The following is a 210739-nucleotide window of genomic DNA, read 5'->3' as shown; positions in this document are numbered from 1 at the left end:
GCCTTGCGGCCCATGCTCGCGGAGTCGCGCCACCAGCCGCCGGATCTGCCGGGTCGTCAGCCCGAGACGTTCCGCGGCGCGCGTTGGCGTAAGCCTGCCGTCCACCACGTCCTCAATGACCTTGAATCTGTCCAGCTCGCACATCGTCATGGTTATCCGTTCTGTTGCAGCCATCGCAGCTCCGGCGCTGGACCTCCAGCGGCCGGTCAGGCTACGGGCAACTCGAAAGCGGACATTTGAACTTGGCCAAAAGCGGACATTTCTACTTAGCCACTACAAATCAAAAGTTCGATAATTTGCATTATGTTAAATAAAAGATAACCACGTTTCCGGCACCACGCTCCTCGCGATGCGCCTCCCTCAGCGCCCCTCATCCATTTGCTGGCCAACGACACCCGCCATTACACGCCAGCGATCGCTTTCCAGAACGGTCTGTGCGTCGATGCGCCTGAACAGGTCCAGGAGCGGCGCAACGAGCCCGGTCCAACCGGTCTGGTGACTTGCACCGAGTCCCGCACCGTTGTCGCCGTGGAAATACTCGTAGAACAGGATCAGGTCACGCCAATGCGGGTCGTCCTGGAACTTGCCTGTCCCGCCATAAACGGGGCGCCGACCATCCTCGCCGCGAAGAAACGTACCCGTCAGGCGGCGGACGATCTCCTGTGCCACCTCGAACAGCGTCATCATCTGTCCGGATCCCGTCGGGCATTGAACCTTGAACTCGTTTCCGAAAAAGCCGTATAGATTCGTCAGCGCCCTCACGATCAAGAGATTCACCGGCATCCACACCGGCCCCCTCCAGTTCGAGTTGCCGCCGAACATGCCGGTATTCGACTCCGCAGGCAGATACTGCACCTTGTATTCCTGTCCGCCCACCTCGAGTATGTACGGGTGGTCGAGATGGTAGCGAGACAGTGAACGGATGCCGTACGGCCCGAGGAATTCGTTCTCGTCGAGCAGATATCCGAGCACGCGCTCCAGTTTCCGCGTATTCAGGATCGACAGGAGTCTACGATTTTTATGGCCGATGAAGCCAGCATCGGTTGGGGCCACATGGGCAAGCAACTCCGGGTAACGGCTTCGAAATTGTGTGATCAACTCCATGAGTCGCGGACAACGCAAGACTGAATCGGCTTCGAAAACCGTCGACGCACAGAGCGGCAGCAAGCCGACCATCGACCTCACTTTCAAGCGCATCGTCTGGCCGTCGGGCAGACGCAACAGGTCATAGAAGAATCCGTCCTGCTCGTCCCACATGTCGTCCGGTTGGTCGCCAAGCCGGTTCATTGCGTAGGCAATCCACATGAAATGCTGGACGAACTTGAAGGCAATCTCTTCGTACATGGGGTCGTGCTCGGCCAGGATCATGGCCATCTCGAGCATGCTCTGGCAATAAAACGCCATCCACGCGGTGCCGTCCGCCTGCTCGAGCGAACCGCCTGTGGGTAGCTGAGCGCTGCGATCGAACACGCCAATGTTGTCGAGCCCGAGAAAGCCACCGGCGAAGACGCTTCGACCCGAGGGGTCCTTGCGGTTGACCCACCAGTTGAAATTGAGCATCAAGCCCTGGAACGAGCGCTCGAGAAAGCGCGGATCGGCGCGTCCCAACGCTTTCTCGTACTTGTAGAGCCAGAGCGTGGCAGCGGCATGTACGGGCGGATTCACGTCACTGAAGTTCCACTCGTAGGCCGGGATCTGCCCGCTTGGATGAAGATACAGGATGCGCAGCATCAAGAGCAGCTGCTGCTTGGCAAAATCGAAATCGACAGGAGCTAGCGCGATCGTATGAAAAGCCAGATCCCATGCTGCGAACCAGGGGTACTCCCATTTGTCCGGCATGGATATCACGTCAGCGTTCAGCATATGGAACCACTCGGTATTGCGCACCGCGTGGCCGCTGGCTTCGAGCAATGGATGGCTCTGGTGCTCGCGCAACCACCGCTCGAGATCGAAGTAGTAGTACTGCTTGCTCCACAACATGCCTGCCAGCGCCTGACGGTGTACGCGTCGCTCATCGTCGGTTAGTACCGCTGGCGCAATGCGTTCGTAGAACGCGTCCGCTTCGGTCACACGATCGTCGAAAGTCCTCCCGAAGTCATCGAACGGGTTGTCGAGGTTGACCGCGCTCAGGCGCAGCCTGATGGTTGCGGCGCCGCCCGCGGGCACGTCGCATACATAATGGGCCGCGGCCTTCGTTCCCGCTTTCGCCGGATTCACGGCGTCGCCCTGCCCGTCTATGACATATGCGTGGAATGCGTCCTTCACATAGGGTGACGCGTTGGGTTGGTTCCACAGACGCCGTGCGTTGCTTTCGTTTTCTGTAAAGAGCAGTTCCGTTGCCCCGTCGCAATAGAGCCAGTACTCACCCAGTTCCTGATGCGTCGCACGAATGACGCCTGAGCCCGTTTCGCATAGCGATGGCCTGTATTCGTCGTAGCCCCACGACCAGGTATTGCGAAACCACAGCGTCGGCAGAACGCGAAGCCGCGCCCCTTCCATTGCCCTGTTGTGCACGCTCACGCGTATGAGGATGTCTTCTGGGGCCGCCTTCGCGTATTCGACGAACACGTCGAAATACCGGTCGTCATCGAATATGCCCGTATCGAGCAGTTCATACTCGAGTTCACTGCGCGAACGCTTTCCGTTCGTCTCGACCAGATCCCGGTATGGAAATTCCCGTTGTGGATATTTGTACAGATACTTCATGTACGAGTGTGTGGGCGTGCTGTCGACATAGAAGTAGTACTCCTTCACGTCCTCGCCATGATTGCCTTCGCTATTGGTCAGACCGAAGAGACGCTCCTTCAGGATTGGGTCGTGTTCGTTCCAGAGCGCGAGCGCGAAACACAACCTTTGCTCGTCGTCGCAGAGACCGCCGATCCCATCTTCTCCCCATCGGTAGGTGCGCGAGCGCGATTGGTCATGGGTGAAATGATGCCAGGCGTTGCCGTCGTCGCTGTAGTCCTCGCGGACCGTCCCCCATTGACGCTCGCTGAGGTACGGCCCCCACTTTTTCCACGGCAGCTGCGCGGTACGCGACTCGTTCAGACGCCTTTCCTCTGCTGCGTCGACGTTTTCAGGACACATGCCTCGCCTCCCGATCCGCGAGATAGTCGTGAATGACGGTGGCGATGGGCCGGCGCTCGCAGTTGTGGTGCGCACAAGCCCCCGAGGGTCACTGCGGCACCTGCGCCACGGGTTCCGTCGTAGCGGGCTGCGCGGAAGGCGGTCCGCTCGCCGGTTGCGGCACGCTCATCTGCTCCGCCTGCACGACCCACCCGCCGCCCATCGCCATGTAGAGGTTGACGAGGTTCGTCAGCGTCGCGGCCCGGGTCTGCGTTTGCTGCAGTTCCGCGTTGAACAGATTGCGCTCGGCATCGAGCACTTCCAGGTAGCTCGTATAGCCGCCCTCGTAGCGCAGCCGCGCGAGCCGCAGATACTTGCGCAGCGAAGTGACCTGATCGTTCTGAATCTCGAGCTGCTCACGCGACTTTTGCGTCGAGATCAGCGCGTCGTCAACCTGCTGGAACGCGACCTTTATCGCATTTTCGTAGGCGAACAGTGCCTCCTGCTGACGCGCGTCGGCCTGCTTGTTCTGACCGTAGATGTTGCCGCCCGTAAAGAGCGGCATCGTTGCCGAGCCGGCGAACGCCCATACCCGAGCAGGTCCGGTGAAAAGACTGGAGAACTGCGTACTCACTGAACCGAATAACCCCGTGAGCGAAATCTGCGGGAAATACAGCGCGCGCGCCGCACCGATCAGCGCATTTTGCGCAACCAGATTCTGCTCGGCCTGCAGCAGGTCCGGGCGGCGTTCGAGCAGGTCCGACGGCATGCCCGCAGGCACGGCCGGCGTCGAGAGATCCACCAGTGCGCGTCCGCGCAGGATCGGCTCGGGATTGCTGCCGAGCAGCACCGCAATCGCGTCTTCCTGCTGAGCGATCTGCTGCTCGAATTGCGGGATGGTCGCCTTCGTCGCCGCATAGTCGGACTGGCTCTGGGCAAGCTCCATATCCGAGGTCTGCCCGAACTGCTGACGCAGCGTGAACACATGCACGGAATCGGCGCGACTCTCCGTTGTGCTCTTCGCGATTTCGAGTTGCGCGTCGAGGCTGCGCAGCGTGATATAGGACGATGCGACCGATGCGACGAGCGTCAGGATCGTCGCGCGGCGGCTCTGTTCGGCTGCGTTCACGTTTGCACGTGCCGCCTCGGTTTCACGCCGTACCTGGCCAAACAGATCGATGGTCCAGAAGGCAGACAGATTCGGCTGGAACTCGTTGAAAACCGGCGAGACGCCGGCCGGTATCGGCGTCGGCCCGTTCTGCGATGCGCGCTCGCGCGCAGCGCTGAAATTGGCACTCGCCTGCGGGAACAGTGCCGAGCGCGTGCTCACGAACTGGCCCATGAACTCGTCGACACGCGCGGCCGCCTGCTTCACGTTGAGGTTGTTCTCGAGCGCGGTCTTCACCAGGTCGTTCAGCACAGGGTCTTCGAACTGCTCCCACCACGTGGTGTTGGCGACGTCGGCCACATCCGGGTAGGCGAACCGGTACGTTGCCGGCACGTCCACTTTGGGCCGCTCGTAGTTGGGGCCGAGCAAACAGCCGTTCAGCAAGCCGGTGAGCAGGACTGGCGCGGCAACGCGCGCGATGGCTGCGGCACGCATGTCAGTCGTCCTCATGCCGTGCGGACGGCGTGACGGTCGGCGAGCCTGAGCCGCCTGATGCGGGCGGCGGCGTTCCGCTGCCCGGCGCGGGTGTTTCCTTGCCGCCGCCCTTGCGCGAGCCAAGCGTCTCGATCCCCCAGTAGAACATCGGAATGAAGAACACGGCGATCGCCGTTGCACCCAGCATCCCGCCGATCACGCCCGTGCCGATCGAATGGCGGCTGTTTTGCGAAGCGCCGAGCGCAATGGCTAGCGGCACACAGCCGAGGATGAACGCAAGCGACGTCATCACGATCGGCCGCAGGCGCTCTTCCGCGGCGACGAGCGCGGCGTCGTACGGCGTCTTGCCGGTCTCCCGGTTCAGGACCGCGAACTCGAAGATCAGGATCGCGTTCTTCGCGGCGAGCGCGATCAGCATGGTCAGCCCGATCTGGAAGTACACGTCGTTGTTCAGGCCGCGCAGCAGGATCGCGAGCAGCGCGCCGAACAGCGCGAATGGCACCGCCATGAGCACGCCGAGTGGCAGCGACCACTTCTCGTATTGCGCCGCAAGGATCAGGAACACCATGATGATCCCGAACACGAACACGAGCCCCCCGGTCGAGCCCGACTTGATCTCCTCGAACGCCTCGCCGCTCCACCCGACGGCGTAGCCCGGCGGCATCTGCGCGGCGAGTTCCTTCAGGGTATCGATCACCTGGCCCGAGCTGTAGCCCGGCGCCGCATTCGCGGTGATTTTCACCGCCGGGAAGTTGTTGAAGCGCGTGATCAGGTCGGGTCCCGTGACGTACTTGTAAGTCATCACGGCCTTGATCGGCACCATGTTGTTCGAGCGGCTGCGCACGTAGATCTGGTCGAGGTCGGCGGGCGTGAGCCGGTAGCGCGGATCGGCCTGAACGATCACCTGCCATAGCCGCGCGTCCTTGTTGAACTGCGACACGTAAAGCGAGCCGAACATCGTCTGCATCGCACTGTAGACCTCTTCGACCGGCACGCCGAGCGTCTCGGCCTGGTCGCGGTCGACGTTCACGAGCAACTGCTGCGAGCTTGCGTTGAACGTCGTGGTCACGCCGGTCAGTTCGGGGCGCGCCCTCGCCTTCGTCATGAAGTCCTGCACGACGCCCGCGAGCTGCTGAATGGAGCCGTCTCCGTGGCTTTCGATCCACATTTCGCTGCCGCCCGTGGTACCGAGACCAGGAATGGACGGCGGATTCACCGGTACGACGATGCCCTCCTGAATCTTCGAGAGCGTTTCGTAAGCCTTGATCAGCACAGCCCGCGCGTTTTGCTCACGGATGTTCGAGAACTTGTACCGTTCGTCGAACCCTTTCAGGCCGACGAAGAACGTGCCCGCGTTGTTCTTGTTCTGGCTGTCGAGCAAGCTGTAGCCGCTCACGATCGTGATGCTGCTGACCGCGGGCTGCTTCATGAAATGGTCGGTGACCTTGTCGCCCACGGCCGCGGTACGGTCGAGACTCGCGGCGTCCGGCATGATGATCGCGCCAAGCAGATAACCCTGGTCCTCGGGCGGCAGGAAAGCGCCGGGGATCGACTTGCCCATGAGGACCGCAAGCACGATCACGGCGCCGAAAACAAGCAGGCCCAACACGTAACGCCGGATGATGAACTGGACGGCGCGCCCGTAGCCGGCGGTCATCCGCGCGAACTGGTTGTCGAACCACCGGAAGAAGCCCTTTTTCTCATGGTGCGTGGGCTTGAGCAGAATGGCGGCCAGTGCTGGAGACAGCGTGAGCGCCACGATGCCCGAGAACACCACCGAGATCGCGATCGTGATTGCGAACTGCTTGTACAACTGTCCGGTGATCCCGCCCAGGAACGCAACCGGCACGAACACGGCGCACATGACGAGCACGATCGCGATGACCGGGCCCGACACCTCGTCCATCGCTCGCTTGGCCGCGTCTTTCGGACTGAGCTTGAATACGGTCATGTTGCGCTCGACGTTCTCGATCACGACGATCGCGTCGTCCACGACGATGCCGATGGCGAGCACCATGCCGAACAACGTCAGCATGTTGATCGAAAAGCCCAGTGCCGCCATCCCCATCGCCGTGCCGACGATCGACACCGGTACGGCCAGCACCGGAATGAGCGTCGCGCGCAGGCTCTGCAGGAACACGTACACCACGATCACCACCAGCACGAGCGCTTCGAAGAACGTATGAATCACGTCTGCAATCGAAGCACGCGTGAAATCCGTCGTGTCCAACGCGATCTGATAGTCGAGCCCTTCAGGAAACGACGTCTTGAGTTGCGCGAGCGTCTCGTGTACCTGCTTCGAAACGTCGAGCGCGTTCGCACCCGGCTGCTGGTAGACCGCGATGATCGTCGCGGGCTTGCCCTGGTAGGTGGTGCGATTCGAATAGCTCTTTTGACCCAGTTCGGCCCGGCCAATGTCTTTCAGGCGGACGATCGCCGCGCCGTTGCTCGCTGCGCGGATGATGATGTTGTCGAATTCGGCGGCCGTCGCGAGCCGCCCGGTTGTCGTCACTGCGAACGACTGCTCGACCGGGTTGCCGGTTGGCGCCTGGCCGACCGTGCCGACCGCGAATTGCTGGTTCTGGGCGCGCACGGCGTTTTGTACGTCGCCGGCGGTGATGCCGAGCTGCGCCATGCGATCGGGTTTCAACCAGATCCGCATCGCATAATCCGGAGTGCCAAAGATCGACGACTGGTTCGCGCCTGGAATCCGCTTGAGCGTGTCGAGCACGTAGACGTTTGCGTAGTTCGCGATATAGGTCGGATCGAAGCGGTCGTCCGGCGAGTAGATCGCAATCACCATCATGAATGCGTTCGACTTCTTCTGGACCTGGACGCCCTGCGACTGCACCTGCTGCGGCAGTTGCGGCAGCGCGAGGTTTACGCGGTTCTGCACGTCGACCTGGGCAAGTTCCGGATTGGTGCCGATCCCGAAGAATACGTTGAGCGTGTAGTTGCCCGTGGACGAACCGGACGAATACATGTAGATCATGTTGTCCGCGCCGTTGACTTGTTGCTCGATCGGCGCCGCCACGTTGTTCGACACGACGTCCGCGCTGGCCCCCGGGTAGGTCGCGGAGACCGTGATCTGCGGCGGCGTGACGTCTGGATACTGCGCGATGGGAAGCGAGAACAACGTCAATGCGCCGCCGAGCGTAATCACGATCGAGATGACGGACGCGAAGATGGGCCGGTCGATGCAGAAGTGCGAGATGTTCATCGAGTCGCCCCTTACTGCGACGCGCCGCTGCTTGCGGCAGGCGCCGTCGCGCGCGTGGCCGCACTCACCTGTGGCGCTGACGCCCCGCCTTTCTCGACGACTGCCTTGCCGCCGGTCTGCGTCGAAGGGAGCGTTCCGGCAATCTTGAGCGGTACGTCGGGCACGACGCGGATCGCGCCGTCTACCACGATGCGCTCGCCGGCCTTCAGGCCATCGTTAATGAACCAGTTGTCGCCGCTCCAGTCGCCAACTTCCACCACGCGCTGCTTTGCCTTCGACTCATTGTCCACGACCCATACGAAGTGGCTCTTCGCGCCCTGCAGCACTGCCCGTTGCGGCACGAGGATGGCATTCGGCCGCGTGGCGCCCGTCACGCGCGCGCGCACGAACTGCCCCGGCCGCAACGTGCCCTTCGGGTTCGCAAGCGAGGCCCGCACGAGGAACGTGCCCGTGTCGGTGCTGAACGCCGGATTCGCAAAACTGATGGTGCCGTGCTGCGGAAATTCCGTGCCGTCCGCAAGTAGCACTACCACGACGAATTCGCTATTCGGCGGGAAGATCAGCTTGCCCGCCGAAATCTCGTCCTGAAAGTGGAGCATTTCGTTTTCGGAAATACTGAAGTTCACCCAGATCGGATCGAGCTGATAGACAAACGTAAGGAGACCAGATGAATTGGCGATCAGATAGCTGCCGTCCTGCTGTCTTGCATAGCTCGCGAGTCCATCGAGCGGCGACTTGATCGTCGTGTAGCCGAGGTTGAGTTCCGCGGTCTCGACCTGCCCTTGGGCGGAAATCACCGCGGCCTGGGCCTGCTTCTCGTTGCCGATCGCGTCGTCGAGATCCTTCTGGCTCAATGCCTGTTGCGCGGCGAGCGGCTTGACGCGGGCAAGATTCTGCTGCGCTACCGTGAGCCGCGCCTGCTGCTGCGCAAGCTCGCCCCGCGCCGTCTGCAGCGCGGCCTGAAACGGCTTCGGATCCATCAGGAACATCGTCTGGCCGGCCTTCACCTTGTCGCCTTCGGAGTACGTTCGCCGGTCGAGAAAGCCGTCCACACGCGCACGAATTTCGACTTCACGCGAACTCTGCGTCTGCGCGGTGAACTCGAGCTGAACCGGGGTGTCCTGAGCCGTGACCGTCATCACCGTGACTTCCGGTGCGCCAAGCGCTGGCGGCCCCGATGCCTTCTTGCAGCCGGCGAAGAGCGTCAGCGCAATGGCGAAGAAGATTAGCGGCAGGCGGTCCCGGCGTGCCGCAACCCGGGGTAACGGTCGATGCTCTGGAAAGAACGGTCCGCTCATGAATGGCCTCCCGCAACGCGCCGGACCTGCGCATCGCCCCGGTACGCGCGCGCCATGGTCACCTCTGCGTTGCCCGCTCTCACTGTTCGCGAATTGGATCAGCAAGGATCTGCACACTGCGCTGGACACGGCGCCGGCTGAAGCATGACGGGGCCAGCCGGCTTGCCGCTCCCGGACGATTGCCCACGCCGGTTATGACTTCTTCGATACAACGTGCCCCGATGATTCACGCGAAGACCGGAATGATCTTTGGGTCGCTGGCTGGGGTGTCGCGCATACGGCGCGCTCGAAGCGCCACCAGCGCTGCCCGGCGCGTTGGTATCGGCGCCGTCCTGTCACGGCGCTCGTAGTCGTCAAGTGTGGTAGCCGTCCAGGGCAAAAACAATGAGACTTTGGTCCGATATCCCGCCGAGCACGCCTTTTGCTGTGCACGGCGAGGACGCAGCGGTTGCCAGGGCAACCGCCACGCGGCAAGCCCCGATCGATCAGGAGGCCGGCGCAAACCCGCTATGGGACTTTGCTCGACCGTCGAAGTTGAAAGCCACGCTGGGAGCGTGGCCGGACACTGTCAGTTGCAACCGTGACTATTCGCTGTCCGATAACAGGTCGTGCCGCCGGGCCCACGCGCGACGCCTTTTCCGTTCGCCGTCTTCGCCTCGCCGCCACGATTGTTTTGGGTCGTGCGAACACCATTCTGATTCGTCTGGGATGTCCAGGCGGTGCCCGTATTCCGGTTGTAACCGCCCGCGGAGGACCCATTGCCACAGACCGTTTGTCCACGGTTATTGGTCGCGCATTCCGCGAACGCGCTTGAACTGATGATTAAGCAAGCCACTAGCAACACGATCTTCATGGCGGTCTCCCGAAGGCTCTGCCAAAACGTGACTGGCGCATGACCGATGAAGCCTTGATCACCCCGTCGCCGTCTCAACGAGTGTAGGACGCGCGTTCGGCGAAGACCACCGTCCCGATATCGCCGGGCACACGTTGGAGCGGGTGGCGAGTCTTGCGGCCCGCGTCACCACAAGAACCCAGGAACCGTGTCGTTAGGGCAAACCCCTCTTCCAGAATAACGATATAAAGATCAATTATTTGAAAAACGTATTCTTACAGCGTCAGAATGTGATTTCTGCATTCTTGTGCATCCCAACCTCAACCGGAAGATGGAACTACGTCAGCTCGAAGCCTTCGCCGCAGTGATCACGACCGGCAGCGTCACCGCCGCCGGCCGCCTGCTGGGCCGGTCGCAGCCGGCGATCACGCGGCTGATCCAGGAACTCGAAACCGAGGTCGGCTATGCGCTGTTCACGCGCAACGGCCCTCGCGTCACGCCGACCGAGCAAGGCGTCCTGCTCTACGAGGACGTCGAGCACGTGCTGACGGGCATGCAACAGATCCGCAAGCGCGCGGGCGAAATTGGCCGCGGCGAAAGCCGGCCGCTGCGCATTGCCGCGACTTCCGCCCTCGCCGCTGGCCTCGTGCCCGTCGCGCTCGCGCGCACCGATCTCGCTGACACCGCGCAGACGATCCAGCTGCGCAGCCTGCCACCCGAACAGGTCGTGCACGACGTCCTCACCGGCGCCGCCGACATCGGCGTGGCGAGCCTGCCGCTTGAACATCGCGGCGTGGTCGTGCACTGGATCGGGCAATCCGCGTGCGTTGCGGCGCTGCGCGACGACGATCCGCTGGCGCGCTCTGAGCGGCTGCCGCTGTCGGCCTGCGAGGGCCGGCGCATCGTCACGATGCAGAACCCGTATCGTCTGCGCCGCCGGCTCGATCATGCGTTCGCGCAGGCAGATGTCACCCCGGCGGGGCTGATCGAGACGAATTCGTCGATGAACGCGCTGACCGCGGTTCGCGCGGGTCTCGGCATCTCGGTGCTCGAACCGGTGACGGCGTATGGCATGCCGCTTGCCGGTGTCTCGATCCGCCCGATCGACGCCGACATTCCGTATTTCTTCGGTGTGATCTCGCGCGACGCCATCGCGCTGCCCCCCGTGGCCGTAACGCTCATCGACGCGCTCGCCGACGCCGCCCGCGCCGTGCTGCCCGATTTCGCGCTGCGCGCGAGCACCGAGCACGCCCAAGTCCTGCAGTCGCTTTACGGCGATCTGCCCGCCACCAAGGAATCTTTGCCGTAATGAATCCGACCACCCCATCGTCCGCAGGTCTTGCCGCGCTCGAAGCCCGTCTGCGCGAGGATCTCGCGTGGCTCGAACTGCCCGCGAAGCGCTGGATACCCGAACGCACGCTCGACGGCCGCCCCGTGATCGACGTGGCGATCGTGGGCGGCGGCATGGCCGGGCTTGCGCTGGCCGCCGCGCTCGGCCATCTCGGCATCGGCGCCGTCATCTACGATCAGTCGCCGCGCGGTTTCGAAGGCCCATGGGCCACCACGGCGCGCATGGAAACATTACGTTCTCCGAAGCAGCTGACCGGCCCTGCGCTTGGCCTGCCCTCGCTCACGTTCCGCGCGTGGTTCGAAGCGCAGTTCGGCGTAGAGGCGTGGGAGGCGCTCGACAAGATTCCGCGCCTGCAATGGATGGACTATCTGCGCTGGTATCGCGATGTGCTCGACATCGACGTGCGCAACGAACACCGCGTGACCGCCATCACGCCATGCGCCAACGGCAGCGTCGCGCTGTCCGTCACGAGCGCCGCCGGCAGCGAGACCATCCATGCGCGCCACGTCGTCCTCGCGACGGGCCGCGACGGCCTGGGCGGCCCTGCCGTGCCGGCATTCGTGCGCGATCTGCCGCGCCGCTTCTACGCTCATTCTTCCGATGTCCTGGACTATGGCACGCTGCGCGGCAAGCGGGTCGGCGTCATCGGCGCGGGTGCCTCGGCGATGGACAGTGCGGCCACCGCGCTCGAAGCGGGTGCGGCCTCGGTCGATCTGCTGATCCGCCGCACGGACATCCCGCGCATCAACAAAGGCAAGGGTGCAGGCAATCCGGGCCTCACGCACGGCCATGTCGCGTTGCCCGACGACTGGAAGTGGCGCATCCGCCACTACATCAACGTGCAGCAGGTGCCGCCGCCACGCGGCAGTACGCTGCGCGTGTCGCGCCACGCCAATGCCCGATTCAACCTCGGTGCGCCGATCACCGGCATCGAGCAAGTGGACGACGAACTGCACGTCAGCACGCCGAAAGGCGACTTCGCACTTGACTTCCTCGTGTTCGCAACGGGCTTTCGCATCGATCTGGCGAGCCGCCCGGAATTCGCGCCGTTTGCCCGCCACGTTCGTGCATGGAAAGACCGCTACGCGACGCCTGCCGGCGACGACGACATCGAGCTTGCCGATTCGCCCGACCTCGGACCGGTGTTCGAGTTCCAGGAAAAGACGCCCGGCGCGTGCCCCGGGCTCGAGCGCATCCACTGCTTTTGCGCGCCCGCGACGCTCTCGCACGGCGCGCTGTCGGGCGATATTCCGGCTGTCAGCGATGGCGCGAAGCGGCTCGCACAGGGGCTTGCCGCGACGTTCTATCGAGAGGATGTCGAATTGCATTACGCCAACATGGCGGCCTTCGCCGAGCCGGAAATCGAAGGCGACGAATGGACGCCCGCGCCACCGCCTCCGGCCTTCGCCGAGCGCGAAGCGAAATGAGCGCGTGAATCTGCAGTTTTCCGGAGTTGACCATGACATACGACACTGACGACATCGTCGATCGCGTTGCCGACCTGGCGCCCGACTCGGCCACCCGTGCATTGCGGCACCAGCGCGCCAAAGTGGTGGAAGCGACGCAAGGCAGCTACGACGCGCTGTTCGACCCCACGCTGGAAGGCCTCACGTTGATCGAGCGGCTGCTCGTCGCGCTCTACGCGAGCCGCCTCGCGCCCTCACCGGCGCTCGCGGCCCACTACCGCGCCGAACTGGCCGCGCATGAAGTCGATGCAGCGACGCTCGCCGCCGTGGAAACGGGCGCGATCGAGGATCTCGCTGCGCCGCGCCTGCGCGCGATCCTCGCGTTCACGCGCACGCTGATCGAAAATCCGGTCGCTGGCGACAAGGCCGCGCTGCAGACGTTGCCCGCCGCCGGCCTGACGACGCCGGCCGTCGTGGCGCTCGCCCAGCTGATCGCCTTTCTGTCGTACCAGACGCGCCTCGTCGCGGGTCTGCAAGCCCTCAAACAGCTGGAGCGCGCATCATGAGCGACATCATCCGTTCGCACGGCTTCACGAACGAATCGCTGGAATGGGACGCGTGGCTCGACGTCGTCGATCTCGACCGGGCCACCACGGGCCAGATCGCCGTTCTCGAGGAGAGTCACCCCAAGGCAAAAGTCTCGGACTACTACCGGTTTCTCGTCCATCAACCGGAAATCCTCCGGCAGCGCTCCGCCGCGTTCAACGCGATCATGTACGCGCCCGGCGGCTTGCCTCGCGCGGAACGGGAACTGTCGACGACCGTTGTGTCGCGGCTCAACGGCTGTGTGTATTGCGCGTCGGTGCACGCACAGCGTTTCGAGCAGCTCGCCAAGCGCAACGACGTGATCCGGCAGGTATTCGCCGATCCGCACAGCGCGGGCACGACCAGGCGCGAAGAGGCGATCGCGCGTTTCTCGGCCGCGCTGACCGAGCGCCCCGACGAGATCGAGGCGGCCCAGTTGCTCGAATTGCGCGAGGCGGGTCTTTCGGATGCCGAAATTCTCGACCTGATCCATTCGATCGCCATTTTCGCGTGGGCGAACCGGCTGATGCTCAATCTCGGCGAACCCGTGTTTCCCGAGCCGACAGCCGCCTCCTGACCGACCAACGCTGGACCTCCCTTCAACCAAAACCCGGGGATAGCCGATGGGCACTCAACCTGGCATCAAGCCTGTCATCGTGGCCGCCGTGCTGGCCAACGCGATGGAGTGGTTCGACTTCACCATCTTCGCCGCGATGACGCCGATCATCAGCAAGCTGTTCTTTCCGGCCTCGCACGGCGCAGCGGGCGCGGATCTGAACGCCATCCTGCTGACCACGGCCCTCTTCGGCGCGGGTTTTTTCATGCGACCGGTGGGCGGCGTGCTGCTCGGTCTTTACGGCGACACGTATGGCCGCAAGGCAGCCATGACGCTCGGCATGGGCATCATGGCGCTGGCCGCCGCGATCATGACCTTCGCGCCGACGTATGCAACGGCCGGCCTCGCCGCGCCGGTCCTGATGCTCGTGGCCCGGCTGCTGCAAGGTTTTTCGATAGGCGGTGAGTTCGGCACGTCGACAGCGTTCCTGATCGAACTGGCGCCGCCAAATCGCACCGGCTTCTACGGCTCGTGGCAGATGAGCGGGCAGCTCATGTCGACGATGCTGGGCGCCGCGCTCGGCATGGTGGTCACGCAGGTGTTCACGCCCGAGCAGCAACTCGCGGGCGCGTGGCGCATCCCGTTCGCGGTGGGCCTGCTCATCGCGCCGCTGACCATCTACCTGCGCCGCCACGCAAGCGAAACCTATGCGCGCATCCACGCAACGCCGGTCACCCGCGCGACGGAAGCGGCCGCCGTCAAGCGCGGACTGTCCGACTATCTGATCGGTATGGGCATGGTCGTGGCGAGCACCGTCACGTTCTACGTCACGTTCGGCTATACCGTCACCTACGCGAAGCAGGTGCTCAAGCTGCCCGTTTCGGAAAGCTTCATGGTGCAAATGATCGCGGCCATCGTCATGCTGATCGTCACGCCGATCGCGGGCGCGCTCTCCGACCGCTACGACCGCAAGACGCTGCTGGTCGGTTCGCTGGGCGCCTACCTCGTGGCGATCTACCCGCTCTATGCGTGGATCGTGGCGGCGCCTTCCGTCTCGCGGCTGCTCGTTGCGCAGATCGTGATCGGCGTGTTGAGCGCGACCTTCCTCGGCGTGTATTGCACGACGCTCGCCGAGATGTTCCCCAAGCGCACGCGCGCGACGTCGCTCGCGGTGGTCAATAACGTCGTCGTTCTGATCTTTGGCGGCTTTGCGCAGACTTTTGTGACCTGGCTCATCGTGCTCACGGGCTCGCCGCTGGCGCCGGTGCTCTATGTGATGATCGGTGTCGCGCTCAGTCTCGTGGCCGTGGTGGCGCTGAAGCCGGGCCATTTCAGGCAGCGCAGCGCAAGCGCCGCTCAAACCACCGGGTGAGGCAGCGGGATTTTCCAGGTAGAGGGGGCAAGTCGAGGATGCGACGACTGGAGCATGCCGTGACGCGGCCCCCTCAAGTCATTGTCCTGTCGTCAGGATTCCGTCGCCGTCCGATGCCGACTTTATGTTCGACGTGTTCCCCACACGTTCGATCTGCACTTGCATCGACCGTGCGTCGGTCAGCCCCAGCGCTTTCGCCGCGGCATAAGAGAGATCGATGATTCGGCCTCTGACGTAGGGTCCGCGATCGTTGATGCGCACCACGACCGACTTTCCGGTTGCCACCGATCTGACGCGCACATAGCTGCCGAGCGGCAAGGTTCGATGGGCAGCCGTGAATGCGCCGGTGTTGAAGCGTTCCCCGTTCGCGGTCTCATGCCCCTGGAACTTCTCCGCATACCAGGATGCCTCGCCGGATTGCACCACCTCGTGGCGCAGATGACAGGCTTCACCGCTGCACGCGGCTTGCCGGGACGCCATTTGTCCGCACGCTGTGAACAACGCACAGATTGCGAAAACGCTCAAATAGCGCAGTGATGGCGTCATGGACCACATGTCAGTCAAATGAGCGATGGCTCAACGTTCTCAAAGGTGCAGAGCATACCGCATGCCCGGTCGACATAAAATCCTGGCAATTTTTAAGGTTTCACGCAATGGGCTCGCAAGTCCGGCCCTCATTTCGCGGCCGATGCCCGAAAGAGCCCCTCGATTCCTCGATTGGAAGGTAGGGGCTCGTCAACGCCTTGGCTTACTGACCGAAGTAGATCGGCTTCATGCTGTCACCGGCAGAGGGTGCACCAGACACCGAAGTACTGCCTGCCATCCCGCCGTAACCGCTCGCGCCGTTCTGCGCGGCCACGCGTGCTTCGGCCGCCTGGATATCGGCTGGATAGTTGGTGTTGTCGCCGTCGCCTGGGCGGTAGCCCGCCTGTTCGAGCTGGATAAGCTCGGCGCGAACCTGCTCGGGCGTCACGGCGGAGTTCGATTGTGCGAATGAAATAGCCGGAGCGGCGACGATGGTGAGGATAACGAAGGTTTGACCAAGGGATTTCATAATGAGCTTCCTCTAAAGATTGCCACATAGGGTGCGATAAGCCTGAACCAATGCGCAGGTTCAATACGCTCTCGCGAACTTTTCCGCGCCCCCCGCTGGCCTCCGTTACTTGACGGAGGCTCGATTCCCCGTTCGTTATGTCCGCCACGTTCTTGTTCGCATTGCCCTGCTGCCTGCATGGCATGACGTGCAGGCAGCACCATGGGTCCGTTGCCACCATGCGTGGTGATCGAAATTGCGCAGAAAATCGGCGCGGCGACGCTCATTGAGGTAGTGCGCCGTCACGCCAGCCACCGCAATCACAAGCGCGATCGTGCCGGCAGCCATCCCGAGCCAGGTTGGGTCCACGTCAGCCTCCCAGCGCCTCTGCGCTTCATGTGCCGCTGGACACTCAACCGTGGTAGTAGCCGTCGCCCACGGAGTTTTCCAGCACGCCGTCGACATACACGCCAACGGGGTCGCCGTCGGCGGACGTGAGAAGCGAGCCGGGGTGCTGGCCGATGATTTTGTTCCGGCCGCCCTGGAACCTCGCCATTTCCCGGTGATCGAGTTCTGCCGACTTTTGAAGGTCGCGGATGGTAAGCGTGGTCATGATGGGTCTCCTCGAGCAGGACGGTTGCAGGAACGGCCAGCCGGCAAGCCGCTTGCAGCACGCTATGCAGATGTCATGCCATACGGGAGCGCTCCGCGCGGCGCCCTTCCCCACGCGCATCGCGATGATGAGAGTTTGGGCGGGACCATCACCTGGCCGTGCGATGTTGGGCAATCGCCGACAGGCCGGCCGCGTCGCGCGGCAGCCGGCCGTTTGCGATCGTTCGTGAGCCGTGCTGGCTGGGTCGGGACGCTTACGCGCCCTCTTCCAGCACCAGCAGGTTCTCGTGCGAGAAGCCGAGCGCAATGGGCTCGCCGCGCTCCGGCAATGCGCGGTTGGGGTCGTTGAAGATGTCCAGCGAGACGACAGCCTCCTTCATGCGCGCACGGATCCGGACCACGGCGCCGAGAAAGTCGATGTCCTCGACGGTCGCGGCCAGCGAGTTGCGGCCCGCCGCCGGCGCTTCGAGACGGATCGCTTCCGGCCGCACGGCGAGCAGGCGCGCTTTGCCTGCATCGTCGGCGGGCAGTCGCTGCGAGGTGGTGAGTACCTGGCCGTCAACCGCGATGCGCCCCGCCGCCGCATCGACAATCGTTCCGGGCAACAGGTTCAGCGTGCCGACGAACGAAGCGACGAAGCGCGTGCGCGGGAAGTTGTAGATCTCCGAAGGCGTACCCACCTGCTCCACCCGCCCCTCGTTCATCACGACGATGCGATCGGAGATCGACAGCGCCTCCTCCTGGTCGTGCGTGACGAAGATCGACGTGATGCCGAGCTCGCGCTGCAGCATGCGGATATCCTGGCGCAGCGAGATGCGGATTTTCGCGTCGAGCGCGGACAACGGCTCGTCGAGCAGCAATACCTCCGGCTTGCCGGCAAGCGCGCGAGCGAGCGCGACGCGCTGCTGCTGGCCGCCCGAGAGCTGCCACGGGTAGCGCTCGCCGAAGACCGGCAGCTTGATGAGATCGAGCATCTCCTCCACGCGCTTTTTGATCTCGCCTTGTGCGCGGCCCGCGACCTTCAGGCTGAAGCCGATATTTTCCGCAACGGTCATGTTCGGGAACAGCGCGTAGGACTGGAACACCATGCCGACCTTGCGCTGACGCGTACGCAGCCGCGTGATGTCCTTGCCCGCGATGCGGATCGCGCCGCGCGTCGGTTCCTCGAAGCCGGCGATCATGCGCAGCACCGTCGTCTTGCCGCAGCCCGACGGTCCGAGAAACGTGATGAACTCGCCGCGCTCGATCTGGATGTCGAAATGATGCAGCGCCGTGTGCGTGCCGAACGACTTGTGCAGATTCTCTATTTCAAGGAATGCCATTGAATGACGCCTCGGGACTTCAGGATTTGGGAGCCGCCGCCGCGCGCACGGAGCCGAAGACCTGGATCAGGCCCATCGACGCCCATGTGACGACGAACGCGATGATCGCGAGCGCGGACGGTTCGTAGGCGCGGTTCGCGCCGATCAGCTGCAGATAAGGACCGAACGCCGGGCGGTCAAGCAGGCTCGCCATCGTGAACTCGCCGATCACGACGGCGAAGGTCAGGAATGCGCCCGACAGGATGCCCGAGCGGATATTCGGGAAGATCACCTTGAAGAGGATCGTCGGCCAGCCGGCGCCGAGCACTTCGGCCGCTTCGGTGAGCGTGCGTACGTCGACCGCGCGCAGGCCGGCATCGACCGAGCGATACATGTACGGCAGCGCCAGCGTCACGTAGCCGAACGCAAGCAGTAGATCGGTCGCGCGCTCGTTGCCGGTCATCGGCAGCCACGAACTGCTGTTGTAGAGGCGCAGATAGCCGAACACGATCACGATCGCCGGAATCACGACCGGCAGCAGCGTGACGAATTCGACGACGGGCCGTAGCTTCGGCAGCCGCAATTGCACCCAGTAGGCAGTCGGCACGACGAGCAGCACGCCGATGACGATCGTCACGAACGCCATCAGCACCGAATAACCGAACGAAGCCTGGAAGCTCGGGTCGCTCAGCACGACCTTGTACGCGTCGAAGCTGTATGTGCCGCGCCGCATCCGCAGGCTGAACTCGAAGGTCGCGAAGAGCGGGATCAGAAAATAGAGCGCGCCGACGACGATCGCGATCCATGCGCCCAGCCGTGATTGCGCTTTCATCGACGCCCCCTTTCGGCTCGCGCGCGTAACCAGAGATAGCCGCCGTTCGAGAGCCCGGTGATCACGACCATGCCGAGCGCGAGCGCATAGCCGAGATTCTGGTTGTGCAGCACGTCGCCGCGCACCTGTGCATACAGAAGGATCGTCACGATGTTGAGCGAGCTGCCGGTCAATGCGTACGCGGTGGCCACTGCGCCGAACGCGTTGGCGAACAGCAGCAACGCGCCGCCGAGCACAGGTGGCCACAGCACCGGCAGCGCGATGAGGCGCCAGTAGTGCCACGCGGTGCCGCCCAGGCAGTCGCAGGCTTCGCGCCACTCGCGCTTGAGGCCATCGAGCGCGGGTGTGATGATCAGGATCATTAACGGAATTTCGAAGTACAGGTAGGTGAGCGTCAGTCCCCAGAAGCTCAGGATGCTGAAACCCGTCGCGTAGAGGTTCACGTGCGCGTAACGGTGCAGCAGCATCGTGACGAGACCGACGCGCCCGAGCGTGCAGATGAACGCGAACGCGAGCGGCACGCCCGCGAAATTGGATGCGACGCCGGAGAAGGTCAGCAGCGTCGGGCGCACCCAGCCGGGTAGCCGGCCGAGCACCGCGGCCCACGCAAGCAGCACGCCGATCAACGCCCCACCCGCCGCGGATGCCGTACTGACCTTGATGCTGATCCAGTACGCGCTCAACACCTCGGGTTCGAAGAGCTGCCGGAAGTTGTCGAGCGTGAACTGCCCTTGCGCATTCTGGAACGCGCCGGCCATCAGGTACACGGTCGGCGCGATCAGGAACAGCAGCGTGAAAATGAAGAACGGCGCGACGCCTAGCCACGACAGGTAGCGCGCCGCGCCCGACGCTCGCTTCGAACGCGGAGCGTCTCCCGGCGGCACGGCGAGATCGGGCCCGTCGGGCTCCACATCGAATAAAGTGCTCATAGTGCTTTTCGGGAACGAAGGGTGAGCGATGGAATGCTCGCGGATGCGAGCGCACGTTACGGCTGGCGCGCGAGTGCGAGATGACCGTCTCGCGCGCCGCCGTGCTCAGGTGCGCTTACTTGACGTTCGCGCCGACGACGCTATCCCACTGCTTCGTCACGGCTGCCTTGGTCGCGTCCTGCTGCTGCAGCGTCGGGAAGACGGCCGACTTGTAGGCCGTGGCAGGCGGCAGCTTCGCCAGCAGCGCGGCGGGCACCTTCTTCTGAGCGTTGAGCTCGTTGTAGCGGATCGGGTGGCAATACCCCGCGAGCCAGCCGAGCTGGCCTTCGTCCGAATAGAGATATTCCATCCACAGCTTCGCGGCGTTCGGATGCGGCGCGTAGGCGCTGATCGCCTGCACGTACACGCCCGCCACCACGCCCGTCTTCGGCACGACCACCTCGACCTTCGGATTGCCCTTGAGCGTGTCGCGATCGGCCAGCGCGTTGTAGTCCCAGCGCACGAGGATCGGTGTCGTGCCCTGTGCAACCGATGCGGCCTTGCCGATCACCGGCACGAAGTTGCTGCTCTTGTTCAGGTTGGCGAAGAACGTGAGGCCGGCCGCTTCGGCCTTGCTCGCGTCACCCTTGGCCGACGACAGGCCGGCCGCGTACACAGCCTGGATCGCCTGGTTCGACGCGCGCGGGTCGCCGGCCAGCGCCACGGCGTTCTTGTACTCCGGCTTTTGCAGATCGCTCCAGTCAGCCGGAGCCTTGTCGATCATGTCGGCGTTGACTTCGAAGGAAAGGACCCCGTAGTAGTCGCCGTACCAGTATCCATCGGCATCCTTCGAGTCGTTCGGGATCGACTTCCAGGTCGAGACCTTGTACGGCTGCAACAGACCTTCCGCCTTCGCCGACGGGCCGAACGACAGACCCACGTCGATCACGTCCGGCGCTTGCGGACCCTTGTTGCCCTTGTTCGCCTTGATCGCCTCGATCTCGTCGCCCGAACCCGCATCGGGATTCAGTTCGTTGACCTTGATCCCGTACTTCGCCTTGAAGGCTGCGATCATCGGGCCATAGCCGCACCAGTCGTGCGGCAGCGCAATCACGGTTAGCTGGCCTTCCTGCTTCGCGGCGGCGACGAGCGCGTCGGACGGCGCGGCATTTGCGCTGCCGGCGCCCACGGAGGCCAGTACAGCGGCGCTAGCCGCCGACAGTAAACCAAAACGGCTTGACCGCATGCGATTCATAGAATTTCCCATCCTTTGCCGAAATTTACGTGTGGTGAAAGACAGCAAGCGAATTGCTGCACGCCTGCAGGCTGCCGCTAACGCCCTTCTTCGGTATATGGGCCGGGGCGTAAGGCGCGCCCGATCGTAATGGCGCAATGCGTCAGATTCGTGTCAACAATTCAGCCTGATCGGAAAAGGCACGGGAAATAGAGGTATGCGTCTATATTGTCCGGACGTGAATCTCAATTCACGCTCTTCTTTCGATTATTCGTTACTGCCGGTAAGAGCAATGCGATAAAGGAAATATTTATAAAGATTTTTGTGAGAAAAATTCTGTAAACGAGATATCGAACAATAGAATAATTGCCAATAACGGTTACTTAATAAATTAATAATCGGGAATTAGCCTGTCGTCGGCATGATCGACACATGCCTGAAAAAGCGCGGTGTCCGGTCCGTTCATGTCGGGCCGCCGCCTCTTAGACAACAAGGAAAATATTTCGATGAAGAAGTCCGCAATTTCTGTAGCTATCCTTAGCTTCTCAGGATTCTCCACCCAGGTCTTCGCACAGAGCTCCGTGACACTGTATGGCCTCATCGACGCGGGGATTCAGTACACGCACAATTCCGGCGGACAAAGCTCGCAAATCTCCATGACGAGCGGCAACCTCTCGGGTTCCCGCTGGGGGTTGAAAGGCAGCGAAGATCTCGGCGGCGGACTGACGACAGTCTTCACGCTCGAAAGCGGGTTCAACGTGGAGACCGGCAAGTCGGGGCAAGGTACCCGCCTGTTCGGACGTCAGGCATTCGTGGGGCTGCAGGACAGCCGGTTCGGCACGCTGACCGCCGGGCGTCAATACGACCCGCTCACCGACCTCGTGCAGCCCATCCAGGGCGATAATTTCCTCGGCGGCATGTTCTCCACGCCGGGTGACATCGACAACGCGGACAATACCGCGCGCTTCAACAGCGCGATCAAGTGGGCAAGCCCGTCGTGGGCGGGTCTCAAGACGGAATGGATGTACACGTTCGGCGGCGTTGCGGGCTCGCAAGGCTCGGGTCAGACGTGGAGCGGAGCGGTTTCGTACGGGCAAGGTCCGCTGGGCCTCGCAGCCGGCTTCATGCATATCGACAACGGCAATGCCGTGCTGTCGACGCGCGGCACGACGACGGCTGACTCGCTCTTCACTACGTCGGTCAACGACGCCTATTCGTCGGCCCGCTCCATCAATATCGCGCGCCTGGGCGGCAACTATGCCATCGGTTCCGTTACGCTCGGCGGGTATTACAGCTTCGCGCAATACGTCCCGGACGCAAGCTCGTCCTTCACGACGGCGCAAAAGTACAACACGGGTTCGGTCTACGCACTGTGGCAGCTGTCACCGTCGCTCACGACTGAAATCGGCTGTACGTATATGAAGTCGAGCGGCGATTCGTCGGCGAAGTACAACCAGTTCGCGCTCGGCGCCGACTACGTGATCAGCAAGCGCACCGACTTCTACGCAGTGGGCGGTTACGGGCACGCGAGCGGCGAGAATGGTGAAGGCACCGCACAGGCGGTGATCGGTTCGACTGAAATCGACTCCGGCAAGAGCTCGCAAGCCATTGTGATGATCGGCATGCGCCACCGCTTCTGAGTGCGTGGGGAAGCCACAGGCGGGAATTTCTTGCTGGGTGGCGAGCGGGCATGATGGCGGGCATATGCCCGGCCATCATGCCGCTATCGTGGTGGTCTAGCGGGCCGCGATCCGCGCGTCGAGCGCCGTGCGCAATGCGCTCACCACGTCGGCCCACTCGCCGCGGCGCGTTTGGCGGAACAGACGCGCATCGGCGTACCACGGGCTGTCGTCGCGGTTCAGTTGCCAGCGCCAGTCCGGTGTAAACGGCAGTGCAATCCACACGGGCTTGCCAAGCGCGCCCGCCAGATGCGCGACCGCCGTATCGACGGCGATCACCAGATCGAGTTGCGCGACGAGCGCAGCCGTTGCCGAAAACGTCGTCAGGCGCGCCCCGGCGTCGATCAGCCGGCCACGCTGCACGAGTTCGTCCATGCACGCGCGGTCGCGCTCGCGCAGCTCTTTTTGCAGCGACACGAAGCGCACATCGGCTTCGAAAAGCGGCAGGAGTTCCGCAAGCGGAATCGAGCGATTGCGATCGTTCACGTGCGTCGTGCTGCCCGACCAGACCAGGCCCACGCGCAGCCGCCGATCGCCGTTCTCTTCTGCGCCGATCACGTCGGACCACGACGCGCGCGCCGCCGCGTCGGCATCCGCGCTGAGATATGCGCCCGAAGTCGCGAAATCCGCTTCGCGCAGCGCGAGTGCGTGCGGCAGGCTCAGCATCGGCACGTGGTAGTCGAACGCAGGCGGCTCGGACGAATCGCCTGTTACGCTCGCCGCGCCCGCCACGTTCTGCAGCAACGGCAGCAGCGCATCCTGCACGCGCACGATCACGTTCGCACCCTTCGCGTGCAGGCGGTCGATGAAGCGCACGAACTGCAGCGTGTCGCCGAGACCTTGTTCCGCGTGCACGAGCACGGTCTTGCCCGCAAGTGGCTGGCCTTTCCATTGCGTCGCGTCGGGGAAATCATGCGTCATCGTGCCGTCGCGCCAGCGCCATTCGTATTCGCGCCAGCCGTGCTCAAATTCGCCGAGCAGCAGATTGGTCTGCGCGCGATTCGTGCGTGCACCCGCGTCGTTCGTGTCGATCGACAATGCTTTCTTGAACTGGCGCAGCGTGTCGTCGAAGCGATGCAGGTCGCGCAACGCGACGCCCAGGTTCACGTAGGCGGCGACGAAATTCGGCTTGAGTTCAATTGCCCGCCGGTATGCGTCGAGTTCCTCGTCGTAACGGCCCAGCGAGCCGAGCAGCGTGCCACGGTTGTAGTGCACTTCCGCGGAAAGCGGGTAACGGCGCGCGAGGCGGGCGAGATAGGCGAGCGCGGCCTCGGCTTCCTCCAGCTGGACCAGCGACATGGCCACGCCGTGCAGCGCTTCGGCGTGATCGGGCGCGAGCGCGAGCAGGCGTTCGTAGAGCGCGACGGCGTGAGTGTGATGCTGGGCGAGCTGGCAAATACGTGCGGCCTGCTGCAATTGTTCCGCAATCGTTTCGGCCGGTTGTGCGGCGCGCCAGGCGAAATCGGCGGCGCGCGCGTAATCCTCGCGCGTGGCGTAGACGAAGGACATCGCTTCCAGCGCACCCGCGTGATCGGGATGCGCTTGCAGGATCGATTGCAGGTCGTGCTCCGCGGCGTCGATGCGGCCGGCGGTGAAATGCTGCTTCGCCTGGGCGAGCAGCGCGACGATGGTGTCAGTCATGGGAACGCGGGGCGCTCGCGCCCGAATGCATGGATGAGGACTCAAGGCCGTATTTTACCTCAGCCGCGCCCGCGCAGTTTCGCCGCACCGCTTCGCCGGAAATCATGATAAGGGCCGGTTCAATCGATTCAAAACCCGGAACAACGCGTATTTCTTGCTGTTATTCATCCACCGTAATAATCGGAAATTCAGATCGCGAAATGTTTCCCGAAATTACCGTTCAAATGCGAAAAGAGTCGTGTTTCGTCAAGTGTATTGACGTACGGGAAACCCTTGTTTTACTGGATATTTCTATCCACCAGACTTCGCAAGTAATAGTCTGGAACAGGTAAGGCAATGTTAGCCAATTAACGTGGCATGCATGCCACAATTTCCGAAATTCATTCCGGATATCGCGTTATGCTCCGCGCTCGCTCGCTTTCGAGCGAATAACAAAGCAATGGAGTAACGATGAAAAAGTACACCCTTTCCGCCCTCGCAGTCGCCGCAACCTCTTTCGCCAGCGCCGCACACGCACAAAGCTCGGTCACGCTCTACGGTTTGATTGACGCAGGCGTTCTGTACACGAGCAACCAGTCGGGCAGCTCGAACGTGCAACAGTCGAGCGGCGCACTCAACGGCAACCGTTGGGGCCTGCGCGGTAGCGAAGATCTGGGCGGCGGGCTCAAGACGATCTTCGTGCTCGAGAGCGGCTTCAGCATTTCGACAGGCGCGGCGAAGCAAAATAGCCGCATGTTCGGCCGCCAGGCGTTTATCGGCCTTTCGAGCGACCGCGCCGGCGCGGTCACGCTGGGTCGTCAGTACGACAGCGTGGTCGACAACCTGGGCGGACTGTCGCTGAACGGCACGCAGTACGGCGGCACGCTCGCTGCGCACCCGTACGACAACGACAACCTCAACAACTCGTTCCGCGTGAGCAATTCGCTCAAGTACCAGAGCGTGAACTACGGCGGCCTCAAGTTCAATGCGCTGTACGGCTTCTCGAACGCCGCAGGCGGCTTCGCGAACAATCGCGCATACAGCGTCGGCGCCACCTACTCGTTCGGCGGCCTCAAGGCAGGTGCGGGCTATCTCCAGCTGAACAACTCGGGTTCGACCATCAACAGCAGCGGCGCGGTCAGCGACGACGCCACCTTCACCGCTTCGCGTCAGCGCACGTATGGCGCCGGCCTGAACTACGCGTTTGGCGCAGCCAACGTGGGGTTCGTGTTCACGCAAACGCAGCTGAGCAACCTCACGGCCATCAACTCTGCGAACGCGGGTGCGACGACTTCGTTCGCCGGCAACAGCGCGCGCTTCAGCAACTTTGAACTCAATGGCCGCTATGCGTTCACGCCTGCGTTCACGCTGTCGGGCGCTTATACGTACACGGACGCGAGCCTGGACGGCGTGAATCCGAAGTTCCATCAGTTCACGCTGCAAGGCGACTACGCGCTTTCGAAGCGTACCGACCTGTACGCCGAAGCCGCGTATCAGCGTGTCGTGGATGGCGAGGGCAAGATTCATGCGGACATCATGGGCGTTTCCGCGTCGGATTCGAACTCGCAAGCTGTGGCGACCGTGGGTATCCGCCATCGCTTCTAATGCGACGATCGCTCGCAACGTGAGCGCCGCACCAGCGCCGCACCAGCGGCGTTCTGAGCACGGGCAGGCAGACGCTTCGGTGTGTGCCTGCCCGTTTGCTTTCGCGGTACGCCGCGCTATTGCATCAGCACAAGCGATTATCGATTCATGCTCGAGGCGAGCGTGTCGAGCAATTGCCGGGCTTCCCGCAGGTCTGCCGTGCCGAAACCTTCCGTGAATGCGTCATAAACCGGAGCGAGTATCTGCCGGGCTGCATGCGTGCGTCCCTCTTCCCCAAGAAGCGCAGCAAGGCTCGACGCCGCACGGAGTTCGAGCGATCTGGCACCGCGTCGGCGAGCCGTTTCCATGGCTTCATTGAAGCTCGCTTGCGCCACATCGCGCTGCGCGGCCGGCACGGTGGAAAGGCCCGCTGGAAGCAGCGACAACTCGCCTTTGAGGCGGTACAACTCGGCCTCGTGATACCGTTCGTCCGACGTTTCGCAAGCCGAGATTGCTTCGGACAGCGCATGTTGTGCGGCGTCGCGCAAACCCGCCCGAGCATAGGTTTCGCACAACAACGCCAGAAAGTACGAGCGGCCGAGGCGCGCGCCTGTCGCTTCATAGTCGGCGAGGCCCTGGCGCACTTGCGCAATACCCTCTTCTTTTTTTCCTGCCTCCGCTAGCGCCCAGCCATGTAGCATGGTCGCCCACGCGAGAATCATGGGAAAGCCTTGCTCCGTTGCAAGGGCGATGGCGGCCTCGGCGCAGGCATGAGTTTGCGCGGCCTCGCGACGCAATTGATGAAGCTCGGCCTTGAAAATGAGCGTTTGCCCGAGGCTGACCAGATCGTGTAACGAGCGCGCGCGACTGAGCGCTCGTTCCGCGTGCCTCAACGCTCCATCGGGGTAGCCCATATGCCAAAGGACGAGAGCCAGGCTGCCTTCGCCTACGCTTCGCGGATCCCGCCCGTGCGCGAAGACTTCCTCATCGAGCGACCCACCGTCCTGCAGCAACGAAGATTTCCCCAAGCCGGCAAGGTAGGCATGCGCGGAGGGAAGCTCACCGAGCCTGAACAAGCTCATGCCGAGCAGATATTGCGCTTCCATGACTTGCGTGGGATTCTCCGCGCGCTCTGCCAGTTCGAGCAGGCGCTCTGCGATTTCCCTGGCCGTTTCATATTCGGCGCTCAACTGATAGAACATCCGCAGCCCGGATTGAGCGCGGAACAGATGCGGCGATTGCCCAGCCAGCCTGCACAGTTCCAACGCGCGCGAATACGTCGCCTCCACGTCGCGCGAGGCCCATCCTCTCGTCGCCATCAAGACCGGCCCGATGGCTAGCCGCAACGCGAGTTCCCGATCGGCGCGTTCGGGTGTATCAGGCAAGCCTGCGAGGAGATCCAGCGCGAGGCCAAGCTGGCGAAGTGCCTCGGCGTTTGCCGAGCGCTGCCACGCCTGTTGACCGGCGCGATGCAAATACTCGACCGCTTTCGGTACGTTGCCGCTGAGGCTGTAGTGATGCGCGAGTTCGTTCCAGTAGTCCTTGATACGTCCATGGAACAGCGCCTCGATCGCCTGACCGATGCGCTCGTGCAGCAGCCGGCGACGCTCGGCAGGCATCGAACTGCCCGCCACTTCCTGCGTCAACGCATGCTTGAAGCCATATTCCACCGCAGGGAATGCGGGCTGCTCGTAAATGAACTCCCCCGCTTCCAGACGTGACAAGCTCGCGTGCAGTTCGTCGTCGGACAGGTCGACGACAGACTGGACAAGATTGGCCGGGAACGTCTTCCCGATTACCGCGAGCATCTGCAACAGATCCTTGTCCGCGGCGAGCAGCCGATCGATACGCGACGCGAGCACGCCCTGCACCGTGGTCGGGATGTGTAGCGCGGCCGGCGCCGTTTCCATCCGGTAGTGGCCAGGCTCCCCCACGAGCACGTGTTCCTCGGCCAGGGTTTGCACCACTTCTTCAATAAAAAACGGATTGCCTTCCGTTTTGTCGAGCACATGCTGCTTGACGCCTGCGAGCGTCCGGTCGTCGCCCACGAGCGCACTGATGAGCCCCTGCGCATCGGCACGATCCAGCGGGTCCAGTTGCAGTTGCGCATACCCGGTGCGATCGCCCCAGTCATGCTGATACTCCGGGCGATAGTTCAGCAGCAACAGAAGATGCGCACTCGACACGCGCTCAACGAAGTAAGCAAGGAAGTCCTGCGTCTCGCCGTCTAGCCACTGCAAGTCCTCGAACACCAGAACGACGGGTTCGTTCGCGCTTTCGCGCACGAAGAGTCGCGTGATTGCTTCGAACGTGCGGTCGCGCCGGATTTGCGAATCCATTTGCGCGAGAGCCGGAGCCGGTTCGCCGATCGCAAGCAGATGGAGCAGGTACGGCACACCGTCCTCGAGATTGCGCTCGAGGGACAGCACCCTGCCCGTCACCTTTTCGCGGCATCGCCGTTCGTCGTCTTCCGAGGTGATCTGAAAGTAGTTCTTCAGCAATTCGATGAGCGGCAAATACGCGAACGACTTGCCGTGCGAGACGGAGAACGTCTCCACCACGAGGCAGCCTGTTAGCGCCGAGCGTTTGAACTCGTGAAAGAGTCTCGATTTCCCCACCCCCGCCTCGCCAACCACGCCGACGATGCGGCAATGCCCCGCTCGCGTCGCGTCGCGCGCCCTGCGCAACGATTCGAGTTCCGGCGCGCGTCCGACGAACCGGGCCAACCCGCGACGCTCGGCCACCTGAAGACGCGTGCGTAGCACGCCCGGGCCCTGCACCTCGTAGACGGCAAGCGGCTCGGCGACGCCTTTGACCTGTGTCTGCCCCAAGGCCTTGAACTCGAAATAGCCCTCGGTCAGCCGGTAGGTGGACTGGCTCACCAGTATCGATGCCGGAGTCGCAATCGCCTCCATGCGCGAGGCGATGTGGATCGTGTTGCCGACCGGATCATAGTCCGCCTGCAGGTCGTTCATGTGGATGGACCGCATGAGGACCTCGCCGGTGTGGACCCCCACCCGGATTTGCAAGGGAATACCGCGCTCGAGGCGAATGCGGTCGCTATGACGGCGCATCGCCTGTTGCATTCTGAGCGCCGCGTAGAGTGCACGCTGCGGATGATCCTCGTGCGCGATCGGCGCGCCGAACAAGGCCAGAATGCCGTCGCCGAGCAGTTTCGCTACAAAGCCCTCGTAATGGTGAACGGCCTCCATCATCAACTCGAGGACGGGAGCGATCAGCCGATGCGCCTCTTCCGGATCGAGGCCGTATATGAGCGCCGTAGAACCGGCCATGTCCGCAAACAGCGCGGTAATGGTCTTACGTTCGCTGACGGCCTTGCCACGGGCTTCGAGGGCCGCCTGCGCGGCGTGGATCTGCTCGGCGAGATGTGAAGGCGTGTAATCGGCAGGGGGCCGTGGCGACTGTGTATGGGCGACGATGGTGCCGCACTGCTCGCAAAATCGCGCGCTCTCGCGGCATTCGAAGCCACAATTTGTGCAGCGCATATGGCCCCTGATCTCGAGAGACGCCCTCCATGGCAATTACCATTAAAAGCTCAATCTATCGAGGCATCAAGCTGACTCGCAAGCGCGTTTAAGTCGTCCACCACGAAATCCCAGGCTTGTTCCGCTTTCAGGTCAGTCTTCTGAGCGGGACCGTGCTCGGTCGGCCGCACGACGAAAGCGGTCGAAAGCCCGAGCCGGCGCGCCGCGGCCAGGTCGCCGTTATGCGCCGCAACGAGACACAGTTCGGCGGGCGCGAGACCCAGTATGTCCGCCGTCTCGGTGTACACCTGTGGCGAAGGCTTGTAAGCGCGCACCACTTCGGCGCCGAGAATGGCGTCCCATGGCAGGCCGGCGCGTCTCGCGATATCCACCATGAGCCGGATGTTGCCGTTCGACAAAGGGGCGATGATGAAGCGACGTTTCAGGCGATTCAGCGCCTCGACCGAATCGGGCCATGGATCGAGGCGATGCCAGGCCAGGTTGAGTTCGTCGATCTCGGCGTCCGTCGCTCCGGCAATACCGCTGTGCGCCAGCACCTTCACGAGGTTCTCGCGATGCAGAACGTCGAGGCGCACGTAGGGCCGGCGGCCGCTGCGGATTTCCTCCATGGAAGGCGAATACTCGCGGCGCCAGGCGTCGGCGAACTCGAAAGCGTCGAGGTTCGGCGCGTGGCGCTGTAGAAAAGCGGCAGCCTCCCTCGCGACACCGCTTCGCCAGTCCACTACGGTGCCGAAGACGTCGAATACGAGGGCCTTGATTGCGCTGGGGTTCGTCATAGGGGCCAGAATGGGAAGTGGATCGGAGCACGCCATCGTGAACCGCCTGTGCCAACCGGCACACGCGGCGCAAGGCACATTGAAGCACTTGAACAGGTTTCTTGCTGACTGCTGCACCATTGCAGCGACCCCATTCCCCGCGCTCTTCAGGCCGCTTCGGCCTCCAGCTCGCGTCCTGGAATCGCGGCAAGCAACGCACGCGTATACGGGTGGCACGGTGCGCGCCAGATGTCCTGATGGTCGCCGCTCTCGACGATCTCGCCCTGTTGCATCACGTGCACACGGTCGGCGATGTAGCGCACGACCGAAAGATCGTGCGAAATGAAGAGCATGGAAAGCCCCAGCTCGCGCTTGAGTTCGACGAGCAGATTGAGGATTTGCGCCCGGATCGAGACGTCCAGCGCCGATACCGGCTCATCGCAGATCAGCAATGCGGGTTCGAGCACGAGCGCGCGCGCAATGCCAATGCGCTGACGCTGTCCGCCCGAGAACTCATGCGGAAAACGCGCGAGCGCCGCGGCGGGAAGGCCCACGCGTTCGAGCGCCGAGCGCACACGCGCACGGCGCGCCGCCGGGTCGCCAACCCCGTTCACAGCCAGCACGGTCTCGAGAATGTCGCCTACCGTGCGGCGCGGGTTCAGCGACGCATAGGGATCCTGAAAGACCATCTGCACCTTGCGCCGCAATGGTCGCAACGCCCTTTCGCCTAGCGGGACGAGTTCAGTGCCGTCAAGCGCGATCGATCCGCCCGCAACCGGCACGAGGCGCATGATCGCACGCGAAAGCGTGGACTTGCCGCAGCCCGATTCGCCCACGAGCCCGACCGACTCGCCCCGGCCAATATCGAACGAGACGCCGTCGACGGCGTGAAGCGCCGGCGCGCCATGGCGCTGCGGGTACGCCACGCGCAGGTCGCGCACGGCGAGCAGCGGCGCGGCGTCTGTCGACTGAAGGCTCGATGCCGTACGCTCGGGCACCTTGCGCGGCACCACCACGAAACCCGCCTCCTCGTCGGCGCGATCCACGCGATCGGCCGATGCCGTGTGGCGGATTTCCGGCAAGGTCCACGAGCGGTAGTGCAGCTCATCGGCGAGATTGAGCGAAGCGCCCAGGAGTCCTCGCGTATAGGCATGGCGCGGACGCGCAAAGAGATCCGCCGTAGGCGCTTCTTCGACCTTGCGCCCGGCCAGCATCACCGCCACGCGGTCCGCATGATCGGCCACGACGCCCAGGTCGTGCGTGATCAACAGGAGCGACATCGACAGCTCGCGGCGCAGCGCGTCGAGCAGTTCGAGAATGCGCGCCTGGATCGTCACGTCGAGCGCGGTGGTGGGTTCGTCGGCGATCAGCAGACGCGGGCGGCACGCCACCGCCATCGCGATCATCACACGCTGCCGCTGGCCGCCCGACAGCTCGTGCGGGTAGTCGTCGAAACGGCGCTGCGGCTCGGGAATGCGCACGAGATCGAGCAGTTCGACGGCGCGCGAGCGAGCGGCCCGGCGCGAAAGCGCTTCGTGCTGGCGCAGTGTCTCCACGATCTGCGCGCCCACGCTGAGCACGGGATTCAGCGAGGTCATCGGCTCCTGGAAGATCATCGAGATCTGCTGCCCGCGCAGCTCGCGCACTGCCCTGGGCGGCAAGCCCAGCAGCTCGCGCCCTTCGAAGCGCACGCTACCCGTGACGCGCCCGGGATCGGGAACGAGCTGCATGAGCGAAAGCGCCGTGGCGGATTTGCCGCTGCCCGACTCGCCCACCAGCGCGAGCGTCTCGCCCGCCGCGATGTCGAAGCTCACCCCGCGCACCGCTTCGTGCGCCCCAAAACTCACGCGCAAATCGCGCACTTCAAGCAGTTGGCTCACGTGGCACCTTTACGGTCGTTGCCGCTGACGCGGATTGAGCGCCTCGGTCAGGCCGTCGCCGAGCAGATTGAGGGCGAGCACCGCGAGCACGATGGCCGCGCCGGGAATCGCCGTGAGATACCACGCGGTGCGCAGCGAATCGCGTCCGGCGCCGATCATCGCCCCCCAGCTCATCACATTGGGGTCGCCCATGCCGAGGAACGACAGCGACGATTCGATCAGGATTGCGCTCGCCACCATCACCGAAGCCGTGACGATCACGGGCGGCAGCGCGTTGGGCAGGATTTCGCCGAAGATGATGCGCGTGTTGCTGAACCCCTGGCTGCGCGCCGCGAGCACGAAGTCCGAACGCCGCAACGTGCGGAATTCCGCGCGCACGATCCGCGCGACCGTGGGCCACGAGGCAATGCCGATGGCGAGCGCGATCACCACCACATTGGGCCGCCCGATCGCTACGAGCACGATTACCAGCAGAAACGACGGCACGGTCTGGAACAGCTCGGTGAGACGCACGAGTGCGTCGTCGATCAGGCCTCCGAAATAGCCGCCGATGGCGCCCACGAGCGTGCCGATCACCAGTCCGATGCTTGCCGAGGCCGCGCCGATCAGCAGCGAGACGCGTGCGCCATGCGCGATGCCGGCCGCTACGTCGCGCCCGAGCGAATCGGTGCCCAGCCAGAATTGCGGGTCGCTGCCCGGCCATTCGAACGGCCCGCCCACCATGTCGAGCGGGTCGCCAGGGTAGAGGCGCGGCGCGAGCGCGGCGAGCACGACGAATGCTGCGAGCAGTGCAAGGCCGGCGCATGCCGAAGGGTTGCGCAGCAACGCGCGCCAGAAAGTGTGCGCGGCGTGGCGCGCGGGCGCGCTGTCGTGCGCGGCGCCGCGGCGGCCAAGCAGCGCGAACGCCAACTGACGCCGCCATGGCGAGCCCTGGCTCGCCATGGCGAGCCCTGGCTCGCGTCTGCGCGTCGTGCGTCAACCGGCAGATCCGGCGATTCGAAACTCATTGCGGTTCCTCCTTTAGCCTATGCGCGGATCGAGCCACGCCTGCAGCAGATCGACCACGACGTTCGCGACGATGACGAGCAGCGACGACAGCAGCAGCACGCCCAGCAGCACGCTGAAGTCACGCGCCAGCACCGCGTCGAGTGCAAGGCGGCCCAGGCCGGGCCAACTGAACACCGTCTCCGTCACCGCCGCGCCGCCAAGCAGCGTGCCGAAATGCAGCCCCACGAGCGTGGTGAGCGGCATCAGCGCGTTACGCAGCACGTGCCGCAACGTCACGCGCCACGGATGCAGACCTTTGGCCTGCGCCGTGCGCACGAAATCCTGCCGCTGCACTTCGATCATCGCGGCACGCGTAATGCGTGCGTAAATCGCGACGAAGAAGGTGGCAAGCGTCGCCGCGGGCAGCAACACGTGCCTCGCGACATCGGCGACGTAGGCGAAGCCGTGCAGGTCCGCACCGATCGTGACGTTGCCGCCGCTCGGCAGCCACCCGAGCCGAACCGCGAACAGGATGATGGCGAGCAGGCCGATCCAGAACCCAGGCGTCGAATAGAACAGCAGCGCGAACACCGACAGCACGCGATCGGGCCACTTGCCGGCCCAATGCGCCATCACGGCGCCGAGCACCACGCCGGCGACGAGTGCGAGCGAAAGCGCCACGCCCATCAGCAGCAAGGTATTGGGCAAGCGCGAGAGAATCAGCTGCATCACGGGCATGTCGTACCGAGGCGAATAGCCAAGGCTGAAATGCGCGAGATGCTTCAGATACGTCCCGAGCTGCACGAGCAAGGGCTGGTCGAGCCCGAACTTCGCGCGCAGCATCGTCATCGTTTCGGTCGTCGCGGAGCCGGCTTCGCCGGCGATCACGTCGGCGGCGTCGCCCGGCATCAGCTTGAGCAGGAAGAAGTTGAGGATCACGATGCCCAATACCGTGGGCAGCGCCTGCCAGGCTGTGCGGCGCAGGATCGTTTGCCAGCGGGCGCTTCGGCTCATCGTTGGGCTCCGTCGAGGGTGCGATGCGCGTCAGGCGCGCGGTCAGGCGCTCAGCCAGACATCGGCGAAGTTGCCTTCCAGACCTTGCGCGCTCACCGTGTGATCGTGCACGCGCCGGTTGGCGAGCGTGACCATGCGCGGCGCGACGAGGTTGAGGATCGGCAGATCGCGGTAAACGGTCTGCTGAAACTGTTTGTAGAGGCTCACGCGGCGGCTTTCGTCGATTTCGACCGAAGCCGCTTCGAGCAGACGGTCCGCTTCCGCGCTGCTGTAATGCGGCGCATTCGAGAACGGCACGCCGGGGCGGATATTCTTCGACCAGTAAAGGCGCTGCACGCCCACGGCCGGATCGAACAGCGTGTTGACGCCGATGCTCGTGAAGTCGAACTGGCGGTCGGCGTAGACACGTTTGAGGAATGACGGCAGATCCTGCGAGCGCACCGTGACGTCGATACCCACGCGCGCGAGCGCCGATTTCACGTAGCCGGCCTGGCGCTGGTACATGTCGCCATACGGCAGGTAATCATGCGTCAGCTTGAAACGTATGCCATCCGTGCCGCGCGGCTTGCCTGCCGCATCGAGCAGCGCCTCGGCCGCATGCGGGTCGAACGCGTAGGGCGTGAGCTGCGCGTCGTGATACGGCGAAGCGGGCGTGATGGGCGTGGGCGAGACATCCGCATAACCGTAGGCCACCGTCTTTTGCACGACCTGCGCATTGATGGCGTGCGCGACGGCCTGGCGCACGCGCGGGTCCTTCAGCACCGGATGATCGAGATTGAAATCGATCTCCGCCAAAGGCTCGAGAAAGCGGTAGCCGCGTGTTTCGGTCACGAGCTGCGGCAATTGCGTGAGGCGCGGCAAGTCGGTCAGCGGCACGGGGTTCTCGCCGCCCAGATCGAGCGCGCCGGTTTCGAACGCCGCCGAGCGCGCGGCCGGATCGGGAATGACCTTGTAGACGAGCGCATCGATATACGGCTTGCCCGCGTCCCAGTAGTCGGGATTGCGCTCGTAGACAATGCTCGCGCCGCGCGTCCACGACTTGAAGCGAAACGGCCCGGTGCCAATGGGCGCGTTGTTGTGCGGGTTCGTGAGCGGGTCACCCGTGGCGTACAGATGCTTCGGCACGATCGGCGACTCGCCCGCCGAGAGCGCCTTGAGCAGAAATGGCGCAGGCTTCGACAATTCGATGATGGCCGTGCTGGCGTCGGGCGTCTGCACGTTCGTGACGTTCGCAAAGGTACTGCGTCCGCGCGGGTGAATCGCTTTGAGCAAATCCACCGAAAACGCCACGTCCGCGGAAGTGAACGGCTGGCCATCGTGCCAGCGCACGTTCTGCCGCAGCTTGAACGTGTAGCGCAGACCATCGGGGCTTACCGTCCAGGCGGTCGCGAGTTGCGGTTGTGGGCGCAGGTCGAAATCATAAGCAAGGAGTCCTTCCAGTACCTTAGAACTTGCTGCGAGCGCCGGTCCCGTGGTCTGAAAGATCGACACCAGCACGGGCGGCTCGGGATTGATCAGCACGTTCAACGTGCCACCGCGTTTGCGTGTAATCGCACCCTCGGCGCGGGCGAGCGCGGGCAACCCCGCTGCGGCGGCCGCACCGCTCGCGATAAGAAATTCTCGACGGGTCAAACGTGACATGCTGATGCGTTCCGATATCAGTGAGGCTACGAGAGGCTAGACGTTGCGATCTGCGAGAGCTGGGAAATTCGCGCCGTGGCGACAGTGCTGCAATCGTAACAACGGCTTCCTCGCACGCTAACCAAGCGATGCTGCTATCCATATGAGCCGGTGCGCCGAAGCAGCAGCGCGGTAACTCAATTGGAAAGCAGAAAAGCTTCTTTGTTATTCGCGAGCGGCGCGTGTTTAATCAATAGATCGACCGATCGACCCGCAAGGCGCCCGGCGCCGCAACGAACCTCCAAGGTGTCTGTCTTGAGTGAAATTCCCGTGGCCGAGCCGCGCACGTCTTCCGTGGCGTCGACGCCCTTCGTGCCCGTAGCCTCCCCCGCCGCCTTCTCCGATAGCCCTGTGGCGCGTGCATTCGCGCAGCCGCTCATGCTGGGACTGTTCCTGCCGATTCAGGCTGGCGGATGGAGCGCATCGACGCTGCCGCGCGGCACGGACTGGTCGTTCGACTACAACGCCGCGCTCGTGCAGAAGTGCGAAGCGCTCGGATTCGATCTCGTATTCGCCCTGTCGCAATGGCTGCCAAAAGGCGGCTATGGCGGCGTGTTCGACGGCCATGCACTCGACTCGTTCATGACGCTCGCGGCGCTAACCGCTCGCACCGAGCGCATCATCCTGGCCGCCACGACCCATGTGCTCTATGGGCCGTGGCATCCGCTGCACTTCGCGAAGTTCACGGCCACGCTGGACCACATCTCGCGCGGACGCTGGGGCATCAACGTGGTTACGGGGCACCGCGCCGTCGAACATGAAATGTTTGGCTGGAACCGCATCGAGCACGACCGGCGCTATGAGATGGCCGCCGAATTTCTCGACGCCGTGCAGCAGTTGTGGGCGCAACCGGACAACTTCAGTTTCGAGCCCGAAATTTCGGGCTGGCGCTTGCAAGGCGCGTACGTTACGCCCAAGCCGCGCTATGGACGCCCGCTGCTCATCAACGCGACGGGCTCCGACGCGGGGATCGACTTCGCCGCTCGTTACTCCGATGTAGTGTTCATCACGAGCCCGGCGGGACCGCAGATCGATCGCGCGCTGGAAGCGCTGCCCGCGCACACCGCGCGCGTGAAGGCCGCGGCGCGCGGGTATGGGCGTCAGATACGTACGCTGATCAATCCGATGGTGATCTGCCGCGAGACTTCCGCCGAGGCACGCGCTTATCACGATGCCATCGTCGCGCACGCCGACGAGGGAAGCTTTCACCGCTTCGACAGTGACGCGCATGCGTGGCGCGGCGGTTTCGAAGATCGCGCGAAGGCCGCCTCACGCGCGGTGGGCGGCAACATCGCGATCGTGGGCTCGCCTGAAGAGGTGGCCGACAAGATCATCAAGCTGCACGCGGCAGGCGTCGACGGCGTGCAACTAAGCTTCTACGATTTTCAGCCCGACCTCGACTTTTTCGGCGAACGCGTGTTGCCTTTGCTCCACGAAGCTGGCTTGCGCCGCTGAATGGTTAAGTCGCGGCGCCTGAAGCGCGCCGCGTAAGCCCCACATCAGGCGCGCTGAAGCTCCACGCCGACCGCCACCTCACCCACGGCGGGCCGCTCGAGCCCGAGATGCGAGCGCAACGTATTGCCTTCGTATTCGGTTCGAAAGAGCCCTCGCCGTTGCAGGATCGGCACCACGCCGTCAACGAACGCCTCGAGCCCGTCCGGCAGCGCGTCCGGCATGAGGTTGAAGCCGTCGGCGGCCTCGCCCTTGAACCAGTGTTCGATATCGTCGGCGATCTGCTCAGGTGTGCCGACGATCACGCGATGACCGCCACCGCCCGCGAGCGCGCGGATCAACTCGCGTACCGTGTGGCCGCCTCGCCGCGCCTCGGCGATCGTGGCATGAAAGAACGTGTGATTGCCGTTGCCGCCGTTGGGTAGCGCGAGGTTCTCCGGCAGGCGTGCGTCGAGGTCGAGCTGATCGGGCGAAAGGCCCAGTGTGCCGGCCAGACGCGTGAGGCTGTAGCGCCAGGGAATCTGCTCAACGAGTTCGTCGCGGCGCCGCAGCGCCTCGGCCTCGGTTGCGCCGATAATGGTCGTGAGGCCCGCGAGCACCTGCACGCCCTGCGGGCGCCCGTATGCCGAAGCACGCGCATTGAGGTCGCGCCGGTACGCCACCGATTCCTCGAACGATTGCGAAGCGGAGAACACGGCCTCGGCGTGACGCGCCGCGAGATCGCGGCCATCCCCCGACCCACCGGCCTGCACGAGCACAGGATGACCTTGTGGTGTACGCGGAAGATTCAGCGGCCCCTGCACCCTGAAAAAACGCCCTTCGTGCGCAACGGGCCGCACCTTCGTCACGTCGATGAAACGGCCGCTCGCCTTGTCGCCGATGAAGGCGTCGTCGTCCCAGCTATCCCAGAGCGCCTTCACGAGTTCCGTGAACTCCGCGGCCCGCGCATAGCGCTGTGCGTGATCGGGCACCGTGTCGTGGCCGAAATTGCGCGCCGACGGCAAATCGGCCGTCGTCACGACGTTCCAGCCCGCACGGCCACGGCTGACATGATCGAGCGTCGCGAAGCGGCGCGCGATGTTGTACGGCTCGTTGTAGCTCGTGGAAGCCGTGCCGATCACCCCGATATGCGTGGTCGCCGCCGCAATGCTGGCGAGCAGCACCGTGGGCTCGAGCGCCGTGATCGGACGGAAGTCGATCTGGTCGATGATGGCCGCGTTGTCGGCGAGAAAGACCGCATCGAACTTCGCGCGTTCGGCGAGTTGCGCGACGCGTACGTAGTGCGCCACGTCCACGAATGCGCGGGGATCGGCATCGGCTAGACGCCACGCTGATGGCACGAAACCCGAATGCAGGATATTGACGTTCAAATGCAGGCGGCGCGACGAAGTTCGGCTCATCTTTCGGACACTCCCTCAATCGTGGGTTTCAAAATACGCGGCCTTCGGTGAGGTGCGTCGTCACGCCGTTCAAGGCGTAGTCGCCTACGACGCGCGCTTTGTGCAGTAGCGGGTTGTGACTGAAGATCGTGCGCAGGTTGCGCCAGTGCCGGTCGAAATTGTGCGCTCGCGAAGTGGCCGAAGCTCCACCGGCTTCGAACAGGCGCTCCGCAGCTTCGAGCGCCAGCTTGCTCACCACGAGTTGCGTGCGCGCCGTTGCCAACGCGCCTTCCAGCACGAGCTGATCTGCGTCCGGCGCACCCGCGCGGATCGCGTGCGCCGACCGATCGAGCGTGCGGGCGTTTTCGCGCACCAGCGCGTCGATCGCATGGCTGTGCGCGGTGAGCGTGCCGACGATCTGCTGAATGAAGGCATCCTCGCGCGCGGAGGGAGCGGTGCTGTGCAATACGGGACGCCCGTGTTCCAGCACGTAGCGCCTCGCATCCGCGACCACGTTGCGAACGATGCCCGCGGCCACCGCCACCAGGTGGAGCTGCCGCAGCGCGCCGCCATGACGGCCGGCGAGCGTGGCCAAGCCGCGTTCGGTGATCTCGTCCGCACGCACCAGCAGGTTCTCGAACACGAGACTGCCGCTCGCCGTCATGCGCTGCCCCATGCCGTCCCAGTCGTCGAGCACCGTGAGCCCCTCGCGCCGCACCGGCACGATCGCCACCACGGGCTGGCCTTCGTCGTTCAGCACGCTCAGGCGCGCATAGTCGGAAAAGGCCGTGCCCGTCGAATAGTATTTGCGGCCGTCGAGCCGGTAATGCTCGCCGTCGCGCCGGAGCGCCGTGGTGTATTCGCCAGGACGCGACGTCCCCAGCTCGGTCGAAGCGCCCCCGAAAATGGCACCGTCGATCACGCGCTGGATCTGCAAATCGTTGAATGGCGTGCGAGCCGAAAGCAGCAGCGCTTCGGTCTGGTCGTAGTGAATACGCAGCGCGTGCGCGAGATTGCTGTCGGCCGCGGCCAGCGTCGCGATCACGTCGAATTCGTCCACGAGAGAGCCGCCCAGGCCGCCCCATTCCACCGGCAGCCTGAGGCGTCCCAGCCCTGAGTGCCGAAACGCGTCGAAGCCCTCGAAAGGCAATTCACGGCGCCCTTCGCGCGCGGCCGCGTCTTTGCCAATTTCATCTGCAAGCGATGGCAAGTCGGCGAGCGCATCCTGCAACGACAAACTGGCCGCGCGAGCGCGCACCGGAAGTTGAGTGGGAAGAGTGGACATTGAGTTTTCCTTTTTTGTCAGGCCCGCGAATTGTTTCGATTCCCGGGCGGCCACAGGGCATTTGCCAAAGGAAAAGTATAGGGAGCGCATTACCCGCGACTAACCACCGAATTCGCATTTTGTTATTCGCTGGCCTGCGTTGGCCTGCAGGCCGTGCAATCGGGCAGCACGGCATTGCGGTCAAAGCAAATCACCTCCGCAGGCGAACCTATTTCACGATTCGTTCTTTGACCACGCCGCAAGCGCTTGCCGATAATCGTTTGCTCCATGCCGCCCACGCAGAGCTTCTGCGCGATGCGCCTGTTCGCGACCGAGGAATCTTCATGACGCTTCTCTGGTACACCCGTTGCCCTGCCCCGACGCCATTCGGCATTGCCGCGCAGCAAGGATTGCTTCAGGCGGAATTCGCTGCCGACGGCATCGAAGTGAAGGCACTGCAGGACGCCGACGACCCGGCCATCCGCCGCTCGCATTTCACGCATACGCAGCCGTGGTCGTTTCGTCAGGGCGGCAATATTCCGGCGCTATGGGCGCGGGCGCAAGGCAGCGACACACGGCTCATCGGCTTGAGCTGGGTCGATGAGTTTCAGGCGCTCATCACGCTCGATCCGCACCTCACGACTACGCGGGCTTCGCTCGCAGGACGTCGGTTCGGATTACCGATCAATACCGCCGCTGGAGTCGTCGATTTCCATCGCGCTACTGCGCTGCGCGGTTTGCATACGCTGCTCGAAGCGATCGACGTCGCGCCTGCCGACGTCGAACTCGTGGATCTGGTGCACGCGCCCCGTGGCCTCGCCGACGCAAAGCCGGACGAATCCGCACCGCTCGCAGTATGGCTCGATGCGCAACGCGCTCACGAGTTTTCTCGCGAGGCGGCGGCGCTGCTGCGCGGCGAGGCCGACGTGGTGTTCGTCAAGGGCGCGACCGGTCTCGACATCGCCAACGTGCTCGGCGCGCGCGTGCTCGTCGACATCAGCGCGCATCCCGATCGGCGTGCGCACGCGAACAACGGTACGCCGCGCCCGCTCACAGTCGATGCGCAACTCCTGCGCGAACGCCCCGACCTCGTCGAACGCGTGCTGGCACGCACGCTCGACGTGGCCGCGTGGGCCGGTGCGCATCCCGGCGAAGTGACACGCTATGTTGCCCGCGAAGTGCGCAGCGCCGAACACTGGGTGACGCGCGCGTATGGTGCAGGTCTGCACAGGCAACTTGCGATCGGACTCGACGCCGGAGCGCTCGATGCCCTCGCGCACTTCAGGCGCTTCCTCTTCGAGCACGGCTTTATCGCGGCCGATTTCGACTTCGCGCAATGGGTCGATCCGGCGCCGCTCGAAGCTGCGCTGGCGCGTCGCGCGGAACGTGCCGGCGCGCTCGCAGGCTAACCAAAGCGGCGCTGCCTGCCAGCGCTCATTCACCGTAATCGCTGCTTGCCGAACCGATGATTCCTCTCCTCCTGCTCACGGCGCGACGCCGTGTCGTTCTGATGCTCCTCGTCATGGCGAGCGTGGCCGCTCACGTTGCCGCGCACGCGCAAACACGCGGCGGCACGCTCAATTTCGTGGTGACGCCGGAGCCGACGGCGCTCGTAGATGTCGCCACAACCGCCGTGAATGTCCTCAAGGTCAGCCCGAAAGTGATTGAAGGTTTGCTCGACTACGACTTCGAGTTGAAGCCCAAGCCGCTGCTCGCCACCTCATGGGAGATCGAGGATGGCGGCCGCCGCTATGTGTTTCATCTGCGGCGCGGCGTGAAATGGCATGACGGTGCACCGTTCACTTCGGCCGACGTCGCGTGGTCGATCGATACATTGCGCCAGGTGCATCCGCGAGCACGCACTACATTCGCGAACCTCACCGCGATCGCCACGCCGGACCCCTATACGGTCGTGCTGACGCTCAGCGAACCGACGCCGTGGCTGATACGCGCGTTCTCGGCTTCGGAAACGCCGATCCTGCCAAAGCACCTCTACGAGGGCAAGGACGTGCTTTCCAATCCGGCGAACAATGCGCCGATCGGCACCGGACCGTTTCGCTTCGTCAAGTGGGTGCGCGGCAGCTACATCGAATATGCGCGCAATGACGACTATTGGAACGCCGGCAAGCCGTATCTGGACCGCATCATCGTGAAGATCATCGCCGACCCCGCCGCGCGCGCGGTGGCGTTCGAAGACGGTTCGGTCGATCTCGGTGGCGATACGCCTGTGCCGCTCGCGGACCTCGACCGGCTCAAGGCCAATCCGAAGCTCGGCGTCGAAACACGCGGCTATGAGTTTCAGGCGGGCGTGGCACGTATCGAGTTCAATCTCGACAATCCGGTGCTCAAGACGTTGAAGGTGCGTCAGGCGATTGCCTCCGCGGTCGATCGCGAAGTCATCCGCAGGGTCATTTACTACGGCTACGCGACGCCCACCGCGAGCCCGCTGATGCCGTCCAACCCCTACTATGACGCGGCGCCCGCGCCCTACCCGTTCGACATCGCGCGCGCGAACCGTCTGCTCGACGAAGCCGGTTATCCGCGCAAGGCGGACGGCACGCGTTTCGCGCTTACGCTCGACCCGCTGCCCATCGGCGACCTGCCCGCGCGCACGGGCGAGTACATCAAGTCGGCGCTCGCCCGAGTGGGGATCGCCGTGACGATCCGCAATCAGGATCTGGCGGCCTATTTGAAGCGCGTTTATACCGACCGGCAATTCGATTTCACCGTGAATGGCATGAGCAATCTGTTCGATCCGGTGGTGGGCGTGGCGCGTTTGTATACGACCGACAACTTCCGCCGCGGCGTGCCCTTCACCAACGGCTCGCACTACAGCAATCCGCAAATCGACGGCCTGTTTGCGCAAGCTGCGCGAGAAAGCGATGAAACGAAGCGCAAGCAGCAGTTCGCGCAGATCCAGCGCATTCTGGAGCACGATCTGCCGGACCTGAATCTCGTTTCGCCGCAATGGGTGACGCTCGCCTCGAAGCGCGTGCACGACCACTCCATTTCACCCGACGGCACGGCAGCGAGTTTCGCCGATGTCTGGCTGTCGCGATGAGCGCGCTCACGTCGCACTATTTGAATGACTCAAGGAAACTACATGGACTACCGGCAACTGGGCCATAGCGGCCTGAAAATCTCCACGCTGACGCTCGGCACGATGATGTTCGGCGGACAAACCGACGACGCCACGGCCGAACGCATCATCGGCGCCGCGCAGGAGCAAGGCGTGAATTCGATCGATACGGCCGACGTCTACCACCAGGGCGAATCGGAGCGCGTGGTGGGCCGGCATATCGCGCGGCAACGCGACCGATGGGTGCTCGCCACGAAGTTTGGCAACCCAGTCGGCAACCCGTCCGATTCCGCAAGCGGCAGCCGCGATATCAATGCAGCCGGCGCGTCGCGCAAGCACGTGATCCGCGCGGTCGAAGCGAGCCTCGCGCGGCTCAATACCGACTATCTGGACCTCGTGTATCTGCATCGCGAGGACCACCACACACCGGTCGAGGAAACCGTGCGTGCACTGGGCGATCTGATCGCGGCCGGCAAGCTGAGACACTACGGGCTGTCGAATCATCGCGCCTGGCGGATTGCCGAGTTCAGCCGCGTGGCCGATCTGCTGGGCGTGTCGCGGCCCGTTGCGAGCCAGCCGCTCTATAACCTTGCCAATCGCCAGGTCGAGGCGGAGCAGTTGAGCGCCGCGTGGCACTATGGACTTGGCGTGATCTCCTACAGCCCGCTCGCGCGTGGCGTGCTGACCGGCAAGTACGAGCCCGGTGCCCAGCCCGGCGCCGACACGCGCGCGGGACGGCAAGACCGCCGCCTGAGCGAGACCGAATGGCGCGCGGAAACGATCGAACTTGCGCGACGCGTAGAAGCGCATGCAAAGGAGCGCAACCTTAGCGCCGCGCAATTCGCGCTGGCGTGGGTGCTCAACAGCCGCTATATCACTTCGGCGATCGCAGGGCCGCGCACCGAAGCGCAATGGCGCGATTATCTGCCCGCGCTACAGTATCGGCTCGATGAGGATGACGAAGCATTTGTGGATTCGCTCGTAGCGAGCGGCCACCCTTCGACACCGGGATTCAACGACCCCGGCCACCCGTTCTTCGGACGCCTCGTGCGCCATGGCGCCACGCAAGACCCGCGTGCGCCGGGCGGCGAACGCTAATTGCCCAGGGAGTGCACCGTGAACGCATTTACTCCTGACGCCGCGCTCGCGCGCGACGAGGACCACGCCGCCGCGCTGATCGAGCGCGCGGCACTGCTCGGCCGCGCGTTTGCCGCCCTGGCCGACGAGCATGACCGCAATGCCACTGCGCCGCTCGAGCAATTCCGCGCGCTGCGTGAAGCGGGCCTGCTGCGCGCGAATATCGCGCGCAGCGACGGTGGCTTCGGTGCGGGGCTCGCGGTGGCGCGCGCGATCGTCGCCGAGATCGCCTATGGGGATCCGTCGGTCGCGCTCATTCTCTCGATGCACTACAGCCAGCACGCCATGATCGTGCACGACGCGCGCGAGAACACGGGCAACTGGCCCGCAGCGCTCGCTCAGCGCCTCACGCGGGCGAGCGTGGAAGGCCGCGCGCTCGTCAACGCGGCCCAGGTCGAGCCGGGGCTCGGTTCGCCCTCGCATGGCGGCCTGCCGGAAACGCTCGCGCGCCGCGAAGGCGCCTCGTGGCGCATCACGGGACACAAACTCTATGTGACGGGCGCACCCTTGCTTGCGTGGATCAACGTGCTAGCGCGCACCGACGAGCCGGAACCGCGTCTCGGCCATTTTCTCGTGCCCCGTGAGGCGGCCGGCGTGCGCATCGTGGAGACCTGGGACCCACTCGGCATGCGGGCGAGCGCGAGCCACGACGTGGTGTTCACGGACGTGGCAATTTCCGTCGACGATGTTGTCGGGTTGAGGCCGGCCCATCTCGGCGTGCAGCGCGATCCGCACGCTACGGCGTGGTACTTCAGTCTGGTCGGTACGGTCTACGACGGCGCGGCGCGTGCGGCGCGCGACTGGCTGCTCGGCTTCCTCAGCGAGCGCAAGCCCGCAGCGCTAGGGGGTGCCGCGTTGGCCACTGTTCCCATCGTGCAGGAAAGCGTGGGGCGCATTGAGATGCTGCTGGCGAGCAATGACTGGCTGCTGCGCACCCATGCCGATGCGATCGATGCAGGCACCGCGCCCACCGAGCTGTCTGCCGTCGTCAAGCACAACGTGGTGGACAATGCGATTCAAGCTGTCGATATCGCGCTCGAACTAGCGGGCAATCATGGGATCGCGCGGCACAATCCCCTCGAGCGGCATCACCGCAATGTGCAGTGCGCGCGCATTCACGCGCCATCCAACAGCTTGCTGCGCGGCATGGCGGCGCGCCGTGTGCTGGGCTTGTGAGGTGTGAGAAAGCCCCGGCGCGCGGGTCGCGTCCGGGGCTGATGAAAACGCGCCGCGTTAAACGATTCCCGGCGCTGCCGCTTCGAGCACGTTCACGCGCTTCGGAATCAGCTTGAGGTCGAAGAAAGTATTGGCGATCTGCTGCTGCTCGGCGAGGATGGCTTTCGTGATCGGTCCCGTGCCGAACTGCACGCGCCCGATCGCTTCGCTCACCACCTCGTTCGGCAAGCCCCACAACTGCGCGAGCTGAGCGGCGAGCGCGGGCCGGTTAGCCTGCCCCCACTGATCGATCTGGGTCAATTCGTCGATGAGAATCTTGATGACGTCCGGGTTTTGCCGCGCGTAGCTGAGCGACGAAAAATAGTAGGCGCGGTTGCCGACCACGCCGCTCGCATCGGCAAGTATGCGGGCGTCGAGTGTTTTTTGGGCGGCGGCGAGAAACGGATCCCAGATCACCCACGCATCGATAGAGCCGCGCTCGAACGCCGCGCGCGCGTCAGCGGGCGCGAGGAACACGACTTTCACATCGCCATACTGGATATTGTGCGCTTGCAGCAGCTTCACGAGAAAATAGTGAACGTTGCTGCCGCGATTGAGCGCGATTGTCTTGCCCTTGAGATCCGCGACGCTGCGAATGGCCGAAGCGTGAGGCACGAGCACTGCTTCCGATTGCGGCCGCGGCACCGTGGCCGCGACATAGGCGAGCGGCGCACCAGCCGCCTGCGCAAAGATGGGGGGCGCCTCGCCCACGTCGCCAAAGTCGATCGAGCCCACGTTAAGGGCTTCGAGTTGCACCGGGCCTGCATCGAACTCTGTCCACGTTACCGTGACACCGAGGGGCGCCAGCCGCTTCTCCAGCGTTCCGCGCCCTTTCAGCAGACTTAGATAACCTTTCTGATTGCCTATGCGCAGCGTGCGCGATGCGCTGGCCGCACGCGCGGGAGGCACGCTGAGCACCGGTAAGGCGGCCAGCGCAGCGGCTGCGGCTGAGATTCGAATGAAATTGCGGCGTGCGTTCATGCGTGGCTGCCTCGACGGTAGATAGAAAAGAAGCCGATGTTATAAGCCGCGCGACAGCCAGAAAACCATCAAATCCTGCGCTTCTAATTCCCGCTAGAGATAACAGCGTTGCTTCGTAATCCATGCGGGCAGCCGATATGTAAATCTCGATTAAATATTGGCCGCCCACGAAGGGTCAAACCATAATCGGCCTTTCCAAACCACGAAGTCACTCATCATGAGATATCGATTAGTTATCCAAACGTTATTTTCCACTATCGTGCTGTTTGCGCTGCAATCGCCGGCTGCCCACGCCGCCGACAATGCCGCGCACGTGTTGCGAGTCGGCTTTGTGCCCGGACCGTACGCCGACGAATTTCGCGAAGGCGTCGAGCCACAACTCAAGCGCAAGGGTTACACCATCCAGTACGTGAACTTCAGCACTGGGCTTGAAGCGAACCAGGCCGTGTGGCACGGCGAAATCGCCGCCGATGTGATGCAGCACAGCGTCTATCTGAAGGCATACAACGACCGCAACGGCACCGACCTCGTCGGCGTCGTACAAGTGCCGACGCCACCCATGGGCCTCTACTCCACCCGCCATCGTTCGCTCTCCGAGGTGAAGCCGGGCGCAACGGTCGCCGTGCCTAACGACCCGGTCAACCTCGAACGTGCGCTCAAGATTCTCCAGGCGATCGGCTGGATCCGCATTCGCGAGAATCCCAATCCCGTCGATGTCTCCGAGCGTGACGTGGTTGCCAATCCCGCTGGCATCCGCATCGTTCCGCTCGAAACCGCACAGGCGCCGCGTGCACTCGAGGACGTCGATTTCGCGGCCATCCAGGGCAACTTCGCCATTTCCAGCGGGCACCGCTTGACCGAAGCACTGGCGCTCGAACAAATGCGCTCGCCTTACGTGAATCAAGTGGTCGTCAAATCGGCGAACCGCAACTCACAGGAGACCGCCGATATCGTCGCGGCCTATCGTTCAGACGAATTCCGCACGGCGATCTTGCGCAACCCGACCTACCGGGGCTATCGACTGCCCGACTACTTCCCGCACTAACTCGTTCGATGTTTCCGATGCTTTAGCCTCGACCACGGCTTGTACAAGCCCACAACCATGAAAAAAAGACTTCTCGCGCTCACTACAATCGCACTGTCACCTGTCGCCGCCTATGCCCAAAGCAGCGTGACGCTCTACGGTATCGTCACCGGCAACGTGACCTACACGAACAACGTTCAGACGGCGGCAACGCCTGCCGGTGGCAAACCCACGGGCGGCGGCCAGGTCGCCCAGTTCGACAGCGGCACGTCGGGCCCGAGTTCGAGCCGCTGGGGCCTGAAAGGCACCGAAGATCTGGGCGGCGGCGTGAAAACATTGTTCGTGCTCGAAAGCGGCTTCAGCGTCAGCAATGGCACGCTCGGCCAGGGCGGAACCCTGTTCGGCCGTCAGGCCTGGATCGGCGTCACGGCACCCACTTACGGCACTGCGTCGCTTGGCCGCCAGTCCGACGCCGCGGTGGATTACGTGTCGCCGCTGCTCTACGCCTGGTACTTCGGCAACCTCGCGATCCATCCGGCTGACTATGACAACCTCAATTTCACGCACCGCATCAACAACGCGATCAAGTACAGTTCGGACTCCTTTGGAGGATTCCGGTTCGGCGCGCTGTACAGCCTGGGCGGGATAGCCGGCAACTTCACGCAGAACCAGTATTGGTCTGCGGGCTTTAGCTACACCGGGCCGAGCGTCGCCGTCGCGGCATCGATCATCAACGCGCGCAATCCGAACACTTCGCTCTACGGCACCAATGCGAATGCGAGCGCCACCGGCAACAATCTCGGCTCCGCCGGGTCCGCTACGACGCCGGCATCGAATCCATCCATCTCGGGATTCGCCTCCGCACGCACGCAGCAGACAGTCGCCGTGGCCTCGACCTGGACGATCGGCTCCGCCATCCTGGGCCTCGCCTGGTCGAACACGCAATACCGCGATCTCGGCGCCACGGCCGCGCTGAACACGCAGAACTACCACGGCACCGCGTCGTTCAATACGGTGGGGGCGAGCGTGCGTTACCAGGTCACGCCGTTCCTGCGCGTCGGCACGTCGTTCGACTACACGAACGGCGGCAACCTGAACGGCACGGGCGGCGCGCGCTATGAGCAGTGGAATCTGGGCGCCGGCTACTCACTCTCGAAAGCCACCGAGCTGTACGCAACGGCTGCATATCAGCATGCAAGCGGCGTCGATTCGTGGGGCCGTCAGGCGGTCGCGGACATCGGCTATCTCTCGCCCTCCACGACGTCGAATCAGGTGGCCGTGTCGGCCGGCATCAAACACCTCTTCTAACCCGCAATACGAGCCGCCGCCTGGTCAGTTCGACAGGCGCGGTCCGATCGTCCAGCCCGTTGGACAAAGAGGCGTTCCTTTGGACGCGCACGCACATCCGCCCTACGATGCGTGTCGCCACGCTCACTCCGGAATGCCCGCCATGTCCTCAACGTCCGCTTATCTCCCGCAGGATCTCGATAACGCGCTGCTCGTCGGCCGCGTCTGGCGGCCCACCCCGGAGGGCGACGGACCCTGCGTCGTCGTCGTGCGCGGCGGCATGGTCTTCGATATTTCGGAGGTGGCGCCCACCACGGCCGACTTGTTCGATTACGACGATCTGCTCGATGTCGTGCGGCATACGCCCGGCGAGCCGCTCGGCACGGCCGAGGCGCTGCTCGAACACAGCTTCGCGGGCGACCGCCCCGCAGATCGCCCCTGGCTCCTCGCGCCGTGCGACCTGCAAGCCATCAAGGCCTGCGGCGTAACGTTCGCCGTGAGTCTTCTGGAACGCGTGATCGAAGAACAGGCAGGCGGCGATCCCGCCAAAGCACAGGACGTGCGCACCGAAATCACGAAGCTGATCGGCGCCGATCTTTCGAAAATCAAGCCGGGTTCCGAGGCCGCGATCAAACTGAAGGAAGAACTTCAGCGCCGTGGCGCGTGGTCGCAATACATGGAAGTCGGCATTGGGCCAGACGCCGAGGTGTTCTCGAAGTCCCAGCCGATGTCCTCGGTTGGATTCGGCGCCGATATCGGCCTGCATCCCGCCTCGGCGTGGAGTAACCCCGAGCCCGAGATCGTGCTCGCGGTCAACAGCCGCGGCGAAGTGGTCGGAGCGGCGCTTGGCAACGACGTGAATCTGCGCGATATCGAAGGCCGCTCGGCCCTGCTGCTCGGCAAATGCAAGGACAACAACGGCTCGTGCGCGATCGGTCCGTTCATTCGTCTGTTCGATGAAGACTTCACACTCGATACGGTTCGCTCCACCAGCGTCTCGCTGCGCGTGGAAGGCACCGACGACGGTTTCCTGCTCGAAGGCGTAAGCCACATGCAGGAAATCAGCCGCGACCCGCTCGATCTCGTTTCGCAGGCGTGGGGCCGCCACCATCAGTATCCGGACGGTTTCATGCTGTTCCTCGGCACGATGTTCTCGCCGATCAAGGACCGCGACGCGCCCGGCGGCGGTTTCACGCATCACCTCGGCGACCGTGTCACGATCAGCGCGCCGCCGCTTGGCGCCATCGTCAACACCGTGCGCCTTTGCACCGAAATCGAACCGTGGACGTTCGGCGTGCGCGCCCTTTATACCAACCTCGCCGAGCGCGGGCTTTTTTAATCTGGAGTGGATTCGTAATGCAGACAGAAAACAACGTGACGTTCGCGCGTATCGACGAAGCCGCCGCGCTCGCGCATGAAGCACAGGCTATCTACGGCGCGGCTTCACGCGCCGTGCGCAGCGCCCTGCTGCGCGGCCTCGCCGACGCGCTCGAAAACGACGCCGCCCAACTCGTCACCATCGCCGACGAAGAAACGTCGCTTGGTGCCGCACGTTTGAATGGCGAACTCGCGCGCACCGCGTTTCAGTTGCGCGGCTTTGCCGAACGCGTGGAAGCGGGTATCGCCAATCGCCACGTTGACGATGCGGCCGTGCCAGGCGCACCGCCCGCGGGCCGCCCGCACCTCACGCGCGTACAGCTGCCGCTCGGGCCGGTGGCGATGTTCTCGGCGAGCAATTTCCCGTTTGCGTTCTCGGTGCTCGGCGGCGATACGGCCTCGGCACTCGCTGCGGGTTGCACGGTGATCGTCAAGCCGCACTCCGGCCATCCCGAACTGTCGCGCCGCGTGCATGCGCTCGCCGCGCGTGTGCTGCGCGAACAAGGCCTGCCCGAAGGCGTGATCGCGTTCGTCGATCAGGCTTCACGCGAAGCGGCCGTGCATCTCGTCGGTCACGCCGATGTCGCGGCGGTCGCGTTCACGGGTTCATATCAGGGCGGCGTGGCTCTGTGGCGCGCGGCCAATGCGCGTCGCCGGCCGATTCCGTTCTTTGGCGAACTCGGCTCGATCAATCCGCTCGTCGTGCTGCCGCAAGCACTCGCGGAAGGCGTCGATACGCCAGCTGCCACCCTCGCGGCTTCGATCACGATGGGCTGCGGGCAGTTCTGCACGAGCCCGGGGTTGATCGTCGTGCGCGACGATGCCGATGGCGAGCGTTTCGCAGAGGCGCTGGCGCAAGCATTGTCCGCGCAAAAGCCGCATGCCATGCTCACGGCCGCCATGCGCCGCGGTTTCGAAAGCGCCGCCGCGCATATCGCGAGCCAGGCTGGCGTGCGCGTGCGTCTGGCCGCGCCGGCACACAACGATGAAGCCGCAGCGCCCGCGCCGCGCTTGTTCGAAACCGACGCGCAGACGTTTATCGCCAACGCCGCGCTGCACGAAGAGATGTTCGGCCCGGCCGCGCTGATCGTGAAGGTGCGTGACGAAGCGCAGACGCTCGACGTGCTCGCTGCAGTGGAAGGTTCGCTCACGGTCACGCTGTGGGGCGCGCAAGCCGATACGCCGGAAAATCGTGCGATCGCAACGGCGGCGCAACGTATCGCGGGTCGCGTGCTGTTCGGTGGCGTGCCGACTGGCGTTGCCGTATGCGATGCGCAGCAGCACGGGGGCCCGTGGCCCGCTTCGACGCAGCCGCAAACCACCTCGGTAGGTTACGCGGCGATCGAGCGCTTCCTGCGACCCGTTGCGTTGCAGGATGCGCCGCAATGGGCGATTGCCGCGACGAGCGGCACGGCAACGGCATAAGGCGCCACGCACACGATTGAAGCAGAAAAAAGGCGGCGATCGGATGTTGCATCCGGTCGCCGCTTTTTTATTTTCGATCTTGAGACTTTATGTGTTCCGACTCAAGTCGCCTGCATTTCCAGCGCCCATGACTGCCCGCGCGATACATCCAGGCTCGCCGGCATGAAATCCGGGCCGCCAAGCGTAAACACCGCCACGGCTTGCTTGAGCTGCATCGCCTGTTCCTCGAGAGAACGCGCCGCCGCGGCCGCCTGCTCCACGAGTGCCGCGTTCTGCTGGGTAAACCGGTCCATCTGGTTCACAGCCTGGTTGACCTCGTCGATCCCGCGGCTTTGCTCGTCGGAAGCCGCGGCAATCTCGGCGACGATGCCCGCAACCTGCTTGATCGCCGTCTTGACTTCGGCCATGGCCTCGCCAACATCGTCGGCCTGCTTCGCGCTGTCCTGGATCGCCACCACCGAAGAAACGATCAGTTCCTTGATTTCCCTTGCCGCCGTAGCCGAGCGTTGGGCAAGTCCGCGCACTTCGCTCGCGACCACCGCGAAACCCCGCCCCTGCTCGCCCGCTCGCGCGGCCTCCACGGCCGCATTCAGCGCGAGAATATTGGTCTGAAAAGCAATACCCTCGATCACGGCGGTGATCTCGGAGATTTGTTTCGAACTGCTACTGATATTCCGGATGGTCTGAACCATGCTCGAGACCGAATCGTTCCCCACCTCCGCCATGCCGGACGCTCGCGTAGCCAATGCGTTCGCTTGCCGCGCATTGTCGGCGTTCTGTCGAACGGTCACGGTCAGTTGCGTCATGCTGGCCGCCGTTTCTTCGAGTGAGCTCGCCTGCTGCTCCGTGCGCGACGAGAGATCGAAGTTACCGGCCGCGATTTCGCTCGACGCAGTCGCAATGCTATCCGTGCCGATTCGAACGCCGCCGACGATGCTCGCGAGGCTCTGGTTCATGGCATTCAAGCCGTGCATGAGTTGCCCGGTTTCATCCGTTGACGTAGGGACGATCGAAGCCGTGAGGTCACCTTCTGCAACGCGCGTCGCCACCGTGACGGCTTCTTTCAGCGGGCGCGACACCGCGCGCGAAAGCCAGGTCGCGGCAAGAATGGACGCGATGACGGCAATCACGGTGCTGGTGAGTATCGTCACGTAGATCCGGGCGCGCAACGAGTCCAGTTCCTTGCCGCTCGCCAGCATCTGCTCTCTTTCGTAGTGGTCCAGCTTGTCGACGGCAGCAATGAGCTGGTCGGTACCCAGGTACGACCCGAAGCTTTCGGTCAATGTGGAAAGGTCGCCCACGTTGGCCGAAGAGGCGTCCACCTTCCTGCGCATCTCCACGAGCGGATCGACGACCGTATTCAGCCAGCGGTCGTATTCTTGCTGGCTTGCGCCAGCCAGTTGCGCCGCGGATGCCGTGCCATCGATCGCTCGCAGCGCCGCCAGTCTCGTTCCAAAATCCGCACGGTGCTGATCGATCCACGCCTTGTGACCGGCCTTTCCGTTCAGGTTGTTCGCCAGCACCGCCCAGATGATGTTGAGATAGTCGGACGTTCCGTCCTTCAGCAGGAGCAGCGTTTGTTCGGATGCTTCGAACGCTTTCTGTTTATGATCGATTGCCCGGACACTGGCGAGGCAAATGCACGCACTGACCACGAAGGCAAAAATTGCACAGGCAAATGCAACCCCGGTTTTTCCCGCGATGGGTAGATTCTTTATTAGCTTCATCTTGAGTGTAGTAGCGTCAAACTGCCCTTTGTTACTCGGTACCTGCTGCGTGCCCGGGAACGGCGAGCACGGCAAGCGCCGCTGCGAGGCCCGCGCCCGCAAACGCGTAGAAATTCCACGGCAGCGGCGCGCCCGCTTGTGCCAGCGCGCCGCCGATCAACGGCCCGGCGATTGCGCCGAAGCGCCCTATGCCTAGCGCCCAGCCAATGCCAGTCGCCCGGTTGCGAGGCGGATAGTGGCGCGTGATATACGCGCCGAGCAGCATCGTGTTCCCAATCGTGCCCACGCCGGCAATGCCCACGAGCACGTACGTTTGCAGCGTGCCATGGGCGAACGGCAGCGCGCACAGGCTGGCTGCCGCAAGCAGGTAAAGCACGCTGACCACGGCTTTAGAACCCAGGCGGTCGGCTACTGCGCCGCCGAGCAGCGAGCCCAATGCCGCGGTCGAGTTGAGCATCACCAGCAATGCGAGGTTCGATCCGAGCGGGAAACCTGCCTTGCGCATGAGTTGCGGCAGCCAGGTGCTCAGGCCGTAGAGCAAAAGCAAGCCCATGAACATCGCGATCCAGAACGCCAGGGTGGCGCGCACGTTTGAGGCGTTGAAGAGCGAGCGGATCGGCGCGGCTTTCTGCACGACGTTGACGTTTGCGACCTCCATGGCCCTCGCTCCAGCTTCGTTCTCGAGCGCCGAATGCTGGATGCCGAGCGCTCGCGCGACGCTGCGAGCCTCCGGAATGCGGTTTCTCGCCAACAGGAACTCCAGCGACTCCGGCAAATGGCGCGCCGTGAGCACCACGAGGATGAGCGGCGCGGCGCCCACGCCGAACAGCAATCGCCAGCCATGTGTGGGCAACCAGTTCATCGCGAGCAGCGCGACGAGTATGCCGCCCAGCGAATATCCCGTGTAAATCAAGGCGTAGTTGAAAGAACGGCGCCCCGGCGGCGAGTATTCGACAGTGAGCGCCGCTGCGGTCGGCACGACACCGCCAAGCCCGAGTCCGCCCACGATCCGCGCGACGACGAACCAGGCTGGCGTGGGCGCGAGCGCAGCGGCCGCCATCATCGCGGAGAAGAGCGCCGCGCTGCCGAGCAACATGCGGCGCCGGCCGATCATGTCGCTGAGCGTGCCCGCGCCCATTGCGCCGATCATCATGCCCGCCAGCGAGCAGCTTGCGATCGCGCCCAACTGCAGCGCCGACAAGGACCAATCGGTGCCATGCGTGAGCATGGGCAGCACCGCCCCGTAAATGGCGACGTCGTAGCCTTCGGCAAGGATCATCGCAAGGCAGATCGCGACGACTCGCACCGTCACGCGAGTGGGTATCGCAACGGTCGCGGCTTCGAGGCGGTGACCCGCTTCGCTTTGCGCGCGCTCCAGCGTGACCTCGGCGCGGCTCGATGACGACGTATTCATGGCGGCGTGTCCCCTTTCTTTTTTGTGTGAGTTCGGCGATCAAACCGCCATGCACAGGTACTTGATGACGAGATAGTCGTCGATGCCGTAGTGCGACCCTTCCCTGCCCAGACCCGATTGCTTCACGCCGCCAAACGGCGCCACCTCGTTCGAGATCAATCCGGTATTGATGCCCACCATGCCGTATTCGAGTTGCTCGGCCACGCGCCAGATGCGGCCGATATCGCGGCTGTAGAAGTAGGCGGCGAGTCCGAACTCCGTGTCGTTGGCAAGCTTCACCACTTCTTCGTCGCTCGAGAAACGGAACAGCGGCGCGAGCGGGCCGAACGTCTCTTCTCTCGCCACATCCATTTGCGCGGTGACGCCGGTCAGCACCGTAGGCTCGAAGAAGCCGTGACCGAGCGCGTGACGCTTTCCGCCCGTGGCGAGCGTCGCGCCTTTGCCCACCGCATCGGCGATATGCGCTTCGACCTTTTTGACCGCCGCCTCGTTGATGAGCGGCCCCAGCGTGACGCCGCCCTCCGTGCCGTGCCCGACCTTCAGCGCCTTCACGGTCGTTGCCAGCTTTGCGGCGAACGCGTCGTAAACCCGCTCATGCACGTAGAAGCGATTCGTGCAGACGCACGTTTGCCCGTTGTTGCGGTACTTCGAGGCGATGGCGCCTTCCACTGCGGCATCGAGGTCCGCGTCGTCGAACACGATGAAAGGCGCGTTGCCGCCGAGTTCGAGCGTCACCTTTTTCACCGTTGGCGCGCTTTGCGCCATCAGCAATCGCCCGACGCCCGTGGAACCGGTGAACGAGAGCTTGCGAACCACAGGACTGCTGGTCATCGCGCCGCCAATCGCCTTGGGGTCGCCGGTGACGATGTTGAGCACGCCCTTGGGCACGCCGGCCCGCTCCGCCAGCACCGCCAATGCGAGTGCGGAAAACGGCGTGGCCTCCGCGGGCTTCACGACGATCGGGCAGCCTGCCGCGAGCGCCGGGCCCACCTTGCGGGTAATCATGGCCGTGGGGAAATTCCACGGCGTGATGGCGGCGCAAACGCCGATCGGCTCCTTGATGACCACGAGCCGCTTGTCCGAAGCAGGAGTCGCGAGCGTGTCGCCCGCCACGCGCTTGCCTTCCTCGGCGAACCATTCGATGAACGACGCGCCATAAGTGATCTCGCCTTTCGCTTCCGCGAGCGGCTTGCCCTGCTCCGCGGTCAGGATCAGCGCGAGATCGTCGGCGTGCTCGATCATCAGTTCGTACCAGCGGCGCATGACTGCCGCCCGCTCCTTGGCGGTGCGCGCTCGCCATGCTGGCCACGCGGCATTGGCCGCGTCGACCGCCCGCGCCGTTTCGGCCTCTCCCATCAAAGGAACGCTGCCGAGCGATGCGCCCGTTGCCGGGTCGAATACGTCAAAGCTCGCGCCCGAGTCGGCGGGGCACCATTGCCCATCGATATAAGCCTGATGGCGCAACAGCGCCGCGTCCTTCAACAGGGTCTTCAATTCCACGTGACTTTCCTTCGATGCATAAAAAGTTGATGGCGCACTCAGGCAGAGCGCACCAATAATCAGTAGAGCCAGGCTGCGTTATCCCGCCTGACGCCACGACGCGTGCTCGTGCCCCTCCGCCAGCAGCTTGCGCGCAATCTCGGCCACTCTGTCCACGTGCGCGATCGCGGCCTCACGTGCACTGGCCGCGTTTCCGGCTTGAATGGCGTCCAGGATGCGGTGCATTTCATCGACGGCCTGGCGGCCGCGGTCGTCGGAGGCGATCGTCAGGGCTCGCAAGCGGTTGATGCGCGCCGTCAACGACTGCACGATTTCCCACGCCACGCGCTTTTGCCCGGCAATGAACATGCGCTCGTAGAAAGCCGTGGTGAGCGCCCTCACGGCCTGATGGTCCTGCGCTTCGAAGGCCGCCTGAATCCGGTCGATGAAGCCCGCGAGATCCGCGACGGTGCGCTCGTCCGCATGCTGCGCGCACGCCATGGCGGCTTCGCCTTCGAGCAGCGCGCGTATCTCGTAGATCTCCGCCGCCGTCTCGAAGTCGAGCACGGCGACAATCGGCCCCTGGTTCGGAATCGAGTCGACCAGACCCTCCGTTTCCAGATGCCGCAACACCTCCCGCACCACGGTGCGGCTCACGCCGAGAATCTCGCAGAGCGAGCGCTCGACCAGCCGCTCGCCTGGATGAAAATGCGCTTCCAGTATGGCCGTGCGCATTTTTTCGAGCGCGAGTTCCCGTAACGTGGCCGTGGGACGTTCGACCCGCAGCGATGGCAGTGCGTCACTCATGACAGCCGCCATCACGCTTGCGCGAACAGGCGCACGTCGCGCGCGTCCCAGTCGACGAGCGCCTGCGTGCCGATCATGATGCCGCCGTCGTGACGATGCGCCGCCGGCATCCGGATCGAAATCTCCTGCTGCCAGGGCGTGGCTACCGCGTAGTGCATGGCGTCGCCGAGATAGGTGACGTCGCGCACGGTCACGGGCAAGCCTGTTGTGCCGTTTGCACCTTGCAGCGAGCTGAGGCGCATCTGCTCCGGGCGGATCATCAGCGTGCCGTCGTCGCCGGCGGAGAGTGACGGATTGAACGCGTCCGAGGCGATTTCAAGGCCATTCGGGAACACGCCGTTCATGCGGCCTTCGCTGCTCTTCGTCACCTTCACGGGCAGGAAATTCGAATTGCCGATGAAGCTCGCGACAAAGCGCGAAGCCGGGTTCGCGTAAAGCTCCTCGCCCGTGCCGACCTGCTCGATGCGGCCTTTGTTGAACACCGCGATGCGGTCGGAAAGACGCAGCGCTTCTTCCTGGTCGTGAGTGACGTAGAGAATCGTCACGCCCGTCTCCTGGTGAATGCGGCGCAATTCGAGCTGGATTTCCTCGCGCAGCTTCTTGTCGAGCGCCGAGAGCGGTTCGTCCATCAGCAGCACGGGCGGATCGTAGGCCAGCGCGCGCGCAATCGCCACGCGCTGCTGTTGGCCACCCGAGAGCTGTGCAGGCATGCGGTCGCGGCACTCGGACAGATGCACGAGCTTGAGCATCTTTTCCACTTTCGCCTTGACTTCGGCTTCGGGGCGGCGGCGCACGCGCAGCGGAAACGCCACGTTCTCACCCACCGTGAGATGCGGAAAGAGCGTATAGCGCTGAAACACCATGCCGATGTTGCGCTTGTTGGGCGCCACCGCCAGCAGCGGCTTGCCGTCGAGCAGCACGCGCCCTTCCGTCGGCTCCTGGAAGCCCGCGACGATATAGAGCGTCGTGCTCTTGCCCGACCCCGACGGTCCGAGGAACGTCATGAATTCGCCCTTGCGCACATCGAGCGACACCTGGTCGATGGCGACGACGTCGTCGTAGGTCTTGCGCAGGCGCTGGATTTGCAGGAAAGCAGTCATGGCTTGTTTACCTCGATTAGCGGCCGCGGCGCACGAAAGCGCCCGCCAGCATCAATAACGTTGTCAACGCGACGAGCAGCGAAGACGCCGCGGCAACGACAGGCGTGAGGTCCTGGCGCAGCGTGGACCAGATCCGCACGGGCAGCGTCTGCAGCGTCGGGCTCGACATGAAGATGGATACGACCACCTCGTCCCACGAAGCGAGGAACGAAAAGATCGCCGCGGCGTAGAGCCCGAGCCGGATGGCCGGCAGCGTGACCTTCAGCTTCACCATCAGCGGCGAGGCGCCGCAAATGAGCGCGGCGTCTTCCAGCGACGTGTCGAAGCTCGCGAGCGAATTGCTGATCGAGATGATCGAAAACGGCAAGGCGATGATCAGGTGGCCGATCACGAAGCCCGTCATCGTCCCGTTCATGCCGATGCGCAGGAAGAACGCGTAGAGTGCGACGGCGAGCACCACGACCGGCAGCACCATCGGCGTGATGAAGAAGGCCTGGACCGCACCGCGCCCGCGAAACTTGCCGCGTACGAGCGCAAGCGAAGCGAGAAAGCCGATGGCAACGGAGAGCACCGTGACGATCACGGCGAGCTTCGCGCTTGTGAGCAGCGAGTCGATCCAGCCCGCATCGGTGAAGAGTTGGCGATACCACTCTAGCGTCCAGCCCGGCGCAGGAAAGATGAGCCACTGCGAGTCGCCGAACGAGAGCGCGACGATAAAGACGATCGGCAGCAGGAGAAAGAGCGCGACGGCCCCGCCCACGGCCAGCAACATCCAGCGCAGCGCGCCCAGGCGATCGAAATCGAGCAACATGTCAGCGCCCTCCGAGACTTGCGCGTGCATGACGCGTGAAGCGCAGTTGCAGCGCATAGAGCGAGAGCGTCACGGCGAGCAGCACGAATGCGGCGGCGCCGGCGAGGCCCCAGTTCAAGAGTTCCTGCACGAGCTGCGCAATGAGTTCCGCGAGCATCATGTACGACGGGCCGCCCAAGAGCGCGGGCGTGACGAAGTAGCCCAGCGCCATCACGAACACCATGAGCGCGCCCGAGGCGACGCCCGGCATGGCGAGCGGCACGAGAATGCGCCAGAACGCCTGCCAGCGGCTCGCACCGCACACGGCGGCGGCGCGCAGCGTCGACGGGTCGATGCTGCGCAGCGTGGCGTGCAGCGGCATCACGAGAAACGGCAGCATGATGTACGTCATGCCGATCGTCACGCCCGTCAAGTTGTTGACGAGCGAGAGCGGCTCATGGATCACGCCAATCGCCATCAGCATGCGGTTGATCGGTCCCGTTTCCTGCAGCAACACCATCCACGCGAAGGTCCGTGCGAGCAGGTTGGTCCACATCGACAACAGCAGGATCGCGAAGAACACGGCGCTGACCTTGCGCGGCGCGATGGCGAGCAGCCACGCCATCGGAAAGCCCACGAGCAGCGTGACGAGCGTCACGACCGTCGCCACGAGAAACGTATTGCCGAACACGCGCAAATACGTGGTCGAGCCGAGCAGTTGCTGGTAGTTATGCAGGCCCGGCGTCGGCTCCAGCACGCTGCGCAGCAGCAGCGAGAGCACCGGCAGCAGGAAGAAGATCACGAGCAGCAGCATGGCGGGCGCCAGCAGCCGCATGCTGCGCCAGTCGCGCCGTTTGCGCGTGGCCGCCGCGGCCGGGTGCGCGACGGTACTCAATACGTTAGGCATGATGTTTCCTTTTGAACCGGTTCGCGACGTCGGGACTCGCTTACTTCGATTGCCACGCGTACCAGCGTTTCGCAATCGCATCGCGGTTCTCGGCCCAGTACTTCATGTCGAGATTGATCTGCGATGCCTTGTATTGATCGGGCAGCGTCTTCGCCATGGCCGGCGACATCAGCGCGGCCGACTTCACGTTGATCGGCGCGTAACCCGTATCGGCCGCGAATTTGGCCTGGGCCTGCGGGCTCGTCGCTGCGGCGAGATACTTCATCGCCGCGTCGCGGTGCTTCGCGCCCTTCGGGATCACGAGCATGTCGGCGGCGGTGAGGTTCTGGTTCCACGAAATGCCGACGGGCACGCCGGTTTGCGCGAGCGCGTGCAGGCGGCCGTTCCAGAACATGCCGATCGGCGCCTCGCCTGACGCGAGCAGTTGTTGCGACTGCGCGCCGCCGCTCCACCACACGATGTCGCTCTTGATCGTGTCGAGCTTCTTGAACGCGCGGTCGAGGTCGAGCGGATAGAGCTTGTTGGGCGGCACGCCGTCGGCGAGCAGCGCGATTTCGAGCACGCCCGGCGCCGACCACTTGTAGAACGTGCGCTTGCCGGGGAAGCGCTTGGTGTCGAACAGGTCAGCCCAGGTTTGCGGCTGCGCGCCCGTGTATTTCGCCTTGTTGTAGCCGAGCACGAACGAGTAATAGAAGCTGCCCACCGCGGCCTGCGACGCGAAGCGCGGGTCCAGATCGTCCTTCTTCACCACCGAATAGTCGATCGGCTCGATCAGGCCGGCCTTTTGTGCGGCATAGGCGAAGTCGCCCTCCACGTCCACGACGTCCCAGCTCACGTTGCCGCTGTCGACCATCGGCTTGAGCTTGCCGTAGTCGGTCGGGCCGTCCATCAGGACAGTGATGCCGCTCGCCTGCGTGAACGGCTGCGCCCAATCCTTCTGTTGCGACGATTGCGTGGTGCCGCCCCAGCTCGTGAAGACGATGGGGTCCGCGGCCAGTGCGGGTGCTGCTGCGAGTGTCGCTGCGCACGCAACGAACATCGGCGCGATAAACGAGGTGCTTCTGCTGCTCATGGCTGTCTCCGGTGAAACGGTTGGTTGTCGCTTCGTCAGGCCGGCTGCGGGAAAACGCGCCGGCTTCTTCATGGTTGTGTTCTGTGACGTGCTATCAATGCGCGAGGGCGAGCGGCTGCACGGTGCCGGCTTCGCTGTCGCCCACGTAAATGCCGAAGGCGTCCTGCTTGCGTTCGCGCACGTAGCGTTCGAGCATCGAGCGCACGGCGTCGTCGCTCACTTCGTCCCAGGGGATCTGCGAGAGCGGCACGATGCGGATGCTGCTGTCGAGCCAGGGCGATCCGTTGTGAATCACGCGGCCGCGGTAATAGATGTGCTCGCCCGGCCCTTTGCCGCTGCCGTCTTCGAACACGGCGAAGAGAAAGTCGAGATGCGCGCGCAGGCCGAGCTTCGCGAGCACGCCGCGCAGGCTCGCCGCATCGCTTGCCGGTTCGAGCTTGACGCCCGTCGGCAACGTGACGCCATCGGGCGTGTCGATCAGCACGAGGCCGTCGCGGTGCTCGAGAATCGCGCCCACTTTCGCGCGCACACCGGCTGCGGCCAGCGCGTCCTGCGAGAGGCTGAAGTTCACGTATGCGCCGCGGCAGTAGCCAAGCGGCGTCGAACTCGTTTGCACGAAGTCCACCACGCGGCCGATCAGGATGATGTGGTCGCCAGCGTCCACGACTTCATGCGTCGTGCAGTCGAAGCTCGCCGCCGCGCCGTCCATCACGGGCGCGCCCGTTTTGCGCGTGCTCCAGGGCACTTGCGTGAACTTGTCGGCGGCCTTCGAGGCGAACACGCCCGACACCTGCTGCTGGTCTTCGGCGAGCACGCTCACGGCGAAGCGACGCGTTTGCGAGAACACCGCATAGCTCGACGCCGTCTTCGCGATGCACACCAGAATGAGCGGCGGGTCGAGCGACACCGAGGTGAACGAGTTGGCCGTGAAGCCGCGCGGCGAGCCGTCGGGCTGGATCGTCGTGACGACGGTCACGCCCGTCACGAACGCGCCCAGCGCGCGGCGAAATTCGGCGATATCGAAAGCCGGTTGCGCGGGTTGGGCAGTCATCAGCTCAGCCATGGCGTTCTCCTGTGTTTGCTGCGGTATTTGCTGTATGCGTTGCCGATGCTTCGGCGAGGAACGCGAGCAGGCTTGCGTTGACGCGTTCCGGGTCGGTGACGTTCATCATGTGGCGCGCGTTCGCGATCACTTCCGCGCGGGCGCGTGGCGCGACGGCCGCCATCGCGTGCGACATCTGCCCGCTCGAATTCGGATCGCACTCGCCGGTGAGAAAGAGCGCCGGCACCGCGAGACTCGCGAGACGCCCCACGTGCGCATCGTCGGATGACGCGAAAAGACGGTAGGTGCGCGCGTAGCCCACGGGATCGACGGCAAGCAGCAGCGCACGCACCGCCTGCGCCGCCTGGGTCAGATGCCCCGGAATCGGGTCGCCGAACCAGCGCGAGAGCGTCGCGTCCACGCCGCTTGCGGCCGGCGCTTCGCCGAGACTCGCCGCGCGCGTCATCACCGCTTCGCGCTGCGCCGGCGTGCGGTCGTACACCGCGTTCAGCGCAACGACGCTCAACGTGCGCGGCGCATTGAGCAGCGCGAATTCGAGCGCGACGAGCGCGCCCATCGAGTGCCCCACCACGTGTGCGCGCTCGACCTCGATGGCGTCGAGCAGCGACTCGAGCTGCGCGGCGTATTCGTCGAGCGTGGGTTGTGCGCTCGGCAGCGCGCTCTCGCCGTGGCCCAGCATGTCGTAGGCGACCACGCGAAACGATTCGGACAACGCATCGATCTGCGGCGCCCACACGCTCTGGTTCATGCCCACGCCATGGATCAGCACCACGGTTTCGCACGCGGCGCTCGATTGCGGCGCGTACACGCTGTAGCACGTACCCGCCGTTCGACCGCGCTGAGCGCGCGAGACGGCATGTTCGGAGGCGAAAGCAGGCTTCATGGAATTCAGGCTCCATCCGGCGACTCGAGCGATACGGAAAACCGCCGGAGTTCACGTTCGATGAGATTATGGTATGCCATCTTATGGCCCACAACAAACTATTGCGTATTATGGAATACCATGAGATCACTCGCGGGCGCACTGGCATGGTTTAGGCCGCGATCGACCGTCTGAATTGCGCAGACAAAAGAAAAGGCCGCCGGCGTGTGCCGGCGGCCTTTTTAGGCTGGCGGGTTAGCTAAAGCCTCAGGCGTCGCTGAGACCCTCGTTCTGCTGGGCAAGCGCCGAGAGCGCCAGCTCGGAGACGCGCTTGATATGTGCGAACGATGCCGCGGAGGCCGCTTCGCCGTCGCGCCGCTCGATCGCGTCGAGCAGCAGGTTCATTTCGCGGTTGGAGTCGCCGCCGCGCCCCGGCATCGCGATGGTCAAGGCACGCAAGCGGTTGATGCGCGCGTTGAGCGTCTTGACGACCGTGAGCGACACCTGCTTGTTGGCAGCTTCGAACAGCGTTTCATAGAAGCGCTCGGTGTGCTCCACCACGCGCGGCAGGTCGCGCTTCTCGAACGCGTCCTCGATGATCGCGCGGATCGCGCGCAGTTGCTGCACGACTTCGGGCGTGGCGTTCTCGGCGCAGGCCCGGGCCGCGTTGGCTTCGAGCAGCCCGCGCAACTCGTAGATCTCGCCCACTTGCGTGGGATCGAGCCGCGCCACGATCGGCCCTTGCCGCGCGACGATCTCGACCAGCCCTTCGGTCTCGAGATGCCGAAGCACCTCGCGCACCACCGTGCGGCTCACGCCAAGCTCGTCGCACAACGTGCGTTCGACGAGGCGCGTGCCCGGCCGGAAATACCCCTGGACTATCGCGCCGCGCAGTTTGTCGAGCGTGAGTTCACGCAGGGTCTTGGCATTGCGGTCGATTTTGAGGTCTTGCATAGGCGGCAGTCGGAAATGGACGAAAGACCGCGCATAAGAGCACGGACATGGAATGCCATATTATGACGCAACTGACGTCCAGCTTTCCTTCTGCCTGCGCTTTTGCCCCCGCTTTTCGCACCCGCCGCAACGGCTTCGTCAGCCCTCCAGCCCCTCGACGATCGTGATCTGCGCAACGCAATGCCCGTCGCGCTTCGCCTTGGCCGCCTGATACTCCGGCGAGCGATAGCAGTCGAGCGCCGTTTGCATGTCGGGGAACTGGATCACGACGTGGCGCGCGAACGACTCGCCTTCCAGCGCCTGCGCGGCGCCCCCGCGCGCGAGGAATACAGCGCCGAACTTCTTGAACGCCAACGGCGCGATGTCCGTGTAGTCCTTGTATTTCACGGGGTCCAGCACGGTCACATGGGCAATCCAGTAAGCAGTCATCTCTCCTCCTTGTTTTCCATCGTCGAATTCATGTCGAAAAAGCGGCAATCCCTTGCCAGACGGGGCTCGCCGTGAGCTATCGGGTTAACACTCATGGCATGCCGTAACATGGTATACCACAATGCTTCACACAATCAACGTACGAAGGAAGTTGCCATGAGCCTGATTCGCAAATCCATCCTCCATGTCGAGAACGTCTTCGTAGACGGCGACAAGGCCGCTGCGAAGCCGCTGAAAATGATCGGCGCGGTCGCGGTCATCAAGAACCCGTGGGCGGGCCGCGGTTACGTGGAAGACCTCTCGCCCGAGATTCGTGAACTCGCGCCACAACTGAGCGAGCACCTCACGAAGCTCATCATCGACGAAGCCGGTTCGGGCGAAGCGGTCGAAGCGTTCGGCAAGAGCGCCATCGTGGGTCTTTCGGGCGAACTGGAGCATGCGTCCGCGCTCATTCACACGCTGCACTTCGGCAACACCTATCGCTCGGCTGTCGGCGCGAAGTCGTATCTCGCGTTCAACAACACGCGCGGCCCGGCGAATGCGCCGTTGCTCATCCCGATGATGGACAAGAACGACGAAGGCCGCCGCTCGCACTACCTCACGCTCCAGTTCTCGATTGCCGATGCGCCGGCCGCCGACGAACTCGTCATCGCCATTGGCGCCGCAACGGGCGGCCGTCCGCATCACCGCATTGGCGATCGCTACAAAGACCTCGCAGAGCTCGGAAATGACGTCAAGAACCCTGCAGCTGTCAAATAAGCGCATCGCGCACTATCTGGAGCAAGGCGCGGGCGAACCGCTCGTGCTGATTCACGGCGTGGGCATGCAGGCGAGTGCGTGGTATCCGCAGATCGAAGAACTCTCGGCCGAATTCCGCGTGATTTCGGTCGACATGCCGGGCCACGGTCAAAGCGATGCGCTCGAAGCAGGCGCCGGCTTGCCGCAGTTCGTTGAGTGGGCAACCAGTTTCATCGAGGCGCTGAATCTCGGCCCCGTCAATCTGGCCGGGCACTCGATGGGTTCGTTGATCGCGGCCGGCGTCGCGGTCACGCGCCCCGATCTGGTCAAGCGTGTGGCAGTCCTGAACGGTGTGTACCGGCGTACCGAAGAGGCGCGCGAAGCGGTGCTGCAGCGCGCCGCCGAGCTGCGCTCGGGCACCATCGACGTGGATACGCCGCTGCGGCGCTGGTTCAACGCCGAGGAAGCGCAGCAAGTGGCGGCACAAAAGGTCGAGTCGTGGCTGAAGTCGGTGAACCTCGCGGGCTACGCCACGGCCTATACGGCGTTTGCGGGCGGAGACGACGTGTACGCCGACGGCTGGCACACGATTCGCTGCCCTGCTCTCGTCCTGACCGGCTCCGACGATCCGAACTCGACGGCGGAGATGGCAAGACAGATGGCGCAAGCCGCGCACAACGGCACGGCGGTGGTGATCGAAAACGAGCGCCACATGGTGAACCTGACCGCGCCTGACGAAGTCAATTGCGCGCTGCGGGCCTGGTTGCAAACGGAGCCGCAGGCGGAAAACCACGAAGTGGAAGTGTGAAATGAACGAAAAAGCGAGCCAAGACACGAGCCAGGTAGTTCAACCGGAAGCAGCGAAGATCAACACGCGCGAGCTGCGCGACGCGTTCGGCGCGTTCATGACGGGCGTGACGATCGTGACGACCGCCACGGACGACGGCAAGCCGCTCGGCTTCACCGCCAATTCGTTTTCGTCCGTTTCGCTCGACCCCGCCCTGCTGCTGGTGAGCATTGCGAAGACGTCGGGCAACTACCAGACGTTTTCCACCGCGGGCCACTTCGCCATCAACATCCTCGCGGAAGGACAAAAGGATTTGTCCAACACGTTCGCGCGGCCGAGCGACGACCGCTTCGCCAACGTGAACTGGCAATTGAGCGCCAACCGCAACCCGCTCATCGGCGACGTCAGCGCCTGGTTCGACTGCACGACGCACGCCGTGATCGACGCGGGCGACCACGCGCTGATCGTCGGCCGGGTCGAGGCGTTTCATTCCGCGGGCTTCGCTGGCCTCGGCTACTATCGCGGCGGTTATTTCACGCCGGCCAGGGTATCGGCGGAAGTCATCGCGGGTCCGAAGGTGGTCGTGAGCGCGATCATCGCGCGCGAGGACAAGGTGCTCCTCGTGAAGACCGCCGACGGCAAATGGGGACTGCCTTCGAAAGAGATCGGCAAGGAAGGCGCCGACAAGGCGCTCGCCGAGATCTTCGCGAAGTACCAGCCCGACGCATCGGCAAGCTTCATTTATTCGGTCTACAACAACACCGAAACCCATTACCAGTACATCTCGTTCCTGTGCAGCGCGCCCGACGAGCTCGCCGCTGCGGGCGACGCCTCGGCCCAGTTCGTCAGCCTGGAAGACGTGCAAACGCAAGCGTTCCAGGACAGCGCACTCGCCAGCATGCTCCAGCGCTACCGCAAGGAAAGCGAACTGAAGAGCTACGGGATGTACTTCGGCGACCATAGCAACGGCACAGTCCGCCCGCTTCATTCCTGAAAGGTTCCATCATGCGATTTTCGCTTTTTGTTCACATGGAGCGCGTCTCCGACCAGACCAGTCAGAAGCAGTTGTATGACGAAATGATCGAGCTGTGCCAGATCGCCGATCGCGGCGGCATGCACGCCATCTGGACCGGCGAGCACCACGCGATGGACTTCACGATCGCGCCCAATCCGTTCCTCAACATCGCTGACCTCGCCAACAAGACGAAGAACGTGAGGCTCGGCACGGGCACGGTCATTGCGCCCTTCTGGCACCCGATCAAGCTCGCCGGCGAAGCCGCGATGACCGACATCATCTCGAATGGCCGTCTGGATCTGGGCATCGCGCGAGGCGCATACTCGTTCGAGTACGAACGCCTGATGCCGGGGCTCGACGCGTGGGGCGCAGGCCAGCGCATGCGCGAACTCATTCCGGCCGTGAAAAAGCTGTGGGAAGGCGATTACGCGCACGAAGGCGAGTTCTGGAAATTCCCCTCGACCACGTCGTCGCCGTTGCCGCTGCAGCGCCCGCATCCGCCGATCTGGGTGGCCGCGCGCGATCCGAACAGCCACGAATTCGCGGTGTCCAACGGTTGCAACGTGCAGGTGACGCCGCTGCATTTCGGCGACGAAGAGGTCGAGAAGCTCGTCGGCCACTTCAACGCCGCGTGCGAGAAGTTCAGCAACGTGCCGCGCCCGCAGATCATGCTGCTGCGTCACACGTATGTGGCGAGCAGCGAAGACGACGCGCAGATCGCGGCAGACGAAGTGAACACGTTCTACAACTACTTCGGCGCGTGGTTCAAGAATGAGCGCCCCGTGAGCCGCGGCATGATCAAGCCGCTCACGAAGGAAGAGATGGCCGCTCACCCGTTCTACACGCCCGAGGCGATGCGCAAGAACAACGTCATCGGCACGCCCGAGGAAGTGATCGGGCGTCTGCGGGCCTACGAGAAACTCGGCTTCGACGAGTACTCGTTCTGGATCGATACCGGCATGAGCTTCGAGCGCAAGAAGGCGTCACTCGAGCGCATGATCAACGACGTCATGCCTGCATTCAGGTAAGGGGCAGATTCCATGGATTTTCATTTTCAGCTGTATATCGATGGCCAGTTCGAACCGGGCGCCGCGACGTTCGGCAGCGTGAACCCGGCCACGGGCAAAGTGTGGGCGCAAATGCCCGAAGCGCGCACGGAGCAGGTCAACCTTGCCGTCGAGGCGGCCAACCGCGCGCTGACCGATTCCGCGTGGGCCGGCCTCACCGCCTCGGCGCGCGGCAAGCTGCTGTACAAGCTGGCCGGGCTCGTCGAAAAGGCTGCGCCGCGACTCGCTGAAATTGAAACGAACGACACCGGCAAGATCATTCGCGAGACGTCGAGCCAGATCGCTTATGTGGCCGAGTACTACCGCTACTACGCCGGGATCGCCGACAAGATCGAAGGCAGCCATATTCCCGTCGATAAGCCGGACATGCAGGTCTGGCTCGAACGGCAGCCCGTCGGCGTGGTCGCCGCCATCGTTCCATGGAACAGCCAGTTGTTCCTTTCCGCCGTGAAGGTCGGACCGGCGCTCGCCGCCGGTTGCACGGTCGTCCTGAAGGCTTCCGAGGAAGCGCCCGGCCCGCTGCTCGAATTCGCGAGACTCGTGCACGAGGCGGGATTTCCGCCAGGCGTGGTCAACGTGATCACCGGCTTCGGGCCGGAATGCGGCGCGGTGCTCAGCAGCCATCCCAAGGTGGACAAGGTGGCCTTCACGGGCGGCCCTGAAACCGCGCGGCATATCGTCAGGAACACGTCGAACAATCTCGCGAAAGTCTCGCTGGAGTTGGGCGGTAAGTCGCCTTTCATCGTGTTCGCCGATACCGACATCCAGAGCGCGGTGAACGCGCAGGTCGCGGCGATTTTCGCGGCAAGCGGTCAAAGCTGCGTGGCGGGCTCGCGTCTTTTGATCGAGGCGTCCGTCAAGGACGAATTCCTCGCGTTGCTCGTGGAGCGCGTTTCGCGTATTCGCGTGGGCTCGCCCAACGAAATGACGACGGAATACGGGCCGCTGTGCACCGAAAGGCAACTGCGCAATATCGAGAAGATCGTCGCGAGTTCTGTGAGCCAGGGGGCCAAGGTGCTCGCGGGCGGCAAGGCGCTGGAGCGCGACGGCTACTACTACGCGCCGACGATTCTGGACTGCTCGGGCGTGAGCAACGCGGACAGCATCACGACGGAGTTGTTCGGCCCCGTGCTTTCGGTGGATACGTTCACTTCCGAACAGGAAGCCATCGAGAAGGCGAACAGCACCGCCTACGGACTCGCCGCGGGCATCTTCACCACCAACCTCACGCGCGCGCATCGCGTTTCGCGGCGCGTGCGCTCGGGGATCGTCTGGATCAACACCTATCGGGCGGTTTCGCCGCTCGTGCCGTTCGGCGGCTTCGGGCTTTCCGGGCACGGCCGCGAGGGCGGTATGGCTGCCGCACTCGAATACACGACGACGAAGTCCGTGTGGCTGCGCACGTCGGACGAACCGATCAGCGATCCGTTCGTGATGCGCTGATCCGTTCCCTGCTGTACCGCTTCAAAGCCGTTCCAAAGCCGCTTCAAAGCCGTTCAAGGCAACGCTGCGCCACCTTCGTGGCGCGGCCCAGCCTGTGCAATAAAGATGGAGACACTATGAAAAACCCGGCGAACGACAACAGCGTTCTGACCATTGAAAGCAACTCGATCGAGTATGTCGCTCCCGAGAATCGGCATGGCAAGCCAGCCGATTTGTTCACGTTGTGGTTCTGCACGAATGTCGCGCCGCTTGCGGTGATTTCCGGCGCGACTTCGGTTCTGGTCTTTCACCTCGACGTGATGAGCGCGATTTTCGCCATCGTCGCCGGGCAATTCTTCGGCGCCATTTTCCACGCCCTCACCTCTGCGCAAGGTCCGCTCGTCGGCGTGCCGCAGATGATTCAAAGCCGCGCGCAATTCGGCCGCTACGGCTCGCTGCTCGTGGTCAGTTTCACCACGCTGATCTACCTCGGCTTCTTCGTCTCGAACATCATCCTCGCGGGCAAGACGCTCCACACCGCCGCGCCTGCGGTGCCCGTGCCGGTGGGCACGGTGCTCGGCGCGATTCTGGCGACGCTCGTCGGCGTGATCGGCTATCACTTCATCCACCGCTTCAACAAGATTGGTGCGTGGTTCATGGGCGGCGCACTCCTGATCGGCATGATCATGATGGCACCGGGCCTCAACGCGCAGATCTTGCAGCAGGGCCATTTCGACGTGTCGAACTGGTTCGCGATGTTCGGGCTTTGCGCCGTCTGGCAAATCAGCTTCGCGCCCTACACGTCCGATTATTCGCGCTACCTGCCGACCTCGGCGGGCTTTGCGAAGACCTTCGCGTTCACGTATTTCGGCACCTCGCTCGGCACCATCTTCGCGTTTCTCTTCGGCGTGCTCGCGGTCAGCACCGGCCACTCCACCGACGCCATGCAAGCCATCCGCACGCAAACGGGCGTGTTCGGCTATGTGCTGATCTTCCTCTTCCTGGTCAACATCATCGGCCACAACGGCATGAATCTGTATGGCGGGGTGTTGTCGTTCATTACCGCCGCGCAGACCTTCCGCCCCGACTGGGTCCCGGGCCGCACCGTGCGCATCGTCTTTTCGACCGCCCTGCTGGTCGCCTCTACTGTCACGGCGCTGTGGGCCTCGAGCAATTTCATCTCGATCTTCCTGACGGCGATCTTTGCGATGCGCATCGTGCTCGCGCCGTGGGTCGCGATCAATCTGGTCGACTTCTATCTGATCAACAACCGGCGCTATCGCGTCGCGGAAATCGTGAGCAACCACGGTGGCATGTACGGGTCCTTCAACTTCAAGGCCATCGCCATCTACCTCTTCGGCATCGCGGTGCAGGTGCCGTTCATGGCGGAAAGCTTTTTCCACGGCCCGCTCGCGTCGATCGTCGGCGACGCCGATGTCTCGTGGATGGTTGGCCTCGTCGCGACCGCGCTGACCTACTACGTGTTCGCTGCGAAGGACGGTTCGCGTTCACCCCGGCGCTCGCCGGCAGGGGCGACAGCTTCCGAGTGAAGTGCGCCGCAGACTCACAAAACGAAAAGGAAGAGCCACGGCTCTTCCTTTCGTCCTGCGGGTGACCCACCCCAATACCAATCAGTCGTAAAGCACCGCCGCGATCTTCGGGTCGCTCATATTGGTCTTGTCGTACCAGTAAAAGCCCGTGTCGATCTTCTTGGGCAGCGTTTCGCCCTTCAACGCCTTCGCCGCGGAATCGACGACGCACTTGCCGATACCGACCGGGTTCTGCGTGATCGCGCCCGCCATCAGGCCGGACATGATGGCTTCCTTCTGCTCCTTGCCCGAGTCGAAGCCGATCAGCACCAGCTTCTTGCCCGACTCCTTCACACCGATCGCCGCGCCTTCCGCCGAGCCTTCATTGGCACCGAAAATGCCCTTGAGATTCGGGTTCGCCTGAATCATGGCCTTGGCGATTTCCGCCGACTTCAGGTGGTCACCCGCGCCGTACTGCACGGAAACGATCTTGATGCCCGGGTGCTTCGTCTTCATCTCGTTGAGGAAGCCGTCGCGCCGGTCGATACCCGTGCGGCTCGTCTGGTCATGCACGATCACGCCGACTTCGCCGGAATTGCCGATCATCTCCGCCATCTTGTCGGCGGCGAGCGCGGCGGCGGCGAGGTTGTCCGTGGCGCAGGTCGTGAGCGGAATATCGCTGTCCACACCCGAGTCGAACGCGATCACAGGGATCTTGCTGGACTGTGCGCGTTTGAGCAGCGGAATGGCGGCCTTGCTGTCGAGCGCGGCAATGCCGAGCGCCTGCGGCTTCTTGGCGAGCGCGGCCGAAAGCATGTCGATCTGCTTGTCGACCATGGCCTCGGTTTCAGGACCTTCGAACGTGATCCTGACGTTGTTCGCCTTCGCCGACTGTTCCGCGCCGGATTTCACGGCTTGCCAGAACTGATGCTGAAAGCCCTTCGAAATGATCGGAATGTAGGGTTCCTCAGCATAGGCCAAGCTGGACGCGCCCACGAGCGCGCCCACTCCGATTACGGCACTGATCAGTTTTCTTTTCAACATGACATTTCTCCTCCTAAGGTGGGCCATAGACCTCCAGCCGTTGAGGGAGCCTTGTTTTACTCCCCGTTCTTTCCGTGCTTTTTTCCGTCTCCTGATTTAACGCTTCTTGCGGCGCAAGATATCCGCATAAACCGCAAGGATGATGATGAGACCCGTCACCACGATTTGCCATTCCTGCGCGACCGACATGATGCGCAAGCCATTGGTCAGCACGCTCATGATGAACGCGCCGATGATGGTGCCGAGTATCGTGCCCGAGCCGCCGCTCAGCGATGTGCCGCCGATCACCACAGCCGCGATGGCTTCCAGCTCGTAGCCCTGGCCAAGCGCCGGTTGTGCCGAGTTCAGGCGCGACGCGATCAAGAGCCCCGCAATGCCGCAAATCGCGCCGCCAAGGCCATAGATCGCAATCTTCCAGCGATCGACATTGACGCCGGAAAGCCGCACGGCCTCTTCGTTGCTGCCGAGCGCGAACGTATAGCGCCCGAGTGCCGTGCGGTTCAGCGTGATCGAACTCACAATGGCGAGCACGAACAGAATCAGCACGGCGTTCGGTACGGGCACGCTGGGCAGGAAATAGCCGATCAGCGAGTCCTGCGAAATCATGTAGAAGTTTTCGGTGTCGGTGAAATAGATCGGCTTGTCGGACGAGACGACGAGCGAGAGCCCCTTGAGCAGCAGCATCATGCCGAGCGTGGCGATGAACGGCGGGATTTTCATCTTCGCCGTCAGCGTGCCTGAAACGGTTCCGCACACCGCCCCCGTGCCGATTGCGGCAAGCACGCCGATCCACATCGGCAAATGCCAGTAAGTCAGAAACACGCCGCAAATCACGGCAGTGAAGGTCATCAGCGTGCCGACCGACAGATCGATGCCGCCCGTGATGATGACGAACGTGCTGGCAATCGCGAGCACGCCGTTCACGGCGGTTGCCTGCAGAATGCCGAGGATATTGTCCATCTGCATGAAGGCAGGCGAAGCGAAGCTGAAAAAGATCAGCAGCAGGATCAGGCTCGCGAACGCGAGCATTTTCTGCAGCGCAGTGGGCGAGAAAATGCGCGCCTTGATGCCGGACGACCGTTTCTGGTCGGCCAGCGCCGCAGTATCCGATTGCATAGTCATGGATTCGACCTCTTGGGGCTCATGCCGCTTGCAGGGTTTCGCGCTGGGTCGCGAGATGCATGATGCGCTCCTGGGTCGCCTCACCAGCGGAGAGTTCGCCAGTGATACGGCCTTCGCACATCACTACGATCCGGTCACTCATGCGCAGGATTTCCGGAAGTTCCGACGAGATCATCACGATCGCCTTGCCTTGTTCGGCGAGCGCGCGCAACAGCTTGTAGATCTCGCTTTTCGCGCCGACGTCGATGCCGCGCGTGGGCTCGTCGAAGAAAAGCACATCGCAGTCGCGCTCCAGCCATTTCGCAATGACGATCTTCTGCTGGTTGCCGCCCGACAGCAGACGCACCGGCTGCGTGGCGGAAGGCGTGCGAATGGCGAGCAGACTGATGAAATGCGCCGCCGTCTTGCGGATTTGCACGCGGCGCAGAAACATGTTCATCGAAAGGAATTTGCCGAGATTGGACATCACGATGTTCGATTCGACGTCCATGCCGGTCGCGAGACCAAAGCGCTTGCGGTCCTCGGAGAGATACCCGATGCTGTGCGCGACGGCATCGCTCGGCGTTTTGATCGATACCTTCGCGCCTTTCACGAAGATGTCGCCGGATTCGACTGGGTCCGCCCCGAACACGGCGCGCGCGACCTCGGTGCGGCCCGCACCCATGAGTCCCGCAAAGCCCAGTATTTCGCCTTTGCGCAGCGTGAAGCTCACATCCCTCACGAGCGGGCCCGCATTCAGATGCTTCACTTCGAGCGCGACTTCGCCCTGGTGCGCCGGCCCCTGATACGGTGCGACATCGGCGAGCGTTCTGCCGACCATCATGCCGATGATGGCCTGCACGCTCGTATCGGCGGCGGTGACGGTGGCGACGTACTCGCCATCGCGCAGCACGGTGACGCGGTCGGCAATCTGCTTGAGCTCATCCATCTTGTGCGAGATGTAGACGATCCCCACGCCCCGCTCTTTCAACTGGCGAATGATGCGGAAAAGCTCGGCGATTTCCGCGTCGTTGAGCGCGGAAGTCGGCTCGTCCATGATGAGCACGCGCGAATCGAACGACAGCGCCTTGGCGATCTCGACCATCTGCTGGCTCGCAACCGTGAGCGAGCCGACCACGGTGCGCGGGTCGAGGTGCACGTGCATGCGGGCGAGAATCTCGCGCGCCTGCGCATTGAGCTTGTCTTCGTCGAGAAAGAGCCCGAGACGCCCACGCGGTTCGCGGCCGATGAACATGTTCTGCGCGACGGTCAAATGATTCATCAGCTGGAGTTCCTGATGAATGATGCCGACGCCGACGGCCTGGGCCTCGCCCGGACTCTCGAACGCTACGGGCTGGCCATCGTAGAGAATGTCGCCCGAATCTCGCGTATACACGCCCGCGAGAATCTTCATCAAGGTCGACTTGCCCGCGCCGTTCTCTCCCATCAGCGCGTGCACCTCGCCCGCCATGAGCTCGAATTGCACTTCGTGAAGCGCTCTCACGCCGGGAAAGCTCTTGCTCAGCTTGTTGACGGAAATGAGCGGCGTCATGGCGCTAATCCGCGAAGAAAAGCCAGACACATTACCGGGGCCTCTTGATTGCGTCCGCGGCGTGGCTTGCAGCGCTGCACGAACGTGGTTGAAGGACGGGCGTTGCTCGACGTAAGACTGGAATGCTTAAGGCGCAAAGAGATCCGGCCGCTCTTTCGCGGACCGGTGCAATTCCTCGATCACCTGATCGAGATGGTCGTGCATCGCTTTGGCCGCTGCGTCGGCACGGCCGGCGCGAATGGCCTCGAAAATCCGTTCGTGCTCCTCGAGCGTGTGCACGAGACGCTCGGGACTCGCCAGCAATTGCCTCGCGCGGTCCAGCGCGTTGCGCGACACCGCGACGATCTCTTTCACGCGCGGCAGCTTCACCGCGTCCAGCAGGATTTCATGAAACGCCAGATCGAGCTCATGAAACTCGATACGCTGTCCATTACCGGCGATCTTGCGCTGCTCATCGAGATTGGCGGCCAGTGCGTCGATCGTGGCGCGATCCTTCATGCGCGCGACACCCCGCACCGTTTCGACTTCGAGCGCGCTGCGAATGAACAGATGCTGGCGAATATCGTCGAGCGCGATCGGTTTGACGCGCGTGCCGCGCTGCGGCAAAACTTCGACCAGACCCGCATGCGCGAGCTTCGCCAGCGCGGCGGAAACCGGAAAGCGCGACACGCCCATGCGTTCGCAGACCGCCATCTTGTCGATCATCATTCCGGGTTCCAGCGCCAGCGTGACGATCGCTTCTCTCAGTGCGTGCTCGACTGCATCGGTCAGGCTGCCGCGCTCACCGCCTCGAATCTTTTGCAGTGCGACATAAGGATCGCCAACACTCGCCATTTCGGATGAAGAGTTCACGGCATGCTTGATTTTGAGAAGACATGCTAGCATGCTAGGTAGCAGATTCAGCGTTGTCAACGCGTGCAAACGTCTGGTTTTCCCCTACCGTCTGGTTTTCCCCAACCCGAAAGCCGTCTGTTCCAGAGGGAGTTCGAATGACCACGATCAGCAAGCTGTCCGTTCGCGATATCCGCTTTCCCACTTCGCGTTCGCTCGACGGTTCCGACGCCATGAACGCCGCGCCGGACTATTCCGCGACTTACGTCACGCTCGAAACCGATTCTCCAGACAAATTCACGGGGCACGGCCTCACGTTCACCATCGGGCGCGGCAATGAAATTTGCGTGACGGCGGTCAACGCGCTCGCGCCTCTCATCGTCGGCAAGCGGCTCGAAGACATTACCGCGAACATGGGCGCATTCTGGCGCGCATTTACTTCGGACAGCCAATTACGCTGGATTGGTCCTGACAAGGGCGCGATTCATTTAGCTACGGCGGCAGTCGTCAATGCAGTGTGGGACCTGTGGGCCAAATCGGTTGGCAAGCCCGTATGGAAACTACTTGCGGACATGAGCCCCGAGGAGCTCGTGCGCTGCCTGGATTTTCGCTACGTGACCGATGCGATCACGCCTTACGAAGCGCTAGCCATCCTGCATCGCCACGCGAAGACCAAGGGTGCGCGCGAAGCGGAAATGCTCGCGCAGGGCTATCCCGCCTATACGACTTCGGCGGGCTGGCTGGGCTACGACGACGACAAGATCCGGCGCCTCGCGCGGGAAGGCGTTGCGCTGGGCTGGACGCATTTCAAGCAAAAAGTGGGCGGCAATCTCGACGAAGACGTGCGGCGCGCGCGCATTCTGCGTGAAGAAATCGGCGAGAACCTGAAGCTGATGATGGACGCCAACCAGGTGTGGGACGTGGACGAAGCGGTGGCGAACATGCGGCGGCTCGCGGAGTTCGATCCGTGGTGGATCGAGGAGCCGACGAGCCCCGACGATATTCTCGGCCATGCGGAGATTCGCCGGCGTTTGGGGTCGATTGGGGTGGCTACGGGCGAGCATTGTCACAATCGTGTGATGTTCAAGCAGTTGCTGCAGGCGAAGGCGATCGATTTTTGTCAGGTGGACGCGTGTCGGTTAGGTGGACTCAACGAAGTCATCGTCGTTTTGCTGATGGCGGCGAAGTTTGGTGTGCCCGTTTGTCCGCATGCGGGTGGTGTTGGGCTTTGTGAGTATGTGCAGCATATTTCTCTGTTCGATTACTTGTGTGTTTCGGCTTCGCTCGAGAATCGCGTGCTCGAGTATGTCGATCATTTGCATGAGCATTTTGTGGATCCTGTTGTGATTCGGAATGGGCGGTATATGCCGCCTCAGAAGCCTGGGTATAGCATTGAGATGATTGCTGGATCGCTCGATAGGTTTGATTTTCCTGGGGGGGAAGGTTGGCGGGGTTAGTGGTTGGCTTTGGCCTTTCCTTGTTTTCGTGTCGGTATGCATGCGTTGCCCCTGTGCGGGGCGGCACCTACTTTCTTTGCGGCGGCAAAGAAAGTAGGCAAAGAAAGCCGCTCAAACCGCTAATGCCTGCCACGGTTCACCTCGCACCATCGATGGTGAATGGCTCCGGAGCGTCCGTCACCACGCGCCTTCAAGGTTAGTGACAAGGCGCTCATTCATCCCGCTGCTCGCTACGCGCGCTGCGGTCGGGTCTGCATGGGAAACCAGGGGGCACGCGTGAGCATTCGCGAGAACTCGTGTGCCCCGCTGGTGTTGGGTTATGCCCTTCGGCGCGCGCAGCGCTGCCGGAAGGATGAGTGCCTTGTCACTCCGGTTGTGGGCGAGTGGTGACAGACGCTCCGGAGCCATTCACCAGTTACGGCGAGATGTGAACGGTGGCAGGCGCTAGCGGTTTGAGCGGCTTTCTTTGCCTACTTTCTTTGCCGTGCGCCCCGAAGGAAGTCCCCTTGGGGGACAAAGAAAGTAGGTGCCGCCCCGCACAGGGGCAACCCAGGCAGACCGACGCGAAAACAAGCATGCCCAGGCGGTACTAACAGTAGAAATCGCTATGTTTCACTACTCTCAGGCAGCAACCCAAGCGCCGCCCCCAGCGCCCGGCCACGCTCACCGGCCATCAGCTCAGCGAGCAACTCCGGCAACGGCTTCCCACCCCAGTCAAGCGCCCGCTTGAGCATATAAGGCACAGGACTATGCGGCTCATATCGCATGAGGTACTCGGCAACAATAGCAAGCAACCGATACGCCTCATCACGCGACTGCGGCGCATCCAGCCTCCTCGGCCCAGCAGGCTCCGGCACCGCCACAGCGCCAGCCGCAGCAACCTGAGCCGCCGCAGGCTCGACGACAGCCTGCTCCTGAATAGTTGCAACCTCAACCATCGGAACATCCTCCCACTCAGGGTGAGTCGTGAGCCAGTCGCGCAACACGCTCTCCATGCGATCAAGCGTCTCCAGCAGCGCTCCGAACGAAGGAGCCTCGGCGCCGAGCCGATCGGTGCACCAAGCATCGACTTTTGCCATGGGCCCACGCGCCGCCCGCAGCGCCTGTAACTGGTCGCGCAACGCGGCAGGTTCCGCCGCATGCGCGGCCTGAGCCAGCGCCTGCGCCACGCGTGCGGCCTCCTCGCGCTTCGCGGCAGGCACATCCTTGCGGTCCTTCACCGCCACCGCCTCCCGCTGCGCACCCTGCCAGCGCGCAAGCGTCAGCGCTGACCCATCAGGCCCCGCGCACAACGCGATCCGCCCGCCGAGCAAGGTCGGAAACTGCTGGGCCACCCACGCGAGCGGCGCGGCCCGAAAACCCAGGTCTCCATCGCGTGGCAACGGATGTATGTCGTCCCAATAGCGCGCGCACAATTCGCTCAGCAAAACGAAACAATCCGGCAAGGCAACACATCCATATCGATGCAGCCAGCTCTCGCCGAGCCACGCGGCGAGCGTCAAATCCTTGCTACGGCGCGCCAGAATGTCCTCGCAGCCCGCTTCCACGGCGGCCCAGTCCGCGACCTTGAGCGTGGTTTGCCAGATGCCCGCCGGCAACGCCGGATCGTCCTCGCGTCGCGCCGCCTTGATCGCGTCGAAGGCGGCGTCATGCAAGAGCGAAACGCCGGCTGGCGCGCCGCCCGGTATCGGTTGAACGAGTGCTTCGATGTCGAATGCCGGGTTCATCCGCGCCCCGCTTGCGTGCTCGACGGATACGGTCCATAGGTGACCGCAGGCGTGCCATATACGCTGTAGCCCGGCGCCGCATACGGCAGGTCAGGCCACGCTAGCGCCGTTTTCGACGCGCCCGTCATGCCCACACGCATGAACATGCGCGCGGTTTGCGTGCCGCCGTTGCGGTCGCGCACCGGCACGCTCAGCACCATGCGCGCGTTGCCCGCGCCGGTGCCGGTATCAACACCGTCGTCCGGCACCGCATGCAGGCGCACGAGGCGCAATAGCGACCACGTGTCGTTTGCTGCCCATGTGGCCGCTTCGCCGTCCACCGAGAGTGTCGGCTGCGAAGCGTCCTGCATGGGCCGCCATGGGCCGTCCTTCGCCCAGCGCAGGCTCAGCGCGGCAGGCTGTCCCGGCGCCCAGCGCAGCGGCGTGCCAGACGCGGCAGGCCAGGCGAGCATCTGACTGCCGCTCGCGAGCGACCACTGGATGACCTGGTCCGCACCGGCTTCGTCTGCGCGATCGATGCGCCAATCCACCGCCACGTCCACGCCCACGAGCGCGCCGTCCGCGCCGCGCGCCACCAGCGCGTCGAGCCACGGCTTCGCGCGCGCGAGCTTCGCCAGAAACTGCTGCGCGCCCGCTTGCGGACCGCCGCTCGCCGCCGCGGCGCTCATGCCGCGTTGCGCGTCCGCGAGCTTCGCGTCGAGCAGCGCCACGAAGGCGGCCGTCTGGCGCAGGTCGGCGGCCTGCGCGTTCGCATCCGCGGAGAACGGGAAGCGGCCGGCCAGGTAGCGTGCAAAATAGCTGCGCAACTGTTCGTAGGCCTCCCCGCCCGTGCCGATCTGCAACCGGTAGCACCGCTCGCGCGCTGACGAGACGAGGCGCATGCCCGCGCTCGCGACGATATCGCCTGAGCCCGGCACGTCCACCTGCGCGAGCGAGGCGCTGCACGTGTCGAGGTCCATCTTGTCGAGCTGGTTGGAGATGATCGACGGCACCGCCACCAGCGCGCTCGCCGGGCTGCGCGCCCGGTATTGTGCGAGGTCCGCGAAGAGCGCCTTCCAGCGCGCCACGAGCCGCGCGTCCGCAGTGGAGAGCGGCGGGTTCTGCGTGGTCAGCCAGTCGAGCGCGCTCGACGCTAGCGTGGCCGTGTCCGCCACCGCACTCGACTGCGCGGCAAGGTAGGTTTGCAGTGCTTCGGGCGTGGCGGCGCCGAATGCGCGCATCGACCCGCCGGCATTGCCGTTCCACGCCGAGAAGTCGCCGCGCAGCGGACGGAACGGTTCGAGCGATTGCAACTGGACATCGGTCGAGCGCAGCACATCGAGCGCGGCGTCGCTCACGCGCAGGGCGACGGCTTGCGCGAGATCGGCGCGGCCGAGCGAGTCGAACGCTTCCACGAGATCGGTCGCGTTTTTGCGCAGCATGTCGAAGGACGCGCCCTGCGTTGGCGGCGCGTAGGCGACGTTGCGCGCCCCGCCCGGCGATGTTGCCGCTGCTACGACAGGTGCCGAAAGCGCGGCCACCATACTGTGCACAGTCGCGTTGCCCGCCGCGGCGAGTAGCGCGCCGCGCCACGCTTCGGGCGCCTGCGCGAGAAGTCCGGCGGAGTATTGCTTGTAGGCAGGCAGGATCGCCAGCGCGCGCTGCGCCGAGTCGGCATCCACACCGCGAATTTCGGCCGACGCGCTGCCCTCGCCCGCGACGAACGACTGGCCGAGCAGCGTGCGCAATGCGTCGCGCAGCGGCAGCAGGTCCGGCGCCAGTTGCAGCCCGGTGGTGGGATTGGAGGCCAGCACGCCAGGCAGGTTGCCGCTTGCGAGCCAGCGTGCCGCGAACGCGCTTTGTTCGCTCTGTTCGTGCTCCAGCACGCTCGCCACGGGCGTCGCGCCGATCAGGCGCAGCCCCTTTGCGGTGTCGAAGGTCGCCGTGAGTCCCGGCACGAGTTCCTGGCCGTGCGTGCCCGCCCAGCCGTGGTCCGCGGTGTCGACCTGGGTTGCGAGCGTGTCGATGCGTGTGGCCAGCTCGGAAAGCGCGGCGGTGGTCGGCACGGCGCCGGGCGCCTTGAGATCGGCGAGCATGGCCTGGATTTGCGCGGCGTTCGTCGTGAGCGAGGAGTCCTGATAAATGTCGTCGAACCAGCGGTCGAAGGTCTCCTCGAAGCACACGCTCGCCCGTGCGTGCGCGGCGCGCGCCTCGGTGCCGTCGAACGACAGTTCGCCGCCTTCCACTGCGGTCGCACGTATGGCGTCGTCCAGCCCCGCACGGTCGGCCACATGATCGGGCGAAAAACTCACGCCCACTGCGCCGCGCATGAGTTGCGCAAGCATGACGGTGTTGCCGGAATCGCGTTCCACCAGTTCGTTGTAGTTCGTGATCAGCCGCTCGGTCTGCGCCGCGTTCGTGACGAGCCGTGTGCCCTGCGTGTACTCGGGCAGGTCCTGGGGACGCCGTGCAGCGGCCGCGAGGCTCGCGTTGTCGCCCGACTCGTTGGCACCGTCGCAGTTCAGATCGGCGAGACGGCTGACGAGCCGCGCGCGCAGCGGCGAGAACACGAGCCCGCTCAGCACGTGGTATTGCGCGTCGTCGAGCCGGCGGTGCAGGCCGAAATACGACAGCGGCATGAACGGCGTGGCGAGCTGCCAGTGCGGCACCTTGACGAAGGCGTTCGCGGCGCTGCCCAGCGCATTCGCCGCCGCCGTTTCGCTGCTGCTCGCGCCCGCTTCGTGCCAGGCGACGCTCGCGAGCGCGAGCGAGTCATAGCTGCTCGCCAGTGCACGCGCGTCGCTGCGCACGTGCCAGGTGGTGACGCCCAGGCCCACGCACCAGCACACGCCCAACGCGATCGCGGCGAACGTCGCGATACGGTAGCGTCGCATGCGCAGCGCGAGCACGCGCGGAATGGCGAGCGCGAGTCCCTGCCCCGGCATCAGCAAGTCGTGCCAGAGACGCGACGCGAAGGCCGGCGCCGCCGCCGCGCGCGCCTCCCTGCGCGCCGCATTCGTGATGGCGGGCTCCTCGCGCTCCTGCGCCTGCGGCATCGCGCCCACGCACCAGATGCCGCGCATGAGCGGCGCGGTGCCGTCGGCGGCGCCGCGCAAGGTGGGCTCGATGTGCTCGCGCAACGGTTCGCGCAGTGTGTCGATGCGCTGCGGCAACAGGAACACGTCGCCGTCCAGCGCGCCATCGAGCGTGCCCATTTCGGTGACGGTCGCGGCGAGCGCGCGGCTCATGTCGGCGAAGGCTTCGTCCACCCATGCGGGTTCGAAGGCGCGCCGCGGCGCATACGGCGAAGCCCAGCCCAGCGGCGTTTCGATGCGCTCGCGGCGCAGCCTTGCCGCGAGCGCATCGAAGCCCGGCAGCGCGTCGCAGCCCGTCACCACCACGTAGAGCGGCAGCATCTGGCCCAGTTGACGCTGCAGCGCGAGCACCGTGCGCGAGGCTTCGAGCGCCGCGTCGGTGTCCGCGCGCGCGGTCCCGTTTTCGTCGATGAGTGTATCGAGTGCGATAACCCACACGAGCGCGTCGAGCGGCCGGCCCGGCCGGTTGCGCAACAAGCCGCGCAGCAAACGCCCGCCGGTCGAGCCGCGCCGGCGCTCGGCGGCCGCACGCGCGCCGAGCGACTCGCCTGGCTCGGCGATCAGAATGCCTTCGGCGTCGTGCCAGAGCCTGCCGAACCACGCCGGCTCGCCAACGGGCGTGAGGCGCCAGCTAAGCGCCAGCGCGTCGAGCGCCGCGGGCGCGCCGGTGGCCAGCACACGCGGCACCGAGTACGGATCGCGCACGCCCATCGCGTTGTGCGCCGTGCGCATCATCGCGGAGAAGTTGCGCAGTGGTCTGCGTTCGTCGCGCCCGCGTACCCAGCGCACGACGAGCACGGCCGCGAGCGCCACGATCAACAACGCGATGAGGACGATCAGGACGACTACGAGTGTGGTCGTCATGGCCGTGCTCCGCGCGGCGTGGCGTCGGGGCCTTCTTCGCCGGCGTCGTCGGCGTCGTCGGCGTCATCGGCGTTCTGCGCGCTCACCGTGACGATGCGCCGTGCCGCGAGCGCGAGCGTGGCGGGCGGCGTGGTGGAAACCGGCGGCGCAGCGGGCGTGTCCTGAGTTTGCGGCATGGCTTGAACGTCGACGGGCGGAGCCGGTGGCCGCATCCTGCGCACCGTCCGTGCGCGCGGCTGCACCATGCCCGTCGTGCTCGTATGGCTCGCCTGTGCCGGACGCCCCTGCGCCAACGAGACCGTTTCGAACTGTTCGAGCGACGGCCGCACGGGCGCCGTCGCGTAGAGCCACAGCAGTTGCGACACGACGAGCAGCGCCGCGAATCCGCCACCCACGAACAGCGCCAGGCGCGCGCGGTCTGGAAACATCTGCGTGAGCGGACGGGTTTCGCGCGGCGCCAGCGCGGCACGTTCGAGCGGCGCGCCAAGCCGGTCTGGCTCGGGGTCGCGCTGCATGGCGAACGCGAACAGCGCGTGGCGCAACTGGTCGTGACGCAAGGCGCCGGCCTCACCGCGCAGGCGGCCGCGAAAACCTAGCGTGAGGCAGGCGAGATAGACGTTGGCGAGATCGCGCTGCGCCGGATCGCGCTGCGCGAGCAAGGTTTCGATGGCGGCCGGAATGCGCTCGCCCGCCGCGCGCGTGCCAAATATGCGCGCTTCGAGCGGATACGTTTCCCACGCGCTCGCGCCATTCCACGCGGAAAACAGCAGCAATTCGTCGAGCAGCGCGACATAGGCGTACTGCGCGGCGGCGATGTCCGCTTCGCCCGCCGCGCCGGTCCAGGCCATCGCATCGCGCGCGAGCTTGCGTGTGGCGGACTGCAGCTGCGTCGCGAGCGCGTCGGCATCGCGCTGGGGATCGGCGGGCGCCTCTGCGCTCGCGGCGCTCGCCGCGCTGGCTGCATTCGCCGCCTGCGCGACGGCGCGCAGGCGCGCGTTCTCCGCGAACGCGAACGCCACGACGAATGCGCGCATGAGCGGCAAGCGCTCGTCGCTCGGGTCGCTGGCATCAAGCATGGTCGGCTCCCGCCTGGCGTGTGTCGTCGGCCGCGTCGCCTGTGGGCGTGAAGAGTTGCACGGCCCAGGGCGCGCGGCCCGGCACGGTCGTGCGCACCTCGATGCACAACGGCTGGGCGCGGTCGAACCATGCATCCTCCACGGCCACCGCGAAGAGCGTCGTGTCGTCGCCCGTGGCGTAGGCTGCGCGCTCCTCGCGCGCGAGCCGCCGGCGCGCGAGGCCGCGCATGCGTTGCCGCGCGAGCGTGGGCACATAGGGCCGCGACGCGACAACGGCATGGTCGAGCCACACGCTCGCGTCGTGCTCGCCCGCATCGGGCGGCATGCGCAAACCGATCATGAGTTCGCGCGCCACGTTGCCGCCGCTTTCGAACGGCGGCGCAATCCAGAAGCTGCCGCCCTCCTCGGTGAACGCGCGCACGCGATACCCCTGGCGGATTGTCGCGAGCGCTTCGTCCGCCCAAGCGAGCAGCGGATCGAACGAGGCGAGCAACGCCATGTAATCGAACGTCGCAAAGGCAGGCACGCCGCGCGCGGGACGCAGCGCCGCGAGCGCGCCCGTCATGCCGGCGACCGCACGATACAGTTCGGCGGGATGGGCGATGCCGGTGACGAGCGTCGCCTCCACTTCGGGCAGGCGGCTCCAGAGCGCGCAAAGCTGGCGCTCGATCTGGCCCGCGTCGTCGCGCTCTTCCGCGCGTTGCGCCGCCTGCAGGCGACCGGCCAGGAACACGCATTTTTCGCGCACCCGCAACAACAGCTGCATCACGCGTTGACCGAGCAACGAATCGGCGCGCACGAACGGACAAGGCGGCGCGTAGTCCGCAATTGCCACGCCGCCGCCCTGCTGCCTCACGCGCATGAGCGGCAAGCGGTCGAACTCGTGACGGCCGAGATCCGTCATGAGGTGCAGGCGCGGCGTCCACGTCGTGATCGAAGCCGGCTCGCCGCCCGAGACAAGATCGGGAACATCCGGACTCTCGCGCTGGGTGTAGCGCCCGGCCTGCGGATCGAGCTGCCCGCCGCGATAGAGCGGCGGCACCGCGAGATAGATCGTGACCTCCTCGTCCGGCGCGCTAAACGCGTGGCTCACGTCGATCTCCAGCACGGGATCGTGCGGCGTGTGGCGAATGGCGAGTCCGTCGGCCAGAATCGCCTCGAGCGCGCTGATGCGCACGAGCCCCTGGGCGAGCCCCGCGGCGTCGTGCTCCAGCGAGAGCACGCCCCAGTAATGCGCGCGCGCGGCGCTGGCGAGCAAGGCGGCGTGCCCAGCCGCGTGCAGCGCCTGGGTCTGGAAGTGCTGCGGCAGCAAGGGCATGCCGTCGAACCAGCAGACAGGATCGGGAAACGAAGTTCGCATGATGTGTTTGCTTTCTATTGCTAAACGTTTCGTCGCTCAGTGTTGCCGCGCCGCTGTGTGACACCGTCGTGTGACACAGTGGCGTCACACAGCATCATTGCTCAATGCGCGGCCTGCACGCTCAGATCCTGGTCGCCGAGCAGCAGCAGCGCGTGAGCGGGCCCCGCGTCGAGCCTCACACGGTGCGCGCCCGGTGTCTGGTAGTCAGCAAACACCACCACGCCTGCGCCCCGCTTGCCGCCGAACGGAAACGGCGCCGCCGCGATCTGCTGGCCCGGCACGACTTCGAACGACACGACCGTGATGTCCTCGGGGTGATCGCGGCGCCATTGATCGCGCTGCGCGAACCACTTCGCCGAAGGTAGGCCGAGCAATGCGTCGAGCAGTTGCTGATTGCGCACGAGCACGGCGTCCACGGCAATGGGCGTGTCCTGATTCGCTTGAGTGGAAACGGCAATGGCCAGGGTATCTACCTGTACCTTGGGCAGCGATGAACACCCCGCGAGCACCTGCGCAAGCGCGAACGCCAGCACGGCTGCACGCCAGCCGTACGGCATCGCGGCGCGCGACGCGCCGGCGAATAACGTGGTGATCACTGCGCAATCCCCATTGTGTGCGTCGCCTCTTGTCCGCGATGCCTCCTGCCCGCGCGCAGGAGAATTCATGCTAGTTCGTATTTCTAATCAAGACGCATGTTCCGCTGCGCAAGCAGTTTCGCGCGTAGTCTACAAGCGCCCCACGCGACATTGCAATAACGATTTTTTAATCGATCAATTCAAAAACAATTCGTAAATAAACTTGAAAGGAAATTGGCCTATGCGCCGTAAATATACTTTGAATTTCCCCGTTTACTGTCCTAAAGTCGTGACCGTCTATCTTCACGACTCGCGCGATGACGGACAAGGTGAAGCAGCACGCAGCGCGACCGCTTAACGCCGTGAATGCTCTCGTCTGACGAATCCGGGGCATGCTTTAGTTGTGTTTTTTCTGAAGGACCGGGAATGCACCTGGCAATCGTTTAATTACGTTTTGCGGGACATTGTCGTCTTAAAGAAAACGCATCATCAATAAGGCAGATCGACGACAAACGCGCATCTCCTCCCGTTACACAATGCAATAGAAGAATGACCGCCACCGAGGTGACCATGGCCGACAGTACCCAGCACTGGTTCGAACGGAACCGACCGCCGCGTGTCCAGATCACGTACGACGTCGAAACGGGCAATGCCATCGAAAAGCGTGAACTGCCGCTCGTCGTGGGCATTCTTGCCGACCTGTCCGGCAAGCCTGTCGAGCCGTTGCCGAAGATGACGGAGCGCCGTTTCGTCGACATCGACCGGGACAATTTCAACGACGTGATGAAGTCGATCGGGCCGCGCGTGACGCTACAGGTCGACAACACGCTCGCCGCCGACGGCAGCAAGATCAACGTCGAACTGAAGTTCGAGCATATCGACGACTTCGATCCTGTGAGCATCGTCCAGCAGATCGGCCCGCTCAAACAGCTCTACGACGCGCGGCTGCGCCTGCGCGACCTCCTCACCAAGCTCGACGGCAACGACGAACTGGACAAGCTGCTCCAGGAAGTGGTGCATGACCCGAAGGGATTGAGCGAAATCCGTTCGGCGCACCCGCAGGACACGCCGACTGCGCAGCTGCCGCCGCCCACGGGCGACGCCGCTGCACCCGCCAGCCCTTCGAGTGACACGCCGGCCAGCTAAGCCCAACGCGAGGAGACGATCATGTCAGACATTCAGGCCGCCGCGAACGCGCAGGCGGGTACGGTCACGCTGCTCGACCGCATCGTGCACGAAGGACGCATGGCGCAATACGAGGAGCAGCAGCAGCATGCTCGCGAGCTGCTCGCCGAGTTCGCGCTGCAGGTGCTCGACAAGAACATGACCATCAGCCGCGATACGGTGGCGATGATCAACGATCACATCCGCAAGATCGACGAACTGATCAGCGAGCAGCTCAACGAGGTCCTGCACCACCCCGACATGCAGGCGCTGGAGTCCTCGTGGCGCGGGCTGCATTTTTTGGTGAAGGGCTCCGAAACGGGCACGCGCCTGAAACTGCGCCTCCTGAACGCGTCGAAGAAAGACCTGCAGAACGATCTCGAGAAGGCCATCGACGTCGACACGAGCGCGCTCTTCAAGAAGATCTACGAAGAGGAATACGGCACGTTCGGCGGTTTTCCGTTTAGCGTGCTGGTGGGCGACTACTACTTTACGCGCCAGACGCCTGACGTGAGCCTGCTCGAAAAACTCGCTTCCGTGGCCGCTGCCGCGCACGCGCCGTTTATTTCGGCGGCGCACCCGCAGCTATTCGACATGTCGAGCTTCACGGAGCTGGGCGTGCCGCGCGATCTCTCCAAAGTCTTCGAGACCATCGACATGGCTCGCTGGCGCGAATTCCGCAAGAGCGAAGACTCGCGCTATGTCGCGCTCACGCTCCCGCACATTCTGATGCGGCGTCCTTATCATCCGGACAGCAATCCGGTGGAGGGCATGAACTTCTTCGAGGATGTGGACGGCACCGACCACTCGAAGTATCTGTGGGGCAACTCCGCCTTCGCCCTCGCGCAACGGATTACCAACGCGTTCGCGCAGTACAGCTGGTGCGCCGCGATTCGCGGCGTGGAAGGCGGCGGCGCGGTCGAGCGCTTGCCGGACCATATCTTCCAGACGGCTTCCGGCGACAAGGCGATGAAGTGCCCAACGGAAGTGGCGATCACCGACCGCCGTGAAAAGGAGCTCGACTCGCTCGGCTTCATTGCGCTCGTGCACAAGAAGAACGAAGGGCTCGCGGTGTTCTTCGGCGGCCAGACCGCCTGCAAGCCGGCGCTCTACAACACGCCCGAGGCCACAGCGAACGCGCGCATTTCGGCCATGCTGCCGTATATCCTCGCGGCGTCACGCTTTGCCCACTACATCAAGGCGATCATGCGCGACAAGGTCGGCAGCTTCATGACGCGCGATAACGTGCGCGCCTATCTCAACACGTGGATTGCCGACTACGTGCTCGTGAACGACAACGCGCCGCAGGAAATCAAGGCCCAGTATCCGCTGCGCGAGGCGCGCGTGGACGTGACAGATGTGCCGGGCAAACCCGGCGCATACCGCGCGACGGTGTTCCTGAGGCCGCACTTCCAGCTCGAGGAACTCACTGCCTCGATCCGGCTCGTGGCGACGCTGCCTCCGCCGGCGGCCGCCTGATCCACCCGCAAAAAAGCGATTCGATGAAGAGACGACGGCCAGGCGGCGCATGAGCGCCCCTGGTCCCTGAACGCGCCTGGCGCCGCGCATGCGGCCCGCGCGGTTCTTTACTGCTTCGGGAGCAGCAAACCATGGATTCGATCATTCTCGACCTCGGCAGCGACATCAAAGGCGAGTGCACGCTGGAAGGCTATACCGACAAGATCGAGTTGATGTCGTACAGCCACAACGTGGCGATGCAGGTCACCAACGACGTCAGCAACTCGGAGCGCACGTCGGGCAAGCCCCATCTCGGCGAATTCACCGTGACGAAGTTCGTCGACGTCGCCACGCCCACGCTCAACGAATATTGCTGCTCCGGCAAGGCCATCGCGAGCGCGACCATCGTAGTGGGCCGCAACGCCGCCGAAAGCGACGGCAAGATCATGCCGTTCATCACCTATACGCTGAACAATGTCGTGCTGAGCAACGTGAGCGTGTCGGGCGGCGCGGGTGGCAAGCCCGTGGAAACGCTCTCGCTGAACTTCACGAAGATCAAGTGGGAACTCACCGCGCAGAAGGACGACGCCACCAAGGAAGGCACAGCGGCCACGACGTGGGACCTGGCCGCGAACAAGGTCGTGAAGGCAGCAGCCTAGCGCGCACCGCCTGTGGCGAACGTCCGCGCCTTCATCGCCATCGCGCCCATGCCGCTCTTCGAGCGGCTGGCCGACGACGCGCCTTTCGACGCGCATGAGTCAGTCGACGAGCTCGCCGCGCGCACGCTGGACGCGGCCGGCTTGCGCGCGTCGGTGCGCTCCGAGTTGCTGCGCCTTCTCAACACGCGCCGCGGCACGCCACGCCTGCCGCGCGCGCCGGACGTCCTGCTTTACGGCCTGCCCGACTGGAGCGGCCAAAGCGCGGCGCGCGCGGAAGACCGGGCGGTGATCGAGCGCGAAGTGGCCGAGGCGATCCGCGCGTTCGAGCCGCGCCTTCGCGACCCGCGCGTGAAAATCGAAGCGGACGCCGCCGCGCCATGGCGGCTGTGCCTGCGCATTCGGGGAATGCTGCGCGGCAGCGACGGCGTGGAGCACGTCGTCACCTACGTCGCCGGGCAGGACGGCGAAACGCAGTCCATCGGGATCGTCGATGAACGACTCGCTTGATGCGCAACTGCTCGACTACTACCAGCGCGAGCTGACTTATCTGCGCCGCGCGAGCGAAGGCTTTGCGCAGCGTTATCCGAAGATCGCCCGGCGGCTCGAACTCGGCCCCGGCGAGAGCGCCGATCCGAACGTCGAACGCCTCATCGAAAGCTTCGCGGTGCTAACCGCTCGCATCCAGCGCACGCTCGACGACGAATACACCACGCTCACGGACGGCCTTCTCGAACAGTTCTATCCCTACGCGTCGCGGCCCGTGCCTTCCATGACGATCGTGCAGTTCGAGCCGGACCCCACGCAAGGCAGCATCGCCGCGGGGTATCGCGTGCCGCGCGACACGCCCCTCATGCACGTGGACGCGAGCGGCGCGACGATCCACTGGCGCACGTGCAGCGACGTCACGCTCTGGCCGATCACCCTCGCCGCGGCCCAGTTGCTCGACGCCGAGGAGGCCCAGGCGCTCACCGGCAATGCGTCGCTGCAATCGGCGTTGCGTCTCACGCTGCAGGGGATCGGGCCGCACAAGCTGGGCGCGCTGCCGATCGAACGCTTGCGCGTGCGCCTCACGGGGTCGCCCGTCACCTCCGCCGCGCTCTATGATCTGCTCGGCGCGCACAGCGCGGCCACCTGGCTGCAGATGCCCGACGGTGCGCTGTGCGCGCAACGCGGCCTGCCTTCCCCGGTTGGCTTCGACGAAGAAAACGCGCTGCTGCCGCTCGAAGACGGCGCGCATCCGGCCTGCCGACTGCTCGTCGAGTACTTCGCATTTCCCGAGAAGTTCGCGTTCTTCGATCTGCCGTTCAAGCCGCCTGCCGATGCGCTCGATAGCCTCGATCTCGTGATCGGCTTCACGGCCGCCCCGCGCGGGCGCTTCACGTTGCACACGCAGGATATCCAGCTCGGCTGCGCGAGCGCGCTCAATCTGTTCGCGCGCACCTCCGAACCATTGCGGCCCGACGGCACGGCGCGCGAAATGCGCGTGAGCCCCGACGCGCATCGTGAATCGAGCACCGAGATCTACGCCGTGCGCAACGTGCGTGCCGTAGCGGGCCGCACGGTCACGGACGTGCCACCCTGGTACGGCTCGATGCACGGCGCGGATTCGGCTGTGTACTGGTACGCGCGGCGCGTGAGCGGGCTGCATCCGTCGCGTCCCGGCAGCGACGTCATGCTCACATTCGTCGACACGCGCTTCAATCCTTCCGCGCCCGCGGCGCGCACGCTAACTGCGGACCTGCTGTGCACCAATCGTCATCTGGCTCACCGGCTCGCACCGGGCGCCGCGCTGTCGTTCGAAGTGCCGGGCCCCGTGGCGAGCGTGCGCATTGCGCACCGGCCCACGCCGCAGATCGTGGCCGCGCTCGACGGCACGTCGCGCTGGCGTCTCGTGTCGCAGCTCGTCCTCAATCACACGTCGATCGTGGAAGGCCCGCAGGCGCTGCAGTCGCTGCGTGAAATGCTCATGCTCCACAATCTCGGCGCGCATGCCCCCTCGCAGCGCCAGATCGCGGGGCTCGTGGCCGTGTCGAGCGAACCCATCGTCGCGCATGTCGGTACGGACCGTTGGCGCGGCTGGCGCAACGGACTCGGCGTGCGGATCGAACTCGACGAAGCGAGTTTCGTGGGCGCGAGCACCGTGCTCTTTTCCGGTGTGCTCGCGCAATTTTTCTCGCTCTATGCGAGCGTCAACCGTTTCGTACAGACCTCGCTCGTGCGCGACGGTCGGGAGATCCGCACATGGCGGCCGACGATGGGCAGCCCGCTCGTTCTCTGACGCAGCGGCTGTTCGACGAACCGCACGCGTTCGAATTCACGCAGGCCGTGCGCCTGCTCGAGTTGTTGCAGCCGCATGCGCAGCCGCTCGGCACCGGGCTCGACCCCAGCCAGGAAGCGCTCGCGCTGAGCGGCAATCTGTCTCCCGCGTTTCCGGCGAGCGCGCTCGGGCCTTTGCGGCGCGGCTTGCCACGCTCGCTCGCTTTTGCGCCTCAGCCGGGCGAAGAAGCATACAGCCAATCCGGAAATGCGGGAACGCCCCAGCTCCAGGTCAACGCGTTCGCGCTGGGCGGCCCGAACGGTCCCCTGCCGGGCGCATGGCAGGAATGGCTGCAGGACCGTCTGCGCCGCAAGGACCGCTCGGCAGCGGCGTTTCTCGACATCTTCCAGCACCGGCTGCTTGCGCTGCTCTATCGTGCGCAGCGCAAGTACCGCAGCGCCGAGCCGCTGCCCGCCACGTCGCAGCGCTCAGCCGATGTCGTGCTGCGCGCGCTGACGGGCAACGCCTCGCTGAACTCACGCGCCGCGTACGATCGCGCGGCGCAGGAAGCCGCAACACCGCCCGAGCCGCTTGACATACGTGCTGTGCTGGCGCGCACGGGCCTCTTCGCGAACCGTCGGCGTTCGCTCGCGGGTTTCGACGTCATGGTGCTCCATCATTTCCGCGTACACGTGCGCTCTACGCCGTTTGCGGGCGGCTGGCGCACGCTGCCCCCGGCGAGCCGCACGGCGATCGGCTCCGGCGGGCGCAACCGGCGGCTCGGCCAGGACGCCGTTGCGGGCACGCGGATCTGGGACGAGCACCAGGGCATACGCGTGCGGCTCGGGCCGCTACGGCGTGAGCAGTACGAAGCCTTCCTGCCGGGCGCGCCTGCCCACGAAGCACTGCATTCGCTGGCCGGCGAGTGGTTCGGCGCCGAACTCAAGGTGCATCTCGAACTGCAGCTCTCCGCGGGCGAATTGCCACGCGCGCGCCTCTCGCGGCAAGCGCCGCTGAGGCTAGGCTGGACCGCCTGGGCCGGCGCGGCGGAAGCAGCGCCCGCGCGCCTCACACGCCTTGCGCCCGATGACAATCAGGGGCGTACCGGGCCGTGACGCTCGATCTCAAGACGCTCGTTGCGCGCCTCGAGCGCGAGCCGCGCGAAGCCCTCGAACGCGCCGCGCAGCAATGCCTGCGCGAAACACATTTCGTGGTCGAAATCGAGCACTGGCTGCTCACGCTCGCCGAGCCCGAGGGCGGCGATTTCGCGTGCGTGCTGCCGCACTTCGGCGTGGACCGCGCCGCGCTCAGCGCCGAAATCCGCATGGCGATCGCGCGCTTCAAGCGCGGCAACACGGGCATGCCGTCGTTCTCGCCCGACCTGCTCGTGTGGCTCCAGGACGCGCTCGTGCAATCCACCGTCGTGCTCCAGCAGCCGCGCGTACGCGCGGCGACGCTGCTTATCGCCCTGCTCGAAAACGACGCGCTGCGCGCACGCGCCGTGCATGGCGCACCGACGCTGCTTCGCGTGGCGAGCGCCGCGCTGCGCGCCAATTTCAGTGTCTGGCTCGCGCCCATCGAAGCGTCCGCGCCGCTCGCGTCGACATCGCCAATCGCACCGCTCGAAGCGGCCATGGACGACAACGCGGGCGTTCCCGCGCTGACCGGTGCCCTGGAGCCCGCGGCGCCATCGCCCGCCCTGCTCGACCAGTACACGCTCGACCTCACCGCCGAAGCACGGGCCGGACGCATCGACCCGATCATCGGACGCAATGCGGAGATTCGCCAGACGCTCGACATCCTGTTGCGGCGGCGACAGAACAACCCCTTGCTCGTGGGCGCGCCGGGCGTGGGCAAAACGGCCGTGGTCGAAGGACTCGCGCTGCGCATCGCGGCGGGCGACGTGCCGCCGCCGCTTGCCGAGGTCTCGCTGCGCATGCTCGACCTCGCGCTGCTGCAGGCGGGTGCTGGCTTGAAAGGCGAGTTCGAGCGGCGCCTGCGCGCGGTGATCGACGAAGCGCGGCACTCGCCGCGGCCCGTGGTGCTCTTCATCGACGAGGCCCATACGATGATCGGCGCGGGCGGCGCGGAAGGCGGCAGCGACGCCGCCAACCTGCTCAAGCCCGCCCTTGCGCGCGGCGAGCTGCGCACGATCGCGGCCACGACGTGGCTCGAATACAAGAAGTACTTCGAGCGCGACCCCGCGCTCGCGCGGCGCTTCCAGCTCGTGCAGATCGAAGCCCCCGACGAGCCCACGGCCATCGCCATGCTGCGCGCGCTGGCGCAAAAGTTCGAGGCACATCACAACGTGACGATCCTCGACGCGGCCATCGTCGATGCAGTGAAACTCTCGCACCGGTACATCTCCGCGCGCCAGTTGCCCGACAAGGCGATCGCCGTGCTCGACACCGCTTGCGCGCGCGTGGCCCTCGCGCAGCACGACACGCCGCCGCAACTCGAAGCCGCCAGGCACCGGCAGCGCGCGCTCGACGACGAACTGCTGCGCCTGCGCACAGAAACGGTGCTCGGCGCGAACCACACGCAGCGCCTCGCCACGCTCGAAGCCGAACATGCGCACAACGCCACGCTCGTCGAGACGCTGGAAATGCGCTGGCGTGACGAGGCCGCTACGGTGCGCGAGATTCTCGCGGTACGCGCGCGCCTGGCTGCCCTCGACGCAACGCCTCGCGACGCATCCAACGACGGTGCGCAAGAACCGCCAGACAGCGCGGACGCGAACGAGAACAACGAAGCCGCCGACCCGCGCGAAGACCTCGCCGCCGAACTGGCGCGCCTCGAAAGCGGCCTCGAAGCGATACGCGACGACGACCCCATGGTGCCGGTTTGCGTGGACTCGAAAACCATCGCCTCTGTGATTGCGAGCTGGACCGGCATTCCCGTGGGCAAGATGCTCGCTGACGAAGCCCACGCCGTGCGCACGCTCAAGGGCCGTCTCGCGCAGCGCATCGTGGGCCAGGACGTCGCGCTCAACCGCATCGCCATGCGCATCCAGGCCTGGCGCGCGGGACTCGCCGATCCGTTGCGCCCGGTAGGCGTATTTCTGCTCGTGGGGCCAACGGGGGTCGGCAAGACGGAGACGGCCTACGCCCTTGCGGATGCACTCTATGGCGGAGAGCGCAACCTCATCGTGATCGACCTCGCCGCGTATCAGGAAGCGCACGCCGTCTCGCAGCTACGCGGCGCGCCGCCGGGCTATGTGGGCTATGCGAGCGGCGGCCAGCTCACTGAGGCCGTGCGCAGGCGCCCTTATAGCGTCGTCCTGCTCGACGAGATCGAAAAAGCGCATGTCGACGTGCTAGAAGCGTTCTACAACGTCTTCGACAAGGGCGTCATGGAAGACGGCACCGGGCTCGTGGTGGATTTTCGCAACACCGTGATCCTCGCCACCAGCAACGTGGGCGCCGAATTGCTGCTCAATACGCCCGCCGCAACGCTCGCCACAGACGCCTTCCAGCGGCGGTTGCACGAAGAGCTGCTGCACGCGTTTCGCCCGGCGTTCCTTGCGCGCATGACCGCCGTGCCTTATGCGGCGCTCGACGACACGGTGCTGCGCGCCATCATCGAAAAGAAGCTCGAACAACTGCGCATGCGCTACCGCGACGCCACGGGCAAACAGTTCGCTTTCGACAGCAGGATCATCGACGCCGTGCTCGCGCGCTGCCGCGCCGCGGGCGGTGCGCGCGAGATCGACAACGTGCTCATGAACGAGCTGGTCGGCACGCTCGCGCAGTGGGCGCTCGAATGACGATGCACACCACCTGCCACGAAACACTATCCTCGCGATGAACCGCCCCATCTCCGCCGACACCGATGCGCGCATCAGCCTCACCGGCAGCGCGTTCAGCACCCTCTTTCCCGCCAGCTTCGAGGCGCGCGAGGCGCTGGACGCTCCCACCACGCTGACGCTGCACGCTCACGGCGGATTGCCGCCACCCGCGCCCTCGGGCATGACGGGTAACCATGCAACGCTCTCGCTCGCGTGGGGCCAGTCGCCCAGGCTGATCGACGCCGTTTGCACGCGCGCCGCGCAGTTGCCCTCGACGATAGACGCCAGCCACTTCACCCTGGAACTGCGTTCATGGTTGTGGTTGCTCACGCTCTCGCGAAACAACCGCATATTTCAGGGCAAAAACGCGCAAGAGATCATCCAGGCCATATTCGGGGGGCACAGCTTGACGGACTACTCCTTCTCGCTCACGGGCACGGCCGCTACGCGCGAATGGTGCGTGCAGTACGCGGAGACCGACTTCGCGTTCGTGAGCCGCCTTTGCGAAGAGGAAGGCTGGTTCTATTTCTTCCGCCACGATACGGGCAGCCATACGCTCGTCATTGCCGACAGCAACGACGCCTTCACGCCTTTGCCCGGCGACGCAACACTGCACTACACAGGCGGCACGAGCGGCGCGCGCGAATCGACGCAGATCGTCCATTGCGAAGTCATCGAAGAGACGGCTACCGGGCTCTTCTCGCACACCGACTACGCGTGGGGAACGCCGACCGCGCAACTCTACTCGCAGGCACAGGCGGCATCGAACGGACATAGCGTGTACGAGTATCCGGGGCGCTACGCCACCAGCAGCGATGGCTCCACGCTCTCCAAACACCGTGTGGACGCGCTGCGTGCGCCCACACGGATCCTGATTGCCGAAAGCGATTGCCGCGCACTCGCGCCTGGCTGCCGCTTTACGCTGGCAGATCACGAATCCAGCGACGCCAATATCGAATGGGTTGTACGCAGTGTGACCCACGAAGCCGATCACAACCGCTATCGCAACCGCTTCGAAGCGTTCCCGTTCGCGACGACCTGGCGGCCCGCGCGAACGACGCCGCGCCCCTTCATGCCGACGCAGACCGCGACGGTGGTGGGCAAAAGCGGCGAGGAATTGTGGACCGATCAGTACGGCCGCGTGAAGGTTCAGTTTCACTGGGACCGCGACGGCCAGAACGACGAACAGAGTTCGTGCTGGATTCGCGTGGCGCAGCCCTGGGCGAGCAAGCGCTTTGGCATGCAGTTCATGCCGCGCGTGGGCGACGAAGTCGTGGTGACTTTCATCAACGGTGACCCGGACCGGCCGCTCATCACCGGAAGCGTGTATAACGGCGCGAACCTGCCGCCTTATACGCTGCCCGACAACCAGACGCAATCCGGCATCAAGACGAATACTTCGAAAGGCGGCAACGGTTTCAACGAATTGCGTTTCGAAGACAAGCAGGACAGCGAGGAAATCTTCCTGCAGGCGCAAAAGGACCTGAACGCGAAGGTGATCAACGACGCCACGTGGACCATCGACCACAACGAAACGAGCACGATCAAGAATGACCGCGCCCATACGATCAAGGAAGGCAACGATACGCTGACGGTCGAGCAGGGCAACCGCACCACGACGGTGAAGACCGGCGACGAAACCGTCGACATCAAGGGCGCACGCACCGTAAAAGCCGGCGGCAACGAGACGCGGACGGTGGGCGGCAATCTCGATCAGACGGTGACGGGGAACATGACGCTCACCGTAGACGGCAACCTCACCATCAAGGTGAGCGGCACGCTAACGCTGCAAAGCACGGGCAACCTCACGGCGAAGAGCGATGCGTCGCTGACGAACCAGGCCGCAGTGTCGCTCACGAATCAGGCCGGGACGTCGCTGACCAACAAGTCGGACGGCACGCTTTCGAACGAAGCGCAGAGCGTGACGAACAAGGGCGCCGTGCAGCAGACGGTGGATGGAGGCGGCATGCTGGTGGTCAAGGGCGGCATTGTGAAGATCAACTGAGGCGAGCATGGAGACGATCCAGCCGGTCACGATAGAACGCGACGACACGCGCATTGAAGGCGCGACGCTCGGCGGCGCGCTACACGGCCCCGTGCGGATCGAGACGGAAGGACGCCCCGTCGCGATGATTCGTTATGCGAATGGTGTGCTCAGCGGCCCGGCTACCTACTTCTATCCTGAGGGCAATCCCTCCGCGCAGGTGCAGTATGCGAACGGAAAGCTCGACGGCAAGGCGCTTTTCTACCACCCCGATGGCAAGATCCAGCGCGAGGCGCACTACGCGCACGGCGTGCTGCACGGCGTTTCGCGCACCTGGCTGGCCGACGGTACGCTGCTCGAAGAAGCGCATTACCGCAACGGCAAGCTGCATGGTGTCTTGCAGCGCTTCCATCCAAATGGTTGTCTCGCGCTGCGGCAACCGTTCAACGCCGGAAAGCCGCTCGAAGCGGCGAAACGTTATACCGACGACAACCGCCCGCTAGCGGCGGACGGCAAACCGCTGCCGCGCTGGAAGCAATGGTGGCAGTCGCTCGCTAATCCGTCTTCGGCCTGATTCTGGCGCAGGCAAGGCATAAGGAGGTACATCATGACCAGTCCGCAAGTCTGCGCCGGCGCCACATTGCAATGCTCGTTTGGCGGCGCGCCGGGCACGCTGAACGTTCTCCCCGTCAATCGCGTGCTAGTGAGCGGCGTGCCCGCCGCGACGATTGCGGATTCGATTCCCATCGCCAATATCACGCCGTTCGCCCTCTGCCAAAGCCCGGCGAACCCCACGGTGATCGCCGCGACTGCCGCGGCGCTGGGCGTGTTTACGCCGATGCCCTGCGTTCCGGCTACGCCGTCGCCGTGGATTCCCGGCGGCGCGCCCACTGTGACGCTGGGTGCGATGCCGACGTTGGATGCTCAGGCTACGCTCGTTTGTATTTGGGGTGGCGTGATCAAGGTGGTGCAGCCGGGGCAGGTAACTACGCTTGTTCCGTAGCCTTCGCTACTTTCTGAAATGCAGAAACGAATATCGTGGAGCTTGCAGATGTTTAATTACATAAGCTCACAACACGCTGGTAAGCGTCAGTGTGATTTATTCATCAAGCACTTCACTGGAAAATTGTTCCCACAACCAGTAGCAAATGCCGAATTCGTTTACCTATACTCGTTTGACTCTGCAAGGCAGCCCCATTTTCCGAACACCAACAAAAACGGAGCGTGAAATGCGAGGAGCGATGCTTAAGACGGGTTGGGTACTTTTGACTTTCCTTTTGTCGAGTGCCAGTGTTGTCGTGCAGGCCGCCTCGACATGCAGCGGATTGAGTTGCTTCTTCCGCGGTCAACTGGTCGAGCAGAGAACGAGCCTGCGCCTGAGCGCAAGCGACTTCACGAAACTGCTGAACACGAACGCAACAGGTCAGCAATTGCTGCAAGTTGCCGGCACGCCCCGCTGCGATATCGAAATCAAGTACTTCCGCTACCTCACGATAGGCGGCGCGGGCGAGCCCACGATGTCGAGCGCCGCGCTGATGATTCCCGGCGGCGGCGCCTCGTGCACCGGTCCGCGCCCCCTCATGCTGTACGCGCACGGCACCACGACCTACCGCAACTACAACATCGCGGACATTACGCAAACGGACCCGGCCAACGGTGACGGCGCGGGCGAAGGCATTGCGGTGGCGGCAATCTATGCAGCGCAAGGTTATCTCGTCGTGGCAAGCAACTATGCCGGCTACTCGGGCTCCCCCTTGCCATATCACCCCTATCTGAACGGCGACCAGCAATCCGCCGACATGATCGACTCGTTGCGCGCGGCCCGCTTCGCCATGGCCCTACCCGATCCGGCAAACAAGACGCGTGAGAACGGCAAGCTGTTCGTCACCGGCTATTCGCAGGGCGGCTACGTGGCGCTCGCCACACACCGCGCACTGCAGGCGGCCGGCATCAACGTCACCGCTTCCGCGCCGGGCTCGGGTCCCTATGCGCTGGGCGCCATGGCCGATGCCCTCGTCCAGGGCGAGGTCGACCTCGGCTCGACGATCTTCACGGTGCTGGTGACCACGAGCTACCAGCACGCTTACGGCAATATCTATCGCAAGCCGGGCGACTTTTTCGAGGCGGCCTATGCCCCTGGGATAGAGAACCTGCTGCCGAGCGTCACGTCAATGGACACGTTATTCGCCAAAGGCAAACTGCCCTCCACGCAGCTCTTTAGCAGCACGCCGCCTGCGCCGCAGTTCGCTTCGTTGACGCCGCCTCTCGCGCCGCCCCTGGCGCCTGCTGAATTGACGCCGCTCTTCGCGATGGGATTCGGCACCGCGAGTCTCGTGCGCAATGCCTATCGCCTGAGCATGCTCGAAGACGCCATCGCCAATCCCGATGGCGCCTTCCCCACGCCGACCGCCGCGATGGCCCCCGCTGCCAGCCCGGCGCAGCCGCTGCGCCAGGCGTTCAGGCGCAACGATCTGCGCAACTGGGTGCCGCGCTCGCCCGTGCTGCTATGCGGCGGCCACCTCGACCCGATGGTGTTCTTTTTCAATGCGGCGATCGAGCAGGCCTACTGGAAGAACGCCAACGTCGCGCCGGGCCTGACGAGCGTGCTCGACGTCGATTCGGCGCCGGGCGCGAACGATCCGTTTGCCGCGGTGAAAGCTGGCTTCGCTCAGGCCAAGGCGGCAGTCGCCGCGCAGGCGGTTCAGGGTGGAGCAACGGATGGCGGCCTTTCCGCCGTGCTTCAGGTCTACCACGCCGACATCGTCGCGCCGTTCTGCATGGTCGCGGCGCGCGGCTTCTTCGGCAATTTTTAGTTTGCTGCTGCGATCAAGCCCGCATGTGAGCATGGCGGTCACGTTTGCCACTCTTTGACTGACACGCCATGCTTCGAGAAGCTTACGCAAGCCCTCCGGGCGTTCGAGCGCGATGTCGTGCCGGGGCAGGAGTACCGAGAAGACTTCGAACTGGCTCGGATGGCGAGCAGCGCGTTTCTGACGATGACAACCGCTTCATTTAATCAAACCACCGACCTTGATTTTCTTGATCAACGCAATCCCACGCTGAAGAATTGCTGTTTCGCCCTCATCACCCACCCTGGCATCCAGAAGTTCCTGCAGACTGTCCAGGTTGTACTTGAACAATTGCTTCGGCGCTGGATTGTTTCGCAGGAAGGTGGTGACCCCTTTGCGGCGCGGGCCATCCTCTGCGTGATGCGCTTCCAGCCAATCACCGGCGGTCGGCATGCGTCCCAACTGAGCCTGGGTACTACTCATCCATCTGGCAAACGCAAAGGGGCGCATGACATCGTCAGGCGCAATTCCGCGGCTGCCGGGATGCGGGTTGGGCACTTCGGCCAGTGAAGGAAAACGCTTTGGGACGTTTTCTGGCGACATGGAGTTCGCGTATTTACGCAGCTCTGGAATCTCGATGATCGGCTTTTGAACAATGGGCAACACGGCAGTCAATCTTTGGATCGAGCCATTTTTCTTGCGATCTAATGCACTTTTCTGAATGCGAGGGTCCATATGCCCGACCACGACCGGCACATTGGTTCCGACCGTCGTAATCAGCCCCGCGCACATATGGCAGGGCGCCAAGGTGGAATAGATGCGCACGCCATCCGGCAATTTGCTGGCGTTGTTCTTGGCCAGATACGCAAGCACCATGCTGGTTTCCGCATGGAAGCAGCCGTTCAGGCGATTGATATTCACGCCCCATCCCAGAATAATATCGGTGTTGCTCACCATAATGGCAGCCACATTATGTCCCTGCTGCAGCGCGGTCCGGCTATCCGGCAATGCCGCCCCAGCCAGTGCATAGGCAACCTTCATCCACAAACTGTCTTTCTTGCTTGGCTCGGTCACGCACGTGCCAGTTTGAACCGGCACGCAATCAATCATCCGCGCGAGCATGCTTTTCTCATTCACGTCGCTAACTCGTGAATTATAGACATATCGGCATCTCTTGATTTGATCATAGATGTCGTACGCACCCCTCGTCAGGTCAACTTTTGGAGAATTGAATAAATTAATCCATTTTCTTAATGCGTCAGAAGAGGTTGGAAATGTCTCCAGCCTTGCTTTCTCGTCCCACCATTTTGGCAAGTTGATTCGTTGAGAAATCTGGAAATCACCGTCACCGCCTAATGCAAATGAATCAGTAATACCATCGTCCGTCGGGCGTACGAATTTTGCGTTGAATCCGTCCAGATAAACGATGCTGCGAACGTTTCGCTGCCAACCCAGCCCCAAACACATCTCAGTCGGCACATAGGTTGTGTAGATATCGCAACCGGAAGAGCGGTCGAAATTGTGCAACAAATTGACGATGGCTTTTTCATGCGCTTGATTGCCAACAACGCCGATCGCTATTACTTGATTATTCGATACGAGAAGGGCTACATCCTTTCCACCTTCGTTTTCTTTATCGCGCAACGCCATTGCCAGAAAGAAGTAGTGAATATTCATCTCGATCCTCTTCCAGTGGCCAGTTTTTCCCCGTCTGCGGCGCACGCCGGGAATTATCGCTGCGTCAGAAGTGTAGACCATGAACTGCTTGTACCCAAGGTCCAGGAACGCCTGGTTGCAGACGGTGCGAAATATCCATGTGGGAATTCGACGATATCCAATTCGGATAGTCACGCGGCCGAAAAGCAACCGGGAAGCGTGGACGAATTCGGGTGAGTGTTTGGCTATTCAAGGTGTACTTTATGCCTCTCACATACATTCGTCCCCTTACGAACTCACGGCATCCAGGCAGGAATCGGAGTGCGATCGTTCGTTACAACAAATCCCCCAACACCTCCGCTTGACCCGACTACCGTAGTCACCTTCACGATCGACACCATGTTCGACAAACATGGCATCGATCCAGATGGAAACGACCCGCGATCTCACCGACGACGCCTTCCTCGAAGCCTTTCTCGCCTGCCGGTTGCCACCGGGCGCATTCAATCATCGCAATCATCTGCGCGTGGCGTGGATACACCTGCAGCGCTTCCCTCTCGACGAAGCGATCGAGCGCACCTGTGCCGGTATCGCGCAATACGCCGCGCATCTCGGTGCGCCGGGCCAATACCACCGTACAATCACGGAAACGCTGATCCGGCTCATGGCGCATGCGGGCGCATCGGATCCATTGCGCTCGTTCGATGAGTTCCTCGCGCGCGCACCGGCTTTCTCCGGCGATTGCCGCGCGCTTGTCGCCGCGTACTATTCTTCCGATCAGCTGAACCGGCCGGAAGCGCGCGTGTTCTTTCTCTCACCCGATAGACTTCCCTTGCCGTCATGACACGTCTCACTCTAGGGCGACTGGCACGCGAGTCGGGACTCTCGCGTTCCTCGCTCCTGCACTACGAAGCGCTGGGCTTGCTCGTGCCGGTCGCACGCAGCACCGCGGGATACCGCCTGTACGACGAGACACAACAAGAACGCCTGCGTGCGATTTGCGCCTACCGGGCCGCCGGGCTGCCATTGGCCGCAATACGCGACGTACTTGCGAGCGAGGGCAATGCAGCCGCACAGATCCTCGAAACGCATTTGATGGGATTGACGGCGGAAATCGCGCGTCTCAAACAACGTCAGAACGCGATTGCCACGTTGCTCGCGCAACCATCCTTTCGTCGGCGGGGAAAGAAGCGTGGCAAAGACGCGTGGGTTGCGATGCTGCGTAGCGCCGGCTTCGACGATGCGGAGATGGACCGGTGGCATGCAGAGTTCGAGGCAGAAAACCCCGACTCGCATGCAGCGTTTCTGGCGTCGCTCGGGCTGACGCCCAAAGAGGTGAATGCCATCCGCCGGCGCGCGAAGCTCACAGGCAACACAGCCATCAGCCACGTAGCCTGATGAAGGTCATTGACCGTCAAACCTGGAAATGTGCGCCACCGCACGTTCTCGCGCGACTCTGACGCACATCGTCGTGCTTGCCCGTCTACTCTGCAGCAACCGGCTTTCACTTCCCAATTTGGCCAACCAGGAGCCATTCATTCCATGCACGAAACAAGCGATATGGTTCGCGCGTTCATCGAGGAAGTCCTGAATCAAGGGCAGATCGACGCCGCAGAGCGGTTTTTCTGGGAAGACATGGTCGAGCAGGTGCCGTTCCCCGGCCAGGGTCCCGGTGTCGAGGGCCTCAAGGATGTCGTACGTGCAATGCGAGCGGCGTTCCCGGACATGCATTGGCGCGTCGAGGAACAACTCACAGAAGGCGACCGCGTGCTGACCCGCTTCGAATGGACGGGCACGCACAGGGGAGCGTTCCTCGGCGTAGACGCGACGGGGCGCTCCGTCAAGGTCTGGGGCATGGTCATCGACCGCTTTCAGGACGGCAGGATCAAGGAAACCCGCCTCATCATGGACACGCTCGGGTTGATGATCCAGCTAGGCGCGGTTCACCCACCGGGCCAGTAAAACCGCGAAAGCCGGGTTGGTCCTGCGACCCTCCGCAGGCGCCAACCCGACAAGCGCCCCTCTTCGCCCGTTACAACGACAGCTTGCACGCCTCATGCAGCGACGTGAGTCTGCGCACGGGCTCCGCTACATAAGGGTTGCTCTCGTCCCACGCGTAGCCCGCCAACACCGAGCTAATCATCCGACGGATCAAGGGCGTCTGGCGCGGGTAGTAAATGATGTCCTGCAGTTCGCCCGTGTACCAGCGCTCGACGAACGCGCGGAACGTGTCGATCCCCTTGCGCAGCGGCACGTCGTATTCGGCCTGCCAGTCCACGGCCGCGCCGTCGAGCAACCGCTCGAGCACCTTCACGGCCAGGTGCGCCGAACGCAGCGCGATGGTGACGCCCGAAGAAAACACCGGATCGAGAAACTCGCCCGCGTTGCCGAGCAGCGCGAAGCCCGGGCCATGCAATCGTTCGACGTTGGCCGCATAGCCGCCGATCTGGTTCACGGGCATGAGAAACGGCGCGTCGCCGATCAGGCGGTTCAGTGTCGGCTCCTCGCGAATGAGCGCGCGCAGCCGCGCCTCGCGTTCCGCTTGCGGCACGTCGAGGAAAGCGGCATCGGCAACACAGCCCACCGACGAGCGGCCGCCCGCGAGCGGGATCATCCAGAACCACACATCGCGATGCTCGGGGTGCGTCGCGATGCAAATCTTGTTGCGATCGAAGGCGTCAAGCGGCAGCCCGTCGCGCACGTGGCTGAAGATCGCGGCACGCGTCGGCATACCGGTGGGCGCCTCCAGATTCAGGAGGCGCGGCAGCACGCGGCCAAAACCGCTCGCGTCGAGCACGAAACGCGCGTGCACTTCATAGCGCGCCTCGTTTTCGTCGATCACCTCCAGCACCGGCGCGTCGCCCGTGCGCATGCCCGTCACCGTGTGGCCAAAGCGCACTTCGGCGCCCTGCTTCGCAGCGCAGCCGATCAACAGATCGTCGAACTTCGCGCGCTCGACCTGGTAGGTCGTGCCCCAGCCCTCTGAGTGTTTGTCGCGGAAGTCGTACGACGATACCTCGTCGCGCCACACGAAATGCGCGCCATTCTTGTACTGAAAGCCGGCCTCCACCACCGCCTGCAGCATGCCGGCCTCTTCCAGGTACGCCATGCTTTGCGGCAAGAGGCTCTCGCCAATCGAAAAGCGCGGGAAATGCTGGCGCTCCAGCACGAGCACCGAGCGTCCGGCCTTGCGCAATAGGGCCGCAGCGACTGCGCCCGAGGGACCCGCGCCGATGATCGCCACGTCGACGACTTCGCGTCGCGTGGACGGGGTCGTAACTGCTTCTCCAATGCTCTTTTCCATAGTCCTTTCCCTTCTCTGCGTCCTGACGCGCTCTGTTACGTCCTGTCACGTCCTGTTACGACTGTATGCCCAATGCAAGCGCACTGCGCTGCGCGAAACCGTGATTCTGACACCCCTCGCTGCGCCCTTGCATTTACAATGCCCATTCGCGTCCACGACCGCATTCGCAACGGGTAAAAAAAATATGTCGGTTTCCGAATCAAATTACGTGCCGTTCGTCCCGGAAACGGCCTTCGGCATCTGGTTTCTCCGCACCCACACGTGGGAGCACCATGTGCTGCGCGTGGCGATCAACGACCTCAAGCGCCTCGTCGACATGCCTTTGCCCGACGCGCCCGAAATCGTCGATGTCGGCTGCGGTCAAGGCAAGTCGTTCCGCCTGCTGGCCGAGGCTTTCCGCCCGCGCCGCATCGTCGGGATCGACTATCACGAGGCGTCGCTCGAACTGGCGGCGCGTGCGGCACGCACGTGCCAGGACAAATTGCAGACGCAAACCGCGTTCGAACTGCTGCACGGCGACTGCGCGAACCTGCCGCTGCCCACGGCCAGCGCGGACATCGTCTTCTGTCACCAGACTTTCCATCATCTAGTCGAGCAGGAACGCGCGCTCGCGGAGTTCCACCGCGTGCTCAAGCCGGGCGGCGTGCTGTTGTTCGCCGAATCCACCGAGGCCTATATCCGCTCGTGGGTCATCCGCCTGCTGTTCCGCCATCCGATGCACGTGCAGAAGAGCGCCAACGGCTACCTCGAAATGATCCGCACGGCGGGTTTCCGCTTTTCGGAGCGCAATGTTTCGCTGCCCTATCTGTGGTGGAGCCGTGCCGCCGATTTCGGTCTCTTCGAGCGGCTCGGCCTGCATCATCCCAAGCCTGGGAAGCGGCGCGAAACCCTGGTCAACGTCGCCGCCGTGAAGGCGGCATGAAGGCGGCGTGAGCCGGGTCGCCCGCCGCCTCCTGCTGCGGGCTACTTGCCGCCCTTGAGCGTCACCACATCGCCGACGAGCGCCACGCCGGCGATCATTGCGCCCGCGCCACACGTGAATTCCGTGGCGCTCTCGCGCAGTTCGTTCTTGTAGTTGCTCTTGATGTTGATGACCGCGTTGCCGCCTTCCTTGCGCGCGCGTTCCTGCAGCTCCTGCACGGCCGAAAGGAACACGTGCTGGCAGGCCGCTTCGTCGCTCTTGCCAACCGCGTTCGTCTTCTTGTTCGTGGAGAACTGGCCCAGCGTCTTCTTCACCGCCGGATGCGGCTGGCCCGCAAAGTACAGCGCAATGTCGTCGCTCACCTTGCCGGGCTCGCTCTGGAGCGCCACATCCACGGAATAGGTGTCGACGGTATTGCGTGCGTACGCTTGCGACGTCGCAAAGGCCGCGCACAGCGCGGCGAACATCCACAGTTTCTTCATTGCTTTTCTCCGTTGGTTCAATTCGCTTGCAGCACCACGAGGTCGCCTGTGACGGCAATGGCCGCCGCACTCTGGCTCACGCCGCAGGTGTATTCGGTGGCCGACCCGGTTTCGCTGCCGTGAAAGCGCGTGGTCACGTTGATGACGGCGTTGGCGCCTTTGTTGTGGGCGTCCGAGCGCAGCTTGTCGAGTGCGATGGCGAGCACCTTGTTGCAGCTGGCCTCGGCGCCGTCGGTCGCGCGGGCGATGCGCAGGGAATGCGAGGCGTCACCCACGTGGCGCACCACTTCCGGATGCGGCTGCGCGCCGAAATACACGGCAATTTTTGCAGCCGGGTCCGCGCTCGATGCGGCTTTCGCCGTCGAGAGGGACGCGACGGGCTGGATCGGCAGCGTGAGGCGCTCCGATCCGCAAGCGGCCAACGTCAGGCTGACGATCGCGGCCGTGCTCAGCGTGAGGTAAGTCTTTTTCATTGGAATCCTCATTATTTTCAGGGTTGCCCGAAACTTCAGACTGCATTCCAGGCGCGAAACACCAGGCTGGCGCAACTGCCGCCGAACCCGAATGAAACCGACATCGCCGTATCGATGCGCGCATCGCGCGTTTCACGCACGAGCGGCATGCCGGCGGCAGCCGCATCGAGCGCCTCGATGCCCACGGCACCCGCAATCCGGCGATCGCGCATCATCAGCAAGGTGTAGATGGCTTCGTGCGCACCGCATGCGCCAAGCGGATGGCCGCTGAGCGCCTTCGTCGAGGAGAACGCGGGCACTTCGTTGCCAAACACGGCGCGCAGCGCGAGCAGCTCCTCGATATCGCCCGAGGGCGTCGAAGGCGCGTGGGTGTTGATGTAGTCCGGGCGGCAGCCGGCCTCGGCGAGCGCCTCCCGCATTGCGCGCGCAATGCCGCCCGCCTGCGGTGCGACCATATGCGCGCCGTCGGTGCCCTGGCCGTAACCGGTCAGCTCCGCGTAGATGCGCGCGTTGCGCGCTTGCGCATGCGCGAGCGATTCGAGCACGAGGATGCCTGCGCCCGAGCCGATCACAAAGCCGTCGCGCTGCGCGTCATAGGGCCTCGACGCCCGCTCCGGCGTGTCGTTGAAACCGCGCGAAAGCGCACCCATCGCGTCGAACATCAGCGTCATGTTGTCGTGCAAGCCTTCGGCGCCGCCCGCGAGCACGATGTCCTGGCGGCCCGTCTGGATCAGTTGCATGGCCTGGCCGATCGCGAGCGCGGACGTCGTGCAGGCCGACGAGGGCGAGTACGTCACGCCCTCCATTCCGAACACGTGCGCAAGATTCGCCGATGTCGTGCTGCTCATCGCCTGCGGCACCGTATAGGGCGGCACGCGGTCGATACCGCGCGTGTTCGCGCTTTCCATGGCCACGTCGTACGCCGACATCGTGCCGACGCCCGACCCCACCACCGCGCCGGCCCGAGGGCTGTGCAGCGCGTGCGCGTCGAGCTGCGCATCGGCGATGGCGCTGCGCGCGGCGTGGCAGGCAAAGCGCGCGGTGTCGCCCATGAACCGTTCGGCCTTGCGCCCGAACGGCGCTTCGTCCTCCACGGAAGCCACCGCCGCCACCTGGCTTGCAAAGCCGCGCTCGCGCCACGCCGGAACGCGCGTGATGCCGCCGCGTCCATCGCGCAGGCGCGAGGAAACGCCGTCGAGCGTATTGCCGAGGCACGAGACGATGCCCATGCCCGTCACGACGACGCGCCGCAAGCCGCTCGCTGATAACGATGTCTGCATGCTCAATGCGCGCGCCGGAAGATCAGCGAGGTGTTCACGCCGCCAAACGCGAAGTTGTTGCTCATCACGTATTCGGCGTCTATCGTGCGCGGTTCGCCCTGGATGTAGTCGAGCGGCGCGCAGGCCGGATCGACCTGGGTCAGGTTGAGCGTGGGCGCGTACCAGTTGCGCTTCATCATCTCGATCGTCCACCAGGCCTCTATCGCGCCACAGGCGCCGAGCGTATGGCCGACATAGCTCTTGAGCGAACTGATCGGCATGCGCGCGCCGAAAGTCTCCGCCGTAGCCTGGCTTTCGGCCACGTCGCCACGATCCGTGGAGGTGCCGTGCGCATTCACATACGCGATCGCTTCCGGGGCCAACTGCGCGTCGGCGAGCGCCTGACGCATGGCGACCGCCATCGTCGCCGCAGTGGGCTGCGTGATATGGGCGCCGTCCGAATTGCAGCCGAAGCCCACCACTTCCGCATGAATGCGCGCGCCGCGCGCCACGGCATGCTCGTATTCCTCGAGCACGAGCGTAGCCGCGCCCTCGCCCACCACGAGGCCGTCACGCGCAGCATCGAACGGACGCGGCGTGAGCTGCGGCTCGTCATTTCGCGTGCTCGTGGCGTAGAGCATGTCGAACACGGCCACGCTGGGCCCCGAGAGTTCCTCGGCGCCACCGGCGAGCATCAGCGTCTGCTTGCCGTTCGCGATCATCTCGTACGCGTAGCCGATTGCCTGGCTGCCGGAAGCACACGCGCACGACGTCGGCACGATGCGCCCCTTGAGATCCCAAAAGAGGCTCACGTTCACGGCCGTGGTGTGCGGCATCATCTGCACGTAGCTGTTCGACGTCACGTCGCTCATCGAACCCGTTTCGAGCATCTTGCCGAACGCGCGCACCGGCTCGACCGAACCGGCCGATGACCCGTACGCCACGCCCATGCGGCCGTCCTTGATCGACGGGTCATCGAGCAGGCCCGCGTCCGCCAGCGCGTGCTCGCTCGCGCGCACCGCGTAGAGCGAGACCGGCCCCATCGAACGCGTTTTCTTGCGCGGGTAATAGTCAGGCGTATTGAACGCCGGCAGCGGGCATGCGAGGCGCGTATGCAGCGACTCGATATAGTCCCAATCGTGCACGCGCTTGACGGCGTTGACGCCGCGCTTGAGCGCGGCTTCGACCTGCTCCCACTGATCGCCGAGCGCGGTCACGCCGCCCATGCCGGTAATGACGACGCGCTTCATCAGACCATCCCACCGTTGACGCCGATGACCTGACGCGTGACATAGGAAGCCGCGTCGGACATCAAAAAGCTGACCACGGCCGCGACTTCGGCGGGCTGCCCCACGCGATTCATCGGCACGGCCTTGAGCGCATGTTCGAGCGGTACGTCGTCGAGCATGCCCGTGTCGACGAGCCCAGGCGCGACGCTGTTGACCGTGATGTTGCGCGTGGCCAGTTCCACCGCGAGCGCTTTCGTCGCGCCAATCAGCCCGGCCTTGGCGGCGCTGTAATTGACCTGCCCGCGATTGCCCGTCACGCCCGACACCGAGGCGACCGTCACGATCCGGCCGCCCTTGCGCGCACGCACCATCGGCATGACGAGCGGATGGACGACGTTGTAGAACGCGTCGAGGCCCGTTTCGAGCACGATGTCCCAGTCTTCGTCGGTCAGTGCGGGGAACGCGGCGTCGCGCGTCACGCCCGCGCAGCAGACGATGCCGTAATACGCGCCGTGCGCCGCCACGTCTTCCTCGAGCGCCGCGCGGCAGGCGGCGCGGTCACGCACGTCGAACTGCAGCACGCTGGCCGTGCCGCCCTGTGCGACGATGCCCGCCGTGACGGCATCTGCTTCGTTGCGGCCCGTGCGGCAATGGACGGTAACGGCAAAGCCGTCCGCGGCGAGATGATAGGCGATCGCGCGACCAATGCCGCGGCTCGCGCCGGTGACGAGAACACGCCGGCTCATGATCTGGAATTCTCCTCGATAAAAGTCTGGAAATCGCGCGGCTGATACACCTTGACGGTGGCTTCAGCCAATAGTTTGCCATCCTGATTGATGGTGCAGCCGTATGCGCCGTGGCCTTCTTCGCTGCGCAGCAGTTCGCTAACCGTAATGCTGAGCGGCGCGCCCTTCGCGAACGCAGCTTGCACCGCCTCATAGCGGCGCGTGCCGAGCAGCACGCCTGGGCGCGCGGGCTTGCCTTCGCGCATCGACAACAGGCCTACGTGGGCCGCGATCGCCTGCGCCATCAACTCGATGCCGATCCACGCAGGCATCGCGCCCTGCTCGTCGGCGTACCACGCATCGGCGCGCACGCTGGCAAGCGCCGTGAGCGATTCGTCGCTGCATGCGGCGACCGAGTCGAGCAGCAGCATCGTGCCGCGGTGCGGAATGATCGCTTCGATAGGTGGAAATGCGAGCGGGAACGCGTCTGTCGATGGTGAAAGAACGGAATTCATGGCCTCGATCACCGTCCGAGTATGAGTGAAACGTTGCTGCCGCCAAACGCGAATGAATTACTCATCACATATTGGCGCACGCCGTTGCGCGGCAAATACCGCACGTCTTCAACCAGGTCGAGCGCCGGCAGCGCCGGGTCGGCTTCGCCGTCCCACAGATGGCGCGGCAGCGCGACGTCGTCGCGAGCGAGCGTGAGCCACGCGAGCCCCAGTTCGCTCGCGCCCGCTGCACCGAGCGTATGACCCGTGAGCGGCTTCGTGCCGCTCGCGGCCACGCCGCCGGGGAACACGCGCGCCATCAGGTGCGCTTCCATCTGGTCGTTCTTGATCGTGGCCGTTGCGTGCAGGTTGACGTAGCCGATCGCCGAGGCATCAATGCCCGCGTCGGCAAGCGCCGCGCGCAATGCAAGTTCGCCGCCCGCACCCGTCGGGTCCGGCGCGGAAATATGGTGGGCGTCGCTCGACTCGCCCGCACCGGCGAGCATCACCGGCCCTTCCTCGCGGCTCATCAGGAACACTGCCGCGCCTTCGCCGATGTTGATGCCGCGACGCTGCGCGCTCATCGGGTTGGTTCGCACGGGGCTCGTCGATTCGAGCGAGGCGAAGCCTTGCAGCGTGAGTTCGCAAAGCGAATCGACGCCGCCCACGACGACGGCATCGCACAGGTTCGCCCGCAGCAGCCGGCGCGCGGCGGCGAATGCCTTCGCGCTCGACGTGCACGCCGTGGAGATCGTGTACGCCGGGCCGCGCAGATCGAGCGCCGCGGCGGCGAACGGCGCGGCCGTGCCGATTTCCATCTGGCGGTAATCGAACGCCGAAGCGGCTTCTTGCTGCGCAGGCTGCGTGAACATCATTTCCGCGGCGCTGATGCCCGACGTGCTCGTACCCAGCACGACGCCGATACGGCCCGCGCCAAAGCGCTCGCGCGCGGCTTCGATGGCGCTGCGGATCTGCGCCAGCGCGGCGAGCAGAAGCCGGTTGTTGCGGCAGTCGTAGTGGGCAAGCGACGCGGGCGGCGCGATGTCGAGCGGCGCCTTCACGCTGCCCGCGAACGCCGTACCGGTGCGTGTCGCGATCGGCCCCATTCCGGGCGCCTCGCCACGCGCGAGCGCACCCGCGATCGCAGTCACGTCGTCGCCAAGCGCGTTGACCATGCCGAGCGCGTGCAAATAGACAGGGAGCGCCATTACGCCTTTCTCCGTTGATTCGTGGGCATGCCGCTTGTTCCGCTTATGCCGATAGGCGCGAGCATGACGGACACCATGATGCCGAGCGACAACGTGGCGCCGAAACTCTTGAGAGCGGGCATGGAACTCATGCCGAGCATGCCGAACGAGAGCAACGTGGTCGCGGCGGATAGCAGCACACCCGTCCACACCGCGCCGCGATCGGTGGCAGCGCGCATCGCGCCTTCGCGCAGAAAGACGGCATAGTTCGCGCCCACGCCGAGCACGAGCATCAGCGCCAGCATGTTGAAGAGATTGATGCGCACGTGTGCATAGCCGAAAGCGGCGAGCGTGACGCCGATGGCGAGCCACACCGGCAGCGCGACCGCGATCGCGCCGCGCCAGCCATAGCGGAACATCAGCAGCGCGAGCACGAGCGTCAGCGCGCCCGCGAGCCAGATTGCGCCGTCCTGCCGATACACGCCGAAGAGCCGCGACACGCTCGCTGCCTTGTCGACGAAGCTCACGCCGGGCAGCGCGTGCGCAACGTCGAGCAGCGCGGGCTCGTTCGCAGCGGACACACCTTGCGGAATGACTATCGCCGCGAACGCACCCGGCGTGCTCACGGAACGCCCGAGCCACAGGTGGCGGAACGGCTGCGACCAGGGTTCGGCAAGCCAGTCGTCCACGTGCAGCATGGCAGCGCCCGAGCGCGCCCAGGCATCGAGCCATGTTTGCGCCACCTCGTCACGAAAGCCTGCTGCGCCGAGCAGCGAGCGCAAGGCGGCGGGGTCGGCGAACACATGCGCGCCGAGCAGCGCGCGATCGGCCCGCTGTCGCGCTTCGGACGGCACAAACGACGTCACCGATTGCCAGTCGCCCAGCGCGGATGCGCCCGTGAGCGTACCGAGCCGCGCGCACAGCGCCTCGGTGCGCTCGAGAACGGCCTCAGGCGACGCACCGCGCACGACGAAGAACTGCGCGCTGTTGTCGGCCCCCACCGCGCTCGACACCACACGCTCCTGCGCGACGAGCGCCGGGTCCCGCTGGATCAGCAGATGAATGTCGTCGTCGCTGCGCAGTTGCAGCCAGCCCGGCACGGCGGCGACCACGAGCGCCAGCGCGACGCCCCATGCGCGACGCCCGCCGATCAGCGCCTGCCACTTCGCGAGCGAAGCCGCGGCCACCACAAAGAGCGTTTGGGGACTGCGGCGCGCGGGCTGCGTCATAAGGCTGGGTAGCAGCCAGATGACCGAAGCGAACGCCGTGAATATGCCGACGATGGCGAAGCACGCGATCTGCCTGAGCGCCGGAAACGGCGCGAACGTCAGGATGGCGTAGCCAAGCAGGCTCGTGCTGAGCGCCACCGTGAGCGCGGGCAGCACTTCCCGCGCGCCGCGCCGCGAATCCCAGCCGTGCCGCGTGCCGAGGTAGACGACGAAGTACTGAATAGAGTAATCGACCGCCTCGCCGATCAGGCTCGCGCCGAACACGAGCGTCAGCAGATGCAGCTTGCCGAAGACGAGCATCGTGGCCGCGAGCGCGCACACGATGCCGAGCGCGGTGGAGACGAAGCCCAGCAGGATCAGCCGCGGCGAGCGGAAGATCCAGAGCATGAGCAGCGCGATCCCCACCGCCGAAACGATGCCGATCACATGGACGTCGCGCTCCGAGGCGCGCCGCGCAGACTCGGCATAGAACACGGCGCCCGTGCGCGCGACCGTGACATCGGGCCACGACGCCTTGAGTGCCGTTTCGCCGTGTGCGACGGCAAGCAGCACGCCTCGCTGAACGTCGGATTCGTAGGCTGACCCAGGCAGCGTGCCGATCACGAGCACGCTCGTGGTGTTGCCGTGGTGCGCAACGAGGAAACCGTCCTCGACGGTGAGATTCGATGCCGCGAGCGGCAGCCCCGCGAGCCAGTGCTGAAGCCAGCCGAAGGGATCGTCCGCGAGCGACGTTGCGAGACCCGCGTCCGGCAGGCCATAGAGGCGCTCGGCGAGCGCGCCGCGCAGCGTTTCGGTGCTTCCGGAGACAACGGCACGGTCTTGCGCAGTCAGCAGGCTAAAGCGGTACGGCAGGTAAAAGCGCGTAATGCGGCCGAGATCGAACGGCGGGACTTGCGCCGTCACCGAAGCAAACGCGTGACTCGCGCTCAGCACCGCGCCCAACTGCTGCGCCGCGGCTTTCGCGTGCGCCCCGTCGCCGCTCGACACGAGCAGCACGGCGCGGTTGCCGAGCGCGCTTGCAAGCTGGTCCACGGCCTCTTCGGCCACGGGGTCGGCTTCAGTCGCCGGCAGCAGCGCGAGCAGGTTCGTCTGCAGGGGCGTCGGTCCCGCAAAGCGCCAGGCGCAATACAGCGCCGCCGCGAGCGCCAGCAGCAGCCACGCGGCGCGCAGCGTCCACTGCCGCCACGGCGGCGTTGCGGTGCGAAGCTCGGAGGAACTCACTGCGGCGTTCCGAAAAGCTTCTGGTCGGCGGGCGTAAGTTCGGACACCTGCGCGCTGCCGCTAAAGTCGTACTGCGTAACGTCGCCGTTGGCGAAGGTGATGCGCAAGCTTTGCAGGAAGTCGCCGCCTTCCATCTCGATGCCGCGCAGCGCCTGTGCAATCTGCGGCTGGCGCGGCACGAGGCGCATCTGCCATTGCGAAGGCGTGCCGCGCGCCGCTACGTCGAATTGCGAGTACAGCCCGCTCAGGTCGCCGCCCAGCATCGCCCGCATCATCTTCGCGATCTCCGCCGCACCGCGCGCGCCCTGTGCACCGGCGTTCTGGCTACGCAGACCGGCCGCATCGATCACGGTGACGCCGCTGTCGCGCATGATCCACGTCTTCTTGTACGGCGTCTCGACCTGCCAGATCACGCCGCGTTCGCGAAAGAACAGCAGCGAGCCCGTGCTGACGAGCGGGGCTTTCATCGCGGCGAGCGTCTGCGTCTGCGTGAAATGCGCACGCACGCCATTGGCGCGCGCGAGACGCGACGCGATCTGCGAGACGAGTGCCGCGTCGCCGGCGTTCGCGCTCACGTTCGCAGGCGCCGTCGCGGCCCGCGCCGGAAGCCACATCGACTGAAGCGCAAGCACTGCGGCCATCGCCGCGCATCGTTTCAACGCGCCCATGCACGCTCCAGCTTTTCGAGCACGACAGGCGGCGAGACGAACTGCAGCTCCTGCGTGGCGGCGTTCACGGCGACCTGGATCGTGTAGCCCTTCGTGAGCCGCGTGCGCGAATCGCGATCGTAGATTTCGTAGCTGATCTTCAGGCGATTTTCGTATTCGAGCAGGTGCGCGCACACCTCGAGCTGCTGCCCATAAACGGCGGGCCGCACATACTTCAAATGCGCTTCGACCACCGGCCACACGTAGCCCGACGCCTGCATCTCGCGATAGTCGTAGTCGAACTTGCGCAGCAGCGCCGCGCGGCCGAATTCGAAATACTTCAGATAGTGGCCGTGCCAGCAGACGTTCATCGCGTCCACGTCATGGAACGGCACTTCCACGTTCGCGCTTGCGCTCAACACCGGCGCAACCTTGCGTGATTCGCTCATCGCCCGCCCTCCGCGTTCGGCCCGAGGAAGTCGCCGGTTGCGATTCGCTCCGTCATGTCGCGCAGTTCGTGTTCGAGCGCGCGGTCCTCGTCGACGAATGGCGATGTAGCGGCCACGTCTTCCATGAACGCGGCAAGCGGCGCGGGAATCATCGTCTCGGCGTTGCCGCGCAGCCGCAGACGCGCGGCCTGCACCGTGGCGAGCGCATGGGCGGCCGCGACCTGCTCGGTGAGTTGCAGCACGCGCAAACAGTCGCGCGCCGCGATCGTACCCATGCTCACCTTGTCCTGGTTGTGTGCTTCCGTCGAGCGGGAAAACACGCTCGCGGGCATCGTGTGCTTGAGCGCCTCCGCTGTCCACGCCGACGACGAAATTTGCACGGCCTTGAAGCCGTGATTGATCGGCGCGCGTGCACTCGTCGCGCCCGTGAGGTTGCGCGGCAGGCCGTTGTTGAACTTGTCGTCGACGAGCAAGGCAAGCTGCCGGTCCATCAGATCAGCAAGATTCGCCACGGCCGTCTTGAGTCCATCCATCGCGAACGCGATATGGCCGCCGTAGAAGTTGCCGCCGTGCAGCACGCGCTCGCCGTCGGGATCGATCAGCGGATTGTCGTTGGCGCTGTTCAGTTCGTTCTCGATGTCGCGGCGCATCCACGTGAGCGCATCGTTCGCCACGCCGATCACGTGCGGTGCGCAGCGGATCGAATAGCGGTCCTGCAAGCGGTGACCCGGCGTGTCCGGACGGCCAGCGAGGTCAGCACGGATCCAGGCCGCCGCCTCGCCCTGCCCGGCGTGCGGCTTGGCTTCGAAGATGAACGCGTCGAAATGCGCGGCGCGCCCGTCGAGCGCCACCGTGGCGAGCGCGGTGAGGCGCGCGGCGAGGCGCGAAAGTTGCGCCGCGCGCGTGAACGCGAGACACGCAAGGCCCGTCATGACCGCCGTGCCGTTCATCAGCGCGAGGCCTTCCTTGGGCGCAAGCGTGAGCGGTTCGCGGCCTAGCGCGAGCCACGCGTCGCGCGCCTCGCAGGGCGCGCCGCGAAACTGCACGCCACGCTCGCCAACCAGCGCCGCCGCGACATACGAAAGCGGCGTGAGATCGCCGCTTGCGCCCACCGAACCTTCGGCGGGAATACGCGGCAACACGCGATGATTGATGAGATCGGCGAGGCGTTCGAGCAGCACCGGGCGCACGCCCGAAAGCCCGAGCGCGAGCGAATTCAGACGCGCGGCGATCACGGCGAGCGCCGAAGCGTCGTCGAGATACTCGCCCATGCCGCAGCCGTGATAGCGCGTGAGTTGCAGTGGCAGCGCCTCGACGAGCGCCATCGGTACGTCGACGACGCAGGCGTCGCCGTAGCCCGTATTGACGCCGTACACGGTCGCACCGGCTTCGAGATGGCGGCGCAAAAACTCCGCGCCGCGCGCGATGCGTTCGCGCCAGGCCGGGTCGTCGTTGAGCTGCACAGCAGCACCGCCACGCGCTACCGCGACGACGTCTTCGATCGTCAAATGGCGGCCGCCGAATACCACGGCATCCGCCTTGACTCCGGCATCCTTCATGTCAGTCTCTGCCATTCGCTCCCCCACTGGGGCGCGCCCAGAAATCGTAGAAGTTGAACCATTGGTACGGCGCCTTGCGGCAATAGTGTTCGAGGCGCGACGCAAAGCGCTGCGCCCACGCCGCAATATGCTCGGCGCGGCCACGCCGCGGCAGATCGATGCGCTCGGCAAACGGCTCGAAGTAAAGCCGGTAGCCCGTGCGCTCTTTCAGGCAGAACAACAGATAAACGGGGCACGCGAGCGCATGCGCCAATACATAGGGTCCCTGAGCAAACGCGGCGGTCTCGCCAAGGAATTGCGCCTGTGTGGTGCGGCCGGTTTCGCGCGCGGGCGTGCGGTCGCCGACGATGACGAGCAGCTCGCCTCGCTCGATGCGCTCCTGCATCATCAGCGCCGTTTGCGGGCCGAAGTCGCTCACCGGCACGAGATGCTGCGCGAAATCGTGATGGGCGGTAGCCAGCACGCTGTTGAAGCGTTTCGCGTGCTCCGTGTAGACGATGGCCGTCACCTTCGTTTGCGCGCCGCGCACGGCCAGCGCCCGCGCCATTTCGAGGTTGCCGTGATGCGAGCCGATCACGAGTGCGCCGCGGCCGCTCGCGATCAACGCGTCGAACGCGCGTGGGTCGTCGATCTCCACGTCAGCCGGACCGACGCGGCCCGTCCAGGCGGCCAGCTTGTCGAAGCCCGATTGCGCGAACGAGAGCATATGGCGGTAGGCCGTGAACCAGCCGGGGCGCGGCGTCTCGCGTTCCGGCGAACACTGCTGCAGCCGGTCGAAATAGCGACGCGAGGCTTCGCGCGCGGGACGGCCCGTGACGAGGAAGTAGGCGACGATGGGGTGCAGCCAAAGCGCGGTGAAGCGCCGCCCGAACAGGCCGCAACTCCAGGCAAGCAGCGCCATGCCGAGCCGGCTGCCACGTTCGGCGGTGCGCCACCACGGGTCGTTGCCGTCGCCCGCATCCGTGCGCCGCGGCAGGACCTTGTGCGCGAGCAGCAGCGGCAGACGCGCGAGCATGCCCGCGACGAGCCGCGTATGGCTGCGGCTGATGCGCACGTTGTCCCACAGCACGTCGAAATGCGAGACGCCATCGGCCGCGTAGGTGACGGCGGTCGGAATCGAGATGAACGCCACGCGCCGCCAGTGCAGTCGCACGAGAATCTCGATGTCGAAGTCCATGCGCTCGGGCAGTTTCACGCTGTCGATCAGCGCGCACGCGAGGTCGAGCGGATAGAGGCGGAAGCCGCACATCGAATCGCGAATCGTGAACGAGAGCGTCTCGATCCACACCCACACGTGGGTCAGATAGCGCCCATAGAGGCGCGCTTTCGGCACACTCTCGTCGTACACGGGCTGGCCGATCACGACCGCGCGCGGATTCGCCTGCGCGGCAGCGAGAAAGCGCGGAACATCCGCGGCGTCGTGCTGGCCGTCGGCGTCGATCTGCAGCGCGTGCGTATAGCCTGCGTCGCGCGCGGCGCGCAGCCCCGCCATTACCGCTGCGCCCTTGCCGCCGTTGACGGGCAGGCGCCGCAGCGTGAGCTTGCCGGCGTAGCGACGCGCGAGGTCCGCCAGCACCTGCTGGGTGGCTTCATCGCTGCCGTCGTCCACGACGATGAGCGGCAGTCCGTGGACGATCAGGTTCGCCACGGTGCCGCCGATCGCGTCCTTGTGGTTGTAGATCGGAATGACGATACAGGCCGTGAGGCTCATGCGGGCTCCCTGTATACGAAAGCGCCGGACGCGCAGTCGCGCTCGCCGACGCGCCATGCGAACGCTACGCGGCGGCGCGCGGCGTCGTGCTTGAGCACGAGCTTGAGCAGCACGCCCGGCGGTACCGGCATGGTGAATTTCAGTTGATCGATCGAGACGAGCGCACGCACGCCGGGCACCCAGTCGCGCGCGAAACGCATCGCCCAGTCCACCTGCACGACGCCTGGCAGAATCGCCAGCCCCGGAAAGTGGCCCGCGAAATGAACGAGCGTGTGCGGGACGCGCAGTTCGAATGCCCGCCCTTCTGCGTCGTCCCATTGCGCAAGCAACTCGAACCCTTCATCGCTGGCCGCGAATGCGCGGGCGACCGCTTGCGCCTGAATCTTGCCGCGCGAGTCGACTGGCAGCGCGCAGTGAATGCGCCAGTGCCGCGGCAGAACGACCGCGTCGAACCAGGCGGCGAGATGGCGGCGCAACGCTTTAAGGAGCAGAACGCGGCCATCGCGGCGCAGCGTTTCGCGGCCCTCTGCGGTAAGCACCACGAGCGCGCCGATGCGCTCGCGCGAGCCGCCTTCGAGCAGCACGGTTCTCACTTCGGCAACGCCGGGATGCAGCAGCAGTTTGCTCTCCATCTCGCTGAGCGACACGCGCTTGCCGTCGAGCTTGACCACGCGGTCGAGACGCCCTTGCAGCACGAAGCGGCCTTGCTCGTCGAGCGTAGCCTTGTCGTCGGTGCGATGCCAGCCGTCGTGGCCGAGATGCGGCGAGCGCACCTCGAGCGCGCCGCCCTCCTCCGCAGCGCCCGCGCGCACGTCGATGCCCGGCATGGGCGTCCACGCTTGCGCTTCAGTCTGTCTGCGCCAGGCGATTCCGCCCGTCTCCGTGCTGCCGTAGATCTCCAGCGGCGCGACACCGAACGTGGCGGCATATTGCTTCGCGGTGTCGAGCGGCAGCGGGCCGCCCGACGAGAGGAATGCGCGCGGCTGCGGAGCGAGTGTCGCGAACCCCGGCAGATCGGGCCAGCGCGAGAGCTGCGCAGGCGTCGAGACGACGACGGTCGCGCCGCACTGCGCCGAACATTCGGCTATGCGCGCCTGCAGTTGCGCCGGGTCGGCACAGGTCGCGCGTGCAAACGGCCTTCCCGCGGCCAGTGGCCAGAAAACGCGGAACAGCAGCCCGTAAATGTGGTGATGCGGCACGCTCGCGAGCACGGCCGCGTCGCCCAGCAGGGCGCCCCACGCGGCTTCGAGCGTATGCACTTCCGCGTCGAACTGCGCGAGCGTCTTGTGTACGGGCTTCGGCGTGCCGCTGCTGCCCGACGTGAAGAGCGTGAGCATTGCGTTCGCATCGATCGCCATGCCGGGCTCGACGAGTTGAACCGCTGCGGTATCGGCACACCACGCGGCAAGCTCGTTTTCGTCGAGCACCGCGTCGTACGCATCGCTTAGTTCGGCAAGATAGCCGGGCGTCGCGTTCGCCGGAATCACGGGCACCTTGCCAGCGACAAGCAGTCCGAACAAAGCGCAGGCGAATAGATACGGATCTTCGCTCCATAGCGCGAAGCGCAGGCCCGGCTGCGTGCGCATGCGCGCCGCAATGCCAAGCGCATGCGCTCGGAACGTATCGAAGTCCGTTACGTTGGCGCCATCGACGCAAACCACGCTGCGCGGCTCGCGGCAACGCGCCACGAGAAGCTCGTGCAATGCGATCACACCGCCTCCCGTCGCGCAGCACGCGGCAGCATGATCCATTTACGCCAGACGAACTCGCCGGCCAGCAGCGCACCGATGATCACATAGGCGAGCAGCCCGTTGTAGAGCGACCAGGCGCGAGTGGGCCAGGCAAGCGCCGTCCAGGCGGAAAACATACTGTTCAAAGCGAAGAAAACACACCAGAGCTGCGTGACGCGGCGCGTATAGCGCACGATGTGCGCGGGCGGATCGGGATAAGTCAGACGTGCGAATTTTTCGACCATCGACGGGCCCTTCACAAGGGTCGCGCCGAAGGCGACGAGCAGCCCGATATTCACGAGCGAAGGATAGAGGCGCATGAGCCGTTCGCTATTGGTGAGGACGATGGCCACCGAGGCGACATTGAGCATGACGGCCACGGCCCAGTCCACCGGCGTGAGCTTGCGCAGCGTTGCGGCGAGCGCGCCCGTGCCGGCCACGCGCTGCATCCAGAGCAGCACGAGCAGCAGCAAGCCCACGAAGCGCGGCGAATCCCAGCGCCACGCGCAGAGGATCACGACCGGGTACGCGAGACTGGCAAGCAGCCTCCACTTGCTGCGTGCCCGGCCGCCTGCCGCGTCGCTTTCACCTGCACCGGCAGGCTCAGCCGAGCCGTGCCCGCGAAGAACCGTCACGAATGGCCTCAAGCCTGGGTCACGAGCAGCGCCTCGACCGCGACGATCACGTCGCCCACCGTGCGCACCTGCTTGAACTCTTCCGGCTTGATGCGGCGGCCCGTCATTTCCTGGAGCTTGATGGCCAGATCGACGGCATCGATGCTGTCCAGATCCAGTTCCTCGAACAGGTGCGCCTCCGGCGTGACGCGCGCCGGATCGATATCGAAGTTCTCGTGAAAGATCTCGCGGATACGGTCGAGAATTTCAGCCTCGTTCATGATTCAATCCCCTTTCCCTGCAGTGGCTTCCAGCGCCTCGTTTTCGTTTGTGTGCCCCGCGACGAGCGCCGCGAGCGTGTTGATCGACCGGAAGTAGCCGCGCACGCTTTCGTCGTCGGCGTTGATGGTCAGTTGATAGCGCTGACGCAGCACGATGCCGATCTCCAGCGCGTCGATCGAGTCGAGCCCCACGCCGTCGGTGTCGAACAGCGGTGCGTCGTCGTCGATATCGGCGGGCGTGAGATGCTCGAGATCGAGCGCCTCGATCAGGAGCCGCTTAATTTCCAGTTTTAAAGTATCCATAGTCAAACAGGTGCTGTGTGATTTGCGCCTCGATGGTGCGCGTGACGTTGCGCGCGGCGAGTGCGGAAGGCATGTCGCGCGGCGCGAGCGGCTGGACGCCGATGGGCGCCAGCACGTTCACGCTCATGCGGAAGGGCCGCTGCGGAACGTGATACCAGCGCATCTGCTTGGTGAAGGCGGGCGGATCGCAGTGCATGAGCACGGGCAGAACCGGCGCGCCGGCCTCGAGCGCCGTATGCGCGAAGCCGCGCGAGAACGCGTGCAGGCGATTCGGCGCGGGGCTGCGCGAGCCTTCGGGAAAAATGATCATGCTGTAGCCGTTCGCGAGCTGGCGCGCGCAGTCCTGCACAAAGCCTGTGGGATCGGCATTGCTCACGTACTCGGCCGCGCGCACGATGCCCCAAAAGCACGGGTTGCGCCAATGCGCGTTCTTCACGACGCAACAGGCCGATGGCGTGAGCGCGAGCAGCACCACCACGTCGAGATAGGTGGGATGGTTCGCGACAACGATGGCCGGTGTGCCCGAGCGCAGCGCATTCGCGCCGGCCACGTCGAGCTTCATGACGCCCGCGCGCTGCAAGGCGGCCACGAGCGAGCGGAAAAACCAGTGAATGATGGTGGTGACCGCGCGTTGCCGCGAGGCGCGATGCGGCCAGACCGACGCGAGCGGAAACACGATCACCGAGAAGAGCAGCCCGCACGCGCCGAACAAGGCGAGGCTGAAGCCGGTGGCGAAGAGCCGCCAGCCGTAATCAAGCCGAGCCGACATGCCAGCTCCATTGCCATGTGCCGCCGCTGCCCTGCCACGCGGCGCTTTCGCCGCCGCTCAGGCAGTGATGCAGCGCTTCACTTTGTGTAGCGAATTCGCGTGCCTGTGCTGCCGGGCCCTGCCTGTTTTCTGTGATGGAGCACGCGAGCCGGCCTTGCGGCGCCTCGCTCGCATCGAGCAGCAACGCGAACGCGCCGCGCTGAACTTCCTGCTCGACCGTGCCGTAGCGGGCGTCGGCGGGTTCGTCGGCGTAGACGATCAAGACCGCGCTGTCGGGGTCTTCCGTATGCAGCGCGTGGCCTTCGAGCAGCGCGTAGCCCAGCGTTGCCGCCCCTGCCGAGAGGGCCGTAGCCGGCGAACGGTCGCCGCGCACGATGCCGAACAGACCTGTCATCGCATTGAGCACGGAAAGGCTGAACGCGTTCGGCGAAACGAGCTTGTTCGCCTCGATATCGCGCAGAATGTCCGTCGTGCGGCGCAACTCGCCGTGCCGCGATGCGAAAACCACGCGTGTCCTGGTTTGCACATCGACGCAGTCGCCCGCCACCTTCAGCGCCATCCGCGAAAGCGCGCTCAGGCGGCGGCGCATCATCGGATCGACGAACGCAACCTCAGGCACACTTTCCGATGCGGAAGACCAGAAGGACCAACGCGCCACGGGCATGGTCCACGACAAATCAGGCATAGGGGTTGACGATAACGGCGGCCGCAACGTGCGGGCTCTCGACCCCGGACGGCGTATGTTTATTCTTCCTCGGCCCGCAAATTTTCTGGACGGAGTTCTCGTGCGTACTTTAACGGCGGGCGTCGCGAATTATTTAGGGTGGAGCACGAAATATTTTGAAATGATTTGTTACGCATCAAGAGATGCATTGAAATCAAGAATTTAGGCGCGCGACATAAGCACGCATTTACCAAAGCAGATGCCGCTCTGAGCATGACGAATATCGGCCGACGGTTTAGCGCCTCGGACCCGGCTGAAATAGGCATATACCGGCGCAAGCCGTAGAATGCGGGCACCGTGGGGCAGTTTCAGTTACTGGCTGCCACAACACCCTACAGTCAGCTTCCAACAATCCGAACTCCCTATTCCCCCAGTCGCCCTCATGCTTTCCATTTCCACCATCGGGCTGATGGTCTCGGGCTGCGCGATCGTGCTGCTCATGCCGGGGCCGACCAACACCCTGCTCGCCGCAGCCGGTTTGAGGCAGGGCCTGCGGCGCTCCGCGCATCTGACCGCAGCCGAACTGGCCGGCTACCTGGTGTCGATTACGGTCTGGGGGCTTTGCTTCAACCATGCGTCGCAATCGCTGAGCTGGCTGCCAAAGGTGCTGCGTGTGGCCAGCAGCCTCTATCTCGCGTGGCTCGCCCTGCGCCTTTGGTTCACGGCAAACTCGATAGAAACGTCGGCCAGAGGCGTAGTCAGCACGCGCACGCTGTTCAGCGCCACGGTGCTCAATCCCAAGGCCATTTTGTTCGCCGGCTCGATTTTTCCGCCCGCGGCGTTCGCGAGCGTCATCACGTGGCTCCAGGCCATGGCGATCTTCGCGGTCTTGCTGATTCCCATCGGCCTGACGTGGATCGCCATTGGCGCCGCGCCGCGCAATGGCCGCGCGCCATTCATTCGCCCCGCGTTCTTCCAGCGTTGCGCATCCGTCGTGGTGGGCGCCTTCTCCGTGTCGCTCATGTGGGCGCTCGCCCACTGACGCTATCGAGCCATTCCGGGGCTCAGGCAGTTGGCGGCAGAACGAGTTCGGCGACGCTGAGCCAGCGGCTGCCAGCCGTGCCAGCCAGGCGCTGCAGCGCCTCGGCGTCGTTCACCGCGCATTCCACCGGAAAGGACTTTGCCGCGTAGGCGGCTAGCCAGAGGGTCCGCATCACGCCATCCGTGAACGCAACGTACGGCACGGGGACGCTCGCCGGGCAACTGACTTCTGCAATCGGCACGGGGTCTTGCTCGCCGAAACTGAAGCCCTCGGCCGCCAGTTCGAAGCGCGGGTCGGCACGCCATGTCTGCGGATTGCCGTTTGCGAGCCCAGCGTGCTCGCTGCGCGGGTCGTCCCGCCAGAGCCTCAAGAAGCGCACGCAGTCCACTTCGACCACGGCCCGTTCCTCGTTGCCGTAGTTCGAGCGGCTCACCGACATATACACATCGGCGACCGATGTGCGCACGCGGAAAAGCGCGGCACACTGCCCTTTCGACGCCCTCGCCTGCAGACCCAGGTAACTCTCCATTTCCGCTCCAGATTAGCCGCAGCCCCATGCTTGCCGGAGAAAAAAACGCGGGATAGCAGGAATGCGACAGCCATAGGGGCAAAAGTGACCTTCTTCTTGCTGGCGCAGGTTTGGCGCCGGGTTGGCGTATTCATTCTCTCGATACAGCGCGTGGGTTCTATGTGCCGCGCGCCGATTGGTGGCTTACTTGCGCCATCAAGCCAGCGCCCCGGCACGAACCGCAAGTTGCACCGGGCGCACCACGACACGAGGAGAACGCGCATGCCCACCGAAGACCCGCAGCACCGCTACGTGCTCACGCTGTCCTGCCCCGCCGCCGCCGGGCAGGTTGCCGCGGTCGCCGGCTTTCTCGACGCGCACCGCGGCTATATCGACGAGCTCACGGTGTTCGACGACGACATCAGCACGCGGTTCTTCCTGCGCTGCGTCTTTCACGAGGTCGTGCAGCCCGGCGCGGCCGAGCGCTTCGACCTCGCGGGCCTGCGGGACGAGTTCGCGAGCGTCGCGCGCAAGCACGAAATGACCTGGGCCATTCACGACCTGCGAGTGCGTCCCAAAGTGCTCATCATGGTGTCCAAGCTCGAGCATTGCCTGGCCGACCTGCTGTTTCGCTGGCGCATGGGCGAGCTGCAGATGGACATTGCGGGTATTGCCTCGAATCACCGCGATTTCGAACCGCTCGCCAGGCAGCACGACCTGCCATTTCACTATCTCCCCGTCACGCCTGAAACGCGGCGTGAACAGGAAAACGCCATCCTCGACCTATTTGCCTCGACCGGTTCGGAGCTGCTGATTCTCGCGCGCTACATGCAGATTCTTTCCGACGAAACGAGCCAGAAGCTGGCCGGCCGTGCCATCAACATCCACCATTCCTTCCTGCCTGGCTTCAAGGGCGCGCGCCCCTACCACCAGGCGCACGTGCGCGGGGTCAAGCTGATCGGCGCGACGGCGCACTTCGTCACCGACGATCTCGACGAAGGCCCGATCATCGAGCAGGAAGTGCAGCGGGTGGACCACTCGCTGAACCCCGAGCGCCTGCTGGCCGTCGGGCGCGACGTCGAATGCGTGACGCTCGCGCGCGCCGTGCGGGTATTTCTCGAGCGCAGGGTCTTCATCAACGACGGCCGCACCGTCGTGCTGTGAGCTAGCGCGGGGGCGTTCACGCCGCCATGCTGTGGCGGCGTTGCGCCTGCGCCACCAGCGCCGCGAACGCGCCCTCGCTCATCCTGCTCGCCACCCGCTCCGCATAGTCGTGGTGCCGCGGCGAGAGCGCCGCGCCCACGCACCGCGCCTGCAGATAGCGCAGCAGCCCGATACGCCCGTGCCCGCGCGCCATGCTCTGCTCGAGCAGCGCGAGCGCGGCTTCGGCATCGCCATGACAGGCGCGTTTGTTGAGTTCGACGGTTGCGGTGCGCGGCATGAAAGCAGGCCTCGTGGATGGGTGCAGCGTGGGGCGTGTGCCCGCTAAGAGTTGACCAAAGCGGCGGCGGCGCCGCTAGAACGAACGCGCCAGGCCGGCGGAACCGCCCCGCCATGCGGCCTGTATTCCTTCAAGATTTCGCTTTTGCGAAGATCGATGGCGGAAATCGACAAGCGCCTCGGGGACATATCGTGGAAGCTTGGCTGAACCAGCATCGTCGCTTTCCTGGGCCTCCATGTCCGACACACTCGCCACCGCCGTTTCCTTCGACGCCGCTCCCAAGGAGCGCATCCGTTTCGGCATCGTGCTGCTGCCGAACTTCACGCTGACCGCGTTCTCCGGTTTCGTCGACATGCTGCGTTTGTCCGCCGACGAAGGCGACTACAGCAAGCCCGTGCGCTGCTCGTGGCGCGTGATCGGCGAAACGCTCGCGCCCGTGCGTGCGAGTTGCGGCATCCAGATCGCGCCTTGGGAAACCTTTGCCGATGCCGAACCGGTCGACTATCTCGTGGTCGTGGGCGGACTGCTGCACTCCGGCCCGCACGCAAGCGAAGCCACGCTGCAGTACTTCCGTCGCGCGGCCGGCGGTGAGACGACGGTCGTCGGGATCTGCACAGGCGTTTTCGCGCTCATGCGCGCCGGCGTGCTCGACGGTCATCGTATTTGCGTGAGCTGGTTCCACTATTGGGACTTCATCGAGCGCTTCCCCAACGTCAATGCCGACGCCATCGTCGCCGACCGCCTGTTCGCGATCGACCGGCGCCGCATTACCTGCTCGGGCGGCCGCGCGTCGATCGACGTCGCCGCTGCCATTTTGCTGCGCCACTTCGATCACGCGACCGTGCAAAAAGCGCTGCGCATTTTGCTGGTCGGCGAAATGCAAAAGGGCAATGCGCCCCAGCCTCACCCGCCCGGCCTCGAGCCTGCTACGCACCCGAAGGTGAAGCGCGCCGTACTGTTGATGGAGCAGCAGGTTGGACGCAACGTGCCGCTGGAAGAACTGGCCTGCAAGCTGAACCTCTCGCCGCGGCAGCTCGAACGCCTTTTCAAGGCGGAGACGGGGAAGAGTCCGCGGGCATTCGCCAATGTCTTGCGGCTGCGTACAGCCGCGTGGCTACTCACGAGTTCGGATCGAACCGTTGCCGATATTGCTTCGAGTTGCGGGTTTTCGGATGCTTCGCATCTTGGGCGTGAGTTTCGGAAGCAGTTTGGGGTGCCGCCGGTTATGTTTCGTGCGCAACGTAGTGGGCAGGATTCGGGGCAGTTGGCGGAGCTTGATGCGCTTTTGCGGGGTGGTGCTGCGCTTGCTGATGGGGAGGCTGCTGTTGGTGGTTCGTTGCACTGACTTTTTTGTTTGGTTTCGGTTTTTTGGGGGGTTTCTTGTTTTCGCGGCGGTATGCAGGCGTTGCCCCTGTGCGGGGCGGCACCTACTTTCTTTGCCGCGGCAAAGAAAGTAGGCAAAGAAAGCCGCTCACACCGCTAATGCCTGCCACGGTTCACATCTCGACGTAACTGGTGAATGGCTCCGGAGCGTCTGGCACCACTCGCCCATAACCGGAGTGACAAGGCGCTCATCCTTCCAGCGGCGCTACGCGCGCCGAAGGGCATAACCCAAAACCGGCGGGGCGCGTACATTCACGTAAAGCCTGACAATGGCCCCTGGTTTCCCATGCAGACCCAACCGCAGCGCGCGTAGCGAGCAGCGGGATGAATGACTGCCTTGTCACTAACTTTGGTGGTGCGAGGTGACAGACGCTCCGGAGCCATTAACCAGTTACGGCGAGATATGAACTGTGGCAGGCATTGGCGGTTTGAGCGGCTTTCTTTGCCTACTTTCTTTGCCGCGGCAAAGAAAGTAGGTGCCGCCCCGCACAGGGGCAACACCTGCATACCGACGCGAAAACAAGAAACCCCCAAAAAAACGGCAAAAAGCCAAAACCAAAACCAAAACCAAAACCAAAACCAAAACCAAAACCCAACCCTCACTCCACGCCCCGCCGCTCATGACTAGGCGCATGCCCAAACTGCACCCGATACGCCTTACTAAAATGGCAGGGTGAATTAAACCCACAAATAGCGGTCACACGAGAAATCGAAGTATCAGTCGTCCGCAACAGATCACGCGCCCGCTTCAACCGCAACGTCAAATAATAATGCGTCGGCGAGACATTCAGATAAGCCTTGAACATCCGCTGCAAATGCCGCTGCGAAAGCCGAACGAGCCGCGCGAGTTCCTCCAGCGACAGGGGCTCCTTGATATTAGCCTCCATCAACCGCACGACCTCCACCAACTCGGCACGCGAAAAACCCACACGCGCATCCACAGGAATAGGCTGCAGATCGGTCGAACCGCGAATCCGTTCGAGAATAAACTGTTCGGATACCTTGGCGGCAAGACTCTGCCCAAGACTCGCACCAACGAGTTCGAGCATCAGATCAAGCGGCGCGGTGCCGCCCGTGCAAGTAAGCCGGTCGCGATCGACCACAAACAGTTCATCAGCGAAACGCACGCGCGGAAACTCTTCGTGCAAGACCGTAAGATCCTCCCAATGCACCGCGCAGCGATAGCCATCCAGCAGCCCGCTCGCCATCAGCGCGTAAGCACCGGTGCAGATGCCGCCAAGCGGCACGCCCTGCTGCGCCACCATGGCGAGCGTGGCGCGCACGCCTTCGCTCATGATCTCGCGTATGCGTATGCCGCCGCACACGATCAGTACGTCGGGCAGGCACGCCGGGTCGATCGCCTGCGCGGGGCGCACCGTAATGCCGTTGCTAGCGCGGGCCGGTGCGCCATCCAGCGAGTAGATCGACCAGCGGTAATGGTCCGCGCGCCCCACGTAGTTCGCCATGCGCAGAACCTCGACCGCACTCGAAAACGCGATCATCGAAAAGTTCTGCAACGTCAGGAAACCGAAATGTCTGAGAGACGATGCCGTGCGCGTTTCGGGTTCGGGCACGGCGATGTCGGTCGTCACATTGCGCTCCTCAGGAACGAACGGCGGTTGATCGTGTTATGCGAACGGTTACGCCTCGACTACTGCGGGACGCACCCGCATCAGTTGCTTGAGCCCCGAGAGCAGCGGCGCTTTCACCGCGCCCGGCGCCCGGCCAAAGCTTTCGGTGATGCGGTCGAGGATGATGGCAAGCAGCACGACGGACAGTCCGCTTTCGAAACCAAGGCCAATATCCAGCCGCTGAATGCTCGCGAGCACGTCGTTGCCAAGTCCGCCCGCGCCCACCATCGAGGCGATGATGACCATCGAAAGCGCCATCATGATGGTCTGGTTCACGCCCTGCATGATGGACGGCAGCGCGTTGGGAAACTGCACCTTGTACAGCAATTGCCACGGCGTGCAGCCGAACGCCTGCCCTGCTTCGACGATCTCCCGATTCACGTGCTTGATGCCGAGGCTCGTGAGACGCACGGCGGGCGGCATGGCGAAGATCACGGTGGACAGAATGCCTGGCACGCGGCCGAGACCGAACAGCATCGCCGCAGGGATCAGATAGACGAAGGCCGGCATGGTCTGCATCAGGTCGAGAATGGGCCGCACGATGGTTTGCACGAGCTTGCTCTTCGCCGTCCAGATGCCAAGCGGAATACCGATCACGAGGCTGATGACCGTCGACGAGAGCGTGAGGCCGAGCGTCACAACGGTCTGATCCCAGAAGCCTGTTGCGTAGATCAGCAATAGCGAGCAGGTGACGAAGATCGCGAAGCGCAAGCCCACACGCCACAGGCCGATTGCGATGAAGAACGCCATGAGCGCCCACATGGGAATGGCCTGCAAACCGTGCTCGACGAATGCGGCGAAGCCCTCGATTGCCTTGCCGACGGCGTCAAAGCTATTGGCGTCGTGGTCGAGCAGATAGTGAACAGACTGATCGACCCACTGGCCGACGGGAATGATCTCAGACATGGGCAGCACCTCGATTACGCGTAATGACCTTCAGCACGGCGGCCTGATCGATGGAGCCGCAATAGCGGCCCTCGTCGTCGACCACGGGCAGCGCCGTCGTGTTCGCACACACGCGCGAGACCACCTGCTCGAGCGGCGTGCCTAGCGTGATGCATTCGACTTTCTGCAGCGATGGCTGCGCGGCGCCGATCGCGTCGCGCGTGACACACCCGCTGATGCGGCGCTGGGCGTCCAGCACGAACGCGTACTCGGCGCTACCGTTGAGCGACGAGGCAACGCTCTTCGCGTCGAGCGTGCGGATGACCGGCACGGCTTCGCGCTGCATGAGGTCACCGGCGGTGAGATAGCGGCTCGTGTCCACGCCGTCGAAGAACGCACGCACATAGTCATCGGCAGGATTGCTGATGATTTCCTGCGGCGTGCCGATCTGCACGATGCGTCCGCCTTCCATGATCGCGATGCGGCTGCCGATGCGCAGCGCCTCTTCGAGGTCGTGCGAGACGAACATGATCGTGCGGCGCTGCTCCTTTTGCAGTTGCAGCAGCACGTTCTGCATTTCCTTGCGCTTGAGCGGATCGAGCGCGGAGAACGCTTCATCCATGATCATGAGCGAGGGGTTCACCGCGAGCGCGCGAGCGAGGCCCACGCGTTGCTGCATGCCGCCCGAAAGCTCGGCGGGCAGCTTCTGCGCAAATGCCGCGAGGCCGACCTGTTCCAGCACGGCCAGCGCGCGCCGCTCGCGCTCCTTGCGGCCCACGCCCGCCACTTCGAGGCCGAACGCGGCATTCGCAAGCACGCTGCGCTGCGGCATGAGCGCGAACGACTGGAACACCATGCTCATGTCGGTCCGGCGCAGCGAGACCAGTTCCGAGCGCCGCACGGCGGCGATATCGCGCCCGTCGATGACGACCTTGCCGGCGGTGGGCTCCACGAGCCGGTTTATGAGCCGGATCAGCGTGGACTTGCCCGAGCCGGAGAGGCCCATCAGCACGAAAATCTCGCCCTCATGCACCTCGAACGACGCATTGTTCACGCCGAGCACATAGCCGGTCTTCGCGAACAGTTCGTCTTTCGTCGCGCCCTTCGCAAGCAGCTCACGTGCAAGCTTCGGGTTGGGCCCGAACACCTTGCATAATCCATCGACCACGATCTTGGGGGATTTCATCGACTCCGTCTCCTCGAACGGCAGGCGCCGGCCCGCACGGTATGTCTACATAGTTGCCAGAAAAATCCCTGCCGGGATGGCGAATTGCGACAGACGCTTACGCAAAAGCGACACGGCGCCGCATCAGAAAAGTCACTTGCTGCATGCGCACAATCGCACTGCGCGCGGCCCGTGATGGGCGCTGATCTGGCGGGGCCGCTGCGGGCCCCCTGCCGTTTTATTGCTTGCGATTACTGCGTGCCCGCCCAGGCATTCACGCGGTCGCCATGCGCGGCGATCCACGTATCGGCGGCGGCGTCAGGCTTCTCGCCGTTCTGGATCGCGAGCATCACGCTGTCGATCTCACCCGGCTTCCACTGGAAGTTCTTCAGGAACGTCACGACCTGCGGGGCCTTCTTTTCCAGCTCGGGGTTGGCCACGTTGTCCACGTGCTCGGCCGCGCCGTAGACGTTCTTCGGATCATCGAGGAAGCGCAGCTTGTACTTGGCGAACATCCAGTGCGGCGTCCAGCCCGTGACGATCACGGGTTTCTTCGATCCCACCGAGCGCGCCAGCTCGGCCGTCATCGCGCTGCCCGAACTCGGCATCACGCTGTAGCTGAGGTCGTATTGCTTGACGGCCTCATCGGTCTTGCGCATCACGCCCGCGCCGGCGTCGATGCCGACGATGCGCCCGCCGAACGCCGACTTGTCCGCGTTCAGATCGGTAATGCTCTTCGCGCTCACATAGTCGGGCACCACGAGGCCAATCTTCGCGCCCGTGAAGTTCGTGCCGAGGTCGACCACCTTGTCCTTGAATTGCGCCCAGTACGCGCCCTGTGTGACGGGGAGCCAGGCGGAAAGCGTCGCGTCGAGGTCACCGCGCGCCACGCCCTGCCACATGATGCCCGCGGCCACGGGCACGAGCTGCACCGGATAGCCGTAGCGTTTCTCGATGATGCGCGCGGCCACGTTGGACGTCGCGACGCTGTCGTCCCAGCCTTCGACATAACCGATCTTCAAGGTCGGCTTGCCGTCGGCAAACGCCGGGGCGCTCAAGCTCACCATCGCCGATAACACACCGGTCCAAAAGAGTTTTCCAGCCAGCTTCATGGTCGATCTCCTGTGATATGGGCAAGCGCCCCGTGCATATGCAGATTCGCCCGCCACAATCTGCCGCTAACGTCGATTTACGACGTGTTCTTGTCGTTGCGCGACGTGCGCGCTATTTGTCGACGACGAGGTCGGACAGCGGCTTCGAGCAGCACAGCAGCGCCATGCCCTGATCGATTTCGCGCTGGCGTATGCCGCCGCTATGCTTCATATCCACTTGCCCGGAAACGAGCTTGACCTTGCAGGTTCCGCACATGCCCTGGCTGCACGAGGAAGCGAGGCGCACGCCGGCCTGGCGCGCAGCATCGAGCACGGTCTGTTGTGCGCCGCATTGAATCTCGCGGCGGCTCTTTGCGAAGGTGATCTTGAAGCTGGCCGTTTCGACCGACGATTCCGCCGGAGGCTGTTCGACCGGCGCTTCGGCTTCCGCCGTAAGCGTTTCGAATGAAAAACTCTCTTCGTGATAGCGTTCGCGCGCGAAGCCCGCTTCGTCGAGCAGATCGCGCACGGCTTTCATGTAGGGCGCGGGCCCGCAGGTGAAGATTTCGCGTTCCATGAAGTCCGGTGCAATCAACTTCAGGAGCGGCAGCGAAAGAAAGCCCGTCACGCCTGACCAATCGGTGCGTGCGCCCACCCTTTCACAGACGAACGACGTGCGGAAATTCGCGCGGCTCGAAGCGATCAGTTCCAGTTCGCGCGCGAAGATGATGTCGTCGGGTGTGCGGGCGCTGTTCACGAAAACGATGTCGCGGTCCTCCGCGAGATCGTGATGCGCGCGGCTCATCGACATCAGCGGCGTGACGCCGGACCCTGCGGAAAGGAACAGATACTTCGGAGCGGGGTGACGCGCACAGGTGAATTCGCCGGCCGGCCCGAGCACGCGCAGCGAAACGCCAGGCCGCAGGTTGTCGTGCAGCCAGTTCGACACCTTGCCGCCCGGCACTCGCTTGACCGTAATGGAAATGGTATGAGGCCGTGCGGGCGACGACGAAATCGTATAGCACCGGTTGATGGCCTCGCCGTCGATCTCGAGTTCGAGCGTGAGGAACTGCCCCGGCTCGAACGAGAACGTGCGGCCCTGCGGCGAGCGCAGGAAAAAGCTCTTCACGTCGTGCGTTTCCTGCCATACGTGGCAGCACACGAGGGTCTCCTCGACCTCGCTCGTCCACCGCTCGGGCAGCGCGCCCCAGAACGCCGGGCGCGTCACCCGGCTGTCGCTGGCGTCGAGTGGATTGAATTGGGCCGCGTCTCGCATCATGTCAAACTCCGCTCTCTTTGCTTTACGCGTGTGCGTTATGCGCCAATCTGCCTGGCGAGGCGGCCGATATACCAGGCCGAGAACTTTTCAACGAGCCCTTCCGTGTACGGCGAATACGGACCCGGCTCATACGCACTGCTCGTCGCTCCGCGCTGCGAATACTCCACGAGCGTGCGGTCCTGGTTGTTGGTCGCGTTCCACACGGCAGTGAGGTTCTCCACGTCGTAATCGATGCCTTCGCGCGCGTCCTTGTGAACGAGCCAGCGCGTGCGCACGAGCGTTTCGCCGGCGGAAAGCGGAATCACGGAAAACGACACGATGTGATCGCTCATGAAGTGATGCCACGAATTCGGCTGCGTCCAGAACGAGAGGCCGCCGAGATCGGCCGTGCGGAATTCGCCGAGCAGCTTCTTCGAGGCGACCTTCGCATCCAGCGTTTGCGACTCGCCGCAGCGGTCGAGCGGCAGGCGCTGCGTGCGAAAACCCGTTACGTCCAGCAGTTTTTCGATTTCGACGGACGGCAGGTCCATCGCTTCCCACTGCTGCGCGCGCTCGTTGCAGGTGCGCTCGAACGCGTCCATGCCTTCCGCGTTGGCGTCCGTGCGCGCGTAGCCAAAGCCGTATTCGTAGAGCGAAATCGTCAGCTCGGGATGATTCGCCACGCAGTGATAGCACTCGCGATTGTTTTCCATCACGAGCTTCCAGTTGCCCTTCTCGATGATGTCGACTTGTGCGGCCACCTTGCAGCCCGCCAGGTCGTGCGGCAGCAAATACGGCTCCATTTCGGCGCGCATCGCCGCGAAGTCGGCGGGCGGCTCTTCGGCGAGACACACGAAGATCAGGCCCGCGAGATTTTCCACATGCACGTTCTTGAGGCTGTGCTTGCAGCGGTCGAACTGCTCGCCCATGTGCTCGGCGAACATCAGCGCGCCGGTGAGGTTGTAGGTCCAGCTGTGATACGGGCACACGATATTGCCCACCGACCCCTTCTCTTCGTTACACAGCCGCGCGCCGCGGTGGCGGCAGACGTTGTGGAACGCGCGCACCTGCATGTCGTCGTCGCGCACGATCAGGATCGAGTCGCCCGCCAGATCGACGGTCACGTAATCGCCCGGTTCCGGAATTTCCGCTTCCGTGGCGACCTCGATCCAGTGTTGCCGGAAAATCGTCTCCATATCGAGCGCGAAAATCTCCTCGCTCAGGTAGAAAGGCGCCTCCAGGCTGTAACCCGCTTGGCGGCGCTCGATCAGCGCGCGAATCTCTGCCGTTACTTTCATGTGTGCTCCGGATTTTTCATCCCAGTTCGTTGCCGACAGGCCAGCAAAATCAGTAGTCGATGAGTTGATGCTCCCGCAAATACGCGAGGATCACTTGTGCTTTTTCGACCGAACTCCCTTCAATTACGACGTTGCCGCCCCGGCTTTCGGTCGTGGTCGCCGAAAGCATGCGCGCGTGGCCTGAACGCTTTTCCGCCGCGGCCAGCCGCACGGGTTTACGCTCAATCGGGCCGACCGTCCAGGCGGCCGCTTCAGTCGATTCGGCGGCGCTGACGCGCGTTGCGCTCGCGGGCCGCACCGCGCCCGCGCGAAGCCGCGCATAGGCGTAACGGGGCTCGGCGTTCGCGAGCGGATGCACGGCGATCACCGCGGGCAGCGCCGTCTGCACGCGACGGCGCAGACCCTTGGGCAGAAACTGGCGCACCACGGCGGCGCGCGTCGTGACGTCCACGTCGATATCGACCGCGCCGCCCACGATCGGCAGGCCCAGCGCAGCCGCCACACCGTACGGCAGCATGCCGCTGTCGTGCGCGCCCTCGGCGCGCGTGCCGGTCAGCACGAGGTCGTAGCCGCGCACGCGTTCGGCGAGCACACGCGCCGCGTCGCCGGAAGGCGCGCAGGCCAGCACCTCCACTTCGTGCGCGCCCAGCGCGAGGTATTCGGCGAGCGCGGGATCGGCGGCGTCGCCTGCGTGCAGCACGTCGAGACGCGCGCGATGCCGCTCGGCCAGCGTACGCGCGAGGTCGAGCGCGAGGGCATCGTTGCGGCTGTAACGCGGCGCGCCGCTCACGGGGTGACGCCCCACCGAAACGAGCACCGCAATGCGCTCGATTCCACGTTGAGGATCATGGCGTGCGTTCATGCAGCGACTCCTGCGGAATGCGTTTCGTCACGGACGGCGCTCGCCCCGCCACGCTCTGCGCGTGCGGCTTGCACCTGCTCGATCAGCGCGGCGATCGTGCCTTGCGCGTCGCCGACCACGGTCAGATTGGCGCGCTTCGCAATGGGCGCGCTGCCGTCGAGATTCACGGCAATCACATGGCGGCAGTCCTTGATGCCCTGCAAGTGCTGCACGGCGCCCGAAATGCCGAACGCGATATACACGCTCGCCTCGACCGTCTTGCCCGTTGCGCCCACCTGCTTGTCGCGCGTGAAGTGACCGTTGTCCACTGCCACGCGGCTCGCGCCGATGGCCGCACCGAAGGCGCCCGCGAGGCGCCCGAACGCGGCGATGTCGGTCACGCCGTTGCCCGCCGAGACGATGAAATCGGCTTCTTCGAGCGCGACCTGGGCGGCGTCGATAGATTCGAGGCCGAGGTCCTTGTATGGCGACGCGAGGTCGGTAGCCGGCCGGATGAAATCGCCCGCGAGGCGTTCGCCCGCGCCGACGAAAGGCAGCTTCGCCTCGACAGCGTTCGGCGCGAGCAGGATCACGTCGGGCAGCGAGCGCGCGGCCCACGCGCGCTTCGCCTGTTCATACACGCCCACATGCGTCGCATCGATCTCGACCACGTGAGTTGCCACGCTCGCACCCGCGGCGGCCGCATAGCGGCGGCCGAGATCGCCGTCGCCGCTGGCGTTGTCGGGCAGGAAGACGTGCTTCGGCGCGAGCGCCGCGGCGCAGGCCTGCAGCGCACGCAACGCGCTTTCCGGCGCGAACGTACGGCGCTCGAAACCCGGCAGTTCGATCAGCTTGTCCACGCCGAGCGCCCCAGCATCGTCCTTCAGCTCGCCGAACACGAGCAGCGCGACTTCGGTTTGCGCATCGGCCAGCAGCGCGGCGGCGGCAATGGCCTGGCACGCGTGATCGTCGAGCGCGCCGCGTTCGGCGTGCGCGACAACGAGCAGTACATGATCCGGATGACTAATCACTCGGCGTGGCTTCGCTGCGCTTGCGTGCTGCGTATGCCATGGCTCGGCGCTCGTGTCCGCGCTGCCGGCTTCGCCCAGCGTGATGCGCTTGAGGCCCGCCGCCGTAATGACGAAGGGACGGCGCGGATCGATTCGTTTGAGGGTATTCATCGATTCACTCCAGCGAGGCGGCTACGAGTTCGGCCACGTCGAGCACGTCGGGGCGCGGACCCACGACGCCTTCGAGCATCGCCGTGCATTGCGGGCAGCCAACGGCGACGACTTCGGCGTTGACGGCGCGCGCGTCGGCGATGCGGATGTCGGGAATGCGCTGCTTGCCGGGGATATCGGTGAGCGGCGCGCCGCCGCCACCGCCGCAGCAGCGCGCACGCATGCCGTGACGCTCCATCTCCACGACCTTGATGCCGATGGTCTTGAGCAGTTGGCGCGGCGCTTCGGTCTCGCCGTTGTAGCGGCCCAGATAGCAGGGATCGTGATACGTCGTGCGCTTTTCCGCGAGCGCCTGCACGGCCTTGGGCGCGATGCGTCCCGTCGCGGCGAGTTCCGCGAGGTAGGTCGTGTGATGCAGCACTTCGTAACGCCCGCCAAGCGCGCGGTATTCATTGCGCAGACTGTGCATGACGTGCGGATCGGCGGTGACGATGCGCGCGAAGTCCAGCGTGGCGAGCGTCGTCATCATTTGCTTCGCCATCTGCTGGAATGTGGCTTCGTCGCCGAGGCGGCGCGCCACGTCGCCCGTGTCGGTTTCCCGCGCGCCCAGCACCGCGTAGTTCACGCCCGCCTTGTTGAGCACCTTCACGAGCGCACGGAGCGTGCGCTGATAGCGCATGTCGAACGCGCCCTCGCCCGCTACCACCAGGATGTCCACGCGCTTGCCGGGTTGCGCCACCGGCGCGTTGAGATCGACTGACCAGTCGTAGCGCGCGGCCTTGTCGTAGCCGCCTGCCGTGCCCGTTTCGCGCAGATTGGCAAGCACCTCGGGGCCTTTGCCCGGCACCTCGCCATGCACCAGGGTCTGATTGCGGCGCATATCGACGATGGCATCCACGTGCTCGATCAGCATCGGGCACTCCTGCACGCAGGCGCGGCAGGTCGTGCACGACCACAGCGTTTGCGCTTCGATCAGGTTCGAGACGATCGGGCCATTCGGTGCGCCGGCATGCTCGCCGACCTTGATGCCGGGCGTGGGGCTGCCCGCATAGGCCGCATCGGTGCCCCCGGCCATGCCCACCACGAGATCCTGAATCAGCTTCTTGGGGTTGAGCGGCTGGCCCGAGGCGAACGCGGGGCACGCGGCCTCGCATTTGCCGCACTGCACGCAGGCGTCGAAACTCAGCAGTTGGTTCCAGCGAAACTCAACGGGTTTCGCCACGCCATATTCCTGCTTCTCTTCAATGTCTGGGAGCTTCAGTGCCGTGGGCGGCGTAGCCGTGCCGTTGCCGGTCCAGCCCTCGCGCGTGGCCGAAAAGCGCTCCTGACGCGGATGGAACGCGAGGTGCAACAGCCCCGCCACGGCATGCTTCATCGGGCCGCCGCGCGCCGCGCCGAACGTCATCGCGAACGCGCCGACGGCGATCAGCAGCGCGCAGAGTACCGCGAAGCCGCCCGACATGGCGCCCGCCGGTACGACCGTGAAGAGCGCCACACCCAGCGCGAACGAACCGAGCAGCCACGGCAGCGTATTCCAGGGCCCGCGCGAGAGGCGCGCCGGCACCGCTTTCGCGTGGCGGCGGCGCCACACGAACACCACGCCGATCAGCATGGCGAGCGCAGCAAGAAAGATCAGCTTGTCGAGCCACGGCGAATAGATCGCGAACCCGTAGTTGATGAACATGAGCGCGAGCGCCGCGATGGCGCCGCCCGCGGTGGCAACGTGCGTCTTGGCGATGTACGGGTCGCGCGCCACCACGTGGTGCAGATCGACGAAATAACGCTTCGGGATACTGAACAGCTTGCCGACGCCGACGGAGCCGGGCGCAGCCGCGCGCCCCACCCGCCAGAAAGCGGCACGCTTCGCGACCGCGAACGCGAGCCCCGCCATCGACACCCACAGCAGCGCGGTAATGAGCCAGGTCGGATTCATGGTTCAGAAGTCCTTGGCGAGCCTCAGCGCGTCGTAGATCGCGCCGTGAATGTTGTGCAAGGAGATGCAGTCGCCCACGCGGAACAGCAGGAAGCGGCCATTGCCGAGTTCTTCGGAAAGGCACGGCTGCGCCTCGGCCGCGAAGAGCTTGTGCACGTCCACCTGCCCGCGATTGACCGATTCGGGCTTGAGCTTCCAGTACAAGGCGTCATTCGGCGTGCTGCCGTTTTCGATCACCACCTGGTCGACGGCGCGCTCTTCCTGTTCCTCCGTGTACTCGTTGCGCAGCACGGCGATCTTCTTGCCGTCTTCTTCGTACACGCGGTCGAGCCAGTAGTTCGGCGTGTGAGTCACGCCTTGGGCATAGAGCCGGCGATAGAAGATCGGGAACGTGGTGCCGCCCACGTCGTCGGCGACTTTCACGTCGGGCGTCACGATCTCCACCTTCGAGCCGCGGCTCGAAATGAAATCGGCCACGCCTGCGCCCGCATGCGTGCTCACGCCGTCGTAGACGAGCACGTTCTGCTTCGGTTCGACCTTGCCGCTCAGGATGTCCCACGCGCTCACGGCAAGCCCCTCTTCGACGCCCCAGGCCGGAACCTGCTGCGTGAAGCTCGAGCCGCCCGTGGCGAGTACGATGATGTCGGGCTTTTCCGCGAGAATGGTTTTTTCGTCGGCCGTCACGCCAAGGCGGCGATCCACGCCAAGACGCTTCGTCTCCATGTCGAACCAGCGCACGATGCCCGCCATCTGCTCGCGTTGCGGCGCTTTTGCAGCGAGCAGAATCTGGCCGCCCACGGCGTCGTTCTTCTCGAACAGCACGACGTCATGGCCGCGCAGGCGCGCCACGCGTGCAGCCTCCAGGCCCGCCGGGCCCGCGCCGACCACCACGACCTTGCGCTTCGGGCCGCGCGATTTTTCGATCACGTGCGGCATGGTCGCTTCGCGCGACGTCGCCGCGTTCTGCACGCACAGCACGTCGAGTCCGTTGTACTGGCGGTCGATGCAATAGTTCGCGCCCACGCACTGCTTGATCTCGTCCTCGCGGCCGTCGCGAATCTTGATGACCATATGCGGGTCGGCAATCTGCGCGCGCGTCATGCCCACGAGATCGACCATGCCGCTCGCCAGCAGACGCTCGGCCTGCCCCGCGTCGCGAATGCTCTGTGCATGCATGACCGGCAGCTTGACCACCGACTTGATGCCTGCCGCGAGATGCACGAACGGCTCCGGCGGCAGCGCCATCGGCGGCATGCAGTTCGCGAGCGTGTTGTGCGTATCCGCGCCGGAGCCGATCACGCCGAGATAATCGATGAGGCCGGTTTCCGACATCGCCTGCGCGATTTCCTTGAGCTGCTCGTGATCGAGGCCGTCTTCGTGGAATTCGTCGCCGCACATGCGCAGGCCGACGCAAAAGTCCTTGCCTACCGCTTCGCGCACGGCCTTGAGCACTTCCACGCCAAAACGCAGACGGTTTTCGAGCGAGCCGCCCCATTCGTCGGTGCGGAAGTTCGTGCGTGGGCTCCAGAACTGGTCGATCAGATGCTGGTGCGCGGCGGAGATTTCGATGCCGTCCATGCCCGCGTCCTTCACGCGCTTTGCGGCCGCCGCGAAGTCGTCGATGATGCGGCGGATCTCCTCCACCTCGATGATCTTCGCGTTGCCGCGGTGCACCGGCTCGCGTACGCCCGAAGGCGACATCAAATGCGGCCAATGCTCGCCGTGAAAGGCGGAGCGGCGGCCCATGTGGGTGGCCTGGATCATGATCTTCGCGCCGTGGCGGTGCATGGCCTCGGCCAGACGCGCGAGTGGATCGATGACCTTGTCCGTGGCGAGATTCACCGACTTCCACCAGCCCTGCGGGCTGTCGATCGACACCGGGCTCGAGCCGCCGCAGACGGCCAGGCCTACGCCGCCCTTGGCCTTTTCTTCGTAATAGCGGATATAGCGGTCGCCCGGCAAGCCGCCCGGCTCCGCGTAGACCTCGGCGTGGGCCGTGCTGACGATGCGGTTGCGCAGCGTGAGCTGATTGAGTGTCAAGGGTTTGAACAGATTGGGGTAGCGCATCGCAGACGACCTCTGGCGTTCGTGTCTTTCGGTGTGACCTGTATTACGTGGGGCGCGCGGTCGTTCAGGCGGCGATCGGCGAGACTTCGAATACGCAATACGCGTGGCCTTCGGCTGCGCACTGCACTTCTTTCGATTGCGAACGCGGTGCGTTCTTTCCGCCTTCCGTGGTGTCGTTCACCCAGTCCATCGCGCCAGCGAACCAGCCCGCGAACATGTAGCAAAGCTTGCCTTCCTTGCCCGGTTGCGCGAGCACGAACGACGAATGGCGCAATTCGATCTTCGCGCGCGCGGTTGCCGGGTCGGCTTCGCGTATCGTGAAGAGGCCCCAGCCGCGCTGCGAAAGACGCTTCAGGTAGTGCTCGAACACGTCCATGCCGGCAATGCCGTGCTTTTCGGCTTCCTTCGCACACCAGTGGTACGCCGACTTGTAGCCGGCCTTGTAGAGAATCTCGGCGTACGCATCACGACCCAGCGCCTCTTCCACGGCGGTGTGATTGTTGGTGAAGAAATGACGCGGCACATACAGCATCGGCAGCGCGTCCGTGGTCCAGACGCCGGTGGCGGGATCGACATCGATCGGCAGTTGCGGTTGCATTTCGTGGGGCTCCAATGACTCAACGAGCGTTTTTAGTTAGGGTTTCTAAGTAGTAACGATGGCCTTTCCATGCTGCATGGTCAGGCCTGGCGGTCAACCGCCCCAGACTTCTCCGAACACCCGCATCCAGTTCTCGCCCATGACCTTCTTGATGCGCGTCTCGCTCCAGCCGGCTTTTTGCATGGCGGCGGTGAGATTCGGAAATTCGCCGATCGTGCGGATGCCTTCCGGGTTCACGACCTTGCCGAAATTCGTGAGGCGACGATAACGGCCCTTGTCGTGGGTGATCCGGTCGAAGAATTCGGTGCTGTAGCCTTGCGTGAAATCCGTGCCGATGCCCACGCGGTCCTCGCCGATCAGATCGACGACGTATTCGATCGCTTCGATATAGTCCTCGACGGTCGAATCCGGGCCCTTCTTGAGGAACGGCGCGAACATCGTCACGCCCACGAAACCGTTCGCGTCGGCAATCTCCTTCAGCTGCTCGTCGGTCTTGTTGCGCGGGTGCTCCTTTAGACCCGACGGACAGCAGTGCGAATACGTCACCGGCTTTTTCGAGCACGCAATCGCGTCCGATGACGTCTTTCCGCCCACGTGCGAAAGATCGACCAGAATCCCCACGCGGTTCATTTCCTGGATCACTTCGCGCCCGTAGCCGGAGAGCCCGCCATCCGGCTCATAGCAGCCCGTGCCGACCAGGTTCTGCGTGTTGTAGCAAAGCTGCACGACATTCACACCGAGTTCCTTGAACACCTCGATATAGCCGAGGTTGTCCTCGAACGCATACGAGTTCTGGAAGCCGAAAATGATGCCGGTCTTGTTCTCTTTCTTCGCGCGCAGGATGTCGTCGGTCGTGCGCACGAGCGTGAGGATCTCGCTGTACTCGCGAATCTGCTGCTTCATCTGCGCAATGTTGTCCACGGTCTTCTGGAAGTCCTCCCACACAGAAACCGTGCAGTTGACGGCGGTGACGCCGCCCTTGCGCATGTCTTCGAACACCGAGCGCTCGAACTTCGAAATGTTCAGGCCGTCGATGATGATGCTGTTGTCGTGCAGAGTGCTCATTAGCCGCTCCGAAACTCGCGAATGAAATTGAAAGGCGGTGGTGTGAGGAATCAGGCTTGCGTATAGATCGGGAAGCGTTCGCACAGCGCGAAGATCTCGCGGCGCACGCGCTGCTCCGTGGCGGCGTCGCCTTCGGGATGCACGCGCAGGGCGTCGAACACTTCGAGAATCAGGCGGCCGATCTCGCGGAATTCGTCCACGCCGAAACCGCGCGTCGTGCCTGCGGGCGTGCCGAGGCGAATGCCCGAGGTGACCGTGGGCTTTTCGGCGTCGAACGGAATGCCGTTCTTGTTGCAGGTGATGCCGGCGCGCTCCAGCGCCTGCTCGACCTGATTGCCCTTCAGGCCCTTGGGTCGCAGATCGACAAGCAGCAGATGGTTATCGGTGCCGCCCGTCACGAGATCGACACCGCCCGCCTTCAGCACTTCGCCCAGCGCCTTCGCATTGGCGAGCACGCTGTCGATATAGGTCTTGAAGCTGGCGTCGAGCGCTTCGCCGAACGCCACCGCCTTGCCCGCGATCACGTGCATGAGCGGGCCGCCCTGCAGGCCGGGAAACACGGCCGAGTTGATCTTCTTCGCGATCTCCTCGTCGTTGGTCAGCACGAAGCCGCCACGCGGGCCGCGCAGCGTCTTGTGCGTGGTGGAGGTCACGACATGTGCATGCTCGACGGGGTTCTGATGACGCCCCGCCGCGATGATGCCCGCGATATGCGCCATATCCACCATCAGCTTCGCGCCGACCGAGTCGGCGATGGCGCGAAAGCGCGCGAAGTCGAGTGCGCGCGGATATGCGGAAAAGCCGGCGATGATGAGGTTGGGCTTGTGCTGCTGCGCGAGTTCTTCGACCTGGTCGTAGTCAATCAGCATGGTTTCGCGGTTCACGCCGTACTGCACTGCGTTGAACCACTTGCCGGAAAGCGCCGGCTTGGCGCCGTGCGTGAGGTGGCCGCCCGCGTCGAGCGACATGCCGAGCACCGTGTCGCCCGGTTTGGCGAGCGCGAGCATGACCGAGCCGTTGGCTTGCGCGCCCGAATGCGGTTGCACGTTGGCGAAGCCGGCGTTGAACAGTTGCTTGATGCGGCTGATGGCAAGCGCTTCCACCTCGTCGGCGAATTCGCAGCCGCCGTAATAACGCTTGCCCGGATAACCTTCCGCGTACTTGTTGGTCAGCACCGAGCCTTGCGCCTCGAGCACGGCGCGCGACACGATGTTTTCCGACGCGATCATTTCGACCTGCGACTGCTGCCGCTCGAGTTCTTTCAGGATGCTGCTGCGGATTGCCGAATCGCGCTGCGCCAGCGTTTGCGAAAAGAAAGGTTGAGTGTTCGACATAGGGCTTCCGTGACGATGAATGAAGGACTTCCTGCAATGCTGGAGGCCCCGTCGCGACTGGCTTGAGAGCGGCTTTGAACCCGCTTGACCGGCTGGGGACCGACGGTTCTATTCTTGTCGTTCGAATTGGCGCTCAACGTCGAAATTCAGACGCGTTCTTTTCCTTTTCCGCCATCCGCGTCCATTTTTCACAAGTGGCTACGTTAGGGCGCCCGCTAACGGTGCGCCGTGCCCCATGTTTCCCAATCCGAATTATTTATCGTGCATCGCGGTGCACCAATCCCGCACCCTCGTCCTATTTTCCGAATCCGGCTTTTTTGTCCAGATGACTCAGGGTTTTGCCGCATGGCACACTGGACCCGCCAAATTCGAAAATCAGGATAGCGTAGCCGCCCCCCGGCCTAACCGGGCCTCCACTGGGCAACAGGCTACCGATCACAAGGAATCGTCCCCCATGCTGCCGGATCGCACAGCGTCGTTAGCGCACTTCGCGTTCATGCCGCTGCCCGACTTCACGATGATCGCGTTCACGAACGCCATCGAGGTTCTTCGTATGGCTAACTACCTGAGCGGGCAGCCGCTTTACAGGTGGTCGATCATCAGCCCGGAGGGCGGCCCGGTCGCGTCGAGCAACGGGCTGTCCATCGACACAGGCCCGGCCGAATGCGTGGGGCAGCCCGATATCGTGTTCGTCTGCGGCGGCATCGATGTGCAGCGGGCCACCACGCCCGCCCATCTCGCGGCGCTGCGGCGCTTCGCGCGCATGGGTGTTGCGCTCGGCAGCCTGTGCACCGGGACCTATGCGCTGGCGAAGTCCGGGTTGCTGGCTGGGTATGCTTGCGCGATTCACTGGGAAAACATGTCGGCGCTGAAGGAAGAGTTTCCTTCGACGCGTTTTCTCAAGGAGCTTTTCGTCATTGACCGCGACCGCGTGACTTGCACCGGCGGCGTTGCGCCGCTCGACATGATGCTGCATCTCATCACGGCACGTGTGGGCACTGCTCGCGTGACGCAGATCGCCGAGCAATTCGTTGTCGAACATGTGCGCGATACGTCCGCCCAGCAGCGCATGCCGCTCGTCGCGCGGCTCGGGTCCGCTAACAAGTCGCTCTTCGAAGTCATCTCTCTTATGGAGAACAATATCGAAGAGCCGCTTTCACGTGAAGAACTCGCGCGACTCGCGAATATGTCACAGCGGCAGTTGCAGCGGCTCTTTCATGAGCATCTTGGCATGACGCCGACGCATTACTATTTGACGCTGCGGTTGCGGCGGGCGCGTGAGCTCCTGCTGCAGACCGATATGTCGATTATGCAGATTACGATGGCCTGCGGGTTTCAGTCGGCTTGTCACTTTAGCAAGAGCTATCGGGATGCTTTTGGGAGTGCGCCTACTGGGGAGCGGAGGAAGAGGATTGCACCGCTTTCTGGTTTGGATTCGCCTGCGGCGGCGGCTGTTGTTGTGCCTTTGCCTGTTGTTCATATTTGAAACTTGCTTTCGCGCTGGTCTGCTAGCGTTGCCCCTGTGCGGGGCAACACCTGCATACCGACGCGAAAACAAGAAAACCAAAAAACGGCGAAAGCCAAAACCAAAAACAAAACCGAACCTACGCCGCCAACAACCCATGCGGATCAATCACAAACTTCCGCGGCGCACCGCCATCAAATTTTTTATAGCCCTCAGGCGCCTCATCAAGCGAAATAACCGACACATTAACGATCTTGGCAATCGGCAACCGATCAAACAAAATCGCCTGCATGAGATTGCGGTTGTACTTCAGCACGGGCGTCTGCCCCGTATGAAACGTATGCGACTTGGCCCAGCCAAGCCCAAAGCGGATGCTCAGGCTGCCATGCTGCGCGGCCACATCGCGTGCACCCGGATCGTCCGTCACGTACAGCCCGGGAATGCCGATCATGCCCGCAGGCCGCGTGATTTCCATCAGCGAATTGAGCACCGTGGCAGGCGCCTCTTCCGAGTGACCGGAAGCGCCATGCCCGTGCGCTTCGAAGCCAACACAATCCACAGCGCAATCGATTTCCGGCTTGCCGAGAATCTGTTCGATCTGCTCGCCAAGCGTCGCGTCTTTCGACAGATCGACCACTTCGAAACCCATCGCCTTCGCATGGGCGAGCCGCTCTGCATTGATGTCACCGACGATCGTGCAGGCCGCGCCGAGCAGGCGCGCCGAAGCCGCTGCCGCCATCCCCACCGGTCCCGCGCCCGCGATATAGACGGTCGAGCCCGGCTTCACGCCCGCCGTAACCGCGCCGTGGTAGCCCGTGGGCAGAATATCCGAGAGGCACGTGAGATCGCGGATCTTCGACATGGCCTGGTCGCGGTCCGGAAACTTCAGCAGGTTGAAATCGGCATACGGCACGAGCACGTATTCGGCCTGACCGCCAATCCAGCCGCCCATGTCGACATAGCCGTAAGCGCCGCCCGCGCGCGACGGATTCACGTTCAGGCAAACGCCGGTGTGCTGCTCGCGGCACATCGCACAGCGCCCGCAAGCGACATTGAACGGCACGGAAACGAGGTCGCCGAGCTTCAGCGTTTCGACGTCGTTGCCCACCTCCACCACTTCGCCAGTGATTTCATGGCCCAGCACGAGACCGACGGGTGCCGTCGTGCGCCCGCGCACCATATGCTGGTCCGAGCCGCAGATATTCGTGCTGACCACCTTCAGAATGACACCATGGCCGATCGAGCGCCCGCTCGGATCGACCATCTTCGGATACGCGATGTTCTGCACCTCGACCTTGCCCGGCCCTTGATACACGACGCCTCGATTACCGCTCATCTCGCTGTCTCCTGTTCGATGCAGCTCGCAACGCTGCTCACTAGATGGCGTTGCCTCGCACGGACTCCGCGCAAGTCAACGATGCTTCGAGCGTAGCCTGCCCGCCGCATACGACGATGTGCAAAAAGCGACGCGCCCTTGCTTTGCGCCGACATCGGGCTACGCGTCTCGCCTGCTACGGCCGCCCGCCCCCGTCAACCCGTATCCATTGCCGATAGTCGGCGCGCGTCCAGTCGAGCCCCACGCCCACGCGACGCGTACCCGGCCGGATCTTCGGCTTGTGCACCGCAAGCCTGAGCGTTTCCAGCGCGGGCCATTCGCGAAACGAAAACGCCGCCATGTCCGCCACCAGCGTTTCGAGCAGCCGCGTGTGCGGCTTGCGCCCGAGAAAGTCGGCAAGGCGCGTGCAATAGCCGTCGTAGTCGATCCAGTCGCCCGCTTCACCCGTCGCGTTCTTTTCGTGCGGCATGCAGCGGTAGCCGAGCTGCGCGTCGATCACGAGGGGCTGCGGGGAACCGTGCTCGTGCGGATAGATACCGATGCGCGCCGGCACGCTCAACGCTTCGACGAATACGCTCCAGCCGCGCCCGCGCGGCTCGTCGTGAGCGCCGAGCGCACCGATTGCGCCCAGCGCGCCGAGCGCGGGCTCGAACGCTGCATCGACGATCTTCATGGCGCGACCGACGCCGCGGCGTCGACCATGATGCGGCAGAAATAATCGGCGAAGCTACGGCGCACGACGATTTCGAAGCGGTCGTCGCCCGTGGGAATCAGCACGATCGAAGCCTTGAAATACACGCTCTGCGCGCATTGACCCGGCTTGAAGAGGCGCGGATGCAGGTCGAGCGGGCAGCCGCGCGAGAGCACGTCGCGCGCTCGCGTGCCTTCGATCTCGATCACCGTGTTGCCGCTGCCGATGTCCACGGCCGCCGCATAGGCGTCACCGAGCACGGCGGTCAGCTTCGCTTCGAGCATGCCCGTTTGCACGGATGCGAGCGAACGCACGAGCCATTCGTCGGGCCCGAGCCAGAGCACGTCGTAATGGTCGCTGCGCGCGACCGTGTTCGGCGCGGCGGGTGGCTCGCAGCCCACCACGCTGGCGAACGCCGCGACGAACGCCGGGTCGCTCAATTCGCCGCGCACGTTCACGAGGTCACGGAACGGCTGTTCGCGCATGGCGAACGCTTTGGAGGCGCGTCCCTCCTGCGCCTTGATCAGATCCGCTGCGCCGGCGAGCGGCGACTCCAGGCGCACACCGACGACGCGCTCCGCGACCGGCAAGGGGTCTTTCGTTTCATTCAACATGCTGACGCACTCCTTCCGTGTCGTAGAAAATCGGGCTCGCGATCTGTGCGCTCACGCGCCGGCCATCGGCCATGGGAATCACCACGCGCTCGCCCATCTTGTTCAAGCCGCCCTTCACGACCGCGAGCGCGATGGAACGCTGCAGGATCGGACTGTAATAGCTCGACGTCACGTGACCGATCATCGGCGTCGTGCCGTCGGCGCGCGCCTGCGCATCCGGTGCGATGATCTGGCCGCCTTCGGGCAGCACGTATTGCGCGTCTTCGGTCAGCAGTCCGACGAACTGCTTGCGGTTTTCCTTCGCCGTGTCCGAGCGCTTGAGCGAGCGGCGGCCGAGGAAGTCCTTCGTCTGCGAGACGAGACCGCCCATGCCGAGGTCGAAAGGCGTGACCGACCCGTCCGTGTCCTGACCCACGATGATGTAGCCCTTCTCCGCGCGCAGCACGTGCATCGTTTCCGTGCCGTACGGCGTGATGTCGAACTCGGCGCCGGCTTCCATCAGCGCTTCCCATACGGCGCGGCCTGCATTCGCGGGCACGTTCACTTCATAGGCCAGCTCGCCCGAGAAGCTGATACGCATGACGCGCGACTTCACGCCCGCCACCGTGCCGTTGCGATACGACATGAACGGGAACGCGGCGTTGTCGAAGTCGATGTCCTTGCACACCTTCTGCAGTACCTTGCGGCTCTTCGGGCCGACCACGGCGAACGTCGCCCAGTGGTCGGTGACGGAAGCAAGGCGCACCTTCATGTCGGGCCACTCGGTCTGCAGCCAGCGTTCGAGCCACGTGAGCACGCGCGCCGCGCCGCCCGTGGTGGTCGTCATCATGTAGTGCTGCTCGCCGAGGCGCACCGTCACGCCGTCGTCGAACACCATGCCGTTTTCGTCGAGCATCAGGCCATAACGGCACTTGCCCACTTCGAGCTTGAGCCATGGGTTCGTATAGACCCAGTTGAGCAGCTTCGCGGCGTCGGGCCCTTGAATGTCGATCTTGCCCAGCGTGGAAGCATCGAGAATGCCGACGCTATTGCGCACCGCGAGACACTCGCGCTTCACGGCCGCGTGCAGATTCTCCCCGCTCTTCGGGTAGTACCACGGGCGCTTCCAGTTGCCCACGTCCTCGAATTCCGCGCCATGCTGCACGTGCCACTCGTGAATGCAGGTCTTGCGGATCGGGTCGAGCATGTCGCCCAGTTCGCGCCCCGCGAACGTGCCGAACGTGACAGGCGTGTAGTTCGGGCGGAACGTCGTCGTGCCCGTTTCGGGAATCGTCTTGCCGAGCGCGCTGGCGAGAATCGCCATGCCGTTGATATTGCCCAGCTTGCCCTGGTCGGTGCCGAAGCCCATGGCCGTGTAACGCTTCACGTGCTCGACCGACTCGAAGCCTTCGCGTGCGGCGAGCAGAATGTCCGCTGCCGACACATCGTTCTGGAAGTCGACGAATTGCTTCGGCCCGCGCGCCGCATCCTTGCGGCTGCCCACGAGCCACAGCGCCTGCAGCGGCGTTTCTTCGACCTCGGCGGCCCTGGGCACAGCGGGCCGCTTGAGCGGGAAGCCGAGCGACTTCACCGCGTCGATGCCGCCGTCCACGCCCTGCGTGAGCGCGCGAGCCAGACCGAATTCGCCCACCGCCGCCCCAACGCTCACTTCCTCCTGCACGCGCTTGCCCGGCATGAAGCACGCCTTCGCGTCGCTCCAGTGCGCCTTGCCGCCCGACTGCGCGAAGAGGTGCAGCACCGGGCTGAAGCCGCCCGACACGGCAACGAGATCGCATGGGAGCGTGGCCTGCTGCGCGCCCGCTTGCCCGTTCGCGTAGCCCACCACGTCGACTGAACTCACGCGCTGCTTGCCGTGCGCACAGTTGATGGCCGCGTTGTACATCACCTTCACGCCCTGGCGGCGCGCGGCGGCCTGCAATGCGCCGTTGCCCTGCGTGCGTGCATCGACGACCGTGACGGTCGCTCCGCATGCCTTCAGGTCGAGCGCACAACGGTAGCCCGCGTCGTTGTTCGTGAAGACGACCGCATTGCGGCCCGGCAACACGCCATAGCGATGGATATACGTCGAGACCGCCGAGGCCAGCATGATGCCCGGCAGATCGTTGTTGCCGAACACGATGGGACGCTCGTGCGCACCCGTCGCGAGAATCACGCGCTTGGCGCGGATTTTCCACAACAGCTCGCGCGTGCCCTGGCGCGTGGAAACCGGCAGATGCTCGGTCAAACGCTGCGTCACGGTCACGAGATTGTGATCCTGATAGCCGAACGCGGTGCTGCGCGACAGGATCTTCACGTCGGGCATCTGCTTGAGTTCGGCTTCGATCTTCTCGACCCAGTTGAGAGCAGGACGGCCATCGATATCGGCCTTGCACGATAACAGGCTGCCGCCCAGTTCGCGCTGGTCGTCCACCAGAATCACGCGTGCGCCGGTTGCGCCCGCCGTATGCGCGGCGGCGAGACCGGCGGGGCCGCCGCCGACCACGAGCACGTCGCAATGCGCGAAGCATTTGTCGTAGCGGTCGGCATCGCGCACTTCGGGCGCCTTGCCGAGACCCGCGGCGTCGCGAATCTTTTCCTCGTATTTCGGCCACCATTTGCGCGGCCACATGAAGGTCTTGTAGTAGAAGCCCGCCGGCAGGAAGCGCGAGAACTTCTGGTTGATCGCCATGCGATCGTTTTCGAGGCTAGGCTCGGCGTTCACGCTCGTCGCGACGAGTCCCTGGTACAACTCGACTTCGGTCGCGCGCGCATTGGGCACCGTATACGCGCCGCGCTCCAGCTGCACAATGGCGTTCGGCTCGGCCACGTCCGCCGTCATGATGCCGCGCGGGCGGTGGTACTTGAAGCTGCGCGCGACGAAATGCACGTCGTTGGCGAGCAGCGCCGAGGCGAGCGTGTCGCCCTGGAAGCCCTGATACGTGCGGCCGTTGAACGTGAAGTTCAGCGGAATCGCGCGGTTCACGCGCCCACCGGCGCCGAGGCGGTTCTTCTGGCTCATCGCTGCGTGCTCCCTTGCTTGTTGCCTTGCGCTTCATTTGTCGCGCCGAAGGTCTCGTAACACTGAATCTCGTAGGTGACGGTGTCGCGCGTCGCCTTGAACCAGCGGCGGCAACCCTGCGCGTGCAGCCACTGCTCCTTGTGCACGCCGCGCGGGTTGTGACGCATGAAGAGGTAGTCGCCCCATTCCTCGTCGGTGAGCTTGTCGGTCTCGAGCGGACGCGCGATGTCGGCTTCGCCGCCGCACGTGAACTCGACTTCGGCGCGGGGACCGCACCACGGGCATTCAATCAGCAACATGTTTGGATCTCCTGTCGACCAGAGTTGGCGCTTCAGCGCCTTACTCTGGTCCCATGCAACGAAGTTGCTCAGTGTGCGACGGCGGCTGCACCGTGTTCGTCAATCAGATGACCGGTATAGAAGCGGTCCAGCGAGAACGGCGCGTTGAGCGGATGCGGTTCGTCCTTCGCAATGGTGTGCGCGAACACCCAGCCCGAGCCCGGCGTCGCCTTGAAGCCGCCGGTGCCCCAGCCGCAGTTGAAATAGAGACCCTTCACGTCGGTCTTGCTGATGATCGGGCAGGCGTCCGGCGAAACGTCGACAATGCCGCCCCACTGCCGGTTCATGCGCACGCGCGAGAACACCGGGAACATTTCGACGATGGCCTGCAGCGTGCCCTCGATGATGTGGAAGCTGCCACGCTGGCCAAAACCGGTGTACTGGTCCACGCCCGCGCCGATCACGAGGTCGCCCTTGTCGGACTGGCTGATATAGGCGTGCACCGCGTTCGACATGATCACGGTGTTCACCACCGGCTTGATCGGCTCCGACACCAGCGCCTGCAGCGGGTGGCTTTCCAGCGGCAGGCGCACGCCGGCCATGTCCGCGAGTGTCGTGGTGTTGCCCGCCGCCACCACGGCGACCTTCTTCGCCTTGATGAAACCCTTCGACGTATCCACACCGGTCACGCGCGCGCCGTCGCGGCGAATGCCCGTCACCTGGCAGTTCTGGATGATGTCCACGCCGTGCTGGTCCGCGCCGCGCGCGAAGCCCCACGCCACGGCGTCGTGGCGCGCCACGCCCGCGCGGCGCTGGATCGAGGCGCCCAGCACGGGGTAACGGCTGTTCAGGTTGATGGTCGGCTCGATTTCCTTGATCTGCTCGGGCGTGAGGAATTCGGCGTCCACGCCGTTCAGGCGGTTCGCATTCACGCGGCGCTCGGTATCGCGCACGTCCTGCAGCGTATGCGCGAGATTCATCACGCCGCGCTGGCTGAACATCACGTTGTAGTTGAGGTCCTGCGAGAGCCCTTCCCAGAGCTTCATCGCTTTCTCATAGAGCGCGGCCGATTCGTCCCACAGATAGTTCGAGCGCACGATGGTCGTGTTGCGCGCCGTATTGCCGCCGCCGATCCAGCCTTTCTCCAGAATCGCGACGTTCTTCACGCCGTGCTCCTTCGCGAGGTAATAGGCCGTTGCGAGACCATGCCCGCCGCCGCCGACGATCACCACGTCGTACTCCTTCTTCGGCTCCGGGCTTCTCCACTGCCGCTCCCAGTTCTCGTGATACGACAACCCGTTGCGGAACAGACTGAATATCGAATAGCGGCTCATCTAGCGGACCCCTTGTTGCGCGTTACCATTAGCTTCAGTTAGCACTCGATGACGTTCACGGCGAGACCACCGCGCGACGTCTCCTTGTATTTCGTCTTCATATCGGCACCCGTTTCGCGCATCGTCTTGATGACGTTGTCGAGCGTGACGTAGTGCTCGCCGTTGCCCTTGAGCGCCATGCGCGCGGCATTGATCGCCTTGATCGCGCCCATCGCGTTGCGCTCGATGCAGGGAATCTGCACGAGGCCGCCCACGGGGTCGCAGGTCATGCCGAGGTTGTGCTCCATGCCGATTTCGGCGGCGTTCTCCACCTGGCGCGGCGTGCCGCCCATGACGGCAGCAAGCGCCGCAGCGGCCATCGAGCACGCCACGCCCACTTCGCCCTGGCAGCCCACTTCCGCGCCCGAGATCGACGCCGTTTCCTTGTAGATGATGCCGATGGCCGCGGCCGTGAGCAGGAAGTTGGCAATGCCGTCTTCGTTCGCGCCCGCAACGAACTTCACGTAGTAGTGCAGCACCGCGGGAATCACGCCCGCCGCGCCGTTCGTGGGCGCCGTGACGACGCGCCCGCCCGCCGCGTTCTCTTCGTTCACGGCCATGGCGTAGAGATTGACCCAGTCGAGCATGGAAAGCGGATCGCGCAGCGACTCTTCGGAGCGCGAACGCAGATGCACCGAGAGATCGGCGGCACGGCGCTTCACCTGCATCGGGCCGGGCAATTCGCCATGCATCTTGCAACCGCGCTCCACGCAGGCGGCCATCGCACGCCAGATCGCGAGCAGCCCTTCGCGCACGTCTTCCGGCGAGCGTGCCGCGCACTCGTTCGCGAGGGTGACTTCGGCGATCGAGCGACCGCTCTCCTTGCACACGCGCAGCAGGTCGTCGCCCGTGCGGAACGGATACGGCACCTCGCGCCCGCTGCGCACGCCGTTCACGCGGTCGCCGTCGCGGTTCACGACAAAGCCGCCGCCCACCGAGTAGTACTCTTTTTCGACGAGCAGCTGCCCGTTTTCGTCGAAGGCCTGAAAACGCATGCCGTTGGAGTGCAGCGTGTTTGCGCCGCCCATCGTCTTGCGAAAGAAGCCGATGCACTCCTTTTCGTCGAAGCGGATGGTCTGCTTGCCGAGCACCACGAGCGTCTTCTCGCGGCGAATGGCGGCGAGGCGCGGCTCGATCTGGTCGGGATCGATCGAGTCGGGCAGGTTGCCTTCGAGGCCGAGCAGCACAGCCTTGTCGGTGCCGTGGCCCTTGCCCGTCGCGCCGAGCGAGCCGTACAGCTCGACTTTGACGCGGCGCACAAAGGCGAGCAGATTGGCGTCCTCGATGTGGGACGCGAAGCGGCACGCGGCGACCATCGGGCCGACCGTATGCGAACTGGACGGACCGATTCCGATCTTGAACAGGTCGAAAACGCTGACGTTCATCTGACTTCCCTTCGCGCTGAGCGCATGGATGAGCTTGGGTGCAAGTAGACCAAAGAGGCCATGGCAGCCGATAGAACAAAAACGCCATCGCCGTTGGACGGCCTCGCCAGCCGGGGCTTCGGGCGACTCCGGAGGCCGCAACGCCAGCATTTGACCGCGGGTTTTCCCGATGTTTTGCGTTGGAAAAGCACCCGCATGTCCGCTTAGAACTGATGACGCAAGCCAATGCGCACATCGGCCTGGGTGGTGGTGGAAGACGGCGTGAAGCTATAGCCGATCACCGCGTCCACACCCTGCGACGCCTTGAGCCAGTCGCCTGAGATGTACACGTCCGTGCGCTTCGAAAGCAGGTAATGCATCCCCGCCGAAAGCTGATTCCAGTGGTGGCCGTCGAAGTGGGTGTACTGGTAGCCGCCCGCCACGCTCAACGCGGGCGTCACCTGCCAGTTCGCGCCGCCCTCGCCCACCTGCATGTGCTCGCTCTCGCCGAATGCCTTGATCTGCGTGTACGTGAAAGCGCCCATGAGCGTGACGTCGCCGATGGCGTAGCTCGCGCCCACGCCGAAGGCGGCCTGCTTGTCCACGGGGAACGGCGTCTCCGAGTAGAGCGAGTTGACTGCGCCCGTGGCCGGATCGACGCTCACGGTCGGCCTGCCGAAGAATGTGCGCACGCCGATCATGTTGTACGGGTCGAACGCGTAGATGCCCGATGGGTTGTTGAGCTGCGTGTAGGCGGTGCCCATCGCGAACGGGCCGTTCTGGTACTGCGCGCCCACGCTCCAGGCGCTGCCGGTGTGGAAGTCGCCGGGCGTATTGCTGAACGAGTACATGCCGCCGAACTGGAATCCGCCGAATGTGTTTGACATGAACTTCACGGCGTTCGGCAGATGGTCGCCGTTCATGCGGTCGAAGTCGCCCTGGTTGATCGCGTAGCCGCTCGCCCACGCCGTGACGTTGTAGAGGTAGACGAACTCCTGCGTCATGTCGGCCTGATTGCCGAACGTGAGCGTGCCCCAATCGTTCTGGAGTCCGACATAAGCCAGGCGACCGAAAAGCGAGCCGCCGTTGGCGATCTGTCCGTTGCCGAGGTGAAAGCCGCTTTCCAGCTGGAACACGGCCTTCAACCCGCCGCCGAGATCCTCGGTGCCCTTGAGACCCCAGCGGTTCGCCTGCGCAATGCCATCGTCGAATTTCACTTGATGCGAGCCGCCCGCATTGCTCACGTAGGTCACGCCCGCGTCGATGATCCCGTACAGGGTGACGCTGCTTTGGGCATGGCTTTCTGTCGAGACGGCGCTCAATGCCACCGCAATGCCGCTCAGTGCCACCGCATTCAGTTTTCTCATGGTGTCGGGTCTCTCTGGTCTGGCGATACAGGTTGTCGGGCCGCGCCGGCAACGCATGGCGCCTTGCGCGGTGGATCAAAACGTACAAGTCCAAATCTCGCCCGACTTGCGCAGACACGACACGCGCTGGCGCTAACGCGACACGCCAGTGACAGAAATACCCCTGCAAAACAGGCGCAATCCGTTATCTGGCGGGCCTCGCGAGGGGTTCCGGCGACGCGATCATCGGTAATCCGACGCGGACTTTGTAAAATCCGCCGATCCCGCCATTTCTACGTTTTTATTGATTGAACATTCAATAAAAAATACCTAGAGTGGAAACCTCCCCGAATCGCCCGGAATCACCATGCCCAAGATCGGAATGCGCGACGTGCGCCGCGCGCAACTCATCGACGCCACCCTGCAATCGATCGACGAGTCGGGTCTCTCCGGCACGACGCTCGCCACCGTCGCGCAGCACGCGAAGATTTCGACCGGTATCGTCAGTCACTATTTCGGCGGTAAGGACGGGCTGCTCGAAGCCACCATGCGCCACGTGCTGCACGACCTCTGGGAGGCCACGGTGCGGCGTCGCCTTGCCGCGAAAGACGAGCCGCGTGCTCGCTTGCGCGCCATCGTCGCGGCCAATTTCGACGTTTCGCAGGTGAACTCACCTGTCATGAAGACGTGGCTCGCGTTCTGGGCGGAAAGCATGCATCAGCCCGCGCTGCGCCGGCTGCAGCGCGTCAACACGCGGCGGCTGCATTCGAACCTCTGCGCGGAGTTCGAGAAGGTGTTGCCGGCCGCTACGGCCCGGCGCGCCGCAAGCGGACTCGCTGCGTTGATCGACGGCCTCTGGCTGCGCGGCGCGCTCACGGGCGAACCGTTCGACACGAAGGCCGCGCTGCGCGTGGCCAATGACTACATCGACCTGCTGCTCGAATCGCGCGCCAAGCCGCGTTCGGGCAAGTCGACCAGATAACCCGGCCCGGAGCCAGCGATGTCCCTCTTTCCCCTGCAACGCCTCTTCATCGACGGCGCCTACAGCGACGCCACCAGCGGTGAAACGTTCGACACCTACGATCCCGCCACCTGCGCCAAGCTGGCCACGGTGCAGCACGCGAGCGCCGCCGATATCGACCGCGCCGTGCAGTCGGCCCGCAACGGCCAGCGCATCTGGGCCGCCATGACGGCGATGCAGCGCTCGCGCGTGCTGCGGCGCGCGGTCGAACTGCTGCGCGAGCGCAACGATGAAATCGCGGCGCTCGAAACCAGCGACACAGGCAAGCCCATCGCCGAAACGCGTAGCGTGGATATCGCCACGGGCGCCGACGTGATCGAGTACTACGCGGGCCTCGCGCCCGCGCTCGAAGGCCAGCAAATCCCGCTGCGCGAAAGCTCGTTCGTCTACACGCGGCGCGAGCCGCTGGGCGTCACAGCAGGCATCGGCGCATGGAACTATCCGCTGCAGATCGCCTGCTGGAAATCGGCGCCCGCGCTTGCCGCCGGCAACGCGATGATCTTCAAGCCGAGCGAAATCACCCCGCTTTCGGCCTCGAAGCTCGCGGAAATCTATATCGAGGCAGGCGTGCCACCCGGCGTATTCAACGTGGTCCACGGCGACGGCCGTGTGGGCGCCATGCTGAGTGTGCATCCAGGCATCGAGAAGATTTCGTTTACGGGCGGCGTCGAAACCGGCAAAAAGGTCATGGCGGCCGCAGGCGGCTCCACGCTCAAGGAAGTCACGATGGAACTGGGCGGCAAGTCACCGCTCATCGTTTTCGAAGACGCCGACCTCGAGCGCGCCGCCGATATCGCCGTCACCGCCAACTTCTTCAGCGCGGGCCAGGTATGCACCAACGCCACGCGCGTGTTCGTCCATCAATCGGTCATTGCCGCGCTCGAGGCTCTCGTGCTCGAACGCGTGAAGCGCATCCGCGTGGGCAATCCCGCCGATCCGGCCACCAACTTCGGGCCGCTCGCGAGCGCCGCGCAACTCGACAAGGTGCTCGGCTATATCGAGAGCGGCAAGCGCGAAGGCGCGCGGCTGCTCGCGGGCGGGGCGCGCCTCACCCAGGGCGATTTCGCGCGCGGCCAGTACGTGCAGCCCACCGTGTTCTCCGGCTGCCGCGACGACATGCGCATCGTGCAGGAAGAAATCTTCGGCCCGGTGATGAGCATTCTCGCCTTCGCCAACGAAACCGAAGTGATCGCACGCGCCAACGAATCGCTTTACGGCCTGGCCGCCGGCGTCGTGACCGAAAGCCTCACTCGAGCGCACCGCGTGATTCATCGGCTCGAAGCCGGCATCTGCTGGATCAATACGTGGGGCGAGTCACCCGCCGAAATGCCAGTGGGCGGCTACAAGCAGTCGGGCGTGGGCCGCGAGAACGGCATCACCACGCTCGAGCATTACACGCGCCTCAAATCCGTCCAGGTGGAACTGGGACCGTATCAGCCCGTTTTCTGAGGGAGTCCTGCATGGCAGCGCAAGAGTACGACTACATCATCATCGGCGCGGGTTCGGCGGGCAACGTGCTTGCCGCGCGCCTCACCGAGGACCGCGACGCGACGGTGCTGCTGCTCGAAGCAGGCGGTCCTGACTACCGCTTCGATTTCCGCACGCAGATGCCCGCGGCACTCGCCTACCCGTTGCAGGGCCGCCGCTACAACTGGGCCTACGAAACCGATCCCGAGCCGCACATGAACAACCGGCGCATGGAATGCGGGCGCGGCAAGGGGCTGGGCGGGTCGTCGCTCATCAACGGCATGTGCTATATCCGCGGCAATGCGCTCGACTACGACGGCTGGGCCGAGCGCAAGGGGCTCGAAAACTGGAGCTATCTGGACTGCCTGCCCTATTTCCGCAAGGCCGAAACGCGTGACGTCGGCGCAAACGATTATCACGGCGGCGAAGGTCCCGTTCACGTGACGACGAGCAAGCCGGGCGTGAACCCGCTCTTCGAGGCGATGATCGAGGCGGGCGTGCAGGCGGGTTATCCGCGCACCGACGACCTCAACGGCTACCGCCAGGAAGGTTTCGGGCCGATGGACCGCACCGTGACCGCCAAAGGCCGGCGCGCGAGCACCGCGCGCGGCTATCTGGATCAGGCAAAGCATCGGCCCAACATCGACATCGTCACGCACGCGGTGACGGACCGCATTCTGTTCAGCGGCAAGCGGGCGTGTGGCGTCGTCTTTCTCGACGGGCCCGCGCGTGTAACCCGCTACGCGCGCCGCGAAGTGCTGCTGTGTGCGGGCGCGATCGCCTCGCCGCAGATTCTGCAGCGCTCGGGCGTCGGGCCTGGTGCATGGCTGCGCGAACTCGACATTCCCGTTGTGCTCGATCTGCCGGGCGTTGGGCAGAATCTTCAGGATCACCTGGAGATGTACATGCAGTACGAGTGCAAGGAGCCCGTCTCGCTCTACCCTGCGCTCCTCATGCGAAATCAACCGGCTATTGGCCTTGAATGGATGCTGCGCGGCACCGGCATTGGCGCGAGCAATCATTTCGAGGCGGGCGGCTTCATTCGCACGCGCGACGACGATCCGTGGCCGAACCTTCAGTATCACTTTCTGCCCGTCGCGATCAACTACAACGGGAGCAATGCGATCAAGATGCACGGCTTCCAGGCGCACGTGGGCTCGATGCGCTCGCCTAGCCGCGGGCGCGTCAAACTGCGCTCGCGCGATCCGCGCCAGCATCCGTCGATTCTCTTCAACTACATGGCCGAGGCGCTCGACTGGCGCGAGTTCCGCGACGCGATTCGCATCACCCGCGAAATCATTGCGCAGCCCGCGCTCGACCGGTTTCGCGGACGCGAGTTGAACCCCGGCGCGGCGCTCAAGACCGACGCCGAGATCGATGCTTTCGTGCGCAACCGCGCGGAAACCGCCTATCACCCGTCGTGTTCGTGTGCGATGGGCTACGACGACATGGCCGTGGTGGATGGCGAAGGCCGCGTGCACGGACTCGACGGCCTGCGCGTGGTCGACGCGTCGATCATGCCGCGCATTACCACCGGCAACCTCAATGCGCCGACCATCATGATTGCGGAGAAGATCGCGGATCGCATACGCGGGCGCGACGCGCTTGCTCGATCGCATGCGCCGTATTTTGTGGCGAACGGGACGCCGGCGCGAGGGGCGGCTTATCCCGCAGCGGACGGTAGGTCGCGCAGGGAGAAAGTACGCGCGCATAGCGTGACGCTGTAAGAAGCGAGCTGATGGCCCAGAACCGGCGCGCAAGGATCTGCGCGCCGGCTTGCGTTCTCCACCAAATGATGGACGCGAAAACGTACCGCAATCTTTAGGCTTGGAAAGCGATGCGTTTATCTGCGGCACATCAGGAGATCGAGCATGGCCGTCTATAGCTGGGCCCCGGGCGCGGCCGGGGATTTTGCGTCAGCGGCAAACTGGCTGGTGAACGGTGCGCCCGCAACACAGCCGCCTGGGCCGAACGACTTTGCGAGCATCGATGGCGTCGGCGTCGTCGTGACCGGTGCCGGGACCGTACAACGGCTGAAGTTCTACGGAACCGCCAATGTGTCGGGTCTATTGACGGCGACTTATGGCGTGCAGGCCAACCAGGAGCTGACGCTCGACCAGGGCGCGGTCCTGACCACACCGCGGCTTGGCTTGCCCATAGACGGCAGCCACGGAGGCACCTGCGCGCTCACGGTTGGCGCACATGCCGTTGTCGCGATCACGCCTTTCCATTCGGTGGACAACTACGGAATCCTGATTGGTGACGCCGGGCCTCCATCTGCTGCACTGTTGGTTCAAGGCGCTGGGGCCGTCGTCGATGGGGGCAATCAGCCTATCGCGGTTGGGCAAGGCAACCCCGGCACGCTGACCATTGCGGATGGCGGCACCGTCACCGCGGGCAATGGCGACCCGCTCGTCTATCCGTGGGCACTCGTCGTCGGCAACCATGCCGAGGGGACCGTGAACGTCTCGGAGGCCACCCTCACCGCTCGCGGCCAGATCATCGTCGGCCGGCAGGCCAACGGCACGCTCACCATCGCGGGCTGTAGCGTCGTCGCCGCCAGCGATCTGTATATCGGCTGGACGCTGCAAGCGCACGTGAGCGGCAAGGTTTCGATTTCGGGCCACCGGGCGCGGCTCGTCATCGAAGGCGCCTTGGGCGTTGGCGCTGCGCTGGGGACGGGTTCCCTCGATGTGGCGAATCACGCGATCGTATCGGCAGGCTTGGGTGTCAACGTCAGTGCGACGGGCACATTGACGCTCGATCACGGGCAAATCGACACGGCCGCGCTCGGCGTGGACAAAGGCGGCACGTTGTCGGGCAGTGGCCGGGTGACGGCACCCATGGGTTTCGAAAACAACGGCGGGACGATCACGGCTAACGGGCCGCTTATTTTAGTGGGAGACCTAAGCAATGACGGCATGATCAACGCCGATGCAGGCAGCGAACTCGTATGCGCGGGTTCGCTGGGTGGTACAGGGACGATTACGCTAGACGCGGGCGCCGTCGTATCGGTTGCAGCGGTGGCCAGTTCGCAAACCATCACGTTCGCCAGCAACACCGGCAAGCTGGTTCTGCTCAACCCTGGCGCCTTCGCGGGCGTGATAGCGGGCTTCGTGAAGGGCGACGTCATCAAGCTGCACGCTCCCGCCACGCGGGGTACGTTCGTACCCAGTCTCGTCAACGGCCTCACCGGCGGAGTGCTTACGCTCGAGGACGGGCACAACAACCCGGTCGCGCAATTGAGCATGATCGGCACGTATGCAACCGGCAGTTTCAGCGTGACGCTGGGCGTCGTCAAGCATCTGTGATGCAGTGTGCGATTGACCGGAAGAAACGCAAGGCAAAAAACGCGGCACCACGCGAGCGATCCGCCCGCACGATGCCGCCAACACTGAAGCCAACTCAGACCGACGCGGCCAGCCAATGCGAAACCGCAATCGTCAGCGCCGCCGCAACGAGCGCACCATACGGCGCCAAACTCAACCACCGGCTGCGCACCGGCACACTCACTTCCATATCGAGCGCACTGCCCGCCGGGAACCGCCCGCGATCTTGCCAGTAATGGCGGAAAGCAAACACCGGCACGATCAGCAGCATGGCAATGAGGCCATCGCGCAGCGTCCCCTCGCCTTGCAGATTGGCGCCCGCGCCCACGAACACGAGGTTCGCGTACCCGCACAGCGCACCCAGCGCGAGCAGCCACGTTGGGCAGCGAAACGGCCGCGCCCACGAGCCACGATCCATGCGATGAATCCAGCCCGACTGAAGGTTCAGGAACACGAACAACATGTAGCAGACGTTCGAGATCGACAGCACCGTCATATAGTCCGACATCGCGAGCAGGATGAGATTGAAACCGAGATCGGTCCACATCGCCGCCGTCGGCGCGCCGTGCTCGTTCACGCGCGAGAGATAGCGCGGCAGCCAGCCATCCACCGAAGCCTGATAGAGCGTGCGCGACGAACCCATCATCGACGTCATCACGATCAGCAAGATCGAGAGCATGAGCATCACCACCACGGCGTTGCCCACCCAGGCCCCGCCGCCCACCATAGCGGCCATCGCGGTGCCCACGCCGGTGCCGTCGCCAATGCGCGGATCGAGCATCATCGCCGTACCCAGCGAGCCCTGAAACGCGAGCGGAACGAGCGTCATCACGACGAGACATAGCGCGCCCGACCAGAAGATCGCCCGCGCCGTATCGCGCCGTGGGTCGCGAAACTCGCGCGTATAGCACACCGCCGTTTCGAAGCCGTACGATGCCCAACCCGCCATGAACATCGCGCCCAGCGCCATGACCACGCCCTGCCCGTTCCACGTGCCGAAGACCGACGCGGTGAGATTGCCGTGCGCGTCGTGGCCGAGCGGCAGCAGCGGAAAAAGATGCTTGGCGGGAACATCGCCCGTGACGAAGGGAACGAGCCCGACGATCAAAAGCGGCGTGAGCGATGCGATACCGAGAATCTTCTGCGTTTTCGCGGCCTTCGAAGCGCCGCTGTGCTGAAGCCGGAACGTGATGAGCAGGAACGCCGCGGCGATCAGGAATGTCGCGTTGATGCGCAGCGTGAGACCCGGCTTGATGAAGTCCAGGTTGGCGAGCGTCCAGTGCCACTGCAGGATGGCCGCTTCGGGCGCAAACAGCGTGGCGAGCGCGTAGTTCGCGGCGAGTCCGCAGCCCAGCGCCAGCATGGGCGACCACGCGAGCCAGTTACACCACACGGAAACCGGCGCGATCATCTTGCTGTAGCGGACCCAGCCGATTGCTCCGTACACCGAAGCACCGCCCGACTTGTGCGGAAAGAGCCCTGAAATCTCGGCGTAAGTGGCGCTTTGCACGAGGCCCATCGTGATCGATGCAATCCAGATGGCCCAGGCCGGCTGGCCGATGGTCGCGCAAACGCCGCCAATCGTGAACAGCACGCCCGCGGGCACGCCGCTCGTCACCCAGAACGCATCTTTCCATGTGAGGCCGCGCTGCAGCGCATGGCCATGACCGCCTCGTGCGGCGCTCTCCTCCGCGCCATGCGTACCGATTCCTGCTTGCTCCATCTGCCTCCTCCTCTTTTGAACGCTAATCAACCAAAATTGCCGCGCAAATAGGGATGTACCGCAGGGTTGTCCGCGGCTTTCGCCGCGGACAAGGGCACGTCAGTGCACGCCCAGCGAGGCGCGCACGGCAGGCAGGCCCGGCTTGCCGTCGAGCGTGGTCACGCCGGCGAGCCAGTTGTCGAGCACCTGCGGGTTGCCGCGCAGCCAGTCGGCGGCGGCCTTGTTCGGGTCCTCCTTGTTGGCGATCGGCACCATCAAATGGTTCTCGATGGCGGTCGTGAACTGCAGGTTGGAGACGAACTTCGCCACGTTCGGGCAGCGCGCGGCATAGTCAGGCGGTTCCGCGGTCAGGACGCGCGCCGCGCCATAGTCAGGCCCGAACACCGCATCGCCGCCGGAGAGGTAGTCGATCTTCATCTGCACGTTCATGGGATGCGGCTCCCAGCCGAGGAACACGATCCATTGCTTCTCGCGCACGGCGCGGTTCACCTGCACGAGCATCCCCGCCTCGCTCGATTCGACGAGCTTGAATTTGCCGAGCCCATACTGATTCGCGCCGATCATCTTCTGGATCAGCGCGTTGCCGTCGTTGCCGGGTTCGATGCCGTAGATGCGGCCTTGCAGCTTGTCCGCGTATTTGGCGATGTCCTGGAACGATTTGAGGCCGCCCTGGTAGACGTAATCGGGTACGGCAAGCGTGTATTTGGCGCCCGTGAGGTTCGGCGTCGAGAGCACCTTGATTGAGCCCGACTTCGTGAAGGGCTCGATGATCGGGTCCATGGTCGGCGACCAGTAGCCGAGGAACACATCGATCTGCTTGCTCTTGAGCCCTGCGAATGTGATCGGCACCGAGGCGATCGTCTTGGTCGGCGTATAGCCAAGCGCGCCGAGGATCGTCGATGCCACGCCCGTGGTCGCCGCGATATCGGTCCAGCCCACGTCGGCGAAGCGCACGTCCTTGCACGCGGCGGGATCGGCCGCGTAGGCGCTGGTGCAGAGAATGGCGGCGCACGCGAGCGCGCCTGTCTTAAGCAGGGGGAATCGGCACATCGTCATCTCCTCAGGAATCGAACTGCGTCGCAGGGTCATGAAGTCTCATGACACATAGTTGTCCGGCAAAAAGCGGACTAACGTAGCAATTGCGACGAGCAATTGCGCAGAAGCGACAAGCGATTCCCGAGAAGCCCCCCTGGGCAGCGGCTTTAAGTTAATTGAACGATCAATATACGAACTTGAACGACGTTTCTTTCATTTTCAAAACGTAATCCATCAGCCTCGCACACGGGGCTGTTGCCAGATCGGGTCGCGCGCGAATTCGACAAACGATTTGAGGTAATCGACCACGGCGTCGCCTTCGCGCGTGCCGAGAAAGATCTGCTTCGCGATGCCCTGCTTGCCGAGCTTCACGATCGCGAGCGGCATGCGGTCTGCGTATTCTTCCGCGAGCCATCGCGGCAACGCGGCCACACCGCGATGGCTCGCGACCATCTGCAGCATGATGTCGGTCGTTTCGATCGTCTTGTGACGGCGCGGCGTGATGTTCGCGGGCCGCAGAAACTGGTTGTAGATATCGAGCCGGTCGGTATCCACGGGATACGTGATGAGTGTTTCGTCGACGAGCTGTTCGGGCTTCACGTAGCGCACGTCCGCGAGCCGATGGTTTTCCGCGACCACCAGCACCTGTTCGTAGTCGAACACCGGATCGAAACGCAGCCCGGGCCGGTTCAGCGGATCGGGCGTGACCAGCACGTCGATGTCATATCCGATCAACGCGCCGATGCCGCCAAACTGAAAACGCTGCTTCACGTCCACATCGACGTCGGGCCAGCGCGCCAGATAAGGCGAGACCACCTTGAGCAGCCACTGATAGCACGGGGCGCATTCCATGCCGATACGCAACGTGCCCCGCTCGCCCGCGGCGTACTGCTTCATGCGTTCTTCCGCGAGTTCGAACTGGGGCAAGAGCCGTTCGGCCAGCGAGAGCAGATATTGCCCGGCCTGCGTCAGCCGCAGGCTGCGCCCCTCGCGGTCCCAGATTTGCGTGCCTAGCTGCTGCTCGATCTTCTTGACCGTGTGGCTCAACGCCGATTGTGTGAGGAAAAGCGATTCCGCCGCTGCGGTAAGCGAGCCCTGGCGGGCGACTTCGCGGACGATGACGAGGTGAACGCGTTCGAGCATCAGGCAACCAGATGAAAGAAACTAATGGATGGATGAAATAATGCCATTTTTCTTCATCATCGGATACCCCTATGATCGTTGCGACTCTGGATCGTTTTCAGCACTTTCATTTCGGACGGCACCGCACATGGTCACCACGCACAATCTCGGCTTTCCGCGCATCGGCGCGAAACGTGAACTCAAATTCGGTCTGGAGCGCTACTGGAAGGGCGAATCCTCGCGCGACGAACTGAAGGCACTCGGCGCGCAACTGCGCGCGCGCCACTGGGAGAACCAGAAGGGTCTCGACCTCGTGCCCGCCGGCGACTTCGCGTTTTACGACCAGGTGCTCGACATGAGCTTCACGCTCGGTAACCTGCCCGAGCGCGTGCAGGGCTTCCACGGCGACAAGCTCGACAACTACTTCCGCGTGGCGCGTGGCCGCTCGGCAGCAGGCACCGAGGACCATGCCGCTTGCTGCGGTGGCGTCGCGGCCGGCGAAATGACAAAGTGGTTCGACACGAACTATCACTACATCGTCCCCGAATTCACGGCCGATACGCAGTTCAACCTCGACACCTCGCGTCTTTCGGAGCAACTGCGTGAAGCCCGCGAACTGGGCGTGAAGGCCAAGCCGGTGATCATCGGGCCGCTCACGTACCTGTGGCTCGGCAAGGCCAAGGACGACTCGGACAAGCTGGCGCTGCTGCCGCGTATCATGCCCGTGTACCGCGCGCTGCTCGACTACTTCCGCGTGATGGACGTCGATTGGGTGCAGATCGACGAGCCGATTCTCGTGACCGAACTCGATCCGGCCTGGCGCGCCGCGTTTACGGCAGCGTATGAAGGCTTCGAGCAGCGCAGCGTCAAGCTGCTGCTGGCCACCTACTTCGGCCAGTTGCACGACAACCTCGACCTCACATGCTCGCTACCTGTCGACGGTCTGCATATCGACGCGATCAACGCGCGCGAAGAAGTCGCGCTGGCCGCGCAAAAGCTGGCTGCGCAGAGCGTGCTTTCGGTGGGCGCGATCAACGGCCGCAACATCTGGAAGACGGACCTGAACGCCACGCTCGACTGGCTCGAGCCGCTCGCGAAGCAACTGGGCAAGCGCCTCTGGATCGCGCCGTCGTGCTCGCTGCTGCACGTGCCGGTGGATCTCGCGAGCGAAGAGAAGCTCGACGCTGAAATCCGTTCGTGGCTCGCGTTTGCGCTGCAAAAGCTCGACGAAGTGAAGGTGCTCGCCACGGCGCTGAATGCCGGCCGCGACAAGGTCGCAGCCGAACTCGCGGCGAACGCCGCCGCCGTTCAGGCGCGCCGCCAGTCGCCGCGCGTGAACAACCCCGCAGTGAAGGCCGCGATCGCCCGCATCGATGCACAGCTCGGCAATCGTCAGCATGCCTACGCTGAGCGCGCCGCGAAGCAGGCTGCGCGTCTGAAGCTGCCCGCCTTCCCGACCACCACAATCGGCTCGTTCCCGCAAACGGCGGAAATCCGCCAGGCGCGCAGCCAGTTCAAGAGCGGCACGCTCGACAACGCGGGCTACCAGGCCGCCATGCGCGCCGAAATCGAGCGCAGCGTGCGTGAGCAGGAGCAACTGGGTCTTGATGTGCTCGTGCACGGCGAAGCCGAGCGCAACGACATGGTCGAATACTTCGGCGAGCAGCTCGACGGCTACGCGTTCAGCCAATTCGGCTGGGTGCAGTCGTACGGCTCACGCTGCGTGAAGCCGCCCATTCTGTTCGGCGACATCAGCCGGCCGAAGGCAATGACGGTGGAGTGGATCACCTACGCGCAGTCGCTCACGAACAAGCCCATGAAGGGCATGCTCACGGGCCCGGTGACGATCCTCAACTGGTCCTTCGTGCGCGACGACCAGCCGCGTTCGGTCTCGTGCTACCAGCTCGCGCTCGCCATTCGCGAAGAAGTGCTCGACCTGGAAAAGGCCGGCGTGGGCGTGATCCAGATCGACGAGGCCGCGCTGCGCGAGGGTCTGCCGCTACGACGCGCGCAGTGGGGCGAGTATCTGCGCCGGGCCGTGGAATCGTTCCGCATCACGGCGAACGGCGTGGAAGACGAAACGCAGATCCACACGCACATGTGCTATTCGGAGTTCAACGACATCATCGCGTCGATCGCCGATATGGACGCGGACGTCATCACGATCGAGACCTCGCGCTCGGACATGGAGCTGCTGGACGCATTCGACAACTTCAAGTATCCGAACGAAATCGGGCCTGGCGTGTACGACATTCACTCGCCGAACATCCCGACCGAAGCGCACATCGTGCAACTGATGCAGAAGGCCGCCGAGCGCATTCCGGCAGAACGCCTGTGGGTCAACCCCGACTGCGGCCTGAAGACGCGTCAATGGGCCGAGGTCATTCCGGCGCTGACCAACATGGTCGCTGCCGCCAAGGCGCTGCGCAGCCAGGTGCAATAAGGCGCCGAAGCGCCCCGAGCCAGTCTCGGGGCGCTTCACTTTTCGACCTCGTCAAGTTGCTCGCGCAACCATCACCGCAACTCGCGCCGCAAGATCTTCCCCGTAGCCGTCTTCGGCAATTCGTCGCGGAACTCGACGATACGCGGGTATTTATACGCAGCCATGCGCGCCTTGCAGAACGCGATCAGTTCCGCCGCGTCGGCCACCGCGCCAGCACGCAGGCTCACCACGGCTTTCACAGTCTCGCCGCGATACGGATCGGGTACGCCCACCACGGCCGCTTCGCGCACGGCGGGATGGCCGTAAAGCACGTCTTCCACCTCGCGTGGCCAGACCTTGTACCCGGCCGCATTGATCATGTCCTTCTTGCGATCGACGAGATAGAACCAGCCCGCTTCGTCCATGAAGCCGACGTCGCCGGTATGGAACCAGCCGCCGCGAAACGCATCGGCCGTCGCAGCCGCGTTGTTCCAGTAGCCGGGCACGACCATCGGTCCGCGGCAAACGATTTCTCCCGTTTCACCGGCCGCGAGCATGTTTCCGTCATCGTCGACGATGGCCGCTTCGGCGCCCGGCACGGGCACGCCCATGGCCAGCGCGCCGCTGTGTGGATCGACGGGCGCCGTCCTCGCGAGCGGCACCATGTGTGTGGGCGAATTCGTTTCGGTGAGCCCATACGCGCCGTGGATCACGTGGCCGAACTTCGCGCGAAACGCCTCCACTACGCTGGGCGCGATGGGCGCGCCGCCCGAATAGATCTTCGTGAGCGTCGCGAGTTTTTCGCGGGTCGCATCGGCGTGATGCAGCAGCGCGATGAACACCGTGATCGCACCGATCGTGAATTCCGCGCGGTGTTCTTCGATGGCGTCGAGCGTCGCCGCCGGATCGAAACGGTGCGTGAGAATGAGCGGCGCGCGCGCAATCCACGCCGCGCCGATGTGGCCAACGAGACCGGTAATGTGAAAGAGCGGCGCCACGCCGAGTATCGGGCCGCCTTCGCGCAGGCCGCAGAAATCGCGGTACGTCTGTGAGTTGAACGCGAAATTGCCGTGCGTGCAGATCGCGCCTTTCGGGCGGCCGCTCGTGCCCGAGGTATAGACGAGCATGGCGGGATCGCTCGCCGCCAGCACGACCGGCGGAGGCTTGCGCCCTGGCTGCACGGCCTGCGCCGCCTGCAAAAGATCGCGTGCGCCCTCGCCTGCTCCGCTTGCCTCGCGCTGTGTGCCGAACACGCGTGGATCGTCGCGTGTCTGCAGCGCACGCGCGCGCGTCGTGAACACGCGCGGCGCGGCGTTGCCTTCGGCTTCGATACTCGCGATCACTTCGCGAACGACTTCGCCTTCGAGCGCGGCGTCGCAGATCAGCACGCGCGCTTGCGAATCGTCGAGCAGCAGTTTCAGTTCGCGCGCCCGGTTCATCGGATTGACCGGCACCATCACGGCGCCCGCCTTCCAGATGCCGAGCAAAGCCATCACGAACTGCGGCACATTCTGCAGATAGAGCGCCACACGGTCGCCGCGCTGCACGCCTTCGTCCAGCAGCAAGCAGGCGATGCGGTCGCTCCATGCGTCGAGCGCCTGCCAGTCGAGCCTGCCGTCGAAGTAGAGCAGCGCGCTTTCGTGCGGCGCGCGCTCGAGCGCCGCCGCGAACATGTCGAGACCGTTCGTATACTCCTGCTGAGGATTCGGCTCGATGCCGGTGTCATACAGCGCGCGCCAGGGAAAGCGTTCATAGGCGTTCACGTTCGTCTCCTCAAGCCGCGTCCGCCGGCTGGCCCACCGTGCTGCGCGCCATGAACCAGTAGAACAGCGCCGCGCAGCCCGCAATCGCGCCGCCCATGATGAACGCCAGCGAATACGATCCCGTGCGGTCAACGATAATGCCCGCGACGACGGGCGAGAACGCCCCGCCGAAATAGCCGCCGAAATTCTGGATTGCACTCACGGAAGCGACCATTGAAGAAGGGGCGATGTCGGCCGCGAGCGCCCACGCGTTGCCGATGGTGGCGGCGATGAACGCCAGCCCCAACGTCATTAGCGCGACGCTCGCGCCTATCGTGCTCGCAAGTGGCAGCGCCGCCGCGCACACGCCCGCGCCAATTGCGCCCACCACGATCAGCATGCGCTTGGCGACCATGGGCGAAGCCACGCGGCGATCCACGAGTTTCTTCGCGATCCAGCCCGCAGCGATCTCGCCTGCCGCACCGCCGAACCACGGAATGCTCGCGTAGATGCCCAGTTGTGCGAACGAAATATGAAAGCGATCGAGCAGATAGAGCGGCAGGAACACGAGGAAGATATTCCACAGCCAGATCGCGCAGAAGTAGCCGAAGATCATGCCCCACACGCTGCGCGAGGCAAAAAGCGCGCGCCAGCGAATGGGCGCGGTGGTGAGCGAACGCTCGTGGCCGCCGCCACCCGCTTCGATATAGGCGAACTCCTCGCGCGTGAGCCGCTTGCTTTGCGCGGGGTTGCGATAGAGAAAGAGGAACAGCACGGCAAAAACAATGCCGATGGCGCCCGTCACGTGAAAGAGCGAGCGCCAGCCGAACGCGATCATCAGCGCAACGAGCACGGCGGGCGCGAGCGCGGGCCCCCACTTCGACGACGAATCCCAGATGCCGGTGGCGAAGCCGCGTTCCTTGGCGGGAAACCACGCCGCCGTGATCTTCGCGGAGGTCGGCCAGCACGGCGCCTCGCCCACCGCGAGCAGCACGCGCATGACGATGAGGCCCGAGATCGAACCAACGACGCCGGTGAGCCACGTCGCCACGCTCCACCAGATCATGCCCACTGCATAGGCGCGCTTCGCGCCGAAGCGGTCGATGATCCAGCCGGCCGGCAACTGCATCACCGCGTAGGTCCAGGCGAACACGGTGCCGAGCAGGCCGATTTGCGTGCGCGTGAGGCCCAGGTCGTGAATCATGCCAGGCGCCGCGATCGCGAGATTCGCGCGATCGAGGTAGTTGATGATGCCGCCGAACAGCAGCCAGATCAGCACGCGCCAGCGAAAGTTCGCGGCGGTGGTGGCTGTGGCAGTCGATTGTGTGGTGGATGCGGTTGCAACCAGCTCGTCGTCCATCCTGTCTCCTCCTCGTTGGCCTACGTTTTTTTGCGTGCGCTTTTGCGCACGCTCGTGAGACTCAAACCGCGTTCGTGCCCAGATCGTGGGACTTTTCGCCGTAGAAGCAACGACACGCGCGAGGGACATTGTGCGCCGGTTGGCGCGAATGGAGAACGCTGTATTCGCATAAACGCATGACGTCGATGTGAATACGCGGATCGTTATTTCATCCGCATGCTCTCTTACCAACCGTTACACAAGCGAAGCAATCGTTTCACCTGAATGGCGAGCGAGTTCATAGAATTCCTCAGACCGTTGAGCAGCAAGGCGCCACGCCACAACGGTCCCGCGCAGAGCCGCACGGAAAGCGGCATGACACAAGGCCCTGCGCGTGCAATCGATACCAACTACGCAGAAAGGAGTTCACATGACTCGCCTCTCGCTTGCCTCGCTCATCGCGGCTTCGGCCGCCAGCCTTTGCGCCGTTACGCTGAGCGCCCATGCGCAGACCCCCGCGCCCACCGCGGCTTCTGCCTCGACTTCGGCCGCACCCGGCAAGCTTCACGAAGCCGACAAGGCCTTCATCGCGGACGGCACGCAAACCGTCGCCACGCAGCGCGATGCCGCGCGCATTGCCGACTCGCGCTCGACCGACCGCGAAGTGAAGGCTTTCGCCGAAAAACTGGTGGCCGACTATTCGAAGCTGTCCGACTCGATGCGCGCGGCGAGCCCGCGCGGCGTGGACGTGCCGCGCAACGACCCGGATGCGGCGGTGATCAGCAGCATCAACAATCTGCGCGGCGCGGACTTCGACAAGACGTATATCGAGCAGGTCGCGCTGGCCGGCCAGCAGAAGACGCTCTCGGCGTTCCAGGCGGAAATCGCCTCGGGCCGCGACGCGGGCCTCAAGAAGGCCGCCACGGAAGGCTTGCCTGTGATCCAGGCTGACTATGCCAAGGCTCAGGAACTCGCCAAGCGCAAGCACCTGGCAGGCTGATGACGATGTGATGTTCGACGGGGCCGGCCGCATGCGCGCCGGCCCCACTGCTGTTTACTCTTCCTTCTTTTCGCCGGCAGCGAGAGCGAGCCGCTCCATGCGTTGATCAGGCACGAGCCAAAGCAGCGCCACGATGAAGTAGAAGATCGCGCCAATGCGCGGATAGTCGAACGCCGCGAGCGCAAACCCCGCCAGATAAAGCACCGGTGAAATCTTGCCCTTCACGTCGTTGCCCAGCGCGATGGCAAGCGGGCTTTGCATCCCGTGATAGCGCACCAGCGTGAACTGCAGCACGACATAGGCCAGCGCGCAGAGCAGCAGGTTGACGCCATAGAGCGCGGTCGGCCAGCGCCCGAATTCGTTCTCGCCCATCCAGCCCGTGGTGAACGGCAGCAGCGAAAGCCAGAACAGCAGATGCAGGTTGGCCCAGAGCACCGAGCCGTTCACGCGGCGCGCCACCTGCAGCATATGGTGATGGTTGTTCCAGTAGATACCCACGTAGATGAAGCTCAACACGTAGCTCAGATAGACCGGCCAGAGCGGCGCGAGCGCAGCGAGATCGTTGCCATGCGGCACCTTGAGTTCCAGCACCATGATCGTAATGATGATGGCGAGCACGCCATCGCTGAAGGCTTCGAGTCGGTTCTTTTCCATCTGTGGAATCGGCTTGCAAGGGATGTAAGGCGAGCGGCAAGTATCGCCGAAGTCGCCGCGCGACGCCACGTAGACGCTGAGGCGTCGCAGGTGCGTATATTGCGCCATACATGGCGCACACGTTCCTGGCCTATGATGCCCTTGAGCGCCACGCCCGGCCGCCCGCCTCGAATCATGAACTCCACGACCTCCGCAACCCGCCACCGTCCCGAGCACCCTGACCAGCCTGAGCGCCGCGTGCCTGTCTGGGACCTGCCCACGCGCCTCTTCCACTGGCTGACCGTCGTGCTCGTGGCGGCCGCTTACGTCACGCAGCGCATGAACTGGATGCAGATGCACGTGCGCCTCGGCGAGACACTGCTCGCGCTCGTGCTGTTTCGCATCCTGTGGGGCTGCTTCGGCAGCGAGACCGCGCGCTTCTCGCGCTTCGTCGCCTCGCCGCGCAAGGCAATCGAGCATCTGCGCCATCTGCTGCGGCGCGAACCCGACGTCCAGGTGGGCCACAACGCGGCCGGCGGCTGGATGGTTCTGCTGCTGCTCGCGCTGCTGCTCATGGAAACGCTCACCGGTCTCTACGACAACAACGACATCGCCGACGAAGGCCCGCTCAGCGAAATCGTGCCCGCAAAAATCGCCAATGCGATAGCCGGCCTGCACGCATGGGGCTGGGATCTGCTCGCGGCGGCGGTCGTGCTGCACATCTGCGCGATTGCCGTCTACGCGCTCGCGAAAGGCCACAATCTGATCGGCCCGATGCTGAGCGGCAAAAAGCGCCTGCCCGCTTCGGTGCGCGCGCCCGCGCGCGGGTCGCTTTGGCTCGCGGCCTTGCTGATGGGGTTATCGTGCGTCGTGGTTGCGCTGCTCGCCGCGTATCTTTGATGCTGCAAATTGCGGTGTAAAGCCCGCACGAAGCCCGCACAACGCGTAAAATCAGCGGCTCTTTTTCACTCGACAAGAATTATCGATGGCTACCTACCGCGAATTGCTCGCCCAGAAGCGCGAACTCGACGAGCGCATTGAAGCCGCGCGCGCCGAAGCGGCGAACGAGGCGCTGGCCAATGTGCGCGCGGCAATCGCCGAATTCGGCTTCACGCCCGACGAGGTGTTCGGCAAGCCGCGCCGCGAAAAGACCGCGCGCCGCGCCCGCAACGCCGAAGGCACCGAAGGCAAAAAGCGCGAGCGCTCCAATCTGGACTTGTTCGGCGACAACAACTGATCGTCCGCCCACGCCCTTCACGAGCAAACAGGGCCGCAAGGGCCCTGTCGCAAGCCATGCCGCGCGCCGGCTGGCGCGCGCATGGCGTGAACACCGAACGCGTTACTGCGCGCCGAGCTTCTTGATCAGCACATCGAGCTGCGCCACTTCCTCTTGCGTGAGGTCGGTGAGCGGCGCGCGCACCGGGCCCGCGTCGCGGCCCACGAGCTTCGCACCGGCCTTCACGATGCTGACCGCGTAGCCCGCGCGGCGATTGCGAATGGCGAGGTACGGCAGGAAGAATTCGTCGATGAGCTTGCCCACCGTCGCGTGGTCGTCCGCGGCAATCGCGCGGTAGAACTGCATGGCCGTCTTCGGAATGAAGTTGAACACTGCCGACGAATATACGGGCACGCCCAGCGCCTTGTACGCCGCTGCGTAGACTTCGGCCGTGGGCAGGCCGCCCAAGTACGAGAAGCGGTCGCCCAGACGGCGGCGGATCGTCACCATCGCCTCGATCTCGCCCACGCCGTCCTTGAAGCCGATGAGGTTCTCGCAGCGGTCAGCGAGCTGTTCGAGCATGTCGGCGTTGAGCTTCGAATTGGCGCGGTTGTAGACGATCACGCCCATCTTCGGCACGGCCTTGCAAACCTGCTCCACGTGCGCGGCAATGCCTTCCTGCGACGCTTCCGTGAGGTAGTGCGGCATCAGCAGAATGCCCTGCGCGCCATTGCGCTCGGCTTCCTGCGCGTATTCGATGGCCACGCGCGTGGCGCCGCCCGCACCCGCGAGAATCGGCACCTTGCCCTTGCAGGTTTCGGTGGCCGTCTTGATGACCTGCGAGTATTCGCTCTTCGTGAGCGAGAAGAATTCGCCCGTGCCACCCGCCGCGAACAGCGCGCTCGCGCCGTAAGGGGCCAGCCATTCGAGGCGCTCGGCGTAGGTGCTCGCGCGGAAGTTGCCCTGCGCGTCGAAGTCGGTCACGGGGAACGAAAGCAGGCCTTCGGAGACGATTTGCTTGAGTTCTTGCGGCGTGGTCATGGTCTTGATCCTGTTGCGAAGTCAGTAAAGGTGTTCAGTTGAAGACGGCGTTCAGCGCACGAGGCACGGACGCTTGTTGTCGAATTTCCAGTTGGGAATGAGGTATTGCATGGCGATCGCGTCGTCGCGCGCGCCGAGGCCGTGCTCCTTGTAGAGCGCGTGGGCCTTTTCCAGCGCGTCCATGTCGATCTCGATGCCGAGACCCGGCTTCTGCGGCACCTGCACCTTGCCGCCCACGATCTGCAGCGGCTCGCGCGTGAGGCGCTGGCCGTCCTGCCAGATCCAGTGCGTGTCGATCGCCGTGATCTTGCCTGGCGCCGCGGCGGCTGCATGCGTGAACATCGCGAGCGAAATGTCGAAGTGATTGTTCGAGTGCGAGCCCCACGTGAGGCCCCAGTCGTTACACATCTGCGCCACGCGCACCGAGCCCTGCATGGTCCAGAAGTGCGGGTCGGCGAGCGGAATGTCCACGCTCTGCAGCTGAATGGCGTGGCCCATCTGGCGCCAGTCGGTCGCGATCATGTTGGTGGCCGTGGGCAGGCCGGTGGCGCGGCGGAATTCCGCCATCACTTCGCGGCCCGAGTAGCCGTTCTCCGCACCGCACGGGTCTTCCGCGTAGGCGAGCACATCGTGCTTGTCGCGGCACAGGCGGATGGCTTCCGCGAGCGACCACGCGCCGTTCGGGTCGAGCGTCACGCGCGCTTCAGGAAAGCGCTCGGCCAGCGCCGTGACCGCTTCCATTTCCGCTTCGCCCGCCAGCACGCCGCCCTTGAGCTTGAAGTCGTTGAAGCCGTAGCGCGCTTGCGCGGCTTCGGCCAGACGCACGACGGCCTCCGGCGTCATCGCCTCTTCGGTACGCAGGCGCTCCCAGTCGTCGCGGCCATCGGCGCCGCTCGCGTAGGCGAGATCGGTCTTGTTGCGATCGCCGATGAAGAACAGGTAGCCGAGCATCTCCACTTCGCTGCGTTGCTGGCCTTCGCCAAGCAGCGCGGCGACGGGCACGTTCAAATGCTGGCCGAGCAGGTCGAGCAGCGCGGCTTCGAGCGCCGTGACCGCGTGAATCGTGGTGCGCAGGTCGAACGTCTGCAGGCCACGTCCGCCCGAGTCGCGATCGGCGAACTGCTTGCGCACGGTGTTGAGCACCGACTGCATATTGCCGATGGACTGGCCGACCACGAATGCACGCGCGTCTTCGAGCGTCTTGCGGATCGCCTCGCCGCCCGGCACTTCGCCGATGCCGGTATTGCCCGCGCTGTCGCGCAGCAGCACGACGTTGCGCGTGAAGAACGGACCGTGCGCGCCGGAGAGGTTCAGCAGCATGCTGTCGCGGCCCGCCACGGGCACGACGCGCAACTCGGTCACAACGGGCGTGGCGTTCGGTTGAACGGTTTGTGTAGACATGAACGGATTACCTGTAAAAGTGCGGCGCGCTGCGCCCTGACAATCGAAACCTTGAATTGAAGCGGTCAAGCGTTGGCGGCGACGATCTCCACCCAGTTCGCCCCATTGCCGCCCTCGCCGCGCGAGACGGCTGTGAGCGCACCGCTCGCCGCATCGATCGTGTAGACCGACACGTGTTGCGATTTCTCTCCGCACGCCACGAGAAAGCGTCCCGTCGGGTCAATGCGAAAACCGCGCGGCTGCGTCTCGGTCGCCGTCGCACCCACGTATTCGAGCGCGCCGTCTTGCGATACGCGCAGCGTGAAAATCTGGCTCGTCGTGCGCTCGGACACGTAGACGAAGCGCCCATCGGGCGAGACGTGGATATCGGCGGCCCAGACGAGCTTCGCGAGCACAGCGGGGTCGGGCTGCACGGGGTCCGTGGGGCTCGGGCGCGCAAAACCGTCATTCAGATGGGCGAGCACCGGCGCGCGCGGCGAGACGTGCAGCGCCGCGAGCTTGCCCGTGGCGGCGTCGCGCGCGAAAACCGCGACGGTCGCGCGGAATTCGCTCAGCACGTACAGCACGTCGCCGTTGGGCGAAAAGCGCAGATGACGCGGACCGAAGCCCGCACCGAGATCGACCGTGCCGATCTCGACGAGGCGCCCCGCGTCTTCCAGCGCAAAAGTAAACACCCGGTTGCTGCCGAGCGACGACGCATAGGCGAAGCGCCCGTCGGCGGAAACGATCACGGCGTGCGCGTGCTCGATATCGCCGATCACCTGCAACGGAGCGCCATGCCCGTTCGCGAGATCGTTCGCGCCATACAGGCTCACGCGATGCTCGCCGTACGAAGCGCCCAGCAGGAAACGCCCCTGCGGCTCGGCGCACAGATACGCGAGGCTCGATTCGATCGGCGTCTGCACGCGCGGCGCGAGATTGCCGCTTTGCGCGTCGATGGCGTAGTCGTTGATGCGCTTGTCCGCGCCGCGCGTGGCCGCGTAAAGGCGGCGGCGATCGGGCGAGAGCGCCATCGGCATCACGTTGTCCTGCGCGGCCACGCGAGCTTGCGGCGTGAGCGCGCCATTACGCGCATCGAGATGAAACACGCCAATGTCGCCGTCTTTCGAATTCGCGACGTAGACGAAGAAGCGTTCGGGGTTCGGCTGGTTCATGGTGTGGGTTTCCTTCTCGATTGAGGGTTGCACGCGGGCTCAGTGCGCGCCGCTGCGGACCGAATCGTCGGCAAAAGCGCGGCGCGATGGCTTGTTACGGGCGAGGAAGGCGGCGGCGGCGGCAATCAGCGAAGTCACGCCGAGGCCGTAGAGGCCGCCCGTAATCGAGCCCGTATGCTGTTGAAGATAGCCGAAGGTGGCCGGTGCGAAGAACCCGCCGAGGTTGCCGAGCGAATTGATGAGCGCGATCACGCCGGCGGCCACGCGGGTGTCGAGATAGCCTTGCGGCATCGGCCAGAACAGCGACGAAGCCGCCTTGAAGCCGATGGCCGAGAAGCAGATCGCCACGAACGAGAACACCGGGTCCGACGACGTCGAAGCGAACAGGCCGCAGGCGGCGATCACGAGTGCGACGGCGAGCCACGCCTGCTGGAAGCGGTACTTTGCGGAAAGCAGCGCGAAGCAGTACATCGCGACGATGGCAATCATCCACGGGATGGCGTTGTAGAGGCCCACCTGGAAGTCGGTGAGGCCGCCCATCTTGCGGATGATCGTGGGCAGCCAGAACGTGGCCGCGTAGATCGTGAGCTGAATCGCGAAGTAGAGGAAGCAGAACAGCACGATCTGCGGGTCCTTCAGGAGGCGCAGCACCGGCACGTGCGCGCCCGTGGCGGCTTCGCGCTCGGCCTGTTCGCGCACCATGTAGGTTTCGAGCGCGCCCTGCTCGTCGCTCGTGAGCCAGTGGGCATCGCGAATGCGCGACTTCAGGAACACCCAGCTCACGCCGCACAGCACGATGGAAAAGCCGCCTTCGATCAGGAACATCCACTGCCAGCCCGCGAGGCCGAGGCCGCGCACGGACAGCAGCGCGCCCGTGATCGGACCCGAGAGCACCGAGGCGAACGCCGAACCAGCGAGAAATACAGCCGCCGCCTTGCCGCGTTCTTTCTGCGGCAGCCACTGCGCGAAGTAATAGATCACGCCGGGAAAGAAGCCCGCTTCGGCCACGCCCAGCAGAAACCGCAGCACGTAGAACGAGGTGTCGTTGTGCACGAACGCCATGGCGGCGGCCACGACGCCCCACGTACCCATGATGCGCGTGAGCCAGGCGCGTGCGCCATACTTTTGCATGAGGATGTTGGACGGCACCTCGAAGATCGCGTAGCCCACGAAGAACAGCCCCGCGCCGAACCCATACGCCGCCGCCGAAAGACCGATATCGGCTTTCATGTGCGCGCCGGCGAAACCGACGTTCACACGGTCGATATAGTTCGCGATGAACATGATGAGGAAGAGCGGGAGCACGTGCCGCAGGACCTTGGCGCTGGCGGACTCCAGCAGGTCCTCATAACGGTTGGCAGGGGCGGACATCGGGGTTGTCTCCTTTAGGCGCGGGCGGCGCGCGGATTGGATCGCGGTTTGAATGCTTTGTGGTACGTTGTCTGATGACATTCTAAGCGTGCCCGCCGAGGGAGCCAATGTCGTGTTTACCCTGCTCTGGAACGGGAATCATAACCGATAAAGCTTGAATTTGCGCGCCTGTAACGCTTCCCGGCTGCCAAAGGCGCCTGCCTCGGGTGTGCGGCGGCGACGATCTGGCGTATGATAGTTGTACGATGACTTAACTCACTGCAACGAGACTCGGAGACACCATGCAAATCACTGGCGACATGCTCATTGGAGGCCGCGCGGTGCGCGGCTCGGAAAAGCCGCTCGCGGCTTTCAATCCCGCCACGGGCGAAGCGATCCCCGCGCCGGCCTTCGGCAGCGGCACGGCCGCCGACGTCGACGCCGCCTGCAAGCTCGCCGCCGCGGCGTTCGACGCGTACCGCACGCTACCCCTCGCCGTGCGCGCCGCGTTCCTCGAACGCGTCGCCGACGGCATCGCCGCGCTTGGCGACGCCCTTACCGAGCGCGCTCACGCGGAAACCGGCCTGCCCAAGGCGCGCCTCGAAGGCGAGCGCGGCCGCACCGTCGGTCAACTCAAGCTGTTCGCCCAGGAAGTGCGCCAGGGACTGTGGCTCACGCCCACGCTCGACGCCGCCCTGCCCGAACGCAAGCCGCTGCCGCGCGCCGACCTGCGTCTGCAGAAAATCGCGCTCGGCCCGGTCGCCGTGTTCGGCGCGAGCAACTTCCCGCTTGCGTTCTCGGTGGCGGGCGGAGACACGGCCGCGGCGCTCGCGGCGGGTTGCCCGGTCATCGTCAAGGCACACGGCGCGCACCTCGGCACCTCGGAGATGGTGGGCCGCGTGATCCAGCAGGCCGTGCAGGAGATGGGGTTGCCCGAGGGCGTGTTCTCGCTGATCGTCGGCGCGGGGCGCACCGTGGGCGAGGCGCTCGTCGCGCATCCGGCCATCAAGGCCGTGGGCTTCACCGGCTCGCGCGCGGGCGGCACGGCACTCATGCGCATCGCCGCGAGTCGGCCCGAGCCCATTCCGGTCTACGCGGAAATGAGCAGCATCAATCCCGTCTTCCTGCTGCCCGAGGCGCTCGCGGCGCGCGGCGCGGCCATCGCGCAAGGCTTCGTCGATTCGCTCGTGCTCGGAGCGGGTCAGTTCTGCACGAATCCGGGTCTGGCGATCGGCATCGAAGGGCCGGCGCTCGACCAGTTCGCGCAGGCCGCTGCGCAGGCGTTGGGCGTCAAGCCCGCGCAGACCATGCTCACGGAGGGCATCCATGCGGCGTATGAAGAAGGCGCGCGGCGTCTGGCCGAAACCCAGGGCGTGAGCGCCCTCGCCCAAGGCCAGCCCGCGAGCGGCCCGAACCAGGCGTTCGCCGCCCTCTTCGTGACCGACACGCAAACCTTCCTCGCGCAGCCCGCCCTCGAAGACGAAGTGTTCGGCCCGGCCTCGACGCTCGTGCGCTGCAAGGACGAAGTCGAACTGCTCGCCGTGGCCGAGCACTTCGCGGGCCAGCTCACCGCGACGATCCAGATGGACCGCACCGACGTGCCCGCCGCGATGCGCCTCGTGCCGATCCTCGAACGCAAGGCCGGACGCCTGCTCGTGAACGGCTTCCCGACCGGCGTGGAAGTCACGCACGCGATGGTGCACGGCGGCCCGTTCCCGGCCACTTCCGATAGCCGCGCGACCTCGGTCGGCACGAGCGCGATGGAGCGTTTCCTGCGGCCGGTGTGCTATCAGGACTTTCCGGCCGAGCTGCTGCCGCAGGCGCTGATGGACGCCAATCCGCTCGACCTCTGGCGGCGCAAGAATGGCGAGATGGTGCGCGGCTGAGTTAGCTCGGTATCACCTACGCGCATCGCAAATGAAAACAGCGGCTGCAGTTCAACCTGCGGCCGCTGTTTTTCCATGCAGGCTACGCGCTATGCCTTTTCGCCCGACTCCGCCGCCGCGCGGCGCAGCCGCTCGCGGCTGCTCGACAGATGCATGCGCATGGCCGCGCGTGCGCCTTCGGGATCGTGACGGGCGATGGCGTCGAAGATGCTCTCGTGCTCGCGGTTCACCAGCTCGGCGTAAGCCTGCGGATCGCGATGCGCAATGCCGGCCGAATCCACGCGACGGCGTGGGATCAATGCCGCGCCCATCTGCGTGAGGATGTCGACGAAATAGCGGTTCCCCGTGGCGCGCGCCACCGAGATATGGAATTCGAGGTCGGCGCCCGAGCTGTCACCGCCCGTGCGGATGACGACGTCGAGTGTGTCGAGCGCGGCGCGCATGCCCGCCAGGTCGCGCTCGCTCGCACGCTGGGCGGCAAGGCCCGCGGCCTCCGTTTCGAGACTGATGCGCAACTCGAGCACGGAAAGCACATCGTCCAGCGTGCTGGCCGGGACGACGTCGAGATCGAGCGGCTCGCGGCGCGGCTCCAGCACGAAGCTGCCGATGCCGTGACGCGTTTCGATCACCGACATGGCCTGCAGACGCGAGATCGCCTCGCGCACCACCGTGCGGCTCACGCCCAGTTGCGTCATGAGGTTGCTTTCGGTGGGCAATTTGTCGCCGGGCTTGAGTGCGCGCGTGGCGATCTGCTCGCTGATGAAGTTGACGACCTGCTCGGCGAGATTGCGGCTACGCGTGGCGATGGGCGTGGCAAGCGACTCCGCCATGTGGATCTCCTTGGCTCGATATGCGTGCGTAAGTCATGTCTTTCCATTATACGTTGTCGGACAACCGCTGGAAAAGCGCACACGCATGCGACTGAGGACATCCTACGACCATACAATGGACTCCACCCGTGCAGGCCAGAAGACCACACGCAATCGCTCCTCAAACGATCCTCATTTTATTTCGCATTCCGATGCAATTCGCGCCGCGCCAATCTGTAGCAAGAAGCGAATGTCGTTGAGTTAGCAAACATATCCCGATGCAATAATCCGCGAAATTTATTTGCACATCCTGGCTGCACAAGTCGGCGTTCTCCGATAATCTCCTCGAAAAGGTGCGCGCCCGGCCGTCTTACACAATGAGAATCCCCCACGGACGACGCCTCAACTGATATCGAATCGCAACGCGTTTGTGTAGTCACCATCCGCAACGAGGGAATCATTGAGAACCCGCATCGTCCTGATCATCCTTGCGCTCGCGCTGCCATGGGCGCCGCTCCTCGCGGCGCCGCCCGCCGAGCCCGCGCCTGACACGATGCAGGCCCGCGTGATGGGTTGCGCGGCCTGTCACGGCGCACACGGCGAAGGCACCGACAACGACTACTTCCCGCGTCTCGCGGGCAAGCCGGCGGGGTATCTGTTCAACCAGCTCGTCGCCTTCCGCGACGGCGGCCGCAGCTACCCGCCCATGAACTATCTGCTGGCGTATCTGCCCGACGCCTACCTCAAGCAGATCGCGGAATTCTTCTCGCAGCAGCACCCGCCCTATCCGCCGCCCGCCAAACCCACGGTCGACGCGGCCACGCTCGCCCTCGGTAAAACGCTCGTCATGAACGGCGACAGCAAGCGCAACGTGCCCGCCTGCGCAGGCTGCCACGGCGCCTCGCTCACGGGCATGCAGCCAGCCATTCCGGGCCTCGTGGGTCTGCATGCGAACTACATCAGCGCGCAACTCGGCGCGTTCCGCTACGGCACGCGCCGAGCCGCCGCACCCGACTGCATGCACGACATCGCCACCCGTCTCGCCGACCGCGACATCACCGCGATCGCGGCCTGGCTCTCGTCGCAACCCGCGCCCGCCGATACGACGCCGGCGGCAGCCTCGCCGCTGCCGCTCGCGTGCGGCAGCGTCCATAACTAGCCGGGGCCTCGACGTGCGCAGACTTCGATCCCTTCTCCCGTCATCGTCCAAGCCACTCGCGACGCGTCTTTCGCTCGCGGCCGCCACGCTCTGCATGGGCGCCGCGGTCGCGCTCGCGCAAACGGCCGCGCCCAGCGCGAACGCAGCGGACGCGGCGAGCGCCGCCGCGGCGGCAGCCGCGGCCAACGCGAAGCCGCTCGCGCACAACGCCGAACTGATCGCGCGCGGCGAATACCTCGCGCGCGCCGGCGACTGCATTGCGTGCCACACGGTGCCTTCCGAGCAGATGTTTGGCGGCGGTCGCCCGATGGAAACGCCGTTCGGCACGCTCTACACGCCGAACATCTCGTCGGACAAGACCTTCGGCATCGGCGCGTGGACCGCCGACGAGTTCTACCGCATGCTGCACGAGGGCAAGTCGCGCGACGGCACGCTGCTCTATCCGGCCATGCCGTTCGCGTCGTACACCAAAGTGACACGCGCGGACTCGGACGCCATCTTCGCGTACCTGCTTTCCACGCAGCCCGTGCACAAGGAGAACCGCCCGCACGACCTGCGCTTCCCGTATAACAAGCGCGCGCTGCTGCTCGGCTGGCGCACGCTGTTCTTCCGCCAGGGCGAGTTCAAGCCCGACCCGACCCAGTCTGCCGAATGGAATCGCGGCGCCTATCTCGTGGAAGGCCTCGGCCACTGCACGATGTGCCATACGGCCATCAACGCGCTGGGCGGCAACTCGCCCTCGAAGGCATTCGAGGGCGGTCTGATTCCCGTGCAGAACTGGTACGCGCCTTCGCTCACCTCGAACAAGGAAGCGGGCCTTGGCGACTGGAGCATCGAGGACATCGTCGATCTGCTGCACGCGGGCGTGTCGAAGCGCGGCGCCGTGTACGGCCCGATGGCCGAAGTGGTCTACGACAGCTTCCAGTACCTCACCGAAGACGACGTACGCGCCGTGGCCGTGTATCTGAAGTCGTTGCCGGGCCGCAACAACGAGGTCGACAAGTCGCCCAAGAGCACGTTCGTGACGGAGGAAGCCCAGCGCCTCGTGCCGCTCGGCAGGAAGATCTACGAGTCGCAGTGCGCGGTCTGCCACGCCACCGAAGGCCAGGGCAAGCCGCCGCACTTCCCGCCGCTCGCCGACAACCAGTCGATCCAGATGAACTCGGCCGTGAACCCCATCCGCATGGTGCTCAACGGCGGCTACGCGCCGGGCACGCGCAAGAACCCGATGCCCTACGGCATGCCGCCCTTCGCGCAGTCACTCTCCGATGAAGAAGTGGCGGCCGTGGTCACGTATATCCGCACGGCGTGGGGCAATCACGGCACGCCGGTTTCCGAACACGAAGTGAACGCGCTGCGTTCCGCGCCGCTTTTCTGAGGCTGCGATGATCGAAACTCCCGTACCCGAACAACCGGGCGAGCGCCCGCAACACGAACAGGTCGACGAGATCGTGGCCAGCGGCCCGGGCGGCGCGCTCGCGGTAGCGGGCATCGCCACGGCGATCGTCGCCGCGCTCTGGTTCATCTTCTACTTCGTCGTGTTCCTGCCGCGCGGCGTCATCCAATAGATCAGACAGACAAGAAAAGGCCGGCCTCATGTCGAATCCGCTCGATAACCATGCCAGTGCCGAAGTCGCCGCGCGCGTCGAGCGCCGCTGGGCGATTCTCATGGTGGCGTTCGTCTCCCTGCTCGTGGCCGTGGTGGTGTTCACGGGCCTGCATTGGGCCATGATGCCGCCCTCGCGCGTGGAACTCGTCAATCCGCAAACGCTGCACATCTCCGGCGAATTCGTCGAGTCGAACCTCGGCAGCGCCGTGGAGACCGACGGTTCCGTGACGGTGCGCATTCTCGCGCAGGAATACTCGTTCACGCCCCAATGCATCCTCGTTCCGGCAAACACGCCCATCACGTTCCGCGCGACGAGCTCCGATGTCGTGCACGGCTTTCTCATCACGGACACCAACCTGAACTCGATGGTCGAGCCGGGCTACATCTCGACGTTCCGCACGACTTTCGACAAACCCTCCGACCACCTCATGCCGTGCCACGAATACTGCGGTACGGGCCACCAGGGCATGTGGGCCCACGTGAAGGTCATCGACAAGGATGCCTTCATGCAGATGGCGAATCAGGCAGGCAATTCAGCGCGGAGACTCAGCTGTGTTAAATAACAAGCGACTCGTACTCGCCCACTTCTGGCTCGCGTTCATCGTCTTCGGCGTGGCGCTGCTGCTCGGCGCGTGGCAGATGTTCGTGCGCAGCCCGCTGCATCCGTGGCTCAACGACCCCGAGCTGTACTACCGCTCGGTCACGGAACACGGCACCGTGATGGGTTATGTGTTTCCCACGCTCATCGCGATGGGCTTCGGCTACGCGGTCAGCGAACTGGCGCTCAAGCGCCCGCTCGTGGGCGTGAAGTGGGCCTGGCTCGGCTTCATCCTGCTCGCGCTCGGCGCGGTGACGGCCTCGGTGCCCGTGGCGCTCGGCCTCGCCTCCGTGCTCTACACGTTCTACCCGCCGATGATCGGCAACGTGTTCTATTACCTGGGCGTCGTGCTCGTCGTGGTGGGCTCGTGGGTCTGGGTCGCGCTGATGGGCATCAACACCGCGAAATGGAAGCGCGAGAATCCCGGCAAACCGCTGCCGCTCGCCATGTTCGCGACCACGGCGGGCGCGTATCTGTGGGGCTGGACCGCGGTGGGCGCGGCCATCGAAGTGCTGTTCCAGATCCTGCCCGTGGCCTTCGGCTGGCGTAATACGATCGACGCGGGCCTCGCGCGCGTGTTCTTCTCCTGGACCCTGCACGCCATCGTCTACTTCTGGCTCGTGCCCGCCTATATCGCGTACTACACGATCGTCCCGCGCGCGATCGGCGGCCGGCTCTACAGCGACGTGATGGCGCGCATCTCGTTCATCCTGTTCCTCGTGGTGGCCATGCCGATCGGGATTCACCACCTGTTCACCGATCCGCAGGTGGGCTCGGGCTTCAAGTTCGTGCAGTCGGTGTTCACGGCGCTCGTCTCGGTGCCCACGCTCCTCACCGTGTTCACGATCTGCGCGTCGGTCGAAATCGCCGGGCGGCTGCGCGGCGGCAAGGGCCCGTTCGGCTGGATCGCGAAGCTGCCGTGGCAGAACCCGCAAATGCTCGCCGTGGCGTTCTCGTTCGTCATGCTCGGCTTCGGCGGCGCGGGCGGCCTCATCAACATGAGCTACCAGCTCGACCAGTCCGTGCACAACACGCAGTGGATCACGGGCCACTTTCACCTGATCTATGGCGGCGCGATCGTCATCATGTATTTCGCCATCGCCTACGACCTGTGGCCGCAGATCACGGGCCGCGCGCTCAACAACTGGCGCCTCATGCGCTGGCAGCTGTGGCTGTGGTTCATCGGCATGATCGTGACGACCTTTCCGTGGCACCTGGTCGGCCTCATGGGCATGCCGCGGCGCATGGCCTATTACGACTACAGCGACCCGGCGCTCGCGGGCCAGGGCGCGCTCGTGGTGCTCTCGGCCATTGGCGGCCTGATCCTCGTGACCTCGGCGGTGCTGTTCTTCCTCGTGCTGCTGCAGGGCCATCGCAGCGAGGCGGCCGCGCCCGAGGAATATCGCTTCAGCAAACCGGTGCACGAGTCGGCCACGCTGCCGGTGGCGCTCAATAGCTTCGGGCTGTGGGTCGTGCTGATGGTCGCCCTCACGATCACCAACTATGGCTACCCGATCGCGCAACTGCTGGCGACGCCCGAAACGGCCGTGCCCGCGATCCCGATTGGAGCACAGCGATGAGCGACGAACGCCTGTTCTCGTTTCGCAATGTGTGGTTTCGCACGAGCGTGGGCGCGACGATCGTCGTGTTCGTCGTCTCCGTGCTGATCGGCTTCATCTGGCTGCCTTCCGCCAAGAGCGATCCGTATTTTCAGGGCATCTGGACGGCGATCTGCAGCGCGGCCGGCGTGCCGCGCGATTGGCATCCGGTCGGGTCGGCGGCGCCGCCGGGCTACCAGCTGAGCCAGGTCGAACTCACGCCGCACATGCTCGATGGCGCGACGACGCTCTCGGTTGGCCGCGGCGCGACGCTCGCCCTGCGCTGCACGATGTGCCATGGCCCGCGCGGCATCAGCATGGCCAATTCGCCGAATCTGGCGGGCCAGTTCGCCATCGTGATCTTCAAGGAACTGCACGACTTCCAGACAGGCGCCCGCCAGAACGCGGTGATGTCGCCCATGGCGCGCGATCTGTCCGACCAGGACATGCGCGACCTCGCCGCCTACTACGCCTCGCTGCAGCCGATCGCGCACCTGCATGGCGGCGCGCCCGCCATCGTGGTGCACGGCGCACCGCTGCGCAATATCCCCGCGTGCGCGTCCTGCCATGGCGCCGTGGACAGCAAGATCGGCAGCCCGTGGCTCGACGGCCTGCCGGCCGCATACACGAAGGCGCAGTTGCTCGCGTTCGCGAACGGCACGCGCCATAACGACATCTCCGAGCAGATGCGCAACATCGCGCGCAACATGACGCCCGAGGAAATCGACGAGGCCGCCGCCTGGTACGCGGGCGAATGGCAGCCGAAGCAACCCTGAACCCTACCCTGCGGGGCGGCGGCGGTATGCAAATTGCGCGCCCCGCACGTCCTTCACCCAACATCGTTACCCAACCTCGCGGAGCGACATCATGCAAAAGACAGCATCGGCAAAATGGCACGGCGGCATCAAGGACGGACAGGGCACGATCTCGACGCAAACCGGCGTGCTCAAGGAAGCGCCTTACGGCTTCGCCTCGCGCTTCGAAGGCGGTCCCGGCACCAACCCCGAGGAACTGATCGGCGCGGCGCACGCGGGCTGCTTCACGATGGCGTTCTCGCTCTTTCTCACCCAGGCGGGCTTCACGGCCGAGAGCATCGAGACGAAATCGACCGTCACGCTCGACAAGGTGGGCGAAGGCTTCGCCATCACGAGCTGCCAGCTCGACATGACGGCGAAGATTCCCGGCATCGATCAAGCGAAGTTCGACGAGCTTTCGAAGGGCGCCAAAGAGAACTGCCCGGTGTCGAAGCTCTTCGCCAACAACGCGAAGATCACGCTCAACGCGAAGCTCGTTTGAGAGGCGGTCATGGCCATCCCCCATGCCGCGCCGGGTGAGGTCTTCGACGTACGGCCACTAGGCGGCGCGCTCAAGAACGCGAAGTCGACCACCCTGATCCGCGCGCAGCAACTCGAAGTGATACGCATCGTGCTGCCCGCAGGCAAGCGCCTGCCCGAGCACAGCGTGCCCGGCGAGATCACGGTGCAGTGCGTGGAAGGCGTCATCCGTTTCTTCGTGAACGGCGACCCGCGCACCATGCACGCCGGCGACATGCTGCTGCTCGGCGGCGGCGAAACGCACGCGCTGGAAGCGCTCGACGACGCCTCCGTGATCGTCACGATTCATCTTGCCCATGGGGACAAGTAAGGGCTAGTGCCGCATCCGTAACAAGAAAAGGGGCGTGTCCTGGCGAATGCCGGACACGCCCCTTTTACTTTGCGAAGAACTTTGCGAAGACGGGTTGCCCCGCCCCGCTCATTGCTTCGACGGCACCGGATCGTCGTTGAGCGTCTTGAGGAACGCGATGATGTCCTGAATGTCGCTTTGCGACATCGCGGGCTTGTCGCCGAACTTGCGATCGAACGGCGCATCGGTGACGTCCACGTTCTTCTGGAACTGCGGCGGAATATCGTCGTACTTGTCGATCTTGCCGTCGGAGCCGTGCGGATAGAACTTGCCCGGGTCCGTATTGCGATCGTTGTAGAACGCCATCACGTCGTCGAGGTTGTGGTAGACGCCGTTATGGAAAAACACCGTTCGCGTGGCCGAATTGCGCAGCGTGGGCGTGAGGAACATGCCGCAGTACTGCGTCTGGTCCTTGAAGTCCGAGCGGAACGGGCCGCATACGCCCAGATCGAAGAAGTGCGGGTCCTTGTTCTGCGCGAGCTTGTTGTTGCGCGGCACGCCCAGCGCCTCGTACTGGTAGTCCGTGAACATGGGCGGCAGGCCGTCCTTGCCGGGCTTCGAGAGGTGGCAGCCCGCGCAGTTCGCCTTGTTCGGGTCGTTGAAGAGACGCAGCCCGTGCAGCTCGGCTTGCGAGAGGCGCGCATGGCCTTCGAGCCAGCGATCGTATTTGCTGTTATACGGATGGAACGATTGATCTTCCACCTGGTAGCGCGAGATCGCGAACATCGCCTCCGCCACGGCCATCTTCGGGTCGCTGAAGATCCGGTCTCCGAACAGTTCCGTGAAGCGCTTCGCGTACGGCGCTTTTGCGAGCTTCGTCGCCACCTGCTCGATGCTCGTGTTCGCCATTTCCACGGGATTGAGCAGCGGGCCATAGGCCTGCTGCTGCAGCGTGTCGGCGCGCCCGTCCCAGAAGAGGCCGCCCTGCGGCACCATCTCCACGGAGGTCGATGCGCCGCCCGCCACCTTCTGCGACTTCACGACGTCGGCTGCGGCGCTGGCCTGCTGGACGACCGTCGGCGCGTCATCGGCCTCACCCTGGTCGGGACCGATGCTGAAGTTCGGTTGACGGTACAAGTACATGAGCGAAGGCGGCGGGCGATAACCCTGCTGGTTCATCGCGAGGCCGCCCATCTGCACGTCGTGCCCGTTGGGAGGACCGTAGGAACGATCGGGGCTATGGCACGAAGCACAGGACTGCTGACCGGAGCCCGAGAGCGCCGGATCGAAGAAAAGCTGCTTGCCGAGCTGCGCCATCGCCGAAAGCGGTGCGACTGGCGGGCGCTGCAGCACCACCGGGTGCGGATTCGCGCCGGTCAGGTTCTCGACGACCTCGCCCACGGCATCGGGCACGTTGGCCGGGAACGCTACGGCGTAGGCGCAAAAACCCAGTGCGCCGACCGCGATCACGGCGGCGGCAACGCGCAGGACGACCCGCGTGGGGCTCGCCGCGCTGCGCGGTTTGGGTGAGGACGGTGTCGGCGAAGTGGAAAGCTCGGACATGATTCGATCTTTCTTTGCGAAATACCACGAAAAGGAAAAGCTGAACGCCGCGAGCACCCAGCGAACATCGAAGCTGGCGTGCAACGCGGCGAGAGCCACACGACGTGACAACGGCGCGAGGCCGGCCGCCCTGCACGCGCGAGACTAGCGCGTGCGAACGGTCGAACCTCGCGCCGGACGTCGATCAGATCGACGGCGCGGAGCTCAACTGCGTGCCCAGCGTACCGTCGAGATACAACACCGGCAGATTACCCGTACCGCTAAAGTTGAACAGCGCGCGCATGTCGCCTGCGGCTGCGTCGAACGAACCGCCGCCAAGGCGTGCGCCGCCGAGCCAGTTGTCTTCGATGAAGCGCACGACCGACGCTTGATCGATGAACGTGTGGTCGACGTAATTGGCCTTCGCCCACGGCGAGATCACGAGGAACGGAATGCGCGTGCCCGGACCGCAGCGGCCGTTGACCGGCGAGCCTGCGATACCCGTCGGCTGCGTGCCGGTGCCGCACACTGCGTTGCCGTTGAGCTGATCGGCCGCGTTCATCGACGAATGCACCGGCGCCATGTACTGGTGGTCGTACCAGCCGTCCGAATCGTCATACGTCACGACAACGGCTGTGTTCTTCCAGTCCGGCTGCTGCATCAGGAAGTTCACGACCTTGGTCACGAACTGCTGCTCGTCGAGCGGGTCCGAATAGCCCGCGTGCGCGTCCTGGGCGGCCGGCGCCTTGAGGAAGCTCACCGACGGGAAGTTGCCCGCCTTCACAGCCGCGAAGAAGTCGTCCGAGTCGTACTGGTGATTGGCCGGGTCGAGCGTCTTGCCGTCCGTTTCGAGCGTGGAGCCAATGGCCGCCGTCGAACTCGGGCGCAGATGCTGCGGGTTCGCCGTCGTCTTGAAGTACTGGAACCAGTTGTGGTGCGGGCTGTAGTCGGGCGTCGCCGCGTTCACGGCCGTAGCGACCGTGGTGCGCAGGCAGCCCGTCGTGCCGTTGGCGTTGACCGTCTGCAGGTTGAAGCCGCCCATGAAGCCGCCCCACGTGATCTTCTGCGCGTTCAGCAGGTCGCCGATGTTCTGCGCGTTGATCATGCCCTGGTCGGTCTTGCTCGAGCACGTGTCATAGCCCGGATCCACGTCGCCCATCATCGTCAGGCCGCCTGCGCCGTCTTCGATGTAGTAGCTCGGCACCGCAACCGTCGAAGGCAGCTTCGACGTGTTCACGAGTTCGAGACCGTTGGTCTGGCCCGAGACGACTTCGAGCGCGCCCGGCGTCGACGGACCGTAGGTCGTGGTCCATGCGTTGTCGCTCATCGCGAAGCTCTGCGCGTAGTTCCACAGCGCCGTGACGGTATTGCCGTCGTAATAGCCCATCACCTGGCCCTTCGTGCCGAAGGCGCCCGCGCCGCCGCTCGTGCCCTTACCCGTGTACGTCGGGAACAGGTCGAGCAGGCCGTTGTCGCCAGCCTGCTGCTCGGCCGTGTAGGCGTGGTTCTGGTCGGCCGTGGCGGCTTGCGTGCGATCGAGACGGAACGGCGCCGAAGCGTTCGTGCCGTTGAGCGTCGTGTTCGCGTTGCCGTTCGAGTTGATCAGCGCGGTGGTGAGGCCATTGACCGTCGGCGTGCCCGAGGCGGCCGTGAAGGTCGGCTCGCCGCTCGGGTTCGTGGCGCTCGGGTAGGTGGCGAAGTAGTGGTCGAACGAAACGTTCTCGCCGTAAATCACGACGAGGTGCTTGATCGGCGTGGCCGTCGTCAGCGTATCCTGCGCCGACGCGGCTGCGGCAGACGTCCCCGAATTCGTATTGCTGCTGCCACATGCAAACAATGCGGCAGCGAGGCCCGCACAAGGCAGGGCGAGTAATGCTCGGCGATACAACATGTAATTAGGCTCCATCGATTGTTTGAGTTGCTTTTTAGAGTCCTTCAGGCGCGGCGCGCACAAGTGCGCCCTGCCGCCGCGCCGTTCAGGCGGCGCCCATCCATCCTGCGAACGGGCTCCAATGCGCCTTACATCAGAGCGAGCGCATTACAACATCGCAAGATGACTACACGGCGACCATTTAATTTCCGAATACTTTCACTCGTTTTCAAAATCGAAAGCATCGCTGGGGTGACCGTGTGTGCGGGGTTCTGGATTCGGCCCTGGATTCGGTCCGCGTCGGGGACCGGGGTTCAGCCCATTGCACTCCGTGCGGCGCGAGCTATAACTGAAATGACAGTGCGGATGTTCTCTGCGCGCCCGCTCGCCCCTTCTTCTTGCGTCGCGCCGCGCTGTGCCGCCCCCGAATGCGTGGGCGCGCTTCCTTCGTGAGCAGTGAGCTAAGACGTTCGGCAGCCGTGCGCTGCGCGCAGGCATCCCGACTTTCCAGATGAGTGTGCGGCCTAAGGCTTTGCCTCTCGCTCGCGCGCACCTTCGCCGCGGAGTCACTCCGCAGTTATCTCGCAGTGACTTCGTCGTTGCCGCGAAGGCGCACTCACGAACTCGAGAAAGGAGGTTGATATGACATTACGCCTGGCATTGATCGCCACATGCGTGGCGGCCGTGGCAGCCGTTGCGCCCGGCACGGCGCGCGCGAAGGACGAACCCGTTTCGCAGGAACGCGCGCATCAGACAATGACCGACGATGCCGATGCTTCGGCTCAGGCCAGCACCGACATGTCGTATGGCGGCACGCCCGATACGCACAGCGCCTCGGGCCATCGCACGGGCAAGATGTGCTGGCCGCGTCCCGATTGCGACGTGTTCTTCGGTCATTGACCCGCGCCCGCTGAACGAGCGCCGATGAAACCGAGGCGGCGGCGCGCACGATCCGCCGCCCTCGCCTTTCGATTTTTCAACGCCTGCGCGCGGCCTCGCCGCCGCTTTACACGCGCCGGGCGAAACCCACCGCGCGCCACGTAAACAGCGCGCCCGCCAGCATCAGCAGGCTCGTGCCGAGGAACACGGCGCGCATGCCCAGATGCCCGCCGACGAAGCCGCCGATCAGCGGCCCCAGCACCTGCCCCGCGAATTGCGCCGATACCGAATAGCCGAGCACGCTGCCTGCGGCATGGTCCGGCGCGCTGTGACGAATGACTGTCGCGATGCACGGCAAAAGCGCCGCGAGCGACACACCCATGAGAAAGCGCAGCGCGACGAGTTGCCAGCCCGCTGTGACGAACGCCTGCGGCACGAGCAGCAACGCCGAGGCCGCCAGGGCCGCGACGATCACTTTCGCGTGCCCTATACGGTCCGCTACGCGCCCGAGCCGCGAAGCCGCGACGATGCTGCCGAGCGCCGCCGCCGACATCGCGAGGCCCGCGACGAACGTCACGCGCGCGGGGTCGTGCACGATCGTCGCCACGTACACGGTGATGATGGGTTCGATCGACATGTTGGCGAGCATCAGCAGCATGCCGGTCACGAGCATGGCGACGATCGGGCGCTTGTCGGGCAGCGCGGACCAGCCGCCTTTCTGCGCGGCATGTGCTACGCGCGCGGGACGCGGCGCTTCTTTCACGAACACGCAGGTCGCGATGAAGGCCACGAAGATCGTTGCGCCCGCGGCCCAGAACGTCGCGCGCAGGCCGATGAGCGGCGGCAGCGAGCCGCCCAGCAGCGGCCCGATGAGATTGCCGGCCATGACGCCCGACGAGAGCACACCGAGCGCCCACGCCGAACGGTGACGCGGCGTTTGCGTGGCGACGAGGATGGTCGAGCCCGACGAATAGCCGCCCGCGAAACCCGCGAGCAAACGCAGCGCGACGAGCTGCCAGATATTGCGCGACATGCCGATGAGCGACATCGTGACCGCCATGCCGAGGCTGGCGCGCACGAGCATGGGCTTGCGGCCGTAGCGGTCGCCGAGGCGTCCCCACACGGGAGCGACGAGCGCGGCCGTGAAGAACGTCGCGCTGTACGCAATGCCCGACCACTGCACGATCGCCGCGTGGCCGCGCACGCCCAGTTCCTCCACGTAGAGCGGCAGGAACGGCAGCATCAGCGTCATGGCGACGAGCGTCGTGAACGAGCCCGCCACGCAGACAGCGAGATTGCGCCGCCAATGCTGCGCGACCTCGGCATCGTGCGGGTTTTCGGGTAGCGCTCGCTGCGTGCGGGAAGCGGCAGGCGATGCCGCGGGTGAAGCAGCGGGAGTCGAGTCGGATGCCCCGGCGCGATCGCGTGGCGGATCGTCGGGGTCTTCTGCGCGGGAGGTCATCGGCGGATCGAGGCAGCGGCGGGCGACGCGCTTCGCCCGCTCGCCGGGTGAAGTCGCAAGGCACCTACGTTAAGCGAAGCGCGCCGCGCCTGTCAATTTCTAAGCGTCCGCCGAAGATAGGCGCTCAGGCGCCGGCCGAAGGTACTGGCGTGAGGCGCGCCGCTCGTTTGCCGCTTATTGCACGGCAACCTGCAGCAGCCCCACCACGCGCTGCAGCGGCACGAGCACTTCGGTGTCGATGCCATAGAGCGGACCAAGCGTCTGCGAGACGTCGCGATAGTCGAGCCGCGTGTGGCCTTCGTTGTCTTCCCAGATCACCATGCGCAGCGGCAACTCCACCGCCGCATGCGGGTTGGCCACCATGACGGGCGTACCCGCCTTCGGATTGCCGAACAGGATGAGACGCGTGCGGCGCAGGCTGAGCCCGGCGGTCTCGGCGGCTTCGCGCTGGTCGACGTCGGCGAAGATATCCGCGCCCGCCTTGGCCAGCGCGGCCTTCAGGCGCGCGATCGTCGTGTCGAAGTCGTGGGCGCTCTTGAGCGTCAGCACGGACGAGGGATGTTGCCCGTATTCGGCCATGACAAACTCCTCCTATGGCGCACGGCCCGCGCGAATGCGCGATGCATGCAACGGCACTTTATCCCAGAATGCGCAGCGAATGATCGAGGAGCGCGCGGGGAGGAGTCAGGCGCGCGGCTACCCGGCGCGCGTCTTCTTCGCGACGTGCGACTGGGCGGCGTGCGCAGCGTGGTGGAACCACGCACGCCACCATACCCACGCACCGCCTGCCGAGAGCACGGCTGCGATCAGCAGATTCACGCGCATGCCCGCACCGATCGACGCGCGCCCCGCGATCATGGCGCCCGCCACGGCCACGCCGAGCGCAGCGCCAGTCTGCCGGGCGGCGTTGAGCACGCCGGCCGCGACGCCCGCGCGGCCCTGATCGACCGTCGCCATGAGCGCCGCCGTGGCCGCGGGCGTGATGAGGCTCGCGGCGAAACCGATGGCCGGCAGCGGCAAGGCCAGCAAGTCGTAGCGCGCCGTCGTGCTGCAAACCGCCGCGCCGAGATAACCCACTCCCGCGAGCAGGCACGCAAGCGCGACCAACGCGCGCGGTCCTAGCCACGCCACCGCGCGCCGCGAAAGCAGACTGCCGAGCGGCACCACCACCGTGAGCGGCAGGAAGGCGAGGCCCGCACGCAACGGCGTGTAGCCGCGCTCCTGCTGGAGATACAGGCTGAGTCCGAATAGCAAACCGTAGAACGTGAACGCCGAAATCATCGAGACCAGCACGGCCGCCGTGAACACGCTATCGCGGAAGAAGCCGAGCGGCAGCATCGGCTGCGCGCAGTGTTTTTCGAGCGCGACGAAGCTGATCGCCGCTCCGCAGGCCAGCACGAGACCGCCCGCAACGAGCGGGGCACGCCAGCCGTGCGCAGGCGCCTCGATGATGGCGGCATTGAGCAGCGCGAGCGCCGCAATGGCCGCGGCCTGCCCCGCGAGATCGAGCCGGCGCGGCGCGCCCGGGCGTGGCTGCGGCGCCACGCGCGCGGCCATGACGATGCCTGCGAGGCACACCGGCACGTTGAGCAGAAAGATGCTGCGCCAGCCGACGAGGCCGATCAGCACGCCGCCCAGCAGCGGGCCCGCCGCCATGGCGACACCGCCCAGCCCGGCCCACACGCCGAAGGCGGCGGCACGCTCGCGCGCATTGGCGCACGCGCCGTTGATGATCGCCATCGATGCGGGCACGAGCAGTGCCGCCCCTACGCCTTGCAGCACGCGTCCGAGCGTGAGCAGCGCAAGGCTCGGCGCGGCGCCGCACAATGCCGAAGCCGCGGTGAAGACCGCGAGCCCGGCCATATAGATCTGACGCGCGCCGAGCCGGTCGCCGAGCGTGCCGCCCGACAGCAGCAGGCTCGCGAACGTGAGCGTATAAGCGTTCACGACCCATTGCAGGCCGGCCACGCCGCCGGCAAGACTCGCACCGATGCGCTCCAGCGCGACATTGACGATCGAGGTGTCGAGGATCACCACGACATAACTGATGCTCGTGGCCCACAGCACCCGGCGTTGCTGTTCGCGGCTGTGCGTCGCTTGTGTCTCTTGTGTCTCGTGCGTCTCGTGCATTTGCATAGGCTCTCCCGCTACGCCGGCGCGCGTGGGGCGCCGGTCACGAGCCCAGTATCGGGCGCACGGCAGTGGCGATGCTTCGATGCGTGTCGAAACATGCGATCCTGCTCGCGCGTTACGCTATGCGTATGTTTTGGAGAAACGCATGAATGGCATGAACACGCACCCGAGGGTGTCGGCCACGGCATTCCTGATCGCCGACCCCGCGCGCGCCGCGATGCTGATGGCGCTCGCCGATGGCCGCGCGCTGCCCGCCGGCGAACTGGCTTACGCGGCCGGCGTGACTGCACAAACCGCGAGCAGCCATCTGGCGAAGCTGCTGGACGGCGGGCTGCTCGCCGTGGAAAAGGAAGGCCGCCATCGCTACTACCGGCTCGCGGACGCCCAGGTCGCCACCTTGCTCGAAAACCTCGCGGCGGTCGGCGCGCGCGCGCCGGTGCGCCGCAAGCCGCTTGGCCGCGAGGCACGGGACTTGCGCTTCGCGCGCTGCTGCTATGACCATCTCGCGGGCCAGGTCGGCGTGGCGATCACCGAGCGCCTCACGGATGCCGGGCTCATCACGGCGCAAGCGGACAAACGCTTCGCGGTGACGCCCGCAGGCACGGCGTGGTTTGGCGAACTCGGGCTCGACGTCGCCGCGCTCAAGCCGGGGCGTCATGGCATTGCGCGCCAATGCCTCGACTGGACCGAGCGCCAGCATCATCTGGCCGGGCCGCTCGGCGTGGCCTTTCTCACGCTGCTGTGCGAACGCGGCTGGATGCGGCGCACCAGTGCGTCGCGCGCGGTACAGGTCACGCCGCGCGGCTGGGCCGATCTGCGCGAGCGGCTGGGCCTGACTCCCGAACTACTGGCCGCCCACGAAGATGATTCGAATGACTAACGAATTGCGCCTCGTCACGCCACGAGAAACCGCTGGGCAAGCCGCACCCAGCACGCCGCGCCGAGCGGCAGCACCTGGTCGTTGAAGTCGTAGCCCGGGTTGTGCACCATGCAGCCGCCGAACTCCCCTTCTCCGTTGCCGAGCAGCAGGTAGCAACCGGGCACCGCGTTGAGCATCCAGGCGAAGTCCTCGCTGCCATTCAAGCCCTTGGGCGCCTGCATGACCACGTTGTCCTCGCCCACCAGCTCCGCGCAGACCTGCTGCGCGAGCACGGTTTCTTCCGGCGTGTTGACCATCGGCGGCGTGAGTTGCCGATAGTCGATCAGCGCCTCCACGCCGTGTGCCTGCGCGGTAAGCGCCACGATCTCGCGCACGCGCGTTTCCACGAGCGCGCGCGTTTCGGCGCGCGCCGCACGGATGTTCAGCCCGAGCGTGACCGTCTCCGGGATGACGTTGTGGGTCGCGCCGCCGCGAATGTAGCCCACGGACACCACCGCGGATTCGTCGGGCGCCACGTTGCGCGCGACGATCGTTTGCAGCGCCGTCACAAGGGCCGCCGCGGCCACGATGGGGTCCTTCACGCGGTGCGGCATCGCGCCGTGGCCGCCCACGCCCTTGAGCGTCACGTCGGCCACATCCGATGACAGGCTCACCGAGCCCGGCAGCACGCGAAACGTCCCGGCCGGCACGCCCGGCATGTTGTGCAGCGCGTAGACCGCGTCGCAGGGAAAGCGCTCGAACAGACCGTCTTCGATCATCGCCTTCGCGCCGCACAGGTTCTCTTCGTCGGGCTGGAAGATCAGGTTGAGCGTGCCGTCGAAATCGCGGCGCTCCGCCAGCGTTTTCGCGGCGGCGAGCAGGATGGCCGTGTGGCCGTCGTGGCCGCACGCGTGCATCTTGCCGGGCGTCTGGCTCGCGTACGGCAGACCCGTGTTCTCGACGATCGGCAGCGCGTCCATGTCGGCGCGAATGCCGAGGCGCCGCTTGCCGTCGCCCACTTTGAGCTGGCCCACCACACCGCTCTTGCCGATGCCCGTATGCACCTCGTAGCCCCACTTCTCCAGCAGCATGGCGACGAGCTTCGCCGTGGCGCCCACTTCGATTCCTAGTTCGGGCTGCGAATGAATCTGGCGGCGAATGCCGATGAACGTCTCGGCGTCGATCTCGATCTCGGGCAGCAAGGTGGGCAGCAACTGAAACGGGGTGAGCGACGATTCACGTTTCATGAGGACTCCGTTGTTCGTGTGAAGGATCGAAAGGCGAGAAACTGCGCGCAACGCATCGTCAGCCGACGCGCTGCTCGCGAATCGCACCGATGGCGCACAGCGAGATGAGCCCGCAAACGACGAGATAGAACGCAGGCGAAAGCGGATTGCCGGTCTTCGCGAGCAGCCACGTGACGACGAACTGCGAGCTGCCGCCGAACACCGTCACGCCCACGCTATAGATGACCGAAAGGCCGCTTGCGCGCACGCTGGCGGGCAGCATTTCCATGAGCATCAGCAGCATGGGGGTGGAGCCGAGATTCGCCGCGGCCGTGATCATCACCGAGAGCGCGAGCACGAGCGGCACGCTCGGCATGCGCGTCATCAGCCAGAACGCGGGCACGATGGCGACGATGTTGAAGAGCAGCGCACCGAGCACGAGCCGCTTGCGGCGCGCGAGGCGGTCGGCGAGACGCCCCGAGACGAGCGACGCGACGAGCATCGTGAAGCCCGTGGCGCACCCCGAAAGCAGCGAGAGCGACGGCGGCATCTTGAGGACGCGGATCATGTACGTCGGCATGAAGAACACCACGAGATACATGCCCACGGTGCCCGCCGTGATCGAGAGAATGCCGAGGCCCACTTTCGCGCCGTGCTCGCGCATGAGCGTGCCGAGCGGGCTGGGCGCGTCGGGCTCGGCCTCGTGCGTTTCGTCGAGTTTCGAGCGGATATAGAGACCCACCGGCGCGATCAGCAGACCGCCCAGGAACGGCAGACGCCAGCCCCAGCTCTCCAGCGCCTGCGGCGAGAGCGTGGCGTAGAGCACCGCGCCCGTGAGCGCGCCGACGAGCGCCGAGATGCCCTGGCTGCCCAGTTGCCAGCTCACGCGAAAGCCGCGCTGCCCCACTTCGCCGGATTCCATGAGCATGGCCGTCGAAGCGCCGATTTCGCCGCCGAGCGAAAAGCCCTGCAGGAGCCGCCCCGCGAGGATGACGAGCGAGCCCATCACGCCGGCCTGCGCGTAGGTGGGCGCAAGCGAGATGCACAGCGTGCCCGCCACCATCAGCGCGATGGTCAGCGTCATGGCAGCCTTGCGCCCGCGCCGGTCGGCATAGCTGCCGATCACGAGGCCGCCCAGCGGCCGCATGACGAAGCCGATGCCGAACGTCGCCACGGCCAGCAGCAGCGAGCCGTAAGGGCTGTCCGAAGGGAAAAAGAGCCGGCCGATCAGCAGCGCGAAAAAACTGTAGACCGTGAAGTCGTACATTTCGAGCGCATTGCCGATCGAACACGCGGCGATCAGGCGGAACTGGCTCTGGCGAGTGGCCGCGGGCGGCGCAATCGGGGCGGTGGCGCTGAGCGTTGCGTCATTCATGGCGGATCTCCGCGAGACGTGGAGCGGTGGGAACAGGAAGTGGCCGATCGATATTCAGGCAGGTCTCACTTTTGAAAGAAGTCACAAATTTTCATCTTGATAACCGGATGGAATCGGCGTCATAACCATAAGGTAGCGGCCATTGTCGTTTTCCATGAGTGTCGCGGGGCGGTTGCGCCCGCGCCGGGCGGGGCTTGTAAGCGCTTACGTGGTGTCACGCAACGTTTAGAATCTCCTCCGATCGGAGACCATCGAAGCGCCACGCGCGGGGAGCATCACAGATGAAACTGCACCAGTTGCGCGTCCTGCTCGCGCTCGCGCAGCACGGCAGCATGCACGAGGCGTCGCGCAGCCTGCATATCTCGCAGCCGGCGCTTTCCAAGGCGGTGGCGGAGCTGGAGCGCGAACTGGGCGTGACGCTCATGTCGCGCTCGGTGCGCGGCGTGAGCCTGACGAATTACGGCCGCGCGCTCGCGAAGCGCGCGAGCGTGGTCGAACAGGAATTGCGCCACGCGCTGGAAGATATCGAAGGCATGCGCGGCCATGCCGAGGCGCAATTGAACATCGGCTTTTCCGCCGTTGCATCGAGCGGGCCGCTGCCCGAGTCGATCGCCGCGTTTCGCGCGCGCTTTCCGGGCGTGGCGGTACATGCCTACGAAATGCGGCCCCAGCAGATACTCGAAGGGCTGCGCGAAGGCCGCCTCGACCTCGCGCTCATCTCGACGAACAGCGGGCCCGGCACGAGCGCGTTTCAGTGGGAGCCGCTTTTCTCCGTGGGCATGGTGCTCGCGACGCGCCCCGGCCATCCGCTCGCGCGCACGACGCGCCTGCGCGACCTGCTCGAAGCCGACTGGCTCACGCTCGACCCGCTCGACGATCCCGGCTGCCCGCTCGCGAGCCTCATGCGCCTGAATCGCCTCGAGATGCCCAAGCGCATCGTGCACAGCGTGTCGAATCTGCTCGGCCTGCAGCTCGCGACCTGCACGGATGTGATCAGCATGTGGTCGGACTTCGTGTTCTACGGCATGAGCGGGCCGCTCGTCCTCAGGCGCGATGCGCTGCACACGCTGCCCATACGCGACGAGCTGCCCGACTTCCACGTGTTCATGGTGTACCGGTCCACGGACCTGATGACACAGGCGTGCACCGAGTTCAGCAAGGAGATTCGCCATCGCTGCCGCACGATGGTCTCGCCGCGCGCCGCCGCGCTCGACACGGCACGCGCGCGCAAATCGACGGGTGCAGCCGCGAAGTCACGTGTGGAACGCTGACGTCGCGGACGGCGGGTTCAGCCCGGTGCTTAACCCTACTTCGCGCCCGCCTCCCGCGCGCGAGCCAGCACGTCGAGATTGCCCTCGCCGAAACCGTGGTGGCCGCTGCGCTGCACGACTTCGAAAAAGATCTCGCCGGGATGGCGTTTGGCAAAGGTCTGGAAAAAGAGCCGCGGCACGCCGTCGTCGCCAATCTCGCCATCGATCAGCACATGACGCTTGCGCAAGGCTTCCAGGTCCACGCCGTGGCCGGGCAAACGCGCATCCACGGTGTCGTAGTAAGCAGGTGGAGGCTCGACGAACTCCACGCCATTGGCCTTGAGCGCATCGACGCTCGCGAGGATGTCGTTGCTCGCCAGCGCGATATGCTGCACGCCTTCGCCGGGATGCTCCGGCAGATAGTCATGCAATAGCTGCGTGCGCCGCGTGCCTTCCTCATAAACAGGTATGCGCAGTTCGCCATCGGGCGACACCATCACGCGGGACTCCTCGGACACATGCCAGTTCGCGTTGATCTCGTGGATCTCGCGGAAATGCAGCAGGTCGCGATAGAAGTCGAGCCATTCCGCAATGCGCCCCGCCCCCACCGTTTGCGTGAGGTGATCGACGCGCGTGAGGCCGGTGCCGCCGTGATCGAGATCGGTATGCGCCGTGGCGACGTCGATGGGCCGGAAGTCGATGTCGAAGATCGAAATGTCGCCCACGCCGCCGCGCTGGCCCCCGCGGCCGCGCCAGCGGTCGATGAAATAGAGGTGCGAATCGCCGATGCCCTGGATCGCGGGAATGTGCAGCTCCGCGGGACCGAGACGCTCGCCTTCGAACGCCCACGCGCCGAGCGAGATGGCGTGCTCGAAGGCGCGCCTCGCATTGTCGACGCGCACGCCGATCGCGCAGATGCCCATGCCGTACTCCTGCGCGTAGCGCGCGGCGAACGAGTCGGGCTCGGCGTTCAGCAGGAAATTCATCTCGCCCTGGCGGTAGAGCGTGACCGCCTTGCTCACGTGGCGCGCGATCGCCTTGAACCCGAACTGCTCGAAACGGCGGCCGAGATCGGCGGGCTCGGGCGCGGCGAACTCGACGAATTCGAGACCGGCCATGCCGAGCGGATTGTCCGCCTGCGGCGGAGGATTAGAGGGGCTGGACATGCAATGGGCTCCTGACGCAAGCGCTGAAACGGACACCTCGCGCCCCATCGCCAATCGGGAGAGGGCGAATCCGGCAGATGAGGCAGGCCGATTTTAACCATTTCGTTCATTTTGACGAAGACCGCCGTTCGCGGGCGGTCCACGCGCCATCTCGGTGCAAACCCGCAAAGCGTTCGATAATCGCACGCACTTGGGCGATAATCGCGCAAAACGGCACCGCCACGCATTGCCGGACCGCGCGGGCCGCCCTATGCTGCGTCTCACGTTTAGCGCGCATCCTGAATACTGCAGCATGGCACATGCGCAAAAGTCTGGAGACAACTGATGACCCCAAGCCTCGACACCACCGGCTCGCCCGACGCCGCCCCTCTCGCGCCGTCGCGCAGCCAGGCCCGCAAGGCGGCGCTGGGCAGTTTCGTCGGCGCGGTCGTCGACTGGTACGACTTCCTGCTCTACGGCATCGTCGCCGCGCTGGTGTTCAACGTGGCGTTCTTCCCGCAGGTCGGCAGGACCATGGGCACACTCGCCGCGTTCGCGACCTTCGGCGTGGGCTTTCTCTTTCGGCCGCTGGGCGGCGTCGTGTTCGGCCACTTCGGCGACCGGCTCGGCCGCAAACGCATGCTCGTTCTGACCGTCATGATGATGGGCCTTTCCACCGTGGCCATCGGTCTCTTGCCGACCTTTGCGACCATCGGCTGGTGGGCGCCCGTGCTGCTCGTCACGATGCGCGCGCTGCAAGGCTTCGCCGTGGGCGGCGAATGGGGCGGCGCGGCGCTCATGGCCGTGGAAAGCGCGCCGCGCGGCAAGAAGGCGTTCTATAGCAGCGGCGTGCAGGTGGGCTATGGCGTGGGCCTCGTGCTGGCCACCGGCCTCGTGGCGCTCCTGAGCCACCTGCTCGGCGACGCGGCGTTCCGTTCGTGGGGCTGGCGTCTGCCGTTCCTCTTCAGCGTCGTGCTCGTGCTCGTGGGCCTGTGGGTGCGCTCGAGCATGGACGAGTCGCGCGAGTTCGTCGAGAAAGTCGAGCACGGCCATCGCAAGCTCAAGATGCCGGTGCTCGAAGCGCTCACACGTCACCCGAAGGCCTTCCTGTATATCATCGCGCTGCGCCTGGCCGAACTGTTCACGATGTATATCGTGACCGCCTTCGCGCTGAGCTATTCGACCAGCAACCTCGGCATGTCGCGCGATCTCTTCCTCGGCATCGGCCTTTTCGTCGGCGCGCTCTCCTGCGTGACGATCCCCTGCTTCGCGTGGCTCGCCGATCGCCTCGGGCTGCGCCGCATCTATCTGATCGGCGCGTTCATCGGTCTCGTGAGCGCCGTGCCGTTCTTCCTCGCGCTCGAAGCGCGGGCCACGATCTGGATCGTCATCTTCTCCGTGATGCTCGCGAACATCGCCCACGACATGGTCGTGAGCGTGCAGCAGCCGCTCTTCACCGAACTGTTCGGCGCGGAGTACCGCTACAGCGGCGCGGGCGTTGGCTACCAGTTCGCGAGCGTGGTGGGCGGCGGCTTCACCCCGTTCATCGCCGTGGCGCTCGTGGGCTTTGGCAGCGGTTCGTGGCATCTCGTCGCCGCGTACCTCGCGATTGGCTGCCTGATCTCGCTGATCGTGGCGGCGCGCATGAAGCCCGAGTGAGCAAGCGCAGATCGCTCGCTCGCAAGCCGCAGGCGTTTGACGCCTGCGGCTTTTTGCATTGTTCAAGTCACCCCGCAGCACAGGTTCTTGCACGCCGATGAAGAAACCGCCACTGGACCGGCGCGACTGGATCGCCGGGCTCGAAAAAGGCCTCGCGATTCTCGAAGCCTTCGACAGCGAGCACGCGCGCATGACGCCCACCCAGGCGGCCGAGCGCACTGGCCTCTCGCGCACCGCCGCGCGCCGCTATCTGCTGACGCTCGAATCGCTGGGCTATGTGTACACAGACGGCCGTCTGTACGGCCTCACGCCGCGCGTACTGCGCGTGGGCTGGTCCTACTTCGATTCGGCGCGTCTGCCGCGCACCGTGCAGCCGTATCTGCAGCAGCTGAGCGCGACGCTCAACGAATCGGCCTATGTGAGCGTGCTCGACGGCTGGGACCTCGTCGTGATCGCGCGTAATGGTGTGTCGCGCGTGATGACGACAGGCTTCGTACTCGGCGCGCGCGTGCCCGCGCCGCTCATCTCGCCAGGCGTGGTGCTGCTCGCGCACGAGGCCGACCAGGACGCGGTTTCAGCGTGGCTCGATACGGTCGAGCTTTCGCCCTTCACGCCGCATACCATTACAAGCGGCGCGCGCCTGCGCGAGAAAATCGGGCGCGCACGGGTAGACGGCTATGCGCTCATCGAACAGCAGTTGCAGGTCGGCGTGCGCGGCATTGCCGTGCCGCTCAGGAATCGCAACGGCGAAGTCGTCGCCGCGCTCAGCACTAACATGCCGATGGGCGAAGAAAGTCCCGAGGCCGCTCTCCAGCGTGTCCTGCCGCATCTGCAGGAAAGCGCGCTCGCCATGCTCAACGTGCTTTAACGCGGGTTAGTGTGCTCTAGCGCTGCGTTCGAATCACGGCTCACGAGCGCGTGAGCGCCGCATGATCGGCAGTCATGCGCGCGTTACCTGCCACGGCGAGTCCCGCTGTGGCGAGTGTTTCGCGTGCATGTCCGCGTATATCGTCGACGGCGTATTGCGCGTCGGCGTTGCGCACCCATGCGCGCACCAGCAAGCGCGCGCCACCGCTGGACGGATAGCTGTCCACGGCGACCGTCGGCGCGAGCGTCGTACCGCTCTGCACACGCGGTTCCGCGGAAACCATCTCCTTGAGCTTGCCGATGGCCGCGTCCACCTGGTCGCGCCGCGCGAGATCGACCGTGACGTCAATACGCTGCGTGCCGCCGCTGCTGTAGTTGATGACGGGATTGCTCCAGATCTGGCTGTTCGGCACAAAGACGACATTGCCGTCGCCGCGCTCGATGCGCGTAGTGAACAGCCCCACTTCGCACACGATGCCCGCCGCCGCGCCGCTGCCTTCGATCACGTCGCCCGCGCGAAATGGGCGCAGCATCAGCAGCATGATGCCGGCAGCGATGTTTTGCAGCGTGCCTTGCAGTGCGAGGCCGATGGCGAGGCCGGCGGCACCCAGTGCGGCGAGCACGCTAGCGGTCGCAATGCCCACTTCGCTGAGCGCAGCAACGAGCGCAATCACGCGCACGGTCCACGCCGCCATGCCAGCGAGCATCGGCGCGAGCGTCGGGTCGGCGTGCGAGTGCGCCAGCATGCTCGCGAACACGTGCGCCACACGATTGGAAACCCACCAGCCGACCACCAGTATCAGCACGGCGACGATCACATTCATGACGTCGTGCGTCATCGTGGCGAGCAGCGAGGGTTGCAGATGGAAAAGGCGGTTGAGGAAATCGTCCATGATCGGGGATCAGATGGTTGCGATGGGGGCGAGGTGCGCGCATGGCGCACCTCACAGAACCCGGCAGCAGTCTGCATGCCCGTAAGCTTTGAAAGCCCCGAATTGGCGAGCTACATCGATCCGGCACCATTGCAGCGCAGGACCGTCATTGCTTGCACCCGCAACGATCTCCTCACCCTTCGATGCTAGAAGTCCACCGCGTCGCGAATGATCGGGCACGTCATGCAATGGCCGCCGCCGCGCCCGCGCCCCAGTTCCGCGCCCACGATCGTCACGACCTCGATGCCGGCCTTGCGTAGCAGCGTGTTCGTATAGGTGTTGCGGTCATAAGCGAACACCACGCCGGGTGAGGTGCACACGAGGTTCGCGCCGCTGTCCCACTGCGTGCGTTCGCGCTGATAGTCGTTGCCGCCCGCTTCCACCACGCGCATTTTCTTGATGCCGAGCGCCGCGCTCACCACCTCGACAAAGGACTTTTTCTCCTGACGCAGCTCCACACCCGCCGGTTGATCGCTGGGCCGGTACGTGAAAGTGCGGGTCTGCGCGAGGAAATCCGGCGCGATCAGCACGCAGTCGCGATCGGCAAACGTGAAGACCGTATCGAGGTGCATGGCCGCGCGTATTTTCGGCATCGCCGCCACGATCACCTGCTCGGCGGCGCCCTTCTTGAAGAGCGTGGCGGCGAGCTGGCTGATCGCCTGGCGCGAGGTGCGCTCGCTCATGCCGATCAGCACGGTCTTGTTGCCGATGGGCATGACATCGCCGCCTTCGAGCGTCGCCATGCCGTGGTCCTGCGTGGGGTCGCCCCACCACACGTTGACCTTGCCCGCGAAGTCCGGATGAAACTGGTAAATCGCCGCGGCAAGAATTGTTTCCTCGTGCCGCGCGGGCCAGTACAGCGGATTGAGCGTCACGCCGCCGTAAATCCAGCAGGTGGTGTCGCGCGTGTAGATCGTGTTCGGCAGCGGCGGCAGCAGATATTCGGTGGATCCGGCCGCTTCGCGTACGACCTTGAGCGCCGCGCCGCCATGCGATTCGGGGAAATCGTGGATCGAGAGGCCGCCAAGCAAGGTCTCGGCCAGCTTGCGATCGTCGAGCCCTTCCAGGTAGCTGCGCAGTTCGTCGATGAAACCCAGCCCGACCTGGTTCGGCACGATCTGATTGTCGAGAATCCACTTCTTGCCTTCGGGCACGGCAACGGTTTCGGCGAGCAGATTGTGCATTTCCACGACCTCGACGCCGCGGTCGCGCATCTTCGTGACGAAGTCGAAATGGTCGCGCTTCGCGTTGTCGACCCATAGCACGTCGTCGAACAGCAACTCGTCGCAATTGCTCGGCGTGAGACGCGAGTGCGCCATGCCGGGCGCACACACCATCACCTTGCGCAGTTGCCCGACCTCCGAGTACACGCCGAGCGGGCGCTCGTCCTTCGCCTTTGTCTTGCCGCCCTTCGCGGCTTTCTCCGCCTTTTCTACCTTCTCCACCTTCTCCGCCTTTGCGCCCTTGTCACTCTTGCCACCGCCCTTCGCCTTGGACATATCGATCTCCGCTCGTTCTCGTTAGACCGCCATACTGCCCGTGGCCAGCGCAACGACGCCTACGATGGCCGCTACGGCCGCCACGATGAAAATGACCCAGTCGCTCGTGCGCTGGAAAACCTTCAGCTTGCGCTCGCGCCGCGCGAGGAAATACAGCACCGTGCCAGGCGCGTAAAGAATCGCCGATAGCAGGATGAACTTGAGACCACCGGCAACAATCATGAACAACGTGTAGATCACGGCGACCGTGGCCAGCGCGAGATCGCGCTTGCGCTCCTCGGGCCGCACCTCGTAGCTCTCGCCGCGGTTCGAAACCATAAACCCGTAGGCGGCGACGAACAGATAGGGAATCAGCGACATCGAACTCGTGAGGTTGAGCATCAGCGAGAACGCATCGCGCGAGAAATACGTGCTCGCGACCAGCAGCTGCACGACGATGTTGGTGATCCAGAGCGCGTTGGCCGGCACGTTGTTGGCGTTTTCGCGTGCGAACACGGCCGGCATGTCCTGATTGCGCGCTGCCGCGAACATCACCTCGGCGCAGATCAGCGACCATGCCAGATACGCGCCCAGCACGGAAACGATCAGACCGATACTCACGAAAATCCCGCCCCACGGACCGACCACGCTTTCAAGCACGGCCGCCATGGAGGGCTGGCGCATGCCGGCCACGTCCGCACGCGGCAGCACGGCGAAAGGCAGCATGGAAACGAGCACCATGAGCGTGGTCACGCCGGCGAAGCCGAAGATCGTGGCGCGCCCCACGTCTGTGCGCTCTTTCGCATAGCGCGAATACACGCTCGCCCCTTCGATGCCGATGAACACGAACACGGTCACGAACATCGTCGCGCGAATCTGCTGGATGAGGCCGCCCTCTTGCGCCGCGGACTGGATGTTCAGGTGGAAGGTCCCGTATTTGAAGACGAACAGGAGGATGACGATAAACACCACGATCGGAATGACCTTGGCGAAGGTCACGACGGTGTTGATGAACGCGGCCTGCTTCACGCCACGCAGAATGAGAAAGTGAAACAGCCAGATGCCGATCGAAGCGACGACGATGGCCGTGACCGTATTGCCGTCGCCGAAAATCGGGAAAAACGCGCCCAGCGTGGACTTGATCAGCACCCAGTACGAAACGTTGCCGATGCAACTGCCGATCCAGTAACCGAACGCCGAGAGGAAACCGGGGTAATCGCCAAAGCCCTCTTTGGCATAGACGAACACACCGGCATCGAGATTCGGCTTGCGCTCCGCGAGCGCCTGAAACACGCGTGCGAGCGTGTACATGCCCACGCCCGCCACGAGCCACGCAATCGCCGCGCCGACCGGCCCCGTTGCATTGGCGAAGGTGCGCGGCAGAGAAAAGATCCCGGCGCCCACCATGCCCCCGACTACCATCGCGGTCAACTGCACGCGACTCATCTTCTGCTCGGTATCGGCCATCGGTTTCCTCGCTTTTTGTTCGGGACTTCGCTTTATCGGGCGGCCGGCGCACCGCTGCGCCGCCGTTCAGGCTTCAGGCGCCTGCAGGGTCACCGCGTCACGCGCACCGAGTTGTTGCCCATCAGCACACGCACACGATCACCGGGGACGAATTGCTGATCCGCATCCTGGACCACCGATATCAGTTGTCCCGAATCCAGACGCACGACGATTTCAAGGCCTTGCCGCTGCGTGACGCGCTGCTCCACGGCATTGCCTGCCGCGCCGCCCAGCACGGCGCCGCCGATGCCCGCTGCAACGGCACCCGTGCCGCGCCCGATGTTGCTGCCAGCCGCGATGCCGCCAAGCGCGCCACCGGTGATCGCGCCGATGCCCGTTGGACCCGGCTGGATAGTGACGGGCCGCACGGATTCGACCGCACCGAGTTCGACCACGAACACCTGCTGAGCCTGGGCCGGCGTGAAGACAGAGCCCGAAGTCGGCGCCTCGCAGCCGGAAAGCGCGACCGAGGCAACCACGGAGCCAAGAACTGTTGCAGCGAGATATCGCATGAAATTCCCCCTAATGCGGCACATTGCGGATTCGCTAATTCACTCTGCCTGTTTGCTAACGATTCCACGCATATTCATTAGCGAACATTCAACCAATACGTAACCCTGTGAGCCTCCCTTTCCCATCCATCCTCCGGACACCTGAAGAACATTATGGAATACGATTCGCACATGATGTATTCAACGTGACATTCGTTCGAGAATCGCCCAGCAATTCAATGTGGCGCGCATTTTCTATCCGCGATTTCCCGCGCTCGCATTACGACCGGTCAAAGATCAGAAAAAGGCTCGAACATGAAATCGACGGATGACCAAAAATTGTCGCTGCCGGTACTGACGGCCATGGTCGTTGGCTCCATGGTCGGCGCCGGCATCTATTCGCTGCCGCGCAACTTCGCGCTCGAAGCGGGCCCGACGGCCGCCGTCATCTCATGGTGCATTGCGGGAGGCGGCATGTATATGCTGGCCCGCGTCTTCCAGCTTCTCGCCGAAATCCGGCCCGACCTCGACTCCGGCATCTTTGCTTATGCACGTGATGGCTTCGGCGGCTACGCCGGCTTTCTCTCCGCGTTCGGCTACTGGATGGCCGGCTGCTTCGGCAATGTCTCTTATTGGGTGCTGATCAAATCCACGCTCGGCGCATTCGTGCCGGCATTTGGAAACGGCAATACGCCGATTGCCATTGCGGTTTCGTCGGTCGGCATATGGGCATTTCACTGGATGCTGTTGCGCGGCATTCAACAGGCCACGCTCATCAATGCGATTCTTACTGTCGTCAAGATTCTGCCCATTTTCGTTTTTATCGGCATTTTGAGCGTCTATGCGAGCGCGGAGCCATTCACGGACAATCTCGCGGAAAGCGCTCGAGGGCTTGCCCCGCAGGTCAAAGGGACCATGCTCGTGACGGTATTCGTGTTTCTCGGCATTGAAGGCGCAAGCGTGTATTCGCGCTACGCGAAGAAGCGCTCGGATGTGGGCGCGGCCACGGTACTCGGCTTCGCCTTCGTGCTGTTACTGCTCGTGCTCGTGACGCTGCTGCCCTATGCGCATCTCTCGCGCGTGGATATCGCCGTCATGCGGCAGCCTTCAATGGCGTCGGTGCTTGGCGCCGTAATCGGCTCGCCGGGTGCGGTGTTCATCGGCGGTGCGCTCATCGTCTCCGTTCTCGGCGCCTACCTCGCATGGTCGCTGATCTGCGCGGAAGTGCTGTATGCCAGCGCGAAGGCGGACGCCATGCCAGCCATTTTCGCGCGCCGCAATGCGCGCCAACTTCCCACCGCAGCGATCTGGCTCACGAGCGGCGTGGTGCAAGCCTTCGTCATCAGCACATACTGGTCCACCGACGCCTTCTCGCTCATGCTGCGCCTCACGAGCGCGATGGCGCTCATCCCCTACTTCTTCGTCGCGACCTTCGGGCTCAAGGCCATCCGCGCACTGCCGCAATCGGCCATGAGCGCGCGAACGCGCACACTGCGCTATGCCACAGCGGGCATCGCCACGATTTATACACTGTTCCTGCTTTACGCTTGCGGGCTGGAGCTGCTCGTCATGTCCGCGCTGCTCTATGGACCCGGCAGCCTGCTGTACATGTGGGCGCGGCGCGAGCGTGGCGAGGCGCTATTTTCGCGGCCCGAGTGGTGCGCGTTTCTCGTGGTGATGGGCGGCGGACTCGCCGCGATCGTCGGGCTGAGCACCTCGGCGTGGCGTTAGCCGCGCGTCACTGCGCTTGCCCGCATCCATCGGCCTCGTGACCGCGTTTCGCCTCACCGCCGCCATCCGAACGTTCCAACGTTCGACAGCGAGGAACCATGCCTATCAGCTACGCGCTCCGCAAGGCGCGGCTCGCAGCAGTCGAGCAGCGCACGATGAAGGTTTCCATTTACGTCGTGTGCCTCGGTTTCGCGGCCAACGTCGGCTATGGCTTCTTCGTGCAATCCGATACGCTGCTGCTCACCGCCATTTTCTATCTGCTCAATCTCGTGAGTTCCGCGCTTGGATTGCTCGTGGCCACCGTGGTGAGCCGGCCCGCGACGACTCGCTTCGAATACGGGTATTGGTTCCTCGAGCCGCTCGTGAATGGCATAAACGGGCTCATGATGCTGGTCGTTTGCGTATATGGCTTCGTGAACGGGATTGAAGGGATACGTTCGGGCGGCCACGTGGTGAATGCGCAAGGCGTCATGCTGATCAGCGCCGCGAGTTGCGTGATCAGCTTTGCCATGGTGGTCTATAAAAAGCGCGCGGCCGCGCAGATCAATTCCAAGCTGCTCAAAACCGACGGCTGGAAATGGATCATGAAATTCTCGTTCAGCGCGGCCACACTGCTCGGCTTTTTCGTGTATTCGATATTGCCCGAAAGCTTTCACTATCTATGGGCGCGCTACGTCGACAGTGCAATGACCGCGGGGCTCTCACTGATATTTCTCTTTGCGCCAGTGAAGATCGTGAGCACGAGCTTTGCTGAATTGCTGCACATGAGCCCCGAAGAGAACAATCCGCGTTCGGAGATCGAAATGGCGCTTTCGAAGCTCGAACGCGAACTTGGCATTCTGCGCCATCACACACACGTCATCCAGGCGGGACGGCGCAATTTTGTCGAAGTCAGCGTGCTCGTCGGCGCAACGTCCACGCTAAGCGATCTCGCGTCGCAGGACGAATTGCGCGAACGCATCTGGGAAACGCTCAGCGCGAATCCGCTGGAAAGCCGTCTCATTGTGCAGATTACCGCGGACCCGCGCTGGGAAGACGGACGCCAGCCTGGATAACGCGCGCCTCACCAGAGCGCGCTCGAAGAAGGCGGGTATTCCAGCGGCGTGTCCGGCTCCATCCTGGCGGCCATCGGAAACGTTGTCGTCCGAACACGTCAGCGCGGCGACCGGGAATGGTCGATCGCTCCCGGCTGCGGTGGAACCGTGCCGACTGCCCCCGATGGGCGGGCAAATTCCCCCACCTGTGGGCACCTCAAAATCCCCCACCTAGAGACACGCGGAGCATGATGCTGGCGCGGTCTGGCAGGACGTTACCTTGCACCCCTCGAATGAAGAAGAGGGGTTGTTGGAGTGAATGTCTTGAAGCCGCATCTGCAAACAACCATCGCCACGCTCGTCGCAGCGGGCAAACGTCAGCGGGAGATCGCCCGGATTACGGGCGTTGACCGGAAGACGATCCGTAAGTACCAGGAGCAATTCGCGGCGGCGCAGGCAAATTCCCCCACGGTG

General features: G+C 64.5%; 175 protein-coding genes and 1 pseudogene. 67 read left to right on the top strand and 109 right to left on the bottom strand.

The genetic code is table 11. The features are described from left to right. From E1N52_RS21265 to E1N52_RS21245, 5 genes are all read right to left on the bottom strand, one after another. Window positions 1–174 (bottom strand): helix-turn-helix domain-containing protein (locus E1N52_RS21265; protein WP_133184698.1); only part of this gene is annotated, 174 nt, incomplete at its 3' end. Window positions 175–360: 186 nt separating this feature from the next. Continuing rightward, window positions 361–3087 carry an MGH1-like glycoside hydrolase domain-containing protein gene (locus E1N52_RS21260; protein ID WP_133184697.1) on the bottom strand — a complete coding sequence of 909 codons (2727 nt, stop codon included), beginning with the start codon at window positions 3085–3087 and terminating at the stop codon, window positions 361–363. Window positions 3088–3175: 88 nt separating this feature from the next. Beyond that, on the bottom strand, window positions 3176–4669 hold the full coding sequence (locus E1N52_RS21255) for an efflux transporter outer membrane subunit (RefSeq protein ID WP_133184696.1): 1494 nt from the start codon (window positions 4667–4669) through the stop codon (window positions 3176–3178). A gap of 1 nt (window position 4670) precedes the next feature. Next, window positions 4671–7889 (bottom strand): efflux RND transporter permease subunit, encoded by a 3219-nt coding sequence (locus E1N52_RS21250; protein ID WP_133184695.1) that lies wholly within the window; start codon window positions 7887–7889, stop codon window positions 4671–4673. Between the two features lie 11 nt (window positions 7890–7900). Beyond that, a complete protein-coding gene (locus E1N52_RS21245) occupies window positions 7901–9187 on the bottom strand; it encodes an efflux RND transporter periplasmic adaptor subunit (RefSeq protein ID WP_133184694.1) in 1287 nt (428 codons plus the stop codon). A 1163-nt stretch (window positions 9188–10350) separates the two neighbouring features. On the opposite strand from E1N52_RS21245, the gene E1N52_RS21235 reads away from it, so the two are divergent. Genes E1N52_RS21235 through E1N52_RS21215 form a run of 5 tightly spaced genes read left to right on the top strand, consistent with a single transcriptional unit; the run spans window position 10351 to window position 15289 of the window. Next, complete coding sequence (locus E1N52_RS21235) at window positions 10351–11328, top strand: LysR family transcriptional regulator (protein ID WP_133184693.1); 978 nt, start codon at window positions 10351–10353, stop codon at window positions 11326–11328. After that, window positions 11328–12797 (top strand): flavin-containing monooxygenase, encoded by a 1470-nt coding sequence (locus tag E1N52_RS21230; RefSeq protein WP_133184692.1) that lies wholly within the window; start codon window positions 11328–11330, stop codon window positions 12795–12797. Before E1N52_RS21235 ends, E1N52_RS21230 begins: the two co-directional genes overlap by 1 nt. Window positions 12798–12829: 32 nt before the next feature. Further along, a complete protein-coding gene (locus tag E1N52_RS21225; RefSeq protein WP_133184691.1) occupies window positions 12830–13342 on the top strand; it encodes a CMD domain-containing protein in 513 nt (170 codons plus the stop codon). Next, complete coding sequence (locus tag E1N52_RS21220) at window positions 13339–13938, top strand: peroxidase-related enzyme (RefSeq protein ID WP_133184690.1); 600 nt, start codon at window positions 13339–13341, stop codon at window positions 13936–13938. Before E1N52_RS21225 ends, E1N52_RS21220 begins: the two co-directional genes overlap by 4 nt. A gap of 46 nt (window positions 13939–13984) precedes the next feature. Beyond that, window positions 13985–15289, top strand: coding sequence for an MFS transporter (locus tag E1N52_RS21215; protein ID WP_133184689.1), 1305 nt, complete (start codon window positions 13985–13987; stop codon window positions 15287–15289). A gap of 78 nt (window positions 15290–15367) precedes the next feature. Here the strand turns inward: E1N52_RS21215 and E1N52_RS21210 are convergent, their stop codons facing one another. The 7 genes from E1N52_RS21210 to E1N52_RS21175 form a co-directional block, all read right to left on the bottom strand. Beyond that, window positions 15368–15835 (bottom strand): septal ring lytic transglycosylase RlpA family protein, encoded by a 468-nt coding sequence (locus E1N52_RS21210; RefSeq protein WP_246089157.1) that lies wholly within the window; start codon window positions 15833–15835, stop codon window positions 15368–15370. 202 nt (window positions 15836–16037) lie between these two features. Further along, on the bottom strand, window positions 16038–16343 hold the full coding sequence (locus tag E1N52_RS21205) for a DUF4148 domain-containing protein (protein ID WP_133184688.1): 306 nt from the start codon (window positions 16341–16343) through the stop codon (window positions 16038–16040). Between the two features lie 391 nt (window positions 16344–16734). Next, window positions 16735–16935, bottom strand: coding sequence for a hypothetical protein (locus tag E1N52_RS21195; RefSeq protein ID WP_133184686.1), 201 nt, complete (start codon window positions 16933–16935; stop codon window positions 16735–16737). A gap of 253 nt (window positions 16936–17188) precedes the next feature. Next, window positions 17189–18256, bottom strand: coding sequence for an ABC transporter ATP-binding protein (locus E1N52_RS21190; protein ID WP_133184685.1), 1068 nt, complete (start codon window positions 18254–18256; stop codon window positions 17189–17191). 19 nt (window positions 18257–18275) lie between these two features. Continuing rightward, window positions 18276–19067 carry an ABC transporter permease gene (locus tag E1N52_RS21185; protein ID WP_133184684.1) on the bottom strand — a complete coding sequence of 264 codons (792 nt, stop codon included), beginning with the start codon at window positions 19065–19067 and terminating at the stop codon, window positions 18276–18278. Next, a complete protein-coding gene (locus tag E1N52_RS21180) occupies window positions 19064–19996 on the bottom strand; it encodes an ABC transporter permease (RefSeq protein WP_133184683.1) in 933 nt (310 codons plus the stop codon). The genes E1N52_RS21185 and E1N52_RS21180 overlap by 4 nt, the downstream gene beginning before the upstream one ends. 115 nt (window positions 19997–20111) lie before the next feature. Next, window positions 20112–21221, bottom strand: a complete 1110-nt coding sequence (locus E1N52_RS21175) for an ABC transporter substrate-binding protein (protein ID WP_425468103.1) — start codon at window positions 21219–21221, stop codon at window positions 20112–20114. Window positions 21222–21715: 494 nt separating this feature from the next. Between E1N52_RS21175 and E1N52_RS21170 the strand changes: the two genes are divergently transcribed. After that, window positions 21716–22849: a porin gene (locus E1N52_RS21170; protein WP_133184681.1), complete on the top strand. Its 1134-nt coding sequence runs from the start codon at window positions 21716–21718 to the stop codon at window positions 22847–22849. Window positions 22850–22945: 96 nt separating this feature from the next. Here E1N52_RS21170 and E1N52_RS21165 read toward each other — a convergent pair whose 3' ends face one another. Further along, window positions 22946–24529 (bottom strand): tetratricopeptide repeat protein, encoded by a 1584-nt coding sequence (locus E1N52_RS21165; RefSeq protein ID WP_133184680.1) that lies wholly within the window; start codon window positions 24527–24529, stop codon window positions 22946–22948. A gap of 450 nt (window positions 24530–24979) precedes the next feature. Here E1N52_RS21165 and E1N52_RS21160 point away from each other — a divergent pair, with 450 nt between their 5' ends. After that, a complete protein-coding gene (locus E1N52_RS21160; RefSeq protein WP_133184679.1) occupies window positions 24980–26113 on the top strand; it encodes a porin in 1134 nt (377 codons plus the stop codon). Window positions 26114–26250: 137 nt separating this feature from the next. On the opposite strand, the gene E1N52_RS21155 is transcribed toward E1N52_RS21160, so the two are convergent. The 6 genes from E1N52_RS21155 to E1N52_RS21130 all read right to left on the bottom strand — a co-directional run bounded on the left by E1N52_RS21155 (window position 26251) and on the right by E1N52_RS21130 (window position 35875). Beyond that, complete coding sequence (locus E1N52_RS21155) at window positions 26251–29598, bottom strand: AAA family ATPase (RefSeq protein WP_133184678.1); 3348 nt, start codon at window positions 29596–29598, stop codon at window positions 26251–26253. Window positions 29599–29648: 50 nt separating this feature from the next. Then, on the bottom strand, window positions 29649–30374 hold the full coding sequence (locus tag E1N52_RS21150) for a haloacid dehalogenase type II (protein WP_133184677.1): 726 nt from the start codon (window positions 30372–30374) through the stop codon (window positions 29649–29651). 146 nt (window positions 30375–30520) lie between these two features. Beyond that, window positions 30521–32233, bottom strand: a complete 1713-nt coding sequence (locus tag E1N52_RS21145) for an ABC transporter ATP-binding protein (protein ID WP_133184676.1) — start codon at window positions 32231–32233, stop codon at window positions 30521–30523. Between the two features lie 9 nt (window positions 32234–32242). Beyond that, window positions 32243–33175, bottom strand: coding sequence for an ABC transporter permease (locus E1N52_RS21140; protein ID WP_133184675.1), 933 nt, complete (start codon window positions 33173–33175; stop codon window positions 32243–32245). Window positions 33176–33253: 78 nt separating this feature from the next. Further along, entirely contained in the window at window positions 33254–34234 is a 981-nt protein-coding gene (locus E1N52_RS21135; protein ID WP_133184674.1) for an ABC transporter permease, read from the bottom strand. Window positions 34235–34276: 42 nt separating this feature from the next. Beyond that, window positions 34277–35875: an ABC transporter substrate-binding protein gene (locus tag E1N52_RS21130; protein WP_133184673.1), complete on the bottom strand. Its 1599-nt coding sequence runs from the start codon at window positions 35873–35875 to the stop codon at window positions 34277–34279. 294 nt (window positions 35876–36169) lie between these two features. Here E1N52_RS21130 and E1N52_RS21125 point away from each other — a divergent pair, with 294 nt between their 5' ends. Further along, window positions 36170–37369, top strand: coding sequence for an LLM class flavin-dependent oxidoreductase (locus E1N52_RS21125; RefSeq protein WP_425468102.1), 1200 nt, complete (start codon window positions 36170–36172; stop codon window positions 37367–37369). A gap of 44 nt (window positions 37370–37413) precedes the next feature. Here E1N52_RS21125 and E1N52_RS21120 read toward each other — a convergent pair whose 3' ends face one another. Both E1N52_RS21120 and E1N52_RS21115 read right to left on the bottom strand, forming a co-directional pair. Then, window positions 37414–38766: an LLM class flavin-dependent oxidoreductase gene (locus E1N52_RS21120; protein ID WP_133184671.1), complete on the bottom strand. Its 1353-nt coding sequence runs from the start codon at window positions 38764–38766 to the stop codon at window positions 37414–37416. A gap of 28 nt (window positions 38767–38794) precedes the next feature. Beyond that, complete coding sequence (locus E1N52_RS21115; protein ID WP_133184670.1) at window positions 38795–40030, bottom strand: acyl-CoA dehydrogenase family protein; 1236 nt, start codon at window positions 40028–40030, stop codon at window positions 38795–38797. Window positions 40031–40353: 323 nt separating this feature from the next. Between E1N52_RS21115 and E1N52_RS21110 the strand changes: the two genes are divergently transcribed. From E1N52_RS21110 to E1N52_RS21095, 4 genes are read left to right on the top strand one after another with little or no spacing between them, the layout of a single operon-like run. Continuing rightward, window positions 40354–41418, top strand: coding sequence for an ABC transporter substrate-binding protein (locus E1N52_RS21110; protein WP_133184669.1), 1065 nt, complete (start codon window positions 40354–40356; stop codon window positions 41416–41418). Between the two features lie 56 nt (window positions 41419–41474). Further along, entirely contained in the window at window positions 41475–43070 is a 1596-nt protein-coding gene (locus E1N52_RS21105; RefSeq protein WP_133184668.1) for an ABC transporter substrate-binding protein, read from the top strand. A 42-nt stretch (window positions 43071–43112) separates the two neighbouring features. Then, window positions 43113–44186 carry an aldo/keto reductase gene (locus E1N52_RS21100; RefSeq protein WP_133184667.1) on the top strand — a complete coding sequence of 358 codons (1074 nt, stop codon included), beginning with the start codon at window positions 43113–43115 and terminating at the stop codon, window positions 44184–44186. An 18-nt stretch (window positions 44187–44204) separates the two neighbouring features. After that, the gene (locus E1N52_RS21095; protein WP_205965644.1) at window positions 44205–45401 is read left to right on the top strand and encodes an acyl-CoA dehydrogenase family protein; all 1197 of its coding nucleotides are present in this window, start codon (window positions 44205–44207) and stop codon (window positions 45399–45401) included. Window positions 45402–45458: 57 nt separating this feature from the next. Here the strand turns inward: E1N52_RS21095 and E1N52_RS21090 are convergent, their stop codons facing one another. Then, entirely contained in the window at window positions 45459–46421 is a 963-nt protein-coding gene (locus E1N52_RS21090; protein WP_133184666.1) for a sulfonate ABC transporter substrate-binding protein, read from the bottom strand. A 217-nt stretch (window positions 46422–46638) separates the two neighbouring features. On the opposite strand from E1N52_RS21090, the gene E1N52_RS21085 reads away from it, so the two are divergent. From E1N52_RS21085 to E1N52_RS21070, 4 genes are all read left to right on the top strand, one after another. After that, the gene (locus E1N52_RS21085) at window positions 46639–47466 is read left to right on the top strand and encodes a MetQ/NlpA family ABC transporter substrate-binding protein (RefSeq protein WP_133184665.1); all 828 of its coding nucleotides are present in this window, start codon (window positions 46639–46641) and stop codon (window positions 47464–47466) included. 57 nt (window positions 47467–47523) lie between these two features. Further along, the gene (locus E1N52_RS21080; RefSeq protein WP_133184664.1) at window positions 47524–48753 is read left to right on the top strand and encodes a porin; all 1230 of its coding nucleotides are present in this window, start codon (window positions 47524–47526) and stop codon (window positions 48751–48753) included. A 142-nt stretch (window positions 48754–48895) separates the two neighbouring features. After that, window positions 48896–50071 (top strand): fumarylacetoacetate hydrolase family protein, encoded by a 1176-nt coding sequence (locus E1N52_RS21075; protein WP_133184663.1) that lies wholly within the window; start codon window positions 48896–48898, stop codon window positions 50069–50071. 17 nt (window positions 50072–50088) lie between these two features. Then, window positions 50089–51534: an aldehyde dehydrogenase (NADP(+)) gene (locus E1N52_RS21070; protein ID WP_133184662.1), complete on the top strand. Its 1446-nt coding sequence runs from the start codon at window positions 50089–50091 to the stop codon at window positions 51532–51534. Window positions 51535–51635: 101 nt separating this feature from the next. Here the strand turns inward: E1N52_RS21070 and E1N52_RS21065 are convergent, their stop codons facing one another. The 12 genes from E1N52_RS21065 to E1N52_RS21010 all read right to left on the bottom strand — a co-directional run bounded on the left by E1N52_RS21065 (window position 51636) and on the right by E1N52_RS21010 (window position 64138). Then, window positions 51636–53189 carry a methyl-accepting chemotaxis protein gene (locus tag E1N52_RS21065; RefSeq protein WP_246089156.1) on the bottom strand — a complete coding sequence of 518 codons (1554 nt, stop codon included), beginning with the start codon at window positions 53187–53189 and terminating at the stop codon, window positions 51636–51638. Window positions 53190–53292: 103 nt separating this feature from the next. After that, on the bottom strand, window positions 53293–54675 hold the full coding sequence (locus tag E1N52_RS21060) for an MFS transporter (protein WP_133184661.1): 1383 nt from the start codon (window positions 54673–54675) through the stop codon (window positions 53293–53295). A gap of 39 nt (window positions 54676–54714) precedes the next feature. Continuing rightward, window positions 54715–56175, bottom strand: coding sequence for an NAD-dependent succinate-semialdehyde dehydrogenase (locus E1N52_RS21055; protein ID WP_133184660.1), 1461 nt, complete (start codon window positions 56173–56175; stop codon window positions 54715–54717). Between the two features lie 78 nt (window positions 56176–56253). Then, the gene (locus E1N52_RS21050) at window positions 56254–56961 is read right to left on the bottom strand and encodes a GntR family transcriptional regulator (RefSeq protein WP_133184659.1); all 708 of its coding nucleotides are present in this window, start codon (window positions 56959–56961) and stop codon (window positions 56254–56256) included. An 11-nt stretch (window positions 56962–56972) separates the two neighbouring features. Next, on the bottom strand, window positions 56973–58061 hold the full coding sequence (locus E1N52_RS21045; protein ID WP_133184658.1) for an ABC transporter ATP-binding protein: 1089 nt from the start codon (window positions 58059–58061) through the stop codon (window positions 56973–56975). 16 nt (window positions 58062–58077) lie between these two features. Continuing rightward, complete coding sequence (locus E1N52_RS21040) at window positions 58078–58872, bottom strand: ABC transporter permease (protein WP_133184657.1); 795 nt, start codon at window positions 58870–58872, stop codon at window positions 58078–58080. Window position 58873: 1 nt separating this feature from the next. Beyond that, complete coding sequence (locus E1N52_RS21035) at window positions 58874–59758, bottom strand: ABC transporter permease (protein WP_133184656.1); 885 nt, start codon at window positions 59756–59758, stop codon at window positions 58874–58876. A 40-nt stretch (window positions 59759–59798) separates the two neighbouring features. Further along, a complete protein-coding gene (locus E1N52_RS21030) occupies window positions 59799–60830 on the bottom strand; it encodes an ABC transporter substrate-binding protein (protein ID WP_133184655.1) in 1032 nt (343 codons plus the stop codon). A gap of 94 nt (window positions 60831–60924) precedes the next feature. Further along, window positions 60925–61893 carry a flavin reductase gene (locus E1N52_RS21025; RefSeq protein WP_133184654.1) on the bottom strand — a complete coding sequence of 323 codons (969 nt, stop codon included), beginning with the start codon at window positions 61891–61893 and terminating at the stop codon, window positions 60925–60927. Continuing rightward, complete coding sequence (locus E1N52_RS21020) at window positions 61886–62776, bottom strand: alpha/beta fold hydrolase (protein ID WP_133184653.1); 891 nt, start codon at window positions 62774–62776, stop codon at window positions 61886–61888. Before E1N52_RS21020 ends, E1N52_RS21025 begins: the two co-directional genes overlap by 8 nt. 246 nt (window positions 62777–63022) lie before the next feature. Continuing rightward, window positions 63023–63709 carry a GntR family transcriptional regulator gene (locus E1N52_RS21015; RefSeq protein WP_133184652.1) on the bottom strand — a complete coding sequence of 229 codons (687 nt, stop codon included), beginning with the start codon at window positions 63707–63709 and terminating at the stop codon, window positions 63023–63025. 138 nt (window positions 63710–63847) lie between these two features. Then, window positions 63848–64138, bottom strand: coding sequence for a DUF1330 domain-containing protein (locus E1N52_RS21010; RefSeq protein ID WP_133184651.1), 291 nt, complete (start codon window positions 64136–64138; stop codon window positions 63848–63850). A gap of 156 nt (window positions 64139–64294) precedes the next feature. Here E1N52_RS21010 and E1N52_RS21005 point away from each other — a divergent pair, with 156 nt between their 5' ends. The 6 genes from E1N52_RS21005 to E1N52_RS20980 all read left to right on the top strand — a co-directional run bounded on the left by E1N52_RS21005 (window position 64295) and on the right by E1N52_RS20980 (window position 70717). Beyond that, on the top strand, window positions 64295–64897 hold the full coding sequence (locus E1N52_RS21005) for an amino acid synthesis family protein (protein WP_133184650.1): 603 nt from the start codon (window positions 64295–64297) through the stop codon (window positions 64895–64897). Then, entirely contained in the window at window positions 64866–65684 is an 819-nt protein-coding gene (locus E1N52_RS21000) for an alpha/beta fold hydrolase (RefSeq protein WP_133184649.1), read from the top strand. The genes E1N52_RS21005 and E1N52_RS21000 overlap by 32 nt, the downstream gene beginning before the upstream one ends. A gap of 1 nt (window position 65685) precedes the next feature. After that, on the top strand, window positions 65686–66657 hold the full coding sequence (locus E1N52_RS20995) for a flavin reductase (protein WP_133184648.1): 972 nt from the start codon (window positions 65686–65688) through the stop codon (window positions 66655–66657). An 11-nt stretch (window positions 66658–66668) separates the two neighbouring features. After that, complete coding sequence (locus E1N52_RS20990) at window positions 66669–67706, top strand: LLM class flavin-dependent oxidoreductase (RefSeq protein WP_133184647.1); 1038 nt, start codon at window positions 66669–66671, stop codon at window positions 67704–67706. A 12-nt stretch (window positions 67707–67718) separates the two neighbouring features. After that, on the top strand, window positions 67719–69188 hold the full coding sequence (locus E1N52_RS20985) for an aldehyde dehydrogenase (protein ID WP_133184646.1): 1470 nt from the start codon (window positions 67719–67721) through the stop codon (window positions 69186–69188). A 116-nt stretch (window positions 69189–69304) separates the two neighbouring features. Next, entirely contained in the window at window positions 69305–70717 is a 1413-nt protein-coding gene (locus E1N52_RS20980; protein ID WP_133184645.1) for a purine-cytosine permease family protein, read from the top strand. Between the two features lie 81 nt (window positions 70718–70798). Here E1N52_RS20980 and E1N52_RS20975 read toward each other — a convergent pair whose 3' ends face one another. From E1N52_RS20975 to E1N52_RS20960, 4 genes are all read right to left on the bottom strand, one after another. Next, entirely contained in the window at window positions 70799–71740 is a 942-nt protein-coding gene (locus E1N52_RS20975; protein WP_133184644.1) for an ABC transporter substrate-binding protein, read from the bottom strand. 96 nt (window positions 71741–71836) lie between these two features. After that, entirely contained in the window at window positions 71837–72862 is a 1026-nt protein-coding gene (locus E1N52_RS20970; RefSeq protein WP_133184643.1) for an ABC transporter permease, read from the bottom strand. 19 nt (window positions 72863–72881) lie between these two features. Beyond that, window positions 72882–74393, bottom strand: a complete 1512-nt coding sequence (locus E1N52_RS20965) for a sugar ABC transporter ATP-binding protein (RefSeq protein ID WP_133184642.1) — start codon at window positions 74391–74393, stop codon at window positions 72882–72884. A gap of 126 nt (window positions 74394–74519) precedes the next feature. After that, entirely contained in the window at window positions 74520–75278 is a 759-nt protein-coding gene (locus E1N52_RS20960; protein ID WP_133184641.1) for a GntR family transcriptional regulator, read from the bottom strand. 104 nt (window positions 75279–75382) lie between these two features. On the opposite strand from E1N52_RS20960, the gene E1N52_RS20955 reads away from it, so the two are divergent. Beyond that, window positions 75383–76681, top strand: a complete 1299-nt coding sequence (locus tag E1N52_RS20955) for an L-fuconate dehydratase (protein WP_133184640.1) — start codon at window positions 75383–75385, stop codon at window positions 76679–76681. A 605-nt stretch (window positions 76682–77286) separates the two neighbouring features. Here the strand turns inward: E1N52_RS20955 and tssA are convergent. The 5 genes from tssA to E1N52_RS20930 form a co-directional block, all read right to left on the bottom strand. Then, window positions 77287–78408 (bottom strand): type VI secretion system protein TssA, encoded by a 1122-nt coding sequence (tssA, locus tag E1N52_RS20950; protein ID WP_133184639.1) that lies wholly within the window; start codon window positions 78406–78408, stop codon window positions 77287–77289. After that, complete coding sequence (locus E1N52_RS20945; protein ID WP_133184638.1) at window positions 78405–82346, bottom strand: type VI secretion system protein; 3942 nt, start codon at window positions 82344–82346, stop codon at window positions 78405–78407. The genes tssA and E1N52_RS20945 overlap by 4 nt, the downstream gene beginning before the upstream one ends. Then, window positions 82343–83422, bottom strand: a complete 1080-nt coding sequence (locus tag E1N52_RS20940; protein ID WP_165979422.1) for a DotU family type IV/VI secretion system protein — start codon at window positions 83420–83422, stop codon at window positions 82343–82345. The genes E1N52_RS20945 and E1N52_RS20940 overlap by 4 nt, the downstream gene beginning before the upstream one ends. After that, window positions 83415–84782 carry a type VI secretion system baseplate subunit TssK gene (gene tssK / locus E1N52_RS20935; RefSeq protein ID WP_133184636.1) on the bottom strand — a complete coding sequence of 456 codons (1368 nt, stop codon included), beginning with the start codon at window positions 84780–84782 and terminating at the stop codon, window positions 83415–83417. The genes E1N52_RS20940 and tssK overlap by 8 nt, the downstream gene beginning before the upstream one ends. 101 nt (window positions 84783–84883) lie before the next feature. Beyond that, window positions 84884–85378, bottom strand: coding sequence for a type VI secretion protein (locus E1N52_RS20930; RefSeq protein ID WP_133184635.1), 495 nt, complete (start codon window positions 85376–85378; stop codon window positions 84884–84886). Between the two features lie 528 nt (window positions 85379–85906). Between E1N52_RS20930 and tssB the strand changes: the two genes are divergently transcribed. The 11 genes from tssB to E1N52_RS20875 all read left to right on the top strand — a co-directional run bounded on the left by tssB (window position 85907) and on the right by E1N52_RS20875 (window position 99479). Next, a complete protein-coding gene (tssB, locus tag E1N52_RS20925; protein WP_342777879.1) occupies window positions 85907–86503 on the top strand; it encodes a type VI secretion system contractile sheath small subunit in 597 nt (198 codons plus the stop codon). Between the two features lie 21 nt (window positions 86504–86524). Then, complete coding sequence (gene tssC / locus E1N52_RS20920) at window positions 86525–88000, top strand: type VI secretion system contractile sheath large subunit (protein ID WP_133184634.1); 1476 nt, start codon at window positions 86525–86527, stop codon at window positions 87998–88000. 131 nt (window positions 88001–88131) lie between these two features. Beyond that, window positions 88132–88638: an Hcp family type VI secretion system effector gene (locus E1N52_RS20915; RefSeq protein WP_069267982.1), complete on the top strand. Its 507-nt coding sequence runs from the start codon at window positions 88132–88134 to the stop codon at window positions 88636–88638. A 12-nt stretch (window positions 88639–88650) separates the two neighbouring features. Next, complete coding sequence (tssE, locus tag E1N52_RS20910; RefSeq protein WP_133184633.1) at window positions 88651–89145, top strand: type VI secretion system baseplate subunit TssE; 495 nt, start codon at window positions 88651–88653, stop codon at window positions 89143–89145. Next, entirely contained in the window at window positions 89129–90916 is a 1788-nt protein-coding gene (gene tssF, locus E1N52_RS20905) for a type VI secretion system baseplate subunit TssF (RefSeq protein WP_133184632.1), read from the top strand. Before tssE ends, tssF begins: the two co-directional genes overlap by 17 nt. After that, window positions 90880–92010: a type VI secretion system baseplate subunit TssG gene (tssG, locus tag E1N52_RS20900; protein ID WP_133184631.1), complete on the top strand. Its 1131-nt coding sequence runs from the start codon at window positions 90880–90882 to the stop codon at window positions 92008–92010. The genes tssF and tssG overlap by 37 nt, the downstream gene beginning before the upstream one ends. Then, complete coding sequence (gene tssH / locus E1N52_RS20895) at window positions 92007–94661, top strand: type VI secretion system ATPase TssH (protein WP_133184630.1); 2655 nt, start codon at window positions 92007–92009, stop codon at window positions 94659–94661. Before tssG ends, tssH begins: the two co-directional genes overlap by 4 nt. A gap of 37 nt (window positions 94662–94698) precedes the next feature. Then, a complete protein-coding gene (locus E1N52_RS20890; protein ID WP_133184629.1) occupies window positions 94699–96687 on the top strand; it encodes a type VI secretion system Vgr family protein in 1989 nt (662 codons plus the stop codon). 7 nt (window positions 96688–96694) lie between these two features. Further along, the gene (locus tag E1N52_RS20885) at window positions 96695–97240 is read left to right on the top strand and encodes a toxin-antitoxin system YwqK family antitoxin (protein ID WP_133184628.1); all 546 of its coding nucleotides are present in this window, start codon (window positions 96695–96697) and stop codon (window positions 97238–97240) included. 33 nt (window positions 97241–97273) lie between these two features. Next, window positions 97274–97669 carry a DUF4280 domain-containing protein gene (locus E1N52_RS20880; protein ID WP_133184627.1) on the top strand — a complete coding sequence of 132 codons (396 nt, stop codon included), beginning with the start codon at window positions 97274–97276 and terminating at the stop codon, window positions 97667–97669. Between the two features lie 226 nt (window positions 97670–97895). After that, entirely contained in the window at window positions 97896–99479 is a 1584-nt protein-coding gene (locus E1N52_RS20875; RefSeq protein WP_425468101.1) for an alpha/beta hydrolase family protein, read from the top strand. Between the two features lie 195 nt (window positions 99480–99674). Here the strand turns inward: E1N52_RS20875 and E1N52_RS20870 are convergent, their stop codons facing one another. Then, window positions 99675–101213 carry a Bd3614 family nucleic acid deaminase gene (locus E1N52_RS20870; RefSeq protein ID WP_133184625.1) on the bottom strand — a complete coding sequence of 513 codons (1539 nt, stop codon included), beginning with the start codon at window positions 101211–101213 and terminating at the stop codon, window positions 99675–99677. Between the two features lie 325 nt (window positions 101214–101538). Between E1N52_RS20870 and E1N52_RS20865 the strand changes: the two genes are divergently transcribed. From E1N52_RS20865 to E1N52_RS20855, 3 genes are all read left to right on the top strand, one after another. Continuing rightward, complete coding sequence (locus E1N52_RS20865; RefSeq protein ID WP_133184624.1) at window positions 101539–101955, top strand: hypothetical protein; 417 nt, start codon at window positions 101539–101541, stop codon at window positions 101953–101955. Then, window positions 101952–102509, top strand: coding sequence for a MerR family transcriptional regulator (locus tag E1N52_RS20860; RefSeq protein WP_133184623.1), 558 nt, complete (start codon window positions 101952–101954; stop codon window positions 102507–102509). The genes E1N52_RS20865 and E1N52_RS20860 overlap by 4 nt, the downstream gene beginning before the upstream one ends. A gap of 144 nt (window positions 102510–102653) precedes the next feature. Continuing rightward, window positions 102654–103073 carry an ester cyclase gene (locus E1N52_RS20855; protein WP_133184622.1) on the top strand — a complete coding sequence of 140 codons (420 nt, stop codon included), beginning with the start codon at window positions 102654–102656 and terminating at the stop codon, window positions 103071–103073. 70 nt (window positions 103074–103143) lie between these two features. On the opposite strand, the gene E1N52_RS20850 is transcribed toward E1N52_RS20855, so the two are convergent. Next, window positions 103144–104415: an NAD(P)/FAD-dependent oxidoreductase gene (locus tag E1N52_RS20850; protein WP_133184621.1), complete on the bottom strand. Its 1272-nt coding sequence runs from the start codon at window positions 104413–104415 to the stop codon at window positions 103144–103146. A 184-nt stretch (window positions 104416–104599) separates the two neighbouring features. Here E1N52_RS20850 and E1N52_RS20845 point away from each other — a divergent pair, with 184 nt between their 5' ends. Then, a complete protein-coding gene (locus tag E1N52_RS20845) occupies window positions 104600–105337 on the top strand; it encodes a class I SAM-dependent methyltransferase (protein ID WP_133184620.1) in 738 nt (245 codons plus the stop codon). Between the two features lie 41 nt (window positions 105338–105378). Here the strand turns inward: E1N52_RS20845 and E1N52_RS20840 are convergent, their stop codons facing one another. From E1N52_RS20840 to E1N52_RS20755, 18 genes are read right to left on the bottom strand one after another with little or no spacing between them, the layout of a single operon-like run. After that, the gene (locus tag E1N52_RS20840) at window positions 105379–105819 is read right to left on the bottom strand and encodes a YbjQ family protein (protein WP_133184619.1); all 441 of its coding nucleotides are present in this window, start codon (window positions 105817–105819) and stop codon (window positions 105379–105381) included. 17 nt (window positions 105820–105836) lie between these two features. Next, window positions 105837–106292, bottom strand: coding sequence for a signal peptidase (locus tag E1N52_RS20835; RefSeq protein WP_133184618.1), 456 nt, complete (start codon window positions 106290–106292; stop codon window positions 105837–105839). 35 nt (window positions 106293–106327) lie between these two features. After that, on the bottom strand, window positions 106328–107572 hold the full coding sequence (locus E1N52_RS20830; protein WP_133184617.1) for a beta-ketoacyl synthase N-terminal-like domain-containing protein: 1245 nt from the start codon (window positions 107570–107572) through the stop codon (window positions 106328–106330). 2 nt (window positions 107573–107574) lie between these two features. Continuing rightward, the gene (locus E1N52_RS20825) at window positions 107575–108801 is read right to left on the bottom strand and encodes a beta-ketoacyl-ACP synthase (RefSeq protein WP_133184616.1); all 1227 of its coding nucleotides are present in this window, start codon (window positions 108799–108801) and stop codon (window positions 107575–107577) included. Beyond that, window positions 108801–109526, bottom strand: coding sequence for a 3-ketoacyl-ACP reductase FabG2 (locus E1N52_RS20820; RefSeq protein WP_133184615.1), 726 nt, complete (start codon window positions 109524–109526; stop codon window positions 108801–108803). The genes E1N52_RS20825 and E1N52_RS20820 overlap by 1 nt, the downstream gene beginning before the upstream one ends. Then, entirely contained in the window at window positions 109523–110020 is a 498-nt protein-coding gene (locus E1N52_RS20815; protein ID WP_133184614.1) for a hotdog family protein, read from the bottom strand. The genes E1N52_RS20820 and E1N52_RS20815 overlap by 4 nt, the downstream gene beginning before the upstream one ends. Before the next feature lie 8 nt (window positions 110021–110028). Continuing rightward, entirely contained in the window at window positions 110029–111207 is a 1179-nt protein-coding gene (locus E1N52_RS20810) for a beta-ketoacyl-[acyl-carrier-protein] synthase family protein (RefSeq protein ID WP_133184613.1), read from the bottom strand. Continuing rightward, window positions 111207–113636 carry an MMPL family transporter gene (locus tag E1N52_RS20805; RefSeq protein WP_205965642.1) on the bottom strand — a complete coding sequence of 810 codons (2430 nt, stop codon included), beginning with the start codon at window positions 113634–113636 and terminating at the stop codon, window positions 111207–111209. The genes E1N52_RS20810 and E1N52_RS20805 overlap by 1 nt, the downstream gene beginning before the upstream one ends. Beyond that, window positions 113633–114304, bottom strand: a complete 672-nt coding sequence (locus tag E1N52_RS20800) for a LolA family protein (protein ID WP_133184612.1) — start codon at window positions 114302–114304, stop codon at window positions 113633–113635. The genes E1N52_RS20805 and E1N52_RS20800 overlap by 4 nt, the downstream gene beginning before the upstream one ends. Further along, a complete protein-coding gene (locus E1N52_RS20795) occupies window positions 114292–114732 on the bottom strand; it encodes an acyl-CoA thioesterase (RefSeq protein ID WP_133184611.1) in 441 nt (146 codons plus the stop codon). The genes E1N52_RS20800 and E1N52_RS20795 overlap by 13 nt, the downstream gene beginning before the upstream one ends. Then, window positions 114729–116306 carry an HAL/PAL/TAL family ammonia-lyase gene (locus E1N52_RS20790; protein WP_133184610.1) on the bottom strand — a complete coding sequence of 526 codons (1578 nt, stop codon included), beginning with the start codon at window positions 116304–116306 and terminating at the stop codon, window positions 114729–114731. The genes E1N52_RS20795 and E1N52_RS20790 overlap by 4 nt, the downstream gene beginning before the upstream one ends. Continuing rightward, window positions 116293–118002: a glycosyltransferase family 2 protein gene (locus E1N52_RS20785; RefSeq protein ID WP_133184609.1), complete on the bottom strand. Its 1710-nt coding sequence runs from the start codon at window positions 118000–118002 to the stop codon at window positions 116293–116295. Before E1N52_RS20785 ends, E1N52_RS20790 begins: the two co-directional genes overlap by 14 nt. Beyond that, window positions 117999–119714 carry an ApeI family dehydratase gene (locus tag E1N52_RS20780; RefSeq protein WP_133184608.1) on the bottom strand — a complete coding sequence of 572 codons (1716 nt, stop codon included), beginning with the start codon at window positions 119712–119714 and terminating at the stop codon, window positions 117999–118001. The genes E1N52_RS20785 and E1N52_RS20780 overlap by 4 nt, the downstream gene beginning before the upstream one ends. Next, window positions 119711–120367, bottom strand: coding sequence for a COG4648 family protein (locus tag E1N52_RS20775; protein ID WP_205965641.1), 657 nt, complete (start codon window positions 120365–120367; stop codon window positions 119711–119713). The genes E1N52_RS20780 and E1N52_RS20775 overlap by 4 nt, the downstream gene beginning before the upstream one ends. An 8-nt stretch (window positions 120368–120375) precedes the next feature. Then, complete coding sequence (locus E1N52_RS20770) at window positions 120376–120627, bottom strand: acyl carrier protein (protein WP_133184607.1); 252 nt, start codon at window positions 120625–120627, stop codon at window positions 120376–120378. A gap of 3 nt (window positions 120628–120630) precedes the next feature. Beyond that, window positions 120631–120930, bottom strand: coding sequence for a phosphopantetheine-binding protein (locus E1N52_RS20765; protein WP_133184606.1), 300 nt, complete (start codon window positions 120928–120930; stop codon window positions 120631–120633). Beyond that, window positions 120905–121699 (bottom strand): lysophospholipid acyltransferase family protein, encoded by a 795-nt coding sequence (locus E1N52_RS20760; protein WP_133184605.1) that lies wholly within the window; start codon window positions 121697–121699, stop codon window positions 120905–120907. Before E1N52_RS20760 ends, E1N52_RS20765 begins: the two co-directional genes overlap by 26 nt. Next, on the bottom strand, window positions 121683–122384 hold the full coding sequence (locus E1N52_RS20755) for a beta-ketoacyl synthase chain length factor (RefSeq protein WP_133184604.1): 702 nt from the start codon (window positions 122382–122384) through the stop codon (window positions 121683–121685). The genes E1N52_RS20760 and E1N52_RS20755 overlap by 17 nt, the downstream gene beginning before the upstream one ends. A 421-nt stretch (window positions 122385–122805) precedes the next feature. On the opposite strand from E1N52_RS20755, the gene E1N52_RS20750 reads away from it, so the two are divergent. Continuing rightward, window positions 122806–123405 (top strand): LysE family translocator, encoded by a 600-nt coding sequence (locus tag E1N52_RS20750; protein ID WP_133184603.1) that lies wholly within the window; start codon window positions 122806–122808, stop codon window positions 123403–123405. A 22-nt stretch (window positions 123406–123427) separates the two neighbouring features. Here the strand turns inward: E1N52_RS20750 and E1N52_RS20745 are convergent, their stop codons facing one another. Next, on the bottom strand, window positions 123428–123934 hold the full coding sequence (locus E1N52_RS20745) for a plasmid fertility inhibition factor family protein (RefSeq protein ID WP_133184602.1): 507 nt from the start codon (window positions 123932–123934) through the stop codon (window positions 123428–123430). A 261-nt stretch (window positions 123935–124195) separates the two neighbouring features. Between E1N52_RS20745 and purU the strand changes: the two genes are divergently transcribed. After that, window positions 124196–125077, top strand: coding sequence for a formyltetrahydrofolate deformylase (gene purU / locus E1N52_RS20740; RefSeq protein ID WP_133184601.1), 882 nt, complete (start codon window positions 124196–124198; stop codon window positions 125075–125077). A 16-nt stretch (window positions 125078–125093) separates the two neighbouring features. Here the strand turns inward: purU and E1N52_RS20735 are convergent, their stop codons facing one another. Beyond that, on the bottom strand, window positions 125094–125354 hold the full coding sequence (locus E1N52_RS20735; protein WP_133184600.1) for a hypothetical protein: 261 nt from the start codon (window positions 125352–125354) through the stop codon (window positions 125094–125096). Window positions 125355–125589: 235 nt separating this feature from the next. Here E1N52_RS20735 and E1N52_RS20730 point away from each other — a divergent pair, with 235 nt between their 5' ends. Further along, entirely contained in the window at window positions 125590–126699 is a 1110-nt protein-coding gene (locus tag E1N52_RS20730) for a GlxA family transcriptional regulator (RefSeq protein WP_133184599.1), read from the top strand. A 637-nt stretch (window positions 126700–127336) separates the two neighbouring features. On the opposite strand, the gene E1N52_RS20720 is transcribed toward E1N52_RS20730, so the two are convergent. From E1N52_RS20720 to E1N52_RS20660, 13 genes and pseudogenes are all read right to left on the bottom strand, one after another. Then, a complete protein-coding gene (locus E1N52_RS20720; protein ID WP_246089154.1) occupies window positions 127337–128329 on the bottom strand; it encodes a GlxA family transcriptional regulator in 993 nt (330 codons plus the stop codon). Window positions 128330–128377: 48 nt separating this feature from the next. Then, on the bottom strand, window positions 128378–129274 hold the full coding sequence (choW, locus tag E1N52_RS20715; protein ID WP_133184597.1) for a choline ABC transporter permease subunit: 897 nt from the start codon (window positions 129272–129274) through the stop codon (window positions 128378–128380). Next, window positions 129267–130552, bottom strand: a pseudogene (locus tag E1N52_RS20710) (quaternary amine ABC transporter ATP-binding protein); the annotation flags it as partial. The pseudogene E1N52_RS20710 and the gene choW, both read right to left, overlap by 8 nt. 117 nt (window positions 130553–130669) lie before the next feature. Further along, window positions 130670–131530 (bottom strand): glycine betaine ABC transporter substrate-binding protein, encoded by an 861-nt coding sequence (locus E1N52_RS20705; RefSeq protein WP_133184595.1) that lies wholly within the window; start codon window positions 131528–131530, stop codon window positions 130670–130672. Window positions 131531–131642: 112 nt separating this feature from the next. Beyond that, complete coding sequence (locus E1N52_RS20700; protein ID WP_133184594.1) at window positions 131643–132788, bottom strand: FAD-binding oxidoreductase; 1146 nt, start codon at window positions 132786–132788, stop codon at window positions 131643–131645. Window positions 132789–132823: 35 nt separating this feature from the next. Continuing rightward, window positions 132824–134065 carry an aromatic ring-hydroxylating oxygenase subunit alpha gene (locus E1N52_RS20695; protein ID WP_133184593.1) on the bottom strand — a complete coding sequence of 414 codons (1242 nt, stop codon included), beginning with the start codon at window positions 134063–134065 and terminating at the stop codon, window positions 132824–132826. A 49-nt stretch (window positions 134066–134114) separates the two neighbouring features. After that, window positions 134115–134927 carry an electron transfer flavoprotein subunit beta/FixA family protein gene (locus E1N52_RS20690; RefSeq protein WP_133184592.1) on the bottom strand — a complete coding sequence of 271 codons (813 nt, stop codon included), beginning with the start codon at window positions 134925–134927 and terminating at the stop codon, window positions 134115–134117. After that, a complete protein-coding gene (locus E1N52_RS20685) occupies window positions 134924–136087 on the bottom strand; it encodes an electron transfer flavoprotein subunit alpha/FixB family protein (RefSeq protein WP_133184591.1) in 1164 nt (387 codons plus the stop codon). The genes E1N52_RS20690 and E1N52_RS20685 overlap by 4 nt, the downstream gene beginning before the upstream one ends. A 4-nt stretch (window positions 136088–136091) precedes the next feature. Beyond that, complete coding sequence (locus E1N52_RS20680; RefSeq protein WP_133184590.1) at window positions 136092–138020, bottom strand: (Fe-S)-binding protein; 1929 nt, start codon at window positions 138018–138020, stop codon at window positions 136092–136094. Between the two features lie 3 nt (window positions 138021–138023). Beyond that, entirely contained in the window at window positions 138024–140087 is a 2064-nt protein-coding gene (locus E1N52_RS20675) for an NADH:flavin oxidoreductase (RefSeq protein WP_133184589.1), read from the bottom strand. 64 nt (window positions 140088–140151) lie between these two features. Then, the gene (locus tag E1N52_RS20670) at window positions 140152–140685 is read right to left on the bottom strand and encodes a DUF5943 domain-containing protein (protein ID WP_133184588.1); all 534 of its coding nucleotides are present in this window, start codon (window positions 140683–140685) and stop codon (window positions 140152–140154) included. Window positions 140686–140778: 93 nt separating this feature from the next. Beyond that, window positions 140779–141750 carry a dipeptidase gene (locus E1N52_RS20665; protein WP_133184587.1) on the bottom strand — a complete coding sequence of 324 codons (972 nt, stop codon included), beginning with the start codon at window positions 141748–141750 and terminating at the stop codon, window positions 140779–140781. A gap of 50 nt (window positions 141751–141800) precedes the next feature. Then, window positions 141801–143084, bottom strand: a complete 1284-nt coding sequence (locus E1N52_RS20660; RefSeq protein ID WP_133184586.1) for a serine hydroxymethyltransferase — start codon at window positions 143082–143084, stop codon at window positions 141801–141803. A 454-nt stretch (window positions 143085–143538) separates the two neighbouring features. On the opposite strand from E1N52_RS20660, the gene E1N52_RS20650 reads away from it, so the two are divergent. Then, window positions 143539–144570: a GlxA family transcriptional regulator gene (locus tag E1N52_RS20650; RefSeq protein ID WP_133184584.1), complete on the top strand. Its 1032-nt coding sequence runs from the start codon at window positions 143539–143541 to the stop codon at window positions 144568–144570. 118 nt (window positions 144571–144688) lie between these two features. Here E1N52_RS20650 and fdhA read toward each other — a convergent pair whose 3' ends face one another. The 8 genes from fdhA to E1N52_RS20610 all read right to left on the bottom strand — a co-directional run bounded on the left by fdhA (window position 144689) and on the right by E1N52_RS20610 (window position 154570). Then, window positions 144689–145885 carry a formaldehyde dehydrogenase, glutathione-independent gene (gene fdhA, locus E1N52_RS20645; RefSeq protein ID WP_133184583.1) on the bottom strand — a complete coding sequence of 399 codons (1197 nt, stop codon included), beginning with the start codon at window positions 145883–145885 and terminating at the stop codon, window positions 144689–144691. 175 nt (window positions 145886–146060) lie between these two features. Beyond that, window positions 146061–146558, bottom strand: a complete 498-nt coding sequence (locus E1N52_RS20640; RefSeq protein ID WP_133184582.1) for a dihydroneopterin aldolase — start codon at window positions 146556–146558, stop codon at window positions 146061–146063. Then, window positions 146555–147190 (bottom strand): sarcosine oxidase subunit gamma, encoded by a 636-nt coding sequence (locus tag E1N52_RS20635; protein ID WP_133184581.1) that lies wholly within the window; start codon window positions 147188–147190, stop codon window positions 146555–146557. Before E1N52_RS20635 ends, E1N52_RS20640 begins: the two co-directional genes overlap by 4 nt. After that, window positions 147180–150188 (bottom strand): sarcosine oxidase subunit alpha family protein, encoded by a 3009-nt coding sequence (locus tag E1N52_RS20630; protein WP_133184580.1) that lies wholly within the window; start codon window positions 150186–150188, stop codon window positions 147180–147182. The genes E1N52_RS20635 and E1N52_RS20630 overlap by 11 nt, the downstream gene beginning before the upstream one ends. Beyond that, entirely contained in the window at window positions 150185–150487 is a 303-nt protein-coding gene (locus tag E1N52_RS20625) for a sarcosine oxidase subunit delta (RefSeq protein ID WP_133184579.1), read from the bottom strand. The genes E1N52_RS20630 and E1N52_RS20625 overlap by 4 nt, the downstream gene beginning before the upstream one ends. 68 nt (window positions 150488–150555) lie before the next feature. Beyond that, window positions 150556–151800 (bottom strand): sarcosine oxidase subunit beta family protein, encoded by a 1245-nt coding sequence (locus E1N52_RS20620; RefSeq protein ID WP_042260300.1) that lies wholly within the window; start codon window positions 151798–151800, stop codon window positions 150556–150558. A 38-nt stretch (window positions 151801–151838) separates the two neighbouring features. Then, window positions 151839–153224 (bottom strand): L-serine ammonia-lyase, encoded by a 1386-nt coding sequence (locus E1N52_RS20615; RefSeq protein ID WP_133184578.1) that lies wholly within the window; start codon window positions 153222–153224, stop codon window positions 151839–151841. A gap of 203 nt (window positions 153225–153427) precedes the next feature. Beyond that, window positions 153428–154570, bottom strand: a complete 1143-nt coding sequence (locus tag E1N52_RS20610; RefSeq protein WP_133184577.1) for a porin — start codon at window positions 154568–154570, stop codon at window positions 153428–153430. A 346-nt stretch (window positions 154571–154916) separates the two neighbouring features. Here E1N52_RS20610 and betI point away from each other — a divergent pair, with 346 nt between their 5' ends. From betI to E1N52_RS20590, 4 genes are all read left to right on the top strand, one after another. Beyond that, window positions 154917–155531 carry a transcriptional regulator BetI gene (gene betI, locus E1N52_RS20605; RefSeq protein WP_133184576.1) on the top strand — a complete coding sequence of 205 codons (615 nt, stop codon included), beginning with the start codon at window positions 154917–154919 and terminating at the stop codon, window positions 155529–155531. Window positions 155532–155549: 18 nt separating this feature from the next. Continuing rightward, window positions 155550–157019, top strand: coding sequence for a betaine-aldehyde dehydrogenase (gene betB, locus E1N52_RS20600; RefSeq protein ID WP_133184575.1), 1470 nt, complete (start codon window positions 155550–155552; stop codon window positions 157017–157019). Between the two features lie 11 nt (window positions 157020–157030). Further along, complete coding sequence (gene betA, locus E1N52_RS20595) at window positions 157031–158764, top strand: choline dehydrogenase (protein ID WP_246089153.1); 1734 nt, start codon at window positions 157031–157033, stop codon at window positions 158762–158764. Between the two features lie 144 nt (window positions 158765–158908). Next, the gene (locus E1N52_RS20590; protein WP_133184574.1) at window positions 158909–160348 is read left to right on the top strand and encodes a hypothetical protein; all 1440 of its coding nucleotides are present in this window, start codon (window positions 158909–158911) and stop codon (window positions 160346–160348) included. Between the two features lie 94 nt (window positions 160349–160442). Here the strand turns inward: E1N52_RS20590 and E1N52_RS20585 are convergent, their stop codons facing one another. From E1N52_RS20585 to E1N52_RS20575, 3 genes are all read right to left on the bottom strand, one after another. Then, a complete protein-coding gene (locus tag E1N52_RS20585; RefSeq protein WP_133184573.1) occupies window positions 160443–162089 on the bottom strand; it encodes a trimethylamine N-oxide permease in 1647 nt (548 codons plus the stop codon). A gap of 99 nt (window positions 162090–162188) precedes the next feature. Beyond that, window positions 162189–163139: a choline ABC transporter substrate-binding protein gene (locus tag E1N52_RS20580; protein WP_133184572.1), complete on the bottom strand. Its 951-nt coding sequence runs from the start codon at window positions 163137–163139 to the stop codon at window positions 162189–162191. A gap of 219 nt (window positions 163140–163358) precedes the next feature. Next, entirely contained in the window at window positions 163359–164267 is a 909-nt protein-coding gene (locus E1N52_RS20575) for a LysR family transcriptional regulator (RefSeq protein WP_133184571.1), read from the bottom strand. A gap of 127 nt (window positions 164268–164394) precedes the next feature. Here E1N52_RS20575 and metE point away from each other — a divergent pair, with 127 nt between their 5' ends. Next, the gene (gene metE, locus E1N52_RS20570) at window positions 164395–166689 is read left to right on the top strand and encodes a 5-methyltetrahydropteroyltriglutamate--homocysteine S-methyltransferase (RefSeq protein ID WP_133184570.1); all 2295 of its coding nucleotides are present in this window, start codon (window positions 164395–164397) and stop codon (window positions 166687–166689) included. A 71-nt stretch (window positions 166690–166760) separates the two neighbouring features. On the opposite strand, the gene E1N52_RS20565 is transcribed toward metE, so the two are convergent. Beyond that, complete coding sequence (locus E1N52_RS20565; RefSeq protein WP_133184569.1) at window positions 166761–168431, bottom strand: class I adenylate-forming enzyme family protein; 1671 nt, start codon at window positions 168429–168431, stop codon at window positions 166761–166763. Between the two features lie 10 nt (window positions 168432–168441). After that, a complete protein-coding gene (locus E1N52_RS20560) occupies window positions 168442–169770 on the bottom strand; it encodes an MFS transporter (protein WP_133184568.1) in 1329 nt (442 codons plus the stop codon). Between the two features lie 409 nt (window positions 169771–170179). On the opposite strand from E1N52_RS20560, the gene E1N52_RS20555 reads away from it, so the two are divergent. After that, a complete protein-coding gene (locus tag E1N52_RS20555; protein ID WP_133184567.1) occupies window positions 170180–170749 on the top strand; it encodes a DUF4142 domain-containing protein in 570 nt (189 codons plus the stop codon). A gap of 54 nt (window positions 170750–170803) precedes the next feature. On the opposite strand, the gene E1N52_RS20550 is transcribed toward E1N52_RS20555, so the two are convergent. Further along, window positions 170804–171403: a TMEM175 family protein gene (locus E1N52_RS20550; protein ID WP_133184566.1), complete on the bottom strand. Its 600-nt coding sequence runs from the start codon at window positions 171401–171403 to the stop codon at window positions 170804–170806. 174 nt (window positions 171404–171577) lie between these two features. On the opposite strand from E1N52_RS20550, the gene E1N52_RS20545 reads away from it, so the two are divergent. Both E1N52_RS20545 and E1N52_RS20540 read left to right on the top strand, forming a co-directional pair. Continuing rightward, window positions 171578–172282 carry a cytochrome b/b6 domain-containing protein gene (locus E1N52_RS20545; RefSeq protein WP_133184565.1) on the top strand — a complete coding sequence of 235 codons (705 nt, stop codon included), beginning with the start codon at window positions 171578–171580 and terminating at the stop codon, window positions 172280–172282. Between the two features lie 85 nt (window positions 172283–172367). Continuing rightward, a complete protein-coding gene (locus E1N52_RS20540; protein WP_133184564.1) occupies window positions 172368–172619 on the top strand; it encodes an H-NS family nucleoid-associated regulatory protein in 252 nt (83 codons plus the stop codon). A 102-nt stretch (window positions 172620–172721) separates the two neighbouring features. Here the strand turns inward: E1N52_RS20540 and kdgD are convergent, their stop codons facing one another. The 4 genes from kdgD to E1N52_RS20520 all read right to left on the bottom strand — a co-directional run bounded on the left by kdgD (window position 172722) and on the right by E1N52_RS20520 (window position 177565). Next, a complete protein-coding gene (gene kdgD / locus E1N52_RS20535) occupies window positions 172722–173639 on the bottom strand; it encodes a 5-dehydro-4-deoxyglucarate dehydratase (RefSeq protein WP_028206318.1) in 918 nt (305 codons plus the stop codon). 51 nt (window positions 173640–173690) lie between these two features. Next, the gene (gudD, locus tag E1N52_RS20530) at window positions 173691–175040 is read right to left on the bottom strand and encodes a glucarate dehydratase (RefSeq protein WP_133184563.1); all 1350 of its coding nucleotides are present in this window, start codon (window positions 175038–175040) and stop codon (window positions 173691–173693) included. Window positions 175041–175105: 65 nt separating this feature from the next. Beyond that, complete coding sequence (locus E1N52_RS20525; RefSeq protein ID WP_133184562.1) at window positions 175106–176194, bottom strand: lactonase family protein; 1089 nt, start codon at window positions 176192–176194, stop codon at window positions 175106–175108. Between the two features lie 39 nt (window positions 176195–176233). Continuing rightward, complete coding sequence (locus E1N52_RS20520) at window positions 176234–177565, bottom strand: MFS transporter (RefSeq protein WP_133184561.1); 1332 nt, start codon at window positions 177563–177565, stop codon at window positions 176234–176236. A 281-nt stretch (window positions 177566–177846) separates the two neighbouring features. Between E1N52_RS20520 and E1N52_RS20515 the strand changes: the two genes are divergently transcribed. Then, a complete protein-coding gene (locus E1N52_RS20515; RefSeq protein WP_133184560.1) occupies window positions 177847–179430 on the top strand; it encodes an aldehyde dehydrogenase (NADP(+)) in 1584 nt (527 codons plus the stop codon). Window positions 179431–179519: 89 nt separating this feature from the next. Here the strand turns inward: E1N52_RS20515 and E1N52_RS20510 are convergent, their stop codons facing one another. After that, complete coding sequence (locus tag E1N52_RS20510) at window positions 179520–180260, bottom strand: FadR/GntR family transcriptional regulator (protein ID WP_133184559.1); 741 nt, start codon at window positions 180258–180260, stop codon at window positions 179520–179522. Between the two features lie 532 nt (window positions 180261–180792). On the opposite strand from E1N52_RS20510, the gene E1N52_RS20505 reads away from it, so the two are divergent. The 8 genes from E1N52_RS20505 (at window position 180793) to E1N52_RS20470 (ending at window position 186847) form a co-directional block, all read left to right on the top strand. After that, window positions 180793–181398: a c-type cytochrome gene (locus E1N52_RS20505; protein WP_133184702.1), complete on the top strand. Its 606-nt coding sequence runs from the start codon at window positions 180793–180795 to the stop codon at window positions 181396–181398. A gap of 94 nt (window positions 181399–181492) precedes the next feature. Then, the gene (locus tag E1N52_RS20500; RefSeq protein ID WP_133184701.1) at window positions 181493–182776 is read left to right on the top strand and encodes a c-type cytochrome; all 1284 of its coding nucleotides are present in this window, start codon (window positions 181493–181495) and stop codon (window positions 182774–182776) included. A gap of 7 nt (window positions 182777–182783) precedes the next feature. Further along, window positions 182784–182966, top strand: a complete 183-nt coding sequence (locus E1N52_RS20495; RefSeq protein WP_028206326.1) for a hypothetical protein — start codon at window positions 182784–182786, stop codon at window positions 182964–182966. A 28-nt stretch (window positions 182967–182994) separates the two neighbouring features. Next, window positions 182995–183570, top strand: coding sequence for a cupredoxin domain-containing protein (locus E1N52_RS20490; RefSeq protein ID WP_133184558.1), 576 nt, complete (start codon window positions 182995–182997; stop codon window positions 183568–183570). Beyond that, window positions 183560–185185: a b(o/a)3-type cytochrome-c oxidase subunit 1 gene (locus E1N52_RS20485; protein ID WP_133184557.1), complete on the top strand. Its 1626-nt coding sequence runs from the start codon at window positions 183560–183562 to the stop codon at window positions 185183–185185. Before E1N52_RS20490 ends, E1N52_RS20485 begins: the two co-directional genes overlap by 11 nt. Beyond that, window positions 185182–185979 carry a c-type cytochrome gene (locus E1N52_RS20480; protein ID WP_133184556.1) on the top strand — a complete coding sequence of 266 codons (798 nt, stop codon included), beginning with the start codon at window positions 185182–185184 and terminating at the stop codon, window positions 185977–185979. Before E1N52_RS20485 ends, E1N52_RS20480 begins: the two co-directional genes overlap by 4 nt. 91 nt (window positions 185980–186070) lie before the next feature. Further along, a complete protein-coding gene (locus E1N52_RS20475; RefSeq protein WP_042260258.1) occupies window positions 186071–186499 on the top strand; it encodes an OsmC family protein in 429 nt (142 codons plus the stop codon). A 9-nt stretch (window positions 186500–186508) separates the two neighbouring features. Next, window positions 186509–186847, top strand: a complete 339-nt coding sequence (locus E1N52_RS20470) for a cupin domain-containing protein (protein WP_133184555.1) — start codon at window positions 186509–186511, stop codon at window positions 186845–186847. 108 nt (window positions 186848–186955) lie between these two features. On the opposite strand, the gene E1N52_RS20465 is transcribed toward E1N52_RS20470, so the two are convergent. Continuing rightward, window positions 186956–188389: a cytochrome-c peroxidase gene (locus E1N52_RS20465; RefSeq protein WP_133184554.1), complete on the bottom strand. Its 1434-nt coding sequence runs from the start codon at window positions 188387–188389 to the stop codon at window positions 186956–186958. Window positions 188390–188573: 184 nt separating this feature from the next. Then, window positions 188574–190256 carry a phospholipase C gene (locus E1N52_RS20460; protein ID WP_133184700.1) on the bottom strand — a complete coding sequence of 561 codons (1683 nt, stop codon included), beginning with the start codon at window positions 190254–190256 and terminating at the stop codon, window positions 188574–188576. Between the two features lie 624 nt (window positions 190257–190880). On the opposite strand from E1N52_RS20460, the gene E1N52_RS20455 reads away from it, so the two are divergent. Next, complete coding sequence (locus E1N52_RS20455) at window positions 190881–191138, top strand: hypothetical protein (protein WP_069267086.1); 258 nt, start codon at window positions 190881–190883, stop codon at window positions 191136–191138. 106 nt (window positions 191139–191244) lie between these two features. Here E1N52_RS20455 and E1N52_RS20450 read toward each other — a convergent pair whose 3' ends face one another. From E1N52_RS20450 to E1N52_RS20440, 3 genes are all read right to left on the bottom strand, one after another. Then, window positions 191245–192579: a multidrug efflux MFS transporter gene (locus tag E1N52_RS20450; protein ID WP_133184553.1), complete on the bottom strand. Its 1335-nt coding sequence runs from the start codon at window positions 192577–192579 to the stop codon at window positions 191245–191247. A gap of 174 nt (window positions 192580–192753) precedes the next feature. Beyond that, on the bottom strand, window positions 192754–193158 hold the full coding sequence (locus E1N52_RS20445) for a DUF302 domain-containing protein (RefSeq protein WP_133184552.1): 405 nt from the start codon (window positions 193156–193158) through the stop codon (window positions 192754–192756). 117 nt (window positions 193159–193275) lie between these two features. Next, window positions 193276–194715, bottom strand: coding sequence for an MFS transporter (locus tag E1N52_RS20440; protein WP_133184551.1), 1440 nt, complete (start codon window positions 194713–194715; stop codon window positions 193276–193278). Between the two features lie 142 nt (window positions 194716–194857). On the opposite strand from E1N52_RS20440, the gene E1N52_RS20435 reads away from it, so the two are divergent. Continuing rightward, a complete protein-coding gene (locus tag E1N52_RS20435; RefSeq protein ID WP_246089152.1) occupies window positions 194858–195592 on the top strand; it encodes an ArsR/SmtB family transcription factor in 735 nt (244 codons plus the stop codon). A 14-nt stretch (window positions 195593–195606) separates the two neighbouring features. On the opposite strand, the gene E1N52_RS20430 is transcribed toward E1N52_RS20435, so the two are convergent. Continuing rightward, entirely contained in the window at window positions 195607–196818 is a 1212-nt protein-coding gene (locus tag E1N52_RS20430) for a M20 aminoacylase family protein (protein WP_133184550.1), read from the bottom strand. Window positions 196819–196876: 58 nt separating this feature from the next. After that, window positions 196877–198172 (bottom strand): MFS transporter, encoded by a 1296-nt coding sequence (locus E1N52_RS20425; protein WP_133184549.1) that lies wholly within the window; start codon window positions 198170–198172, stop codon window positions 196877–196879. Between the two features lie 281 nt (window positions 198173–198453). Here E1N52_RS20425 and E1N52_RS20420 point away from each other — a divergent pair, with 281 nt between their 5' ends. Next, window positions 198454–199443 (top strand): LysR family transcriptional regulator, encoded by a 990-nt coding sequence (locus E1N52_RS20420; RefSeq protein WP_133184548.1) that lies wholly within the window; start codon window positions 198454–198456, stop codon window positions 199441–199443. 35 nt (window positions 199444–199478) lie between these two features. On the opposite strand, the gene E1N52_RS20415 is transcribed toward E1N52_RS20420, so the two are convergent. Continuing rightward, on the bottom strand, window positions 199479–200588 hold the full coding sequence (locus E1N52_RS20415) for a 4-hydroxyphenylpyruvate dioxygenase family protein (protein ID WP_133184547.1): 1110 nt from the start codon (window positions 200586–200588) through the stop codon (window positions 199479–199481). 324 nt (window positions 200589–200912) lie between these two features. Here E1N52_RS20415 and shiA point away from each other — a divergent pair, with 324 nt between their 5' ends. Together shiA and E1N52_RS20405 are read left to right on the top strand one after the other, a co-directional pair. Continuing rightward, entirely contained in the window at window positions 200913–202226 is a 1314-nt protein-coding gene (shiA, locus tag E1N52_RS20410) for a shikimate transporter (RefSeq protein ID WP_133184546.1), read from the top strand. A 97-nt stretch (window positions 202227–202323) separates the two neighbouring features. Then, window positions 202324–203094, top strand: coding sequence for an IclR family transcriptional regulator domain-containing protein (locus E1N52_RS20405; RefSeq protein ID WP_133184545.1), 771 nt, complete (start codon window positions 202324–202326; stop codon window positions 203092–203094). Window positions 203095–203134: 40 nt separating this feature from the next. On the opposite strand, the gene E1N52_RS20400 is transcribed toward E1N52_RS20405, so the two are convergent. The 4 genes from E1N52_RS20400 to E1N52_RS20385 all read right to left on the bottom strand — a co-directional run bounded on the left by E1N52_RS20400 (window position 203135) and on the right by E1N52_RS20385 (window position 207521). Then, window positions 203135–203986, bottom strand: a complete 852-nt coding sequence (locus tag E1N52_RS20400) for a mechanosensitive ion channel family protein (protein ID WP_133184544.1) — start codon at window positions 203984–203986, stop codon at window positions 203135–203137. Between the two features lie 185 nt (window positions 203987–204171). Beyond that, a complete protein-coding gene (locus E1N52_RS20395; protein ID WP_246089158.1) occupies window positions 204172–205362 on the bottom strand; it encodes an arginine deiminase in 1191 nt (396 codons plus the stop codon). A 183-nt stretch (window positions 205363–205545) separates the two neighbouring features. Then, on the bottom strand, window positions 205546–206970 hold the full coding sequence (locus E1N52_RS20390) for a basic amino acid/polyamine antiporter (protein ID WP_133184542.1): 1425 nt from the start codon (window positions 206968–206970) through the stop codon (window positions 205546–205548). Between the two features lie 89 nt (window positions 206971–207059). Next, window positions 207060–207521, bottom strand: coding sequence for an outer membrane lipoprotein (locus E1N52_RS20385; RefSeq protein WP_133184541.1), 462 nt, complete (start codon window positions 207519–207521; stop codon window positions 207060–207062). 294 nt (window positions 207522–207815) lie between these two features. On the opposite strand from E1N52_RS20385, the gene E1N52_RS20380 reads away from it, so the two are divergent. The 3 genes from E1N52_RS20380 to E1N52_RS20365 all read left to right on the top strand — a co-directional run. Beyond that, a complete protein-coding gene (locus E1N52_RS20380) occupies window positions 207816–209231 on the top strand; it encodes a basic amino acid/polyamine antiporter (RefSeq protein ID WP_133184540.1) in 1416 nt (471 codons plus the stop codon). A 98-nt stretch (window positions 209232–209329) separates the two neighbouring features. Continuing rightward, on the top strand, window positions 209330–210286 hold the full coding sequence (locus tag E1N52_RS20375; protein WP_133184539.1) for a cation diffusion facilitator family transporter: 957 nt from the start codon (window positions 209330–209332) through the stop codon (window positions 210284–210286). Window positions 210287–210580: 294 nt separating this feature from the next. Then, window positions 210581–210739: helix-turn-helix domain-containing protein (locus E1N52_RS20365; protein ID WP_165979410.1), on the top strand; the 159-nt coding region annotated here is incomplete at its 3' end.

The organism is Paraburkholderia guartelaensis (genome assembly GCF_004353905.1).
GTDB lineage: Bacteria > Pseudomonadota > Gammaproteobacteria > Burkholderiales > Burkholderiaceae > Paraburkholderia > Paraburkholderia guartelaensis.
This window is presented reverse-complemented; position numbering and strand designations above follow the sequence as displayed.

Excerpts from the sequence above, each read along its gene's own strand:
- E1N52_RS21260 (WP_133184697.1), bottom strand. The coding sequence starts at position 3,087 with ATGTGTCCTGAAAACGTCGACGCAGCAGAGGAAAGGCGTCTGAACGAG.
- E1N52_RS21255 (WP_133184696.1), bottom strand. The coding sequence starts at position 4,669 with ATGCGTGCCGCAGCCATCGCGCGCGTTGCCGCGCCAGTCCTGCTCACC.
- E1N52_RS21250 (WP_133184695.1), bottom strand. The coding sequence starts at position 7,889 with ATGAACATCTCGCACTTCTGCATCGACCGGCCCATCTTCGCGTCCGTC.
- E1N52_RS21245 (WP_133184694.1), bottom strand. The coding sequence starts at position 9,187 with ATGAGCGGACCGTTCTTTCCAGAGCATCGACCGTTACCCCGGGTTGCG.
- E1N52_RS21235 (WP_133184693.1), top strand. The coding sequence starts at position 10,351 with ATGGAACTACGTCAGCTCGAAGCCTTCGCCGCAGTGATCACGACCGGC.
- E1N52_RS21230 (WP_133184692.1), top strand. The coding sequence starts at position 11,328 with ATGAATCCGACCACCCCATCGTCCGCAGGTCTTGCCGCGCTCGAAGCC.
- E1N52_RS21225 (WP_133184691.1), top strand. The coding sequence starts at position 12,830 with ATGACATACGACACTGACGACATCGTCGATCGCGTTGCCGACCTGGCG.
- E1N52_RS21220 (WP_133184690.1), top strand. The coding sequence starts at position 13,339 with ATGAGCGACATCATCCGTTCGCACGGCTTCACGAACGAATCGCTGGAA.
- E1N52_RS21215 (WP_133184689.1), top strand. The coding sequence starts at position 13,985 with ATGGGCACTCAACCTGGCATCAAGCCTGTCATCGTGGCCGCCGTGCTG.
- E1N52_RS21210 (WP_246089157.1), bottom strand. The coding sequence starts at position 15,835 with ATGACGCCATCACTGCGCTATTTGAGCGTTTTCGCAATCTGTGCGTTG.
- E1N52_RS21205 (WP_133184688.1), bottom strand. The coding sequence starts at position 16,343 with ATGAAATCCCTTGGTCAAACCTTCGTTATCCTCACCATCGTCGCCGCT.
- E1N52_RS21195 (WP_133184686.1), bottom strand. The coding sequence starts at position 16,935 with ATGACCACGCTTACCATCCGCGACCTTCAAAAGTCGGCAGAACTCGAT.
- E1N52_RS21190 (WP_133184685.1), bottom strand. The coding sequence starts at position 18,256 with ATGGCATTCCTTGAAATAGAGAATCTGCACAAGTCGTTCGGCACGCAC.
- E1N52_RS21185 (WP_133184684.1), bottom strand. The coding sequence starts at position 19,067 with ATGAAAGCGCAATCACGGCTGGGCGCATGGATCGCGATCGTCGTCGGC.
- E1N52_RS21180 (WP_133184683.1), bottom strand. The coding sequence starts at position 19,996 with ATGAGCACTTTATTCGATGTGGAGCCCGACGGGCCCGATCTCGCCGTG.
- E1N52_RS21175 (WP_425468103.1), bottom strand. The coding sequence starts at position 21,221 with ATGCGGTCAAGCCGTTTTGGTTTACTGTCGGCGGCTAGCGCCGCTGTA.
- E1N52_RS21170 (WP_133184681.1), top strand. The coding sequence starts at position 21,716 with ATGAAGAAGTCCGCAATTTCTGTAGCTATCCTTAGCTTCTCAGGATTC.
- E1N52_RS21165 (WP_133184680.1), bottom strand. The coding sequence starts at position 24,529 with ATGACTGACACCATCGTCGCGCTGCTCGCCCAGGCGAAGCAGCATTTC.
- E1N52_RS21160 (WP_133184679.1), top strand. The coding sequence starts at position 24,980 with ATGAAAAAGTACACCCTTTCCGCCCTCGCAGTCGCCGCAACCTCTTTC.
- E1N52_RS21155 (WP_133184678.1), bottom strand. The coding sequence starts at position 29,598 with ATGCGCTGCACAAATTGTGGCTTCGAATGCCGCGAGAGCGCGCGATTT.
- E1N52_RS21150 (WP_133184677.1), bottom strand. The coding sequence starts at position 30,374 with ATGACGAACCCCAGCGCAATCAAGGCCCTCGTATTCGACGTCTTCGGC.
- E1N52_RS21140 (WP_133184675.1), bottom strand. The coding sequence starts at position 33,175 with ATGGCGAGCCAGGGCTCGCCATGGCGGCGTCAGTTGGCGTTCGCGCTG.
- E1N52_RS21135 (WP_133184674.1), bottom strand. The coding sequence starts at position 34,234 with ATGAGCCGAAGCGCCCGCTGGCAAACGATCCTGCGCCGCACAGCCTGG.
- E1N52_RS21130 (WP_133184673.1), bottom strand. The coding sequence starts at position 35,875 with ATGTCACGTTTGACCCGTCGAGAATTTCTTATCGCGAGCGGTGCGGCC.
- E1N52_RS21120 (WP_133184671.1), bottom strand. The coding sequence starts at position 38,766 with ATGAGCCGAACTTCGTCGCGCCGCCTGCATTTGAACGTCAATATCCTG.
- E1N52_RS21115 (WP_133184670.1), bottom strand. The coding sequence starts at position 40,030 with ATGTCCACTCTTCCCACTCAACTTCCGGTGCGCGCTCGCGCGGCCAGT.
- E1N52_RS21110 (WP_133184669.1), top strand. The coding sequence starts at position 40,354 with ATGACGCTTCTCTGGTACACCCGTTGCCCTGCCCCGACGCCATTCGGC.
- E1N52_RS21105 (WP_133184668.1), top strand. The coding sequence starts at position 41,475 with ATGATTCCTCTCCTCCTGCTCACGGCGCGACGCCGTGTCGTTCTGATG.
- E1N52_RS21100 (WP_133184667.1), top strand. The coding sequence starts at position 43,113 with ATGGACTACCGGCAACTGGGCCATAGCGGCCTGAAAATCTCCACGCTG.
- E1N52_RS21090 (WP_133184666.1), bottom strand. The coding sequence starts at position 46,421 with ATGAACGCACGCCGCAATTTCATTCGAATCTCAGCCGCAGCCGCTGCG.
- E1N52_RS21085 (WP_133184665.1), top strand. The coding sequence starts at position 46,639 with ATGAGATATCGATTAGTTATCCAAACGTTATTTTCCACTATCGTGCTG.
- E1N52_RS21080 (WP_133184664.1), top strand. The coding sequence starts at position 47,524 with ATGAAAAAAAGACTTCTCGCGCTCACTACAATCGCACTGTCACCTGTC.
- E1N52_RS21075 (WP_133184663.1), top strand. The coding sequence starts at position 48,896 with ATGTCCTCAACGTCCGCTTATCTCCCGCAGGATCTCGATAACGCGCTG.
- E1N52_RS21070 (WP_133184662.1), top strand. The coding sequence starts at position 50,089 with ATGCAGACAGAAAACAACGTGACGTTCGCGCGTATCGACGAAGCCGCC.
- E1N52_RS21060 (WP_133184661.1), bottom strand. The coding sequence starts at position 54,675 with ATGAATACGTCGTCATCGAGCCGCGCCGAGGTCACGCTGGAGCGCGCG.
- E1N52_RS21050 (WP_133184659.1), bottom strand. The coding sequence starts at position 56,961 with ATGAGTGACGCACTGCCATCGCTGCGGGTCGAACGTCCCACGGCCACG.
- E1N52_RS21045 (WP_133184658.1), bottom strand. The coding sequence starts at position 58,061 with ATGACTGCTTTCCTGCAAATCCAGCGCCTGCGCAAGACCTACGACGAC.
- E1N52_RS21040 (WP_133184657.1), bottom strand. The coding sequence starts at position 58,872 with ATGTTGCTCGATTTCGATCGCCTGGGCGCGCTGCGCTGGATGTTGCTG.
- E1N52_RS21035 (WP_133184656.1), bottom strand. The coding sequence starts at position 59,758 with ATGCCTAACGTATTGAGTACCGTCGCGCACCCGGCCGCGGCGGCCACG.
- E1N52_RS21030 (WP_133184655.1), bottom strand. The coding sequence starts at position 60,830 with ATGAGCAGCAGAAGCACCTCGTTTATCGCGCCGATGTTCGTTGCGTGC.
- E1N52_RS21025 (WP_133184654.1), bottom strand. The coding sequence starts at position 61,893 with ATGGCTGAGCTGATGACTGCCCAACCCGCGCAACCGGCTTTCGATATC.
- E1N52_RS21020 (WP_133184653.1), bottom strand. The coding sequence starts at position 62,776 with ATGAAGCCTGCTTTCGCCTCCGAACATGCCGTCTCGCGCGCTCAGCGC.
- E1N52_RS21015 (WP_133184652.1), bottom strand. The coding sequence starts at position 63,709 with ATGCAAGACCTCAAAATCGACCGCAATGCCAAGACCCTGCGTGAACTC.
- E1N52_RS21010 (WP_133184651.1), bottom strand. The coding sequence starts at position 64,138 with ATGACTGCTTACTGGATTGCCCATGTGACCGTGCTGGACCCCGTGAAA.
- E1N52_RS21005 (WP_133184650.1), top strand. The coding sequence starts at position 64,295 with ATGAGCCTGATTCGCAAATCCATCCTCCATGTCGAGAACGTCTTCGTA.
- E1N52_RS21000 (WP_133184649.1), top strand. The coding sequence starts at position 64,866 with ATGACGTCAAGAACCCTGCAGCTGTCAAATAAGCGCATCGCGCACTAT.
- E1N52_RS20995 (WP_133184648.1), top strand. The coding sequence starts at position 65,686 with ATGAACGAAAAAGCGAGCCAAGACACGAGCCAGGTAGTTCAACCGGAA.
- E1N52_RS20990 (WP_133184647.1), top strand. The coding sequence starts at position 66,669 with ATGCGATTTTCGCTTTTTGTTCACATGGAGCGCGTCTCCGACCAGACC.
- E1N52_RS20985 (WP_133184646.1), top strand. The coding sequence starts at position 67,719 with ATGGATTTTCATTTTCAGCTGTATATCGATGGCCAGTTCGAACCGGGC.
- E1N52_RS20980 (WP_133184645.1), top strand. The coding sequence starts at position 69,305 with ATGAAAAACCCGGCGAACGACAACAGCGTTCTGACCATTGAAAGCAAC.
- E1N52_RS20975 (WP_133184644.1), bottom strand. The coding sequence starts at position 71,740 with ATGTTGAAAAGAAAACTGATCAGTGCCGTAATCGGAGTGGGCGCGCTC.
- E1N52_RS20970 (WP_133184643.1), bottom strand. The coding sequence starts at position 72,862 with ATGACTATGCAATCGGATACTGCGGCGCTGGCCGACCAGAAACGGTCG.
- E1N52_RS20965 (WP_133184642.1), bottom strand. The coding sequence starts at position 74,393 with ATGACGCCGCTCATTTCCGTCAACAAGCTGAGCAAGAGCTTTCCCGGC.
- E1N52_RS20960 (WP_133184641.1), bottom strand. The coding sequence starts at position 75,278 with ATGCTAGCATGTCTTCTCAAAATCAAGCATGCCGTGAACTCTTCATCC.
- E1N52_RS20955 (WP_133184640.1), top strand. The coding sequence starts at position 75,383 with ATGACCACGATCAGCAAGCTGTCCGTTCGCGATATCCGCTTTCCCACT.
- tssA (WP_133184639.1), bottom strand. The coding sequence starts at position 78,408 with ATGAACCCGGCATTCGACATCGAAGCACTCGTTCAACCGATACCGGGC.
- E1N52_RS20945 (WP_133184638.1), bottom strand. The coding sequence starts at position 82,346 with ATGACGACCACACTCGTAGTCGTCCTGATCGTCCTCATCGCGTTGTTG.
- E1N52_RS20940 (WP_165979422.1), bottom strand. The coding sequence starts at position 83,422 with ATGCTTGATGCCAGCGACCCGAGCGACGAGCGCTTGCCGCTCATGCGC.
- tssK (WP_133184636.1), bottom strand. The coding sequence starts at position 84,782 with ATGCGAACTTCGTTTCCCGATCCTGTCTGCTGGTTCGACGGCATGCCC.
- tssB (WP_342777879.1), top strand. The coding sequence starts at position 85,907 with ATGACCGCCACCGAGGTGACCATGGCCGACAGTACCCAGCACTGGTTC.
- tssC (WP_133184634.1), top strand. The coding sequence starts at position 86,525 with ATGTCAGACATTCAGGCCGCCGCGAACGCGCAGGCGGGTACGGTCACG.
- E1N52_RS20915 (WP_069267982.1), top strand. The coding sequence starts at position 88,132 with ATGGATTCGATCATTCTCGACCTCGGCAGCGACATCAAAGGCGAGTGC.
- tssF (WP_133184632.1), top strand. The coding sequence starts at position 89,129 with ATGAACGACTCGCTTGATGCGCAACTGCTCGACTACTACCAGCGCGAG.
- tssG (WP_133184631.1), top strand. The coding sequence starts at position 90,880 with ATGGCGGCCGACGATGGGCAGCCCGCTCGTTCTCTGACGCAGCGGCTG.
- E1N52_RS20890 (WP_133184629.1), top strand. The coding sequence starts at position 94,699 with ATGAACCGCCCCATCTCCGCCGACACCGATGCGCGCATCAGCCTCACC.
- E1N52_RS20885 (WP_133184628.1), top strand. The coding sequence starts at position 96,695 with ATGGAGACGATCCAGCCGGTCACGATAGAACGCGACGACACGCGCATT.
- E1N52_RS20880 (WP_133184627.1), top strand. The coding sequence starts at position 97,274 with ATGACCAGTCCGCAAGTCTGCGCCGGCGCCACATTGCAATGCTCGTTT.
- E1N52_RS20875 (WP_425468101.1), top strand. The coding sequence starts at position 97,896 with ATGCGAGGAGCGATGCTTAAGACGGGTTGGGTACTTTTGACTTTCCTT.
- E1N52_RS20870 (WP_133184625.1), bottom strand. The coding sequence starts at position 101,213 with ATGGTCTACACTTCTGACGCAGCGATAATTCCCGGCGTGCGCCGCAGA.
- E1N52_RS20865 (WP_133184624.1), top strand. The coding sequence starts at position 101,539 with ATGGAAACGACCCGCGATCTCACCGACGACGCCTTCCTCGAAGCCTTT.
- E1N52_RS20860 (WP_133184623.1), top strand. The coding sequence starts at position 101,952 with ATGACACGTCTCACTCTAGGGCGACTGGCACGCGAGTCGGGACTCTCG.
- E1N52_RS20855 (WP_133184622.1), top strand. The coding sequence starts at position 102,654 with ATGCACGAAACAAGCGATATGGTTCGCGCGTTCATCGAGGAAGTCCTG.
- E1N52_RS20850 (WP_133184621.1), bottom strand. The coding sequence starts at position 104,415 with ATGGAAAAGAGCATTGGAGAAGCAGTTACGACCCCGTCCACGCGACGC.
- E1N52_RS20845 (WP_133184620.1), top strand. The coding sequence starts at position 104,600 with ATGTCGGTTTCCGAATCAAATTACGTGCCGTTCGTCCCGGAAACGGCC.
- E1N52_RS20840 (WP_133184619.1), bottom strand. The coding sequence starts at position 105,819 with ATGAAGAAACTGTGGATGTTCGCCGCGCTGTGCGCGGCCTTTGCGACG.
- E1N52_RS20835 (WP_133184618.1), bottom strand. The coding sequence starts at position 106,292 with ATGAAAAAGACTTACCTCACGCTGAGCACGGCCGCGATCGTCAGCCTG.
- E1N52_RS20830 (WP_133184617.1), bottom strand. The coding sequence starts at position 107,572 with ATGCAGACATCGTTATCAGCGAGCGGCTTGCGGCGCGTCGTCGTGACG.
- E1N52_RS20825 (WP_133184616.1), bottom strand. The coding sequence starts at position 108,801 with ATGAAGCGCGTCGTCATTACCGGCATGGGCGGCGTGACCGCGCTCGGC.
- E1N52_RS20820 (WP_133184615.1), bottom strand. The coding sequence starts at position 109,526 with ATGAGCCGGCGTGTTCTCGTCACCGGCGCGAGCCGCGGCATTGGTCGC.
- E1N52_RS20815 (WP_133184614.1), bottom strand. The coding sequence starts at position 110,020 with ATGAATTCCGTTCTTTCACCATCGACAGACGCGTTCCCGCTCGCATTT.
- E1N52_RS20810 (WP_133184613.1), bottom strand. The coding sequence starts at position 111,207 with ATGGCGCTCCCTGTCTATTTGCACGCGCTCGGCATGGTCAACGCGCTT.
- E1N52_RS20800 (WP_133184612.1), bottom strand. The coding sequence starts at position 114,304 with ATGGGCGCGTTGAAACGATGCGCGGCGATGGCCGCAGTGCTTGCGCTT.
- E1N52_RS20795 (WP_133184611.1), bottom strand. The coding sequence starts at position 114,732 with ATGAGCGAATCACGCAAGGTTGCGCCGGTGTTGAGCGCAAGCGCGAAC.
- E1N52_RS20790 (WP_133184610.1), bottom strand. The coding sequence starts at position 116,306 with ATGGCAGAGACTGACATGAAGGATGCCGGAGTCAAGGCGGATGCCGTG.
- E1N52_RS20785 (WP_133184609.1), bottom strand. The coding sequence starts at position 118,002 with ATGAGCCTCACGGCCTGTATCGTCATTCCGATCTACAACCACAAGGAC.
- E1N52_RS20770 (WP_133184607.1), bottom strand. The coding sequence starts at position 120,627 with ATGAACGAGGCTGAAATTCTCGACCGTATCCGCGAGATCTTTCACGAG.
- E1N52_RS20765 (WP_133184606.1), bottom strand. The coding sequence starts at position 120,930 with ATGGATACTTTAAAACTGGAAATTAAGCGGCTCCTGATCGAGGCGCTC.
- E1N52_RS20760 (WP_133184605.1), bottom strand. The coding sequence starts at position 121,699 with ATGTCGGCTCGGCTTGATTACGGCTGGCGGCTCTTCGCCACCGGCTTC.
- E1N52_RS20755 (WP_133184604.1), bottom strand. The coding sequence starts at position 122,384 with ATGCCTGATTTGTCGTGGACCATGCCCGTGGCGCGTTGGTCCTTCTGG.
- E1N52_RS20750 (WP_133184603.1), top strand. The coding sequence starts at position 122,806 with ATGCTTTCCATTTCCACCATCGGGCTGATGGTCTCGGGCTGCGCGATC.
- E1N52_RS20745 (WP_133184602.1), bottom strand. The coding sequence starts at position 123,934 with ATGGAGAGTTACCTGGGTCTGCAGGCGAGGGCGTCGAAAGGGCAGTGT.
- purU (WP_133184601.1), top strand. The coding sequence starts at position 124,196 with ATGCCCACCGAAGACCCGCAGCACCGCTACGTGCTCACGCTGTCCTGC.
- E1N52_RS20735 (WP_133184600.1), bottom strand. The coding sequence starts at position 125,354 with ATGCCGCGCACCGCAACCGTCGAACTCAACAAACGCGCCTGTCATGGC.
- E1N52_RS20730 (WP_133184599.1), top strand. The coding sequence starts at position 125,590 with ATGTCCGACACACTCGCCACCGCCGTTTCCTTCGACGCCGCTCCCAAG.
- choW (WP_133184597.1), bottom strand. The coding sequence starts at position 129,274 with ATGTCTGAGATCATTCCCGTCGGCCAGTGGGTCGATCAGTCTGTTCAC.
- E1N52_RS20705 (WP_133184595.1), bottom strand. The coding sequence starts at position 131,530 with ATGAAGCTGGCTGGAAAACTCTTTTGGACCGGTGTGTTATCGGCGATG.
- E1N52_RS20700 (WP_133184594.1), bottom strand. The coding sequence starts at position 132,788 with ATGATGCGAGACGCGGCCCAATTCAATCCACTCGACGCCAGCGACAGC.
- E1N52_RS20695 (WP_133184593.1), bottom strand. The coding sequence starts at position 134,065 with ATGAAAGTAACGGCAGAGATTCGCGCGCTGATCGAGCGCCGCCAAGCG.
- E1N52_RS20690 (WP_133184592.1), bottom strand. The coding sequence starts at position 134,927 with ATGAACGCACGCCATGATCCTCAACGTGGAATCGAGCGCATTGCGGTG.
- E1N52_RS20685 (WP_133184591.1), bottom strand. The coding sequence starts at position 136,087 with ATGAATACCCTCAAACGAATCGATCCGCGCCGTCCCTTCGTCATTACG.
- E1N52_RS20680 (WP_133184590.1), bottom strand. The coding sequence starts at position 138,020 with ATGAATCCGACCTGGCTCATTACCGCGCTGCTGTGGGTGTCGATGGCG.
- E1N52_RS20675 (WP_133184589.1), bottom strand. The coding sequence starts at position 140,087 with ATGCGCTACCCCAATCTGTTCAAACCCTTGACACTCAATCAGCTCACG.
- E1N52_RS20670 (WP_133184588.1), bottom strand. The coding sequence starts at position 140,685 with ATGCAACCGCAACTGCCGATCGATGTCGATCCCGCCACCGGCGTCTGG.
- E1N52_RS20665 (WP_133184587.1), bottom strand. The coding sequence starts at position 141,750 with ATGAGCACTCTGCACGACAACAGCATCATCATCGACGGCCTGAACATT.
- E1N52_RS20660 (WP_133184586.1), bottom strand. The coding sequence starts at position 143,084 with ATGTCGAACACTCAACCTTTCTTTTCGCAAACGCTGGCGCAGCGCGAT.
- E1N52_RS20650 (WP_133184584.1), top strand. The coding sequence starts at position 143,539 with ATGCTGCCGGATCGCACAGCGTCGTTAGCGCACTTCGCGTTCATGCCG.
- fdhA (WP_133184583.1), bottom strand. The coding sequence starts at position 145,885 with ATGAGCGGTAATCGAGGCGTCGTGTATCAAGGGCCGGGCAAGGTCGAG.
- E1N52_RS20640 (WP_133184582.1), bottom strand. The coding sequence starts at position 146,558 with ATGAAGATCGTCGATGCAGCGTTCGAGCCCGCGCTCGGCGCGCTGGGC.
- E1N52_RS20635 (WP_133184581.1), bottom strand. The coding sequence starts at position 147,190 with ATGTTGAATGAAACGAAAGACCCCTTGCCGGTCGCGGAGCGCGTCGTC.
- E1N52_RS20630 (WP_133184580.1), bottom strand. The coding sequence starts at position 150,188 with ATGAGCCAGAAGAACCGCCTCGGCGCCGGTGGGCGCGTGAACCGCGCG.
- E1N52_RS20625 (WP_133184579.1), bottom strand. The coding sequence starts at position 150,487 with ATGTTGCTGATTGAATGCCCGTGGTGCGGTCCCCGCGCCGAAGTCGAG.
- E1N52_RS20620 (WP_042260300.1), bottom strand. The coding sequence starts at position 151,800 with ATGAGCCGCTATTCGATATTCAGTCTGTTCCGCAACGGGTTGTCGTAT.
- E1N52_RS20615 (WP_133184578.1), bottom strand. The coding sequence starts at position 153,224 with ATGAACGTCAGCGTTTTCGACCTGTTCAAGATCGGAATCGGTCCGTCC.
- E1N52_RS20610 (WP_133184577.1), bottom strand. The coding sequence starts at position 154,570 with ATGAGAAAACTGAATGCGGTGGCACTGAGCGGCATTGCGGTGGCATTG.
- betI (WP_133184576.1), top strand. The coding sequence starts at position 154,917 with ATGCCCAAGATCGGAATGCGCGACGTGCGCCGCGCGCAACTCATCGAC.
- betB (WP_133184575.1), top strand. The coding sequence starts at position 155,550 with ATGTCCCTCTTTCCCCTGCAACGCCTCTTCATCGACGGCGCCTACAGC.
- betA (WP_246089153.1), top strand. The coding sequence starts at position 157,031 with ATGGCAGCGCAAGAGTACGACTACATCATCATCGGCGCGGGTTCGGCG.
- E1N52_RS20590 (WP_133184574.1), top strand. The coding sequence starts at position 158,909 with ATGGCCGTCTATAGCTGGGCCCCGGGCGCGGCCGGGGATTTTGCGTCA.
- E1N52_RS20585 (WP_133184573.1), bottom strand. The coding sequence starts at position 162,089 with ATGGAGCAAGCAGGAATCGGTACGCATGGCGCGGAGGAGAGCGCCGCA.
- E1N52_RS20580 (WP_133184572.1), bottom strand. The coding sequence starts at position 163,139 with ATGTGCCGATTCCCCCTGCTTAAGACAGGCGCGCTCGCGTGCGCCGCC.
- E1N52_RS20575 (WP_133184571.1), bottom strand. The coding sequence starts at position 164,267 with ATGCTCGAACGCGTTCACCTCGTCATCGTCCGCGAAGTCGCCCGCCAG.
- metE (WP_133184570.1), top strand. The coding sequence starts at position 164,395 with ATGGTCACCACGCACAATCTCGGCTTTCCGCGCATCGGCGCGAAACGT.
- E1N52_RS20560 (WP_133184568.1), bottom strand. The coding sequence starts at position 169,770 with ATGGACGACGAGCTGGTTGCAACCGCATCCACCACACAATCGACTGCC.
- E1N52_RS20555 (WP_133184567.1), top strand. The coding sequence starts at position 170,180 with ATGACTCGCCTCTCGCTTGCCTCGCTCATCGCGGCTTCGGCCGCCAGC.
- E1N52_RS20550 (WP_133184566.1), bottom strand. The coding sequence starts at position 171,403 with ATGGAAAAGAACCGACTCGAAGCCTTCAGCGATGGCGTGCTCGCCATC.
- E1N52_RS20545 (WP_133184565.1), top strand. The coding sequence starts at position 171,578 with ATGAACTCCACGACCTCCGCAACCCGCCACCGTCCCGAGCACCCTGAC.
- E1N52_RS20540 (WP_133184564.1), top strand. The coding sequence starts at position 172,368 with ATGGCTACCTACCGCGAATTGCTCGCCCAGAAGCGCGAACTCGACGAG.
- kdgD (WP_028206318.1), bottom strand. The coding sequence starts at position 173,639 with ATGACCACGCCGCAAGAACTCAAGCAAATCGTCTCCGAAGGCCTGCTT.
- gudD (WP_133184563.1), bottom strand. The coding sequence starts at position 175,040 with ATGTCTACACAAACCGTTCAACCGAACGCCACGCCCGTTGTGACCGAG.
- E1N52_RS20525 (WP_133184562.1), bottom strand. The coding sequence starts at position 176,194 with ATGAACCAGCCGAACCCCGAACGCTTCTTCGTCTACGTCGCGAATTCG.
- E1N52_RS20520 (WP_133184561.1), bottom strand. The coding sequence starts at position 177,565 with ATGTCCGCCCCTGCCAACCGTTATGAGGACCTGCTGGAGTCCGCCAGC.
- E1N52_RS20515 (WP_133184560.1), top strand. The coding sequence starts at position 177,847 with ATGCAAATCACTGGCGACATGCTCATTGGAGGCCGCGCGGTGCGCGGC.
- E1N52_RS20510 (WP_133184559.1), bottom strand. The coding sequence starts at position 180,260 with ATGGCGGAGTCGCTTGCCACGCCCATCGCCACGCGTAGCCGCAATCTC.
- E1N52_RS20505 (WP_133184702.1), top strand. The coding sequence starts at position 180,793 with ATGCAGGCCCGCGTGATGGGTTGCGCGGCCTGTCACGGCGCACACGGC.
- E1N52_RS20500 (WP_133184701.1), top strand. The coding sequence starts at position 181,493 with ATGGGCGCCGCGGTCGCGCTCGCGCAAACGGCCGCGCCCAGCGCGAAC.
- E1N52_RS20495 (WP_028206326.1), top strand. The coding sequence starts at position 182,784 with ATGATCGAAACTCCCGTACCCGAACAACCGGGCGAGCGCCCGCAACAC.
- E1N52_RS20490 (WP_133184558.1), top strand. The coding sequence starts at position 182,995 with ATGTCGAATCCGCTCGATAACCATGCCAGTGCCGAAGTCGCCGCGCGC.
- E1N52_RS20480 (WP_133184556.1), top strand. The coding sequence starts at position 185,182 with ATGAGCGACGAACGCCTGTTCTCGTTTCGCAATGTGTGGTTTCGCACG.
- E1N52_RS20475 (WP_042260258.1), top strand. The coding sequence starts at position 186,071 with ATGCAAAAGACAGCATCGGCAAAATGGCACGGCGGCATCAAGGACGGA.
- E1N52_RS20470 (WP_133184555.1), top strand. The coding sequence starts at position 186,509 with ATGGCCATCCCCCATGCCGCGCCGGGTGAGGTCTTCGACGTACGGCCA.
- E1N52_RS20465 (WP_133184554.1), bottom strand. The coding sequence starts at position 188,389 with ATGTCCGAGCTTTCCACTTCGCCGACACCGTCCTCACCCAAACCGCGC.
- E1N52_RS20455 (WP_069267086.1), top strand. The coding sequence starts at position 190,881 with ATGACATTACGCCTGGCATTGATCGCCACATGCGTGGCGGCCGTGGCA.
- E1N52_RS20450 (WP_133184553.1), bottom strand. The coding sequence starts at position 192,579 with ATGACCTCCCGCGCAGAAGACCCCGACGATCCGCCACGCGATCGCGCC.
- E1N52_RS20445 (WP_133184552.1), bottom strand. The coding sequence starts at position 193,158 with ATGGCCGAATACGGGCAACATCCCTCGTCCGTGCTGACGCTCAAGAGC.
- E1N52_RS20440 (WP_133184551.1), bottom strand. The coding sequence starts at position 194,715 with ATGCAAATGCACGAGACGCACGAGACACAAGAGACACAAGCGACGCAC.
- E1N52_RS20435 (WP_246089152.1), top strand. The coding sequence starts at position 194,858 with ATGAATGGCATGAACACGCACCCGAGGGTGTCGGCCACGGCATTCCTG.
- E1N52_RS20430 (WP_133184550.1), bottom strand. The coding sequence starts at position 196,818 with ATGAAACGTGAATCGTCGCTCACCCCGTTTCAGTTGCTGCCCACCTTG.
- E1N52_RS20425 (WP_133184549.1), bottom strand. The coding sequence starts at position 198,172 with ATGAATGACGCAACGCTCAGCGCCACCGCCCCGATTGCGCCGCCCGCG.
- E1N52_RS20420 (WP_133184548.1), top strand. The coding sequence starts at position 198,454 with ATGAAACTGCACCAGTTGCGCGTCCTGCTCGCGCTCGCGCAGCACGGC.
- E1N52_RS20415 (WP_133184547.1), bottom strand. The coding sequence starts at position 200,588 with ATGTCCAGCCCCTCTAATCCTCCGCCGCAGGCGGACAATCCGCTCGGC.
- shiA (WP_133184546.1), top strand. The coding sequence starts at position 200,913 with ATGACCCCAAGCCTCGACACCACCGGCTCGCCCGACGCCGCCCCTCTC.
- E1N52_RS20405 (WP_133184545.1), top strand. The coding sequence starts at position 202,324 with ATGAAGAAACCGCCACTGGACCGGCGCGACTGGATCGCCGGGCTCGAA.
- E1N52_RS20400 (WP_133184544.1), bottom strand. The coding sequence starts at position 203,986 with ATGGACGATTTCCTCAACCGCCTTTTCCATCTGCAACCCTCGCTGCTC.
- E1N52_RS20395 (WP_246089158.1), bottom strand. The coding sequence starts at position 205,362 with ATGGTGTGTGCGCCCGGCATGGCGCACTCGCGTCTCACGCCGAGCAAT.
- E1N52_RS20390 (WP_133184542.1), bottom strand. The coding sequence starts at position 206,970 with ATGGCCGATACCGAGCAGAAGATGAGTCGCGTGCAGTTGACCGCGATG.
- E1N52_RS20385 (WP_133184541.1), bottom strand. The coding sequence starts at position 207,521 with ATGCGATATCTCGCTGCAACAGTTCTTGGCTCCGTGGTTGCCTCGGTC.
- E1N52_RS20380 (WP_133184540.1), top strand. The coding sequence starts at position 207,816 with ATGAAATCGACGGATGACCAAAAATTGTCGCTGCCGGTACTGACGGCC.
- E1N52_RS20375 (WP_133184539.1), top strand. The coding sequence starts at position 209,330 with ATGCCTATCAGCTACGCGCTCCGCAAGGCGCGGCTCGCAGCAGTCGAG.